We start from the raw sequence: 166,757 nt of genomic DNA, 5'->3' as shown, positions 1-166,757 counted from the left end.
CTGCATCATGGCGGCGGCGTCGGCATGGGCTTTTCGCAGCACGCGGGCGTGGTGATCGTGGCGGACGGCACGCAGGCGGCGCACGAGCGTCTTGGCCGCGTGCTGCTGAACGATCCGGCCACGGGTGTGATGCGTCATGCGGATGCCGGCTACGAACTCGCGCAGCAAACGGCGCGCGAGGCGGGTCTCAAGCTGCCGATGCTCGGGCGATGAGCGGCGCGACGCCGCCGTTCAAACCCGGCGCCGTCACGTTTGCGAGCGCTCGCTCAGAGCGTTTCGGGCAGCCGGTGTGAGTCGTTGTCTACGCAACAGACCAGCACCTCGGCCTCCTCGGCGCCCGTGCTGAGATACACGTGCCCTACGGCGCTGTCGAAGTAGAGACTGTCGCCGGGCGACAGCCTGAAGACAGCGCCGTTTTCAAATTGCAGTTCCAGCTCGCCGCGCAGGAGGAACAGAAACTCCTCGCCGCTGTGGCGGATGTAATCGGGGAACGCGTCCGTCGTGCGGGCGTGGATGCGTCCGCGCATCGGCACCATGCGCTTGCCCGTGAGGTCGTTGGCGATCATGCCGTACTCGTAGTTCGGCGTGTCGTAGATCGTCTGCCTGCCGGCGCGCGTGAGCGACGGCTTCATCGGGCCGGCCGCCTTGCGCTTCCTGCGCCCGAAAATCGTGTCGAAGTCCACCTTCAGCGCGTGCGCGAGCGCCGCGAACTTGTCATAGGTGAGCGCAATGTCGCCGCGCTCGGCCTTCGAAATCGTCGAGACGGCGATGCCCGACAGCTCCGATAGCTGCATCAATGTCAGCTCGCGCGCCTTGCGCGCCTCACGCAAACGCGCGCCAACGGCCGCGTGATCGATCTCCGTTGCCGCCTGCCCGGTTGCGTTATTTCGTGCTGTGCTCTTTGCCATGGAAGGGACGGTTGCGGGTTTTGTCGAATACGAGAAATTTTTTTCTCGTATATGATAACTCGCATCAACGCTGGGCACGGCGCTCGAGTACTACGATTTGCTGGCCGCGAATGCTCGCCTGAGTGCCCTCTAGCCAGGAACATTGCGTGATGAAATTCGATTCGATCGTGCTTGGCGGCGGTATCGTCGGCGTCTCGGTGGCCTTGCAATTGCAGCGGCGCGGTCTCTCGGTCGCGCTCGTGGACCGCAGGGCGCCAGGCAATGAAACATCGCACGGCAACGCGGGATTGATTCAGCGCGAGGGCGTCTACCCCTACGCTTTTCCGCGTGAGCTTGCCACGCTGCTGCGCTATGCGCGCAACCGCTCGACGGACGTGCGCTATCACCCGGGGGCGATGCCCAGGCTGCTGCCGTTTCTGCATCGCTACTGGTACCATTCGCGCGCCGACCGGCACGCCGAGATCGCGCGCGCGTATGCCACGCTCATCGAGCATTGTGTGACCGAGCATCGCGCGCTGATCGAGGAGGCGGGCGCGCAGGCGCTGTTGCGCACCAACGGCTGGATGAAGGTGTTTCGCAGCGCCGCCGCCATGGAAACCACGGTGGCCGAAGCGCAACGCTGGCAGCGCGAGTACGGTGTGGGCCACGAGGTGCTGGACGCCTTGGCGCTGCGCGCCGCCGAGCCCGCGCTCAGCCACACGCTGGTGGGCGGCGTGCGCTACACCGATTCCGATTCGGTTAGCGATCCGAAGGGATTGGTAACGGCCTACGCGAAGCACTTCGAACAGCTTGGCGGCTGCGTGCTGATTGGCGACGCCGCGACGCTCGAACCGTCTTGGCGCGTCATGACACAGGACGGCCCCGTGCTCGCGAAGTCGGCGGTCATCGCCATGGGGCCGTGGTCGGGCGATCTCACTGCGCGGCTCGGCTACGAGTTGCCGCTCGCCGTGAAGCGCGGCTATCACATGCACTACGCGCTCACGAACGGCGCGAAGCTGAATCAGCCGGTGCTCGACGCCGAAGCGGGCTTCCTGATTACGCCGATGGTACGCGGCACGCGTCTCACGACCGGCGTCGAACTCGGCTTTCGCGATTCGCCCAAAACGCCCATTCAGCTCGAAGCGGCGGAGCCGCTCGCGCGCGACATCTTCCCACTTGGCGCGCGGCTCGATGCCGAGCCGTGGCTGGGCCGCCGCCCCTGCACGCCTGACATGATGCCGATCATTGGGCCCGCGTCGAAGCACGACGACCTCTGGTTCGCTTTCGGCCATGCGCACCACGGCCTCACGCTCGGCCCGGTCACGGGGCGTCTGATTGCGGAAATGATGACGGGCGCGCCGACGGTGGTGGACCCCCGGCCATTCCGCGTCGAGCGGTTCTGACGCGGCGCCAACGCGCGCCAACGGCCGCGTGGCGGTTGCTGGCTGGCCTCGTCTTTATGCTTCTTTTACTTGATTTTTTATCTGCGTGCCCAATACAATCGGCCCCGTCATAGCAAAGGAGTCCTCCGTGGACGCATGTTCCAATAGTGGAAGTCCGATGCCGGCCAGCGCCGGCGACACCACCGCGAGATAGCCGCCGCAGGTTCACTCCTTCGCCGCTAACTCGCTTACGCCGGGTTAGCGCGCTTCGTTACTGACTGGTCTCAGTCTCATTTGCGACCAGTCTCCCAGCAGCACGCTCCCTCTGATCGATTGCCATTTGCAAGCTTGCTTGCAGGAATGATTGCGCTTTCGCATTTCGTCCGCTTTTGAAGCGGCCAACGTGGAGGGATGATGTTCGTCTTTCTCTTTCCTGTCTTTCAGTTGCGCGCGTTGCTGGCTGTCAGCCGTTGCGCACGGATGCTCGTGGCCGCGCCGGAGTTCGCCTGCCTGCACGGCTTCGCTTTCGCGGCTGCGTTTCGCACCATGCCTGCCGGCGTGCGCCGCCGAGCCGGTGCGTCCTTGATGGCCGCGGCCGCGCTTCGCGTAGAAAACCTGCGCGCCGGTCACAGTTTCATCAAGCTTCGCAGGCACGCTCTGCGTTGAATAGCGGACCTGCACGCAACTTACTACCGCCCCACAAATACTATGAAAAACATCTTCAAGAGCAGGCTGCCCGGTTCGGCCGCGCCCATTGCGCTGAGCGCGGTCCTTTCGCTGGGTGTCGTGCCCGCCGCCTTCGCGCAGGCCAGCGGCGAAAATTCGCCCGCACAACCGGCTTCGTCATCGGGCGCAGCGGATCAGCAACAAGCGCCCGCTGCCGATCAGAACGCTGCCGGGCCCACGGGCCTCTGGGAACGCTCGAACCTCTTTGGCGATATGGGCGGCTTGCGGCCCTGGCTCGCCCAGTACGGCTTGTCGTTCGGTCTGCAGGAAACCAGCGAGTACATGGGCAACCTGAGTGGCGGAACGAGTCGCGGTGGCGCTTATCAAGGTGTGACTGAATTCAGCCTCGGCATGGACACGCAGAAGGCGTTTGGTTTGCCGGGCGGCATTTTCAATGTGTCCGGCTTCCAGATTCACGGCACGAGCCTGACTGCGCGCAACCTGCAAACGCTGCAGAACGCGAGCGGCATCGAGGCCGATGCCTCGACCCGCCTGTGGGAATTGTGGTACCAGCAGACGCTGCCTGGCGGCAAGGTCGACGTGAAAATCGGTCAACAAAGCCTCGACCAGGAGTTCATGGTCAGCCAGTACGCGAATGCGTTCATGAACGCGACGTTCGGCTGGTCGGTGCTGCCGTCCGTCGATCTGCCTGCGGGCGGCCCTGCGTATCCGCTTTCGTCGCTCGGCGTGCGCGTGCGCGCCACACCTGCCGACGCGATCACCGTGCTCGGCGGCGTATTCGACGGCAATCCGGCGCCGGGCGAGGGCGACCCGCAAAAGCTCAACGCGAGCGGCACGAATTTCAACCTGGGCAATGGCGCGCTGGTGATCGGCGAAATTCAGTATGCAATTAATCAGCCGTCCGCTAATCAGTCGGATCCCAAACCAGGCGGAATGCCCGGCACCTACAAGCTTGGCTTCTGGTACAACAGCAACCGCTTCGCCGATCCGGCAACGGGCGTGACGGGCGTGGGCGGCCCGGTTAGCCATCGGGGCAACTACAGCATTTATGCCGTGGCGGACCAGATGGTGTGGCGTCCGAGCCCCGACAGTCCGCAATCGGTGGGCGTGTTCGCGCGCGTGATGGGCGCGCCCGGCGACCGCAACCTGGTGGACCTCGGGGTGAGCGCGGGCGTGACGCTCAAGGCGCCGTTCAAGGGACGCGATAACGACGTGGCCGGCCTGGCTGTCGGCTACGCGCACATCGGCTCGCACGCGCAGGACTACGCGAGCGCCCAGGCGGTCTCGACGCCTGGCTACCCGTCGCGCAGCGCCGAGACGGTTCTGGAAGCGACTTACCAGTATCAGATCGCGCCGTGGTGGCAATTGCAGGCGGACTTCCAGTATTTCTTCCGGCCCGCGGGCGGCATTCCGGACCCGCAGAACCCGTCTCGGCGGATTGGCGACGAGGCGGTGCTCGGCCTGCGCACGACTGTCGCATTCTGACTGGAGAATGCCGCTCCCGCCGCTGGATTGGCGGCGGCAGGAGCGTGCAGTATGTCGAAGCGCTGCGTCGTCCGCGTGAAGATGCGAGCGAAAGGCGAGGGAAGACCCCGATTGGTCGGACTTGTGATTGATCTAGACTCCAGAGTCGAGTGCTGCGCAGCTATTCGATGCGGCACCAGTTTCCAAACGCAGATTTCGTTCCATGAAGCATCCGATCCAGGGATGGCTTTTGGGTGTCTTTCTTCTGGCGCTTGCCAGCGTCTCGGCGGCCGAACCCGCCAGGGCGGCGCACACCCAGAAGCCGGTCCAGAAGCACGTCCAACAGCACGTCCAACAGCACCTCCAGAAGGACGCGAAGGGTCACGCCACGAAACACGCCGTTGCGGCCGCACCTGCGCCGGCGGCTCCTTCAGTCTCTTTGCCCGCAATCGCGCAACGCTACGAATACCCGTCGCCGTTTGAAAGGCAGTACGGCGCGCATCTGGCGAAAACCACCGCTGCGACGCCTGGCACTCCGGACGGAACCGACGGCGCAGTCGATGCGGCAGGCAACGGGGCGCGCACGCCGGGAGCCCAGGTCGACAGCAATGGGATTCCCAACCAGGCGCTCCACCCGCAAACGCCGCCGCTCGTCACGGTCGGCGACTGGGATTTCTCTGCCGATGCGCATCTTCCGTTGGCGCGCTCGCATGACACTGGTGCGGCGATCAGCGCCCGGCATGGGTTCTAGCGAACCTCTGCCCGCCACCCGCTACCTTGCCGCCGCGAGGTAATTCGTAAGGCATTGCCGCGGTGACACGTTGCTCCCGGGAATGCGAGTGAGGCGAGTCAGTAAGCTGACAACCTCGTCGACCGCATAAAGATCCTCCCCGGACCCACGCCCCATGTCACAACGACGCCCAACCTGTTCGCGCATCCTGGGTCGGCTCCTGCTCCCCGTGCAGCTCAGCTCGACGCTGACGCTGCAGGGCTGCGCGACGGCCGCGGAAAATATTGCTTGGGTTTCGGCATCGGCCCGGTCGGTGCCATCCCCGCCCTGGGTTGCCTGCTCGCCTGCCAGACGAACGACGCGCGCTGGTAAGCGGCGCTCAGTAATACATCCAGCGCCCGTACTGCGGCGACCAGTACACCCAGCGCGCCGGCGGTTGCTGGTACTGCGCGCCCCACGGTGCGGGCGGCGGGTAGTAAGCGGGCCGGGGCTGTGCGTACATGGGCTGCTGCTGCGGATATTGCTGCTGGGCGTATTGCTGCGCATACACCGGCTGCTGCTGCGCATAGGTGGGCTGCTGCGCATATGCCGGCTGCTGGGCATAGCCATACGGCTGGGGCGGCGGCGCGTATTGCTGGACCCGTGGCTGCGCCGGTTGGTAGTAGGGTTGGGCGTAACCTTGGCCCTGCGTCGAGTAGATCTGCGCGGAGCGCGGCGGCTCCGGTTCGTCGACGGCTTCGTTGCTCGCAAGCGACTCCGGCGGCGCGACGTCGTCCTGCGCGGGCGGCGTTGCCGCAACGGAGCGACGGTTCCCACCCGCCTGCGCGTAGGCTTGCGACTGCGACTGCGACTGCGGCTGCGGTTGCCGGGTGGCCGCAGCCGGCGCAGCGTTGGCGGCGTGCGCAACGGTGGCGCGTGCGTTCGTCTGATCGGGAGCCGCCGCTGCGGCCGGCGCCGCGGCGGTGGAGTCCTGGACGTCTTGCACCTCTTGCGTCTCTCCCGCGCTTTGTCCGCTTTGCGGACCTTGTCCATCCCCGAGCGGCTTGACCACGACTGGCACGGTCATGACCGTCGAGACCTCGCCCGCGTCGCTATACGTGTGCTTGATGTCGAGGACAGGTTTCTGCGCAGCCGCGCTGGCGGTCTTCTTCGCGGGCGCTGCAGCAGGAGCCGCCGCCTGCGCCATCTCCTCCCTGGCTGCCTTGTAGCCCCGGTCATAGGCCGCCTGGACTTCGCGGTCCTGCGCCGCAGCGTCTTCTTCCTTGCTATAGGCGTGGGACGCTGCCGATATTGCACAGCCCACTGCAAGCAATGCGATGCCCGTCGCGTGCCTTGCGGTCGTGTCCATGGAGGGACCTCTAATTCTGTTTTTCGATGATCTCATCGTACTACGCGTCTGATGACATTCAAGCGGCGGGAAACCCCCTGGGTATGCCGCCGAACGCAAGCGCTCAATCCGGCGACGCTTTCGCCCGCAACCGCTGCCGGAATGCCGCCAGGCGGCTCTGCTTGATGTCGGTCACGCGGCACGAAAGGAATGCGTTTCGCGTAAAAAGACGCGTGAAGCGGTCGGCGCCCACTTGCACCAGAGCGCCGCGCGCAAGCTCGCGCCCGCCAGCGTGCGCGGGCGAGCACATCGGCACGACGGGTTCGGCCAGCGCAGCCAGCATCGAGGTGCAGCCGAGCGCCGAGCCCACAGCCGCTTCCGTGCTCGGGTCAGCAGAACGGCGGTCATGGGTTCCAGCGAACCAGTCACGAAATGGAACCAGTGCGGATATCCCCACTTCAGGTATTCCTTAAAGATGGTCGACGAGCCGGCAGATCTGCGTTCCAGGTTGGGGCGCAGCGGGAACGATCTGTGCGGCGCTTCGGGACGGCGGCAAACGGGGGCGCTCCGATGGTCACGACAGACGCAGGCATGGCAGACGGCAGCCGCCAGCCCGATACCCGCGGGCGGCGCGCGAAGGCGCTCATCCAGTACGCGAACCACCCGGTGCGCCTGCTCTGGCGTTACGTTGCGGCACATCCGTATGGCCACGCGATGGTCCTCGCGAGCATAACGGCGGCCGTGGGCTGTGCGCTCGGGGCGCAGTTTGCGATCAGGAATCTTGTCGATGCATTACCCGCGGGCCACGCGCATCCCGCTCGCGTGGTGGACGCCTTTCTCGTCATCGTCGCGCTTCTGTTCGCCGATAATCTTTTCTGGCGTCTCGCAGGTCTTGCCGGGGTGCGAACCTTCGTTGCCGTAACGGGCGATGTGCGGCGCGAACTCTTTGGATATCTCACCGGGCACTCGCCCGCTTACTTTTCGAATGCGCAGCCGGGCACGCTGGCAAGCCGGATTGCGGCGACTGCCAATGCGCTTTTCACGATTGAAAATACGTCGGCGTGGAGCGCCATTCCAACGTTTCTAACGGTGGTGGGAGCCGTTGCGCTCATCGGCTGGGTGAACGTGGGGATGGCGTTCGCGCTCGTCGTCATTTCCACTTTCATGACGGTGTTTCTTTTCTGGCTTGCGAGGAAGGGCAGTGAGCGCCATTTGCGTTTTGCCACGCGGGCCGCGTTCGTGGATGGGGAACTGGTCGATCTGCTGGGAAACATGTCGACCATCAAAGCCTTCGATGCAACGGCGCGCGAATGCCTGCGGTTCGGCAACTGTCTCGACAACGAAGTCAGCTCGCGCCAGTCCTCATTGCGTCACCTCGAAAAGCTCAGGCTCGTGCATGCCGTCTTGACGGTCGTGCTGTCGAGCTTGCTGCTGGGCTGGGTTGTCTGGCTCTGGAACGAGGAGCGGGCTACTACTGGCGACGTCGTGCTGGTGAGTTCGCTCGGATTCGCCATTCTGCATGGCACGCGCGATCTTGCCGTGGCGCTGGTGGATATGACCCAGCATGTAGCGCGGCTCGCCGAAGCTGCGCAATTCCTGCTCGTGCCGCGTGAGATGGAGCAAAGGCTGGGTTTGCCGAACCTGGACGTCCGCGACGCGAATATCGATTTCGAGAACATTTCGTTCTCCTACCCCGGCAGACGCCGTGTGCTGGATCACTTCAGCCTTCATATCGACGCTGGACAACGCGTGGGTCTGGTTGGACCTTCCGGTGCGGGAAAGAGCACCGTGCTTGCACTACTGCTTCGCTGGTTTGATCCGCCAGCAGGGGCGGGTGCGGTGTGCATTTCTGGACAGCGCTTATCGGACGTGAGCCTGAAGAGCCTGCACGACGCCGTGAGTTTCGTGCCGCAGGATATCTCACTGTTTAACCGCTCGCTGCTGGATAACCTGCGCTACGGGCGGCCCGAGGCGACGGAAAAGGAAGTGCTGCGGGCCTGCGAGCATGCAGGCTGCCTCGAACTGATCCTCGCGTTGCCGGACGGTTTGCACGCGGCAGTGGGCGACCGCGGCGCGCGCCTCTCCGGCGGGCAACGGCAGCGTATTGCGATTGCCCGCGCCTTCCTGAAAGACGCGCCGATCCTGTTGCTCGACGAGGCGACCTCGGCGCTCGACAGCGCGACAGAAGCAGTGGTCCAGGCGGCGCTGGACAAGCTCATGAAGGGACGTACGGTCGTTGCAATCGCTCATCGTCTCTCGACGCTGCAAAGCTTCGATCGCATCGTTGTTATCCAGCATGGCAGGCTGGTGGACGATGGCACACCCGGGGAGCTAGCGCACCGCGCCGGCATCTATCGCGATGTGCTGCTTCGTCACGAGAGGCGTGCCGCGGGAGTGTGCGCCTGATTATCGCGGCATGGAGTTCACTCACGGGGAGTCTGGTCCGGCTCAGGCTCCGGCGTGCCGACGTCGGGCACATCGGATAGCGTGCCGGGCATTGGCAAATCGAAGACAACCGGCTGGTCGGGGATGGCCGCATTTCCGGCGGATCAGTGGCGCCGCCCCAGATATTTGCTCACGACAAATTCCGCAGATACCTCACGGTGAGTCTCGCTTATCGCGATGACACCATTGCGCGCCGTGCGGGGCTCCCAGTCGATACCGATAGCATCCTCCCCCCGGCCGTTACGCGGTACGAGAAATATGCGCAGGCCTGCGCTATAACAATCGTGCTCCGGGAGGCGCCGGTTGATCTCATCGACAAATTCCTCGGGACTTATGACTGGTTTTTGCACAATGTGCCTCCTTCGGAACTGGCTCATCGTAACACGCTGGTTGTGTCCTGTCGGTTGGGGGGAGCGGGATTGTGCCCGAACTCGCACGGTGAGTTGCCGAAACCGAACTAGCCCCGGGTGTCGATCCAGTCGCGTCCCCAATGATCCGAAAAGCCGAGGGCTTCCAGTTCGGTCGAGAAATAGCCGAGCGTATAAAACTCGTAACGCGAACGTTCTTCGCGATCGCCCGGGCGGGTAAGGGTAAGGTTCGAAGAAAAACAACCGTCGGGAAGACGGTGAGCCGAGGGCCTGACCGCATAACCGCGGTAGTGCCTGGCGACAGGATTTTGCACTATTGTCTTTTTGAAAATACTGGGGCCGGTCGTCTCGCCCGGAGAGACCGGCCGAGCGAGACGCAGGGCATCGCGGCGGGCGGCTGGCAGTTCGCCACGTGGCACGAGATGGCCAATGGATCCCGATTCGAGAGCGCGTGGGCGGTGCCGCCATCGGGCGGCACAAGCGCAGAGGGCTTACAGCGGGGTGATATTGGAGGCCTGCATGCCCTTGGGTCCGCGCTTCGTCTCGTAGCTGACCTTCTGGCCTTCTGCGAGCGTCTTGAAGCCGTCGCCGCGAATTTCCGAGAAATGCGCGAACAGATCGTCGCCACCCGCGTCGGGCGTGATAAATCCAAAACCCTTGCTGTCGTTAAACCACTTTACGGTACCGGTGTCCATGGAATTCTCCTGAGCATGAACGTACATAGGTGCGCTCCAGATGGGCGCGGGGAAAAAGATCAAGGAGGGGAGAGGACAACGAGTACCGCAGGATGCGGTCAATGATGAGCAGCAATCGCACTTCTTGAAGACTTCAGTACAGCACACTACCGGGGAAAGTGATCGAAGTCAAGACATTTCCCTTTGAGGCTGCCGCCAGGCACGCCTCGTGAGTGCCGTTCTGTACGCAATGCTCATGTGGGACCGAATGCCCGCACACGTGGCGTTTGCGCCCTTTGCGCCGCCTGGTTTGTCTGGCGGAAATTCGTAATGCACGTTGCGTTGCATAACTGCGTCCGGTATTATTTAGGATTCCCCCCGTTTTGCGCACACCGGGTCTCGCCGAAGGCATTCCGGCCTCGTTTGTCCGTGCGTCAATTCACGATACCGTTCGCACCCCGACAGTCAACTTGATCTGCCGTCCTGCCTGCGACGATCGTCAGCCAACCTGTCGAGGAGAACGTATTGGCAAGTCCTGTTCGCGACGATCTGTCGTCGCCCGTGATTGCGGTTGCGCCAAAGGCCCGCCGCCTCGCCGTAAAGGGAAAGCCCAGGACTGTCGAAGTACCGCGAGACATCGAGACAATCGCTCGGCAGGATGAAGCGCGACAACACCAGATGCGCGCATTGATCGTGCTTGGCCGTGAGCGCGGTTATCTCACGCACGTGGACATCCACGATCACCTGGCGGACGACTTTGCGCAGACCGCCGCGATGGAGGCGATTGTGCGCACGTTCGGCGACATGGGCGTGGCGGTGTACGAGCAGGCGCCAGACGCGGCGACGCTCCTGTTGAGCGGCGCCGCGTCCGCGGTGGCATCCGACGATCAGGCGGAGGAGGAAGCGGAAGCCACACTGTCGACCATCGATTCCGAATACGGTCGTACGACGGACCCGGTCCGGATGTACATGCGGGAGATGGGAGCGAGGGAATTGCTGACACGGGCCGGCGAAGTCGAGATCGCGAAACGCATCGAGTGCGGCATGCAGGACATGATGCAGACGATCGCCGCATCTCCCTGGGTCGTGGCCTCCATCCTTGCCGACGTGGATCGCGCCATTGCCGGAGAACTGCGTATCGATGAACTGGTCGCTGGCGTCAGCGATGGCGTGGACTCATGCGCAATGACGCCGGGCGCCGAAGAAAGCGAAGCCGAAGCCTCCGCTCGTGGTGGCGGGCCGGACGGTGACGACGCTGGGCCGGACACCGGTGATCAGCAGGCAGCGGACGCGGCGCGTCTCCAGCAGCTTATGAACGACAGTCTCGCGGTTTTCGACCGTGTGCGGGCACTTTTCGAGCAGATTTCGCATGCGTCTGCTACCGGGAACGGCCATTGCGCAGCCGTTGCACGCATGCGCGCCGAGGTGCATCGCGAACTGACGGCGATCCGGTTTACGCCGAGAACCGTTGATCGTCTGTGTACCGGCGTGCAGAAGCAGGTTGCGGAGGTTCGCGCGCTCGAGCGCAGTATTCTCGAGATCGCCGTCGCCCGTTGCGGCATGCCGCGCGAGCAGTTTCTCGAGTCGTTCCCCGGTCACGAGACCGACCTTCAATGGACGAGCCGCGTGGCTGCGGGTTCACGGCACTTTGGCGCGGCGCTCGAGCGACATCTGCCTGCCATTCAGGCCGGGCAGCAGAAACTCGCCGACATCGAGGCGAGGGTTTCGCTGCCGCTGCGGCGGCTCAAGGAGATCAACCGCGCAATGGGTGCCGCGGAGTCGAGAATGCGGCAAGCGAGACGGGAAATGATCGAAGCGAATCTTCGTCTTGTTATCGCGATTGCCAAGAAATACGTCAATCGCGGCTTGCCGTTCCTGGATCTCATCCAGGAGGGCAATATCGGTCTGATGAAGGCCGTGGACAAGTTCGAATACCGGCGCGGGTGGAAGTTCTCGACGTATGCCACATGGTGGGTCCGGCAGGCTGTGGGGCGCGCGCTCGCCGATCAGGCACGAACCATTCGCCTGCCGGTACACGTAATCGAGATGATCAACAAGCTGAACCGTATGGCTCGCGAAATCAGGCAACAGACGGGACAGGATGCGCACCCCGCCGTCCTTGCCAGGCGTATGGAGATGTCCGAGGAAAAAGTGCGGAGCCTCCTCAGGGCCGCAAGGCAACCTGTGTCGCTCGAAACTCCGGCGGGCGACGACGCGGACGCGACGCTCGGCGACATGATTGAGGACGTCACTGCGAGCTCGCCGGCTGACGCAGCGATTCATGCGAACATGCGCGCCGCGATCGATGAGGCGCTTGGCGGACTTTCGCCCCGGGAGGCCAGGATCCTGCGGATGCGTTTCGGGCTCGATACGACTGCCGGTCGCACGCTGGGCGAGGTTGGCGAGCAATTCAACGTGACCCGCGAGCGGATCCGCCAGATCGAGAACCAGGCGATGCGCACGCTGAGGGATCCGGGCAACGCTGACAAGTTGAGGCCATTTCTCGAGCGCTGAAACAGGCCACTTGCATCGATCAACTCAGGATCTGGCGCAAACGTCTTCGTACTTCAGGCTGAACCAACCGCACGCGCTCTCCGACTTCGGCGCGGCAAGGCGTGCCGCCTTGCGGCAGGGAAAGAACATCATCCACGGAAAGGTAAGCGGAGCTTCAGTCGCGGACATGTGAAAGGGCCGCTGGCGTGTGGTATCCGCTGCCTGTTTCAGGTGGCGAGTTGCGCTCGCTTTAACAGGCGGGTCGACCGTCGTCGCCTCAAAAAATGACCACGGGCGAGTGCATCCTTCGGGACATTATCGCCCGTTCGACCAGACGTAGCGGTCAGTTGCAACGGCGCGCGAAACTGTAAGTCCCCATCCTTCCGAACCGGTACCGCCTCCATGCAAAGTGATCGTGACGCGATTCCGTACTACCTCGTTTTACGCGCTGGCTGTGCGCCGTATGTTCTGAACGCCGACCGTCATGTATTGCGCCGCGATGCAAGCCTTCTCCTGCGAGCGTTTGCGAGGGCCCGCGGCGCGCCGACCTCAATCGTGGGCGACGCGTGGAACGACTTTTCGGGCTCGGAATCCGTTTCGGTCCTTGAGCGCATGGACATGCGGGCCTATGCACTGATTCACGGGGCCGAAACCGAACATCAGCTCCGGTTGCTGGCTGCTCTCTGAATGCATCAAACCGCGCTTCCATCGCGGACGGTGAACCCGTCCATTAGCGCGTCTGTCCATCCGTCATGTCTGGGCATTCCGGCAGCCTGGTCAGTACGGTTTTCTGGGCGGCAATGACCGTTTGATCTGTTTGCGCAGTCGAGCCACCGCCGCAGCCTTCTTTCTCTTGCGCTCCGCGGTCGGTGTTTCGTAGGCCATTCTGGCCCGCAGCTCCTTTAACAGGCCGGTGCTCTCAATCGATCGGCGGAAGCGGCGCAATGCGACTTCCAGAGGCTCATTCAGCTTGGGGATTACAGTAGTCAATTTTTTTCCTGGTTGTGGGTTCGTGCTTCTTCAGCCAAACCGCGCGTCCAGCCACTCCCGTGCCCAGTTCTTCGCGTAGGCAATCGCGTCGTCGCGCAAGTCGAAGCCCCTCAGATCGCCGCTCAGATGAACGTCGTATTCGCTGCCGTCAGCACGGCTGCAACTGATACGGGCATGGGCCATATACTCGTCGTCGGCCCGACGTGGAGTGGGGTCGATGAGGAACCGCGTTGAATTAAAGTGCATTGCTTTCTCTTGTGACTGCCGCGCGGCTGCGATTGCAGGTGAGGACCGGGTGGGGCGTCAGGCCTTGTTACGCGTTCAGAAGGGCCATGACACGGCCGGCTTCACAGTCCGACTCGCAGCTCGGCATCCCGCCGTTGCGCAGCAGGGCGCGGATCGACATGAACATCAGCCACGCATCCGCATCGACCTCACGATGGCCGTCACAGATGACGCTTTCCAGTTCGGCGCGCGCTCCCGAGGGAAGAAACCGGTCGATAATGCCTGTACCGTTACGTCGAATCAGGTCCAGCAGCTCATTTCTGTCCATTTTCATCTTCCTGTCTTGCAGCATGCCTCACCGCGAACGTTTGCCAGCTGGGCGTGATGGGGAGCGGACCGCGGTTCACGCCTGAAGATCGAGCACGCTCATGTTCTCAGGACAGGTGTCGATGAGGCGAACTGCATACGCGGCCGATGCGCGGCGTGCGTCGCCGGCGTTCTGGAAGGGTGTCCTCTGGGCAAGTCTGAATACGCGGCTGCGCGACGTCCCCTCTGAACTTTCCGGTTCCTGAATACGGACGGCCGCATCGAATCCTTCCCCGTAGTTATGTCCGCCCCCTGCTGCAGTGGGGCGATGCGGATAGACGAGCGGGTAAATTTCGAGCCCACGGTAGAAACGGAGCACTGTTGTCATGGCTTGCCTTTGCGGCCGCATCACTACGCGGCAGATTGTGGACGGAGTGCGAGCGACTGAATTCAGTCTCCACACGGGTGGCTGCGATTATTCGGCCTGCGAAGAAAGCGAATGGTCCGAATCCTGCCGGAAGGGCGGCTGGGGGATGTGCCGGGAACGGCCGTGGGGCGTCGGTGACTTCATACTACGCCCATTGATGCCTTTGTACAGCGAAACTTCCCGACTCCTATCCCGCTTGCGATGCGCGTGCGGCCAGACGATGACAGCAGTGCGCCAGGTACGGTGGTGACCGGGCCCAGCCTGCGTCCGCATCCGGCAGGTCAACGACGGCGAAACGCGCTCCTTTGCGTTGCGCCGCCGCTGCGTTCGTCCTTGTGCCGAAAATTGATGCGTCCTTTCGTGAGGTCGTACATCGAGAGTTCCAGCGTGACCCTGTCCCCGGCAAGGATGCGGATGTGATTCTTGCGAATACGTCCGGACGCGTACGCGCCGACCACGATGCCATTGTCGAGCGTGACGCGGTAGCGGCTGTCCGGAAGCACTTCTTCAACGATACCGTCGAGTTCCAGCAGTTCTTCTTTTGCCATTCAGGGGTCCTGGTTAATTCGCCTGCCATCGATGCGCGATGCTTTTCGAGGGCAAGCTACGGGCGTCGACAGTCACTCACCGCACGATGGTGAGAGGTGCGCGGGCGATGAACGGCCACGCGTCAGGGACGTCATGGTCTTCGCCCCATCCGGGCGGCGAGTCCTGCAGATAAATGGAAGAGTCAGACGCAGGAGGCAGCTATTCCGGTCCGGGCGGATAGGTGCACGTCCAACGAATAGGGTTGTCGCCGGGCTCACCGGGCGATCAGTTGGGGGAGGATTCGCAAGGAGCACAACGGAGATCTTGTTGTGCAACGTACGGGGCGAATCGATTTTCTATTGTAACCGAAGACGGCAATCCCGTGCACCTGTTACGCCCGCGTATTTGCCTTGTGCGCGCGCAGCATTCGGCGCACCATGGGTCAGGGAATCGGTTAGGGAATCGTACTTTCGATCTCGCGACGGTCTTCCCAATTCTGGCTGGGAGGGCCTATGGAAACGCGCCTCGACACGTTTAATGGTTGGAAAATGAGGGCAGCAGTCGAAAGCAGGCTTACTTCGAAGGGCGAGGCAAAGTATTACATCGTCGAGCCCATCACGTACGCAGAGCACTCTGGAGGCATTCCGCGGACCGAGGCGGAAGTTCGCGGCCAGGGTGGGCCGTTTGATAGTTCGGACGAAGCGTTCAGCGCCGCCTTCAAGCGTTGCCGGCACGCCATCGCGAGCGCGATTAGATTGCGCAATCTCGAAAGCTTCCGCTAGAGCGCCTTTATACCCTCGCTCGCGAGGCTGGCTTCGGATTGATATTCAAGGCTGCATTCTGCAGGCAACATACCAAAGGGACCAGGGAGTCTGGAATGCCGAAATCGAAATACGCTGCCTACGAGGCTGCCGATCCTTACTTCAATCTGGTTCGAGGGGCGCTCGGTGACCTTGTCGATGGGGAGCACTTCTTCGACATCGTTGCGGACGATGTCGTTTACGAGGTCCTCTACGACCTGGGCTGGCCCCGCGTTATCAAAGGACGAACCGGCCTGATGGCTGCATTCAAAGGCTACGTCGACAACATCGCGCTTCAATCTGCCGACAAGTTGATTACCCACGAGACAAAAACCGGCTGTGTCATCGAATACGAGGTTCATGGAACCATCCTCGCCACAGGCGTGAAATACAACAACCGGTTCTGCTCAATCATCAAGATCGAAAACAGAAAGATCACGCATTGGAGAGACTACATGGACTCCCATGCAGCCTGGAGCGCAATGACCGGGAAGCAATAGATGTGTGGAGGGTACACGACCGCCATGCAAACAACTAATCCATTCCCTGTTTCAACGCCCCGCTAATCCACCGTTCTTCGGAAGCCATGAGATGTGCGCGCATCGCTGTTTGTGCTGCGATAGGGTCGCCGGCCTGCAAAGCCTTGAGCACAGCCTCATGTTCCTGCACGGCCGCCGTCCAGGTTTGGGGACTTTCCGCATGACCTCGCATGGCGGCTGCGATCGGATCATGGCGGCTGTCGAATAGCTCTCCCATATAGCGGCTGAGCACCGAATTGCCCGCGGCTTCCGCGATCAACATGTGGAATTGCCGGTCCGCCTCAACTGGCGATTTGCCCGCTGCCGCGAGTCGGCGCATCCGCTCGACTGTGCGGCGTAACCGGTCCAGCATGGCTGCGGTCATATGTGCCGTGGCAAGCACGATCACACTGCCTTCGATGGCGGCTCGTGCCTGCATCAATTCCGATGGACTGTCGCCTAGCGCGCCCACTGTGCCTGCGGCGTCCTCACCCGCCTCGCAGACATAGACGCCCGATCCCATTCGTATCTCGACCTGGCCGCCGATCTCGAGCGCGATCAATGCCTCGCGTAGCGACGGCCGTGACACGCCCAGTTTCAGCGCGAGTTCACGTTCGGGCGGCAAACGCTCTCCTGGCGGAAATTCACCCTGACGGATCAACGCGAGGATTTGAGTGGCGACGGATTGGTAAAGCCGCTTGGGTTCTGTCGATTTCATCGTTTGGGTGAAAGGGGTGCCGCGGAGGACCATGCAGCCTGCGTCAAAGTCTAGCACGGCGGCTCGCAATCATTGATTTGCAAGCGATTGCCGTGCCTATTGGGAGTCTCCAGGGGTTTCTACCATTGGTAAGATCAGTATATGTAAATCACTATTGGCTTGACCGAAAGAGGGAATTTGGCTTTAATTCACCTAAATTGGACTGACCGCGTGCAGGCACGGTTGGTCGGACATGGAGACGCAATGACAGTGCCGCGCAGTCCATCAAGCCTTGCCGCTGTCGATCGGAGTGAACCGGGACGGGAGATCCTGCGCCTCGAAGGCGTCGTGAAGCGATTTCCCGGCGTAGTGGCCCTCGATGGCATTCGTCTGGACCTTCGGGAAGGGGAGGTTCACGCGGTCTGCGGCGAGAACGGAGCGGGCAAATCGACATTGATGAAAATCATCAGCGGCCAGTACCCGCCTGACGAAGGCACCATGCGTTTTCGCGGTGCATCGGTCCGCTTCGGTTCGACGTCCCAGGCGCAGGCCGCGGGCATTGCGATCATTCACCAGGAACTGAACCTCGTTCCACATTTGAGCGTGGCGGAGAATCTCTACCTCGCACGCGAGCCGAAGCGCGGACCGTTCGTCGATACCCGCAAGCTCAATGCGGACGCAGTGCGCTGCCTGCAACGCATCGGCCTGGACGTGCTTCCCACGACGCTGGTGGGCACGCTGTCGATCGCACAGCAGCAGATGGTGGAAATTGCGAAGGCGCTTTCGTTCGATTCGAACGTGTTGATCATGGACGAACCGACGTCCTCCTTGACCGAATCGGAAACGGCCCAGCTCTTTCGAATCATTCAGGAACTCCGCGCGGCTGGCGTGGCGATCCTTTACATCTCGCATCGCCTCGACGAGATGGCACAGATCGTAGATCGCGTGACGATCCTGCGCGATGGCCGGCATATATCGACTGACGATTTTGCAGCGTTGACGGTGAATGACATCGTCGCGCGCATGGTGGGGAGATCTCTTGACGACGCATACCCTGCGCGGCAATCCATGCCCACCGAAGATGTGCTGCTCAGCGCGCGGGATCTGCGCCGCAATGGCGTATTCGGCCCCGTGTCATTCGAGTTGCGCAAAGGCGAAATCCTCGGTTTCGCAGGTCTCATGGGGGCGGGGCGCACGGAGGTCGCCAGAGCGGTCTTTGGTGCAGACAGGCTGGATGAAGGGACGCTCGAGTTGCTCGGTAATCGCGTAACGATCCGCTCGCCGCGCGAAGCGATTCGGCATGGCATTGCTTACCTGTCGGAAGACCGCAAACAGGAGGGCCTCGCGCTCGGCATGTCGGTTGCCGCGAATATCACCCTTTCGAACGTGGGGGGCATCTCGTCTCGCACGGGCTTCCTGCGCTTCGATGAAGAAGCCGCAGTCGCGCGTCGCTATGTGCATGACCTGGCCATTCGCACGCCTTCGGTTGCGCAGATCGTTCGCAACCTGTCGGGCGGCAATCAGCAGAAGGTCGTGATCGGCAAATGGCTTTACCGAGGGTCGAAGATCCTGTTCTTCGACGAGCCCACGCGCGGCATCGACGTAGGCGCGAAGTTCGCCATTTACGGGCTGATGGACCGGCTCGCCGCGAACGGTGTGGGTGTCGTACTGATCAGTTCGGAGTTGCCTGAGTTGCTTGGAATGACCGATCGGATCGCCGTTTTTCATGAGGGCCGGATAGCGGCCGTTCTTGAAACGAAACAAACCAGTCAGGAGGAGATCATGCACTTCGCTTCGGGGCGTTCACATGCTTGAAATGACATCGGATCGTAGCCAGCCCCCGGATCGCTCGGCTCGGCAGCGGCGCCGCGACCTCATTCAGAAATTCGCGGCTCTTGGCAGCCTGGTTGCACTTGTGATTGCATTCTCGGTCACCAGTTCGGCATTCTTTTCTGTGGGCAACATGATGACCGTCAGCCTGCAGGTGACCTCGATCGCCTACCTCGGCGTCGCCGCGACGTGCGTCATCATCACAGGCGGAATCGACCTCTCGGTCGGCTCGGTGCTTGCGCTCGCGGGTGTTTCGGCCGCGTTGCTCGCGAAGGCCGGTATGGCGGTGCCCCTCGCCATGCTTTGCGGAGTGCTCGTAGGTGCGCTGTGCGGATACGTCAACGGGATCTGTGTGACGCGAATGGGATTGCCGCCGTTCATTGCGACGCTCGGCATGATGCTGGTCGCCCGAGGTCTCGCTCTGCAAATTACCGGAGCCCGGCCGGTCTCGGACCTTGGCAACGCGTTTGGGGTTCTCGGCAACGGCGCGTTGTTCCGGGTTTCCCATATCGGCGCGGATGGATTTCCGGACACGACGTTTCCAGGCATTCCCTATCCCGTCGTCATCATGATCGTGTTCTTCATCGCAGGCGCCATCCTCCTGTCGAAGACTTCGCTCGGCCGGCATATCTACGCGGTCGGCTCCAACCCTGAAGCGGCTCGTCTCTCCGGTGTCGACGTTCGGGGCGTGACGATGTTCACCTATGTGCTTTCCGGCGCGTTGGCCGGCGTGACGGGTTGCGTGCTGATGTCGCGTCTCGTGACCGGCCAGCCCAACGAAGGCGTCATGTACGAGCTCGACGCGATCGCCAGTGCCGTGATCGGCGGAACGTCGCTGATGGGCGGCGTAGGCACGATTTCCGGCACCGCCATCGGCGCGTTCGTCATTGGCGTGCTGCGCAACGGCCTGAACATGAACGGGGTGTCGAGTTTCATCCAGCAGATCATTATCGGCGTCGTGATTCTCGGTACCGTCTGGATCGATCAATTGCGCAGCAGGAAGCGTTAGTCAAACGTAGTTCAACCACGAAAAAAGAGGAGCGAGACATGCGGAAGCTTTCGATTTTTGCGGCATCGGCGTTGTTGTGCGCGGCGTTCAGCACGGGCGCGTATGCGGCAGGCGGCGAGATCGCCGTCATCGTCAAGACGGTCAATTCGAACTACTGGCAAAACGTGCAGAAAGGCGCGAATGCCGCACTCGGCGAAGCGAAGGGCTACACGATGACCTTCCAGGGGCCGGCCGCGGAATCCGATATTACGGATGAAGTGAACATGGTCGAAAACGCAGTCAACCGGCACGTCGCGGGCATTGTGCTCGCACCGTCGGATCCCGATGCGCTCGTGCCGGCCATCAAGAAAGCGTGGGAGGCGCACATTCCCGTCGTGTTGATCGACTCCGCACTGTCCGATGCCGGCAAGCAGTACTACCAGTCGTTCTTGTCGACCGACAACGAAAAGGCCGGTGAGCTTTGCGCGCAGGCGCTGATCGACCGCGTCGGCCAGACGGGAAAGATTGCGCTCATGTCCTACGTGCCCGGTGCCGGATCGGAAATCGGGCGTGTCGGCGGCTTCAAGAAATATCTCGCGGCGCATTCCAGACTGCAGATCGTCGGTCCGTACTACTCGCAGTCCCAGATGGCGACGGCGCTGAACCAGACCACCGATGTACTCTCCGCGAACCCCGATCTGAAGGGGATTTTCGGCGCAAACGAGCCGACCGCAGTCGGGGTGGGACGCGCGCTCAAACAGAGTGGAAAGGCGGGCAAAGTGGTGGCAATCGGATTTGACGGCAATCAGGATCTGCAAAACTTCGTGCGCGACGGGACGATCCAGGGGATCGCCGTTCAGGGTTCCTGGCAGATGGGATACAAGGGAATTCAGACGGTCGTCAACGTCATCGAACACAAGAGTGTCGCGAAGGATATCGATACGGGCGTCGTAATGGTCGACAAGCAAAACCTCGATTCGCCCACGGCAAAGAACGTCCTTTACTGACGATGCCGATGTTGCCGCCAATGCACCTGTTCCAGAGGGGCAAGCATGACGCTGCGTATCGATGCGCACCAGCGCTACTGGCAACCGAGGCGGTCCCCGAGGTTTCCGGCGGCAACGCAGGCAGGTTTTATCGCGTAGGCGAGCTTCTTCGCTGCGCATGATGAGTTGATCAAGAGGACATCCCTATGCTTAGCGTGATTTGCGAATCTCCGGGAGTACTGCGTGCGCAGCACTCCGACGCGCCCGTTCGAGGAGCCGGCGAGGTACTGCTGCGCGTGTCCCGCGTTGGAATCTGCGGTACCGACCTGCACATTTTCACGGGCAATCAGCCTTATCTGCAGTACCCGCGCGTGATGGGACATGAATTTTCCGGTGTGGTAGTCGAGGCGGAACCCGACTCGGGATTCGCCTCCGGCGACGGCGTCTACGTCATGCCGTATCTGTCGTGCGGGCATTGTGTTGCGTGTCGGCAAGGTAAGACCAACTGTTGCGTCGACATCCAGGTGTTGGGTGTGCATCGAGATGGCGCACTTGCCGAGTACCTCAGCGTACCTGCGCAGTTCGTTCATCAGGCCGAAGGCGTCACGCTCGATCAGGCCGCGATGCTCGAATTTCTGGCGATCGGGGCGCACGCGGTGCGACGGGCGGAGGTATCGGCCGGTCAACGCGTGCTGGTGGCCGGGGCCGGTCCGATCGGCATGGCCGCGATGATCTTTGCGAAACTGCGAGGCGCCAATGTGACTTGCCTCGATACGCGCGCTGATCGTCTGGAATTTTGCAAGGCTCAATTGAATGTAGACGCTGCCGTCGCTGTCGGCCCAACGGACACCGAACAACTTGCATCGCTGACGAACAACGAATTTTTCGATGTCGTCTTCGACGCGACAGGCAATATCGATGCAATGAACCGCGGATTCGGATTCGTGGCCCACGGCGGCAAATACACGCTGATCTCGATTGTGCCGGGGCAGGTGACGTTCTCCGATCCGGAGTTTCACAAGCGGGAGACGACCTTGCTCGCCAGCCGGAATGCCACCGCCGCCGACTTCGAGGCCGTGCTGGAAGCCATGCGTGCGGGGCGCATTCCGGATCAAGCCCTGAACACGCACCGAATGCGGCTTGCCGATGTTCCGGAGGCGTTTCCGCGTTTGCTCGAGACCGGGCAGACCGTGGTGAAAGCGTTGGTCGAGTGCTGAGCGAGTGCCATGCAATGTTCGGGACAGGCAGCATGAGTGAACCCATACTTCAGTTTGGCACGAGCCGATTTCTCCTGGCACATGTCGCGCTATTTGTGTCGCAAGCACTGGAGCGCGGCGATGCCATTGGCGGTATCAGCGTCGTGCAGACCACCGGCAATCCCGTCAGTCATGCGCGTGTCGCTGCGCTGTCGCGGCCTGGCGGCTATCCTGTGCGGATCCGGGGGAGGGAACATGGCGCGGTGGTGGACAAGGTCGTCGTCTGCGGCGGCATTCGCTCCGCGTGGATTGCCGATCGCGACTGGACGACGGTTCGCCGCGCGGCGATCGAAGACGTGCGCGTCATCGTGTCGAACACGGGCGACACGGGCTACCGCCTCGACGAGCGAGATTCGCCCGATCTGCTTTCGAATGGCGGGGCCGTGCCTCGCAGCTATCCCGCGAAACTGCTCGCCTTGCTTCACTCGCGTTGGCAAGAACGCCCCGGCGACGGCGTGTCGATTTTCCCGTGCGAATTAGTGGAGAACAACGGCGATACCCTGCGCGAGATCGTGCTCGGTCTGGCAACGCAATGGTCATTGCCCGAGCCCTTCATCGACTTCGTACGTGAAAGATGTGTCTGGGTGAACTCACTCGTTGACCGGATCGTATCCGAACCGATTGATCCTGTGGGCGCGGTGGCTGAGCCATATGCATTATGGGCTGTCGAACGACGTGCGGGAATGGAATTGCCGTGCATGCACGAGAACATTGTTCTGACGGGCGACTTGCGCAGCCACGAAAGGTTGAAACTGTTTTTTCTCAATCTTGGTCACAGTTGGCTGGCGGAGCAGTGGCTTATCGAACAGCGACCGCTGTCCGAAACAGTGCTCGATGCAATGAATGATCCGCCTATGCGTGATGAAATCGAAACCGTATGGCGAGAAGAGGTCATGCCTGTCTTCGGGGCGACGAACATGGGTGCCCAAGCCGAGGACTACCTGAGCAGCGTGCGCGACCGGTTCTGCAACCCGTATCTCGATCATCGAATTGCAGACATCGCGCAAAACCACGTAGCGAAGGTCAAAAGGCGGATACTGCCGCTGATCGAACTCGCGAACGCTTTGTCGATGCGCAACGCTCAGCCGCGCTTGCGTCGCTTGCTGACGAGGCATGGACTTCTCTGATGCGCCACTGTTTTGCACTGGATTTGAAAGTCGATCCCGAATTCATCGCCCGCTACGAGGATTACCCTCGCGAGGTTTGGCCCGAGGTGGTTCGTCACATACGTGATCGTGGCGTCCCGGTCATGGAGATCCAGGCAATGCCGTCGTTCAGCGATGGGAAAATCAGCGTACACGCGAAACGAAAAAAAGCACGGCTGCAGCTGCGCTCATGGTCCAGTAGTCGGTGGGCGCGAACCAGAACCAGTGGATATGCCACGGCACATGGGCCGGTGTAAAACGCGCGAGACCGTAAGCAGGATTGAGCACAAACCAGAGAAAGTCTTCAGTCAGCCAGAACAGGATGATGCAGGCGACGATGCGCGCCTCGGTGCGCCACGACCACTGCCAGTTGAAGAGCGGGGGCAGGTGGAAAAACAGCGCCATGAAGGGGAAGACCCAGGCGTGATACCCCGTCATTGGGCGGCCGCCCCAGAAGATATCCAGCAGCCGGTGATGTTCGATTCGCCACGTCGGCAGGTTGGCCGCCCAGCCCGCGCTACCTTCGATCTGGATTTCGACGTTGGCGAAGAAGAAGCCCAGCAGCAGGACCCACGCAATCAGCGCTGCCAGACGCAGGTCCGGGTTGAAACCGGCGCGGCTCACGTGGACGTCCGGGTGCCAGAACCGGCTGCGCTTGCGCCGCCCGGCGAACCGCAGGAAAGCGAGTCGAGCACACGGTCCAGCACGACCCGCCCTGCGAGTGGCCGCCCAAGCGGGGCAATGCGCTGGCGCATGCCGGCAAGACGTGTTGGCTCGTCCAGCAGCACGCGTATCCGGTAGAGCAGTGCGCCGATATCGACTGCCTTCAGCGCCACGCCCTGTTCGAGCAAATAATCGGCGTTGCGTTCTTCCTGCCCCGGTATCGGCGACGTGACGATCATGGGCAAATGCATCGCGAGGCACTCGGAAGTCGTGAGCCCGCCCGGCTTGGTAACGGCAAGATCCGCGCACGCCATCAGACGCTCGACCCGATGTGTAAAGCCTTGCGGGAACAGGCGCCCGGGATACTGCGCCGCCAGCGCCTGAAGCGACGCGAGCATTGCCTCGTTGCGACCCGCCAGTGCGATGAGCTGGAAATCGGCGTCCATTTCCAGCAGCCGGGCCGCCAACGTTTCGAGACCTGCGAGGCCGGCGCCGCCCGACATCATGAGGAACGTCAGACGCTTCGGGTCGAGGCCGAATTCTGCAGCACACGACACACGCTCGAGTGGCTGACCGAATGCGGGCATGATCGGGATGCCGCTCACGTTCACCGACCCGGCGGGCACGCCGCGCATGCGCAGGCGCCACGCGATTTCGTCGCTCGCGGCAAAGTAGCCGCTCATGCCGGGCACGACCCACATGCTGTGCAGATCGAAGTCGGTGACCTGCACCCACACCGGCGCCTGAACCCGACCGTGACGAATTTCGCGCGACAAAAGCTCCGCGGGCAGGAAATGCGTGCAGATAATGGCATCGGGCTCATACCGCGCAATTTCGGCCAACAGCGCCCTGCAGTTCAGCCGCTCCACGGCGCGCCGGACTTTCTGCGGCAGCGAGGCAGGATCGGCTGCGTCCGTCTTGCGGTAGAGATAGCCCCATAACGCGGGTTGGCTGGTTACGACTTCGATATAAAGATCCGTATAGAGCTTGCGAAAGGTGGCCGGCACGTAATCCATGACGTCGAGGTGCGCTGCCACGACGCCTGCGGGATGCGTCTGGGCGAAGGCAAGCAGGGCCTCGGCGGCCCGGGTGTGACCGGCGCCCGCACTGACGCTCAGCAGCAGAATTCGTTTTTCTCGCTTGACCATGTCATCGTGTCGATCCAGGCGGACTCGCCTTGATGCAGTGCACCATACTGTCGCAACGGGGTTCCGGTTGAGGAGCAAAGAATGTCAGGATAGCCGGATTATGCAAGCCGGAATCAGGATGATGCCGATGGCCGGCCGGCGCGCGGCCGGCAAAAGCCAGCCCTCACGCGCCTATTTTTCTGGAAGGCGAGGAGTCAGGCGGCCGAGGTTGAGAAACGGATATGGACCGACCATACTTCCCTGTAGCATCGCCCGAATTCACTGGATAGCGTATTACGGAGCGGATCGCGCAGGCGAGGACTCTTCAGGAGTTCGAACCTGCACGAGTGGGCCTCCAGGGCCGGCTTATGCGGCTGAAGCGCCGCTTCGCAGTAACCCTGAGCCGCAGGAGGGCAGCGATGACGACGTTGGTACGGCGATACTTCGTGTGCATCAACGGACACGAAGGCGAAGAGGTGGCGTGCGAAGACGATCAAGAGGACTTGTCCCAGTGGGAATCGATTCGCACGACCGGACTGATGGGCAACGGTACGGACTCGCACGGGTACGCATGCTATCGGTGCAAGACGTGCGGCGAGCCCATGTCGGAAACCGGGAAAAGGTGACTGATAGAAAACCTGAATTGTGGTTCGACGTTCTGCATGGACGCGCGTAATCAAATGCTGCAGCCGGAAGTTGAGAAACGGTGAGTCTGGATCATTCTTTTCATCAAACGGCTAATAGCCTTCGATGTCCAGCATCTTGCGAAACCCGATGCCCACGCGCGGGCGTCGGGTGACGGGTTGCCATATGACGGTACCCAGGCGAACCGGGCGATTGCAGCCGTGCTTACCGGAATGGAATGCGTTGTATTCGTATTCGTCATTCCATGGGCCGTGACGGCTGGCACACCCACCGACGCTGGCAGAAGTGATAGATTGTCGATTGACTCATCGTCGCGAATCAACGGCGGTAAGAAGATCCTCAAGAAAGGAGCTGCCATGTGCCGTCGATACCTCGTTGCCGCTGCCTTCCTCATCCCCGCCTTGTCGCAAGCATTCCAGCCTGTAGCGATTCCCGAATGTCGCGCAGCAGACCCTGACGCTTCCGTTCAGGAAACGATAGACGCCGCAAAATGCCGGGCGCGATGGCTGCTCGCTGGCGCCTACAACCGGACAGAAGGAGACGCGATGAGCGCGGTCTCGGAGTGCGCCGGGACATTCGACGAGGTGCTGAATCATCGGTTGACCGAGGGTGTTTCGCACGACGAGCTGGTCGTCATGTGTGCCGACACCGCGATGCACATGGGCATCATGAAACTCGACTAGTCGACGATTCTTCGTGACGCGACGCTGTCAATGTCGGTCGCGCTCCATTTCGACTTCTGCCCGCAGATTTTCTGCATCGCGATAGATGGAGGCTACGGCGACGACGCGGCCGTCTCGCTTGTAGCGCAGGAAACAGTCGCGTCCTGCAATATCGCCGTCAACGGATATCTCGTCCCAGTTCTGTGCGTGCCCGAGGTAGTTGATCGGGACATCGTAATGCTGGCTCCAGAAGAATGGCACGGCGTCGAACTTCTCACGTCCGCCAATCAGGTTCATTGCCGCCGTTTGTCCCTGGCGCTCCGCGACGACCCAGTGCTCCACGCGGATTGCCGTGCCGCTGTGCGGATCGGGCCAGCGAGCGATGTCGCCGGCAGCGAACACGCCTGGCGCGCTCGTCTGCAAGCCGGCATCGACCACCACGCCGCGGTCGATTGCGAGGCCGGCCTGCTCGGCCAGTGCCAGTCGCGGCCGCACGCCGACGCCGACCACCACCAGATCGGCTTCCAGGTTGCCGCCCGCCTTGAGCGATACCTGCTGCGTATCGATCGCGCTGGCGGTGTTTCCCAGGTGAAAGACGACGCCGTGTTCTTCGTGCAGCCGCTGTACGAATTCGCCCATCTGCGGCCCCAGCACACGTTCCATCGGGCGCTGCTCCGGCGCCACGACGTGGACTTCAAGTCCGCGCGCGCGCAACGACGCCGCCACTTCCAGTCCGATGAAGCTGGCTCCGATCACAACCGCGCGCCGGGCGTTGGCCGCGCGGGCGATGATGGCGCGGCTGTCGGCCAATGTGCGCAGGGTATGCACGTGCGGCAAATCCATGCCGGGGATCGGCAAGCGGACCGCTTCGGCTCCCGTGGCCAAAAGCAGACGGTCGTAGGGCACCTTGCTCCCATCCGCGAGTTCCACTTCCTGCGCGGCGACGTGAAGGCGAGTGACGCCGGCGTTCAGCCGCAGATCGATGCGTTGATCGGCGTAAAAAGCGTCATCGCGAAGCGGCAGCCACGCCTCGGGCGCGCTGCCGGCCAGATAGTCTTTGGAGAGGTTTGGCCGGTCCACCGGCGGCGCGTCGTCGTCGCTCAGCATCGTGAGACCGCCCGCGTAGCCGAGGCGCCGCAGACGCTCGGCAGCCGCGAAACCTGCAGCCCCTGCGCCCACGATCACGATCTTCTGTGGCGCGCCGGCCGGCGGGGTCACGGAACCCGCGGGCGGCGCTTTTTTGTGCAGCACGACAACCTGGTCGCCCCGGATCTGCGTAGCCCAGCACCCGACAGGGCCGAGCGCAGGCGCCCGCACCGCTTCCCCCGTGCGCAGACTGAAGCACGCGTGATGCCATGGACACCGTACCGTTTCTCCGACGATCAACCCCTCGGCGAGCGGGCCGTGGTAGTGGGTGCAGGCAGCATCAATCGCGAAGAATTCGTCACCGAGCCGTGCAATCAGCACCGCATCGTTACCGACATGTCCTGACAACAGGCCCGCTTCGCCGAGAGATTCGATGGGCACGCCTCGTGCCAGATCAGGACCGCTTTCATTCGATGCGTCACTACTCATGTCGGCCTCCGTGGGCACGCCGCCAGCAAGGGAATAAATTCAATGGTAGTCCACGTCGATCAGACCAGCGGCACCTGTGGCATGATTTCAAACTCTGCATTTGCCGTTTCGTTCGTATTCCACGCAGTGAAACAAGGTGGATCGATGATCGATGACGTCAACCACGGATTCAGCCGCAGCCGCCTGCACTGGCATTCGCGCAGTGCATCTCGCCGCGATGCAGCATGCGAGACGGTTACGCGCGCTGCGTGGATCACTGTCCTGATCGCCTTGTCCGGCTGCACGGTCGGCCCGGATTACCATACGCCCGCGCCGCCCGCTACCGGCACTTTCACTTCCACGCCGCTGCCCGATCAAACTGCCTCGGCGCCGGGCGCATCGGGTGTTCCGCAACAGTTCGTGGCCGGCCAGGACATTCCTGCCCAGTGGTGGACGCTCTTTCATTGCGAGCCACTCGACGCGCTGATCCGCGAAGCGCTCGCCAACAGCCCCAACGTGGCTGCGGCGCAAGCGGCGCTCAGGCAGGCCGGCGAAAATCTTCGCGCGCAAATCGGCACCACCCTGTATCCGTCCGTCGATGCGAAGGCCAATGCGACGCGCGAGAAGTTCAACGGTGTCACGTTCGGCGAGCCGCAACTCACGGAACTGCTGAACCTCTATAACGCATCCGTGAACGTGTCGTACAACCTCGACGTGTTCGGGGGCGGAAGGCGCGAGCTCGAATCGCTGCGCTCGCAGGTCGATTACCAGGGCTTCCAGTTGCAGGCGGCGTATCTCGCGTTGACCGCGAACATCGTGACGGCGGCCATCAAGGAAGCTTCGCTGCGGGAGCAGATCGATGCGACCGGGCGTATCGCCGACGACGAAGACGCGCAGCTTCGCATCATGCGCCAGCAACTCGAGCTGGGCGGCGTGAGCCGCACCGCGGTGCTGGCGCAGGAAACGCTGGTCGCGCAGACGCGCGCGGCATTGCCGCCGTTGCGTCAGTCGCTCGATCAGACGCGTCACCAGCTCGCCGTCCTTGCGGGCAAGCTGCCGAGCGATACGGACGTGCCCGTGTTCAGGATCTCGATGTTCACGCTGCCGCAAACGCTGCCCGTCAGCGTGCCGTCTTCGCTCGTGCGGCAACGCCCCGACATTCTCGCCGCCGACGCCACGTTGCATCAGGCGAGCGCCCAGGTCGGCGTCGCGACGGCGAACCTGTATCCGCAGCTCACGCTTTCCGCGAGTTACGGCCCGCAAGCGCTGACGCCCGCGGGCCTTCTTAAGTATGCCGACATGATCTGGAGCATCGGCGCAGGCATCACGCAGCCGATCTTTCACGGCGGCCAGTTGAGCGCGCAAAAGCGCGCCGCAGAAGCGGCATTCGACGAGGCCAACGCGCAATACCGCCAAACGGTGCTGCTCGCATTCCAGAACGTCGCTGACACGTTACGCGCGCTCGAACACGATGCAACCGGCCTGAGCGCACAGACGCAAGCATGGCGCGCGGCCAGCGATTCGCTCGACCTGACGCGCGGCCAGTTTCGCATCGGCGGCGTCGGCTATCTGGCGCTGCTCGATGCACAGCGTCAATACCAGCAGACCGTCGTGAATCTCGCGCAGGCGCAGGCCGCGCGCTATGCGGACACGGCGGCGCTGTTTCAGGCGCTCGGCGGCGGCTGGTGGAACGACACGGCGACGAGCCAGGCAGCCCAGCCCGCGCCGGCCACGCAGAAATGAATCCTTGTGCAATGGCGACTCCTGCCAGGACATGACGATGACGACGAAAAAACCGATGGCAAAGCGGATGATCATCATGTTGATCTGCGTAGCCATACTGCTCGGCGCGCTGGTCGGCTTCAATCTGTTCAGGGCGCACATGATCAGGAAGTTCATGGCGAGCAACGCCGCGCCGCCCGCCACCGTCACGGCCGCTATCGCAGGCTATCAGACATGGCAGCCGCAGCTTGCGGCAGTGGGCAGCCTGCGTGCGGTGCGCGGCGTCGACGTGACGACGGAAGTGGCCGGGCTCGTGCGCGAGATCGCGTTCAACTCGGGTCAGGAGGTGAAGACGGGCCAGGTGCTCGTGCGCCTGAACGACGACTCGGACAGGGCCCAGCTCGCGTCGCTGAAAGCAGCGGCGGACCTCGCGCAAACGGTCTACAACCGCGACAAGGCGCAGTTCGGCATTCAGGCGATTGCCAGGGCGCAGCTCGACGCCGACGCCGCCGACCTCAAGAGCAAAAGAGCCCAGGTCGATCAACAGGCCGCCCTTGTCGAGAAGAAGACGATTCGCGCGCCGTTCGCGGGGCGCGTCGGCATCACGACGGTCAACCCAGGCCAGTACCTCAATCCGGGTGACGCCATCGTCACGCTGCAAGCCATCGACCCGATCTACGCCGACTTCTTTCTGCCGCAGCAGCAGCTCGGCCAATTGCAGGTTGGCCAGGCCATCGCCGTCGATACGGATGCGTTCGGCAACCGCGCGTTCGACGGCAAGATCCGCTCGATCAATCCGCGCGTGGACAGTACGACGCGCAACGTCCAGATCGAGGCGACCGTCGACAATCGCGAGCGCAAGCTGCTGCCCGGCATGTATGCGAACGTGAAGATCGACGCGGGCGGCGCGCAGCGCTTTCTGACCTTGCCGCAAACCGCGATCACCTATAACCCGTATGGCGCGACCGTGTTTGTCGTGAAGCCCGGCGAACAAAAGAATGCGCAAGGCAAGATCATGCCCGTCGCGCAACAGGTGTTCGTCACGCCGGGGCCGACGCGCGGCGACCAGGTCGCCATTCTCAAGGGCATCAGCGCAGGCACGCAGGTTGTGACGAGCGGCCAGCTGAAACTGAAAAACGGCACGCCCCTCGTGATCGACAACCGCGTGCTGCCTGCGGACAGCCCGAATCCGACGCCCCAGGAACAATAGAAGAGCGTGCGATGAAATTCACCGACATCTTCATTGAACGCCCGGTGCTCGCATCGGTGGTGAGCCTGCTGATACTCGTGCTCGGCTTGCGCTCGCTTGCGGCGCTGAAGGTCAGCGAATATCCGCAAACCGAGAACGGCGTGGTGACGATCACCACCGCGTACTATGGCGCGAGCGCCGACACGATGGCGGGCTTCATCACGCAGCCGCTCGAAGCCGCGATTGCGCAGGCACAGGGTATCGACTACATGTCGTCGACGAGCACCACGGGCGTCTCGACGATCACCGCAACGCTGCGCCTCAACTACGACTCCAATCGCGCGCTCACAGAGATCAACACGCAGATCGCTTCGGTGCGCAACCAGTTGCCGCCGCAGGCGCAACAGCCGGTGCTGACCGTGCAGGTGGGTCAAACCACCGACGCGATGTACATGGGCTTTTACAGCGACGTGCTGCCGAGCAACAACGTCACGGATTATCTGCTGCGTGTCGTGAAACCGAAGCTCGATTCGGTTCAGGGGGTGCAAACGGCGGAAGTGCTCGGCGGCCGTCAGTTCGCGCTGCGCGCATGGCTCGACTCGAGCCGGCTCGCCGCACACAACGTGACGGCCGCCGACGTCTTCACGGCGCTCGGCAACAACAACTATCTGGCGACGCTTGGCACGACCAAAGGCCAGATGATCAGCGTCGATCTGAATGCAGGCACCGACCTGCATTCCGTCGAGGACTTCAGGAAACTCGTCGTCACGCAGAAGAACGGCGCGATCGTGCGCCTCGAAGACGTCGCGAATGTCGTGCTCGGCGCGGACAATTACGACTTCAACGTCGCGTTCAGCGGCAAGCGATCGGTGTTCATCGGCATCAAGGTGGCGCCCGATGCGAACGTGCTCGACGTCGCGAAGCGCGTCAAAGCGATATTCCCGGACCTGCAGAGGCAGTTCCCGACGGGCATGACGGGCGACATCGTCTACGACGCGACCGACTTCATCAATACGGCGATCGCAGAAGTGGTGAAGACGCTCGCCGAGGCGCTGCTGATCGTGACCGTCGTGATCTTCCTTTTCCTTGGCAGCTTGCGCGCGGTGATCGTGCCCGTGATCGCGATGCCGCTCTCGCTGGTCGGCACGTTCTTCGTGATGCAGGTGCTCGGCTATTCGATCAATCTGCTGACACTGCTAGCGCTCGTGCTCGCCATCGGCCTCGTCGTCGACGATGCGATCATCGTGGTCGAGAACGTCGACCGGCATATGAAGGAGGAGGGCAAGAAGCCTTTCGAAGCCGCACTGATCGCGGCGCGCGAACTCGGCGGCCCGATTCTCGCGATGACGGTCGTGCTGATCGCCGTGTACGCACCCATCGGCTTTCAGGGCGGACTGACGGGCGCGCTGTTCACCGAGTTCGCGTTCACGCTGGCGGGCGCCGTCACCGTGTCGGGCGTGATCGCGTTGACGCTCTCTCCGATGATGTGTTCGCGCTTTTTCCGCACGGACCAGCAATCGGGCCGCTTCGCGCGCTTCGTCGACCGGCAGTTCGATCGTGTACATGACGGCTACCGGCGCCTGTTGCATGCGATGCTCGACACGTGGCCCGTGTTCGTCGTGATGGGCGCGCTGCTTCTGTGCGGCGCCGTGTATCTCTTTGTGACTTCGCAATCGGAGCTTGCGCCTCAGGAGGACCAGGGCATCGTGCTGTCCCAGGTCCTGGGGCCGCCGAACGCGACGATCCAGCAGATGCAGACCTACGCGGATCAGGTCTTCGAGATCTCGAAGCAACTGCCCGAATACGCACAGATGTTCCAGCTCACGGGCGTGCCGACGCTGAACCAGGGCATCGGCGGCGTGCTCTTCAAAACGTGGGACAAGCGCAAGAAGGGCGCGACGCAATTGCAGCAGGAATTGCAGCAGAAGTGGAACGGCATCGCGGGCGCGCGCGTCGCCGCATTTCAGTTTCCGCCCCTGCCGGGCGCGCAAGGATTGCCCGTGCAATTCATCATCAGCACGACTGAGCCGTTCGAGAACCTCAACGAAGTGTCGCAAGCCGTGCTGCAGAAAGCACGGGAAAGCGGCATGTTCTTTTTCGTCGACAGCGATCTGAAGATCGACAAGCCGGAAAGCGTGTTGCTCGTGGACCGAGACAAAGTCGCTTCGCTCGGCCTGACGCAAAGCGATGTCGGGCAGACGCTGGGCGCGGCGCTCGGCGGTAACTTCGTCAACTACTTTTCGATTGCTGGCCGCTCGTACAAGGTGATTCCGCAGGTGCTGCAAACGGACCGGCTGAACCCGTCGCAAGTGCTCGACTATTACTTGCGCACCCCCAATGGCAGCGTGATTCCCGCATCGACGGTCACGCATCTGAAGCGCAATGTCGTGCCGGAGTCGATCAATCACTTCCAGCAACTCAATTCGGCGACGATTTCCGGCGTGCTCGCGCCGGGCATCTCGCAGGGCGAGGTGCTCGACTTCCTGCGCCAGGCCACCACCGACGCCGCGCCGACGGGCTACACGGCCGACTATTCAGGCTTGTCGCGACAATTCGTGCAGGAGTCCGGCGGCTTCGTGACCACGCTGCTGTTGGCGACGATCATCGTGTTTCTCGCGCTCGCCGCTCAGTTCGAGAGCTTTCGCGATCCGGTCGTGATTCTCGTGTCGGTGCCGATGGCGCTGTTCGGCGCGCTGATCTTCATTAACGTGGGACTCACGACGCTGAACATTTACACGCAAGTGGGCCTCGTCACGCTGATGGGTCTTGTCAGCAAGCACGGCATTCTGATCGTGCAGTTCGCGAATGAACTGCAACGCGCGGGGCGGCGCAAGCGCGAAGCACTCGAAGAAGCGGCGGGCGTGCGCTTGCGGCCGATCCTGATGACGACGGCCGCCATGGTGCTGGGCGTCGTGCCGCTCGTGATCGCATCGGGTGCGGGCGCGGCCGGCCGCAACGCGATGGGGCTCGTGATCTTCACGGGGATGTCGATCGGCACGCTGTTCACGCTGTTCGTCGTGCCCGCGATGTATATGTTCCTCGCCGCAGACCATCATCGGGACAGGGAGCAGCCGGCGCAGACCTGAGCGGCTGAAGAGGTTTCAGGACTTTCTGGGTGTTTTCGCCACAAAGGGTGTGGGTATGTGCTGAACTTTCTCGCTTCCGCACTTTGGGCAAGGCGGATGAGCCGTTTCATGTTCGGCAAGATGCTCGGCATGCTCGAACATCTCGCCGCACTTCTCGCACCTGTACTGGTAAGTGGGCATGGTATTCCTCTAACGATGTTTGCGATGCGTCCAGCCCATATGGTGTGTGTCGAGCCACTCGCTCAGGCTCCCTCCCGGGTGATCGCGCCTGTAGCGACGGGACAGGGCCATGGCAATGACAACGAGAACCACAAGGCCAACCCAAAAACTGATCATTGACTGAGTCATGGCAGCCTCCTTCGGGAACGCGACCATGCCTGAATTCTAGTGCCGAGGCGGTGAAATTCTCACTGAAAGTTGTCCAGACGTTCGCCGAACCGATTGGGCCGTGGCAAATCGAAGTGAGTTGGGTCCAGCGAGAAGGCGACCCGGCCCATGATGTCGCCAGGTACGCCGATTATGCGTTTAACGAGGAGTTCGTGTGCCGCCGATGAGTCGTTCGTAACGATGTCGTCGCTCTCGACAACGGACCTTCGCCAAGGGCAACGCGGGTCCCAGGCTTGGCGTCCCAGGCTCGCCCGCCTGGGTGGCGACAAGGTTTCAGCTGCGGGCCGCCGCAGTAATCACAATGAGCGCCGAGAAGATCAGCGCCGGGGCGAGATGCCGGAACGGCTCCCGATTGCGTAGCAAGGTGAAGAGCGCGCCGATCATGATCGCGCCGGCCAGCGTCAGGCCCAAGGCTCTGGTTTGTTGTCCAGGAAGAAGTGCGGCACTGAACAGCTCCAGAGTGCCGCAGAGCAACGGAAACCATGCCGGGTAACCCCAGCGCGCGAAGTCGCGCTTCACCGCGCCAAGTCTTGCGAGATTGACCACCCCCGCCACCGCGAAGAGAACCGTTAAGATCATCGCGAGGATCGATTCGAGAGACACACTGTTCCACGGCATCGTCATGCTCCGGTGCTTTGCTGAGAATGCTTTTGCGCAGCGAGGTCCGCAATCAGGCCGGGGCCGCGGGGTTCCCACGCAAGCACTCGGCGGGCATGCTGGCCACTTACGGTCTGGTCGAGCGCCAGTGCGTCGGCAAAAGGCCCAAGCGATTGGCGAGCGTCGTCGAGCGGCCAGAGTTCGACGCGGTCGGCGCCTGCCGATGCCCGGATCGCTTCGCCTATTTCGGCGACGGCAACGGCATCTTCCGCGACCACGTTGAAGATCTGTCCCACGACTCGACCGTCACCGCTTGCCGCCTGCTCCACTGCGCTCAGGTATGCCGTAGCGAGATCATCGACGTGAACGGCGGGCCAGTCATTGCGGCCATCGCCGACGACCCTCACACTGCCGGTCTGACGGACCATGCCGGCAAGCATGCCGAAGATGCCACCGCCGTAGCCATGCACCATTGCCGGCCTGAGAACCACCGCGGCAATCGAGCGGCTCGCCGCCAGCGCCAGCACACGTTGCTCCACTGCGGGCCGCCAGGCGACCAGTGGTGTCGGGTTCAGCGCCGACGTTTCAGTCGCGGGCGCTCCCTCTGTATTGCCGTAGACCCACGTGCCCGACGTATAGACAAACGCCGCGCCCGGATGCAAATGCGAAAGCATCGCCACAGCCGCGGCCTCGTCAGCAGCGGCGGCGGAAGCGTCGTTGGTCGACGCCATGTGCACCACGCCATCAGCGGCACCGGCAGTCGCAGCGAAAGACTGTGGCTCACGCAAGTCGCCGCCATGCAGCTTCACGCCGAGACGTGCCAGCGTGCCCGCGGCCTCCGACCTGGATTCGCGCACCAGCGCCGTCACCTGATGGCCGAGGCTGATCGCCTTGCGCGCTACCGCTTGCCCGATGTAGCCCGTACCACCTGTAATGAAAAGTTCCATAACGTTCTCCTCGACGGTTGCCTGAGAGGCTGATATGCCCCTCAAACGAGACTAGGTAGTCTCGTTTCGGCGAATCTAAACGAGACTTATCAGTCTTGTCAACTGCCGGACGATCTGCTATTTATCGGGCATGAACATGTCCTCTCTCCCCGAACTGAGCCCGCTGCAACGCCGCAAGCGCTCCGCCATCCTCGACGGCGCGAAAGCCGTTTTCTTGAGCCAGGGGTTCGGCCTGGCAACGATGGACGATGTCGCCGCGGCCGCTGGCGTCGGCAAACAGACGGTCTACCGCCACTTCAAGTCGAAGGAGGCGCTCTTCGTGGGTCTGGTGAGTTCGATGTGTGCTGAAGTGGGTGGATTTCTTGCCGGCGCTCAGGACGGGCAATCCGATGGATCACCCGAAGACGAGTTGCGCGCATTGGGATGGGTATTGGCGCAAAGCCTTATCACGCCGGACAATCTGCGGCTTTACCGGGCCATCGTTGCTGAGGCCGAGCGTCTTCCGGAACTCGGCCAGGTGTTTTATGAAAATGGTGCGAAGGTCGTGCGTGCCTTCGCCGCGAAAATATTGCGAAAGCGGTTCGACGAATCGACGGCTGCGTTGCGGGCCGCGACATTCGTTCAGCTGGTTCTAGGCGACGCGTATCTCGAACTGTCGATTGGCTACACGGTGCCCGATGCCGAAGCGCGCTTTGCGCTGCAGATTGATGAAGCGGTGGCGGCGGCACTTCGCTAGGGCGCACCGCACAGGAGGCGGCGCCACCGCAAGTCGGGCGTATTCGGTTCGGAACCGGTTGCCCACACAACGCATGCCTCTGAGCGTTTCGAGTTGAAATTTCAGGTTTTAGCCGGTCTTCGTGATCACGCTCACCACACCATTGTTCGAATGCAGGTCAATGCCGCAACGGAATCCGTGAATTGCGCATAAGGGAATCGGACCGGAAGCCGCCTCGAATTCGAATTTGCGTTCGTGTCAGGAACGGGCGCAGCCCTTCTGGAGGGCGCCGGGCCAACGGTGGCGCAGTCCACCTGGCGGCGATGGCACGCGCAAGAGCGCGGAGCGATCGTCGTCGGCCGCGCCGAAAGGCCGCCGCTACCGGACAAAATAAAACGCAAACACGATAGAATCGGCTGCCTGCAATCGCTGCCATGAAAATTCTTCGGACCCTTCTCGTCTTGTTGCTGTGCGCGATGCTGCCCCTGAGCGGGCTGGCAGCCACTGGCATGGCGGGCGAATGTCCGATGCAGCAGTCGATGCCGATGCACGACGACGGCTCGGTGTCCGTCGAAATGCCGGGATGCGAGACGATGAAGCCGTCGCCGGCGGGCAAGGCCAAGGACGGCTTCTGCAAGGGTACGGCACAGTGTCAGTTCGCCAGCATCTACTACCCTCCCGCGCGGGCGACCGTCAGCCATCCCATGACTGTCACCCGTCAGGTCTTTTTCCACTACGCCGAGTCGTTTGCCGGTCACGTGCCGGACGGCCTCTGGCGACCTCCCCAAGCCATCTAACCCTCGTTTGACTGGTTCGCCGCGTGAGCGGCGAGGTCGTCCTGTGTCCAGGACGTGGAGTCCCATTGGGACTCCCCCGTTGGGGTTAGAACATGCCTTTGACGATTGGCACGCCGCTATGCCGGCGTGCATCCGTGTGCGCGCGCCCGATTTGCGCCGCGCTGATACTGCTTGCTTCTGCCGCGCACGCTCAGCAAGCCCCCCTCACGCTCGAAGCGGCGTTGCAGGCGGCAACCGACCACTCCGCAGCCATGCAGGCCGCGCAGGCGTCCGTACACGCCAGTTCCGAAGCCGCGGTCCGGGCAGGGCAATTGCCGGACCCGGTGCTCGCGGCCGGCGTCGACAACCTGCCGATTAATGGCGCGCAGCGCTTCACCATCGGCCAGGACTTCATGACGATGCGGCGTATTGGCATCGAGCAGGAGTGGGTCTCGCGGGAAAAGCGACGCCTTCGCTCCGACCTCGCCAGCGAGGTGGTGAAGCGCGAGCAGGCCGGCTATCTCGCACAACTCGCGAATGTGCGACAGCAGACCGCCACTGCCTGGCTTGACGCCGTTTATGCAAAGCGGGCCCTGACGCTCCAGCGGGCGTTGCTGGAGCATATGACTCACGAACTCGCCGCTACCAAGGCGTCATACCGGGGAGCGAGGGCGACGGCCGCCGACGTCGTACAAGCCGAGGCAACGCTGGCCCAGACGCAGGACCAGGTGCTCAAGGCGCAGCAAACGTATCAGACCGCGCTCATTGGTCTCTCGCGCTGGACAGCGACACCTGCGGCCGATGTGACGGGCGAGCCGCCCGCGCCCGAGTCCTATGTCTCTTCCTTGCCACCCGATGAACTCCGGCTGGTGCAGCCGATACTCGTCGCAGCGGCCGATGACATCGCCGTCGCCGATGCCGGCACGGCTGTCGCCAGCAGCGAGCGCCGCCCCAACTGGACCTGGGAGGTCTCGTACCAGCAACGCGGCGGAGCGTATTCGAACATGGTGTCGGTCGGGGTGCGCATTCCCTTGCCCATCAACCGGAGGGACCGCGAGGACCGCGATGTATCGGAGAAGGCCGAACTCGCAACCAAGGCCCATCTGATGTACGAAGACGCGCTCCGGCAGGTGCAAGCCGATATTCGCACCGAGTCGGCAACGCTCGCCAGTGGGCGCGAACGCATCGCGAATCTCACCCAGTCCCTGTTGCCGGCCGCCGACCAGCGCGTCGAACTTGCGGCCGCCGCTTACAAGGCGGGGACCGGTTCGCTCGCCGATACGTTCGCGGCCCGCCGGGCGCAACTGGATGCCCGGATTCAGATTCTCGACCTCAAGCGTGAGGTTTCGCAGACATGGGCCCAACTTGAATACCAGGTTGTGCCAACGACGATGGCCGCCGCCGAATGAAGGAGAAAACAATGACTCAAAGACCTTTGGTGCGCGCGATATTGGCGTTTTTCGCCGCCGCTGCGCTTCTCGGCACCGGATATTTCGTTGGCTCGCGCCACGCGTCGCCTTCGGGTGCAAATACGGTCGCCACGTCAGCTTCCGCCAATCTGACTGACCCGAAAACCGGCAGGAAAGTGCTCTATTGGCACGACCCGATGGTGCCGAACCAGCATTTCGACAAGCCCGGCAAGTCGCCTTTCATGGACATGCAACTCGAGCCTGTCTATGCGGACGAAGGCGGTAGTTCGCCAGGTATCGCAATCGACCCGGGCCTTCAACAGAACCTGGGTATCCGCTACGCAACCGTGCGGCGTGAGGAAACGACAGAAGGATTCGACGCCGTCGGCACCACGCAATTCGACGAATCACAGGCCGATGTCGTGCAGTCGCGCGTGACGGGCTACATCGACCGCCTGTACGCAAGCGCGCCGATGCAACGGATTGCGAAAGGCGCACCGATTGCTTCGCTCTTCGTTCCCGACTGGCTCGCCCCGCAGGAGGAATACCTCGCGCTCAAGCGGGGCAGGATGGACGACAGTTTGCTGGAAGCGTCGCGCACGCGCATGCGCGCGCTGTCGATTCCGGATGCCGTCATTGCCGGCCTCGACCGCACGGGCAAGGTACAAACGCACATCGTCCTCGCCTCACCGGAGACAGGGGTCGTCAGCGAACTGAACGTGCGCGACGGTGCGCAGGTCGCGCCTGGCCAGACGCTTGCGAAGGTCGCAGGTCTATCGAAGCTTTGGCTTATCGTCGAGATTCCCGAGAACCTGGCGTTGAGCGTGCGACCCGGCATGCGCGTTGACGCGACGTTCAGCGGCGACCCGACGCAGCGCTTCAAGGGGCAGATTCGCGAAATCCTGCCCGGCATCAGCACCACGAGCCGCACACTGCAGGCGAGGCTCGAAATCGATAACGCCGCGTTGAGACTCACGCCCGGCATGCTGATGCGGGTGCGCGTCGATGCGCAAAAACCTGTCTCGCGACTGCTCGTGCCGTCCGAAGCCGTCATTACGACCGGCAAGCGGTCGGTCGTGATCGTCAAAAACGCGGATGGGCGCCTGCAACCGGCAGACGTCACGGTCGGCAACGACGTCGGTAGCGAGACCGAAGTCATCCGTGGCTTGAGCGAGGGTGAGACGGTCGTCGCGTCTGGCCAGTTCCTGATCGACTCGGAAGCCAGTCTGAAATCGGTCCTGCCGAGACTCGAAGGCGCTGCGGGCGCTAGCGCGGCCATTCCCGCATCCACGCCGGGCGCTGCCCCACAGACTTACGAGACCACCGGCAAGGTAGAAAAGGTGACGGCTGCCGACATCACCTTCTCGCATCAACCGGTGCCGGCACTGGGCTGGGGGGCGATGACGATGTCGTTCGACAAGCCGTCGTCCGGTGCATTTCCCGACGTCAAGCCCGGCCAGACCGTCCACTTCGTCTTCAGACAATCGGATGAGGGATACCAACTGACGAAGGTTGAACCAGTGGGGGATGCCAAATGATTGCGCGCCTTATACGCTGGTCCATCCATAACCGCTTCCTGGTATTGCTGGCGACAGTGCTTGTCACGGTTTGGGGCGTCTACTCGCTCAAGCAGACACCCCTCGACGCGTTGCCGGACCTGTCCGATACGCAGGTCATCATCAAGGCGTCGTATCCGGGTAAGGCTCCCCGGGTCGTAGAGGACCAGGTGACGTACCCGCTCACGACGACGTTGCTGGGAGTCCCAGGCGCCAAGACCATCCGGGCGTACTCGTCGTTTGGCGACGCGTTTGTCTACGTGCTGTTCGACGACAAGACCGACCCGTACTGGGCCCGTTCGCGCGTACTTGAATATCTGAACCAGGTCCAGAGTCGCCTTCCACAAGGTGCGGCGGTTTCACTCGGTCCCGACGCGACGGGAGTGGGCTGGGTCTATGAATACGCGCTGGTCGACCGCACGGGGCAGCACGACCTGGGAGAACTGCGCGCACTCAACGACTGGTTCCTGAAATTCGAACTCAAGTCCGTGCCGGACGTATCGGAAGTGGCGAGCATTGGCGGTATGGTGCGCCAGTACCAGGTCGTGCTCGATCCGGACAAGCTGCGTGCATACGGCATCACCCAGGCCATCGTAGCGGATGCCCTTGGCAAGGCGAACCAGGAGTCCGGCGGATCAGTGGTCGAACTGGCGGAATCGGAGTACATGGTCCGCTCGTCGGGCTACCTGCGTTCGCTCGATGATTTTCGCCATGTCGTTCTTCGCACGAACGATGCCGGTACGCCTGTTCTGCTAGGCGATGTCGCCCGCATCCAGATCGGACCGGAGATGCGCCGGGGGATTGCCGAGTTGAACGGGGAGGGCGAAGTCGCGGGCGGTGTCATCGTCATGCGTTCAGGCAAAAACGCGCTGACGACCATCGACGCGGTCAAGGCAAAGCTCGCTGACCTGAAGCGGTCGCTGCCTGCGGGGGTCGAGGTCGTCACGACATACGACCGTTCCCAGCTCATCGAGCGCGCGGTGGACAACCTGAAGGACAAGCTCATCGAGGAGTTCATCATCGTCGGGCTGGTCTGTGCCGTGTTCCTCTTTCACCTGCGCAGCGCGTTCGTGGCCATCCTGTCACTGCCGCTCGGCGTGCTGGCCGCCTTCATCGTCATGCGCTATCAGGGTGTGAATGCGAATCTGATGTCGCTCGGCGGTATCGCCATTGCCATCGGCGCGATGATCGATGCGGCCATCGTGATGATAGAGAACGCCCACAAGCATCTCGAAGCGTACGAGCACGAGCATCCCGGCAGGCCCATGACGACGGCGCAGCGTTGGGAACGCATCGCGACGTCGGCGGCGGAAGTCGGACCGGCACTGTTCTTCTCGCTGCTCATCATCACGCTGTCGTTCATCCCGGTATTTTCGCTGGAGGGGCAGGAAGGCAAGCTCTTCTCGCCACTCGCCTTCACGAAGACTTACACCATTGCAGCGGCTGCCGGCCTGTCGATCACGCTGGTGCCGGTACTGATGGGGTATCTGATTCGCGGACGCATCCCGCATGAGAATTCAAGCCCCATCAATCGCATGCTCATTCGCCTGTACCGGCCGGTGCTCGAAGCCGCACTGCGCCGCCCGTGGGTCGCCATTGGGCTTGCTGGGGTTGCGCTCCTGCTGACCGCCATTCCGCTCTCGCGCCTCGGCGGCGAGTTCATGCCGCCGCTCGACGAAGGAGACTTGCTATACATGCCAACGGCGCTTCCCGGCATTTCGGCAGACAAGGCGTCCGAGCTTTTGCAGCAGACCGACCGGCTCATCAAGTCCGTGCCCGAGGTTGCGACCGTGTTCGGCAAGTCGGGCCGCGCCGACACGGCGACTGACCCGGCACCGCTCGAGATGTTCGAAACCACCATCCAGTTCAAGCCGCGCAGCCAGTGGCGTCCCGGTATGACGCCCGAGAAGCTGGTCGATGAGCTCGACAAGACCGTGAAGGTGCCCGGGTTGTCGAACGTTTGGGTGCCGCCTATCCGCAACCGCCCGGATATGCTGTCCACGGGCATCAAAACGCCGGTCGGCGTGAAGATCTCCGGGCCTGACCTGAATGAAATCGACAAGGTGGCCGGGCAGATCGAGGCGGCAGTGAAGGAGGTTCCGGGCGTAACCTCAGCGCTTGCAGAAAGGCTGAATGGCGGGCGATACATCGACGTCGACATCAACCGGCAGGCAGCGGCGCGTTATGGCCTTTCCGTCGGGGATATCCAGTCGGTGGTTTCGACGGCCGTGGGCGGCGACAACATTGGCGAAGTCATTGCAGGGCGCGAGCGCTTCCCCATCAACATCCGCTATCCGCGCGAAGTCCGCGACTCGCTCGAAAAGCTGCGACAGCTTCCCGTGTTGACCGACCGGGGGGGACAGATCCAGCTCGGCGACGTGGCGGATATCCGGATCTCCGATGGACCGCCGATGATTCGAAGCGAAAACGCGCGGCTTTCGGGCTACGTCTACGTCGATATCCGCAACGTGGACCTGGAATCGGCGGTCAAGGCGATGCAACAGGCCGTCGCCGGGAAGGTGCAACTGCCGCCCGGATATTCGATTGCGTGGTCAGGGCAGTTCGAGTATCTCGAACGTGCAGCGGCGAAGTTGCGCACGGTCATTCCTGTGACGCTTGTCGTCATCTTCGTGCTGCTGTTCATGACCTTTAACTCGGTTGCCGATGCGCTTCTGCTCATGTCGACAGTGCCGTTCGCGCTTGTCGGCGGGTTCTGGCTCGTCTGGATACTGGGCCATGCGGTGTCCGTCGCAACGTCGGTCGGCTTCATCGCGCTCGCGGGTGTTGCCGCCGAGTTCGGTGTCGTCATGCTGCTGTACCTGAAGGGCGCACTCGACCGGCGGCTCGAGCCTGGTGAGCCAATGACTGAGGCCGCGCTGCTCGACGCAATTCGCGAAGGTGCGGTCTTGCGTGTGCGGCCGAAGGCCATGACGGTGGCGGTGGTCCTTGCCGGCCTGATTCCTGTCATGGTCGGACACGGTGCCGGCTCGGAGGTGATGCAGCGGATCGCCGCGCCAATGGTTGGCGGGATGGTCACTGCACCCATCCTCTCGATGATCGTCATTCCCGCAGCCTGGTTGCTCCTGCAGCGTCGCCGCGTGAGGCAACGCGACGAGGTTGGCTTTACCCACGCAAAACCCTCGGGCACGCAGGCGCCTTCTACCCAAACCAGGGAAACTCAATGAAAAACAGGTTCACGAAGGCGACAAGGTCAAGGTGCGAGTCGAAAACGTCAACGGCACGCTGACCATCGTGAAGCTCGAAAAGCAGCCGTAACGCAAGCTGCGCGTGAGAGTCGATTGCCCTTGCGCGCAGCGCCGACGCCCCGGTCCGGCGACCCGCGTATCGCGAGAGATCTCATCGATTCTCATGATGCTTTCTGGCGGCGTTGCTCACCTTGAGACAGGCGCCAACGGACCCGATCGTCCGCCCCCGGGCCTTCCTTGATGGCCAGATCCGCCGCGTTGATTTGCTCACCCGTTTCCTGATCGATAAAGCCCAGCCGTACCTCGGCTCCCGTCTTTCCATTCACGAACTTCATCGGCGGCGCCGCCGCTCCGGAAACTTCCAGGCTGTCCCCAATCTGGGCGAGCATCGGCATCAACGGGGCGATCTGCCAACCCTTGCGGGTCAACAGATATTCGAATCGCTCCGGATTTACCTGATAGCGCCTGCGCTCAACCAGGCCGTTGACCTCCAGATGCTTGAGCCGGTCGCTGAGCGTCGCATTGGTGATGCCGGACGACTGGCGAAACTCGTCATATCGGCTGAGCCCGCAGACGAGGTCGCGCAGGATCAGCAAACCCCATCGGTCGCCGATCGCTGCCATGACGCCGGCAATCGAACACACCATTCCATCGAAACCCTTCGAGCGCATGTCCTGTGTCCCTGATAGTCCGACGATCATCGCCGGAGTAAATCTCATTATAAGAGTTAGCGGGGCCCGGCGAAACGATTCCTCAGGGCAGCACGCTTCGTAGAAAACCCTGCTGACCGAAAAATACTTGCCAGGCAGACCACTAACTCTTATTATAAGAGTTAGTGGTCTGCCTGTTAACGGAAGTTATCGGCGGACGCCCGATGTGTCGAACTCAAGGAAACCATCATGCCTTCCCATGCCACCTCCAGGATATTCGTCGTCGGCGGTACAGGCGCGCAGGGCTTGCCTGTCATCAGCGCACTCGTCGCTGGCGGCAAATATTCCGTCCGGGCTCTGAGCCGTGATCCCGATTCCCGGCGGGCCAAAGCACTGCTCGCACTCGGCAACGTAACCATCCTGAAGGGCACGTTCGCCGACGAAGCCATCCTGCGAGAAGGTTTCCGCGGCTGCGACGGTGCCTATATCAATCTCGACGGGTTCAACACTGGCGAGAAAACCGAGATCTACTGGGCGATCCGCTGCTACGAAATCGCGCTGGAGGAAGGCATCAGGTTTTTCGTGTACGGCAACCTCGACTATGCACTCAAGAAGGCCGGCTACGATTCCCGCTTTCGCGCCGGCCACTATGACGGCAAGGGGCGGATCGGCGAATGGATTCTGTTCCAGAACCAGACGAACCGGGATCGCATGGGCGCGGCCGCGTTCACCACGGGACCCTACATGGAGATGGCGATCTCGGCGATGACCCCGATGATGCCGCTCGTGGAGGACGGCGTGGTGACCTGGCGCGTGCCGCTCGGCAACGGCACGGTACCCCACGTCGCGCTGGACGATTGCGGCTATTACGCGCGCTGGTTGTTCGATCATCCCGAGCGCGCGAATGGCATGAACCTCGAAGTCGCGATCGAGCAGGTCGAATACCACAGGCTGGCCGAGGCGTTCGAGCGGGTAACGGGACATCCGGCACGCTATATCGACACGGATCTGGACACATACTGGAATGGTCCGCTCAAGATGGCCGCCGGCCTGGCCGCCGGATACAACGCGGATCTGAACGACAAGAGCACGATGAGCTTCCGCGACAACTTCACCGGGTTCTGGAATATCTGGAAGCACAACGTGATCCAGCGCGACTATGCGCTGCTCGACGAAATTCATCCGAACCGTATCAGGACCGTCGAACAGTGGCTCCGTCATGAAGACGAACGCGGTCGTCAGCAGGGGAAAGGAAGTCTCTGGGAGCGCGTGCAGCCGGACAACCTGTTCAAGTCGGTGCCGCTCCTGAAGTTGTCCGAAGACGGCAGAAAGGGCGCGCTGTAACCGTCCGCGATGGGTCCAGCAAGCGCCGGGCAGTGTATCGACAAGTTAGCTTAACTAATTTATGTTCATGATGAATCAGATAGTTGAAATCCAGAAGAACAGTGGGACGCGCGTCCTGCTGAGTGTCCTGGCTGTATGGGGGGCGGCCGTTGGCGCCGCCGCCGGGACTGGCGTCTATCGTGTCATCTATCCACTGTGGCTCGCAGGTCTTATCGCTTTGGGCATCGTTGCGCCAGTCGTCGTCTACGGGCTGTCCAGGGGCTTTCGCGCATACATCGCGACCATCGGGCTACGGACGCTGACTGCGTTCCATATCTGGCGCATTGCAGCCGCTCTGGTCTTCTTCTGGTATGGCGCGCACGATCTCCTGCCGGAAGCCTTCGTCCGGAATGCAGGATGGGGCGATCTCATCGCGGGCTTGTTGGCCCTCGGCGTGGCATTGCTTCCGAAGACGCGCAACCGCTATCTGGTCTTCCATCTGTTCGGGTTCGCAGATTTCGTTGTGGCGGTCGGTACCGGCTTGACCTGCTTCCTGCTCAACGACCCGCGCATGTCCGGCATCCAGACGCTGCCGATGGCCCTGATCCTGTTCTACGGCGTTGGCATTTCCGGGGCGAGTCACCTCATGGCGTTCGACCTGCTGCGTCGCCGCTCAGGCCTGTCGACCGTCAGGTAAAGCGTGTCGACGTAAGGGCATGAGCCGCCCGGCGCACATGCCTTCTTCAATCGAGCAAGGAAACCATCGTGAAGTTTCGTCGTACTTATGTTGTAGCCAGTGGGTTGCCCGGCTTGCTGCTGGCCGGCTTCATGTGCGTGAGTGCCGCATCCGCCCAGTCCAGCGCGCCGTCCGCCGCTTCCGCAGATCAAACTGCGCCGTGGGATTCGCGCATGAACCCGTCGGCCGTTCAGGCCGATGCCTGGTTCGATCATTACAGGTTTCGGGACGGCGAGACGCTGGCCCGGCTGAAGCTTCACTACGCGACGCTTGGCACGCCGCATCGCAATGCCGCAGGCGCCATCGACAACGCGGTCCTGGTCCTGCACTGGACCGGCGCCGACAGCCGCACGCTGCTGAGTCCGACCTACACGAAGGCGCTGTTCGATCCCGGCCGTCCGCTCGACGCGAACCGCTATTACCTGATCTTTCCCGACAATGTAGGACACGGCCAGTCGAGCAAACCGAGTGACGGACTAAAGACGAAATTTCCGAACTATGATTACGGCGACATCGTCGATCTCCAGCACAAGCTGGTGACCGAAACCTTGGGTATTGGGCATCTGCATGCGATTCTCGGCATGTCGATGGGTGGCATGAACGCGTGGCAATGGGCGGAGACATATCCCGACATGATGGACGGCGTGATGCCGGTGGTCTCGCTGCCGATTACGGTCTCGGGCCGCAATCTGCTGTGGCGGCGCATGGTGATCGACGCGATTCGCACCGATCCGGACTGGAAGAGCGGGGACTACACGCAGACGCCTGGCGGCTGGGTCGATGGCTTCAGGGTCCTGCGGATGATGATCGACAGTGCGCCCGCGCTGCAGCAGGAAATTCCAGACGGCGCGGCTGCCGACAAGTTTCTCGCGACCACCCGCCTCCAGGCGGAGCACGTCGACCCGAACGACATCCTGTATTCACTCAAATCATCGTTCAATTACGATCCCGAACCCGGGCTTTCCAGGATCAAGGCCAAGCTGTTTGCCTTGAATTTCTCCGACGACGAATTCAATCCCGACACACTGCACGTCCTCGAGCGGCTTGTGCCGACGCTTCAGCACGGCAGGTACGCGGTGCAGCAGGGCACGCCGTCTTCGCCGGGCCATTTCACCATGACTCGTCCCGACCTCTGGGCGCAGCATGTGGGCGAATTCATGCAGTGGCTGGGCGATTCGGCCTCACAGGCGGGCACCAGCAAAGCAGAGTGAGCATCGCACCAGAACAGCCTGCGTCAGCATGTGTGACCTCACGCAGGCGGTGATGTCTGCATTGCCCGTTGATCCGCCCTGATCCGGGAGAAAAGGTGGACGTCGTGAAATGCATCCTTCCAGTAGCCCCATTGCCGCATTACACCTTCCTCCACAAATCCCAAGCTTCTTAGAAGTCCGATCGAGGCGTGATTGTCGAGGTTCGTTACCGCCTGGATACGGTTGATATGCCAGTGGTCATAGGCATGCGTAATCGCCGCGGTTAGCGCTTCGCGCATCAATCCCTGTCGCCATGAATGACGTTCCAATTCGAAGCTAATACTTGCTGAATAGAACCTGGAGTCGAATCTAAACCCGCATGATCCAATGAAACGCATGCTGCATTTCGACACGATTGCCCAGCGCACACTCATTCCTTCAGCCAGCTCTTTAATCATGGCGGAGACAAGCAGCCGGGCATCGTCGATGCTGTTTAGCGGCGCTATGTCGTAGAAGCGCATTACTTCGTGATCGGACCAGATTTCGAATATCCTTTGGGCGTCGGACATCTCGATTGGGCGAAGCTGAACCCGGGCTGCCTCAGAGACGTCGACCTTGGTAAAGAGTGGGGGCATTGGTTTGTCGCGCGTTGACTAGCTTCGACGAAAAGGGACCGCCAGAGTGCGACAAGCTTTCGGCACTCGGACAAAAGCGCCCGCCACCGTCATTGTTCCTGACTTGCAACACATGATCACGAGGCTATCGAAGTGCGCGCGCCAGCGGGTCTGTGAAGCGGGATTCAGACGTCCGTTTTCGGGTTACGCGGGCAAAACACGGCAGAACTGGACGACTGAATGAAGCATAGCAGCCACGTCGGCCGAGCTGTTCGGCGCCTCAGCGCGGATACTTACTAATTTTTACGAAGGCTACTCTACGTAACCTTTCGTAACCCGAGGGCGCGTAACGATGCCGCCAGGTCCCGCTAACGGGCAGTGTGGTGATGGAGTCGGAGTCGGAGTGCGAGGAATCTCTCGAGGCACAATCTCATCGTCGAGCCGTTCATCAATTCGCCTCGATCGTCTCTTGTTGGCCGCGAGCCGTCTCATGCCATCGGCATACGTGTCTTCAAATTCACCAGGCGTCCATCGGCGGCGCACGACCCGTTGCCGACATTCGGTCATCTTGTTTTGGGACGTCTCGTCTGTGGATCGCAGCGGACCCCCCGACATATTCAAATCCTGGCGGAGCCTCGACCGGGCGATGCGTCGATCGACGCGCATTGCGCAAAGAGATCCGTCGGCAAGTGTAGGGTGTCAGCAAACTCGAGGTTGAGAACGCCGCGCTGAAGGTCATTAACCAGATACTCCGTCGCGATGGCCCACTACGCACCGCTTCTCGCCCGCTTTCGCAGCACTGCTTCATAGCGCTTGTGCCACCGACTCGATTAGCGCTCTCAGCCATTGTTGTGCTGGATGGCCTTCGCTGCGCCGATGCCAGATCACGTGAAAGACGATCTCCGGCAGCGGCATGGGCGGCGGAAACAACGCGAGCTTGCGGCTCGCAGGCGAATTGAGCGCGATCCGCTTCATGACCGTCGCGGTCATCCCCGTGCGCGCGACGACCGCCGGCACGGCGAACATCTGCGGCAGCGTCAGCGCAAGCGTGCGCTGCTTGCCCTGTTGCGCCAGCGCCTGATCCACCAGCCCGTGCCGTTGCCCTTCCGGCGACACAAGCGCATGCGGCAGCGACAGATAAGTCTTCATGTTCATCCCGCGCCGCGCCGCCGGATGACGACTCGCGACGATCGTCACGAACTCGTCGCGCAGGATCGGACGCGTCAGGATGCGGCCTTCCGGGTGCGTGGGCGGCACGCCGATGGCCGCGTCGATCATGCCCGTGTCGAGCAGGTCCACCGCATGGTCGCGGTCGTTGAACGCATGAACGTTGATCGCGATTCCGGGCGCCTGTTCGCCGAGCGCTTCCAGCAGCGCGGGCAGCAGCACGAACGCGGGGTAGTCCGACAATCCCAGGTTGAATGTGAGCACCGCCTCGCCCGGCACGAACTCCGGCCTCTTCACGAAGGCGGCTTCGATTTGCCGTAGTGCCTGCGAAACGGGATCAGCCAGTTCACGTGCGCGCGGCGTGGGCAGCAAGCCATCCGCGCTGCGCAGAAACAGCGGATCGCCGAGCAGGGTACGCAGCCGGGACAATGCCGCGCTCATCGCCGGCTGACTCACGCCGACCTGCGTGGCCGCACGGGTAACGTTGCGCTCGCTCATCAGGGCGTCGAAGGCGGCCAGCAGGTTCAGATCGATCCCATGAAAATCCATAAATCAAATAATCATTTATATCAGTTATTTGTTGGTCAGATTTTACCGTCGATTGCACACTCTCGTCACACCCATCCACGACCTCGCGACGACACAACTACGAGAGCAAAACCATGAACGCCATCGAACCACAACTCGCCGAACGCCTGCGCATCGAGCGCCTGGCCGTGGAAACGCTTTACCGCGCCTTCAGCGACAACGATCCCGATCTCGTCGACACAGTGCTCGCTCCTGATTGGGACGACGTTCCGCTCGCCCCGGGCCAGGGTCCGGGACCGGACGGCATCAAACCGGTCATCCGCAGCTTCGCGCAGGCCTTCCCCGACGTGCGCATCGTGATTCACGACATGATCCAGGTGCCGGGACAGATCGCGGTGCGCGCCGAAATCACCGGCACACATCGGGGCGAACTTTTCGGCATTGCGCCGACCGGCAAGCAGGTCAGCTTCCGCCTGCACGAATTCCACGCGCTTGACGGCAAGCGCGTGACCACCACATGGCACATGGAGGACTGGTTCGGCCTCTTCCTTCAGCTCGGCCAGTTTCCGGCGCAAGCCTGAACGCTCTCATTCCCCGGATCTCGAACCCCTGGATCCCTGGAGAGAATCCTGAGCATCGCCATGAAGCAAACCATGAAGGCAGCACTCCTCACCACCTTCGGCGGTCCCGATGTCGTCAGCATCGGCGAGACCGCGCTGCGTGACATGCAGCCCGATGAGGCCACCGTCCGCATCGAAGCGGCAGGCGTCAATCCGCTGGACAAGTATGGGCCAGCGGGAGGTCCTTGACCCCTGCAAAGCCGCCGCTTGAACGTCCTTGCGATGGCTCGCCCGATTGACCGGAGTTGGCCGACGGCGGGCCGATCGGAGCAGAACCTCGAAACGCCGCACCCGGGCGATGCGCGATGCATGTTCGCGGACGGTACACAGACGCTATCCTGACGTGTCAGTCCTCCTCGAGCCCATGGAAACCACGGGCTCGAGCGTTGCAGCCTTTCGTCATATGCCTTCGACAAGAACGGCGCGATAACGCGCGCCCTTGAACCGGTGCTGGGCGACTTCCTGATACGCCGGGCTGTCGTACCACGCGTGCGCGGCCTCAGTCGACGGAAATTCCACGATCACCACGCCCTCTGGTGGTTCGCCCTCAAGAACCTGTTGGGCTCCGTACGCAGCGAGGATCTTGACAGGATGATCCTTGAAGGTCTCGCCCACCTTGCTTTGGTAGATGTCTAGCTCACCTTGATCCTGCGTGCTTTCCTTGGTGAAGACAATGTAAGTCGCCATGGAGTAGGCTCCTGCTGTGGTGTGAAGGTGAAGCGATGATGCCATGAAACTGCAGCGAGCCTCGTTCCGCAGCGCCAGTGCAGATGTCGGCCAGTCGCCTCGGCGATACCGCGACGCAACGAACCGGGGGACGGGGCCGGCCTCGGCGACCTTCGTGCCGCCTGCCGACGAACCACCCGCTGAACCGCGCGTGAAAAGCCGGGCTTTGCCCGCCGATTCGGCGGCCAGTGACCAGGTGCCCGCGACGGTTTGTGCCTCGCTGTAGCTTGTAAAGCGTTCTATTCGCCAAAAAGATTTTCCTGGCGGGACGCCGGCCGGAACCTACTCCGAATAGAAGCCCGAACCCACCAAACCTGGAGCTCCGTTTATCCTGACGGCCTTCACATAGGTCCATTTATGCGATGGGCGAGTCTGTCCCGGCTTCAGGAACATGTAGTCGACCCAGCCCGATCCCGTCGTTTCAACCGTCTGGATCATGGCGTCATGAAACAGCTTGCCGTTGGTGTCCTTCTGACCGTGGACGTTCGTTCCCTCCCGTGCAGGGAAGGCCGGATTCAGCAGGACATTTGCATTCAGATCGTAAACAAAAATATAGGTATCCCCATGGAACCACTCGCTACCTTTGATTCTGAAATCGGAGAAGGCGGCCTTGCCTTTGCTGTCTATTAACGCGGCGGCTTTGTCAACCAGCGCTTCGACTTGCTTTGCTGTTTCGGACGTCGGACGAGACGACTGAGAAAATGTAGGCGACGCGGTGCAGAACAATCCGGCCAGTAACAAGATGCCGGTAAAGAGGGCTTTGTCGCTCATGGCACGATCTCCGACCATTGAGTTCAGCGCCGCCGCATCGAGGAGCGGCTTGGGGAGAAGAAGCACTGCCCTCATGAAGACTAGTCCACGAAGGGCAGAACGCCCAGAATCGTTTGCCCGCATAACATAGGCGAATCGGCAACGGACGTTCGCGAATGTCCGCAACTGGACTACCTCCGCCCGATGATCGGGCGCCGCAATGGCCGCAGGCACGGCCTCTCATGCAAAAGGCAGAACCCCATCCACTACTGTCCTTCGGCTGGTTCATCAGAATGTCAGAACAACGCCCGAATGCGGCCACTGCCGGACGGTGGCCGTGGAGATCGGGCCGTCAAGCGTGCGCTGACAGCTGCGGCTGATCAGGGCGCCGACCTTCTGCACCTGAATTGATCTTGAATTTTCAACCTGCAGACTCGGGAGCATTGTCATGCAATCATGTGTTGGCTGTGCGTAAGTCTCACGCAGCAGTTCGTCCTCCGTTGACCCGAAGAACTTCGCCGGTCATAAAACTCGCTTTTTCCGACGCCACAAAAATGATTGCGTCTGCAATCTCTTCAGGCGTTCCCGCACGTTTAAGTGGCACGGTCGCGAGCATCGCGGCCTTGCCCGAGTCGGAACCCGTTATGCGGTCAAGCATTTCTGTCTGTATGGGCCCAGGCGCTACTGCGTTGACTCGAATATTGAACGCGGCTGTCTCGAGCGCAGCGGATTTCGTCAGACCCTCGACCGCATGCTTGCTGGCGACATAAAGTGCGTTCCGGGGAGCGCCGCGAATACCCATCGTCGACGATACATTGACAATGCTCCCGCCGCCCTGGGCTGCCATGGCGCGGATTTCGTGCTTGAGCGCCAGCCACGTGCCGAGAACATTCGTATCGAAAACGAATGCGTATTGATCGACGTTCTGTTCAACTATCGGTGCGGGGTCGCCCTCGTAACCGGCGCTGTTCACCGCAATATCCAGACGACCAAAACGGGAAATAACGCGGTCGACCAAGCCTTGGACCTGGTCCTCGAAACGCACATCTGCCTGCACGAATTCCACTTCGGCACCAGATGAACGCAGCTGCTCAGAGAGCTTCCTGCCTTCTTCGAGCCGACGGCCCGAGATGACCAGCCGAGCTTTCTCTTTAGCGAAGGCAATCGCTGTTGCGCGACCAATTCCAGAAAGCGCTCCCGTCACAAGTGCTACGGGCGATTCATTCATTTTCCGACTCCTTTGGCAACCAGTAAAAAGATTCTGGGTTATTCGAGCCGCGAAACGGCAAGAATTGCGTCATGTGGCTCGTATTGCGTTACGCGCTATAGCCACCGTCAACGGGAATGATTGCGCCGGTGATGAAGCTCGCCGCGGGGCTGGCGACGAAGGCGACCACGGAGGCGATCTCTTCAGGCCGACCGAAGCGTCCGAGCGCAGTGGCGGCTGCCTGCGCCTCGGCAAAGGGACTGTTATCTGGATTCATCTCGGTATTCGTCGAACCGGTGCCGATAACATTCACGGTAATGCCCTTCGGGCCCAGATCCCGCGCAGCACCTTTGCTGTAGCCCTCAATTGCGCGCTTCGTTGCGCTGTAGTCAGCAAGGCCAGGCCAGCTTGATCGCCAGGCGAGAGCCGACGAAATCGAGATGATCCTGCCGCCGCTCTCCATCACCCGCGAGGCTTCTCGAATAGCGGTTACCACGGCTTCGTAATTGATCTTCTGTTGTCGCTCGAAGCCCGATGTATCCGTGGTCTCGGCCACCGCGCCTGTCACGAAAACGGCGGCGTTATTGACCAGAATGTCGATCCGGCCCAACCGCTCGACAACTTCCGCAATCAATGCTTTAACCGCTGTTGCGTCCGCCTGGTCGGCCTTCAGGGCAATAGCCTTACCACCGGACGCTTCGATCGTTGCAATGACCTTTCTGGCTGCGGCCTCGCTGCTGGAATAACTCAGCGCTACGGTGGCCCCTTGCGCAGCGAGCTGGATGGCGGTTGCGGCGCCGATACCGCGTGAGCCGCCGGTCACAAGAGCGATCTTTCCTTGAAGAGTACTTGCCATGATTTTGTCCATTAAGTAGAGGGTGAGTCGCGGGCACATAGATCGCCCGAATGCTTTTCAAACGCTGGAAGTGCGAGTTAAAACTTCGTGCTCGGGCGGAAAGAAACGGTTGGAAGGCCGCGGAAGGCCGAGATGCTCCCTCAATGTGCGCCCTTCATATTCGCGTCTGAACAAACCGCGCCGCTGGAGCTCCGGAACGAGCTTGTCGATCACCTCGTCGAGGCCGCCTGGAATCCAGGGAAACATGACGTTGAAGCCATCGGAGGCCTCAGTCTCCAGCCACTCCTGCATCTCGTCGGCGATCGATGTCGCGGTGCCGACGAAGGCGAAGCCCGAATAGCTGCCGGCTGCCCGCGCGAGCTCCCGGATCGTCAGACCTTTCTCCCGGGCGAGATTGACCATGCGCTCGCGCTGCGAGCGACCAGCTTCAGTCTCCGGGATCTCCGGCAGTGGTCCATCGGGATCATGGTCGGAAACGTCGAATCCAAGCATCGAGTTCAGAGACCCGATGCCACTGTCATAGTGGACGAGACTGTCGAGCGTGGCACGGCGCTCGAGCGCCTCATTCATGCTGTCAGCTACGACAACGAAAGCGCCGGGCAGGTACCGCAGCGTGTCGGGTGCGCGGCCGATCGCAGCCATGCGCGAACGGACATCGGCATTGAAGCTGCGCGCGGCCTCTATCGTCGGCGGAGCGCCGAAAATGACCTCAGCGGTTTCCGCCGCGAGCTGACGGCCTGCCGGTGACGCCCCGGCCTGAACAATCACGGGCCAGCCCTGCGGCGGTCGTGCGATGTTGAGCGGACCTTGCACTTTCAGTGATGGACCTTTGTGACTGATCGCATGAATTCGTGCGGGATCGACGAAGACCCCGCTTTCGGTGTCCCTGACGAAGGCATCATCGGCGAAGCTGTCCCAGAGGCCGGTGACCACCTCGACGAACTCGCGCGCACGCTCGTAGCGATCGTCATGATCCATCTGGGATTCGTAGCCGAAGTTGAGGGCCGCGTCGGGATTCGCCGTTGTCACCACGTTCCAGCCGGCCCGGCCACCGCTGAGGTGGTCCAGCGACGCGAACCGCTTGGCAATGTGGTAGGGCGCATCGAAGGTTGTCGAGGCTGTCGCGATCAGCCCGATCCGTTCGGTAACCGCCGACAGCGCCGAGAGCAACGTGAAAGGTTCGAATGACGTCACCGTGTGGCTCCTCATGAGAGCCGCGATTGGCATGTTCAACAACGCCAGGTGGTCGGCCATGAAGAAGGCATCGAACTTCGCCTCTTCCAGTCGCCGGATCGAGCGACGCATCTGTTCGAGGCTGAAATTCGCATGCGGGTCGGCGCCCGGATAGCGCCACGCGCCCGTGTGGATGGCCGCTGGCCGCATGAAAGCACCGAGGTGGAGTTGGCGATGTTTAGCCATCTGTCGCTCCGTCGCGTCCGTTGCCGCTGGCCCGATTGACGAGTCAGCGGCGGGTTTCAGGCGTCGAGGAAGGTCGTCGCATTGGCGACGAACGTCTCCGGATACTGATAGATCGACCCGTGATTGGAGTCCGGATAGACGATCAACTGCGCGTTCGGCAGATGCTGCTGGAGCGTGAACGAATGCCTCGTCGGAATGATGACGTCATTGCTGCCCTGGACGACCAGCACGGGCTGCCGGATCGATTTCAGATACTCCAGCGCGCTATCGTTCGGCACATGCCACTTGCCGATCGCCTCGCCCTGGGCGGCAATGGTTTGCGCGCTCACCTGCGGATCGCGATCCCGACGACGCAGCTTGCGCTCGAGAAAGGCAGGGCCGGCCTTCTGGCTGGCTTCGGAAGGTCCAAAATGGACAGAAAGCCACAAATGTTCGGGCGGGTCATAGCTTCCGGCGAAGATTTCCGCAGAGCGGCTTTCCGACATGTCCTGCGAACGATGCCCGGTGCCGACGAGGATGATCTTGCGGACAAGGTCACCGCCCTGCAGCGCGATCTCCTGCGCCACGAAGCCACCAATCGAAATGCCAAGTACGTCGACCTGGGTCAGACCCAGCGCGCGAATGAAGGCGATCGCATTGGCGCCCATCTCCTGGAAACTCGTCGGCGTCTCGCCCGAAGAGCTGGAGACGCCGGCATTATTGAAAAGGATCACTTCCCGGTCCTTTGCAAAACCATCGGTTACTGCCGGGTCCCAGTGGTCCAAGGTTCCGGTGTAGTGCTGATTGAAGACAAGCGGCAAGCCGCCCTGCTTGCCGAACCGGCGGTAGGCGAAGCGGATGCCGTTAGCCTCGACGAATTGGGTCGGCGCTGTATCGTGATTGATGCTGTTCATGGTTCAATCCTCTTTGCTCCGACGAGCCGACCAGTAAGTTGACGGCCTGCCGGAATTGACGGTTTCGTGCTGCAACGGTGTCAATATAGAGGGCAGTCACGCCACGTACTAGCCATGAAACGAGGTTATGACCTATCCCGAATGTGCATAGATCAAAGGTAAGACGTTTAGAGGAATACGATGGACATCAACGCATTGCGGATTTTCTGCCGGGTCGCTCGACTGCAAAGCTTTTCCGCCGCCGCGCGGGAGCTTTCAATCTCGCAATCGCAGGCCTCGCGCGCTGTTGCCGATATCGAGGCCGAGTTGGGCACGCTTCTATTGGCGAGGACGACACGCGCCGTTATTCCGACCGAGGCTGGCACCGACTATCTCATTCGCGTTGAGACCGTGCTCGACCAGCTTGATGATGCCGGACAAAGCGTCAGGCAAGACGAGCTTCGTGGAACGCTTCGCGTTGGGATGCCGACGAGTGCCGGCGTACGGGAGATTATTCCCCGACTTCCCCGTTTTGCTGAGCGTCATCCGCTGCTGCGGATTGAGATTCTGCTCGACGACCGTCGCCAGGACCTTGTCCGGGACGCAGTCGATGTCGCCATCCGGATAGGAACCTTGCCGGACTCTAATGCGACGGCGCGCCTGCTCACCAGCTACGCACGGCTGATCGTCGCCTCCCCTGCATATCTCGCCCGGTGCGGCACGCCCATGTCACCGGACGCGCTTGCCGGTCACCGGATCGTGTATGGACCTGCGGCCACTGTCAGTACCGCCTGGACGTTCACGCACAAGGGGATAACCACCAATGTGCCGATAGAGCCCAACATATCGTTCAGCGACAACGAGGGCGCGGTTGCGGCTGCGAAGGCTGGCTTGGGTATTACTTCGATAGGATACTGGGCCTGCCGCAGGGAGCTCGAGGAAGGATCGCTCGTGCCGATCCTCACCGACTGGTCGATGGTCAGCACCACGGTGCATGCCTATTTCCCCCTCGGCCGCGCGACCCGGACGGCGGCTCGCGCCTTCATCAATTTCTTGTTGGACGAGTTTAGCGAAAGCGTCGACGCGACACGCGCTGGATGATGTCGCAGCATCTCAGTCACGCATGCTGACCGTTCTTGAGACGAAAACAGCCATCTATTTGCGACTGCTCACTGTCTGAAGCCGGTCCCGGATTTCTCCGGCTTCTCGGGAAATTCTATAAAGCGGCGCAGCGCATTTAAGCGGCGCAGCGCATTTCTTTCGTGCCCCCTTCGCTGGAATTGTCACATCGGGCAGCCTCCCTATGGTCATTGCCCCGGACAGCGGCCTCGCCTGAAATATCCGGGTATCCGGGGGCGGAGGGTTCGCACTTATCCCGATCTGGAATGAGCTCTATCCCTTTTCGCGTCTTCCCGGCGCACAGCGGAATGACTAAATTTCGCTTCGTCGAATCGCGGCGTGCGACGCCAGGTTTGAAGCGCAGGTCGGTATCGCCTTTCTCAACCCTATATTTCAAGAGGTTTCACATGTCACGCATCATCCAGTTTTCCAAAGCCGGTGGCCCCGAAGTCCTCGAGTTCGTCGACACGCCGGTACGCGCTCCCGCATCGACCGAAGTACGTCTCCGGGTCAAGGCGATCGGGATCAACCGTGCAGAATCCATGTGGCGCACCGACATCTATATCGAACCCGTCAGGTTCCCAGCCGGCTTGGGTTATGAGGCTGCAGGGATCGTCGACGCAGTGGGCGCCGACGTGACCGGCATCGCCGTGGGCGACCAGGTCAGCGTCATTCCCTCCTTCTCGATGAACCAGTACTTCACTTACGGCGAGGTGATCACCGTGCCGGGCTACGCTGTAGTGAAGCATCCCGGCTCGCTTACGTTCGAAGAAGCGGCATCGATCTGGATGATGTTCTTGACGCCATATGGCGCGTTGATAGAAGACGCCAAAGTGGGAAAGGGCGACTTTGTCATCGTTTCTGCCGCGTCCAGCAGCGTGGGTCTGGCGGCAATCCAGATCACCAACTACGCAGGCGGGACTCCGATCGCATTGACCCGGACCCCGGCGAAGCGGGAACCGTTGCACGAGGCCGGCGCAGCACACGTGATTGTCACTGACGAAGTGGACATGGTGGCTGAAGTCATGCGTATCACCAACGGCAAAGGCGCGCGTGTCGCGTTCGATCCGATCGGCGGGCCGAATTTTCCGAAGCTGATCTCCGCGCTGTCGTTCCAGGGCACGGTCTATCTCTACGGTGCGCTGGCCGAAGGCGATACGCCGATACCCGTGCTCGAGATGATCGCCAAAATGCCGACCATCAAGGCGCACAACGTCTGGCTCACGACCGGCGACGAAACGCGGCGTCAATCGGCGGTCGAATTTATCGTCAAGGGCCTGGCGGGCGGCGCGCTGAAGCCGGTCATCGATCGCACCTTCACCTTCGACGAAATGCCCGAGGTTCACCGCTATCTCGAGAACAACGGCCAGTTCGGCAAGATCGTCGTAACCGTGTAGCGGAGATGGGCCGGTCCGTCCGATGTCTCGCAAGGCGATTCATCCGGATCTGGAATGGGCCCTATCCCGATTCCCCGCTATCTGAACCTGCATCGAATCCCTACAGTTCATTTCAACGCATCGCGTGAACCTTCGGTCCCGGATGCTCAACCCACTCTTGAAGGAAAGATCATGAAGAAGCTGTTTACTTCCGCGAAGGTCGGTGCATATACCCTCAAGCATCGCGTCGTGCTCGCGCCGATGACGCGTGTACGCACACTGCAACCCGGCGACATTCCGAGCCCGATGATGGCTGATTTCTACGGCCAGCGCGCGTCGGATGGCGGTCTTGAGATCATCGAGGCGGCCAGCATCTCCGTTCAGGCGCGTTCGTACCTGGGCGCGGCGAGCATCTATCACGACGACCAGCATGAAGGATGGAAGGCGATCGCCGACGCGGTGCACGCAAAGGGCGGCCGCGCGTTCCTGCAGTTGATCCACGGCGGCCGTCAAAGTCACGTCGACGTGACGGGCGGCGCTCATCCGGTCGCTCCGTCCGTAGTACCGTTCGACGGCGTTGCGTTGACGAAGGATGGCTTTGTTCCCGCGTCGCCGCACCGCGCGCTCGAGATCGGGGAAATCGCCGAAATCGTCGAAGACTTCCGCCGTGCCGCGGAGCGTGCAAGGAAAGCCGGCTTCGATGGCGTCGAGCTCCATGCTGCGAACGGTTACCTCGTCGACCAGTTCATTCAGGACGGCACCAACAGACGCACGGATGCCTACGGCGGCCCGATCGGGAATCGCGTGCGTTTCCTGCGCGAATCGCTCGAAGCGCTGATTTCGGTGTTCGGCGCGGACCGTGTGGGCGTACGCATCTCGCCGTCGGGCGAATGGGGAGGCATTTCGGACAGCAACCCCCAAGCGACGTTCAGCCATGTCGCCAAGGTGCTCGATTCGTACGGAATCGCCTATCTGCATGTGATCGAACCGCGCGTCAAGGGCGACGATACGCTGCACGAAGGGCATCCGGCCGTCGCCGCCGCGTATCTGCGCCCGCACTTTTCCGGGCCGATCATCGCCGCAGGCGGTTTCGGCCGCGACAGCGCGATAGCCATCGTGGAATCGGGCGACGCGGACCTCGTCGCGTTCGGACGTCACTTCTCGTCGAACCCGGACCTGCCGTTCCGGCTGCAGCATGACCTGCCGCTTACGCCTTACGTGCGCTCGGCGTTCTGGGGCGGCACCGAAGAAAACTACTCGGATTTCCCGACGTATGAAGCGCCGCAGGCCTCGCACCGCATAGCGGAAGAAGCGGACGACGTGGCCGATACGAAAGCCGCCTGAAGACGCATGCCCGCCTTGCGCGAAGCCGGGTCAGCGCGCGAAGCGGGCATTGCCCGTCCGGATCTCGTCGACCATGAAACAGGATCGAAGCATATCGAAGTCCGATGCGGATGCGCTTGCTGCAATGGCTGCAGCCTCGGCTGCGATGCCTGGCATATTGCGCGCCGGCGCCCGCGTGCCGCCATTCACGTTGCCCGACAGGCAGGGCAGCAAGGTCTCGCTCGATCATCTGCTGATGGCCGGACCCGTTGTGCTTGATTTTGTGCGCGGCGCCTGGTGCGCATATGGAGAGGAAAGTCTCGCGCACTTCGCGTCGGCGTATGACCGGATCACGGCATTGGGCGCAAAGGCCGTCGCTGTCGCGCCGCATGGCCGGCCTGCGCACGCCGGTGACGCATTGCCGATGCCCGAACTGATCGACATGGATATGAAGGTGGCACGTGCGTTCGGACTTGCGTTCGACTTGCCTGCCGAGCTTCGGACCCGGTACCTCGCGCTTGGATATACCCCGCCGCGCACGCAAATCGCCGGCAGCTTTCTTGTGCCGATCCCGGCAACGTACCTCATCGATCAGGACGGGCTAGTCGTACTCGCGTACGTAAGCGTCGATTACCGAACGCGTTTCGACAGCGAATCTCTGATAACGGCGCTGCAGGCGCTGACTGTGCGTCGTAAAACAGGCGAACGCGCAGCGCGGCAACTCGTCATGGGCAGGCGGCGCACGCGCCATGCAGTCTGACCGTCGCACCGGTACGCCGTCGCGTACCGGCACGGTTCGACCCGCGCGTCATGCGATCTTCAATCCGCGAACTGAAAGAAGGTGCGGCGCAAACTCGGGAGCGAGGCATTCCTCAACGAATGCAACAAACTGGCGAGCCTTCGTGCTCGCCAGCCGCCCCGTCGGATAGACGGCCGATAAGGGGATAGTAGGCAGCATCCAGTCGTCCATGACGGATACGACTTCGCCCGACTTCAATTCCGGCGAAAACGCCCATTCCGAAGCGACTGCGAGTCCCATACCCGCGAAAACTGCAGCGCGCAGGCCTTCCGTTGCTGTGATCTTGACGCGGCCTTGCAGTCGGACCGACAACTCGGCAGTCTCGCTGCGAAAAGTCCAGTCTTCTCCGCCGCTGGGTTCACGCGTATAAATGACTGCGCGATGAGCGATCAGATCGACGGGGGCGGCGGGCGTGCCGTTCTGTTCGAAGTACGACGGCGTAGCCAGCACGCGCCGACGTGCTTCGCCGATGCGGCGCGCGGTCATATTCGAATTGGCCAGGTCGCCCATACGCAGCGCCACGTCGATACCTTCCCCGACGAGATCGATGTTACGGTCGTCGAGCACGAGTTCCAGTTCGAGCTCCGGGTGGCGCTCCAGAAACTCCGGCAGGCGCGGCACGATATGGAGCCGCGCAAAACATACCGCAGCGGACACACGTAGTTTGCCCTTCAGCGCGGATGTCGTTCCACGCGCCGCCAACACTGCTTCGTTCGTTTCCTCGACGGCACGTATTGCGCGCTGGTAAAACCCTTTGCCCGCTTCCGTCGGTGTGAGCGCGCGTGTCGAGCGCAGCAGCAACTTCGCGCCGAGCCATTCTTCGAGCTGAGCGACTGCTTTCGACACGGCCGGCTGGCCAATATCGAAGTGCCTGGCCGCTGCGGAAAACGAGCCCGTATCGACGACGCGGATAAAGATTTCAATTGCCTCCAGGCGGTCCATCCCGACTCTCCCATCGAGGGCTGCTGCCCGGCTTCGTGCGTTCCGTGACACGACTCCGGAATGCGAAATCTGGCCGCGAGTGCGGTTTGCCGCCCTCGTGCGAGGTGGCGCACAGCATACGATGCGCCGCCGTCCAGATCGTGAAGACTGCATGTTACTCCCTGACATTACTCGATGCGCGCGGGGCAAGGGTGTCCGCCAGCACCCTTTTAGCGGACAGACCGCGCGCCCTCTCTGTCGGCACCGCAGAAGCTGAGACGAAAGACGCTGCGCGTACTTTCAAATAAAGGCATACGGCGCGCCAGCGTGGAGAGCCGTCATGCTTTCTCACTATTCCCGGCGTCGAGCCATGCTTGCCAGGCATGCCGGTGAGCCTGGAAAGTCTTTTCCCGCCGCGCGCCGAAACGCTACTCTGCATGCACGAGATAGCGCATTTCACACGAGCCGGACGATATCGCCGTCGCTGCCGCGTGACTCGCGTCCAGTGACGGGAGCGGCATACCAGGCAATGGATGTTGCGCGCTCCTCTGGAATCGAAGCGCTCTCTGCGTTGCGTTTGACATGAACTTATCCAACTGGAGCCGCAAAATGAACCAACCCGTCGTCCTGATCACCGGCGCCCTCACGGGCATCGGCCGCGCAACCGCTTTTGCATTCGCCCGCACGGGCGCGCGCCTCGTCGTGTCGGGCCGCCGCGCCGCGGAAGGTTCGGCGCTCGAAGCCGAATTGCGCGAGGCGGGCGCACAAGCCTTCTTCGTGCAGGCTGACGTACGCCGCGACGAAGACGTCCGTCACCTCGTCGACGAAACCGTTGCCCGGTTCGGCCGGCTCGACGTTGCAGTCAACAATGCCGGCACGGAAGGCAGACCGGGACCGGTGGTCGACCAGACCGCCGAGAGCTACGCCGATACCTTCGACACCAACGTGCTCGGCACGCTGTTGAGCCTCAAGCATGAACTCCGCGTGATGACCGCGCAGCAGGCCGGCAGCATCATCAACATATCTTCGACTTACGGCCATGAGGGCGCAGCATTCGCTTCGGTGTATGCGGGCAGCAAGCATGCCGTGGAAGGGATCACGAAATCCGCTGCGCTCGAGGCCGCCTCGGCGCGCGTTCGCGTCAACGCCGTCGCTCCGGGCCCGACCGACACAGGCATGTTGGACCGTTTCACCGGCACGCCGGAGAACAAGGCCTCGCTCGCGGCAACGGTTCCGCTCGCGCGCATCGGCAGGCCCGACGACATCGCCGCGGCGGTGCTCTACCTGGCGAATGACGGTGCTGCGTTTGTCACAGGGCAGATCCTCACGGTCGACGGCGGCAAGACAGCGGGTTGAACATCAACGCGGATTCGCCTTCCTGCTGAACCGGCGAAGCCCAATACAAGCGACACGTCTGCATGGAACCAACAATGAACACCGATCTCACCTTTTTCGAATCGAAGGCCTCGCCCAACTCTCGTCGGGTTCGCATCTTTCTTGCCGAGAAGGGCATCGAATTTCCCACCAAAGCGGTGGACCTCGGCGCCAAGGAGCAATTCTCCGATGCCTATGTGGCGATCAACCCCCGCCGCCAGGTCCCCACGCTCGTGCTGCGAGACGGCACAGCGATTGGCGAAGTCCCGGCAATCTGGCGTTACGTTGAAGAGGCCTACCCCGAGAAGCCCGCATTGCTGGGCACGACGCCAACGACGAAGGCGCTCGTCACGATGTGGGAGCGGCGTGCCGAACTGGACGGATTCTCGGCGGTGATGGAGGGCGTCAGGAATGCCGTTGCCGGGCTGAAAGGTCGGGCGCTGTCGGGTCCGCATGCGTACGAGCAGATCCCCGAAATCGTCGAGCGCAGCAAGCTGCGCGTCGCGCACTTCTTTGCCGATTTCAACGACCGTCTCAAGACCGTGCCGTTCGTCGCGGGCGACGCGTTCTCGGCGGCCGACATCACGACCCTGGTGACGATCGACTTCGCGGCGGGCGCCATGCAAATGAGCATTCCTGCGGGCTTCGACGCACTGCAGGCGTGGTACGACAAAGTCAACGCGCGTCCATCGTCGAAGGCATGACGACCAGCGCAAGGTAGCCCGCCGCGATCGATGCCGTGCGCTCAGTATCGGCGCGGCCGGCTTCCTCGATTCGCCGCGCCGCCGTTAAGCGCCGGAACCGCCGCCGGAACCGCCGCGCCAATGTCACCCGCATCCGCTGACTGCTGCGTCAGTGGAAAGATGGCATTGAGCGCGGCTTTCGCGTCGCCTTTCATGTGTCTGAGCCGGGCAAGGCTCAACGAGCAACGCGACTGCCACGCAAGGAATCCGTGTTTCTGGGCCATCTGAAGGGCATCGGTCAACATCGATTCGGCCGCCGGCATCGCTTCGTCGCCCCGGGTCGCGACCAGCACCTCCGCCTGCGCTCGCCATAGCTCAGGCAGAGCGCACCTGTCGTCGGTTCGAATCGCGCGGGCCACCGACGCCTCGATGACTTCGGCTGCCTCGGTAATCATGCCTCGCCGGCACAACGCCTCGGCCAGCGCCGTGATGTAGGGCGACAGCGACACATAGAAGCGCTTCGATCCAATGTTCGTCATTGCCGGGGCGATCGTCCGGGCGAAGGCGGCCGTGTCGCCCGCGCGCAGATCGAGCAGCCCTTGCCACATTTGCGCACGGGCGCGCCACGTCGAAATACTATGACGCCGCGTTTCGGCCACGAGAGACGCGACGGCCTCACCGAGCGCGGCATCGTCGCCACGCAGCAAGGCCAGCGTGCAAACGGCTTCGCTTAGCGCATAACAGATCGAAACGGGATGATCGAACTCTCGCGCATCGTCAAGCGACTGTTGTGCAGCCTGCCGTGCCGGCTCCACCTTGCCCATGAACCACAGCGTGAGGGCGAGCGATGCGTGAGACAGCATCTTCTCGTCGTACAGGAAGCGCATGCGCTGTGCGCGCGTCAGCGGCTCAGGGTCATTCGCAGCACGTTGCAGGTCCGCAAGCGCCCAAGGGAGATCTCCGCCGAAAAGATGCGACATGCCGCTCAGCCGATTGGCGGCGAGACGATCGCATCTGCGCGACGACGTCGACGCGAGTTCACTAAAGCGATGAGCGAGCGGGATGGCTCGCGCATATTCGCCGTTCAGGTAGTGGCACATCCAGCGCCCCCACATGCCCAACAGTTGATAGTCCGGGTTGCCGACCCGAGCCGCAATGTCGACGACCGATTCGAAGGCATCGCTGGTGAGGGTTGCGACGGTATGGCAAAGCAGACACATCCCGCGCGCCGCATGAAGCTTCATATGCCGCTCGTCGAGCGGACCGCCTTCGACCGACAGCCATTCGAGCGCGCTGTCCACTTTCTCGAGGCACTCCTGAAGCAGGGCGAGATGCATCAGAAACGGAATGCTGGCGACCGTGAGTTCGACCGCGAGCGCCATGTTCCCTTCAGCGCTGAAGCACCACAGCATCGCAGCGCGCAGGTCGTCAAGATGCGGCACATAGCCGTTTGCCCAGTCGACGTCAGCATGCAGTGCCGTCCGCCGCTCGGCGGTCCGGAAAATCTCGAGGAAATAGCGCGCGTGCCGCCTCGACCATTCGCGCATTGCACGGCTCGCGCGTAGCGCCTCCCGCGCGTACGCGCGAGTCGATTCGAGCAGCCGATACCGGACATGGCCGCCACCCGAGGCCATCGAAACAAGCGACTTGTCGACGAGCTGCATCAAGGCCGTCACAACTGCGTCAGGCGAAACTGCCGCGCAACTCGCCATTTCCTGCGCGGATGCCAGCGTGAACGTCCCTGCGAAAAGACTCAGCCGATTCAGCACCGACCGCTGTTCGTCGGACAGCAGGCCGTAGCTCCAGTCGAGTGTGGCGCGTAGTGTCTGCTGCCTCGGGAGCGCTGTACGCGAGCCGTGCGTGAGGATCTGAAACCGGTTTCCGAGCCGGTCGGCCACGCCCTGCAGCCCGAGCGCCGGCACACAGGCCGCAGCAAGTTCCAGCGCCAGCGGAATGCCATCGAGCTGGCGGCAAATCTGCGATTTCAGCCTCAACGCTGCCCGTGAATCCAGGCTGAGTCCGGCATGCGGTCCGACCCGCTCCTGGAAGAGACGTACGGCACTGTAGTCGAGAGCGTCATGACAGTTGTCGTCCGGCGGCACCGCGAGCGACGGAACACGATAGACCAGCTCGCCAGCAACGCGCAGCGGTTCGCGGCTCGTGGCAAGTACGACCGCTCGCGGCGCGATACGAAGAAGCTTCTCGGCAATCCTGGCGGCCCCGTCGATCAGGTGCTCGCAGTTGTCCAGCACAAGCAGCAGATGCCGCGACATCAGGCTCGGCGCGAGCCGGTCAAGCGAAGACGTTCCGTCGCCCGGAGGGAATCCGAGCGCGACGGCAATCGTCGTGGGAATATGGTCCGTCGATGTGGTGGCCGCGAGTTCGGCCATGAACGCGCCATCAGCGAAATTCGGTGCCGACTGGCGCGCGGCTTCGCGCGCCAACCGTGTCTTTCCCACGCCGCCCGTACCCACGAGCGTCACCAGACGATGCGTTCGCAGGCCATGGCAAATCTCGCTTAAGGCAACTTCCTGGCCGATGAGAGGACAGACCTCTGCAGGCAGCGGCAGGCCTGAAAGAGTCGGGCCGTCCGTTGGCGCAGCAATGGGCTTATCCGGATTTCCGGCTTGCGGGAACAGTTCTGCGATGAACTGATATCCACGCCCCGTCACCGTGCGTATTGCCGCCCGATCGTCTCCGAGAGCGCGGCGAAGTGCGCAAACCTGAGCTTCGACAGTATTGCTTTCGACGAGCCGGTCGTGCCACACGCTCGCGATGATCTCCTGCTTGCTCAGAACGCAACCGCGCGTTTGCGCGAGAAGAAGAAGCAGATCGAACGCCCGATCTCCTATGTCGACCCTGATTCCACGATGCAGTACCTCGCGGCGGCGCGGCGCGACGACCGTTGCTCCGAAAGCGAAGTCACCGTGATGCGGCATGCACACGTCCATTCGGGCCTCCTCGTGACGAGGCGAAAACAGCGGGGGGCTTGTCTGCTATTCAGTACCAGAGAAGAGGGTGCCCGGTGAGGGTGCCCGGTCAGAGCGCGTATCGGATTTTACCGCCGGGCGGCGACGCAACGATGGGTCATACTGGACTCAACTTGCGTAGTCTGACATGAACCTTGGCTGACTTGTGGCCAACATGCTCGTAAGCGGGGGGGCAGGGGGCTGGCCTCACGCGTGTCGCCGGTATTGATCGGGCACCTCGAGAGCCGCGAGCACCGGCGAGAATCAGCTTCTTTCAGTACGTTTCAGCGCGCGTAGGGTTGTATCCAGCGCGCGTCACAATTTTTGGCGAACTGCCCGCCACCTCGGGCAACTTATTGCTTGATCTGGTCGATGCGCGACAGAAACGTCGACAGGATCGCGGAGCGGTTGTTCCGGTTATAGCCGACCACAAGGTCGATTCTCGGCGGTTCGCCCTTGAGTGGCCGGCTTGTCACCGACCAGGGGAGCAGCTTCTCGGCATAGGCGGGCAGCAGTGCAACGCCTCTCGTCGAGGCGATCAGCGACATCGCCATCGTCAGGTTGTGGACGCGATGCGCCGGCTCGATGGCGAGATCGTTTGTCGCCAGATAGTTATCGATCGCGCCGCGCATGGGACCGGCTACGTCCGAGCCACTGATGAACAGTTCACTCGCCAGTTCGTGCACGTCGATCTCATCGAAGGCCGCAAGGCGATGGTCGCTCGGCATCAGTACGACGAAAGGCTCGCGTGCGACCGTCACGTACTCGAGGTCGGGCCGGTTCGCTTCGGCACGCATGAAGGCGACGTCCAGCCGTCCCGTCGACAATCCCTCCGCGAGATCAGGGGAGTGCTCGCTCGACACCGTCATTTCGATGTTCTGCAGATCGCTCGCGAGCACACGAGTCGCCTCGCCGAGCCAGGTCACTTCCTGCCCGCTCAGGAAGCCCACGGCAAACGTCGGCTTCAATGGCCGCGCCGCCCGCCGCGCCGCCTCGCATGCTGCATCGACCTGCGCGAGGGCGAGGCGTGCATGGTCCAGAAATGCCTTGCCAGCATCGGTCAGCTCGATGCCGCGCGCGCTGCGCACGAACAGTTGCGCACCCACTTCGTACTCGAGGTCCCTGATCTGCCGGCTCAGAGACGGCTGGGAAGTGTATAGCCGACGTTCCGCCGCGACGGTCAGGCTGCCCTCCTCAGCCACAGCGACGAAATATCGAAGATGACGCAGTTCCATGCGCGTTCCTTTTAGTCATGCCTGACAGGTATGGGGATCAGCTTACAAAGTCTTTTTCGCGCGGACAAGTGCTGACTATCGTTCGATCACATTAGCCGGACGAAACCCTCCCTCGCCTCAACGTCAGTTATCTGCTGGAAGGACGATCATGCACACCCTGACAGGAAAGACCGCGCTCGTCACTGGCGCTTCCCGTGGCATCGGACGCGCCACCGCGCTTGCGCTCGCGCAGGCAGGCGCTCAGATCGTCGTTCACTATGGCCGCGGTGCATCTGAGGCCAAGGCCGTCGTCGCCGAAATCACTGCGGCGGGCAGCCGTGCCCGATGCATTCAGGCCGATCTGGCCGAACCGGACGGGCCGCGCCGGCTCGCGCGCCATGTCCGGGCCATTGTCGGCGAACGGCTCGACATCCTCGTTTCCAGCGCCGGCATCGCGAAGGTCGCCGCGCTCGAGGAAACAGGCGTGGAGGATTTCGACGAACTGTTCGCAGTCAACGTTCGCGCTCCGTATTTTCTCGTTCAGCAACTGCTGCCGATCATGTGCAAGGGCAGCAGCGTCACGCTGCTTTCCTCGCTCGCGGCGCACGCAGCCATCGGCGGGCTGTCGGCCTACTCCGCGACGAAAGGCGCCGTCGATACGCTCGTACGCCATTGGGCAGCCTACCTCGGACCGCGCGGCATCCGTGTGAACGCGGTCGCGCCCGGCGTGGTGCAAACCGACATGTCGAACTTCACCCGCACCGACGAAGGCCGCGACGCGACACTCAACCTGCAGGCCATCAAACGGCTCGCAGAACCCGAGGACATCGCCGCCGCCATCGCCTTTCTCGCCTCCGACCAGGCCAGATGGACGACTGGCGCGACGCTGCATGTCGACGGCGGCTCGAGCCGCTAGGCGCATCGACCGCGCCGCCGCCTTTTTTGGCAACCCAACACGATTCACGCAACGGAACACATCATGACGCAAACCACCTCTATCCAGCCCCCGCGCACGCGAAACTGGCTCGCTGTTCTTTCGGTCGCACTCAGCGCGACCGTGTTCTGCACGACTGAATTCCTCCCCGTCGGGCTACTGCGCTATATCAGCCAGGGACTGGGAGTCAGCGAAGGGACCGCCGGTATCATGGTCACGGCACCCGGTCTGCTGGCCGCCATCGCCGCGCCGCTTCTGACCGTAGCGGTCGGACGTTTCGACCGTCGGCGTGTGCTGCTGGGCCTGGGCCTGCTGCTCGTGATCTCGAATCTCTCGGCCATGCTGGCGCCGAATTTTGCCGTTCTCGTCGTGGCCCGCGCGCTGTTCGGCTTTGGCATCGGCGGATTCTGGGCGATCAGCGTGGGCCTCGGCGGCCGACTCGTGCAGCAGGAGCATGTCGGCCAGGCCACGTCGATGATCTTCGCGGGCGTCTCGCTCGGCATGCTGATCGGCGGCCCGGCCGGGGCACTGATCGGCGAACTGGCTGGCTGGCGTGCCGCATTTGGCGCAGCGCTCGCTCTGTCCGTTGCGGCGCTGCTCGCCCAGTGGGTTTCGTTGCCGTCCCTGCACGTCTCTCATCGGGTCGCTACGCGCGATCTGCTCGGTATCTTCGGGACTCGACCGGCCCGCATCGGGCTGATCGCGATGACGCTAGTCTTGTGCGGACAGTTTGCGACCTATACCTATGTCACCCCGTTCCTCGCGACGGTGTCCGGCTTTGGCGGCAGGGTCATCTCGTCGCTGCTGCTCGGTTACACGTTCATCGGTCTGGCCGGTAATTTCATCGGTGGCTCCGCCGCGCAGCGCAACGTCAAGACTACCTTGATTGCAAGCATCCTGTTTATCGCGGTGCCGCTCGCCATGCTGCCCGTACTCGGCACCAGCCGGTCGTGGGTGCTGGTCGCGCTGGCCGTATGGGGGAGCGCGTATGGCGCGCTGCCGGTCGCGCTGCAGATGTGGATGGCCCAGGCCACTCGCGAAGTGCGCGAAGGCGGCATGGCGCTGTTCGTCGCCAACTTCCAGATCTCGATTGCACTGGGTTCGTTCGTCGGCGGCCGGATCGTCGACGGGTTCGGTCTCTTCAACGCAATGTACTTCGGCGCGGGACTCGCCGTGGTCTCGATCCTGACGCTTTCGCTGACCGGCGGGCATCCTCGCAGGATCGACGAACCCGCGACCACCTGAACGTAATCCGGCGGGCGGCCTCCGCGCGGCCCGCTGCACTCTGCTATCCCACCAGGAGTTGATCATGTCCACCACGCATCCGCACGATAAACCCGTCAAGATTCCGGGCCCCGATCATCCCATCACGATCGAACGCCATCCGTCGAGGATCGTCGTCAAGGCCGGCGGCAAGAAGGTCGCCGATACCCGCGAGGCGCTGACGCTGCGCGAGGCCCGCTACCCGGCTGTGCTCTACATCCCGCGCAAAGACGTCGACATGACGCTGCTCGAGCGCACCGACCACGCCACCTACTGCCCATACAAGGGCGACTGCGCCTATTTCTCGATCCCGTCCGCCGGCGAACGAGGCATCAACGCTGTCTGGACCTATGAGCAGCCTTACGCAGCCGTGGCATCGATCCGCGAGCATCTGGCTTTCTACCCCGACCGTGTTGACGCGATCGAGGCTGTGCCCGCCGACGCGATTTCCTGTTGATCCGGGTCCCTGCGCAGAACTCCATGAGAGAGGAGAAGCAATATGAACAACGCCCCCGTCGTACTGATCACCGGCGCACTCTCCGGTATTGGCCGCGCCACCGCCTTCGCATTCGCCCGCGACAAGGCCCGTGTCGTGCTTGCGGGCCGCAGGCCTGAAGTCGGCGAGAAACTTGTCGAAGAACTGCGCGCAACCGGCATCGAAGCCGAATTCATCGAGGCAGACGTTCGCCGCGAAGAACAGGTCGAAGCGCTCGTCCAGCGAACCGTCGCACGCTTCGGTCAACTTGACATTGCCATCAATGCGGCCGGTGTCGAAGGTGAAACAGGCCCGGTCACGGAGCAAACGCCCGAACGGTACACCGCCGTCTTCGACGCCAACGTGCTCGGCACCCTGCTCGCGATGAAGCACGAACTGCGCGTGATGACAGCCCAGCAGCGCGGCAGCATCGTCAACGTGTCGTCGACGATGGGGCTGCGCGGCGCAGCTGGCATGTCCCTCTACACGGCCAGCAAGCACGCTGTCGAAGGCCTCACGAAGTCTGCGGCACTGGAAGCGGCCGCCTCGGGCGTGCGCGTGAATGCCGTCGCGCCCGGCCCCGTCGACACGGAGATGCTCACCCGACTGACCGGCTCCGGCGAGCGCAAGGCCGCCATGCTGTCGACCGTTCCGCTCAAACGCGCCGGAACGCCGGAGGAAATCGCCGAGGCCATTGTCTTCGTCGGATCGGGCAAGGCCAGCTACATGACCGGTGAAATCCTGCGCGTCAACGGCGGCAGAACAGCCTGAACCGCCGGAGCAGCGTATTCGAAGTGCTCTGATAGCCACTGGAGAACGACATGACCACGACCACCCCCGCACAAAACAAGGCGCTGCTTCTCGAGGCCTTCAATACGCTCTTCAACCAGCGCGATTACGCCGCAGCAGAGCGCTTCTGGTCAGACAACTATATCCAGCACAGCGCGCACATTGCGCCTGGACGTGAGGGCCTGTTCGACCTGATACGTACCTTGCCGGACACCTTGCGCTACGAGAACCAGCTCGTCGTGGCCGAGGGCAATTACGTGATCGCGCACGGCAGGTTTTCCGGGAACGGCAGGCCAACCGCATGGATCGCCGCCGATATCGTGCGTTTCGAGAATGGCAAGCTGACCGAACACTGGGACGTGCTCCAGGACGAGGCCAACGCGGCGCAGTCGGTCAGCGGCCTGCCCATGTTCGGCGCACGCTTTCCGTCGTGATTCGCGCCGGCAACCGGCAGCCATGCATGTGCCATATCTCGCAGGCATGGGCACTTGCCTACAAAGTCTTTTCCCTGTTGCCGGCCAGCGCATACATTTACCCATCAACGAGCACTGCTGCACGAAATCATCAGGCAGGTGAATGGATTGAAAAAAGCAGCGCCCATGCATTTCAAACATACAGAAAGATCAGCCGCTCAACTTGCAACTGAAAGGACACCGATCATGACCCAACCGACCCATCGCACCGCGCCGACGCAGTATGTCGACGCAAACGGCATTCGCTTCGCCTATCGCCGCTTCGGCAATCGTGCGGGCGTTCCGCTCGTCATGAATATCCACTTCACCGGCACGATGGATCACTGGGACCCCGCCGTAACCGACGGCCTCGCCGCCGGACGCGAGGTCATCCTGTTCAACAACGCCGGTATTTCAAGCAGCTCGGGCAGCGTCCCCGAATCGATCGAGGAAATGGCCGCCAACGCTGCCGCGTTCATCCGTGCGCTCGGGCTCGAACAAGTCGACGTGCTGGGCTTTTCGATGGGCGGCCTGATCGCACAGACGCTGGCGATTGCAGAACCTGAACGGGTTCGCCGCGTTATCCTCGTCGGCACCGGGCCGCGCAGCGGCGAGGGCATGACTACGCTCACGCCCGAAGCCCAGGAAATCTTCGGCGCGACTTACGCCGAACCGGACCATTTGTGGCTGCGCGTGCATTTTTCGCCCTCCGAAGCCAGCCAGGCGGCCGGGCGCGCGTTTCTCGAACGCTTCCGCCTTCGCACGGAGAACCGTGATCCGGCTGCCAACGAAGCCGTGGCACCGGCCCAGCTCGCGGCACTCGCAAAATGGGGTGCGCCGCAAGACAACCCGTATGCCTACCTGTCAGCGCTCAGCCAGCCGACGCTGGTCGTCAACGGCGACAACGACGTGATCATCTACACGATCAATTCGCTGATCCTGCGCCAGCACATTCCGAATGCCCACCTGATCATTTATCCGGATGCGAATCACGGTTCGCTCTACCAATACCCAGAGCGCTTCGTGGAAGACGTTTCCGCATTCCTTTCCTGAGCCGTTAGCCGATACACGCGAATTTTCGACGCGTAATTCAAGGAGAATTAATTGTGAGTACGAATCTTGATGGCAAGACCGCCCTCGTCACGGGCGCTTCGCGCGGCATCGGCCGTGCAACCGCTCTGGTCCTGGCCGCAGCAGGCGCGCGCGTGCTGGTGCATTTCGGCAGCGACGAACAGGCTGCGAATTCCGTGGTCGAGACGATCCGTGCAGCGGGTGGTTTGGCCGACAAGGTCGCCGCTGACCTGAGCGCCGCAAACGGCCCCCACGAACTGGCCCGCCAGGTGCGCACGCTGGCCGGCGACCGCCTCGACATTCTCGTTGCGAATGCCGGTATCTCGAAGAACGCGCCCATCGAGGAAACGACGGTCGAAGATTTCGACCGCTTGTTCGCCGTCAACGTACGCGCACCATACTTCCTCGTCCAGCAATTGCTGCCCGTCCTGGGCGTTGGCAGCAGCGTGGTTCTGCTGTCTTCGCTTGCTGCCCGCAGCGCGGTTGGCAACCTGTCCGCCTACGCCGCGACCAAGGGCGCGATCGACACGCTGGTCACGCACTTCGCCGCGCTGCTCGGCGAGCGCGGTATCCGCGTGAACGCCATCGCGCCGGGTGTCGTCGAGACCGATATGTCGAATTTCGCCAGAACCGACGCTGGACGCGAGTTCACACTCAGCTTGCAGGCGCTCAAGCGCGTGGCGCAACCCGACGACATCGCTGGCGCAGCCCTGTTCCTCGCATCCGACGCGGCGCGCTGGGTGACGGGCGACACGCTGCGCGTCGACGGCGGCTCGAAGCTCTGACACGCCGGCAGACGACCATGCCCCATGCAGCTTGCCAGACCGCTCCCGCGAATCAAGGTGGGTGCACTCGTCGATACCCGCGAGTCGCGCTCGAGCGCCGGGCCAGCTTCTGGGTTTCGGCCGGCGTGGTCGCGCATACCCTCTGGACCAGTGCAGCGCCAGCCATGACGTACCGGCTATACGCAAGCGAATGGCATCTCACTTCGACGACTACGGCCGCAATTTTCGCCATCTACCCGGTCGTGGTCGTCGGGGTGCTGATCCTGTTCGGCGGCCTGTCCGACCAGATCGGCCGGCGCGCGACGATGTTGCTGGGCCTCGGCGCTTCGTTCCTCGGGGCGCTGATCCTCGCACTCGCCCCGAATGTGCCATGGCTTTTCGTAGCCCGGGCATTCATGGGCGTCGGCGTCGGTCTGACCGCTGGACCGTCGACCGCGGCGATGGTCGAATTCAATGAAGGCAGTCCGCCCCGGCGAGCCTCCGTGGTGGCGACTGCCGCCCAGGCGGCTGGCTTCGCGGCAGCGCTCATCGTAGGCGGCGCACTGACGCAATACGCACCGTGGCCCCTGCACCTGGTCTTCTGGCTGCTCGCTTGCCTGATTGCAGCCTTGTTCACGGTCGCGTGGTTCCTGCCCAGGCCTGCAGAGAGCGGCGCGGCAGGCGGCTGGACACCACGCCTGCCGTCCGTGCCCAGGAGCGCGCGCAAGGCCTTCACGATCGCCGCGTTTGCGATGACGACCGCCTATACCCACGGCGTCATGATCCTGTCGCTCGGCGGACAGATCGCACACGACCTGGTCCGGTCCCCGGACACGCTAGTCAACGGCACGATCCTCGCAGTTTTTGCCATCATGTCCGCGGTCGTGAGCTTGCTGGCCAAATCTCTGTCGACCCGGACCGCAATGACCGCGGGTGCGGCGGCGTCCGGTGCGGGCATGGGGTTGCTTGCGGCCGCAACCGCCTTTCACTCGATGGCTCTGTTTCTGTCTGCGAGCGTCATGACGGGAGCCGGCTATAGCCTGCTGTTTCTGAGCGCCCTGGACGTCATCCACAGTGCAACACCCGTCGAGCGACGAGGCGCAACCCTGTCGGCGTTGTACCTCCTGGGTTATCTGGCCGTTGGCGTACTCGCGCCCATTCTGGGACGCATCGCCACGGTTCACGGACTGGGCGTCGCCGTGTATCTGGGCGCAGGCGTCATTGCCGCCTTGAGCTTCGCCACGCTTGGACTCGCGCCCGGCTTGCGTCGCGTCGCGGACGACGAGCGGCGCTGAGCCCCAACCGGGACGCCGAATCTGCTTGCTCCAAATGGCCTGACGATCAGCCGATCTCCGGAAGTGGCGAGTTCAATTCGCGCCAGCGGTTCGGGGTGACGCCCTCCCAATCGCGGAACGCGCGATAGAACGAGCTCGTGTCCTGGTAACCCAGCAGGCAGGAAACCTCATCGATGCCCGCGGCCGGGTCCGCGAGCAACCGGCGCCAGAGCTCCTGTCGAGCCTCGGCAAGCAGATCCCGGAATGTCGTGCCTTCGTCCGTGATGCGCCGTTGCAGCGTCCGCTCGCTCATCCCGAGGTCGCTCGCCACGTCCGACAGCTCCGGCCGCCCGCTTGCGAGGCATCGTTTGAGTACGACTTTCACCTGCTCGCGGATCGAGCTGCGCGCTTCGATCTCCCCCAGCGCTGCCGTAAGTGCGGGGGTCAGCATGTCGAGCAGTTCGGGGTTGTGGCCGGGAAACGGCCGGTCCAGATCGGCCGACTTCAGCACGAGCGCATTGCGCGACGCGCCGTAGCGAATCGGGCAGCCAAAATACTCGCGGTAGACCTCTTCCCTCGGGCCTGTGCGAACGAACTCCACGCGACGCGGTGTCAGGTGTTGCCCGGTGCCCCGCCTGCCGAGCTCGAGCAGCGTCGCAAACGTGACGTCGGTGGCAACGGCGGGTTCGGGTTCAATTGCGTAGGGCCACTCCGAGGTGAGCGTACATTCGGTCCCCTCTTCGGCGATATGTAGCTGCTCCGGCGTGCAGAGCCTCTTGAAGCGGGCGACCCGCTCGAGGCCATCGCGATAGTCCCGGGCATGGAATGCAGCGAGGATGAAAGGGGGATGCGTTGCGGCTTCGCTCCGGGTCACCAGTGCGATGCCCAGACCAGGCTCGGGCGCCAGCTGCCCGATCGCTTTCCATAGCGCGAAGTACTGCTCGGTGCTCACGAGCGCCTGCGGATTCAGGTGCAGCGTGGCAGGTAACCGGGCCTGACGCAGTACCGCGGCTGGCGGCAAACCGGCGTGCGCAATCGCGCGCCAGAACGCCTGCGGTATCTTGCATCTGTCTGCCATGACTGCGCCCATCGTTGCCTCTGCGTGGAATAGCCTTTTCCTCTCGCGCGCGCCCGGCTCGTGACGGGCGCGCGGACCATCCTAGCGCATCTGGCTCATGATCATGCGGTCGAACATGCGGTCGCCAAACCAGGCGCGGATCAGGATCATCGGTTTCGCGTACTTGCCGGCCACGTATCGCGTGCGCGGTTTTCTCGCGCGCACGGCCTGCGATACCACGTTGGCGATGACACCCGGGCCGGTACCGCGTCCGTTGCCATAGGCTTGCTGCGTCGACTTTGCGACAGCCTGGGTCAGCTTCGCGTAGGCACCGCTGCCGGAACGCGCCAGCAGGCCGCGCGAAAGCACGTCGCCGAACCCTGTCTCGATCAGGCCGGGCTCCACGATCACGACGCGGATGCCGAAAGGCGCGAGCTCGAGCCGCAGGCAATCCGACCAGCCTTCGAGGGCATGCTTCGTCGCGTGATACCACGCGCCGAGCAGCGTATAGATCTTGCCGCCCATCGACGTGATGTTGACGATCGTGCCGCTTCCCTTCTCGCGCATGGCAGGCAGGAGCAACTGCGTGAGGCGGGCCGTGCCGAACACGTTGACCTCGAACTGGTATCGCGCCTCCTCGATGCCGATGTCCTCCACCGGCCCGTACAGCCCGAACCCGGCGTTGTTGACGAGCACGTCTACTCCCCCGGTTTCCTTGAGAATCGTCTCGGCCGCCGACACGATCTCTGCCTCGCGGGAAAGGTCCATGCGCAGCGGCCTCGCGCCGAGGCGTTCCAGGTCGATCATCCTGTCGACGTGCCGCGCAGCCACGTAGACCTGGAAGCCGTCGTGGATCAGTTGCCGGGCGATTTCCTTACCCATGCCCGAGGAGGCGCCCGTCACGAGGGCCGTCTTCTTGCTTCTATCAAACATCGTGGTCTCTCAGCGAGTTCTGACTGGAGTGAACGTTACTCTCCGCACGGCGCCGGCGCACTAACGAAAGGCGCCATACGGGTCGCAATTCGCGCCATGGCGAGAGCGGCGACCAGGAAGCGGTCCGCCGCGCAGCCCTCCCGTTCCGGGAAGAATGGCGCTACTCGCAACGGGAGCGGCGTCATCCGCCACTGTGCGATCCGGGCTCAGTCCTTACGATCTGTGTGCGCAACATCCGGACTGTCGCGAAAACTAACGGCCGGTTCGCGACTGGATCCGACGTTTGAATGTCTACGCGACGCTGCGAGCGGATGACGCCTTATGGCCGACCTCTGCCGGCGCTCACATCACGGTCTGGACCGCCGCGCCGCGGCGCAAACCCATCAGCGACCGCGCGCTACACTGGCCTTGCTCTTCCCGCCTTTCGAGAAGGGATGACGATTGCCAAGGAGCTCGACCAGCCGTGCCTCACATTCGGAAAACGAGTACCCGCGCCGCTGCGAGATCATGAACGTGAGGGGGCGCATGTGCCATGCGCGCCGTTGGAGTTCGACAAGCGTTCCCTTCGCGAGGTCTTCCGCCACCATATGATGCGGCATGTGCCCCCAGCACAAGCTTCCCTTGAGCAGATCATGCTTCGCGCCGAGGTCATTCACCCGCCACTGGCGTTCACTGGCAACCCCTTGTTGTGTCTTTTCCGCATCGGGCTGATTGTCGGTCACGACGAGCTGGATGTGCCGGCCAAATTCCTCCCGGGGAATTGGCCCCGCGATTGCGGCCAGCGGATGCGATGGCGCACAGACGGTCACCATTTGCGCGTCACATAGATGCTGCCTTTCTATGGTGCCGGGGCTCAGTTCCGGCACGTCCGTGATCGTCACCGCCAACGCGCATGTGCCTTCGAGAACCAAACGCTCGCCGTCCTGCATGGTCGTCATGCGCAGATTGATCGCAACCGTTGGAAAGTCCGCCTGCAGGGTGCGCAGGCATTCGATCAGGTGCGTACGCGGAAAGTAGGTATCCACGGCAACCGAGATCTGTGGGACCCCGGCTTCAGCAATGGCAACCGCGCGCATCTTCATTTCCTCGGTGCGCGAGATCACCCCGCGAGCATCAGGCAGGAGGCTGCGGCCAGCAGCCGTCAGCGTCGCTTTGCGAGTGTTGCGCTCGAACAGCACCACATCGAAGGCACTCTCGAGCGCGTTGATCGCATGACTGATCGCCGACTGTGCACGCCTCAGCTCCCGTGCAGCCCCGGAAAAGCTTCCCTGGTCACACACGGCGACGAAGGCACGAAGTTGATTGATGGTGACGTTATCCAGCATATATATCTAAAAAGTAGATGGTACTTATAGATATTCAGTCAATTGGCTTCATGAATCAAGCGCTTCAGAATGGTGTTCGTCGCTTTTGTTTCGAAGGATGCATGACATGAACAGACTGAATGGAAAGACCGCCGTGATCACCGGAGGCGCTACCGGCATCGGCCGCGCCGCAGCGAAGCGCTTCGTCGAGGAGGGCGCGTTCGTCTTCATCTTCGGCCGCCGGCAGGCAGCGCTCGACGCCGCGGTGGCCGCCCTCGGGCCCAATGCCCGTGCGGTGAACGGCTCGGTCTCCGATCTGGCCGACCTCGACCGACTCTACGCGGCGGTGAAGGCCGAGCGCGGAACCCTCGACATCGTGTTCGCCAATGCCGGGACGGGAAGTCCGCTTCCGCTCGGCCAGATCACCGCCGAGCACATTGACGAGACCTTCGGCACCAACGTAAAGGGCACGATCTTCACGGTCCAGAAGGCGCTGCCTCTCATGGGCCAGGGCGGTTCGATCATCCTGACCGGATCGAGCGCGGGCACCACGGGTGCCCCGGCATTCAGCGCCTACAGCGCGAGCAAGGCGGCCGTGCGCAACCTCGCCCGGACTTGGGCGGAGGATCTGAAGGGCACCGGCATCCGGGTCAACGTGCTGTCTCCCGGGCCGACCGCGACCGAGCTTGCGAAGGCAGCGTTGGGCGAGGACGGCCAGAAGGTCTTCGCCTCGATGAATCCGCTTCAGCGCATGGCCGATCCGGCGGAGATCGGGGCTGTGGCAGCCTTTCTCGCGTCATCGGACAGCAGCTTCATGACCGCCAGCGAGGTCGCCGTTGATGGCGGTCTGGCGCAACTCTGAGGAGAAAAATCAAATGGCACAATCATTAAAGGGCAAGACCGCTCTCGTTACCGGGGCATCGCGGGGCATTGGCCGCGCCATCGCCGAACGTCTTGCGAAGGACGGTGCGACGGTCGCGCTGACCTACAACGCCAGCAAAGCCGGAGCAGAGGAGGCGGTTGCGGCCATCGAGAAAGCGGGAGGCACTGCGTTCGCGATCCACGCGGATCTCGTTGACCCGGCAAGCGTCCCGGCCTTGTTCGAGAAACTCGACGACGAATTCACCCGGCGCAACGGAAGCAAAACCCTCGACATTCTGGTCAACAACGCCGGCAATTCCGGCTGGGTCGGCTTCAAGGACGCGACACCGGACAGTTGGGACACCCTGATGGCGGTCTACGCCCGCGCACCTTTCTTCATCGTTCAGGCCGCTCTGGATCGTCTCGCCAATGGTGGACGCATCATCAACATCTCGTCAGCTGCCGCCACGAAGCCCGTGACGGCTGCGCCCGTCTACTCGATGGCCAAAGCGGCCATCAACACCCTGACCCACACGCTCGCCATCGAACTGGGGCCGCGTGGTATCACCGCGAACGCCGTCGCCCCTGGCTTCACGCGAACCGATGCGAACGCCGCCTTCCGTGAGAATCCCGAACTCGTGAAGGCCGTCGAGGCCGAAATCGCGCTGGGACGCTTCGGCGAACCTTCGGAAATCGCTGCCGTCGTGGCGTTCCTGGCCTCCGGCGATGGCCATTGGGTGACCGGCCAGACGATTGAAGCGAGCGGCGGCTACAAGCTCTGAGCGCGCCGGAAAACCAAAGGAGAATCTCATGAGCTACGCAATCATCGGCTTCGGCAAAATCGGCCAGGCGCTGGCCAGGGCGTTTGCCCGCAGCGGCATCGAAGTATCCGTTGCAACCACGCGTGACCCTGCAAGCTTTGCATCCCATACGGCCGCGATCGGGCCCACGATCATTCCCAAAACCCTTGCGGAAGCCGTCAAGGCGGACATCATCTTTTTGGCTGTCCGTTTCGAGTCGCACCCGGAGGTCGCAAAGACGCTGCCAAACTGGAAGGGAAAGATCATCATCGACGCAATGAACACGCAGGCCCCGCTTGAGCAACTGGACGGTCTTCCATCCTCTGCAGTCGTCGCGAAGGCGTTCACCGGGGCCGATCTGGTGAAAGGCTTCAACCATCTGGCCGCGGCTGTCCTTGACCAGGACCCGTCCGTACACGGTGGAAGGAGAGTCGTGTTTCTGGCGAGCGATGATGACCGCGCCGCAGCGGAGACTGGCGCGCTTGCAGAACAACTCGGTTTCGCGCCAATCAAGCTTGGTGGGCTTTCTGAAGGCGGGCTGCTCGTACATGCGCGCGGAAATAGCTGGGGGCAACTGATCTTCAAGGACTTGATCAAGTTCGACCGATGAACAACAGTTTCCAGACATTTCGCTGAGTCCATCTTTACCGTAATCGCGCGGCCTCGCTCCCGAGATGACGCGATAAACCGACAATCGGCCGGGGGGAACCCGGCCAACCGACGCTACGATCCTGCGCGTGCAGGCTGCACCAGCGGCGCGTTCTCCAGAATCGTCGACGCCGCGTCCTTTGCCAGCAGGAATGCCGAGGTTTCGCCCGAGGCGTGCGAAAGCGCCAACGCCCCCTGAAGAAGGAGGTTGAGTTGCCTCGCGAGACGCTGAGGTTTGGCGAAGCCCGCCTGCTTGCACAGTTCGAGGAACTTCACTTCACCACGTGAAGTTGCCGCAATGCCAAGTTCGACGATGCCCTCGTGCTTCCCGGCATATTCCTGTGCCGCTTTCATCCCCAGACAACCGCGTGTGAGCATCCGGCCTGTAATCTTGCGTACATCGAAGAACTCAATGATCTGCTCGCGCGGGTCGCTGATGTGCGCGACCGGATCGAAGAGTTCATGCACGATGCCCTCACTATAGAGTCGCAATACGGCCGCGATCAGATCCTCTTTCGACGGAAAATACTTGTAAAGCGTGCGCTTGGATATACCGCTGCCGGCCATGGCCGCTTCCATTCCCGTCGCATGAAAGCCGGCATCGTAGAAGCGATCGAACGCATATTTAACGATCTCGAGCTCCTTGCCTTCGATTTCCGTGCGCTGCTCCATCTCGTCACCTCGCGAAGTCCATTTTCGCATTTATAACAAATCTGGTTGACAAAGTAAACGACACCGTTTACATATATGCATAAGTAAACGACATCGTTTACTTGTGTGGTGCGAGCGTTCGGCCCGGCGTGCATTCGGCAAGGCTGTCTTGTCGTAAAACCGGTCGCGGATGCATGGATTCCAGCCAGGGCAACGGCCGAACGGCCTTTGGATATACCCGCAACGGGTATCAAACACTCAGGAGAAAACTATGACTCTTTCAAACAAAGTCGTGCTGGTGAGCGGCGCCAATCGCGGCATTGGTGCGGCCATCGTGAAGGAATTGCTGAAAGTCGATGTGGCAAAAATCTATGCCACAGCGCGCGATCCAAAGGCGCTGCCGTCGTTCGGGGACTCGCGGGTCGTTCCGCTGCAAATGGATATCACGAGCGATGTATCCGTCAACGGGGCCGCCGCCGCGGCGCAGGACGTGGACGTGCTCGTCAACAATGCCGGCACGTTGGCCTTCGGCAATTACCTCGGCAGCGACTGGGAAACCTTCGAAGACGACATGCGGACGAATTACTTCGGCACCCTCCGCGTTCTCCGGGCATTCACCCCGCAGTTCGTGACCCGCAAGTCCGGCACCATCGCGAATATATGCAGCGTAGTTGGCCTGTCGGCTGTGCCCTTGATGGCCGGTTACTCGGCTTCCAAGGCAGCGCTGCACTCTCTTACCCAATCTCTGCGCGGGACGCTGGAAAAAGACAACGTCACCGTTATCGGCATCTATCCTGGACCGATTGAGACGGTCCTCGCGAAGGAAGTGCCTTATCCGGACAAGGCAACGCCCGAATATGCCGCCGTCAATATCGTGAAGGGCATCGCCGAAGGACACTCCTACATCTTCCCCGATCCGCTGGCGCAGCAAGTCGAGCAGTTGTGGGCGACCGACAACCGGAAACTGGAACACGTCTCGCTGCACCTCGGCGCTTGAATGCCGCATGGCGATGGCCGTAACCCGCGCAGCGTCTGCCAAAACGCAACCCGCCAACCCGGGTGGAAAATCGTCGCGTGCCGGCAATCCGGTTTTTCCGACCCGCTATCACGCTTCGAAGCATGGCAAGCGCCGCCCACACCCCCCCAATCGCCAGACCTTCATCGGCCCCTGGTTCCATGCGTTTCAAGCTTCCGTGTTCGCAAAGAAGTACGCGGGCACGTCCGGACCCCACAGATACAAGGAGTCTTCGGGCGGATGATTGCCGCCGGGCCACTCGGTGCCTGCGCCGACGAAGTCGATATCGGCCGAGTATTCCCAGAACGAACCCCACGGGTCACGCACATATTGAAAGTAGTTCGATCCGAGCACGTGGCGCCCCACGCCCCATCCGTCGGGATAGCCCGCCCGCTGCATCTGCATCTTGCCCAGGCCGACCGCCTCGATATCCGGAACATCCCATGCGCTGTGGTGCCATCCCTTCGCTGCACCGTGCGCGAATGCAACCAGGTGATGATCGCTGCCGTAGCGCGCATGCAGGAACGCTACGATGCCCTCGGATCCGTCGGATAGCGTGAGGCCCAGTGCGCGTTCGTAGAACGCGACTGCGCCGCGCACGTCCGGCGTGAACATCAGGACATGAGAAAGCCGCGTCGGGCGTGTAACCGGCGCGTCGGCGCGGGCGCACGCACCGCGCAAACGCGAGGATGCCGATTCCCGGACCAAAGGCGGCTTGCAGCCGGGCGACGTCTTCACGCCCGCCTTGAGTTGCAACAGGTTGCCATCCGGATCGTGGAACCAGAAGCCTGCGTCCGGCGCGAGCCGCGCGGGTGCGGCGGCCTGCGCGCCGGCTGCCAGAATCTGCTCGCACAGCGGGGCGAAGTCGTCGGCGAAACAGTTCAGCGCGAGATACGCGAGTTGCTTGCGCGCACCCTCGCGGACCTTCGCCCACACGTGATCGCTTTGCGGCGTGCGCAGCAGCAGCTCGCCAGGCTGCGCTTCAAGTTCGAGGCCGAACGCGTCGAGGAAGCGCATGGCCTCCCCAAGACCCGGCACATCGAGCGCGAAATGGTCGATCGAATGAATGCCGTAACGCGCGCGCTTGTTCGTTGTCGATGTCATGAACCCACTCCCGTGTCACGCGGCCACGCCGCTTGCGTGCACCTGCGCGCCGCTCGGTGCGCGCGGTGCAGTGCCGAGCACTTGCGCCAGCACGCGCCGCAGTTCCATCGCGGGGTCCGCCGCGCGGGTGGTGGAGCGCCAGGCCACGAAGCGGTCCGGCCGCACCAGCACGCAGCCGTCGTCCTCGATCTCGCGCTGGGCGGCCCACTGCCCGTACGCATCGAATGTATCGGTCGCGTGCGCGATCGACACCGCTTCGATCCTGATGCCGAACTCGTCGCCGATCTGCCGCGCGGCGTCGAGCCAGTCCTCGCCGCCACGACCGGTCAGCACCGTGAACACACCGTTACCGACCAGGTCGAGCGTCGATACCTTCTTGCCCTCGCGCTCGATCCACGCATGTGGAAGATACGCGCCGGGCGTCGTGGTCGGGTGGTAATACAGTTCGGGGTCGCGCCGGGCGGCGGGGAAGGTCGCGCCATCGCGCACGATTGCGGCCGATTCGTAGCGCTGCCCCAGTTCGACGCCATGACAGTTGAACTGATAGTTCTGCTGATCGATGGCCCGCGCGAGTGTTTTGCGACGCGTCTTGCCGGTTTCGCTGTCCGAGAACAGTTCATCGAGCGAGGCCCGGCCGTCCGCGGTGCTTTGCCCTTGCGAGAAGCCGAGGGCGCTCGCAATCGACTGCATCTCGCCGACCGATTTTATCGCCCGGTTCACGACGCCCTCGGCAACCGGTTGACGCTCGTCCGAATAGGTTTGCAGGAGCGCGGGCGATGCCTCGCCCTTGACGATCATCGCGAGTTTCCAGGCCAGATTGAACGCGTCCTGCACGGAGGTATTCGAGCCGAGTCCGTTGGCCGGCGGATGCCGGTGCGCGGCATCGCCCGCGATCGCCACGCGGCCCCTGACCATGGTGCGCGCGACCATCCGGTTGATGGTCCACTTCGAAACCGCCTTCACACGAACGGGGATGTCCGCCTCGCCGATGGTGGCACGGGCGCGCGCGATCACGGCTTCCTCGCTGAGATCGGGCTCGCCCTCCCTCGGGTCGTACATGAAGAGCAGAACCCATTCGTTCCACGGGCGCACGCAGATCCAGGTGCCGCTGCCCACCCAGTAGTCGCTGCCCGGCTGGGTCATCCAGTACAGCACGCCAGGGCGGTGTGCCGTGTACTTCGTCAGATCGGCCTCCAGCCAGCAGTTGACCGCGCAGCCAAGTCCCATCTCTCCGTCCATCTGGAAGCCGAGATCCTTCACGACCACGCTTTGCGCGCCGTCCGCTCCCACTGCATAGTCGGAGATCACTTCGATTTCCTCACCGGTCACGCGATCGACGAGCCGCGAATAAACGGCCTCGTCAGTCTGCCGGATCGAAACCAGTTCCGTATTGAAGAGAATCTTCGCACCGTATTCGCGCGCGGCCGAGAGGATGACCGGTTCAAGCAGATGCTGCGGCGCATTGCACATCTGCGAGGGGCTTGCCGCCTCATAGTCGGACTTGCGCGCAACGCCGGTGCCCCATGTCTGCAGCCGCGCGAGTTCCGTGCCGGCAAAGCTGGTGGCCCACACGTTATTCGACATCAGCTCATGGGGTGTGGCGAGAGCGCGGACGCGATCCTCGATGCCGAGATCGCGAAACACCTCGATGGTACGCTGATTCGTGATGTGCGCGCGAGGCGAATGGGCCGTGCCGGGGTAGCGCGTGATCGCCAGCGCGTCGACACCGTATTTCGCCAGCAGTGCGGCAGTGGTGAGTCCGGCGGGGCCTGCACCCACCACGAAAACCGGGACGCGAATCTGTTTCATGTCTCCTCCTTCAGGGGAACTTGACGATCGATCAACGCTGGATCGACGTGTCTTCATCGACGACGACGTTGCGCAATACGCCGAGTCCTTCGATCTCGACTTCGCATACGTCGCCGGCACGCATGATGAGCTTTGGCTCGCGCGCCCAGCCAATGCCAGCGGGCGTGCCGCTCACGATGACATCGCCGGCTTCCAGCGTGATCGCTTCACTGATTACGGCGATGAGCGAAGCGACGTCGTGCAGCATGTCGTTCGTATTCGCCGATTGCACGACCCGGCCGTTCAGGCGTGTTTCGAGCTTGAGGCCCGCACCGCCTGCGGGCAGTTCATCTGCTGTGACGAACATCGGGCCGAACGCGCCGGTGCCGTCGAAATTCTTGCCGACCGTCCATTGCGGCGACTTGAACTGGTACTCCCGCACGGAGCCGTCATTGAAGATCGAGTAGCCCGCAACGCACGCGAGCGCATGCTGCTTCGAAATGTGGCGGCCGCCGCGGCCAAGGATGACCGCGAGTTCGCCTTCGAAATCGAGCGAATCGGAGATGCGCGGGCGGATCATGGGCGCTTCGTGGCCGATCAGGCTCGAGTTCAGGCGCGGGAAGATCGTCGGATAGTCGGGCTGTTCATACGGACTTTCCTTCGTGTGGTCAGCGTAGTTGAGTCCGATGCACAGCAGCTTGCCGGGGCGTGCGAGCGGCGGAAAAAACGTCACTGAAGCCGTTGGGAATTCCTCGGCGTGCGCCTGGTGCAACGCGCCCCGGGATGCGAGGTCGACGCCACGCGCGAGCAGATCGTCAAGGGTCGTCTCGCCGAGCGAGCGGATGGTATTGCCCTGCACGATGCCGAGCAGCCGGCGGCGATTGTCGGGGGAAAAGTGGATGTACCGCATGGCGTCTCCATGTGTTGTCAGTGTGGTGGCATATCGAAGCTCGATGGGGGAAGAATAGAAATGGGCTGGCGGCCGCGGTAGATCGCGCGGCCGTACAGAGTGTCCTGCATGAGGAACAATCGAAGAGGGGGCAGCCGGCGCGCGCGACCGAAACCGGATATCTCGCGCGAGGCGCTTACTCGTCTTTCTGAATGTGCGTGGCGAGATAGTCGATCAGCAGCCGGACGGCCGGCAGCAGGCCCCGGCGAGACGGAAAGACGGCATGGACCAGGCCGCCCTTGGGCTTCCAGCCTGGCACCACGTCAACCAGCGCGCCTTTCTCGAGCTCGTTCTCGACGACCATGTAGGGCAACTGGACGATGCCCACGCTTTTCAGGGCAGCCTGCCGAAGCACCGTCATGTCGTCGGTGATGTAGCGCGGCGCGTGAGGCACGCGCGCCTCGGCGGCGTCCGGGCCGACCAGCGTCCAGGCGTGATCGCGCGGCGGTCCCCAGTCGAGGCTCGGCATGCCGGCGAGATCGGCCGGATGCGTAACCGTTGGGTGCTGTGTCAGGAGCGCCGGCGCTGCAACGAGACGCTGCGGACTTCCGGAGAGCACACGCATGACGAGCCCGCTGTCTTCGAGCGGTGGGAAACGCACGCGCAGCGCGAGATCGAGTCCTTCGCCCAGCACGTCGACCCTGCGATTGGTGGCGTCAAGAAGAATTCGCACCTTCGGGTATTGCATCATGAAGTCAGCCACGAGGGCTCCGATGCGATATTCGAGCAGCGTAGTCGGGCAACTCATGCGCACGACGCCCTGGGGTTCGGAAACCCTGCGCTCCATCACCTCGCGGGCGGCATCGGCTTCCACGAGCACCGCGATGCAGCGCTCGTAGAACTCCTGTCCGGTTTCCGTCACCGAGAAATGCCGCGTGGAGCGGTTGAGCAGGCGAACGCCGTATCTGGCTTCGAGGTCGGCGACGCGCCGGCTCAGCTTGGACTTGGGCATGTTGAGCGCCCGGCCTGCCTGCGTGAAACCATGGTTTTCGACCACTTTCACGAAGTAATAGATGTCGTTCAGGTCGTCCATGACTGTTCCTTTGGCAGAACAATCGAGACATCTTAAAGCATTATGGGTCCAGACCGTCATTGTTCCGCGCATGGAACACAGTCGGCATCTTTCAGGACTTCAAGGCGGTGAGCCGCCCGCATAGCATTGGCCGTGCATGCAGATCCGATGTTTCTCGCATCGGTCCTCGGGATCCCACTTTCACTTCCTGCACTGTTTCTGGAGACAACCATGGCAAGCGAACCCATTCGCGACCCCGCGAACGACCCTCTGCTCACCCCGCAGAATGCGGCATTCATCGTCATCGATTACCAGCCGGTCCAGGTGAATTCCATCGCGTCGATGGATCGACAACTGCTGATCAACAACATCGTGGGCGCGGCCAAGGCCGCGGTCACTTACAAGCTGCCGATCGTCCATTCGACGGTCAACGTGAAGACGGGCCTGAACAAGCCGCCGATTCCGCAACTTCGCGCCGCATTAGGCGACTTCCCGACCTACGATCGGACGAGCATCAACTCGTGGGAAGACGTTGAATTCCGCAAGGCCGTCGAGGCGACCGGCCGCAAGAAGCTGATCATGACGGCGCTATGGACGGAAGCCTGCCTGACGTTCCCCGCGCTCGATGCACTGAAGGCCGGCTACGAAGTCTACGTGGTCGTCGACGCGGTCGGCGGCACGTCCGTCGCTGCGCACGAAGCCGCGTTGCGCCGTATCGAACAGGCAGGCGGCAAGATGATCAGTGTCGCCCAATTGTTCTGCGAATTGCAGCGCGACTGGGCGCGCAGCGAAACCGTCCCCGCGTTCATTGACCTGTTCATTGAAACCGGGGGCACGGCCGGCATCCAGTTCTCGTACGACAAGAACTGACGTATCGGGCGCGCGGCCGGTTGCGGTATCCGCCCGCGCGCCTGTGCGATGTCTGACGAATAGCCGGGCAATCGTTGACGGCAGGAAATCGATCAACATGAAGAGACAGACCGCTCGGGCAGTCTGCCTGAGCGCAGCCTGCTTCCACGCCAACCAGTACGCCCAAAGCAGTGTCACGTTGCAGGGCATGGTCGACGGCGGTGTGACGTGGGTGAATAACGAACATGGCGGCTCGGTAACGCAGTTCGACAGCGGGATCTTCGCGCCGAACGTTTTGACGTTCAGCGCAAGCGAGGATCTGGGCGGCGGAACAAAGGCCCTGTTCAATCTGACTTCACAGTTCGATCTCGGCAGCGGCTCAACCATCCCGGGCGCGGGCCAGATCTTCAATCGCACCGCCTACGTGGGGCTGTCCGACGAGCGTTTTGGCACCGTTACGTTTGGTAACCAGTACGATTTCATGTTCGAGACATTGACGCTCGGTCTCTTTGACGGCGCGTTCCTGTTTGGCGGGCTTTATGATTTTCGCCAGGGACCGTTCAGCGCGCTGGGCATACCGCAGAATCCGACCGGCTCGTTCGATTTTGACCGCCTGGCCGGCGCAACGCGTGTGGCGAACGCGGTCAAATATCGCAGTCCATCTCTTTCCGGATTCAGTTTTGGCGCGTTGTATGGCTTTGGCGGCATTGCGGGTTCGTTTTCCGCCAATTCGACGATCAGCGCAGGGATGAACTACGAGAACGGGCCGCTTGCGGTCGGGGTCGCATATATCGAAGCCAAATATCCGGAACTAGGTAATGGGCATGAAGGTATCCGAAACTTTGGGGCCGGCGCGCATTACAGGTTCGGCAGCCTGCTTGCCATGCTGCTGTACACAAACACGAGGAATACGGCAAGCGGCGCCAGGATTGACGTCTACAAGGCGGGCGCGTATTGGACGATTTCAGGTCCCTGGTCGGCAGGACTCGACTACCAGTACATGAAGGGAAACCAGGTGCTCGAGAACAACAAGGCTCACCAGATCACCACAGCGGTGCAATATCACTTCTCGAAGCGAACGATGGCTTACGTCGAAGCCGTCTATCAGCGTGCCAGCGGCGACTCGGAAACGACGCAAGCCTGGATCAACGGGTTGCTTGAGCCCGACGCGGCGGCGAGCAACCGTTCACAGACACTGGTACGCATCGGGCTACAGACGAGATTCTGATCGGCGCGCCCGGAACGATGCGAATGAGCCTGTTCCATTGTTCCATTAGTGAGACACAGAGGGCGACTTCCACCCTCTACCGCCGTCATCGTCGCGCGACTACCCTGTATCCATGCAACCACGGCCACTGGCCGTCAAACAGGAATATTCGATGATGAAAAAGATTCTCGGCGCTTATAGCAACCCCAACGGGCATTGGGTCGGCGACGGTTTTCCCGTGCGCACACTGTTCTCGCATCACACCATGGGCCGCCATGTGAGCCCTTTCCTGATGCTCGACTACGCGGGACCGAAAAGCTTTGCGCCAACGAACCGCCGGCTGGGTGTCGGGCAGCATCCGCACCGTGGCTTCGAAACCGTGACTATCGTGTACGAGGGCGAACTGGAGCACCTCGACTCAACGGGTAGTGGTGGCCAGATCGGTCCCGGCGATGTGCAGTGGATGACGGCGGGCGCTGGCATTCTGCATGAGGAGTTCCACTCGCGCGCGTTCGCGAAAACAGGCGGGACCCTCGAGATGGTGCAGCTCTGGGTCAATCTGCCAGCGAAGCACAAAATGACGGCCCCCGGCTACCAGAGCATCGTAGCCAGCCAGATCCCGTCGGTCGACCTGCCGGCAGGCGCGGGACAGGTGCGGGTGATCGCCGGCAACTTCGCGGGCAAGGCGGGACCAGCGCACACCTTCACGCCGATGGATGTCTGGGATGTGCGGCTCAATGCAGGACATGGCGCAGCGTTGACGCTACCGGAGGGCCGGACGCTCGCACTAGTCGTGCTGCGAGGTCAGGTTCGCGTCAACGGCGACGAGCGGGTCATCAGCGACGCGCAACTGGTTCTCCTTGCACGAGAGGGCACCGACGTCCAGCTCGACGCCACGAGCGACGCAATCGTTCTGGTATTGAGCGGCGAACCCATCGACGAACCCGTTGCTGCGCATGGCCCGTTTGTCATGAACACGACCGAAGAGATTCGCGAGGCGGTAGAGGACTTCAACAGTGGGCGTTTTGGACAGATGGCCGCGAAGGAGCAACGCGTCACGGCACAGTAAGCGCTGGCATAGCATCTGAAGCGCTCCCTGGCCTGACGTCGGACGTGGCGTCTGGCCAGGCGCGCTCGGTCTCGCTCACACTTCGTCGTGTGCGCGAATGGGCGGTGACGCGGGTTGAGCGGTTGGCCAGCGCCGACTTCGATGTCCGATGACTGCTTACGGGAGATGAGTTGACGCTTGAACGGCCTGTCGAAGCCGGGAACGAACGGCGCCTCCCGGACAAGCAGAGACATCCATCCGCAATCACGCGTGGTCGCGTATCACGTCGACGCAAAAGTCATGGATCGCGGTCACCATCTGATTCAGGCCGGGTTGCTCCAGTGGGTAATGGCCGGCGTTTTCCAGCAGCGTAACTGTGACAGGAACATGCCTGATTCGCTGCAGGAACAATTGACTCAGGTGCAAGGGCGTCCAGCGATCCTGCGCGGGCTGCGTCAGCAGTATCGGGCATACGTCGAAATCTTCCGGCTCGATAACGGGTTGATAGCCGGTGTAGCTGGCCAGAAAACTCATGGTCACCCACTTTCCCGCCGACGTTTTGTCCGCCATGCAGGCTTTCAGCGCAGCCGGGTCGTTGACGAGCGTGTACATCTTGCTCGCTACGGACATGGGAATGCGCAGGCGGGCGAGTGGCGTACGGGCGGTCAACGTCGCGAGTGGGCCGCCAACACGGCTCATGAACAGGTTGAACGCTGTCTCGTCGCGAACCTGCTGGATTCGCTGATCGAGAAAGGTCATTCCGACAATGCCACTGACTTTCCGGTTCCTTGCCGCGACGTGATACGTCTGCATACCGCCCGCGCTCAGTCCGTATGGCACGATGGGCCGGTTGTCTTTCGCCAGTTCCATGTCGATGAGATCGCTCCCGGCCTGAACCCAATCGTCGTAGCGCACCGCCTTGCCGCGGTTCACCTGTGTCAGGCCGTATTCCGGCATGTCGATCGCGATGGTTTCGAAGCCTCGATGCGCAAGCGGCGCGCCGAGTATCGTCGACATTTGGCGGCCATTTGTTCCCACTCCATGGAAAAGCATCACCTTCAGCGGCGCGCGTGCGTTGCGGTAGCAGTCCAGATGGATGCGATGCCCGTTCCACGGCCACCATTCCTCCCGCGGCTCCTGCGCAGGCGACAGTTGAAACTCGGCGGGGAGAAAGCGCTGAATGTCCCGCCAGTTTTGCTGCTGTGCATAAGTCGTCATTCTTCAGATTTCCATACGTGGTGTCATGCGTACGACACGTCAAAGCCCGGACGTTGCAGAAAAAAGGCGCTGCCCATGAGCATCGACGGCGTCCGGTACCCAGCCGGCACCGGGTGGCTCAGGCAGTGGTTGGCAATCGCCAGCGCCGTGTCCGCCGTCATCGCGTAGACGTTGGGCGCAGACAACTTCATCGTGACCGTTTTGCCATCGATGTTGGTCGCCTGCGCCCAAAACTCCGTTCGCTGGACTTCACGTGCGCCTGCGCCCGGACCGCCGGCAAAGATCCGCTGTGCAGCAGCGTTGAGCGCCCTGGATACGGACGGAACTGCAAAGCATGTGCGCATGAAGTTGGTGAGCCGCATCGTCAGACCGATTGTGAGCGGCAACGCACAGTAGACAACTCCGTCCGGTACGCCGGTTGATATGCCCGCGGTAAACACGTCGCCCCACGGGATCGACACGGCCCAGCGCGTGCCGCCCGGAAACGGAATGCGTCGGATGTGCCAGGCGTTCGGCACCGAAACGAGGCGATGATGCTGTCTGATCAGGCCGCCACTTGCTGCGGACTCCAGAATGGTCTTCACCGTTCCAATACTCGGCTTCGTTCCAAACGAAAAGGCAAGGTCGATTCGCACTGCATCGGGCATCTGCGCATTCAGTGCCGCAGCCAGGCAATCGGTCGGGACGATATCGAACCCCGCGCCGGGGCAAAGCACGATACCCGCGCTGACCGCACGCGCATCTTGTGCATGGCAGAACTGGAAGACCGGGATTTCGCCGGTGATGTCCACGTAATGCACGCAATTGTCGATGCAGGCGTTCACGAGCGCGTGGGCCGTTGTGGAAAACGGCCCCGCGCAGTTCAGCACCACGGCGACACCATCGAAGCACGCTTTCGCTTCGGCAACCGCGAACGCCCGAGACTCGAGACCGTGCGCATCTGCAAGCGGCCCGAGCTTCTTGCCGTCTCGCCCCGCGATGACGGGCCGCAGTCCCTGACGTAGCGCTTCGCGCACGATCAGTTCACCGGTGTAACCGTACGCGCCGTAGATCATCAGCTTTCCGCTCATTCCCTTACTCACTGTCGCGAATTACTTTGGCGCTGCCATGCAGGACTGCAGTATGGTGGGGGACGGGTCGACGCCTAGATGTTTTCGCAGGAACGCTAGCTGTAGTACGATATTCTGCAGGCACACCGCCTCGCCTTCGAGATGCAGTTCGAAGTGGTTGCCGTCGACGAGGTGAAATTCGCAGTCCGGAATGCGTGTGGCTGCACGCCAGGCCGCCGCAGCCGGCGTTACCGTATCGCGCCGGCCGGCGACGATGAGTGTCGGCGCCTTGATGCCAGCGACCTTTGCCTCGCGGATGCGCACAATTTCCTGCGGCTGTTTGCCGGGGACAAATACGACCTTCGAGCCGTTTCGATACCACACGAACCTGTCGTCAGCCGCGCGGTATATGAACGCTTTTTCGGGGCGAAACTGCTTGAGGAACCCGGGGGCGCAACGTTGCACATCGCGCGCGATACTTTTGCGGCCAATGTTCAGGGCGCGAACGCCTCGTTTCATCAGATCGCGGAAGACTATATTTTCCGGAACTTCGGTGCGGCTGAGGGGAGCACGGCGGATCGCGTTCGTCAGGTGCTGCGGCAGACGCTTGGCACGTCGAGCGACGACAAATCAGGCGTCGCCGCGCTTCTTGCGCTACATCCGAGAACGCTGCAGCGCCGCCTTTCGGAAGATGGCACAAGTTTCGAATTACTAAAGGATGAGCTCAGAAAGCAGCTCGCGGTCCATTACCTTCGAAATACCCGGCTGACGATTGGCCGGATTGCGTTAATGCTCGGCTTTCCTGCGCAATCCTCGTTGTCGCGCGCTTGCCGTCAGTGGTTCGACGCCACGCCTTCGGACATTCGTGGCGGCAATCAGAAAATGTGATTGCGGAGATCAAAAAAAGCGGGCAACTCATCGTCGTCAAGAGAACGACGGCCTAATGATGCAAGCGGCCGTCGGGGTGTCCAGACAACAGGATGTGCGAGCGGCCACGGAAGAGGCGCACCTGAAGTGCACCTCTTTTTCTATCTCTCGATTCAGCGCCCGGCTTGCTGTTTCGTGAGGTATTTGTCGAGCGCGTCCATGCTTGCGCCCCAACCTTGAGACATGCTGGCGTGCGACGCGTCAAAGATGGCCTTTTCGGCATCGGTAGCGTCCAGCGCACGCCACTCGAGGCGAAGTAATGTGCCACCTTCGACTTCGCTAAGGGTTGTTGTCGATAGCGTATGCAGTGGCCACTCGGGGGCCATTGGGTGTCGCGTCACGCCGCCATCTGCGTCGCTGAACTGCACGACGACCACAATGCGCTCGGGGGGCGTCAATTCGCGGAACGTCCACTTGCCCCACATGGCTGGGGCGTCGGGCGCGCCGCTCGGCTTCATTGCGTAGTGAAAGACGCCGCCGACACGCGCGTCCACAGTGCAGTGGGACAATTCCATTCCCGGCGGGCTCATCCACTGACTCAAATGCTGGGCTTCAGTCAACGCGGCGTACAGGAGTTCGCGCGGCGCAGAGAAGCGACGCTCGAGGATGAAGGGTACAGACACTTTGTCAGTCATGGTGGCGGGGCTTCCTGGTTCGGGTTGAAGAAACTTTGGAGGTCTTCGCGGCGGGCTTTTCTGGTGTGTCTTTGACCGGCGCCTGTTGCAGTTGCTGCAAGTAATTGTCGAGTTGCTCGAGGCGCTGTTCCCATAGGGCGCGGTATTGCATCGCCCAGTCGGCTGCCTCCTTCAGCGGCTCGGGCACGATGCGACAAGGACGAAACTGGCGGTCTCTTCCCTGCGTAATCAGCCCCGCATGTGCGAGAACACGCAGGTGCTTGCTGATTGCCGGCGGACTCAGGTCAAAAGGCTCGGCCAGATCACCTACCGTTGCTTCGCCTTGCGCAAGCCTCGCGAGGATGGCGCGTCGCGTCGGGTCGGCCAACGCGGCGAAGGTGGCGCTCAGATGATCCGATTCCAATTAGTTTTCCATTTGGTTAATTAGCTGATTGGCGAAGTATAGGCGGAACCCAATTCTCGTGTCAATCGACCTTCGTCCGCTGGAGTTGCTCTGGTTCTGGCACCCACTGATATCCAGGGTATCGGTACCGATGTGGCGATCGGGCGCTGGAACCAGGCCATGGATACGGACGGCAATACCTACACCTACCTGCAAGGCCTTCACTACGCCGTCGGTACACCGCTGTCGCTGACGGCGACGAGCGGAACGCTTGCCTGTACCCAGGTGCTCGCGGATAGGGTTACCGACGCTATAAGCGGCTATAACGGTACGCTCGGAACGACTTCGGCTACGCTGGATCTCGGTACGCGCACGCTCAACGACTTGAGCATGTCGATCAATCTGGCGAATACCAACTACACGCTGACCAATACCCAGGCACCGTTGAATAGCGTTTCGAAAACCGGGCAACTGTCGATCCAGTCGGTCGTCGTGGGGCACGATGCAATGCAACCGATGGTGGCGCTCGGCTATTCGGCAACGCTGCCGAATGCGCAGAATATCGGTGGCGTTGTGGTGTTGTCGTGCAAATAATTCGTATAGGTCGACGTTTAAGCGTGCCACTCTTTGCGCCGCCTTTCGTTTCCGCGTCGGGCTTAACCGCTGCCGACGCTCATCAAGGGCTCGGGCCGGTGAAAATCACTGAACCACCTTCTGTTCGTTATCACCCACCACAGCGGCCCCCGCCTTCTCATCCCATTGTCACCCGCCGCCCGGATTCTTGACCCGTGCCACGCTGCTCTGCATCAGCAACGACTGCGTATCTTTCAAGCTCTGCTGGGCCAGCAGCAACGTGAGTTGCTGCGTGGGCGTGCGCGAGGGCAGCTTTCGCGAGGATCTTTACTTCCGGCTGCATGTCGTGCCGATTCACCTGCCGCCGCTCTCGGCGCGCATCGAAAGCGTTGCCGATGCCGAGTAGCCGAGGTGCGTCGCCGCCTTTTCGGCGAGCGCGAGGAGCGCGTTGTCTGTCGTCGGCATAGGGGGCACGACGTAGAGATCGGCAATATCGGTCACCGGGTCGCTGAACGGCGTTGGCGCACTGCGTTGGGCGTGCAGAAAATCGCGTATCGGCGCAGGGTCCGCGAGACCCAGAAAGCGGCTGATGCTGGCTATTGTCGTGTCCGCATCCTCGATGAGATTGCGATAGCCGATCGTCAATGTCTGCTCCTTGGGGATTTCAGCGAAAAATTCGATGATCTCGGCCACATACTGACCCCATACGCGCACGCCGTCGTTGACGGACCCGATCCAGTGCTTGCGCACCAGCGAATTGGCGACCCAGCCTGGATCGCGATGAAGATGGATGAAGCGCGCGTTGGGCAGCAGCTCGTGGATGAGTTTCAGGCACGACCCGGAGCGCGGCAGTCGCTCGATTGCGCCGATGCGGCCGGAAAGAATCGTCGGATCGGCGTAGGGAGGATGCTTGTCGCCCCAGATCGGCGCCGACATATCGAGGTCTTCACGATAGAAGCGCTCGACCCACGCGCCGAGCGTGCGGCGGCTATAGGCGCTGAAGCGGTCCCGGCAGGACGCGCCCAGCAGATCGGGGCGCTGGCTGCCCATATCCAGCATGTTCTTGACCAGCGCGAAAATGCGGCATTCGTTGGTTAGCTGGATGTGCGGGTGCGCATTGAGAACCGAACAGAGAAACGTCGTTCCCGAGCGCGGTGCGCCGACAATGAATAGCGGAAAAGAATGCATGCTGCCCTCTCTCCTGTTGCGTTCTGTGCCGTTGCTTCATTTGCACCGATCTTACCTGCCGCCGCTGGCGCGAAACTGACGCCACGATGGCCAAGGTGACAATGCGGTTGCATCGGCTGGGCTACCGGGCAGCGTGAAAACTAGCGCAGAATCGCCTGGAAAAACGCGAGCACGCTTGCATCGGTTTTCATCACAGTTGCGCCTCGATTGCGGCCTTGTCGATGACCGACCAGACCTGCGCGATCTTCCCGTCGCGCCAGGCATAAAAGACATTCTCCGAAAACGCGATTCGCCGGCCGTCGACAGGCAAGCCGAGAAAGACCTTTCGGGGCGTGCAATCAAACCGTAAGCGGCAGGCAATGAGCGGCGGTTCGGCGACCAGCAGTTCGATTTCGAAGCGCAAGTCGGGAATGTCGCGAACGTCTTGTTCCAGGATGGCGCGATATCCCGCGAGACCAGTTACACGGCCGTTGTGGATCGCGTCCTGAGCGACGAATTCCCCGAGCGAAACCCAATCGCGCCGGTTCAGGCAGTCGATGTAGCGCCGGTAAAGCGTGCTTAGATCGTGTGCGTCTGCGCGCTGCTTGCGGTCGTGGCGTTGGTTGTGGGCGCGAACGAGGCGCGCAAGGCGAACTGATATGACTTCGCGGATCCCGGCACGCCTCCGGTTTCGAGGCGCACCGCCCGGTTGCGGGCCCACGAATCAGTGAGAGCCCGCGTCGCTCGTGTGCCAGCAAGCGTCAAAGCTTCGGGCCGCCCATTCCGGGCGGCTCGATACCGCTGCCCGGCGCGAGCGGATCGTCCTGCCAATGCGCGCGTGCACCGTAGTACTCGTGCACGGTGGTCGCCCAGCCAATGTCGGCCATGGAAGGCCAGTGGTCCTTGTCGAAGCCCGGTGCATCCTTCACACGCTCGCTGTTCACGTTCAGCACGAAACACTTGTGCGTGGTGTCGAGCGTGAGCGCGGCCCACGGCAGCGCGAGCAGCTTGTCGCCAATGCCGAGAAAGCCGCCGCTCGACATGACCGCGTAGGCAATGCGTCCGCGTTCGACATCGAGCATGATGTGCTTGATCTTGCCGAGTTCTTCGTTATCCGAACTGTACACGCGGTCGCCTTCGAGCGTGCTCGAGGCCATGATGTACGGGCCTGGGCCGGCAGCGGTCTCACTGCCTTTGCCGACGATACGCGCGCCGGTCTGCGGGGAATCGGGGTTCATCGCCATGATGGGCTCCTGAAATAGTCGAAGGTTGCGTGACGCGTTCGCATCTCCCGCGCGGCCATCGGGTTGTCCGACCGTCCGTGCGGCGTCGATGCATCGAATATTCAGCAATGCGCGCGCCCGGGTCGCCGCCATGGCCGCGCCGCGCTGGCATCCTCCTTGCGCATACGGGAAGCGACGAGTTCGGGAGGGCATGGGCAATGAGGGGGATGGCCCCGCGACCGGTTGCGGCGCGCTGTGCCGTTTCTCGTTCGAAGTGGCCGAATTCCGCTGTCTCTACCGATTGACGAGGAGGGAAGTCTTCCGATGCCCGAGGAAGCACTATGGTTTTTGCTGATCGGCGTGCTGCTGGTGTTCATGGCGCTCGCGCGGGGCCCGATCGCGCGCCTGCCGCTTACGGGCGCGATGATTTATCTGGCCGTGGGCGTGATCGTCGGGCCGGGTGTGCTCGGGCTCGTGCATGCAGACCTTGCGCAGAACGTGCGCACGCTCACCGTGGTGGCGGAGGCCGGGCTCGTGATCTCGCTGTTTTCCGTCGGCATGCACTTGCGCGTGCGGTTGCGCGACCGGCTCTGGTGCTTGCCATTGCGCCTTGGCGTGCTGGCCATGGCGCTCAGTGTCGCGCTGATGTACGCGTTTGGCACGGCGTTGGGCGCCGCCACCGGCGTGGCCCTGTTTCTTGCCGCGACGCTGGCGCCGACCGACCCGGTGCTCGCCAATGAACTGCGCGTCCATGAAGCCGGCGACGCCGAGCCAGTGCGATTCGCGCTCTCGGGCGAGGGCGGCCTCAACGACGGCGCGGCGATGCCGTTCGCGCTCCTCGGTCTCGCGCTGTGCGGCGTACACGGCGCCGGCACGCAGAACGCGGCGGCATTTGCCGCGTGGCTGGCTTGGGGCATTGTGGGCGCGCTCCTCGTGGGTGCCGTGCTCGCCACGCTATGCGTGCGGGTCGTGTTCCATCTGCGCACTCGATATGGGGAAGCGGTGGGCCTGGACGGCTTCATAGCGATCGGGCTGATGTCCGTGACCTACGGCGTGGCGCTGCTGTTGCACGCGTACGCGTTCGTGGCCGTATTTGCCGCGGGCGTAGCGCTGCGCCACCAGGAACTGCGCGCGACGGGCGAGCGCCGCCCGGCCGAAGCGCTCGAAAACGTGCAGCTTGGCGAGCGCACCGAAGTCGCGCAAGACCCGCAGCGCGCGCACGTCTGGCTTGCCGAAGGCATGACGGGTTTCACGCTGGAAATCGAGCGGCTCGCCGAGTTATCGGTACTGCTGATCATCGGCTGTGTGATCTCCGCACATTGGCGCGAGATGCTCGACCTGCGCGCCGTGCTATGTGCACTCGTGCTGGTGTTCGTTGCACGACCGGTGGCCGTTTTCGCGGCAATGGCGGGCTCGCCCGCGAACGCGCCGCAGCGCGTCCTGATGGCATGGATGGGCATACGCGGCGTGGGCGCGTTCTATTACGCGGTGTGGGGTATCGACGTGGCCGGCGACGCGCTGCGCCCTGTCTTGCCCGCGGCACTCGACGCGATCGTGCTGTCCGTCATGCTGCACGGCGCGACGGCGGGCTACGTGCTCGAACGCTATTACCGGCGCCAGGAAGCGCACGCGGCGACGGAGCGCCGCGTGCGCGCGAGGGAGGCGTTCGACTAGCCGGCGGGTGGAGCGGCCGGCGCGCATCGAGGCAGACCTGAGCCCGGCCGCGCCCGGCCTGATTGTCACGGCACGCGCCGCTGCGAAATGTCTTCGAGCGTATTGGCGATGCGCTCGCGCTGCGCGTCGTCGCAGCGCGTGGCGATATCGCCGAGCGACAGCGTGCCCACCAGTTCGCGTTCGTGGTTCACCACGGGCAGCCTGCGCACCTGCGCCTCCGCCATGCGGCGCTGGACGACGTTTACGTCTTCGTCCTCGTAGCACCACTGCACGCCCGAGGTTGCCACGTGCGACACGGTTTCTTCGCCCGTGCAGCCCTGGGCGAGCCCGCGCATGGCGAGGTCGCGGTCGGTCACCATGCCGACGATCTGCTCGCCGTCGCACACCGGCAGCGCCCCGATGTCATGGTCGCGCATGAGTTCGGCGGCGTGGCGGATCGTCGTGTCAGGCGCGATATGCACGACTTCGCGTGACATCACTTCGCGAACCTGGGTCATTGTCTTCTCCTTTCGTGATCGTATCGTCTCTTCTCATGCCTCATGGGAAACGCGCCGCGCGCCCGGCGCGCGCCGGCGGCCCGTGCGGCGGCGGATCGCCTTCAGGCAGCGTGGGCGGCGGGCGTTGCGGGGCGTCCAGCGGATCGGGCGGCGGTAAATGAAGCAATATCGTCAAAGCGTGCAGTATCGGCATGAATCGCTCCTGTGGAGGTGGCGGTTGGAGGTGAGACGTTAGCCGCGTTACCGCGGTCTGGACACTTTCAGGTCGTTCGTCACGTAGACCACGCCGTCGAGGTCGTGGACCACGCTTTCGGCCTTGTCGCGCTGCGCTTCGTCTGGCACGGTCCCCGTTAGCATGACGGCGCCGTGCTGGGTGGTGACGTGGACGTCGCGGGAGTTCACGCCGTCTGCGGCCATCAGCGCGGCCTTTGCGTGGGCGGTGATGAACGTGTCACTCGCCTCGCCGCCATAGCCCGGATTGCCCGCCGAGAGATTGTGCGGCGGCAACGGGTTGGGCCGCGAAAGGGGTTGTGATTCGGGTTGTGATTCGGATTGTGATTCGGCGCTGCCGGCCTGGGGGCTGCTCTGGGAAAGCGCTACCTGCGCGCCGAGCATGGCGCAGAGGCCGGCGAGGCCCGCGCGCAAGGCGCATTGCAATGGGTACATGACTGCCTCCTTTGCTTTGAGAGCCACAGCCTGCTTCTCCCGCAACGGGCATGCCGCGGGACTCGGCGTTTTCCGGCACTCCCGGTGTTCTGGCGAAAACCGGACCGGGCACAGCCGATGCGCAAACGCTGGGAGACTTTTTCAAAGGAGCCGGGAATGCTTTACTACGCGATCGTTTTCTTCGTGATAGCCATCATCGCGGCTGTCTTCGGGTTCGGCGGGATTGCGGCGGGTGCAGCGAGCATTGCCAAGATTCTGTTTTTCATCTTCGTGATTCTCTTTCTGGCGAGCTTGCTGTTTGGCATCACGAGACGGTAAGCATTCCCCAGCATCGGTCAAGGTGCCACGTCACCCGGGCATGTACGACGCACGCAGTAGACGTCGCGGCGACGGTGGCCGGCACAGGAAACGGCTGCCGCGAGCGGGTGAGGCGCGACGGGAGGCTGGTCGGCAAGCATTTCAGGAGTCCATCAATCATGAAAATCACCTTTCCAGAAGGTCCGGTCGAGTACGATACGGAGGAACTCGCACTAACCTTCGTTGCGGTGGCGGATTCCGTCCCGGTGGACTGTGCCATTACGGCTGAAGCGCTGGAAGATCGCTTCGGCGCGAGATCGCTGCGCGAACCCGACCTGCGCCAGGCATTCCACCGCAACCGCGACGCGATCGAAGCGGCGGCCGCCCGTCTCATCGAGGAGACGGACGGCAAGCCGGTGATGCTTCACAGCGGATATTTGCGCATGTACGGCGCCGGCAGGCGCTAACTACTCGCCCGCGCCCGCCCTGCAGCGCGCAATCTGCTTCTTCGCTTCTTCGACCACGTGCTCCGGCGTGAAGCCGAATTTGGTCTTCAGCGCCTTGAGCGGCGCGGAGGCGCCGAACGTGTGCATCACGATCTGCGAGCCGAAGCGGCCGACGTAGCGGTCCCAGCCGAGCGTCGCCGCCTGCTCCACGGCCACGCGTGCATGGATGTGCGGCGGCAGTACCGAGTCCCGGTACGCCTCGTCTTGCAGTTCGTACACGTCCCATGAGGGCATCGAGACGACGCGTGCCGCGATCCCTTCCTGTTTCAGCGTCTCATAGGCGGAAATGCATAGCGAAACTTCGCTGCCCGTGGCGAGCAGCAGGACTTCGGGCTGCTTGCCATCGGGCGCGTCGGCGAGCACGTATGCGCCGCGCCGCACGCCTTGCGCGCCTGCGTATTTTTTTCGGTCGATCGTGGGCAGCGGCTGGCGCGACAAGACCAGGCAGGCCGGTTCGCGCGGACGTGCGAGCGCAACGCGCCAGGACTCGGCGACTTCGTTGGCGTCGGCGGGGCGCAGCGTGAGCAGCCCCGGTACGGCGCGCAGCGCGGCGAGCTGCTCGATCGGCTGGTGCGTGGGCCCGTCTTCTCCGAGGCCGATCGAATCGTGCGTGAACACGAAAACCACGGGCAACTCCATGATCGCGGCGAGCCGGATGGGCGGCTTCATGTAGTCGCTGAAAATGAGGAACGTCGAAGCGAACGGGCGCAAGCCCGAAAGCGCGAGGCCATTGGAGACCGCGCCCATGCCGTGCTCGCGAATGCCGTAGTGCAGGTTGCGGCCGTCGTAGTGGTCGCGCTCGAAACTGCCCGCGCCATCGAACTTGAGACTGGTTTTGGTCGAGGGCGAGAGGTCGGCGGCGCCGCCGATCAGCCACGGCACGCGTTGCGCAATGGCGTTGAGCACCTTGCCCGACGACTCGCGCGTGGCGAGGCCTTTTTCGTCCGCTTCGAAGGTGGGAATCCCGGAGTCCCAGCCTTCGGGCAGCCTGCCTTCGAGCATCAAGCTCAGCTCCTTCGCCAGCTCGGGGTAGCGCGTCGCGTAGCCGTCGTAGCGTTGCTTCCATGCTTCGTACTCCGCCTTGCCGCGCGCGCCCATGCCCTGCGCGAAACGTTCGTACACGCCATCGGGTACGAGGAAATGCGCGTCCTCCGGCCAGCCGTACGCGCGCTTGGCGAGGCGCACCTCGTCCTCGCCCAGCGCCTCGCCGTGCGCCGCCGCCGTGTCCTGCCGGTTCGGCGCGCCCCAGCCGATGATGCTCTTCACCACGATGAGCGTCGGCTTGTCGGTCACGGCCTGCGCCTTCTGGATGGCGGCTTCGATGGCTTGCGTGTCGTTGGCGTCGTTCACGTGCAGCGTGTTCCAGTGGTAGCCGCGAAAGCGCGCTTCGACATCGTCGCTATAGGCGAGGTCGGTGTGACCCTCGATCGTGATGCGGTTGCTGTCGTAGAACCAGATCAGATTCGACAGACCCAGATGGCCCGCGAGCGAAGCCGCTTCGTGCGAGACGCCTTCCATCATGTCGCCGTCGCCGCACACTGCGTAGACGCGGTAGTCGAAGATTCTGGCGTCCGGGCGATTGAAGTGCTGCTCGAACCAGCGCCCGGCCATGGCCATGCCCACGCTGTTGCCGAGCCCCTGGCCGAGCGGCCCGGTGGTCGTCTCGACACCCGTCGTCATGCGGAATTCCGGGTGCCCCGGCGTCACGCTGTCGATCTGGCGAAAGTGTTTGATATCGTCGAGCGAAACCGCGGGTTTGCCTGTGAGCTTGCCTTCTTCGTCTATCGCTTGCACGCCCGCGAGGTGCAGCAGCGAGTAGAGCAGCATGGAAGCGTGGCCGTTCGAGAGCACGAAGCGGTCGCGATTAGGCCATCGCGGCGCAGCAGGGTCGTAATGCAGGTGATGCTGCCAGATCTGGTACGCGAGCGGCGCGAGCGCCATCGGCGTGCCGGGGTGGCCGGAATTCGCCTTCTGCACGGCGTCCATCGACAAGGTGCGGATCGTGTCGATGACCAGGCGGTCGAGATCGGATGGATCGGCTTGGGTGGGCCTGGCATTCGACGATGAATTCGATGACATGAGTTGGGACTCCTCGGCATGGGCGCGCTGCAATCGGGCGGCAGCGCGCGAAGGAATGCATGCGCAAATGCGGTGCCAGCCAGGGCATGGCGGTCTGCACCGCACGTTGGGTCGCCTTTGGACCCTATGGGCATAGCCTTTGCGGATTGAGACTACTCCTCTTTCCGCTTACCGGTCCCGATGCGCACAACGTTTCAATCCAGGATCGCCGTCATCACCGGTGCGGGCGCGGCATCGAACGCATCGACAATACAAGGAGCCTGCCATGAACAGCACGCTTGACCCCGACAACGACCTTCCCGAATCCATGCCGCCGGGGCACGACACCGGCTCGCTGGGACCGGGCGATTCATCCGATTCCGGCAGCGACACCCAGGGCACGAAGCGCCACGAATTCGACCGCGACACCGAACTCGACAATCACGCGCTCGAAGCGGGCGAGGACGAAGCGCAGAGCGACACCGATAGTGCAGGCACAGGCGAACGCGCTTCGGCAGACGGCGACGAGTCGCTCGAACCCGGCAGCGACGTGCTCCCCGATCGCATCGACGATTTGGGCGATGTTTAAACAAGTGGGCGCCCGCGATATGGCTGTTGCGCCTGACGCCCGCATTTCTGCTTGATGTGCTGCCACAGCGCGGCCACTGTTACCGATGCGCCGTGTCTTTTCTGCCAGGTTGGCGGCATAAATTTCCACACGGTAACGCATTGTCACGCCGCAGTTGATTCGGTGTGCGAAGTCATGCGATGCTCTCGTTGCCCGGGACCCGGCGATGCCATCGCGCATCCAGCCGGACCCGCGCGCCGCAAACAACGGCGTGAACGGGTCGGTGCGAGGAGACCAGCGAAGTGCCCCAACACCAAGGAGGCAACATGAGCACGCAGCTGCAATCTCGCAACCACGCCGCATCGCCAAACGATGCGCATCGCATTCAAGCAAGCTTACAGTCACTCCCGCCCCGAAAGTCGCCGCAGCGTTCGCGCATTGCCATCAGCGCAGCCAGTGTCGCCACGCTTTTTTTTGCCTGCGCAAACTGTTTCGCCGACACGCAGGTGGGTGCGCCGCTGCCGCCCGCGCCCGATATTCTGTATCGCGATCTTTTCGTGGCGGTACAGACCGCGCAGATCTTCTCCGACCAGAAGACTTTCGTCGATTCGACGCCGAACACGGACCCCGCAACCATCGTTCAGCTTTACGAAGCGCAGAAGAACCAACCCGGCTTCTCGTTGCTGAATTTCGTAAACCAGTACTTCACGCCGCCGCCCGACCAGAGCCTCACGCCGCCGGCGGGGCAGACCCTGCGCCAGCACATCGACTGGCTATGGGCCGGTCTCACGCGCACGACCACGTCGGCGCCCGACAACAGCTCGCTCGTGCCGCTGCCGAAGCCCTATGTGGTGCCGGGCGGGCGCTTCAGGGAGGGCTATTACTGGGACACCTACTTCACGATGCTCGGGCTCCAGGAGTCCGGCCATGAAGATCTCGTCGACGACGTGCTCGACAACTTCGCCTACCTGATCAACACCTTCGGCCATATTCCGAACGGCAATCGCACCTATTACTTGAGCCGCTCGCAACCGCCGTTCTATTCGTACATGGTGGAACTTGCGGCGCAAAAGGAAGGAAACAGCGTTTATCAGAAGTACCTGCCGGCATTGCGCAAGGAGTATGCGTACTGGATGCAGGGAGCGAGCAGCACGCCGCGCGGGCAAGCCACGCGCAATGTGGTCGTGCTGCGCGACGGCACCGTGCTCAACCGTTACTGGGACGAACTCGACACGCCGCGCGACGAGTCGTATATCGAAGACGTCCAGACCGCGCAGCAGGCCGCGGGCCGCCCCGCCAGCGAGGTCTACCGCGACCTGCGCGCCACTGCCGAAAGCGGCTGGGACTTCAGCTCGCGCTGGTTCGGCGACAACCAGAATCTCTGGACCGTGCGCACCACGTCGATCATTCCCGTCGATCTGAATAGCCTCCTGTTCCATCTGGAGACGACGATCGTGCGCGCCTGCACAGTCGCGCGCGATTTCGGCTGCGTGGGGCAGTTCGCCGGCTATGCCGCGCGCCGCGCCGAAGGCATCAACCGTTACCTCTGGAACAACAAGGGCTACTACGGCGACTACGACTGGCAGCTCGGCAAGTCGCGCGAAAACCAGACACCCGCGATGATGTATCCGCTGATGGCGGGTGTGGCGTGGCCCGAGCGCGCGAAGAAGACGGCGCAGACGATGGAAAAGGTGCTGCTCCAGCAGGGCGGCCTCGCCACATCGGTCTACAACACCGGCCAGCAATGGGATGCGCCGAACGGCTGGGCGCCGCTGCACTGGATCGCCATCCAGGGCCTCAGGCAATACGGGCGCAGCGATCTCGCGAAGCCGGTCGGCACGCGTTTTCTCGCCGACGTCGAGAACGTCTATAACACGCAGCAAAAGCTCGTGGAGAAATATATCGTCGAGGGCGCGGGCGAAGGCGGCGGTGGGGGCGGCGAATACCCGTTGCAGGACGGTTTCGGCTGGACCAACGGCGTGACGCTGATGCTGCTCGATATGTACGGGGGCGGGCAGTAGGGGTGAGGTGGGCCGCGAGATCGCCGAGATCGCCACGCCGCCGTATGCCTTAACAGCGCCTTTATGACTCGAACGGATAAACGTATCGGATTTGCTTCGTTGTCAGGCGGTGGGCGGATCACGTAGATTGAAACCTTTGCTTACCTGAAAGGCTTGCTGCGTGACTACCACCGCCCCATTCGTCGCTTCTGCCGCATCGAGCGCACACGCGTCCCAACGGTTCGACATTCTTCCCCTGGATGCGCCGCTTGGCGCGGAAGTGGTGGGTCTCGATCTCGCGCAGCCGTTGTCGAGCGAAGACTTCGCGCGCATTCATCGCGCGCACCTCGATCACCATGTGCTCGTGTTTCGCGACCAGCGCATCACGCCGGAGCAGCAGGTCGAGTTCAGCCGCCGCTTCGGTCCGTTGCAGATCCACGTGCTGCATCAGTTCGCGCTGGCGGGCCACCCGGAGGTGCTGATCGTCTCGAACATCGTGGAGAACGGCAAGCCCATTGGCCTTGGCGACGCCGGACACTTCTGGCATTCCGATCTCTCATACAAGGAGAAGCCGAGCCTCGGTTCGCTGCTGCACGCGAAGGAGTTGCCCGCAGAGGGCGGCGACACGCTGTTCGCCAACATGCATCTCGCGTGGGACACGCTGCCTGCGCATTTGCGCAGCGCCGTGCAAGGGCGGCTCGCCGAGCACACCTATCTCGCGCGCTATGCGGAACTCCAGGCGCGCAGCCCGTGGCGGCCGAACCTGACGGCGGAGCAGATCGCGCAGGTGAAGCCCGTTGTGCATCCCGTCGTGCGCACGCACCCGGAAACTGGCCGCAAGGCGCTGTTCGTGAGCGAGCATTTCACGACGCGCATCGTCGATCTACCCGAGGACGAAAGCCGTGCGCTGCTCGACGCGCTGTTCGCGCATAGCGTGCGCGCAGAGCATTGCTACCGCCACAAGTGGCGCGAGCACGATCTCGTGTTCTGGGACAACCGCTCGCTCATGCATCTCGCGGCGGGCACGCCTGATCATCTGCGCCGTAAGCTTTATCGCACCACCATCGAAGGCGACACGCCATTTTGATGCGCGCCGCGGGGTTTTTCTTGCGCGTTCGATATTGCAGAAAATAAAAAGGAATCTGAAGTATGTCGCTTTCTATCGGAAACGCGCTCGCGAAGCGCGCGAACGTATGGCGCCGCGCGGGCACAGCGTCACTCGCCATTGCGCTCGCGTCGTTTGGGCTGGGTGCGCCGGCATCCGCGCGTGCAGAAGGGCAGATCCGCATTGCGGAGCAGTTCGGCGTCGTGTATCTGATGCTCAACGTCGCGCGCGACCAGCATTTCATCGAGCAGGAGGGGCGCAAATCCGGCGTGGATATCAAGGTCGACTGGCTGCGTCTTTCTGGCGGCGCGGCCGTGAACGACGCGCTGCTTTCCGGCGCGGTGGACGTGGCTGGTGCGGGCGTGGGTCCGCTGCTCACGGTGTGGGACCGCACGCATGGCAGGCAGAACGTGAAAGGCGTGGCATCGCTCGGCAATCTGCCGTATTACCTCGTGAGCACGGACCCGAACGTCAGGACGATTGCCGATTTCACGAGCAAGGACCGCATTGCCGTGCCGGCCGTGGGCGTATCCGTGCAGTCGCGCGTGCTGCAGTATGCGGCGGCGAAGCAGTGGGGCGAGAAGCAGTTCGACCGGCTCGACCCGTACAGCCAGGCCATTCCGCATCCGGACGCCACTGCCGCGATCATCGCCAACAGCAGTGTGATCACGGCGCATTTCGGCAATCCGCCGTTCCAGCAGCAGGAACTGGCGGCCAACCCGAAGGCGCATATCGTGCTCAACTCGTACGACGTGCTGGGCGGGCCGAGTTCGGCCACGGTGCTTTACGCCACGCAGAAGTTCCGTGACGAGAACCCGAAGACCTATCGCGCATTCGTGGCGGCGCTCGCCGACGCGGCGAATTTCATCGCGGCGCACCCCGAGCAGGCTGCGGATATCTATATTCGCGTGAACGACTCGAAGATCGACCGCAATCTGCTCCTGAAGATCTTGCGCGATCCGCAGGTTCAGTTCAAGACCGCGCCTCAGAATACGCTCGCGCTCGCGCAATTCATGTATCGAGTCGGCGCGATCCGCAACGAGCCGAAGTCGTGGCGCGATTACTTCTTCGACGATCCGGCGGTTGCCAACGGCAGTTGAGCAAGCACGGCATCAGCGCCAGGGAGCGGGCCCTTTTTGGGCCCGTTCGCAATGGTGGCGAAGATTTCGCGCTTATGAGCAGGCCCGGTTTGAATATGTCGATTCATTGGTTGGGCGGCGCGCCGGATGCCAGTATGTTGAGGTTTTATCCGCTGGATTTGCGAAAAGTGAACGTCACCACCACTAGACTCTGGCAGCGCGCTCCTGCAGTGCGTCGCGAAACGGGCGCGGCGCAACGCGTTGTTGTGGGCGAGCGGCCTGCGCATACCGAACATACCGTCGAGGCCGGACGACACAGCGAGCGCCTGCTCGCCATCGAAAACGTCAGCCTCGAATATCGCAGCCGCGAGCGCATCGTGCGCGCCACGCAGGACGTGAGCTTCGACGTCTACGGTGCTGACCGCTTCGTGCTGCTCGGGCCTTCGGGCTGCGGCAAGTCCACTTTGCTCAAGGCGATAGCGGGCTTTATCGAGCCGGTGTCGGGATCGATCTCGCTGGCGGGCGAACCGGTATGCGGACCGGGCGCGGATCGCGTGGTGGTGTTCCAGGAGTTCGATCAGTTGCCGCCCTGGAAAACCGTGGCCGAGAACGTGGCGTTTCCGTTGCGCGTCGCGCGCAAACTGTCGCGCGTGCAAGCGCGCGAACGTGCGCTCCATTATCTCGACAAGGTGGGACTCGCCGCCTTCGCCGACGCGTACCCGCACACGCTTTCGGGTGGCATGAAGCAGCGCGTCGCGATAGCGCGTGCGCTCGCCATGCAACCGCGCGTGCTGCTGATGGACGAACCCTTTGCCGCGCTCGATGCCCTCACGCGCCGCAAGATGCAGGAAGAGTTGCTGCGCCTTTGGGACGACGCGCGCTTCACGTTGCTGTTCGTCACGCATTCGATCGAGGAGGCGCTCGTGGTCGGCAACCGTATCCTGCTGCTCTCGCCGCATCCGGGACGCGCGCGCGCGGAGGTCAACAGTCACGCGTATTCGCATGCGAGCGTGGGGGGCGTGGACTTTCGCGAGAGTGTGGCGCGCATCCATCGCCTGTTGTTCGAGACCGATAGCGAAACCGAAGCCGTGAAGGAGGCCAGCCGATGAGCACGCCACACCAGACGCTGCCGCCCTTGCCGCCCGTGCGCGCGGAATACGAGCGACCCTTGCTGCCGGTTCAGGCGGGCGCGGACTCGGCGCCCCTGCCGCTCGCGCGGCACGTGCTCGACGCGGGCTGGTTTCGCCGCACACTCATCGCGCTCATGCTTGTTGCGGGCTGGGAGATCGCGGCGCGGATTGTCGCGAACGATCTGCTCGTGCCGACCTTCGGCGCGACGTTCGCCGCATTCGTGCAGGGCATTGCGAGCGGCGAATTGCTCGTCAAAACCGGCATATCGATGTCGGTGCTGCTGCGCGGCTATGCTATCGGCGTGGTGCTTGCTTTCGTGCTCACGTCGCTCGCGGTTTCCACGCGCGTGGGGCGCGATGTGCTTGCCATGCTGACGGCGATGTTCAATCCGCTGCCTTCCATCGCACTCCTGCCTATTGCATTGCTCTGGTTCGGGCTTGGCACCGGCAGCCTGCTCTTCGTGCTCGTGCATGCGGTGCTCTGGCCGCTCGCGCTCAATATGTATACCGGCTTTCTCGGTGTTCCGGCCACGCTGCGCATGGCGGGGCGCAACTACGGTTTGAGCGGGCTGCGCCAGGTCGTGCTGATACTCGTGCCTGCGGCGCTGCCCTCGATCATCGCGGGACTGCGCGTGGGCTGGGCTTTCGCATGGCGCACGCTGATCGCGGCGGAACTTGTATTTGGCGCTAGCGCCGGACAGGGCGGGCTTGGGTGGTATATCTTTCAGAACCGGAACGAGCTTTATACCGATCGTGTCTTTGCCGGGCTTGCGGCTGTGATCGTGATTGGACTGCTCGTTGAGCATCTGGTGTTCGATACGCTGGAGAGGGTGACTGTGCGTCGCTGGGGGGTACAGCATTGAAGGGCGCCCGCAGCCTGAACACGAGCACCTGGCCCGCTTGCGGCTGCGGGCGGTCGAGCCTGGCCAGTTCGAGCGGTCCGTCGTATCGACTGAGGACGAGTGCTTTCATTGACAGTGTGTGCGCCGTTGCGAGTTGAAGAGGATAACCAGGCGAATTTCGACTAGCCATGGTGATTCAGCTGCGAGGCGGCGTCGCGCAGAGCCGTGCGCAAGCCTTCCTCTACCACCGGGTGATAGAAAGGCATCGCCAGCATGTCGTCCACGCTGAGTCCCATCTGCACGCTCCACGCGAGCAGGTGCCCGATATGCTCCGCCGCCGGCCCGAGCCATTCCGCACCCACGAAGCGCCGTGTCGCGCGATCCACGTATACGTGGCCGATGCCGTGGTTCCTGAGCATCACGCGGCTGCGGCCCTGGTCCGCGAAGCTCACGGCGCCCGTCACGAAGCTGCCTTCCACCAGTTCCCGATGTGACTTGCCAACCATGGCGATTTGCGGATCGGAAAACACGATCGCAAGCGGAGCACGGCGCGCAACGGGTTCGACTTCGGGAAAGCGAGCCGCATTGCGGCCTGCGGCGCGGCCCTCGTCGGCGGCTTCGTGCAGCAGCGGCAGCACGTCGTTGGCGTCGCCGGCCAAAAACACCGGCGCGGTGCCGACTTGCAGCGTAGCCGCGTCGAAGCGCGGCGCGCCGTGCGCGTCGAGTTCAAGCGAGGTGTTCGCCAGACCCAGGTTCGCCACGTTGGGGTGCCGGCCCGCTGCCGCCAGAACGTAATCAAACGTGTCTTCGGACTGCGTACCATCCGCACGGGCGTACCGCAGCGTCACGCCCGCATCGCTGCGCGTAGCCGCTACGACGCGTCCCTGCGTTTCGAAGCTCATTTGCGCGCCAAACACGCGATGCGCTTCGCCTATCAGACGCGGGTCCGTGAGCGGTCCCACGCTGCCGTGCGAGCCGCCGTACAAGGTGACCCGTACGCCGAGGCGCGCAAGCGCCTGGCCGAGTTCCAGACCGATCACGCCCGCACCGACCACCGCCACGCTGCGCGGCAAGTCCTCCCAGGCGAACACGTCGTCGTTGACGATGAGCCGGTCGCCAAGTCCGGCGAGCGATTCCGGTACCGCGGGCGTCGAGCCCGTAGCGATCACGACGCTTTTCGCGCGCACCTGCGTGTGCTCGCCAACCTGGAGCAGGCCGTCGTCGATGAAGCGGGCGTGCCCGACCAGGCGGTCCGCTTCGGGCAGGGCGAGCGTGCTGTTCACGACGAAACCGACGAACCGGTCCCGCTCGCTGCGCACGCGCTCCATCACGGCCCGGCCGTCGATTTCCATACCGAGCGGATTCACGCCGAAACGCGGCGCCATGGCCACCGCGTGCGCCGCCTCGGCAGCCGCGATCAGCAGCTTCGAGGGCATACAGCCCACACGCGCACACGTCGTCCCGTAAGCGCCGCCTTCGATGATGATTGCGCTCGCACCTTCTGCTTTCGCGGCGCGGTAAGCGGAAAGTCCCGCCGTGCCGGCGCCGATGATGGCGACATCCGTTCGCAGGGTTTGCATCATGTTTCCTTGAAAGGTTCAGGCATTCGTTGTCGTGACCAGTCTAGGAGGTCCACGCGCGAGGGTGAATGTCGACGCTGCTCAAGTTCATGCCCGATCGTCTCAAGGGCGGGGGGCGTATGCCGCCGGTCACCCGGGCATGTGCTGCGCGAGCCAGTCGATCAACACGCGCACCTTCGGCGGCAGAAAGCGATTCGGCGGATAGAGCATCCACACCGGGCCGCTGTACGCGCGCGGTTCCAGCGACCACTCGGGCAGCACCCGCACGAGCAGGCCCTCGCGCAGCGCATCCGCCGCGGCGAATTCGGGCAGGCTCGCAATACCCCAGTGCGCGAGCGCCGCATCGCGCCGTGCGCCCACATCGTTGGCGATGTAGCGGCCCTTCACCTCGACGGCATGCGTCTGCGCGCCGCGCCGGAAGGTCCAGCGGTTGTCGTCGGGTGTTTCGCCGAGATAGAGACAGTCGTGGCGGGTGAGATCCCTCGGATGCTTCGGGGTGCCGTGCGCGCGCAGGTAGGCGGGCGATGCGCACGGCATCCATTGCAGGGTGCCGAGCCGCCGCGCGGCGAGTCCCGGCGGCGGCGTGGGCGTCGGGCGTATCACGATATCGACGCTGTCGCGCACCGGATCGACGTCGCGGTCGGTGAAGACGAGCTGCACCGCGACCTCCTCATAGGCGCGCAGGAAGCCGGAAATCAGCGGATGAATGACGCTTTGCGCAAACGAAATGGGCGCGCTGATGCTGACGCGGCCATGCGGGCGGCCGGTGAGGCGGCTGGCGGCTTGCGCCGCGCTCGCGGCGGCTTCGACCATGTCCGTGCAGTGGCGGTAGACCTCGGCGCCCGATTCCGTGAGCCGCAGGCTGCGCGTGGAGCGCTCCAGCAGGCGCGTGCCGAGCGCGCGCTCAAGCCGCTGCATCTGACGGCTCACGGTGGAAGGCGTGCTGCCGAGCTGGCGCGCCGCGGCCGAGAAATTTCCGGCGTCGACCACGCGGGCGAAGGTGGTCAGATCGGGCAGAAGCGGCAGGAGGTCAGCGGGATTCATGGCAGGCAAGGCGAAGTCATCTGTGCATATGAAACATAAATGATGTTTGGTAAAAGTGGATTATCGCCGCGAAAGCATTATCGGACAATGTGTCCGTCCCCGGCTCATCAGTAGGCTTGTTCCCCATGAATGTTCTGACCCGTTCGTCCCGCACCGTCGATCTGCTGCTCGTGGCCGTCGCGCTTATCTGGGGCACGAGCTATGGCGTCGTGAAGGGCGCGCTGCTCGTCTACCCGGTGCTGGGTCTGCTCGCGCTGCGCTTTGGCATCACGTTCGTGTTGCTGTCGCCCGCGTTGCGCGGTCTGCGTCATGTGACGTGGCGCGAGCAGATCGGCGTGCTCCTCGCGGGAATCCTGCTACTCGGCATCTTTCTGGCGGAGACGTTTGGCGTGTCGCTCACGAATGCCTCGAACGCCGCGTTTCTCATCAGCCTTTGCGTGGTGCTCACGCCGCTCGTGGAGTGGGCGTGGCTCAAGCGCGCGCCGCGGCCAGTGGAATGGGTGGCCGCCGGCGTGTCGCTGCTTGGTGCGCTGCTCTTGACGGGCGGCCATGTGGCGGCGAGCCCCGGCGATCTGCTGGTCGTGCTGGCCGCGCTGCTGCGCGCATTGGCGACTTGCGCGGTCAAGCGCGTGATGAAGTCGGGCGCCGTACCGGCGCTGACGGTGACGGCGGTCCAGTCCGCCGTCGTTTCGATCGGCTGCGCCGCGCTCGCGGTCACTGTCGCGCCCGACCAGTGGCAACCGTTGCCGCACTGGCAGGGGCACGGCGTGTTCTGGGGCAGCGTGATCTATCTCGTGGCGGGCTGCACGCTGTTCGCGTTCTTCGTGCAGAACTACGCCGTGAGCCGCAGCAGCCCCACGCGCGTGGCGCTGCTTATGGGCAGCGAGCCGGTGTTCGGCGCGCTCTTTGCCTGCGTGTGGCTCGGCGAGCGGCTTAGCTTGCCGGCGTGGATCGGCGGTATGCTGATCGTTGCCGCTTCGCTTGTCGCGCTCAAGGGCGAACGCGAGGACGAAGCGCAAATCGAAGGGCGGGACGCCGTGAAAGCGTAGGGCGGGCACGTATCCGCGAAGCTGACAAAACTATTGGGCGGCCGCGAATAAAACAGCATCACGGCGCCCGCTGTAAACTCTCCCGTTACTGCTGCGGCGCATCCTTCCACGCAGGCAGCGTTGCCCCGTGATACACCGCAATAATCTCGGAAGCCACATTAGGCTGCTGATAGCTCTCCACGAGCGCATGTACCCAAGGCGCGTTGGCATCCTTCTCATTCACGGCGATGAAGTTGCGATAAGGATTGCCCGTCACCTTCTCCTGAGCAATCCGCTCCTGCGGAATCTTGATCCCCGACTTCACGGCCCAGTCCGTATTGACAACGGCCGCATCCAGATCGCCAATCGCGCGCCCGACGATACCGGAATCGAGTTCCTTGATATGGATATTCTTCGGATTCTTCGCGATGTCGCGTGCGGTCGGCAGCAGGCCGACATCGTCGCGCAGCGTGATGAGCCCCTGTGCCTGGAGCAGCAGCAGCGAGCGGCCTTCGTTGCTCGGATCGTTCGGCACGCCGATGGTCGCGCCCTGCGGCAGGTCCGCCACCGACTTCACCTTGCGCGAATACAGCCCGATAGGCTGCACGTAGGTAAAGCCCACCGGCACGATCTTGTAGCCGCGCGCCTTGATCTGCGCGTCGAGATACGGCTTGTGCTGGAACGAATTGGCGTCGAGGTCGTGGCTCGAAAGCGCTTCGTTGGGCTGCGTGTATTCGGAGAACGTGGTCACCTTGATCGCGAGGCCGCGCTTCGCGGCGTTGGCGGCGACCACGCGCCACACGTCCTCGTCTTCACCCGACATGATGCCCACGCGCAACGTCTGGTCTGCCGCGTGCGCGAGCGTCACGCCCCCGAAACTTAGGCCCAGCGCGAGCGAAGCCAGCATCGTACCCAGCAAGGTTCTTTTCTTCATAGGATCCGTTATTCGAAGAGTTGTGGATAAGGCGATGCTACTGAGCGCGCTGCAGGTGGACAACCAATTTTGGGAGGATTGCTTAGCTATATCCGTCGTTTTGCGGCGCGCAACGGCGTGATCAGGATGCAGCGTCCATCCATCATGCGAGTCCGGTTCCATGTCCGCTCATATGCGGATGAGTCCGACGCTGCGGTTCAACGCAGCTCGGTATAGCCGTACTGCGCGGCGGTGTTCGCGAACGTCTCGATCTCGGCATACGCCTCGCCAGCGAGTCTGGCGAACCCGCGCAGTCGCAGCTTGCGCGCCCGTTCGGGGTCGGCTGCGAGCGCGGCGTCCAGCGCATCGCGCAATACGTCGGCTTGCTCCTCGCCGAGTGCGCGTGAGGCGATCAGCGGAAGTCCAGGGGCTGAGGCCGTCATGCCGATGGTTTGCACGCCGTCGAACGGCGCGAGGTGCGAATCGTGCAGCAATGCGAACGTAACGCAGTCGATGGCGCCCACCTCGGCCGCGCCGCTCGTCAGTGCGCGTAACGTGGCCGCGTGCGAGCCTGTCCAGAGCACTGAGGCGAAGAAGCGGCCGTCGCGTGCGAGCGGCGCGACTGCGTGGCGCAACGCGTTCATGCCGCTATGAGAATCCGCGCCGTTGCATGCGGCGCGCAGCCCTCGGCACGCTTCCAGCGTTTTCGCGCCGCGCTTCCACGCCTGTGCCGAAACGACGATCACGCTTCGATAGCGCGGGCCTTCGCAACCGGGCGCGTCGAATATCGGGGTCGCAATCAGATGGACGTCGTTGGCGAGGCCGAGCATGCGGTACGGATACCCGCAGGTCTGCGAAAGCAGCAAATCCTTGCGGCGCCAGTGGGACATGAGTTCACCCGCCGGTGCGTTGCCGATCGTGATGTCGCCCAGGTCGGACGCGCGCGCAACGATGGCCAGACTGTCGCTCAGCAGCGAGCGCCACCACGCCGCATGTTCTGGCGTCACGTTGTACATCGGCAGGGAGGCGGTCCAGCGGGTCATCGGCGTATTCTACGCTGCGCGCTCGTGGCGCGTCGCGTGGCGCGATGAGATAAGCAAATGGCGATTCGTTGGTTGGTGCAGCGCCGCTCGTTCGGTATGGTGACGACCTGCATTGCTTTGCTCTCCGTATGGAGTGGCACCTTCCTTCATCGCGGGAGCCGGCGAACATGGCCGAATACTTCGACGCAGACCACGCGCGGGAAGTCGCCGCGCTCGCCACAGGGTTCACCGCACGCACCGAATGGCCCACGTGGCTGCTGATCGCCGTGATCTACGGCGGCTGGTTTGCGGTGCTGGCGTTTGTGCGCTCAGGTCTGTTCACGCTCGCGGCCGCCACGCCATGCCTCATCGTGCTGTGCGCATGGCATATGTCGCTCCAGCACGAATTGCTGCATGGTCATCCCACCCGGTTCGCGTGGCTGAACATGGCGCTGGGCTGGCCGCCGCTCGCCGTGTGGTTTCCCTATGCGGTCTATCGCGAGAGCCATATGGCGCATCATCGCGACGAAGCGTTGACGGTGCCCGGCATCGACCCCGAAACGAACTACGTGCAATACGAGCAGTGGGCCCGCCTGCCGCGCTGGCATCGCGTGCTATGGCACGCACGCAAGAGCTTCGTGGGCCGCGTGGTGATCGGGCCGCCCATGAGCGTGGCGGCCATGCTCGCCGGCGCGGCGAAAGTGCTGCGAAGCGGCGACTGGCGGCACGTGCCGATGTGGCTCGCGCACTGCGCGGCCGTCGTGCTGCTGCTCGCGTGGGTGCAGCGCTACGCGGGCGTGCCGTGGTGGTGGTATCTCGCCGCCGTCACCTGGCCCGCGCTCGGACTCGCGATGGTCCGCTCGCTGTACGAGCATCGCGCGGCGTCGCATCCCAAGGCGCGCATCGCCATCAACGAGGCCGGGCTCGTCATGCGCTTTCTGTATCTGAACAACAACTACCATCTCGTGCACCACGATCTGCCACGCTTGCCGTGGTTTCAACTGCCGCGCGCCTACCGCATGCGGCGCGACGATTATCGGCACAAATGCGGCGGTTTCGTGATCGAAGGCTACGCCGCGCTGCTCAGGCGTTATGCGTGGCGCGCGACGGATGCCCCCGCACATCCGTTCGGCGACAACGCCGCGCAGTGATGCGCAGTGACGCGCGGTGACGCGCAGTGACGCGCAGTGACGTTTACTCCCGCAACCGTTTGAAAAAGCGGCGAATGTCGTCCGCGAGCAGATCGGGTTCTTCCATGGCGGCGAAATGGCCGCCGCGCGGCATGTCGGTCCATTGCGCGACGTCGAACACGCGTTCGAGCCACGACCGCGGCGGGTGATTGATCTCCCTGGGAAAGCGCGCGAAGGCGACGGGCGGCACTACGCGTTGCCCCGCCGCGAAGCGAAACGGCTGGAGACGGTTTTCCCAGTACATCTGCATGGACGTGCCAATGCTGCCCGTGAACCAGTACAGTGAAAGGTCCGTAAGCAAGGTGTCCTTCGAGAACCGGCGCTCGATGTCGCCGTCGCAGTCGCTCCATGCGCGAAACTTTTCGCCGATCCACGCAGCCAGTCCCGCCGGCGAGTCGTTGAGCGCCGCTGCCGCCGTTTGCGGCCGGGTGCTGTGCATATGCGCGTAGCCGCCCTCCAGCGCTGCCCAGTCGGCTTTTTCGCGCAGATAATCCTGTTCCGCCGGGGTGAGCGGGGCCTGCGCGGCGTCGATTGCGGGTTCGTACGAGCTGGGCAGGAAGTTCAGGTGGATGCCCTGCACGGCCTGACTGTGCCGCGCGGCGAGCGCGATGGAAACCCCCGCACCGAGGTCGCCGCCCTGCGCGCCGAAGCGCTCGTAGCCGAGGCCGCGCATGAGCGCGCACCACAGGTCTGCGATCTGGAACGCGGAGGTGCCGGACGCGGGCGGCGCGGGCGAAAAGGCAAAGCCCGGCAGCGACGGAACGACGACATCGAACGCATCGGCCGGGTCCGCGCCGAATGCGGCGGGGTCGCAGAGCCGGTCGAGCAGCGCGTGGAATTCGATGAACGAGCCCGGCCAGCCGTGCGTGATCACGAGCGGGTAGGGCTTCGGGCCCGCGCCGCGCCGATGCACGAAGTGAACGCGCTGGCCGGCTGAGGCATCCGCTCCGCCCAGTTCGGCCATGAACTGCGGCAACTGGTTCAGCGCGCGTTCGGCGGCGCGCCAGTCGTATTCGTCGGCCCAATACGCGACGAGTTCGCGCAGCCACGTCCTGTCGGCCCCTTGTTGCCACGTCGGCGAGGGCGTAGCGTCGGCCCAGCGCGTGGCGCGCAAACGCCGGCGCAGGTCGTCGAGTGCATCTTCGGGTACGCGAATTTCAAACCGGTCGATATGCATGGTGGTTCATCCGTACGCTGGCAGGCCGGGAAGCTGACCATTATGAGCGAATTCGCCGCCGCGCATCGGCCGCCCCAAGGGCCCTTCGAATTCCATCCATTGCTTACCAGGTGTTTATCGAGGCATCCTTTTTAGTTATTGGCGTTTGGTCCGTGCGGCCGGGGCGCGCGACGCCCCAGCCGGGCAAGGCCAGCGTTACCGTATGGGGGATGCACGGCGATAGGCGCAGCGGGCCAGGGAGCGCATACAATTGAGCCGGACACACTCAGAATTGAACGGCGATGCGTATTCTTGTGATCGAAGACGAGCCGAAGACCGGCGCCTATCTGAAGAAGGGCTTCGAGGAATCCGGCTACGCCGTGGACGTTGCCGCGGACGGTGCGGAAGGCCTGATTCTCGCTAAAGAGGCCGCGTACGACGTGATCGTGCTCGACGTCATGCTGCCTGAAATGGACGGCTGGACGGTGCTCAAGACGCTGCGCGCCACGCACGCCACGCCGGTGCTCTTCCTCACCGCGCGCGACGACATCAGCGACCGCGTGAAGGGACTCGAGCTGGGCGCGGACGACTACCTCGTCAAGCCGTTCGCGTTCGTCGAACTGCTCGCGCGCGTGCGTACGCTGGCCCGCCGCGGCCCCCCGCGCGAGAGCGACGTGCTGACGCTCGGCGACCTCGAAGTGGACGTCACGCGCCGGCGCGTGAAACGCGGGGCCACGCGCATCGACCTCACGCCGAAGGAGTTCTCGCTGCTGCAACTGCTCGTGCGCCGCGAAGGCGAAGTGCTCACGCGCACGCAAATCGCCTCCTATGTGTGGGACATGAACTTCGACAGCGACACCAACGTCGTGGAAGTCGCCATTCGCCGCCTGCGCGCGAAGGTGGACGATGCGTTCGACGTCAAGTTGATCCACACGGTGCGCGGCGTGGGCTACGTCGCTGAAATCAAAGGGAACGACTGATGCCGCGCATGGCTGTGCGCTCGCTCGCGACAGGCCTTGCGCTGAGCTTCGCGGGCACGACGCTCGCAGTATTCGCGCTGGTGGGCAGCACGCTTTATTTCACGCTCGATCGCGAAGTGAAACAGCAGGACGACCTCGATATCGTGCTGATTTCACGGCACACGCGCCGCCTCGCGCAGGAGCTGCGCAACGAGCGCGATGTGCGCGAACATGCGGAGCGGCTCGCGAGCCAGGTGCTCGGCAATCCCGCGCTTTCCATGGAAATACTCGGCACCGGCGGTGCGCAACTGGTCGAGCACAACACGGCGGGCATTGCGGACGCGGCGTTCCCGGAAGCGGCGCTCGCACGGCGCCTGCCCCCGACGCAACGCATTACCGAAGGCGACGTGGTGGAGTGGCGCAACGCGCGCGGCGTACCCGTGCGCGGACTCGCCACGGACGCGGCGCTCGCGGACGGCACGCCCGTCACCATCGTCATCGCGCGCGACATGACCGACCGCTGGCGGCTGCTCGACCACTATCGCGAGCGGCTCTACGGCTTCGGGCTAGCCGGCATGCTGCTCGCGTTTCTCATGAGCTGGCTGCTCGTGCGCGAGTCGCTGCGCCCGCTGCGCGAGATGGCGGCGCGTGCGGCTACGGTCACGGTGGAGCGGCTCGATACGCCCATTGAAGTCGAGCGCGCGCCAAGCGAACTCGAGGCGCTCACGAACTCGCTCAACGCCATGCTCGATCGTTTGCACGGCGGCTTCGAGCGTATGTCGCAATACACGGCGGATCTCGCGCATGACATGCGCACGCCGCTCGGCAACCTGCGCGGCGCGAACGAAGTGGCGCTCGCGCGAGCGCGCACCACGGCCGAATACGAGGCATTGCTCGAATCGAATCTGGAGGAATGCGAACGGCTTTCGCGCATGATCGAAAGCGTGATCTTTCTTGCGCGCGCGGAACACCCGCAGTTCATGACGACGCTCGCGGAGTTCGACGTGCACGATGCGCTCGCGCAGATTGCCGACTACTTCGAAGGTCTTGCCGACGAGGCGGGCGTACAGATTCGCGTGCAGGGCGAGGGCCGCCTGCGCGCGGACAAGGAGCTGTTCCGGCGCGCCGTGGGCAACCTGCTCGCCAATGCGCTGCGCTATACGCCGCGCGGCGCGGAGATCACCCTGAGCGTCGAACAGACGCCGACGGCCGTCGAGGTCACGGTGGCCAATCCCGGCACGCCCATCGAAGCTGCGCTGCTGGAGCGCATTTTCGACCGCTTCTATCGCGCGGACGCGTCACGCCACCGCGAGCCGCGCGCGGGTGCGTCGGCGGGTCTGGGGCTCGCGATCGTACGCTCGATCATGGCACTGCACGGCGGCTCGGCACGCGCTGAAAGCGATGCGGCGAGCACGCGGTTCATCCTGACGTTTGCCCGCCCTTAGTGCTCAGGTCGCTCAGCGCCGCGCGGTCCCAGCCGCCGCCGAGCGCCTCCAGCAGATGCACGCTCGCATCGAGCCTTCTTGCCGCGATCTGCTCCTCGTTGCGTTCGTTCGAGAGCGCGATGGTCTGTGCCGTCACCACATCGAGATAGTTCACCGCGCCCGCCTGGTAGCGGTTGGTGGTGAGCTTGAGCGAGAGTTGCGCGGCGGCGGTCGCGCGCTGCTGGCTTTGGGCTTCGCTCGCCAGCGTAGCGAGCGCGCTCAGGTTGTCTTCGACTTGCTGGAACGCCGTCAGCACGGTTTGCCGGTAACCGGCCACGGCCGCGTCGTACTGCGCGTTCGCGCCTTTGAGCGTTGCGTCGCGCCGGCCGCCGTCGAAGAGCGTACCGGCTAGCTGGGAGCCGAGGGACCAGAAGAGGCTGGGCGCGCTGAGCCACGGCGCGAAGAACGTGCTCTCGAGGCCCGCTGTCGCGGAGAGCGTGAGGTCGGGATAAAAGGCGGCGCGCGCTTCGCCGATTCCCGCGTTGGCCGCCGCCACGCGCCGCTCGGCCGCAGCGATGTCGGGACGCCGTTCGAGCAGCGCGGAGGGCACGCCCGCGGGTATCGACGGCACGAAGGCGGGATCGACACGCGGCGGCAGGCTGAAGGTCGAAGCCGGCACGCCGGTCAGCGTGGCGATGGCGTGCTGGCGTTGCGCGCGCTGCACGTCGATGTCGCTATCCGCCGTGCGCGCGCTTTCGAGCTGGGTTTGCGCCTGGGCGACGGCAGAGGCGTCGATCGCGCCATCGGCGAGCTGCTGCTGCACGATGCGCAGCGCCGCCGTGTAGGCAGTCACGGTGTCGTCGAGCAGCTTCTTCTGGCGATCGAGCGAACGCAAATCGAAGTAGTCCGTAGCAAGTTGACTCGTCATGGAAAGGCGCACCGATTCGAGGTCGGCTTGCGTGGCCTGGGCGTTGGCGCGGGCCTGGGCGGTCGCGTCCTTCACGCGCCCGAACAGGTCGGGTTCCCAGCTTGCCGTGAGGCCCGTCGAGTAATCAGGAATCGTCTTGCCCGCGAGCGAATGGTCCACGAGATTCTGCGAGGTCCGATAACGCTGCGCGGCCACGCCCGCCGTGACGGTGGGCGCATAGCCCGCGCGCTGATAGTCGACCATCGCGCGCGCGGCTTCGAGATTGGCGACTGCCTGACGCACGTTCTGGTTCGACACGTCCACGCGGGCTTCGAGCTTGTCGAGGTCGGGGTCGCCGAAGAGGGTCCACCATGGGCCGCGCGGTCTGGCGTCGGCGGGCGCGGCGACGCTCCAGCCGGGCGCCGCCGCGGGTTGTGGTGCCTGGGTGGCGTAGTGCGCCGGCACGTCTGCCGTGGGCGCGCTGTAATGCGGCAATGTGGAGCATGCCGCGAGCGACGCTGCCGTGCAGGCGACGACGATCCGGCGCAGCGCGGGGAGAGGGCGTTCGAACATGATGAGCCTCGCTTACGCTTTCGCTTGCCCAGCCGTCGGGGCCGCCGCCACGCGCACACTCTGGCCGTTGGCAATGGCGTCGCCGGGATTGTTGATGACGCGATCGGTCGGCGCGAGTCCTGTTGCGATTTCCACGTAGGTGCCGAAGTCGCGGCCGATAGTCACCTTGCGCAATTGCACGGTGTTCTTTGCATCGACCACCGCGACGGTCACGCCGTCCGGGCGGAACAGCAGCGCGCTCACGGGCAGTTCGAGCGCCGGCGCGGCCGCCGTGAGCGCCAGATGCACCTGGGCGTAGGCGCCGGGCATCAGCGCGCCGTCGCGGTTGTCCACATCGACTTCCACGTGCAGCGTGCGGCTCACGGGATCGATCACGTTCGAGCTGCGCGCCACGCTCGCCTCGAAGCGTCGCCCCGGATATTGCTGCGTCGTCAACCAGACGGTTGTGCCCGGCGTGACGAGGCTCGCGTCGTCCTGGGGCACGTCTACGTATACGCGCAGCCGGTCGGTCTGGGAGATATGGAACAGCTCGCCTGGCATCGTGGCGAGGCCGGGCGTGCCGCCCGCCGTAACGAGCGCGCCCACCTGGACGTTGCGCGCCGTAATGACGCCATCGAAGGGCGCCGTCACCCTCTGGTAGGAAACCAGCTCCTGCAGCCGCGCCACGTTGGCCTGCGCCGCCTGGAGCGTGGCGAGTTTCGCGGCTGCGTCGCTCGTTTTTGCCTGAGCGTCCTGCTCGGAAACCGATTGCGTCTGCAACATCGTCTGCCAGCGCTGTGCCGTGCTGCTGGCAAAGCGATAGTTGGCCTGCGCGGTGGCTTCGTCGGCGCGCGCCTGCTGGAGCTGCGCATCGAGTTCGGGCGTGTCGATCTGGGCGAGCGTCTGGCCTGCCTTCACGTGCGCGCCGATATCCGTGTACCAGTGCTGCACGTATCCGCTCGTGCGCGCGTAGATCGAGGCGTCGGCCCAGGACATCACCGAGCCGGGCAGCAACAGGTCTTGCGTGGCGGGCGCACGCGTGGGCGTGAGGGTGGAGACGATCAGCTCGCGCTGCGCCGCGACCTGCCGGGCTTGCGCGGTGCGCGCTTCGAGGCGCGGCACGATGCCCGCCGTGAGGAGCGTCACGGCGATTGCGAGGCAGGTAAGGCCGGCGACGACAGCCGGGCGACCCCGCGTTGCGGTTTGCGCCGCGGCATCGCGTTCCTCATGCGGTGTCTGCGATTTCATTCTGGAATCCTTATTCAACGTGAGTGGTTGCGCCGGCTTGCGCATCGTCGCTGGCATCGCGCGAGGCGCGGCGTTGCGCGAGCCAGCCATGCACCATGCCGAACACGACCGGCACGAACACGAGTGTGGAAAGCGTGCCGATTGCGAGGCCGCCGATCACGGCGCGCCCGAGCGGCGCGTTCTGCTCGCCGCCGTCGCCGAGACCCAGCGCCATCGGCAACATGCCGATCAGCATGGCGAGCGCTGTCATCAGCACGGGGCGAAAACGGTTGAAGCCCGCATCGAGCGCGGCGGCGAGCGGCTCCATGCCCGCGGCGAGCGACTCGCGCGCCGTGTTGATGACGAGAATGCTGTTGGCCGTGGCGATGCCCATGCAGAGGATCGTGCCCGTGAGCGCCGGCACGCTGAGCGTGGTCTGGGTGACGAACAGCATCCACGCGATGCCGGCGAGCGATGCCGGCAGGCCGCTCACGATGATGAGCGGATCGAGCCACGACTGGAAGTTCACGACCATCAGCAGGTACACGAGCGCGATGGCGAACACGAGGCCCGCTGCGAGGCCGCTGAACGAGGCGTTCATCGACTGCACCTGGCCGCGCATCACGATCGAGGAGCCCGGCGGCAGTTGGGCGCGCGCGGCGTTCACCAGGCGGTTCACGTCGGCGGCGACGCCGCCCAGGTCGCGCCCTTGCGTCGACGCGAAGATATCGAGCACGGGCTGCACGTTGTAGTGCGAGACCACGGCTTCCTGCGAGCTGCGCGAGACCGTGCCGAGCGTGCCAAGCTGGTTCTGCGGCGTGAACGTGACGGATTGCGAGGTCGTCAGCGGAATATTGGCGAGCGTTTGCAGCGAATGAATATCGTATTGCGGCACCTCGGTCACGAGCGGATAGCTCACGCCGTTCTTCGGGTCGAGCCAGAAGTTGGGCGTGGTTTGCGAGCTGCCCGAGAGCGCGATGAGCAGGTTTTGCGCCACGTCGTGCTGCGTGAGGCCCGCTTGCAAGGCCTTCGTGCGATCCACGTCGACGTTGATGGTGGGCTCGTCGCCGGGTTGCTGGATGCGCGCGTCGACGAGGCCGCGCACGCCGCGCATGGCGTCGAGCAGGTGGTTCGCCACGACGCGATTCTGCGCGAGCTTGTTGCCGACGATCTGGACGTCGATGGGCGCGGGCAGGCCGAAGTTCAGAATCTGGCTCACGATGTCGGCAGGCAGGAACGCGAACGTCACGCCCGGAAACGCGGCGTTGAGCACGTTGCGCAGCGTCGCGACATATTGCGCGGTGGGTTTGTGCTTCGGCGCGAGCGTGATGAGGATGTCCGCATCTTCGGGTCCGACGGGGTCCGAGGAGTCGTACGTGAGGTTGATGCCGCTCACCGGCACGCCGATGTTGTCGAGCACCGCAGCCTGTTCGGCGGGCGGAATCACACTGCGGATCTTCGCTTCGACTTCGTCGGTGATGCGGGCCGTTTCCTCGATGCGCGTGCCGGTGGGCGCGCGCAGATGCAGGCGGATCTCGCCGGTGTCGACTGCGGGAAAGAAGTCGCGGCCGGTGAATGGCACCAGCACGAGCGAGCCGAGACAGAGCGCAACCCACAGCACGACGAAACGGCGGCGCTGCACAATCGCCGCCTGAAGCAGCGCGCGATAGCGGTTGCGCACCGCTTCGAAGCGTTTCTCGAAGCCCGCCTGAAAACGCGTCAACACACCGGCGATGCCGCGCGAAGGCGCGGCGCCGGGCGTGCGGGCGCGCAGCAGATACATGGCGAGCGTGGGAATCAGCGTGCGCGAGAAGAAGTACGACGCGCACATCGCGAACACCACGGCCTCGGCGAGCGGCACGAACAGGTAGCGCGCCACGCCCGAAAGCAGGAACATCGGCACGAACACGATGCAGATGGAGAGCGTCGAAACGAACGTCGGCACGGCGATCTCGCCGGAGCCGTTGAGAATGGCGTCGTGCAGCGGCGCGCCGCGCTCCAGATGATGCGTGATGTTTTCGATGGCGACGGTGGCGTCGTCGACGAGGATGCCGACCGCGAGCGCGAGCCCGCCGAGCGTCATGATGTTGATGGTCTCGCCGAGCGCCGCGAGCGCGATGAGCGACGTGAGCACGGCGAGCGGAATCGTCACGGCGATGATGAGCGTGGCGCGCCAGCTGCCGAGAAAGAGCAGGATCATCGCGGCGGTGAGGCAGGCCGCAATGAGCGCTTCGCGCACCACGCCCGAGATCGCCGACTTCACGAACACGGACTGATCGGAGAGCGGCGTGATCTTGAGCGCACTCGGCAGGCCCGCGGCGATCTTCGGCAGCATGGCCTTCACCTGCTGGATGATCGTGAGTGTCGAGGCACTGCCGGTCTTTTCGACGGTAAGGAGTGCAGCGCGTTTGCCGTCCGCGCGCACGATGTTCGTTTGCGGCGCGTAGCCGTCGATCACGTGCGCGACGTCGCGCACGTACACCACGCTGCCGTTCACGGTCTTGATGGGCAGGTCGTTGAGCGCCGCCACGGTTTGCGTGCTGCCGTTCATCTCCACGTTGTATTCGCGCGAGCCGATTTTCGCGGTGCCGCCGGGCAGGATGAGGTTCTGCGCGTTCACGGCGTTCACGACGTCCGCGGGCGCGAGACCTTTCGCCTGCAACGCTTTCGGGTCGAGCTGCACCATGATCTGGCGGATCTTGCCGCCATAGGGCAGCGGCACGGCCGCGCCCTGGACGGTCGCGAGCTGCGTGCGGATGAAGCTGTTGCCGAGGTCGTAAAGCGACTGCTCGGGCAAGGTCGCGCTGGACAGGCCCAGTTGCAGCACCGGCACCGTGGAGGCGTTGTACGTGATGATGTTCGGCGGCAGCGTGCCCGGCGGCAGGATGCGCAGGATCGACGCGGAGTTCGAAGCCGCCTCGGCAATCGCGCGGTTGATGTCGGCGCCCGGATGGAAGAACACCTTCACGACCGAAACGCCGTTGAGCGACTGCGATTCGATGTGCTCGATGTCGTCGACGTCCGAAGTCAGCGCGCGCTCGTAGTTCGAGGTGATGCGGTGCGCCATGTCCTCGGCGGAGAAGCCGTTGTAGGTCCAGACGATGCTGACCACCGGGATATTGATGTTCGGAAAAATGTCCGTGGGCGTGCGCATGATGGCGAGCGGCCCGAGGATAAAGAGCAGTACGGCCAGCACGATGAAGGTGTAAGGCCGTCTGAGAGCCAGTTTGACGATCCACATGACGGGGTCCGGGTTGAGGCGGGAGTGGCGCAAGTATCGGGAGGGCGCGCTTACCCGGTGCTGACCTCGACATTACGGATTTGTCATCTTTGGCGCGCAGGGGCGTCGGACGCCGTGGGCGCGTTCTCCAAACTAAACATGACATTCCAGGGGCTGGCTGCCAGAAGGGCCTGTGATTAGCGTGAACAGGCCCAGATAACGAACTCGTAATCAGCAGGTCAGCTTTGGGTCAGCGCCGCGCGGCCAGAATGCAGTCAACCTTCGCGACATCGCCGAGGGCGGCTCAGGCGGCATCGCTTCCCGATGCAGCGGCCATTCTTTGAGAGGTGAACATCATGAAAGCACTCGTTTCCACATTGCTCGTTGCCTGCGCCCTGGCCGCTCCGGCTGCCGCTTTCGCACAGACCGCCAGCCCCGCCACGCCCGCCAATGCGCCGGTCACGCGCGCCCAGGTGATCGCCGATCTCGTGCGGGTGGAGCAGGCGGGGTATCGCCCTGTGGCGAAGGATGTCAACTACCCGGATGACATTCAGCACGCGGAGGCGATCGTGGCTCAGGAGCAGGCGCAAAAGACCCAGCAGGCCGCGCCGGGCAACACGGCGGTCGGAGGCGTGGCGATGACGGGCAGTTCGGATGCCGGTGCGCCGGTCGTGGCGAGCGTCGGCGAGCGGTCTATTTATGCGGGGCACTGAGCGGTGCATTGGGCGGGCCGCTGAGCGGTCGAGCGCGGCGGCGCCGCTCCCGGCGATAACGCCGGGCGCCGCCGCGCATTTCGATTTACTTGATCAAACGTTTGCGCGAACGTAATTCGTCCCATTCGCGCGCAAAAAATCGTTATTCATTTTTTATTCAATCCGCGAACCTGCCCCATTAGCAACAGTGGCGTTAAATCAGCCGTATTGGCAATTTCACAACAATACCGCGCGTTTTCGCGGCGTCATCTTTCTGGATCACGCAAATTCACAATGCGCTGGTAAGATACGCGCGAATATGGGATGGCCGCTCTCCATTCCGGCCTGTTGGCGCGAATCCAGACCACTCGCGCCGCCGGAAAAGGAGTCCGCGCCATCAGGCCGACGGGGAGCGGCCGTCTTGCACTACGAATCGCGCTCCATGTTTAAAAAAAGCGCGTACGTTCGCATTACGTATGTCATCGCAAGTGTTCGAGCCTCGCGTTTCGCCTTTCCGGCGAATCGTCCGGCACCGCTTGCCGCTGTTGCGCCTTGCGCAGACGGTCATTCCCCCGCGGCCCAAACCCGCCGTCATGCCAAGCAGGCGTATCAAACAGTCGCACATACTGGCCGAACCCGTCATGTCCACCCAGTCGCCCCACCATCACCGCCTGTTTATGGCGCTGGTCGGTGTCGTCAGCGCGGCGCTCAACACGGGCGCGCTCGTCGCGCTGTTGTTGCTGCGCGGACAGACCGCCGACACGCCCTACACGCGGGCGTTGACCGGCGCGTTCGCCGCGGCCGCGTTCGTCGTGTTTGCGCGTTTTCATCTGATTGCCAGCGCGCGTCATCTCTGGTGGATGCTGGGCCGCGGCGCATGGCGCTGGTGTCGGCTGCCGATCGCGCTCATGGTGCTGCTGTTCGTGACGCATGGCGATAACGGGACGACGGCCCTGCGCACGCTGGTAGCGCAATGGGCCGCCATTGCGCTGCCGCTGCAGCTCGCAGGCCTGGCTGTCTTGCGCGGCGTGGCCCACAGCGTCAACAACGCGCCCGGCAACCTGCGCCGTGCGGTGTTCTTCGGCATGGGCAGCGAGGCGCGCAAGCTGAACCTGCGCCTGCAGCGCTCGCCGATTCTCGGCATTCACGTGGCGGGCTATTACAACGATGCGCCCGTCGCGCCGCGCGGCGGGGAAGCACTGCCGCCGTATCTCGGCCGCTATGAAGACGCTGCCGCGCACATTCACGCGAACGACTACGAGATCGCGTTCCTCGCGATGGGGCAGGCCGCGATGGCTCGAGCCGACGCAACGGACGTGAAGGACATTACGGCCGACGTCGTGACGCGCCTCTACGATTCAACGGCGGCGATTTATCTCGTGCCCGAGCTGCACTTCCTTCAAGACGTCGCGACGACCGGCGCGAACCTCGCGGGCGTGCCGCTGCTGGCGCTCCACGACGTGCCCATTCTGGGGCTTTCGCGCATGCTCAAGCGCGCGGTCGACATTGCCGGCGCGGTATTGCTGCTCGCGCTGCTGTGGCCGGTGATGCTGGCGATCGCTCTGGCGATCCGGCTCGATTCGCCGGGACCGGTGATGTTCAGGCAGCGCCGCAACGGCGAGCACGGCCGGGCGATCGTCGTGCACAAGTTCCGCTCGATGCGCGTCGCGGCGCAGGATGAGGGCGGCGCCGAAGAGCAGGGCGTGCGCCAGGCCCGCAGCGGCGACGACCGGATCACGGGCGTGGGGCGGTATCTGCGCCGGACTTCGCTCGACGAGCTGCCGCAGCTTTTCAACGTGCTGGGCGGCTCGATGAGCCTCGTGGGTCCGCGTCCGCACGCGGCGGAACACAACGAAGCGTACCGGCAGCTGATCCCCGGCTACATGCTGCGCCATAGCGTGAAGCCGGGTATGACGGGCTGGGCGCAGATCAACGGGCTGCGCGGCTTGACCGATACGCCCGACAAGATGCAGCGCCGCGTGGAGTACGACCGTTACTACATCACGCACTGGTCGCTGTGGCTCGATCTGCAGATCCTGCTGAAGACGATCCCGTCGATCGTCTCGGGCCGCAATGCGGTTTGAGGCGTGCGCCGCGCGAGACGTGGCCGGACCTGCGCCGGCCGCGTTTGCATCGGCAGCGTTACGCCGCGCGCCGCCGGGTGCGCGCCACGCGCCAGTGACGCCACAGGATGCTGAAGAAGCGGCGGTCGTCCACGAGGTAGCGGCGCCACAGGCGCGCGGGGTCCTGTTTGATGCGCCAGCACCATTCGAGACCGCAGCGCCGCATCCACGCGGGAGCGCGCTGCTGCAGGCCGACGGCGAACTCGACGGCCGCCCCTGCGCACAGCATGAGGCCGCCGGCCAGCTTGCCGGCGTGATGCAGGGCCCAGCGTTCCTGCTTGGGCATGCCGAGGCACACGAACACGATATCGGGCTCGGCCGCGCGCACGCGCTCGGCCACCGCATCGCCCTCGGGGCCGGTCGGATCGAACGTCATGGAAGGCGCGATCACCTCGACGTCGAGGCCCGGATAGTGCTGCGCGAAACCCTCTACGAGCGTGGCTTCGTGGCCCGGGCGGCCGCCCACCACCACCACTTTCCAGCCGCCCGCGCGGGCGCGCTCGCACAGCGCGGGCAACAGGTCCGCGCCCGTCACGCGTTCCGGCAGCGGCGCGCCGAACAGGCGGCTCGCCCAGACAACGGGCATGCCGTCCGCGAACAGGAAGTCGGCGGTGCGGTAAAGGCGTTGAAGATCGGGCTGCGTGTCGAGACGCACCACGTGATCGACGTTCGGCGTGACCGCCACACGCGCCCGGCCGTCGCGCTGCAAGGCGGCGGTGCAAAGCACGTCGAGCGCGGTGTCGAACGACACAGCTGCAATGTCGAGTCCGAACAAAGGAATGCTCGGCTTGAAGACACCCCGTGCGGACGCCTGCGGCTCCGCTGTTATGTAAGGCGTGCTCATGTTGTTTTTGTGACCCCGACGTGCGCACACGACGAGAGCCAGGCACGGCGCCCGTTGAACCGGCGTCGTGCCACCCCGTCATGCGACGAACGTTATGTTCTTTTCTGGTCTCCTGGCTTTTGCCAAGGCGTTTTGGACTTCAGACAGAATCTTACTGCTGTGTCGGTATGCCGGGTTACCCAACAGTGTTTTTTTGGAGACAAAAATCGGGATGCGTCTGAAATTTCTCTGGTTGCGCCGGCGGTTGCGCGTGTGCGATCGGCTACTCTCGCCGCGGCCCGTTTTTCCTTTACCGTTCATGACAGACGATGATCACCGACGCCCGTGAGATTCCCGCCGGCACGACGCTGCGCGCGGACCTGTGCATCGTGGGCGCCGGTCCCGCCGGCATCGCGCTCGCGCTCGCGCTGGAGGAGAGCGGGCTCGACGTGATCGTGCTGGAGAGCGGCGGCGATGCGCCCGAGCCCGCAACCCAGCAGCTGTACGCGGGTACGGTGGCGAATGCGGCGCTTCATCCGCCGCCGGAGCACTACCGCGTGCGCCGCTTCGGCGGCTCGACCACGCTGTGGGGCGGCCGCTGCATGCCGCTCGATGCGTTCGACTTCGAGGCGCGCGACTACGTCGCGCACAGCGGCTGGCCAATCGCGTTCGCCGATGTGCTGCGCCACTACCCGCAGGCCAACGCGCTGTGCGAAGCGGGCGAATTCGCCTATACCGCCGAAGGCGCGTTCGCCGCGCCGCTGCGCCCGATGATCGGCGGCTTCGCAAGCGACGTATTTTCGACGCACACGCTCGAGCGCTTCAGTTGCCCGACCGATTTCGGTCAGCGTTATCGGGCGCGCCTCGCGAAAGGCCGCGTGCGTGTCCTCCAGCATGCGAACCTGTGCCGCCTGCCGATGCTGGCGGGTTCGACGCGGCGTGCCGGCGCGGCCCAGGTGCGGGTACTGAACACGACGGACGCGCCGGACGCGACGGGAGGCGCGGCGTTCGAGGTGGCCGCGCGCGCCTACGTGCTTGCAACCGGCGGGCTCGAAGTGCCGCGCCTCTTGCTCAACAGCCCCGGGCCGAGCGGCCGGGGACTCGGCAATGCCCACGACGCGGTGGGCCGCTATTACATGAGCCATCTCGCGGGCACGATCGGCACGCTCGATCTCGCGGCGGCTCAGTCCGTGTGGCACGGCTACGAGGTGACGGAAGAGGGTATCTATTGCCGCCGCCGCCTCGCGCTGCGCCCGCAACAGCAAGCCGCGCTGCGCGCGGGCAACTTCATTGCGCGCCTGCATCATCCGCGCATTCCGGACGCCGGGCACGGCAACGGCATTCTTTCCGCGCTGTATCTCGCGCGCGGCATCGTGCCCTACGAATATGCGAAGCGTCTCTACGACGGCACGCCCGAGGGCTATGCGGGCTCCACGCTCGCGCACTTGAACAACGTTGTTGCGGACGCGCCGAACACGGCGCGTTTCCTGTGGCACTGGCTGCGGCGGCGCACGCTGGCCGTGCGCAAGTTCCCTTCGGTGATCGTGCGGCCCGCGAATCTGCGCTTCTCGCTCGACTTCCATGCGGAGCAGGAGCCCAATCCGGCGAGCCGCGTCACGCTGGGCGACGAAACCGATGCACTCGGCTTGCGCCGCATCCATGTGGACTGGCGCTATACGCAGCAGGACGTGGCGACCGTGAGCCGCGCGCTTGCCGCGCTCGCGCACGAGGTCGAGCGCGCGGGCGTTGGCCGATTCAGTTACGACCCCGCGCAGGTCGAAGCCGAAATGACGCGCTACGGCGCGTATGGCGGCCATCACATCGGCACGGCGCGCATGGGGCGCGACGCGCGCACGAGCGTGGTCGATGCCGACTGCCGGCTGCATGAAGCGGACAACGTCTATGTGACGGGCGCCGCCGTGTTCCCGACTTCGGGCCAGGCGAATCCGACCTTGACCATCGTCGCGCTCGCATTGCGGCTCGCCGAACACCTCAAGGGCGCCGCCGATCTCGGCGCGCTGCCCGTTCCCACTGCAAACCATTCCGAACCCGCGTGATGAAAGCCCGTATTCTTGTACTCGGCGCGACCGGCTTTGTCGGCCGCCATCTGGTGAAAGCGTTGAGCGGTACCGAATGGGCCGAGCCGGTTGCCGCCTCGCGCAGGGAAGGGAGCGGCCTGCGCCGTGTCGATGCCGCGGACCCCGCGTCGCTCGCCGCCGCGCTTGCCGGCGTGGACGGCGTGGTCAACTGCGTGGCGGGTGCGCCGGCGACGATCGTCGCGAATGCGCGCGCGCTGGCTGCCGCGCTGCAGGCACTCGGTGCGCCGCTGCCCGTGGTCCACTTCAGCTCGATGGCGGTGTACGGCGCCGCCGAGGGCCGTATCGACGAAGCAGCCGCGCTCGACGCCGTGAGCCCCTATGGCCATGCGAAGGTCGAGTCGGAGCGACTGCTCGCTTCGCTGCCCGCGCTCACGATATTGCGTCCGGGCTGCATCTACGGAGGCGGCAGCCCGCAATGGTCGGCGCGCATTGCGCAACTGCTGCGCGCACGGCGTCTGGGCGACCTCGGCGCCGCCGGCGACGGCTGCAGCAATCTCGTTCACATCGACGACGTCGTTCAGGCGGCGCTGGCCGCGCTGCGCACGCCGGCTTCGGGCGCTCAGACTTACAACCTGGCGATGGCCCAGGCGCCGCGCTGGAACGAGTACTTCGTCGCGTATGCGCGCGTTTTGGGGGCGACGCCGGTCGAGCGGATCGGCGCGCGGCGTCTTGCGCTCGAAACGAAGGTGTGGGCGCCTGCTCTGAAGATTGCCGGGATCGCGGGACGCAAACTGGGTGGCGTGAAAGTGCCGCCGCCGCTGCCGCCTTCGCTCGCGCGGCTGTGGCAACAGGACATCCGGCTCGACGCGCGCCGCGCGCAACAGGCTTTTGATATCAGGTGGATGCCGTGGCGCGTCGCGCTGCAGGCCGAAGCGTTTGTGCCGCCGGCGTCGCGGGCCGGCTGAACCCGTTGGGCTCACCCGCGTTGCGGTTCGCCGAAGTTTCGAGCTTCGGCTCGCCCGCTATCGTTCGGATTCCTGTTAATTAAATTCGCATGCCGTTTGGCACCGGGCTTCGACCGGTACAGGCGCGTTGCGAACGGAGATCGTGAGCTCGCGTCGCCAGGATATTAGTGGTGCCGGATCGCGGCGCGGCGGCTATTCAGTGGCGGCGTAGAAGGCGCGGATAGCGATCGGCAAATCAGCGAATTGAGGCCATAAAAAAGGCCTGTTCGCGACGCAGACGCGCGCGCGTGGCTCATAGAATTTGATCGTAGAACCACACACGCAGCGTCGGGCGACCGATACCTGTCGGATCGCTTCCCCACATCGGATTTCCGGTTAATTCAGCATGACACGGCTTGCACGGCACTACGTTCCAGAACAACCGCAGCACGTTATCTTGCAGGGGCTCACGGGGCCCGCTTTCCTCGACGAAGGAGACTACCTTTACTTCCTCGCCTGCCTCGCGGACGCCGCGCGCGTCGCCGATCTGGCAGTCCACGCGTGGGTGCTCATGCCCGACGCGGTGCAGTTCCTCGTCACGCCCTCATACGAGTCGAGCGTGGCCATGGCGATGCAGGCCGTTTGCCGTCGCTATGCCGAGACCTTCAACCGCCGCCACGGACGCCGCGGTGCGATGTGGCGTGGCGAGTACCGGGCAACCGTGATCGAACCCGACCGCTATTTTCTGCTCGCGAGCCAGGTCATCGATCATGCGCCGGTGCGCAACCGCCTCGTGTCCGAGCCGGGCAACTACCCGTGGTCGAGCTACCCGCACCACGTCGGCCTGCGTGTCGACAGGTTCATCAAGGATCATCCGCTCTACCGTGCGCTCGGCAATACGCCGTTCGAGCGCCACCAGTCCTACCGCGACCTGGGGGCACAGCCTCTCGACGAATCCGGGGTCGACAACCTCATGCAGGCGACGCTCGAAGGCTGGGTGCTCGGCAGCGCTGCCTATTGCGAGTGGGCGGCGCAGACCGCCAATCGACGGTTGATGCCGCTGCTGCTGCGCGACCGGCCGCCCAAGGTAAGCACGACCAGCGCCCTCGCCTGACGAGGGACGATGGGCTAGCCGCCGAGCGCGATGATCGCCATCGTCAGCACGATCCCGAGCAGCGTCATGGCGAAGCCCGCTTTCATCGCGCCCGCGCCGGTGTAGCGTCCGAGCGCGAAGCCGGCGGCGAAGAGCATCGCGAGCGTGAGTATGCGCGAGATGACGAGCGCCGCTACGTGATCCCTCACGAGGATGAAGGGCAGGGCAACCGGGAAAGTCGACACGACGACGAGCAGAAAAACGCCCAGTGCGCCAAGAAAGTCATCGCGCCTGAACTGCGCGCGAGGTGGCAGCGTAGGCGCCGCGGCGAGGCGCGCGCGAATCAGCTCGAGTTCGTCGTCGTCGACGAGCGGCTCCAGCGCCGTCGGCAACGCGCCGCGCAAGGCCCGCACTGCCGCGGTGCGGTCCGGTTCGCGCTTCACGGTCAGGGCGAGTGTCAGGCGCTGTCCGCGATCCGCGAGCGTGCGAACGAGATACATCACGGCGTCGGCGAGGCCCCAGGCGAGATTGCACCCGAGGGCGGCCAAAAACAGTTTGCGGCCGGCGTCCTCGCCCGCTGTGACCGCCTTGACCGCGCCGACGAAAGTCAACGCCATGAACAGGCCAAAGCACAGTTCGGTCACGCGCTCGACCGTATTGAGTACGGGCTCGCGCTTTTCGTCCGCGGTTTGCTGTGTCGGGGTAGTGGTGTTCATACGGCCTCGTGCAAGAGGAGATGAGTGGTCATTGCCGGCGCACGCCTACGTCGAACGTCTCACCGCTGCCTTACTGTGGGCTACTGCGCGAATTCGACGAATCCCATGTCGCGGAACGCTCGTCAATCGGACTTTGGTCCTACTGCTGCCAGGACAATCGTAGCGTCAGGATATGGGCCGATGGTCCTATAGAGAAAGCACGCGAGCCGTTGCACGATTCAGTTCTTGCAAACGGATTCGTCGCCGGCGCGGCGCCGTAACGAACCTGTCACATGCGTCTGCCAGTGTCTGAACAGATAGCGGCCACAGCCGGTTTTGCAGCCACACAAGTGATCGTCCGGCATATTCGTAAGCATTCCTTTCATTCAATCGAGTGAACGGACGTGGCCTTGGCCTCCCGTTCGCGGACCAGAAGGTGATGCCATGACTGACCTCGCCAATCAATATGCGCGTTGCCAGGAGATCGGCGGCAAGGTTGTCCGGCTCCTCGCCCGGCGATCGGAATTAGCGCAAACCCAGTTCAGTCAGCGCCTGGCGGATGCAGCCGGGCGGCTGGGCGAGGGCGGCAAACCCGCTTCGGCGAGGCCTGCATGGGCAACTGCGCTGGACCCCTGGGCCGGCTACCGCTACGCGGTGGATGTCGCCGAGCGTTCCGTGCTCTTCTGGGACACCTTGCGTCAGCGCGGAAACGGCTTCGTCGAGCAGGCGCGCGACGGCCTTCAACCCGTCCTCCATTTCGGCCACGAACTCGTTATCGACGGGCGAAAGCTGGCGCGGCCAGTCAACTACGCGCTCGTGCGCCTGCTGCCGCCCGACGGTGTGGTCATCGACGTTAGCAAGCGTCCTTATGTGATCATCGATCCGCGTGCGGGCCATGGTCCTGGCATCGGCGGTTTCAAGGACGATTCACAGGCCGGTGTCGCGCTGAAGGCTGGCCACAGCGTGTATTTCGTCATCTTCTTTCGCGATCCGGAGCCTGGCCAGACACTGCTCGATGTCTGCGCGGCAGAAGCGCAATTCGTCAAGAAAGTGTGCGAACTGCATCCCGACAGCCCGAAACCGGCGATCGTCGGCAACTGCCAGGGCGGCTGGGCCGCCATGATGCTCGCGAGTTCCGACCCGGACCATACGGGGCCGCTCGTCATCAACGGCGCCCCGATGTCCTACTGGAGCGGCGCGTGGAGCGAAGGCGAGGGCGACAACCCCATGCGCTACGCCGGCGGCATGCTGGGCGGTACCTGGCTCGCGTCGCTAACGGCGGATCTCGGCAACGGCAAGTTCGACGGCGCCCATCTCGTGCAGAACTTCGAGAACCTCAATCCTGCCAACAGCCTGTGGGACAAGTACTATCACCTGTTCGACAACGTCGATACCGAGCCGCCGCGCTTCCTCGACTTCGAGCGCTGGTGGGGCGGCTACTACCTGATGAACCGCGAGGAGATCGAGTGGATCACGCGCAACCTGTTCATCGGCAACAAGCTCTGGTCGGGCGAGGTTCGGGGTCCCGACGGGGCGGCGTTCGATCTGCGGGAAATCAAGTCGCCGATCATCCTGTTCGCGTCGCTCGGCGACAACATCACGCCGCCACAACAGGCGTTCAACTGGGTCGCCGACATTTACGGAAGCACGGAGGAGATCAAGACGCGCGGTCAGGTGATCGTAGGGCTCGTGCACCAGAGCATCGGCCATCTCGGCATTTTCGTTTCGGGCAAGGTGGCGAAGAAGGAGCACCAGCAGATCGCCTCCGTGCTCGAAGCGATCGAAGCCTTCCCGCCTGGTCTCTACGGCATGGAGATTGCCGAGCGGCGGGGCGAAGCAGGAAAACCGGAATACGACGTGTCGTTCCGCGAGTATCGGCTCGAAGATATTGCCGCGCGCCTGAACCGGTTCGGACGTAGCGATGAACAGCCATTCGAGGCCGTCAGGCGCGTATCGGAGTTGAACCAGCGCGCGTACGAGCTCTTCCTGCAGCCGTGGGTACGGGCCTGGTCGAACGAAACGACGGCGAACCTGCAGCGGCAGTTTCATCCGCTTCGCGCACAACGCTGGGCGCTGTCCGACATGAATCCGTGGCTTGCATGGCTTGGGCCGGCTGCCGAGGCGGTCAGGGCAAAGCGGCATGCCGAAGCCCATGAGGACACCCGGTTGCGGGCGTTTGAGCACTATGGCTCGGATATGATCAGTGCGTCGCTCGACTTCTATCGCGCGATGCGCGACGCCATGACGGAGAGCGCGTTCTTTTCTTTCTACGGAAACATGTATTCCGTCGAACACGGCGAAGAGCCGCAAGCCAGATCCGCAGCGGCGGCCGGAGACCATCGCGCCCTGCCCTACGTGAGGGACGCGTTGGCGTCGATGACCGAAGGCGGCTATACCGAGGCGCTGGCTCGCGCCGCCTGCCTGCTCGCGCGCCGGGACGAGCCGCTCCCGCTCGCGCGGCTTGCGCTGCGCAGCGAACTCGCGAAGGACTACGCCGCGTATTTGCCCCAGCTTCCGGGCGACCAGTGGAGGCGCGTGCGCGGCGAGCAGGAAATCATCGTGCGTTACGAGCCGGAACAGGCGCTCGCCACGCTCCCGCGTCTGCTGGAAGACCCGAAAGACCGGGAGAAGCTGCTCGATCTGGCAGAAAAGCTGCTGGCCGACCGGCGCGTGCAGGAAGCCGGGCCGACCGCCGCCCAGCTCGGCATGCTCGACAAGATTCGTTCGTCCCTGCCGCTCGAACGTGTGCGGGCGATAGGGTAAAGCCATGGCCGACGTCATCCTCGTTCTCAACGCCGGTTCGTCGAGCAAGGTCTCGGTCTGGGTGATACCGGCCAACGAAGAACTGATGATCGCCCGACGCACGCGTGAAGTGGCGGGCATTACGTGAGTCTGCCCGATTGCCAGGGAGAGGTCTGATGAGCCAGAGTGTTCAACATCCGGTGCTGAGCGGAAAGAAGGCGTTGGTGACGGGTATCGCCAACGGGCATTCGATCGCATACGGCTGCGCGAAGGCGTTCCATGAGGTGGGCGCCGATCTCGCGATCACCTATGCCGACGAGAAGGCAAGGCCATACGTGGAGCCGCTGGCGAAAGACCTCGAAGCGCCAATTTTCATGCCGTTCAACGTCTCGAAGCGCGAGGAACTGGAGGCGGTATTCGAGCGGATTGCGAGTGAATGGGGCGAGCTCGACATACTCGCGCATTCCGTCGCATGGGCGCCGAAGAGCGATCTGCAGGGCGGGCTGCTCAACTGCTCCGCCGAAGGTTTCGCAGCGGCCATGGACATCTCATGCCACTCATTCGTGCGGATGGCCCGGCTAGCCGCGCCGCTGATGAAGCATGGCGGCTCCATGTTCGCGATGAGCTACTATGGCGCGAACAAGGTAGTCCCAAACTACAACGTCATGGGTCCGGTCAAGGCGGCGCTGGAAGCGTGCGCACGCTATCTGGCGTACGAACTGGGTCCGCAGCAGATCCGCGTGCACGCGGTATCTCCCGGGCCGCTGAAGACACGCGCGGCATCCGGCTTGAGGGACTTCGACGTGCTGCTCACCCAGGCAGCGGAACGGGCACCGCTTGGCGAACTGGTCGACATCATGGACGTCGGCTTCACCTGCGCGTACCTCGCGACGCCCTACGCGCGGCGCCTCTCAGGCGAAACGCTTTACGTGGACGGCGGCGTTCACATCATGGCTTAGCCGCAGTCGCCGCAATTGATATATCGACAAAGATTCGGGCAACTTGAGGGAGAGACGGTCTCGGGATGGTTGCAATCGGCGCCGATCGACGACGAAGACGAGATCGTTCTGGTCGTCGCACTCGATGTTCGCTGGATCTCCGAGGATCAGGAAAGAGGATGGAGCCGCGTGGGTTGCGAGATGCACCTGCTGGATCAGCGCTCGATGGTGCGGCTGCAGGACCTTATCGCGAAGGCAGCGCCCTGGCCGGTCAAAACGTCACGCTCAGGCGCTAAAGTTTGTGTGCCGGCCGCCGAAAATCCCGGCATGGCGCACGAACAACCCAAACCACCGCAAAACGATGCGATCCGGGCAGAAGCCCGGGCGCTGGAAGACAGCGTCCGCGCGATCAGACGGGCGCAGGGAAAACGCAACCCTGAGGACTGTGTGCCGGGCAGCGCGGAATCCTCCGCGGTCATGGAAGCGTTCGTGCGCGATGTCGGACGCGTGCTTGCGCTCGATATGCTCGAGCGCGAAAAGGGCAAAGACATCGATTGATGCGACCGTTACGCTGAATCAAACGCACGCCGCTCACGCCTTCCGCGCTCCAGTGGAAGGCATCGGAATGTCCTCTCCACGGCATTTGACGTGAGCGCGCCGACGGTCCCTTTTGGGTTGCGGGCCGTCGGCGTTTCCGCTGTGCGTCTTGACTGCGATCAGAACGGGAGCATACCCGCCGCACCCTCGTTTCCATTGTCCGCTGCGGACTGTTTGGCTGGCTGGAACTGGAACGCACTGAACAGGTCGCCGATCGCCGGCGCGTTCGTCGGCACGTATGGGCTCGCGGGAAGCTGGACCGGATTGGGAAGGTTGTCGCGACTGCGCGACGTGATATGTCCCAGCGACCAGTTGCGTTCGATAAATTTCACAAGCGACACGTGATCCGAATAGTCGTGAACGACACGGCCGCCGCGCGAGTACGGCGACACGACGATGAGGGGAATGCGCGGCCCGTCGCCAAAGAAGTCCACGGGTTGAATGTAGCCGGAATCGTAGTAGCCGCCTCCCTCGTCGGTCGTGATGAAGATCGCAGTGGATGCCCACAACGCGGGGTTCGCCTGGACGGAATCGATGATCTTGTGCACGAAGCCTTCGTAAAGACCGAACTTCGAAGAGGACGGATGCCCGTCGAGTAATCCGCCGGGTTTCACGAACGACACCGCGGGTAGCGTGCCATTGGCGATATCGGAATACAGGTTAGGCGTGTCCTGAAGATGCGCGGCCACCAGCGTCGGATTGGTCATGATCGCCGTTTCATAGAGAAACGGATTGCAGATATTGCAGTAGACACTCGTTGAAGGGTGGGTCACGAATGTCTTCCAGCCTTCGCCGTAGTATTTCCATGAGATATTGTTCTCGAGGAGCGTATCGGCGATCGTGCGCACGGGCGAAGGTGGAATGGTGAAAGGACTCGTGTTGACGGTGCCGTCACCGTTGTAGCCGGGGTTGTAGTTGTTCAGCAGATAGTACGTGCTGGGCGCGCAGTTGGCATTGGGGTGATACGGCAGGCTGTCGAGATATTTTCGTATTGCGCCGACGCCAGGCTGCTTCGGATCCGAGCAGTTGCTATATGATCCGCCCGAGTAGCCGTCCTGCGCATACCAGTTGTTGGTGCCTGGCTGCGGCCGCGGGTTCTCGATCTCGTTCTGCGGGGGCGTCGCGGGATTGCCTTTGGCGTCCGTGTAATAGAGCGCATCGGCCGTTCCGATCATGATGCTGTTCGCGCCCGTGCCGCCCATCACCGGCTGGTGATAGTTGTCGCTGATCGTGTAATGACGCGCGAGATTCGTGAAATAGGGCATATCGCCGGTATTCACGTTATAGAAGCCGAGCGCGGTCGCGCCTTCGTTGGTCGACTGATCGGTGAAGTTGGCCGCTTGCGCTTTGCCATTCGATCCCGCGCCTGCCGACACTTCGACCCACGCAAACAGATCCATCTTGCAACCGCTCGGATTGTCGGGCGTCGCGTGCGCGATATTGCAGTCCGACTGCTGCCAGTTCTGGTAGAACCGATGCACCGGACTGTTCATGTACTGGTCGTAGTTCGGACCCACACGCGAGATCTGATAAGGGCCGCTCTGCAGGTTGTACAGGTTCGACCCAAAGCGCGTGTCAGGCACGTCGTTGGGGAGGCCCGTTGCGCCCGTCGTCAAATGAACGACATCGCCCGGTTCGAGGGCCTGGCCTTCGGCTGCCTGTGCAGCCGCCAGTGTGGCGAACGGCGGCGGATTTGCGTCGCTCGCAGCGGTCGGCGCCGAGCCTGTGTTCGGCGCCGGCAGCGTCGGGTACGGTTGCTTCGACGCCGGGCTCGCGTCGAACCGCGACGGATTCGTGGCCTTGGCCATGTATTGCTCGGCGAGCTTGAAGTTGGGTCCGGGTCCCCCGTCTGCCCTGATGATGCCTTTCGACAGGAGGTTCCATACGCTCTGGCCCGTGCGCGGCTGATAAGCGCCGAACACGTGATCGAACGTGCGGTTTTCGCCCACGATGATGATGACATGCTTGATCGGCGTTGCTGTGGCCGAAGAGGGATTCGCTGTGGACTGGCTATCGGCAGCGGAGCAGTAGAGTGCCGTAGCCGCTAGCGAAACGGCTGCAAGCATGGCGGGAACGGCAGGCCGTTGGTGTCTGGATTTCGATGTCTGGCGCATGTGTCTCTCCATTGAAGCATTGCGCTTCTTTGCATGACGGTGGGGCAACGATTGCGTCACTTCAAATCATTACGGCGTGTTACAGGCTGGAAAGCTAGACCTTCCTCATGACGTTCAGGGGGCGGCAGTAAGTCGGTTATATGCAAGTCACGTGACCGCGCCTACGAATCGCCTTCACAGAGCTTTCGATTGAGACAGGGCTTGGGCTGTGCCAGATGACAGGCGCCCCTGACGAGGCGGGGGCGTGACGTGGCGACGCGGGGAATGAGGGTCTTGCGCGGTTTCCGCGCTCGAGGGTCTTGCGTGTGTCCTGCTGCGCGACGCGTCGCCGAAAATGCGAGTATTTATTTATTCAGTCAAGCTAAACAAAAAACACGATGCCGACTATCGCAACGTTCACGACCGCAGGGCGCGGTTGAAATCCCGGCGAACTAGGCTTCCTCTTTCCCGTCTTGCACCGCGGTGCGTCCCGGCACGCGCCCGAGCACCCATCGCCCGAGTAACGCGAGTGGCAGCACGTCCAGCAGCCGGTGCGCCGCCCACGCCGCAAGCGCGCCGTTCACGGCAATGGCGAGCGATGCCGCCGCCGCGGCCCCGACGCTGCCGCCCTGCGGCGCGAGCATGGCGAGGCCAACGAGCAGCACGGCGACCGAGTAAAGATTGATTCGGTACAGCACGCGAGTGTGGGCGGTCATGCCCAGCAGTTCGGGCATGGCGGTAAAGCATGCCGCGGCGACCTGGCCGAGCGCGAGCACGCGCAGCGCGGCAGCGCCGCCGCCAAAGCCCGGCCCGAACAAGCGCAGCAAATGTTCGGGAAAGAGCAGCATGCACAGCGCGGCGGGCAACGCGAGGCACAGCACGAGGCCCGCCGCCTGGGCCGCGCTTTTGTCGAGTCCATGCCGGTCGTTGCGTGCGAAGAGGCTCGCGAACTTCGGCGCGGCCATGCCGGTCACGCCGCTGATCAGCAGATTGATGACGAGCGCGAGACGCCACGCCAGCGCGAAGAGCCCCGTCTCGCGCGAAGAGGCGACGATGCCGAGCACGATGGCGGGCGCCGAAGTGATCAACAGCTTCGTGAATTCCAGCGTGAAGAGCGGCAACCCCGCCTTGAGCAAGCGCGGCGGGCCGGCTGGCGCTTGTGTGCCGGCGCTTACGCCGGCAAGAAAACGCTTGAGCAGAAACGCGCCGGTCAGCGCGGCGAGCGTGAAGCTGGCGGCGATCAGCATGAGCGCGCTGGTGACGCTCATGCCGCGCGTCAAGCCGAGGGGGATGGCGACGGCGCAGAAGATCGCCGGCCAGAGCCAGGAATAGATCATCTGGCTGCAGCCCACGCGCTGGAGTCCGGCAAGCGCACCGGCGATTGCCACGCCAAGATTTTGCGGGATGAACGAGAGTGCGCCAAGCGCGAGCGGCCAGGCGAGTTCGGGCTTCTTCAGCACGTCGTGCGCGAAGGGGAACGCACACGCGCCGAGTGCGATCGACATGGCCGTGGAGGCGAGCAGCACCCGCCCCAACGCGCGGCGGATGGCCGGCCGCACGGCGCGCGCCTCGCCCGCCGCAAGGTCCATCGCAATCTGCCGCGTCAGCGCCTGGTCGATGCCGAGGCGGCCGAAGCCCGCGAGCGCCACCATCGTGCTGAACACGATATAAAAGTCGCCTGTCTGCACCACGCCCAGCATGGCTGCGATCAGCAGATGGAAACCGTAGCGGCTCGGGAGGTCGAGCAGACGAACGGCGAGGCTCACGAGCGAGCCCCGGATCATCGAGCCGCCGTTCTGGCGCGCTGGCATTCGCGCTTCGCCGGCTTCACTCATGCTGCGCCTGGGCACCGCGCAATACGAACAGCGTCACGCTCTGCGCAGGCAGGCTCGCGCGCAGCGTGCTGTCCTGGTAACGCGCATCGGGCAGGCGGAACAACTGGTTGTTCGCGAGCCGCCACGTTTCGGCCACGCCGCCCGCCGCGAAATGATCGAGCGTGACGGCGGCATCGGCGGGGCGGTCCAACTGCTTGTTGATGACCACGAGCGTCAGCGCGTGGTCGCGCTCGCGCAAGGCGGCGAATGCGGAAACGGTGTCCGGGTCGGGCGCGTTCGCGGCAATGCTGGTCGCGCCGAACGCCGCGCCGTTGCCGTCGTAGTTGCGATAGAGCTTGAATGCCTTGTACACCGGCATCGAAGGATCGAGCGTGCCCCAGCGCGTGGCGATATCCAGTCCCTCGCGGCCGAAAATGCCGAGCACGTCGGCCTGGGCTGTCGCGCCGTTCATCAGCGTGTCGCCACCCCAGTTGTACTCCGTGATGCCGATGGGCGTGCCCGGGTAGTAGTACGTATCGACCCAATGGCGCATCAGCGGGATCAGCGCCACGACGCTGTCGATCCAGGTGGGGTCCTTGTAGTTCGGGTCCCACAGGTCGCGCGTCGAGCGGTTGCGCATGAGCGCGACGGCCTGCGAGTTCGTCACGCCCGTTTCGGCGTATTCGCCGCCCTGCGGATAGAAGTGCAGGCTGAACACGTCGACCGGATGGCCCGCCGCTTTCCATTGCGCGAGCAGCCAGGGCACATACGGCATGCCCTGCGTTTCGCCTGTGCGGTCGGGCGTGTGATCGAGGCCGTGGTCCGCTGCGTATTGCTGGTCGAAGCCGCTGTAGAAATAGCCCTGCCAGCCCCATTCTTCCGGCGCGACGATCTGCGCGTGCGGGTCTGCCGCCTTCACGGCGCGCGAATAGGCGATCACCTTGTCGGCGATTTCGCTCGCATGCGCGCCGATGGGATGCACGTCGCGGTGAATGAGCTGCCAAAGGCTCGGCTCGTTGTCGAGCGCGTAGTAGCGCACGCCGCCCCCGCTTGCGCCGCCGAATTGCTTCACCAGGTCCGCTACGCGCGCCTGCTCGTTTTGCGGGTCGTCGGGCGTCGAGGCGTCGTTCGCGTCATTGCCGGTAATCGGCTTGCCGCCGGGCGCCACGCCGTTGCCGGCGTCGGCGTGGCCGTTTACGTCATGGTTCGGCTGCGGGCCGTATTTGGCGATCGAGAAGCTCGCGAGCGTCTCGCGCGCCGGCCCGAGTTTCGCCACGCGGCCGAGCATCGGAATGGTCACGATGGGCGTGGCGCCCGCCGCCTGGGTGAGCGCGACGAAGCGCTCGCCGAACTGGTCGTTGATGTCGGAGGGGTCGACGGCGAGGCTCTCGAAATACCAGTCCTTGCCCGCGTTACGTGCGTCGATGCGCCAGTTATAGGCCGAGGCGCTGTTGCCGCCCGAGCGGTTGACCGGCGCGCGCAAGTCTTGCAGGGCGGCTGTCGTGCCGAAGTTGATGCCGTAAATCAGCGGGCTGATGGGGTGCCGGCCGGCGGCGGCATCCACCGAAATGGCGACCGGCAAGGGCGTGCCCGAGGTCGCGTCGGTGCAGGCCGCGCCCGACATGAGCAGCGCGCCGAGCAGCAGGGTATGCAGGTTGGGGCGCTTGATACGCTTAAGGCGAGGCATGGTGAACCTGCAGATCGGCATGGCCGTCGTGTTGGCCGTCCAGTTCGCCCACGCGCCAGATATACGCGAAGATCGCGAGAATGACGGCGGTCTCGCCCGGCGTGAGGGTAGGCGGGTAAAAGAATGAAATGAGCAGGACGTAGACGAGATAGTCGAACAGCGCGCCGAGAAAATCATCGTCGACCTTCTTGCGCAGGCGCCGGTAGAACACGATGCCGCGCAGCTGGAAGAACAGGATGACGAGCGCGCCGATCAGGCCGTACTCGAATACGATGCCGAGCCACGTGATGTCGGCGAGGAAGAAAAAGTGATGGAAATAGTCGATCAGGTTGTCCTTGCTGGTCGAACTGATCGTGCCCACCCCGAAGAGCCAGCGCATCGGCTCGCTGCCGAGGAACTTCGTGGCGAGCAGGATGGTGATGCGGCGCGTGTCGAAGCCCGTGCTCGCGTCGGTACTGAACGTCGTGGCGAGGTAGCCCGCCGAGAACATGGCGACGAGCGCGACGGGCGCGGCGAGCAGCAGCAGAATGCGCGTGCGCATGCGCGACCAGGCGAAGGTGTTGATGACGAGCACGCTTATGATGCCGATGACCATGGCGCGCGTCTTGACGATCAGCAGCGTGACCGCGAACGCGACGAGCACGCCGAACAGATAGCCCGCATGCTTTTCGAAAAAGGCGCGCCGGTAGCAGAAAAACAGCAGGATGAGCGGGAAATACATCGACATGCGGATGCGATGGCCGCGGTTGTCGCTGCTGAAAAAGGGCGACTGGCCGATCACATACGACTCCTGGTACCAGTCGGAGGGCACCACGGCCCACAACACGATCAGCACCGCGAGGACGACGACGCCGAGCACCAGGAAGCCGCGCTCCAGCTCGCCGAGCGTGGGCTTGAGCGTGAGGAGCAGCGCGAGAAACGAGAAGAAGTACAGGATGGGCAGCAGCTTCACCTGCGCCGTGATGCCCGTGAAAAAGCCCTCGTGGAAATAGAATACGGCGGCGAAGCTCGGCACGAGCAGGAGCCACGCAAAGCTGATGAGGATCTGCCGCGTCATGGGAAAACGCGGTTCGCCGCCCAGACGCAGCACGGCGGGCAGCGAAATGACCGGCAGCGCTTTCGAGAGCGCCCAGAGCGGCACGAGCGTACTCAGGTAGTGGAAGGTCTGGCCAAAGAGCGGCAAGAGCGCCAGCAGCCACCACGTGACCTGCCACCTGGCGGGCTCGCTCGAAAAGACCGGGGCAAGCCCGGTGGTCGTGGTGGCGGTTTCCATCTCGTGTGATTCGCGTTCGATTCGCGGTTGATTCGTTGGCCTGGACGTGGAAAACCGTCGGGCGGCACGGGCTCGCTGAGCAGGCTCAGTAGGTCGTGGGGTTGTTCGAGATCGTGTAGTCGAAGCCGCGCTGGAACGGAATGACCTTGTCGATGTACTGATCGACCCACTGGTCGACTTCGGCGATCGAGGATTTCGGCACGAAGATCGTGTCGGTGGCCTGCAGAACGACGTCCTGCGTCGGGTCGCCGCGATGCGTAAGCGCGTCGAGGTCGATCGTGCGCAGCATCGGGCGGCCATCGGGGCTGCGGCGAATCAGTACGACTTCGTTGGTGCGCGCCGTGTCCAGCAAGCCCTGCGCGGCGGCGATGGCCTGCAGCACGCTCATGCCCGTGTGCAGCGCAATTTCGCCGGGGCGCGCGACCTGGCCGGCCACATAGACCTTGGCGGCCGACTGCACGATGGAGACCGAAGCGTGGGCGTTCTTCGCCATGCCGTTGGCGGCCAGCGCCTTGTTGATGGCGTCCCCGAGCTGGGCGACCGTGAGGCCCGCGGCCGGGATCGTGCCCGCGAACGGCATGGTGAGGCCGCCGTCAGGCGCGACCGAACCGCGGAAGTTCAGCTCGGCATTGAAGGGCATGACGACCGAAAGGTCGTCGCCGGGTTCGATGCGATAGACGCTGGGCGCAGTTTGCGACCAAGCCGCGAATTGCGCGCGTTGCTGGAATTGCGGCTCCACCCAGGTCTGGGTGCAGGCGGTAAGCGTCAGCAGCCCGAGGACGCAGGCTGGTCGGAGTATGTTCATCGGGCGCGTGGGTGAAGCGGTGGCTTGCGGTTCCTGATCTCTTGTCAAGTAACGGCAGGAATTGCCGTTAATGAAGGGTGGAACTCACACGATTTTTTCGCAGTTGTTAGCCCAGTTGTCAGTTTTACGCGACATTCTGGATGTTTTCTTACGTATTATATGCGCCGTCGAAACTTCTCTGTTGGCCGGGAACCGCACCTGTATGGTTATTACTACTAGAACACGACCTGAAAGGAAGGCGGCTGTTGTCGAACTGACGGTCCGGGATTATCTCAACACCTTTTTCTATTATCGCAAGATTGCCACAGCGGTATTTCTTTCCGTTGTGGCGATCGGCGTGGCAGTCGCGCTTCTTGTGCCCATGCCTTACCGGGCGCAGTCCACGCTGCTCGTCCTCCTTGCAGGATATTACGACCAGTCGAACAACCCGAATGGCGGCGCCGCGATGCAGCCCGCCATCGGCCAGCTCGATGGCGTCGAAGCGCAAATCCTCAGCAGCCCGGAACTGCATCGCGACGTGGTGATCGCGAAACTGGGGCCGAACGCGAGCGAACACGACATCGACAGCCATTTGCAGGAATTCGAGCATCGGCTGCATATCGAGCAGAACGATCTTGCGAGCACCATCAGCCTCACGTACTACGATGCCGATCCCAAGGAAGCGGCCGATGCGCTTTCGCGTCTGCTCGACACGTACTTCCGCCGGCGCGCGACGATTTTCACGTCGGGCCGCGTCGATTTCCTGACCGGTCAGCGCGATGAAGTCGCAAGGCAACTGAAAAAAGCCGATGCCGACTTGCTCGCGTTCCAGAAGTCGCACGGCATCGTCAATATCGACGACCAGACCTCGCGCGCCGTGCTGCTCGAAAGCCAGCTCGTCCAGCAAAAGCTCGAAAACGACACGTCGCTCGCGCAGCACCGCGGCGAACTGAAGTCGGAACAGACGTCGTCGAAGGGGGTGAAGGCCACGATTCCGATCTTCACCGACGACTCCGAAGCCGCTCACGCGCTCGACACGATGCAACTTTCGCTGATGCAGCTCGAAGCGCGCCGCGCCGATTTCGCCTCGCGCTACATGGATACCTCGCCGTTCGTGCAGCAACTCGATCAGCAGATTGCCGATATGCACGCGAGCATCGCGCGGCGCAAGGCGCAAATGGCCACGGCCACGCGCTACGGCCACAACGACTACTACGACGTGGTGCAAGGACGGCTGGCGGCGCTCAATGCGAGCATCGCGGGCGAAACCGCGCGCCAGCAGGCGCTCGAAGCGCAGATCAAGGACACCCGCGCGACGCTGCGGGGCCTGAGCGATATCTCCAGCCAGATGCGCCAGCTGCAGGCAACGCGCGACATCCTGGCCGACAGCTTCAAGGACCGTTCGCGCCAGGTCGAGCTCGCGAAGATCCAGCAGGGGCAGGTGAGCCAGGTGAACAGCACGAACGTGCGCGTGATCCAGGCACCGTTCCCGCCTTCGCAGCGCAGCGTGTCGGCCAGCCTCATCATTGCGGCGAGCGTGGCGGCGGGTCTCCTGATATCGATGCTCGTCGTGCTCGTCATGGCGAGCCTGCGCGAGACCTTCCTGAGTCCGGAGCAGGCGGAGCGCTCGCTGCTGCTGCCGGTGCTGAATGCGCCAGTGATGCTCGGCGGCGGGGCGCGCCGGCCCGGGGCGCCAGCCGATGCAGCCAAGGCGGCCAGCCGGCCCGCGCATTTGGCGTATGGCCGCATGATCGCGGCCATCAACGCGAGCACGGACTCACCGGCCAAGGTGGTCATGGCGCTCTCGTTCGGCAAGAACGACGGGCTGCTCTCGGTGATTCGCGGCCTCGCCGTCGAACTGGAGCACCGCACGACCAAGCCGGTGCTCATTCTCGACATGGCGTCCGGTGCCGACGCGCCGCTTTATGGCCCGCCGAACGCGCAGGGCCTGCTGACGTGGTCGGGGCACGGCGGACAAAGCCGCGCCGCGAGCGCCGCGCCTACGGAGAACGCGGCTTCGAGCGGCCTCGTGTTCGAGAGCGTCGAGCGGCACAACATCGTCGTCGCGCGGCCGGAAAGCGGCACGTTCCCGGCTTCGTGGCAGCAGACCACGACCCTGTTCGACACGCTGCGCGAAGCGCACGACTACATCGTCGTGCATGCGCCGCCCGCCAGCCAGTCGTTCGCCGGCATTGAAAACGCCGCGCTGGCCGACGCAACGATCATGGCGGTGCGCGCAGAGGTTTCGCGCAAGCCCGTGGTGCTGGGCCTGAAAACGCAGCTGCTCGACGCGGGCGGCAGGCTGATCGGCATTGCGCTCACACATCGGCGCGGCTACATCCCGAACTTTATTTATCGATTCTTCTAATATTCGGGACCCTGACTGCCATGCACCAGATCAGCGCCATCCTGCCGGTGAAAACGCGGGGACGGCATTACGCCGACAATATCGGCCGTTGCGACATCCTCTTCTCGTCGCTGCGTCACTTCACGACGCCCAGAACGTTTCACCGTTTCGTGATCGTCGTGCCGCACGACGAACTCGAAGAGGTCAAAGGCTACGCGAAGGCGTGGTCCGACTTCCCCATCGAAGTGATCGACGAATCGCTGTACATGGGCATTTTTGCGGAGTTCTCACAGCGTCACCAGATCCGCAACTGGCACCGGCAGCAGATCATCAAGCTGAATGCGCCCGAATGGATCGAAACCGAGTATTTTCTCGTGCTCGACCCCGACTGCTTCGCCACGCATCCCTTCAGCGCGGATGCGCTGATTCTCGACGGCCGGGCGCTCACGCATGTTCAGCCGCGTACGGTCGAGCCGTATTACTGGGAGGCTTCGGCGAAGCTGCTGAATCTCGATCCGCAACTCACGCGCGACGGCATCTGGTGGACGCCGGCCATCTTGTCGCGCACGCTGTGCCTGAGCCTGCAACAGCGCCTCGCGGCGCTGCATGGCACCGACTGGCGCCGCGTGCTGCTCGCCAACTACGCGCTCGACTGGACCGAATACACGCTTTACTGGCTCAACGCGGAGAACGTTGGGTTGCTGGAGCAGTATCATACGGGCCCGAAACCGGGCCAGCGCGCGCTGCACGCCGACGAAAGCGTATGGTTCGCGGACAAGATGGAAGGCTGGAGCGAGGGCCGTCATCTCGCACCGGAAAGCGATGGCATGTTCGCCGTGGTCCAGAGCAACACGCACATCTCCCCGCAGCGCGTGGTGGAAAAGCTTTCGCCGTATTTCCCGGTCGCGCTGCAGCGTTACGAGCGCCATATCGACCCCGCGCTCAAGGGCGCCGAGCTTTATTCGGCCGTGGCGCGCCGCGGGCTCAAGCTGTTGAACAAGCTGCGCGGCTAAACGGCCGTTGCACCTGCCGGGAATCTGAAGCGACGCCGGGCGCTTCGGTCATCGCCCCGGTTGCAGCTGGCCCCAGCTCACGAGGATGGCCTGAATGCTGCGCGCATAGGCATCGCGCTCGCGAGGCGACTCTGAGTGATACGCGCCAATGGCGCGCCACGTGTTGCCGTATCGCACCATCTTTTGCTTGAGCAGCCAGGCGGCCACGAAAATATTCACGCACGGGTCCGTGAGGGCGCCGTGCGGAATGCCCTCGCGCGAAAGCTCCGAAAAGTGGATCGAGTTGATCTGCGCTTGCCCGACGTCGATCGAGCCGTTCGCATTGTGATTGACGGCCGCCGCGTCGCCTTTCGATTCACGCCACGCCACGGCGCGCAACACGAGCGGATTCACGCCCTGGTAGGCGCCGGCCTTTTCGAAGCATTCGTCAGCGCCCGGCGCGGCATGCGCGGCCGTCGCGCCGAGCGCCGCGAGGCCCACGAGCGCGACCCACGCGGCGATGACTCGCGATCGTAACTGGCGCACGGCGTTGGTCTTGCGTTGCATGGGTCGAAGCTCCGGGTTGGGCGTCAATGCGCGACGTCACTGCGCGAGAGCGGAATCGAGTTGCTGCTCGATGTCCTTGAGATAGGCGCGCGAAGCGTCGGAGACGACGAGGCGCGGCGTGGGCATGGCACAGTGGCAGTCGCGCTGACATACCTTCTTCCTGTGCGAGGTCGAATGCGGCGCGGGAAGCTCATCGTCGTCGCCCGCGGCGGGCGGCAGCATGGCGAGCGAGGGTAGCGGCGGGTAGACCTTGTCGGCGGCGGGTGCGGCGGCAGCGGCAACGACGGTGCCAGTGGCAGGTGCGCTGGCGGCGGGTTGGCCCGCCCAGGCGGCGCAACAAAAGCCGAACGCGGCGGCGAAAACGATCGGACGCATCGTGTCAGCTCCCCGCATGCAACGGCTCGATCGAGACGCTGTACGTCTGGTTCGCGCCAGCCGTCAGGTTTTCGAGCGCGGGCTTGGGCCCTTGCGCGGGCACGCCCCGCCAGATGGCCTGATTGATGTACTTGAAGTCCTGGCCAAGCGCCGTCACGCGGATCACGGTGGGTTGCTTCTGCGCGGCGGCGAGCGCGCCCGCCTTGGCGAGCACCGCGCTCAGCTGCGGGTCGTGCGCGCCCAGCGCATCGGCGGGAATGTCGAACTTCATGATGACGTTCGACACGGCGGGTTTCCCGGTTTGTGCCGTGGCGGGCGGCTGCAGTTGCGCGCAGCCTGTCACAACCATTACGGCAAGTAAAAGCCAAACGCGCGTCACGGCCGGGTCTCCAAAAATTCGTGGCGATGTACGCGTTGTCGGCCTCGCGCGCACGGACTTGATACCCGGGCGGCAAACGTTTGCCAAAAAGAAAGACTTCGCTCGTGCAATGCCGCTTCCCGGAAGGGCGCTCGCACGCGATGGCGGGTTCGGGCAGAGAACTGCTTCCCCAATCCGGCGGGGAAATGCGCCGCGCATGCGGCGCGCAGCACCCGCATAAGTGTGAAGAATGATGAGCGGCGGCGCGGCACCGGCCCGGGTGCCGCGCGCCGGCGCGCTTTAATTGAGCTTGCCGAGAACCGCCGTGAACTCGTCCTTGCTCAAGGCGCGCAGCGTTTGCGTGCGGATATTGCCGAGCGACCCGAGCGCGAGGCCGAAGGCCATGAAGCTTTGCTCGTCGGGCGCGTCGATGACCGTGACGATGTCGTATTTCCCGAGCGTCCAGTAGATCTGCTTCATTTCGCAGCCGAACGTTTTGGCGAGTTCCGCGGCCTGCCCGGCCCGCTGCGCGCTGTTCCTGACAGCGCGGATACCCTGGTCGGTGAACTGCGCAAGCACCACATAAGTCGACATGACGATTCTCCTTACGATGACGTCGAAACGCGGATTACTGCCCTCCCTCGGCCGGCCCTTCTGGCCGGATGTTCTGGTTGTGGCGGAAAAGATTGTGCGGGTCGTAACGCGTCTTGACAGCGACGAGGCGGCTCATGTTCGGACCATAGGCGGCCTCGACGCGCGTGCGTTCGTCGTCGGTGAGGAAGTTCACGTAGACGCTGCCGAGCGCATACGGCGCGGAAGCTTCGAAGAAGCCGCGTGCCCAGGCGACGCAGCGGGCGTCGTCGGCGGGATCGGTCCAGCGGCCGTGCACGTTCATGACGTAGAGCGCGTCGCGACTCGGGTAGGCCATCGCATCGGACGCGACGCGCTGCGTCGCGCCGCCGATCTGCCCGAAGAATATTTCGCACTCGGGCGAGGGCAGCGTGGCGATGGCATCGATCAGCGTGTCGATGAGACCGTCGGGCAACGCGGCGAGATTGTGCGATTTCCAGTAGTTGCGCGCGCCCGGCGTGAGCAGCGGATCGAACGCCTGCTGCCACGCGGCGTAGGGCATCGGCCCGAGATGTTCGCCACAAGGCTTGCCGAAACGCCGCACCGCGTCCACCGCGTTCGGCCCGTTTTCCGGCGGCCCCGAATAGCAGATCGCGAACACGATGACCGGCTTGCCGTGAACCTCGGGCGGCAGGAAAGGCAGCGGCGGTGCGAGACGGGACACGCTCCACACGGTCAGGTCTTCGGGCATCGCGTCGACCGCCTCGCGGTAGTGCGTGAGCGCTTCTTTCGCGGCGTCGAACGGCAGCACGACCAGCCCGCCGTAGATCTCGGGGCCGACGGGGTGAAGCGAGAACTCGAACATCGTCACCACGCCGAAGTTGCCGCCGCCGCCGCGAAGCGCCCAGAAGAGGTCGGCGTTTTCTTCCGCGCTCGCGCGCAGCAGATTGCCGTCGGCGGTCACGACGTCGGCGGCGACGAGGTTGTCGACCGACATGCCGAAGCGCCGGCTCAGCCAGCCGAAGCCGCCGCCCAGCGTGAGACCGGCCACGCCCGTAGTCGAATTGATGCCGAGCGGCGTGGCGAGGCCGAACGCCTGCGCTTCATGGTCGAAGTCGTGCAGCGTGGCGCCTGGCTCCACATACGCGCGGCGCGTGGCAGGCTCGACTCTGACCGACTTCATCGGCGAGAGATCGATGACGATGCCGCCGTCGCACAGCGCGCTGCCCGCGATATTGTGTCCGCCGCCGCGCACGGCGAGCGGCAGCCCGGATTCACGCGCGAGCGCCACGGTCTGGCGCACGTCGGCGCAACCGCGGCAGCGCACGATGAGCGCGGGGCGGCGCTCGATCATCGCGTTCCAGATTTGCCGGGCTTCTTCGTAGGCGGCGTCGCCAGGTTGCAGGGCAACGCCTCGCAGCGCGCTTTTTAGTGTGGCGATGGATTCGCTCGACAGGCTGGACATGGCACACCTCTCAATTCAACGGATCGGACAAGCGCGCGCCAATGGCAGGGCGTGCGTTTTCATGGACTGAACGGAACTGCAGGCGACCGCTTCGATGGTCGAATCAATGCGGCTTACGCACGCGCGTGACGCGGCGTGCGTCCGGTCGGGAAAGCGGGAAGGAAGGGCTTTCGCAAAGGGCGGCGTGGGGCCGCCTGTGGCCGGACCGCGAGGGACCGGGCGGCGAGCGCGTCGTGACAGTCTGGATCGTTACCCAGGCAGCCACTGGGCCTCGCCGATTCATTAGATAACCTAAATTACGCAGCCTGATAAAAAAGCGTGCAATTAATTCAGATTATTGTCGCGTCTGGATTCGCTTTAATAGTTTAGCAAGCGCAATGCAGGGATTCTATAATTTTCACGCGCTATCCGGCCGGGTAAGTGCCGCTTCCTACTGGCATTGGCGGTAGGAATCGTACGCTTTACGTTGTAATATCGACGCATTCCAGCCCCGCACTGCCCCTCATGACCGACGTCGCCCCCGACGAAGTACGCCTCGCCGCCGAGATCGAACGCCTCAAGGCCGAGTTTCCCAAAACACGCGAGCTGTATCGCGAAGTGTGCGCGCTGATGTTCTTCCGTTACGGCATCACGCCCACGGCCAACCGGCTCTATCAGCTCGTGCGCCGCGGCAGCATGAGCACGCCTACGGCAGTGCTTTCGGAGTTTTGGGCCACGCTGCGCGAGAAGAGCCGCGTGCGTATCGAGCACGCCGATCTGCCCGAGGAACTGCGGGGGGCCGCCGGCGAACTCATCGGCGCGCTCTGGACGCGCGCCACGGCGGCCGCGCAGGCGTCGCTCGAAGCGCTGCGGCGGGAAGTGGAGGACGCACGCCGCGCCGCGGAAGGCGTAACGGCCGCCGTGCGCGCGGACCTGGCGCACACGGAGGTGGCGCTCGAACAGCGCACCGCCGCGCTGCTCACGGCGCAGGTGCGCATCCAGGAACTGGAACAGGCGCAAGCCGCCGCGGCCGCCACGCGCGGCGCACTCGAAGCGGAACTGGCGCGCGAGCGCGAAGCGGGCGGCGAACGCGACACGGCGCTCACCCAGGCGCGCGCCGACTTCGCGGCCGAACGCGACAGGCTGCGCGCAAGCGCCGAACTCGCGGAAACACGCTGGCAGGCGGCGGAGAAGCGCGCCCAGCTCGAAATCGAGCGCGAGCGCACGGCCAACGCGCGGTTGCAGCGCGACGCCGAAACCGCCACGCAGCGCGCGGCGCGCACCGAAGAAAGCGCGCGCGCCGAAATTCAGGCATTGCAGGCGCAACTGGGCGATTTACGCCACCAGGTGGGCATGCTCGAGGGCCGGCTCGACGCGCTGCGTTCAACCCGCGAAGCTCACGTGCGCGAGCGGGAGACGCGCGCCGCCACAGCCGCCGCGAAGCCGTTGCGAGCGGCGCGCAAGACGGGGCAAAAGGCATGAGGGCGTGAGGGTGTAAAGGCGTGGATCAAGCGGTGATTCCTTCGACCTCCTGACTGAACCGCGGTGATGCGCTGCGTGTCACTCGTCGCGCACGCGCACCGGCAGTTCGGTTTTATACTCCACGCGGCGCAGCGCCACGGAAGTATGAATGTCACGCACGCCCTCGATCTTGGTGAGGCGCGTCATGACGAAACGCTCGATGCCCGCGATATCGCTCGCCACCACGCGCAGCATGTAGTCGAACGCGCCCGTCATCAAATAACACTCCATCACTTCGTCGCAGTTCGAGATCGCGCGCTCGAACGCGGCTAGCCGTGTCTCGTTCTTCTTCTCGATCGCTACCGACACATACGCGTTGACAGGAAAGCCAGCCTTCTCCTGGTCGAGCAACGTAACGTACTGCGTGATGACGCCACGCTCTTCGAGCATGCGGATGCGCCGGTAGAACGGCGAGAGCGAAAGCCCGAGCGATTCCGCGAGGTCGGCGGACTTCACGTGAGCGTCGCGCTGCAGGGCGTGCAGGATGGCCACATCCACGCGGTCGAATTTCATTGGCCAGGTTTCCCTGAGAAAGGTGAATTTAGGGCGAGTGTTGCTAATTTACGAGTATTCCGTGGCTCAGTTTGGCACGAATCGCCGCTATTGGCTACCTAGAATCCGCTAATACCCACAAGCCGAACAGCGGAGACAACCATGAACATGCGAGCCGTCGAGACCGACCGCCAGATCGATACGGACTATCGCCTCGAAGACCGTTACCTGCGCGAGGACGGCGCGGTCTTTCTCACCGGCACCCAGGCGCTCGTGCGCATCCTGATCGAACAGGCGCGCGCGGACCGGCTTGCCGGGCTGAAAACGGCAGGTCTCGTTTCCGGCTATCGCGGCTCGCCGCTCGGCGGATTCGATCAGGAACTGTGGCGCCAGAAGGCGCTGCTCGCGGACTTCGACGTGCGCTTCGAGCCGGGTCTGAACGAAGACCTTGGCGCGACCATGCTGTGGGGCGCCCAGCAACTCGACGCGTTTCACGGCAAGCGTGTGGAAGGCGTGTACTCGATGTGGTACGGCAAGGGGCCGGGCGTGGACCGTACCGGCGACGTCTTTCGCAATGCCAACATGCTCGGCACCGCACGGCACGGCGGCGTGCTGGCGGTGGCAGGCGACGACCACGCGGCGCAGTCGTCGATGTTTCCGCACCAGACGGACCACGTCTTCGAAGGTGCGATGATGCCGATTCTCTTTCCGGCCACGGTTGCGGAGTACATCGAGTACGGGCTCACGGGCTATGCGCTTTCGCGTTTCAGCGGGCTGTGGGTCGGTTTCAAGGCGATTACGGAGACCGTGGAAAGCGGCCGCTCGATGTCCGTGGGCCGCGGCCCGCTGTTGCGTTTGCCCGAGGACATCGCGGTGCCGGCGCAGCGCGGCTTCAATTACGACCCGCAATTGCGCTGGCCCGCGGAGCGCGCCGAGCTGGAGCGCCGCGTGCTCGAAGAACGCCTGCCCGCCGCGCTCGCCTTCATGCGCGCCAATCCGCTCGACCGCGCGTTGCTGCGCCCCGCGCAGGCGCGCGTGGGCATCGTCACGGTGGGCAAGGCGCATGCGGACGTGCTGGCCGCGTTCGAGGCGCTGGGGCTCACGTCCGGGCGCCTCGAACAACTCGGCATCGGGCTCTATAAGGTTGGCATGATCTGGCCGCTCGAAACGGAAGGGCTCAAGGCGTTTGCGCGCGGCATGCAGGCGCTTTTCGTCGTGGAGGAGAAGCGCTCGTTCGTGGAGCGGCAGATCAAGGAGGCGCTTTTCAATGTGCGCGCCGACGAGCGGCCCTCCGTGCACGGCAAGACGCTTGGCGAGCGCGAGCCGCTGCTTCCCGCCGCCATGGAGTTCGCACCCGAGCAGCTTGCGCACGCGCTGCAACGGTTTTTCCGGCACGTCGAGATCGATGTGCCACCTGTCGCCGCGGGCGCAACCTATGCGCGTTTGGGCGCGCCGCGCGTGATCGCGCTCGCCCAGGTGCCGCAGGGCGAACCGCTCACCCGCAAGCCGTTCTTTTGCGCGGGCTGCCCGCACAATACGTCGACGCGTCTGCCCGAAGGCTCGCATGCCGCGGCCGGCATCGGCTGCCACATCATGGCGCTCGGCGAGGCGGGCAACACGGCGACGTTTTGCCAGATGGGCGGCGAAGGCGTGCAGTGGGTCGGCATGTCGACCTTTACGGAGATGCCGCATCTGTTCGTGAATCTCGGTGACGGCACCTACCAGCACTCGGGCAGCCTGGCGATCCGCCAGGCCGTGGCCGCGCGCGCGAACGTCACCTACAAGATCCTTTTCAACGACGCGGTGGCGATGACCGGTGGGCAGCCAGCCGAGGGCGGCCTCACCGTGCATCGCGTCGTGGCACAGGTGCAGGCCGAAGGCGTGAACGAAGTCGCCGTGGTGACCGATCGCCCCGAGCAGTACAAGGGCTCGCAGGTGTTGCCGGCGGGCGTGACGCTCCTGCACCGCGACGCGCTCGACGCGCTGCAACGCCGCTTGCGCGAGCAGAAGGGCGTTTCGGTGATCGTCTACGACCAGACCTGCGCCGCCGAAAAGCGCCGCCGCCGCAAGCGCGGCAAGCTGATCGATCCGCCCGCGCGTGTGGTCATCAATCCGGCCGTGTGCGAAGGTTGCGGCGACTGTTCCGTGCAGTCGAACTGCATCGCGATCGAGCCGCTCGAAACGGAGCTGGGCCGCAAGCGGGCCATCAATCAATCGAGCTGCAACAAGGACACCTCGTGCGTGAAGGGCTTTTGCCCGAGCTTCGTGACGGTGGAGGGCATGGAGCCGAAGCGCCCGGACGCCGCCCGCATTCAGCGCATCGAAGCCGAACTGCGCGCCACGCTCGCGCCGCCCGCGCGCGTGCCGCAGGCGCTGGAGCACCATTTGCGCATGGTCGTGACCGGTGTGGGTGGCACGGGCGTCGTGACGATCGGCGCGATCCTCGCCATGGCCGCGCACCTCGAAGGGCGCGGCGCCTCGACACTCGACTTCACCGGCCTCGCGCAAAAGAACGGCGCGGTGTTGAGCCACGTGCAGATCGCGCAGAGCCGCGGGCTCATCACCACTTCGCGCATCGGTGCACATGCGGCCAACGTGCTGCTGGGCTGTGACGCCGTGGTGGCGGCATCGTCGGGCGCGCTCTCGCGCCTGCCGGCCAGCGGCGCGCGCGCGATCGTGAACGAGCGTATCAACGCGACCGCCGACTTCGTGCGCGACGGCGATCTGCCCGTGAGCAAGGCGGTCCATCAGGCGGCGATAGAGCGCGCGATGGGTGCGGATGGCGCGGTGTTCTGGGACTGCACGGCGGCTGCGGAAGCGATTTTCGGCGACGCCATCGCCGCGAACATGATGATGGTGGGCTACGCGTATCAGTCGGGCCTCGTCCCGCTTTCCGAAGCATCGATCCTGCGCGCAATCGGGCTCAATGGCGCGGCCGTGACGATGAACGAACGCGCGTTCCTCTGGGGACGTTTGATCGCACAGGACGCTCGCGCGCTCGAACGCGTGACGGGAGTGGACGCTGCGGCCGCGAACGCGCCGTTCGATCTCGCGCGCTTCGTGGCCGAGCGCGAGCGCGATCTCGCGCAATACCAGAACGCCGCGTATGCGAAGCGCTATCGCGCGCTGGTCGATGCCGTCGCACAGGCAGAGCGCGGGATCGAAGGGGCGAGCGGTGAGCTTGCGCAAGCGGCAGCGCGTCATTACTTCAAGGTGCTTGCCTATAAGGACGAGTACGAGGTTGCGCGTCTGCACACCGATGGCGGCTTCGGCGCGTACCTGTCCGGTCTGTTCGACGGCACGACGGGCAAGAAGACGTTCCACATGGCGCCGCCGCTCCTCACCCGCCGCGATGCGCAAACGGGGCGCCGCAACAAGATCGCACTGCGCGGCGTGTGGGCCGAGCCGCTGCTGCGCGTGCTCAAGCACGGCAAGGCGCTGCGCGGCACGCGGTTCGATCCGTTCGCACGGCAGCGCGACCGCGTGATCGAGCGCGCGATGATCGGCGAATTCGAAGACGACGTGCGCGTCGTGCTCGGCAAGCTGACGCCGCAGACGCTGGCGGCGGCCGTCGGTCTGCTTGGCGTGCCGGGTGTGGTGCGAGGCTTCGGTATCGTCAAGGAGCGCAATTACGAGCGTTCGCGCAGCTTGCGCGAGCGGTATCGAGCGGAACTCGCGGGCAAGATCGTTTGAAAGATCGTTTGAAAGATCGGATAACTAATAGATACTACCTGAGGAGACTCCAATGATTGTGCAGGACAAGACGTTTTTCATCACGGGCGGCGGTTCTGGACTCGGGGCGGCAGTGGGCCGTCATCTGCTCGGACGCGGCGCGAATGTCGTGTTCGGCGATATCGACGTAGCCCGTGCGCGTGACGAGGCGGCGCCCGGCGGCGAGCATGCACTCGCCGTCGAGGTGGATGTGACGCTGGCAGCGAGCGTCGAGGCGGCGATTGCGCTTGTCACGCAGCGCTTCGGCGCGCTGCATGGCGTGGTCAACTGCGCGGGGATCGCGCCGGCGCAGCGCATCGTCGGAAAAGAAGGGGCGCATTCGCTCGATCTGTTCGCGAAGGTCGTGAGTGTCAACCTCATCGGCACCTTCAACGTGATGCGCCTCGCCGCCGTGGCGATCGCGAACAATACGCCCGAGGCCGGCGGCGAGCGCGGCGTGATCGTCAATACGGCATCGGTCGCCGCGTACGATGGCCAGATCGGGCAGTCGGCCTATGCGGCTTCCAAGGGAGGCGTCGTTTCGCTTACCCTGCCGGCCGCGCGCGAACTGGCGCGCAACGGTATTCGCGTAGTGACTGTCGCGCCCGGCATCTTCGAAACGCCGATGCTGCTCGCCATGCCCACCGAAGTGCAGCAGGCGCTGGGCGCGGGCGTGCCGTTTCCCCAGCGTCTTGGCCAGCCCGCGGAGTTCGCGGCGCTCGTCGAGCATATCGTCGGCAACCGCTATCTGAACGGCGAGGTGATCCGGCTCGACGGCGCGCTGCGCATGGCGCCGCGCTGATACCCGTTTCGTGTGAGATCGACCGCCGCGGGGACGTCGAGGACCGCGTATCGTAGAATCGGAACTGTCGACTCTCGATATTCGAAAAGCACATGGCCAAAGACGTGACCTTGCGGCAGTTCCGCTACTTCGTGGCGGCGGCGCAGAACGGGCAGTTTTCGATGGCGGCGGCAGCCGAGCATGTCTCGCAGTCGGCGATCACCAATGCGGTGCTCGCGCTCGAGGAGGCGCTCGGCACACGGCTTTTCGTGCGCTTGCCCCAGGGCGTGGAACTGACGCCCGACGGGCAGGACTTCCTCAATCACGCGCACCACGTGCTGGAGTCGGTGCGCGACGCGCTGCACAAGGCGCCGTTTCGCGCGCACAGCCTGCTCGGTACGGTGCGCATAGCCGCCTCCTATACGCTGCTCGGCTATTTCCTGCCGGAACTGCTGGCACGCTTTCGTGCGACCTATCCCGAGATCGAGATCGATCTGCGCGATATGGACCGGCCGGCCATCGAGGCGGCGGTGCTCGCGGGCGAGGTGGATCTTGGCGTGGCGCTGCTTTCCAACGTGCAGCGGCGCGCGCGCTTCGGCTACCACTTGCTGATGCGTTCGCGCCGCCAGTTGTGGGCCGCGCCGACGCATCCCCTCGCGCAGATGGGAACCGTCACGCTGCGCGACATCGCGCGTTATCCCTATATCCAGCTCACGGTGGACGAGGGCGAGGCCTCGACGCTGCGCTACTGGAAAAAGCGGCGCGTTGCGCCGAATATCGCGTTTCGCACGAGTTCGATGGAGGCGCTGCGCGGGCTCGTGGCGCATGGCTTCGGCGTGACGATTCTCTCGGATATGGTATTCAGGCCATGGTCGCTGGAGGGTAAGCGCATCGACGCCTGCGCCATCGAGGACGCCATTGCGCAGATGGAAGCGGGCATGTTGTGGCACCCTGGGGCGGTGCTCAGCGATCCGGCGAGAGCGATGCAGCAATTTTTGATTCATGCTTGCGGGAATTGACGGAGCGGCTGCGAGGCGATCGAATGCGCGCGCGCCGCAGTCACGACTTCGATTTGCGACAAGCTCGAATTCAGGAAGTGGCGGCGGCCGATTTATCCGAGGGATGCAATTCGACCGCCGCAATACGAATACTCAGTATTCTTTCCACGCGCTTCTTCTTAGTACCCCTGCACCCAATGACCCGGAATCCATACCCACTGGTTGCCTTCCCAGCGGTAGTGTCCATTGACCCAGGCATAGCCCTGGGCGGGTGCGGGCGGCGGTGTCTCGACACGCGGTGCCGGTTCCGGTGGCCGGGCCGGCTCCACGATACAAGCGGAAAGCAGGGCGGCACAGGCGACCAGGGTCACGGGTTGCAGTCGTTTTATCTTCATGACGGGTGTCCTCCACTGATTGAAATTGTTTGGTTATACGAACGGATTGCCGGTCTTGCTGCGTGCCGGCATCCGGGGCCGCGCAAGGCAGCCCGCTTCGGTGCCTGTCTGTTCTAACCGCTCATGCCCTTATCAAACCCGTCATCGCATTTTTTGTGCCCGCATCGCCGAATAGCGTCGATGCCGTGCGCTGCGGATCGAGCCCGAGGCTCTCCGCGGCCGCGCCCGCGATCAATGCATCGAGTGAGGCCGTGGGCTTGAGGTCGCGCGACTCGTAGAGATCCGCGCTGCGCAGCCCCGGCCAGTCGGCCTGGACGTGTCCCCCGGCAACGGCGCCGCCCACGAGCATCGCGACCGAAGCCTGCCCGTGGTCGGTGCCGCCCGTGCCGTTCGACGCGGCCGTGCGGCCGAACTCGGTCGCGACGAGCACTGTGGTCTTGTCCCACGCAGGGCCGAGGCCGTCGCGCAGCGAGGCGAGCATCGTGTCGAGTGCCTTCAACTGGTTCGCGAGCCGCGCGTTCTGCGCGCTGTGCGTGTCCCATCCGCCGGTTTCGATCATCGCGATGCGCGGGCCATCGGGACGCGAGAGGAAAACCGCCGCAAGCTTGCCGACGCTCGCCGGGTCCTGGCGCGCGTTTGCGTCGCCCGCGAGGGCGCGTGCGTTCATTGCCGAGGTCCAGAGCGCGCGCAGCTGCGGATCGGCTTCGTAGAGGGCGGAAACGCGCGTGAGCAGATCGTCGGAGGCGCTGGGCAGCGCCGAGGGCGCATACGAACTCGCCTGTACCGTGCCGCGCAGCGCGAGCGGCACGGTAGGCGCGAGCGCAATCGCGTTCGCGCGCGTGGCAGGCAGCATGGCGACGAGCCGGTTGAGCCAGCCGTCCTTGACCTGGTAGGGTGCGCGGCCGCCCGTTTCCAGCACGTTCTGACCGTCGAAGTGGGAGCGGTCGCGATACGGCGAAGCGATCGCATGCACGAAGAGGGCCTGCTTGTCGCCATACATCTGCGCCATCTGTGCGAGCGACGGATGCAGCGCGAACGTGCCGTCGAGTTTCGTGGCACGTTCGATGTCGATGGCGAGCGGGCCGCGCAGCGTGGCGTAGGCCGGCTCCGCATAGGGCACGACGATGTTGAGTCCGTCGGCCGCGCCGCGCTGGATCACGAACACGAAGCGGCGCTCGGTTTCGACGCTGGCGAACACGATCCGGGGGGCGACGAGCATCGCGCCCGCGCCGGCGGCGGCGATGCGCAGGAAATGGCGGCGGGAAACCATGGCGGTTATCTCCTCAGGAAATCGGGCGAGACGAGCAGCAGGGCGATCGCGGTGGACGCACTTTCGGCATGCGCGACCGCGGTGGCCGTGGGCGCACTGAGCGTGGCGCCCATGAGCGTATTGCCGAGCGTGCGCGGGTCGAGCCGGTCGCCCACGCGCGCCGAGAAGCGCTGTGCGACTTCCACGCGGCGCACGAGCGCGTCGGGCGCGGCCCAGCTTGCGGCGATGTCGTCGTAGCCGGCGGGCGAGCCCGGCCGCCATACCGGCTGGCCGAGCTGCGTGAGCAGCGGCGCGGCATTGAGGTCGCCCGCGTCGCCGGGTTCGCGCCAGCCGAGACCCCGCATCGACGAAACGGTCCACTCCCACGGCGTCTTGAACTTCGCATCGACACTCGCCCACGCTTGCGGCGCTTCAACGAGCGCGCGGTACACGGTGGGCAGGTCGCCGCCGCTTTGCTCGAAGGCGAGCGCGAGGCGCCCGGTGAGCGCGGGCGGCGGATTGTCGGCCACGAAGTGGCGTGCGAGCTGGAATGCGATATGGCGGCTCGTGGCGCTCGCGTGCGCGAGGTCGTTCAGGATCGCAAGCGCCTGTTGCTCGTCCGGTTGATCGTAGCGCTTGCCCATGACGGTGCGCGCGCCCGGCTCGTGCAGCGCGGGGCGAAACACGAAGCTGCCGGGCGCGGCATTGCCGGGCTGCGGTCCGCGCACGCCCGCCACGCTCCAGCCCGTGAGCGCACGTGCGAATTCGGTCACGTCGTCCTGCGTATAGCCGGTGCGCACGCCGAGCGTGTGCAGCTCCATGATCTCGCGTGCAAGGTTCTCGTTGAGGCCGCGCTTGTGCGCGGGGTCGCGCTGATCGGCGCGCAGCGCGGCGCGGCTATCGGGGCCCACGGAGCGCGTCTGATCGAGAAAGAGCTGCATGGCAGGGTGCTGCTCGACGGCGACCAGCATGTCCGCGAAATTGCCGAGCACGTGCGGCCGTATCGCTTCCATTTCGAATGCGCCCGCAATGCCTGCGATCAGCGCCTTGTCCACCGACACGGCGAAGTGATTCGACCAGAAATGCACGAGGCGCTCGACGAAAGGCGCGTCGGTCTGCAAGGCACTCGCGAGGCGCGCGTTGACCGCGCTGCGGTAGATGCTCACGCTCTCGCGCCGGATCGACTGGTTGACCGCGCGGCGTGCGGCCTGTTGTGCATTGTCTTGTGCGGTCGTCTCCGAAGCCGCGCTCGCTGCCGCGTTGCCCGCCATGCCTTGCTGGCGCTGCGCCCCGAAGCGCGCGGCGAGCGCCAGTGCGCCGGGCTCGTTGCGCCATGCGGCAGGCAGCGGTTCGTATGCCTGGAACTGGCCGAGCAGCCAGCTTCGAGGGTCGGCCGGCGGCGTTTCGTCGGCGCGCGCGCCGAGGCCGAAGCGGTTCATGGCGATCGCGCCGGCGCGGGCATTCGAAAGGCTTTCCATGCGCGGTCCTTGTGCTCACTCGAGCGTTGCATATTCCCGTTAAACGCTCGTCGCTCGCGTTATCCGTCGCTGGTCTGCCAAATTTTTTATTGCCCGCCGTTCTTCTCGCTCGCGGCTTTCTGCGGCTGCTTTTGCAACTGCGCGGGCAGTCGCCACTGGCCGCGCTTTTCGAGCCCTTCGACGAACTTCACGCGCTCCTCGGGCGTGAGCGTGGCCGCGAAATCGACCACGCCGCTTTCGATTTGCGCGCGTAACGCGCTGTCGGCGGCGCGCGTGCGCGCGAGCGCGGCGTCGATGGCATTGCGGTCGAGTTGCGGGGCGGCGAGCAGGTCGAGCACCTCGCGCCGTCCGTCGCGTCCGTCGCGCGCGTATTGGCTGCCTTCGCGGCGCGAGGACTTGAGCGTCCGGGCGAACTGCTGCTGGCGTTCCGGCGACAGTTCCTCGGTGGCGAAGCGCAACGCCACGCGCTGCGCCGCTTGCGCCTGCGGCTCGCCGCGTACGGCAAACCAGCGCCACGCCCCGCCCGCAATTGCGCCGAGCAGAAAAACGTTCAGGAGTACCGAGCCGACGAGCAGCGTTTTCCGTGAGCGGCCATTCATTCGTCGCTCCCTGCGGCGCCGGGGTTGAGGTTCGATTCGCTCCAGTCCGAACTGGTCCCCCCAAAGCTCGTGCTGAGATACGTCTCGTGCGGGGCTGCGGGCGTCGTGCCGCCGAGGACGACAAACGATATCGTCAGCGCGCCCGCGAGCGCGCCCGCGAGGCCCACGCCCGCGAATGCCGCGCCGGACCACCAGAAGCTGCGGCGCTTCGCGGCGGCAACGGGCGTAACCGGCGCGCCCGCAACGATCTGCTCGAAGAGTGTGCGTGAGGGCGGCGCGACCATGTCGCGGGAGAGCCAGCTGTCTAGCGCCATGGCTTCGTCGAGCGCCGCGCTCGCTTCGGCGCGATGCGCGCGCGCCCATTCGAGCGCGTCTTCGCGCTCGTGTTGCGGCCAGCGTTGCGGGTCGGCGCCATACGCGGCGACGAGCGTGTGGAATCGTTGAGGTGTCATACGGAATCCTTACCGGCAGCTTCGCCGGCCAGTTGTGCGCGCAGGGTGCGCCGGGCGCGCGCCAGCAGGCTTTCGAGCGCGTCCACCGAAATATCCATCAGGCTGGCTGCTTCGAGGTTCGAGAGCTCCTGATAGTAAGTGAGCACGAGCGCTTCGCGCTGGCGCACGGGCAGCGCCGCGAGCGCGGCGCGCACGCGTTCGTCGCGCGTGCGCGCTTCGATCTGCTGGTCGGGCGAACCTGCGGGATCGGGTGCCGGCTCGCTCACGGCGTGTACGTCTTCCACGGTCTCTTCGCGGCGTCCGCGCAGGCGGTCGTAGCACAGATTGAGCGCCACGCGATGCAGCCACGTATCGAATTTCGCTTCGCCGGTGCGCCAGGTGGGCGCCTGTTTCCAGATTCGCACGAACGCTTCCTGAGCGACGTCTTCGGCTTCGCTATGGTCGCCCAGCAGGCGCGTAGCGAGCGCGATGAGGCGCGGCAGCTTGCTTGCGACGAGCGCGCGCACGGCAAGCGGATCACGCGCGCCGACGCGCGCGACGAGCTCCGCATCCGGATCGCGTTCGTTCAAGACCTTCCCGGCCTTGTCGATCTGCAACGATGGAACCGCTGGCGAACCCGCTGACGCGCCGTCATAGTCGTTTCCCAGTTTGAATCCGGGCATTCAGTCCTTATGCCGCTCGATGCCGCGTTATGCCCAGTGGCCCGGAATCCATCGCCAGTTCGGGCCGTCCTCTACCCAGTGCCCAGGCACCCAGTTATAGCCCGAGCGGGCCTCGCGCCAGCGGCCGGGCGCCCAGACATACACGCCTCTGTCCCAGGCCCAGTGGCCGCCCTCCCACACATAGCCTTCGCGCGGCGGCGGGGCGGTTTCTTCCCGCGGCGGAGGCGGCGGCGAAGTGGGCGCGACGACCACGGGCTGCTGTGGCGGCTCGTTCGGCTCGACGATCACGGCCTGTGCGAGCGCGGCCGTTGCGGTGCCGGCGAGCAGTGCGGCGGCAAATGACGAACGCAGTGATGTGCGGATCATGATGTCTCTCCCTTGATGCAGAGGGGTAACAGCCCCCTATACAGACTTGAACGGCGCCGCGCCGGAAATCCGTCGCGGGCCATTTATTCACCATGCAATTTCCGCGCTCGGTGTCGAGCTTACCGGTCCAGAATGCATGTTGCTAGACAACTGCAATTTCTGAACCTGAAGGACTTACGTTAAGGGTTTTTACCTAATATGAACCGCCACACAATTGTTAAATTTCTGTCTTAGAATGGACACGCTAAATCGACTGCGGCGATGCAACATTAGTTTTCAAACATGGCAACACAGCCGCAAGTCAGGCCATCGGGGGTTGGCGCTTTAATTAGTAAGACTAACCAAGGAGTATGATCTGATGTCCGTTTCCGCACCCGAACAATTCCGCGCGAACTATCAAGCCGGCGTCGCAGCGTTCTTTGCGCTTACCAAGCCCGTTTTCGAGGGCGTGCAGGCCGTGATCGATCTCAACGTCCAGGCCAGCAAGGCTGCCGTCGCTGAAAGCGAAGCGACGCTCAAGGGTGCCCTCGAAAGCGGCAATCCCGCCGAGTTCCTGACACAGCAGATTGGTGCGTCGCAGCAGGCGGCCGCCAAGGCCATATCGTACGGCCGCCATCTCGTCGACATCGCGACGACGACCCAAAACGAATGGATTCAAGCCGCCCAGGTGCAATCGGGCGAGCAGGAGCAGCGTTTCAAGGCCTTTTCCGAAGGCCTGACGCAAAACGCGCCCATGGGCGCGGAGTCCTTCGTCGCGGCCATGAACTCAACGTTCGCCGCCGTGAACAATGCCGCCGAAACGCTGCGCGGGGTGACCCGCCAGGCCATCGAAACGGCCCAGAGCGGTTTCCAGAACGTCGTTGCTTCCGCCCAGGAAGCCGCGCCGGTCGCGGTCCAGCCAGCTGCCGCCAAGGCAAGCTCGGCCAAGGCCTGACACGTTCCTGCCCGCCGGCATGCGCCAATATGCGCCAAAGCGCGTCTTCGTCGTGAATGAACGATGGGGGCGCGGCGTTTGCCGGCTCAGCTTTCCAGACATCGATTTTTCAGCGCATTTGCAGAGCAGGAGCTCAACATGACTGACATTGTGATCGTTTCGGCCGCACGTACGGCGGTAGGCAAATTCGGCGGCTCGCTCGCGAAGGTGGCGGCGCCAGATCTCGGCGCGAT

General features: G+C 63.6%; 158 protein-coding genes and 4 pseudogenes. 84 read left to right on the top strand and 78 right to left on the bottom strand.

What is annotated here, in order from left to right:
- Positions 1-213: pseudogene (locus tag C7411_RS26450) on the top strand (urocanate hydratase); the annotation flags it as partial.
- Between the two features lie 53 nt (positions 214-266).
- Here the strand turns inward: C7411_RS26450 and C7411_RS26445 are convergent.
- The gene (locus tag C7411_RS26445; RefSeq protein WP_110386960.1) at positions 267-908 is read right to left on the bottom strand and encodes a helix-turn-helix domain-containing protein; all 642 of its coding nucleotides are present in this window, start codon (positions 906-908) and stop codon (positions 267-269) included.
- A 149-nt stretch (positions 909-1,057) separates the two neighbouring features.
- Between C7411_RS26445 and C7411_RS26440 the strand changes: the two genes are divergently transcribed.
- Positions 1,058-2,290 (top strand): NAD(P)/FAD-dependent oxidoreductase, encoded by a 1,233-nt coding sequence (locus tag C7411_RS26440; protein WP_110386959.1) that lies wholly within the window; start codon positions 1,058-1,060, stop codon positions 2,288-2,290.
- Positions 2,291-2,527: 237 nt separating this feature from the next.
- On the opposite strand, the gene C7411_RS37125 is transcribed toward C7411_RS26440, so the two are convergent.
- Positions 2,528-2,923: a hypothetical protein gene (locus C7411_RS37125; protein ID WP_133253706.1), complete on the bottom strand. Its 396-nt coding sequence runs from the start codon at positions 2,921-2,923 to the stop codon at positions 2,528-2,530.
- A gap of 54 nt (positions 2,924-2,977) precedes the next feature.
- Between C7411_RS37125 and C7411_RS26430 the strand changes: the two genes are divergently transcribed.
- Positions 2,978-4,441, top strand: coding sequence for a carbohydrate porin (locus tag C7411_RS26430; RefSeq protein ID WP_110386957.1), 1,464 nt, complete (start codon positions 2,978-2,980; stop codon positions 4,439-4,441).
- 202 nt (positions 4,442-4,643) lie between these two features.
- The gene (locus C7411_RS26425) at positions 4,644-5,171 is read left to right on the top strand and encodes a hypothetical protein (RefSeq protein WP_110386956.1); all 528 of its coding nucleotides are present in this window, start codon (positions 4,644-4,646) and stop codon (positions 5,169-5,171) included.
- Between the two features lie 358 nt (positions 5,172-5,529).
- Here the strand turns inward: C7411_RS26425 and C7411_RS26420 are convergent, their stop codons facing one another.
- Entirely contained in the window at positions 5,530-6,498 is a 969-nt protein-coding gene (locus tag C7411_RS26420; RefSeq protein ID WP_110386955.1) for a hypothetical protein, read from the bottom strand.
- 103 nt (positions 6,499-6,601) lie between these two features.
- A complete protein-coding gene (locus C7411_RS38450) occupies positions 6,602-6,934 on the bottom strand; it encodes a hypothetical protein (RefSeq protein ID WP_243413353.1) in 333 nt (110 codons plus the stop codon).
- A 113-nt stretch (positions 6,935-7,047) separates the two neighbouring features.
- On the opposite strand from C7411_RS38450, the gene C7411_RS26410 reads away from it, so the two are divergent.
- Positions 7,048-8,883 (top strand): ABC transporter ATP-binding protein, encoded by a 1,836-nt coding sequence (locus C7411_RS26410; RefSeq protein WP_110386954.1) that lies wholly within the window; start codon positions 7,048-7,050, stop codon positions 8,881-8,883.
- A 496-nt stretch (positions 8,884-9,379) separates the two neighbouring features.
- Here the strand turns inward: C7411_RS26410 and C7411_RS38445 are convergent, their stop codons facing one another.
- Together C7411_RS38445 and C7411_RS26395 are read right to left on the bottom strand one after the other, a co-directional pair.
- Positions 9,380-9,604, bottom strand: a complete 225-nt coding sequence (locus tag C7411_RS38445) for a hypothetical protein (protein WP_110386952.1) — start codon at positions 9,602-9,604, stop codon at positions 9,380-9,382.
- Between the two features lie 177 nt (positions 9,605-9,781).
- Positions 9,782-9,985 carry a cold-shock protein gene (locus tag C7411_RS26395; protein WP_028207638.1) on the bottom strand — a complete coding sequence of 68 codons (204 nt, stop codon included), beginning with the start codon at positions 9,983-9,985 and terminating at the stop codon, positions 9,782-9,784.
- A gap of 504 nt (positions 9,986-10,489) precedes the next feature.
- Between C7411_RS26395 and rpoD the strand changes: the two genes are divergently transcribed.
- A complete protein-coding gene (gene rpoD, locus C7411_RS26390; protein ID WP_110386951.1) occupies positions 10,490-12,478 on the top strand; it encodes an RNA polymerase sigma factor RpoD in 1,989 nt (662 codons plus the stop codon).
- 381 nt (positions 12,479-12,859) lie between these two features.
- The gene (locus tag C7411_RS38795) at positions 12,860-13,144 is read left to right on the top strand and encodes a hypothetical protein (protein ID WP_110386950.1); all 285 of its coding nucleotides are present in this window, start codon (positions 12,860-12,862) and stop codon (positions 13,142-13,144) included.
- A gap of 90 nt (positions 13,145-13,234) precedes the next feature.
- Here C7411_RS38795 and rpsU read toward each other — a convergent pair whose 3' ends face one another.
- The 5 genes from rpsU to infA all read right to left on the bottom strand — a co-directional run bounded on the left by rpsU (position 13,235) and on the right by infA (position 14,953).
- On the bottom strand, positions 13,235-13,447 hold the full coding sequence (gene rpsU, locus C7411_RS26380) for a 30S ribosomal protein S21 (RefSeq protein WP_110386949.1): 213 nt from the start codon (positions 13,445-13,447) through the stop codon (positions 13,235-13,237).
- A 30-nt stretch (positions 13,448-13,477) separates the two neighbouring features.
- The gene (locus C7411_RS26375) at positions 13,478-13,693 is read right to left on the bottom strand and encodes a hypothetical protein (protein ID WP_110386948.1); all 216 of its coding nucleotides are present in this window, start codon (positions 13,691-13,693) and stop codon (positions 13,478-13,480) included.
- Between the two features lie 67 nt (positions 13,694-13,760).
- The gene (locus tag C7411_RS26370; RefSeq protein ID WP_110386980.1) at positions 13,761-14,000 is read right to left on the bottom strand and encodes a hypothetical protein; all 240 of its coding nucleotides are present in this window, start codon (positions 13,998-14,000) and stop codon (positions 13,761-13,763) included.
- Between the two features lie 75 nt (positions 14,001-14,075).
- Positions 14,076-14,366, bottom strand: coding sequence for a hypothetical protein (locus C7411_RS26365; RefSeq protein ID WP_110386947.1), 291 nt, complete (start codon positions 14,364-14,366; stop codon positions 14,076-14,078).
- Between the two features lie 320 nt (positions 14,367-14,686).
- Positions 14,687-14,953: a translation initiation factor IF-1 gene (gene infA / locus C7411_RS26360; RefSeq protein ID WP_110386946.1), complete on the bottom strand. Its 267-nt coding sequence runs from the start codon at positions 14,951-14,953 to the stop codon at positions 14,687-14,689.
- A gap of 492 nt (positions 14,954-15,445) precedes the next feature.
- On the opposite strand from infA, the gene C7411_RS26355 reads away from it, so the two are divergent.
- Both C7411_RS26355 and C7411_RS26350 read left to right on the top strand, forming a co-directional pair.
- Positions 15,446-15,715, top strand: a complete 270-nt coding sequence (locus C7411_RS26355; RefSeq protein WP_133253705.1) for a hypothetical protein — start codon at positions 15,446-15,448, stop codon at positions 15,713-15,715.
- Positions 15,716-15,810: 95 nt separating this feature from the next.
- Positions 15,811-16,233 carry a nuclear transport factor 2 family protein gene (locus C7411_RS26350; protein ID WP_110386944.1) on the top strand — a complete coding sequence of 141 codons (423 nt, stop codon included), beginning with the start codon at positions 15,811-15,813 and terminating at the stop codon, positions 16,231-16,233.
- A gap of 34 nt (positions 16,234-16,267) precedes the next feature.
- Here the strand turns inward: C7411_RS26350 and C7411_RS26345 are convergent, their stop codons facing one another.
- Positions 16,268-16,969, bottom strand: a complete 702-nt coding sequence (locus tag C7411_RS26345; RefSeq protein ID WP_110386979.1) for a FadR/GntR family transcriptional regulator — start codon at positions 16,967-16,969, stop codon at positions 16,268-16,270.
- A gap of 243 nt (positions 16,970-17,212) precedes the next feature.
- Here C7411_RS26345 and C7411_RS26340 point away from each other — a divergent pair, with 243 nt between their 5' ends.
- From C7411_RS26340 to C7411_RS26315, 6 genes are all read left to right on the top strand, one after another.
- Positions 17,213-18,763, top strand: coding sequence for a sugar ABC transporter ATP-binding protein (locus tag C7411_RS26340; RefSeq protein ID WP_110386943.1), 1,551 nt, complete (start codon positions 17,213-17,215; stop codon positions 18,761-18,763).
- Entirely contained in the window at positions 18,756-19,787 is a 1,032-nt protein-coding gene (locus C7411_RS26335) for an ABC transporter permease (protein ID WP_110386942.1), read from the top strand. The genes C7411_RS26340 and C7411_RS26335 overlap by 8 nt, the downstream gene beginning before the upstream one ends.
- Positions 19,788-19,825: 38 nt before the next feature.
- On the top strand, positions 19,826-20,773 hold the full coding sequence (locus tag C7411_RS26330; protein WP_110386941.1) for an ABC transporter substrate-binding protein: 948 nt from the start codon (positions 19,826-19,828) through the stop codon (positions 20,771-20,773).
- A 185-nt stretch (positions 20,774-20,958) separates the two neighbouring features.
- Positions 20,959-21,969 carry a zinc-binding alcohol dehydrogenase family protein gene (locus C7411_RS26325; protein WP_110386940.1) on the top strand — a complete coding sequence of 337 codons (1,011 nt, stop codon included), beginning with the start codon at positions 20,959-20,961 and terminating at the stop codon, positions 21,967-21,969.
- Positions 21,970-22,001: 32 nt separating this feature from the next.
- Entirely contained in the window at positions 22,002-23,135 is a 1,134-nt protein-coding gene (locus C7411_RS26320) for a mannitol dehydrogenase family protein (protein WP_110386978.1), read from the top strand.
- Positions 23,135-23,410: an L-rhamnose mutarotase gene (locus C7411_RS26315; RefSeq protein WP_110386939.1), complete on the top strand. Its 276-nt coding sequence runs from the start codon at positions 23,135-23,137 to the stop codon at positions 23,408-23,410. Before C7411_RS26320 ends, C7411_RS26315 begins: the two co-directional genes overlap by 1 nt.
- On the opposite strand, the gene C7411_RS26310 is transcribed toward C7411_RS26315, so the two are convergent.
- Together C7411_RS26310 and C7411_RS26305 are read right to left on the bottom strand one after the other, a co-directional pair.
- The gene (locus C7411_RS26310) at positions 23,298-23,777 is read right to left on the bottom strand and encodes a hypothetical protein (RefSeq protein WP_110386938.1); all 480 of its coding nucleotides are present in this window, start codon (positions 23,775-23,777) and stop codon (positions 23,298-23,300) included. The genes C7411_RS26315 and C7411_RS26310 overlap by 113 nt on opposite strands.
- Positions 23,774-24,964: an MGDG synthase family glycosyltransferase gene (locus C7411_RS26305; protein ID WP_110386937.1), complete on the bottom strand. Its 1,191-nt coding sequence runs from the start codon at positions 24,962-24,964 to the stop codon at positions 23,774-23,776. Before C7411_RS26305 ends, C7411_RS26310 begins: the two co-directional genes overlap by 4 nt.
- A gap of 917 nt (positions 24,965-25,881) precedes the next feature.
- On the opposite strand from C7411_RS26305, the gene C7411_RS26295 reads away from it, so the two are divergent.
- Positions 25,882-26,271 (top strand): hypothetical protein, encoded by a 390-nt coding sequence (locus C7411_RS26295; RefSeq protein ID WP_243413352.1) that lies wholly within the window; start codon positions 25,882-25,884, stop codon positions 26,269-26,271.
- Positions 26,272-26,298: 27 nt separating this feature from the next.
- On the opposite strand, the gene C7411_RS26290 is transcribed toward C7411_RS26295, so the two are convergent.
- Positions 26,299-27,825 carry an FAD-dependent oxidoreductase gene (locus C7411_RS26290; RefSeq protein WP_110386934.1) on the bottom strand — a complete coding sequence of 509 codons (1,527 nt, stop codon included), beginning with the start codon at positions 27,823-27,825 and terminating at the stop codon, positions 26,299-26,301.
- A 144-nt stretch (positions 27,826-27,969) separates the two neighbouring features.
- On the opposite strand from C7411_RS26290, the gene C7411_RS26285 reads away from it, so the two are divergent.
- The 3 genes from C7411_RS26285 to C7411_RS26275 are packed head-to-tail and all read left to right on the top strand — an operon-like array spanning position 27,970 to position 33,801.
- Positions 27,970-29,547 (top strand): efflux transporter outer membrane subunit, encoded by a 1,578-nt coding sequence (locus C7411_RS26285; RefSeq protein WP_110386977.1) that lies wholly within the window; start codon positions 27,970-27,972, stop codon positions 29,545-29,547.
- Between the two features lie 37 nt (positions 29,548-29,584).
- Positions 29,585-30,736 carry an efflux RND transporter periplasmic adaptor subunit gene (locus C7411_RS26280; protein WP_110386976.1) on the top strand — a complete coding sequence of 384 codons (1,152 nt, stop codon included), beginning with the start codon at positions 29,585-29,587 and terminating at the stop codon, positions 30,734-30,736.
- 11 nt (positions 30,737-30,747) lie between these two features.
- Complete coding sequence (locus tag C7411_RS26275) at positions 30,748-33,801, top strand: efflux RND transporter permease subunit (protein ID WP_110386933.1); 3,054 nt, start codon at positions 30,748-30,750, stop codon at positions 33,799-33,801.
- 15 nt (positions 33,802-33,816) lie between these two features.
- On the opposite strand, the gene C7411_RS26270 is transcribed toward C7411_RS26275, so the two are convergent.
- The gene (locus C7411_RS26270; RefSeq protein ID WP_110386932.1) at positions 33,817-33,981 is read right to left on the bottom strand and encodes an FmdB family zinc ribbon protein; all 165 of its coding nucleotides are present in this window, start codon (positions 33,979-33,981) and stop codon (positions 33,817-33,819) included.
- On the opposite strand from C7411_RS26270, the gene C7411_RS37635 reads away from it, so the two are divergent.
- Positions 33,910-34,140, top strand: coding sequence for a hypothetical protein (locus C7411_RS37635; protein ID WP_165822892.1), 231 nt, complete (start codon positions 33,910-33,912; stop codon positions 34,138-34,140). The two genes, C7411_RS26270 and C7411_RS37635, sit on opposite strands and share 72 nt — an antisense overlap.
- Before the next feature lie 161 nt (positions 34,141-34,301).
- On the opposite strand, the pseudogene C7411_RS38790 reads toward C7411_RS37635, so the two are convergent.
- From C7411_RS38790 to C7411_RS26250, 3 genes and pseudogenes are all read right to left on the bottom strand, one after another.
- A pseudogene (locus C7411_RS38790) lies at positions 34,302-34,376 on the bottom strand (signal peptidase I); the annotation flags it as partial.
- An 85-nt stretch (positions 34,377-34,461) separates the two neighbouring features.
- The gene (locus tag C7411_RS26255; protein WP_243413351.1) at positions 34,462-34,812 is read right to left on the bottom strand and encodes a DoxX family protein; all 351 of its coding nucleotides are present in this window, start codon (positions 34,810-34,812) and stop codon (positions 34,462-34,464) included.
- Positions 34,809-35,732, bottom strand: a complete 924-nt coding sequence (locus tag C7411_RS26250) for an NAD-dependent epimerase/dehydratase family protein (protein WP_110386928.1) — start codon at positions 35,730-35,732, stop codon at positions 34,809-34,811. The genes C7411_RS26255 and C7411_RS26250 overlap by 4 nt, the downstream gene beginning before the upstream one ends.
- Positions 35,733-35,868: 136 nt before the next feature.
- On the opposite strand from C7411_RS26250, the gene C7411_RS26245 reads away from it, so the two are divergent.
- The 6 genes and pseudogenes from C7411_RS26245 to C7411_RS38440 all read left to right on the top strand — a co-directional run.
- Positions 35,869-36,468: a TetR/AcrR family transcriptional regulator gene (locus tag C7411_RS26245; protein WP_243413350.1), complete on the top strand. Its 600-nt coding sequence runs from the start codon at positions 35,869-35,871 to the stop codon at positions 36,466-36,468.
- Between the two features lie 413 nt (positions 36,469-36,881).
- Positions 36,882-37,244, top strand: coding sequence for a hypothetical protein (locus tag C7411_RS26240; RefSeq protein ID WP_110386926.1), 363 nt, complete (start codon positions 36,882-36,884; stop codon positions 37,242-37,244).
- A gap of 92 nt (positions 37,245-37,336) precedes the next feature.
- Complete coding sequence (locus C7411_RS26235) at positions 37,337-38,632, top strand: TolC family protein (RefSeq protein ID WP_110386925.1); 1,296 nt, start codon at positions 37,337-37,339, stop codon at positions 38,630-38,632.
- 11 nt (positions 38,633-38,643) lie between these two features.
- Positions 38,644-40,170 carry an efflux RND transporter periplasmic adaptor subunit gene (locus C7411_RS26230; protein ID WP_110386924.1) on the top strand — a complete coding sequence of 509 codons (1,527 nt, stop codon included), beginning with the start codon at positions 38,644-38,646 and terminating at the stop codon, positions 40,168-40,170.
- Complete coding sequence (locus tag C7411_RS26225; protein WP_110386923.1) at positions 40,167-43,373, top strand: efflux RND transporter permease subunit; 3,207 nt, start codon at positions 40,167-40,169, stop codon at positions 43,371-43,373. The genes C7411_RS26230 and C7411_RS26225 overlap by 4 nt, the downstream gene beginning before the upstream one ends.
- A gap of 1 nt (position 43,374) precedes the next feature.
- A pseudogene (locus C7411_RS38440) lies at positions 43,375-43,464 on the top strand (copper-binding protein); the annotation flags it as partial.
- A gap of 91 nt (positions 43,465-43,555) precedes the next feature.
- Here C7411_RS38440 and C7411_RS26215 read toward each other — a convergent pair.
- Positions 43,556-44,065 (bottom strand): winged helix-turn-helix transcriptional regulator, encoded by a 510-nt coding sequence (locus C7411_RS26215; RefSeq protein WP_110386975.1) that lies wholly within the window; start codon positions 44,063-44,065, stop codon positions 43,556-43,558.
- A gap of 228 nt (positions 44,066-44,293) precedes the next feature.
- On the opposite strand from C7411_RS26215, the gene C7411_RS26210 reads away from it, so the two are divergent.
- The 3 genes from C7411_RS26210 (at position 44,294) to C7411_RS26200 (ending at position 47,314) form a co-directional block, all read left to right on the top strand.
- On the top strand, positions 44,294-45,388 hold the full coding sequence (locus tag C7411_RS26210) for an NmrA family NAD(P)-binding protein (protein ID WP_110386922.1): 1,095 nt from the start codon (positions 44,294-44,296) through the stop codon (positions 45,386-45,388).
- Positions 45,389-45,455: 67 nt separating this feature from the next.
- On the top strand, positions 45,456-46,064 hold the full coding sequence (locus C7411_RS26205; RefSeq protein ID WP_207786566.1) for a hypothetical protein: 609 nt from the start codon (positions 45,456-45,458) through the stop codon (positions 46,062-46,064).
- Between the two features lie 68 nt (positions 46,065-46,132).
- Positions 46,133-47,314: an alpha/beta fold hydrolase gene (locus tag C7411_RS26200; protein ID WP_243413349.1), complete on the top strand. Its 1,182-nt coding sequence runs from the start codon at positions 46,133-46,135 to the stop codon at positions 47,312-47,314.
- Positions 47,315-47,352: 38 nt separating this feature from the next.
- Here the strand turns inward: C7411_RS26200 and C7411_RS26195 are convergent, their stop codons facing one another.
- Both C7411_RS26195 and C7411_RS26190 read right to left on the bottom strand, forming a co-directional pair.
- Positions 47,353-47,928, bottom strand: a complete 576-nt coding sequence (locus C7411_RS26195; protein WP_110386921.1) for a GNAT family N-acetyltransferase — start codon at positions 47,926-47,928, stop codon at positions 47,353-47,355.
- Between the two features lie 783 nt (positions 47,929-48,711).
- Complete coding sequence (locus C7411_RS26190; RefSeq protein WP_110386920.1) at positions 48,712-49,623, bottom strand: LysR family transcriptional regulator; 912 nt, start codon at positions 49,621-49,623, stop codon at positions 48,712-48,714.
- Between the two features lie 113 nt (positions 49,624-49,736).
- Between C7411_RS26190 and C7411_RS26185 the strand changes: the two genes are divergently transcribed.
- Together C7411_RS26185 and C7411_RS26180 are read left to right on the top strand one after the other, a co-directional pair.
- Positions 49,737-50,183 (top strand): ester cyclase, encoded by a 447-nt coding sequence (locus tag C7411_RS26185; RefSeq protein WP_110386919.1) that lies wholly within the window; start codon positions 49,737-49,739, stop codon positions 50,181-50,183.
- A 60-nt stretch (positions 50,184-50,243) separates the two neighbouring features.
- On the top strand, positions 50,244-50,411 hold the full coding sequence (locus C7411_RS26180; RefSeq protein WP_181431375.1) for a hypothetical protein: 168 nt from the start codon (positions 50,244-50,246) through the stop codon (positions 50,409-50,411).
- A gap of 210 nt (positions 50,412-50,621) precedes the next feature.
- Here C7411_RS26180 and C7411_RS26175 read toward each other — a convergent pair whose 3' ends face one another.
- From C7411_RS26175 to C7411_RS26150, 6 genes are all read right to left on the bottom strand, one after another.
- A complete protein-coding gene (locus tag C7411_RS26175; protein WP_110386918.1) occupies positions 50,622-50,909 on the bottom strand; it encodes a DUF1330 domain-containing protein in 288 nt (95 codons plus the stop codon).
- Between the two features lie 321 nt (positions 50,910-51,230).
- Entirely contained in the window at positions 51,231-51,719 is a 489-nt protein-coding gene (locus tag C7411_RS26170) for a cache domain-containing protein (protein ID WP_110386972.1), read from the bottom strand.
- 457 nt (positions 51,720-52,176) lie between these two features.
- Entirely contained in the window at positions 52,177-52,926 is a 750-nt protein-coding gene (locus C7411_RS26165) for an SDR family NAD(P)-dependent oxidoreductase (RefSeq protein ID WP_110386917.1), read from the bottom strand.
- 88 nt (positions 52,927-53,014) lie between these two features.
- On the bottom strand, positions 53,015-53,761 hold the full coding sequence (locus tag C7411_RS26160; RefSeq protein WP_110386971.1) for an SDR family NAD(P)-dependent oxidoreductase: 747 nt from the start codon (positions 53,759-53,761) through the stop codon (positions 53,015-53,017).
- 57 nt (positions 53,762-53,818) lie between these two features.
- Positions 53,819-55,180, bottom strand: coding sequence for an LLM class flavin-dependent oxidoreductase (locus tag C7411_RS26155; RefSeq protein ID WP_110386916.1), 1,362 nt, complete (start codon positions 55,178-55,180; stop codon positions 53,819-53,821).
- Between the two features lie 56 nt (positions 55,181-55,236).
- Positions 55,237-56,073, bottom strand: coding sequence for an alpha/beta fold hydrolase (locus C7411_RS26150; RefSeq protein ID WP_110386915.1), 837 nt, complete (start codon positions 56,071-56,073; stop codon positions 55,237-55,239).
- Between the two features lie 180 nt (positions 56,074-56,253).
- On the opposite strand from C7411_RS26150, the gene C7411_RS26145 reads away from it, so the two are divergent.
- From C7411_RS26145 to C7411_RS26135, 3 genes are all read left to right on the top strand, one after another.
- Positions 56,254-57,153 carry a LysR family transcriptional regulator gene (locus C7411_RS26145; protein ID WP_110386914.1) on the top strand — a complete coding sequence of 300 codons (900 nt, stop codon included), beginning with the start codon at positions 56,254-56,256 and terminating at the stop codon, positions 57,151-57,153.
- Between the two features lie 425 nt (positions 57,154-57,578).
- On the top strand, positions 57,579-58,568 hold the full coding sequence (locus C7411_RS26140; RefSeq protein ID WP_110386913.1) for a zinc-dependent alcohol dehydrogenase family protein: 990 nt from the start codon (positions 57,579-57,581) through the stop codon (positions 58,566-58,568).
- Positions 58,569-58,739: 171 nt separating this feature from the next.
- Entirely contained in the window at positions 58,740-59,891 is a 1,152-nt protein-coding gene (locus C7411_RS26135; RefSeq protein ID WP_110386912.1) for an alkene reductase, read from the top strand.
- A 30-nt stretch (positions 59,892-59,921) separates the two neighbouring features.
- On the opposite strand, the gene C7411_RS38435 is transcribed toward C7411_RS26135, so the two are convergent.
- Entirely contained in the window at positions 59,922-60,104 is a 183-nt protein-coding gene (locus tag C7411_RS38435; RefSeq protein WP_243413358.1) for a hypothetical protein, read from the bottom strand.
- On the opposite strand from C7411_RS38435, the gene C7411_RS26130 reads away from it, so the two are divergent.
- Positions 60,016-60,630 (top strand): peroxiredoxin-like family protein, encoded by a 615-nt coding sequence (locus C7411_RS26130; protein ID WP_309147590.1) that lies wholly within the window; start codon positions 60,016-60,018, stop codon positions 60,628-60,630. The two genes, C7411_RS38435 and C7411_RS26130, sit on opposite strands and share 89 nt — an antisense overlap.
- 48 nt (positions 60,631-60,678) lie before the next feature.
- Here C7411_RS26130 and C7411_RS26125 read toward each other — a convergent pair whose 3' ends face one another.
- Positions 60,679-61,611: a LysR family transcriptional regulator gene (locus C7411_RS26125; protein ID WP_110386910.1), complete on the bottom strand. Its 933-nt coding sequence runs from the start codon at positions 61,609-61,611 to the stop codon at positions 60,679-60,681.
- Between the two features lie 588 nt (positions 61,612-62,199).
- On the opposite strand from C7411_RS26125, the gene C7411_RS26120 reads away from it, so the two are divergent.
- Both C7411_RS26120 and C7411_RS26115 read left to right on the top strand, forming a co-directional pair.
- On the top strand, positions 62,200-62,946 hold the full coding sequence (locus C7411_RS26120; RefSeq protein ID WP_110386909.1) for an SDR family NAD(P)-dependent oxidoreductase: 747 nt from the start codon (positions 62,200-62,202) through the stop codon (positions 62,944-62,946).
- Between the two features lie 74 nt (positions 62,947-63,020).
- Positions 63,021-63,668 carry a glutathione S-transferase family protein gene (locus C7411_RS26115; protein ID WP_110386908.1) on the top strand — a complete coding sequence of 216 codons (648 nt, stop codon included), beginning with the start codon at positions 63,021-63,023 and terminating at the stop codon, positions 63,666-63,668.
- 41 nt (positions 63,669-63,709) lie between these two features.
- On the opposite strand, the gene C7411_RS26110 is transcribed toward C7411_RS26115, so the two are convergent.
- Both C7411_RS26110 and C7411_RS26105 read right to left on the bottom strand, forming a co-directional pair.
- Entirely contained in the window at positions 63,710-66,598 is a 2,889-nt protein-coding gene (locus C7411_RS26110; protein WP_110386907.1) for an ATP-binding protein, read from the bottom strand.
- A gap of 371 nt (positions 66,599-66,969) precedes the next feature.
- A complete protein-coding gene (locus C7411_RS26105; protein ID WP_110386906.1) occupies positions 66,970-67,851 on the bottom strand; it encodes a LysR family transcriptional regulator in 882 nt (293 codons plus the stop codon).
- A 148-nt stretch (positions 67,852-67,999) separates the two neighbouring features.
- On the opposite strand from C7411_RS26105, the gene C7411_RS26100 reads away from it, so the two are divergent.
- The 8 genes from C7411_RS26100 (at position 68,000) to C7411_RS26065 (ending at position 74,873) form a co-directional block, all read left to right on the top strand.
- Positions 68,000-68,746 (top strand): SDR family NAD(P)-dependent oxidoreductase, encoded by a 747-nt coding sequence (locus tag C7411_RS26100; protein ID WP_110386905.1) that lies wholly within the window; start codon positions 68,000-68,002, stop codon positions 68,744-68,746.
- A gap of 63 nt (positions 68,747-68,809) precedes the next feature.
- A complete protein-coding gene (locus C7411_RS26095) occupies positions 68,810-70,009 on the top strand; it encodes an MFS transporter (protein ID WP_110386904.1) in 1,200 nt (399 codons plus the stop codon).
- A 64-nt stretch (positions 70,010-70,073) separates the two neighbouring features.
- On the top strand, positions 70,074-70,484 hold the full coding sequence (locus tag C7411_RS26090) for a DUF427 domain-containing protein (protein ID WP_110386903.1): 411 nt from the start codon (positions 70,074-70,076) through the stop codon (positions 70,482-70,484).
- Positions 70,485-70,526: 42 nt separating this feature from the next.
- Positions 70,527-71,273, top strand: a complete 747-nt coding sequence (locus C7411_RS26085; protein ID WP_110386902.1) for an SDR family NAD(P)-dependent oxidoreductase — start codon at positions 70,527-70,529, stop codon at positions 71,271-71,273.
- 50 nt (positions 71,274-71,323) lie between these two features.
- Positions 71,324-71,725 (top strand): nuclear transport factor 2 family protein, encoded by a 402-nt coding sequence (locus C7411_RS26080; RefSeq protein WP_110386901.1) that lies wholly within the window; start codon positions 71,324-71,326, stop codon positions 71,723-71,725.
- Positions 71,726-71,950: 225 nt separating this feature from the next.
- Positions 71,951-72,796, top strand: a complete 846-nt coding sequence (locus C7411_RS26075; protein ID WP_110386900.1) for an alpha/beta fold hydrolase — start codon at positions 71,951-71,953, stop codon at positions 72,794-72,796.
- 53 nt (positions 72,797-72,849) lie between these two features.
- Positions 72,850-73,599 carry an SDR family NAD(P)-dependent oxidoreductase gene (locus C7411_RS26070; RefSeq protein WP_110386899.1) on the top strand — a complete coding sequence of 250 codons (750 nt, stop codon included), beginning with the start codon at positions 72,850-72,852 and terminating at the stop codon, positions 73,597-73,599.
- Between the two features lie 125 nt (positions 73,600-73,724).
- Entirely contained in the window at positions 73,725-74,873 is a 1,149-nt protein-coding gene (locus C7411_RS26065) for an MFS transporter (protein ID WP_165822894.1), read from the top strand.
- A 46-nt stretch (positions 74,874-74,919) separates the two neighbouring features.
- On the opposite strand, the gene C7411_RS26060 is transcribed toward C7411_RS26065, so the two are convergent.
- From C7411_RS26060 to C7411_RS26050, 3 genes are all read right to left on the bottom strand, one after another.
- Positions 74,920-75,942 carry an AraC family transcriptional regulator gene (locus tag C7411_RS26060; protein WP_110386897.1) on the bottom strand — a complete coding sequence of 341 codons (1,023 nt, stop codon included), beginning with the start codon at positions 75,940-75,942 and terminating at the stop codon, positions 74,920-74,922.
- 69 nt (positions 75,943-76,011) lie between these two features.
- Entirely contained in the window at positions 76,012-76,842 is an 831-nt protein-coding gene (locus C7411_RS26055; protein WP_110386896.1) for an oxidoreductase, read from the bottom strand.
- 383 nt (positions 76,843-77,225) lie between these two features.
- On the bottom strand, positions 77,226-78,167 hold the full coding sequence (locus tag C7411_RS26050; protein WP_110386895.1) for a LysR family transcriptional regulator: 942 nt from the start codon (positions 78,165-78,167) through the stop codon (positions 77,226-77,228).
- 106 nt (positions 78,168-78,273) lie between these two features.
- Between C7411_RS26050 and C7411_RS26045 the strand changes: the two genes are divergently transcribed.
- Genes C7411_RS26045 through C7411_RS26035 form a run of 3 tightly spaced genes read left to right on the top strand, consistent with a single transcriptional unit; the run spans position 78,274 to position 80,417 of the window.
- Entirely contained in the window at positions 78,274-79,008 is a 735-nt protein-coding gene (locus tag C7411_RS26045) for an SDR family NAD(P)-dependent oxidoreductase (RefSeq protein ID WP_110386894.1), read from the top strand.
- Between the two features lie 13 nt (positions 79,009-79,021).
- Complete coding sequence (locus C7411_RS26040; protein ID WP_110386893.1) at positions 79,022-79,789, top strand: SDR family NAD(P)-dependent oxidoreductase; 768 nt, start codon at positions 79,022-79,024, stop codon at positions 79,787-79,789.
- Positions 79,790-79,817: 28 nt separating this feature from the next.
- Positions 79,818-80,417: an NADPH-dependent F420 reductase gene (locus C7411_RS26035; RefSeq protein WP_110386892.1), complete on the top strand. Its 600-nt coding sequence runs from the start codon at positions 79,818-79,820 to the stop codon at positions 80,415-80,417.
- Positions 80,418-80,530: 113 nt separating this feature from the next.
- On the opposite strand, the gene C7411_RS26030 is transcribed toward C7411_RS26035, so the two are convergent.
- Positions 80,531-81,127, bottom strand: a complete 597-nt coding sequence (locus tag C7411_RS26030; protein ID WP_110386891.1) for a TetR/AcrR family transcriptional regulator — start codon at positions 81,125-81,127, stop codon at positions 80,531-80,533.
- Between the two features lie 250 nt (positions 81,128-81,377).
- On the opposite strand from C7411_RS26030, the gene C7411_RS26025 reads away from it, so the two are divergent.
- A complete protein-coding gene (locus C7411_RS26025; protein WP_110386890.1) occupies positions 81,378-82,103 on the top strand; it encodes an SDR family NAD(P)-dependent oxidoreductase in 726 nt (241 codons plus the stop codon).
- Positions 82,104-82,289: 186 nt separating this feature from the next.
- On the opposite strand, the gene C7411_RS26020 is transcribed toward C7411_RS26025, so the two are convergent.
- The 4 genes from C7411_RS26020 to C7411_RS26005 all read right to left on the bottom strand — a co-directional run bounded on the left by C7411_RS26020 (position 82,290) and on the right by C7411_RS26005 (position 86,995).
- Positions 82,290-83,225: a VOC family protein gene (locus C7411_RS26020; protein WP_110386889.1), complete on the bottom strand. Its 936-nt coding sequence runs from the start codon at positions 83,223-83,225 to the stop codon at positions 82,290-82,292.
- Positions 83,226-83,240: 15 nt separating this feature from the next.
- Entirely contained in the window at positions 83,241-85,034 is a 1,794-nt protein-coding gene (locus C7411_RS26015) for an FAD-dependent monooxygenase (RefSeq protein ID WP_110386888.1), read from the bottom strand.
- A 31-nt stretch (positions 85,035-85,065) separates the two neighbouring features.
- Complete coding sequence (locus tag C7411_RS26010) at positions 85,066-85,923, bottom strand: fumarylacetoacetate hydrolase family protein (RefSeq protein WP_110386887.1); 858 nt, start codon at positions 85,921-85,923, stop codon at positions 85,066-85,068.
- A gap of 175 nt (positions 85,924-86,098) precedes the next feature.
- Positions 86,099-86,995, bottom strand: a complete 897-nt coding sequence (locus tag C7411_RS26005; protein WP_110386886.1) for a LysR substrate-binding domain-containing protein — start codon at positions 86,993-86,995, stop codon at positions 86,099-86,101.
- A gap of 210 nt (positions 86,996-87,205) precedes the next feature.
- Between C7411_RS26005 and C7411_RS26000 the strand changes: the two genes are divergently transcribed.
- The 3 genes from C7411_RS26000 (at position 87,206) to C7411_RS25990 (ending at position 90,099) form a co-directional block, all read left to right on the top strand.
- Positions 87,206-87,844, top strand: coding sequence for a hydrolase (locus C7411_RS26000; RefSeq protein ID WP_110386885.1), 639 nt, complete (start codon positions 87,206-87,208; stop codon positions 87,842-87,844).
- Between the two features lie 97 nt (positions 87,845-87,941).
- Positions 87,942-89,051: a porin gene (locus C7411_RS25995; RefSeq protein WP_110386884.1), complete on the top strand. Its 1,110-nt coding sequence runs from the start codon at positions 87,942-87,944 to the stop codon at positions 89,049-89,051.
- Positions 89,052-89,205: 154 nt separating this feature from the next.
- Positions 89,206-90,099: a pirin family protein gene (locus C7411_RS25990; RefSeq protein WP_110386970.1), complete on the top strand. Its 894-nt coding sequence runs from the start codon at positions 89,206-89,208 to the stop codon at positions 90,097-90,099.
- A 243-nt stretch (positions 90,100-90,342) separates the two neighbouring features.
- Here C7411_RS25990 and C7411_RS25985 read toward each other — a convergent pair whose 3' ends face one another.
- Together C7411_RS25985 and C7411_RS25980 are read right to left on the bottom strand one after the other, a co-directional pair.
- Positions 90,343-91,296, bottom strand: a complete 954-nt coding sequence (locus C7411_RS25985; protein WP_110386883.1) for an alpha/beta hydrolase — start codon at positions 91,294-91,296, stop codon at positions 90,343-90,345.
- Between the two features lie 23 nt (positions 91,297-91,319).
- Positions 91,320-92,351 carry a saccharopine dehydrogenase family protein gene (locus C7411_RS25980; RefSeq protein ID WP_243413356.1) on the bottom strand — a complete coding sequence of 344 codons (1,032 nt, stop codon included), beginning with the start codon at positions 92,349-92,351 and terminating at the stop codon, positions 91,320-91,322.
- A gap of 156 nt (positions 92,352-92,507) precedes the next feature.
- Here C7411_RS25980 and C7411_RS25970 point away from each other — a divergent pair, with 156 nt between their 5' ends.
- Entirely contained in the window at positions 92,508-93,233 is a 726-nt protein-coding gene (locus C7411_RS25970; protein WP_243413348.1) for a helix-turn-helix transcriptional regulator, read from the top strand.
- 152 nt (positions 93,234-93,385) lie between these two features.
- On the opposite strand, the gene C7411_RS25965 is transcribed toward C7411_RS25970, so the two are convergent.
- Both C7411_RS25965 and C7411_RS25960 read right to left on the bottom strand, forming a co-directional pair.
- Entirely contained in the window at positions 93,386-93,907 is a 522-nt protein-coding gene (locus C7411_RS25965; RefSeq protein ID WP_110386881.1) for an SRPBCC family protein, read from the bottom strand.
- Complete coding sequence (locus C7411_RS25960; protein ID WP_110386880.1) at positions 93,900-94,310, bottom strand: ArsR/SmtB family transcription factor; 411 nt, start codon at positions 94,308-94,310, stop codon at positions 93,900-93,902. The genes C7411_RS25965 and C7411_RS25960 overlap by 8 nt, the downstream gene beginning before the upstream one ends.
- Positions 94,311-94,469: 159 nt before the next feature.
- On the opposite strand from C7411_RS25960, the gene C7411_RS25955 reads away from it, so the two are divergent.
- On the top strand, positions 94,470-94,883 hold the full coding sequence (locus tag C7411_RS25955) for a hypothetical protein (protein WP_110386879.1): 414 nt from the start codon (positions 94,470-94,472) through the stop codon (positions 94,881-94,883).
- A gap of 187 nt (positions 94,884-95,070) precedes the next feature.
- Positions 95,071-95,268: a hypothetical protein gene (locus C7411_RS38680; protein ID WP_207786565.1), complete on the top strand. Its 198-nt coding sequence runs from the start codon at positions 95,071-95,073 to the stop codon at positions 95,266-95,268.
- Here the strand turns inward: C7411_RS38680 and C7411_RS25945 are convergent.
- From C7411_RS25945 to C7411_RS25935, 3 genes and pseudogenes are all read right to left on the bottom strand, one after another.
- The gene (locus tag C7411_RS25945) at positions 95,217-96,050 is read right to left on the bottom strand and encodes a sulfotransferase family protein (RefSeq protein ID WP_110386878.1); all 834 of its coding nucleotides are present in this window, start codon (positions 96,048-96,050) and stop codon (positions 95,217-95,219) included. The two genes, C7411_RS38680 and C7411_RS25945, sit on opposite strands and share 52 nt — an antisense overlap.
- Before the next feature lie 190 nt (positions 96,051-96,240).
- A pseudogene (locus C7411_RS25940) lies at positions 96,241-96,615 on the bottom strand (ester cyclase); the annotation flags it as partial.
- A 175-nt stretch (positions 96,616-96,790) separates the two neighbouring features.
- On the bottom strand, positions 96,791-97,273 hold the full coding sequence (locus tag C7411_RS25935) for a PRC-barrel domain-containing protein (protein WP_243413347.1): 483 nt from the start codon (positions 97,271-97,273) through the stop codon (positions 96,791-96,793).
- 303 nt (positions 97,274-97,576) lie between these two features.
- Between C7411_RS25935 and C7411_RS25930 the strand changes: the two genes are divergently transcribed.
- Positions 97,577-98,926 (top strand): cation:proton antiporter domain-containing protein, encoded by a 1,350-nt coding sequence (locus C7411_RS25930; protein WP_110386877.1) that lies wholly within the window; start codon positions 97,577-97,579, stop codon positions 98,924-98,926.
- Positions 98,927-98,991: 65 nt separating this feature from the next.
- On the opposite strand, the gene C7411_RS25925 is transcribed toward C7411_RS25930, so the two are convergent.
- Both C7411_RS25925 and C7411_RS25920 read right to left on the bottom strand, forming a co-directional pair.
- The gene (locus C7411_RS25925; protein ID WP_042267178.1) at positions 98,992-99,423 is read right to left on the bottom strand and encodes a CBS domain-containing protein; all 432 of its coding nucleotides are present in this window, start codon (positions 99,421-99,423) and stop codon (positions 98,992-98,994) included.
- Between the two features lie 240 nt (positions 99,424-99,663).
- A complete protein-coding gene (locus C7411_RS25920; protein WP_110386876.1) occupies positions 99,664-100,089 on the bottom strand; it encodes a BON domain-containing protein in 426 nt (141 codons plus the stop codon).
- A gap of 156 nt (positions 100,090-100,245) precedes the next feature.
- Between C7411_RS25920 and C7411_RS25915 the strand changes: the two genes are divergently transcribed.
- On the top strand, positions 100,246-100,407 hold the full coding sequence (locus tag C7411_RS25915) for a DUF1328 domain-containing protein (protein ID WP_110386875.1): 162 nt from the start codon (positions 100,246-100,248) through the stop codon (positions 100,405-100,407).
- A gap of 158 nt (positions 100,408-100,565) precedes the next feature.
- Positions 100,566-100,853 (top strand): DUF1488 family protein, encoded by a 288-nt coding sequence (locus tag C7411_RS25910; RefSeq protein ID WP_110386874.1) that lies wholly within the window; start codon positions 100,566-100,568, stop codon positions 100,851-100,853.
- Here C7411_RS25910 and tkt read toward each other — a convergent pair whose 3' ends face one another.
- Entirely contained in the window at positions 100,854-102,971 is a 2,118-nt protein-coding gene (tkt, locus tag C7411_RS25905) for a transketolase (protein WP_110386873.1), read from the bottom strand. It lies immediately after the preceding gene.
- Positions 102,972-103,236: 265 nt separating this feature from the next.
- Here tkt and C7411_RS25900 point away from each other — a divergent pair, with 265 nt between their 5' ends.
- The 6 genes from C7411_RS25900 (at position 103,237) to C7411_RS25875 (ending at position 109,695) form a co-directional block, all read left to right on the top strand.
- Positions 103,237-103,539 carry a chemotaxis protein gene (locus C7411_RS25900; protein ID WP_110386872.1) on the top strand — a complete coding sequence of 101 codons (303 nt, stop codon included), beginning with the start codon at positions 103,237-103,239 and terminating at the stop codon, positions 103,537-103,539.
- 305 nt (positions 103,540-103,844) lie between these two features.
- Positions 103,845-105,539: an alpha,alpha-trehalase TreA gene (gene treA, locus C7411_RS25895; protein WP_110386871.1), complete on the top strand. Its 1,695-nt coding sequence runs from the start codon at positions 103,845-103,847 to the stop codon at positions 105,537-105,539.
- A 160-nt stretch (positions 105,540-105,699) separates the two neighbouring features.
- Positions 105,700-106,605: a TauD/TfdA dioxygenase family protein gene (locus tag C7411_RS25890; RefSeq protein ID WP_110386870.1), complete on the top strand. Its 906-nt coding sequence runs from the start codon at positions 105,700-105,702 to the stop codon at positions 106,603-106,605.
- 62 nt (positions 106,606-106,667) lie between these two features.
- Positions 106,668-107,723, top strand: coding sequence for an ABC transporter substrate-binding protein (locus C7411_RS25885; RefSeq protein WP_110386869.1), 1,056 nt, complete (start codon positions 106,668-106,670; stop codon positions 107,721-107,723).
- An 89-nt stretch (positions 107,724-107,812) separates the two neighbouring features.
- A complete protein-coding gene (locus C7411_RS25880; RefSeq protein WP_243413346.1) occupies positions 107,813-108,811 on the top strand; it encodes an ABC transporter ATP-binding protein in 999 nt (332 codons plus the stop codon).
- Positions 108,808-109,695 (top strand): ABC transporter permease, encoded by an 888-nt coding sequence (locus C7411_RS25875; RefSeq protein ID WP_110386868.1) that lies wholly within the window; start codon positions 108,808-108,810, stop codon positions 109,693-109,695. Before C7411_RS25880 ends, C7411_RS25875 begins: the two co-directional genes overlap by 4 nt.
- Positions 109,696-109,856: 161 nt before the next feature.
- Here the strand turns inward: C7411_RS25875 and C7411_RS25870 are convergent, their stop codons facing one another.
- The gene (locus tag C7411_RS25870; protein ID WP_110386967.1) at positions 109,857-111,254 is read right to left on the bottom strand and encodes a dihydrolipoyl dehydrogenase; all 1,398 of its coding nucleotides are present in this window, start codon (positions 111,252-111,254) and stop codon (positions 109,857-109,859) included.
- 129 nt (positions 111,255-111,383) lie between these two features.
- On the bottom strand, positions 111,384-112,298 hold the full coding sequence (locus tag C7411_RS25865) for a LysR family transcriptional regulator (RefSeq protein ID WP_110386867.1): 915 nt from the start codon (positions 112,296-112,298) through the stop codon (positions 111,384-111,386).
- Between the two features lie 125 nt (positions 112,299-112,423).
- Here C7411_RS25865 and C7411_RS25860 point away from each other — a divergent pair, with 125 nt between their 5' ends.
- A complete protein-coding gene (locus tag C7411_RS25860) occupies positions 112,424-113,347 on the top strand; it encodes a DMT family transporter (RefSeq protein WP_110386866.1) in 924 nt (307 codons plus the stop codon).
- A gap of 85 nt (positions 113,348-113,432) precedes the next feature.
- Here the strand turns inward: C7411_RS25860 and C7411_RS25855 are convergent, their stop codons facing one another.
- Both C7411_RS25855 and C7411_RS25850 read right to left on the bottom strand, forming a co-directional pair.
- Positions 113,433-114,233, bottom strand: a complete 801-nt coding sequence (locus tag C7411_RS25855) for a MetQ/NlpA family lipoprotein (protein WP_243413354.1) — start codon at positions 114,231-114,233, stop codon at positions 113,433-113,435.
- Positions 114,234-114,457: 224 nt separating this feature from the next.
- Positions 114,458-115,282, bottom strand: coding sequence for a phosphate/phosphite/phosphonate ABC transporter substrate-binding protein (locus C7411_RS25850; RefSeq protein WP_165822893.1), 825 nt, complete (start codon positions 115,280-115,282; stop codon positions 114,458-114,460).
- Positions 115,283-115,449: 167 nt separating this feature from the next.
- Here C7411_RS25850 and C7411_RS25845 point away from each other — a divergent pair, with 167 nt between their 5' ends.
- Positions 115,450-116,412: a fatty acid desaturase gene (locus C7411_RS25845; protein ID WP_110386864.1), complete on the top strand. Its 963-nt coding sequence runs from the start codon at positions 115,450-115,452 to the stop codon at positions 116,410-116,412.
- A gap of 43 nt (positions 116,413-116,455) precedes the next feature.
- Here C7411_RS25845 and C7411_RS25840 read toward each other — a convergent pair whose 3' ends face one another.
- A complete protein-coding gene (locus C7411_RS25840; protein WP_110386863.1) occupies positions 116,456-117,628 on the bottom strand; it encodes an epoxide hydrolase family protein in 1,173 nt (390 codons plus the stop codon).
- Between the two features lie 281 nt (positions 117,629-117,909).
- Between C7411_RS25840 and C7411_RS25835 the strand changes: the two genes are divergently transcribed.
- Positions 117,910-118,587, top strand: a complete 678-nt coding sequence (locus C7411_RS25835; RefSeq protein ID WP_110386862.1) for a heavy metal response regulator transcription factor — start codon at positions 117,910-117,912, stop codon at positions 118,585-118,587.
- Positions 118,588-118,595: 8 nt separating this feature from the next.
- Positions 118,596-120,011: a heavy metal sensor histidine kinase gene (locus C7411_RS25830; protein ID WP_110386965.1), complete on the top strand. Its 1,416-nt coding sequence runs from the start codon at positions 118,596-118,598 to the stop codon at positions 120,009-120,011.
- Here C7411_RS25830 and C7411_RS25825 read toward each other — a convergent pair.
- Genes C7411_RS25825 through C7411_RS25815 form a run of 3 tightly spaced genes read right to left on the bottom strand, consistent with a single transcriptional unit; the run spans position 119,986 to position 125,917 of the window.
- Positions 119,986-121,470 (bottom strand): efflux transporter outer membrane subunit, encoded by a 1,485-nt coding sequence (locus tag C7411_RS25825; protein ID WP_110386861.1) that lies wholly within the window; start codon positions 121,468-121,470, stop codon positions 119,986-119,988. The genes C7411_RS25830 and C7411_RS25825 overlap by 26 nt on opposite strands.
- 12 nt (positions 121,471-121,482) lie before the next feature.
- Positions 121,483-122,697 (bottom strand): efflux RND transporter periplasmic adaptor subunit, encoded by a 1,215-nt coding sequence (locus C7411_RS25820; protein ID WP_110386860.1) that lies wholly within the window; start codon positions 122,695-122,697, stop codon positions 121,483-121,485.
- Between the two features lie 10 nt (positions 122,698-122,707).
- Positions 122,708-125,917 (bottom strand): efflux RND transporter permease subunit, encoded by a 3,210-nt coding sequence (locus tag C7411_RS25815; protein WP_110386859.1) that lies wholly within the window; start codon positions 125,915-125,917, stop codon positions 122,708-122,710.
- A gap of 335 nt (positions 125,918-126,252) precedes the next feature.
- Between C7411_RS25815 and C7411_RS25810 the strand changes: the two genes are divergently transcribed.
- Together C7411_RS25810 and C7411_RS25805 are read left to right on the top strand one after the other, a co-directional pair.
- Positions 126,253-126,609 carry a DUF4148 domain-containing protein gene (locus C7411_RS25810; protein ID WP_110386858.1) on the top strand — a complete coding sequence of 119 codons (357 nt, stop codon included), beginning with the start codon at positions 126,253-126,255 and terminating at the stop codon, positions 126,607-126,609.
- Between the two features lie 620 nt (positions 126,610-127,229).
- Positions 127,230-128,672, top strand: coding sequence for an undecaprenyl-phosphate glucose phosphotransferase (locus tag C7411_RS25805; protein WP_243413345.1), 1,443 nt, complete (start codon positions 127,230-127,232; stop codon positions 128,670-128,672).
- A 58-nt stretch (positions 128,673-128,730) separates the two neighbouring features.
- Here the strand turns inward: C7411_RS25805 and C7411_RS25800 are convergent, their stop codons facing one another.
- Positions 128,731-129,555 (bottom strand): WecB/TagA/CpsF family glycosyltransferase, encoded by an 825-nt coding sequence (locus tag C7411_RS25800; RefSeq protein ID WP_110386856.1) that lies wholly within the window; start codon positions 129,553-129,555, stop codon positions 128,731-128,733.
- Between the two features lie 308 nt (positions 129,556-129,863).
- Between C7411_RS25800 and C7411_RS25795 the strand changes: the two genes are divergently transcribed.
- The 3 genes from C7411_RS25795 (at position 129,864) to C7411_RS25785 (ending at position 133,631) form a co-directional block, all read left to right on the top strand.
- The gene (locus C7411_RS25795) at positions 129,864-131,591 is read left to right on the top strand and encodes an FAD-dependent oxidoreductase (RefSeq protein ID WP_110386855.1); all 1,728 of its coding nucleotides are present in this window, start codon (positions 129,864-129,866) and stop codon (positions 131,589-131,591) included.
- Positions 131,591-132,538 (top strand): NAD-dependent epimerase/dehydratase family protein, encoded by a 948-nt coding sequence (locus C7411_RS25790; protein WP_110386854.1) that lies wholly within the window; start codon positions 131,591-131,593, stop codon positions 132,536-132,538. Before C7411_RS25795 ends, C7411_RS25790 begins: the two co-directional genes overlap by 1 nt.
- Before the next feature lie 385 nt (positions 132,539-132,923).
- Positions 132,924-133,631, top strand: coding sequence for a transposase (locus C7411_RS25785; RefSeq protein ID WP_110386853.1), 708 nt, complete (start codon positions 132,924-132,926; stop codon positions 133,629-133,631).
- 14 nt (positions 133,632-133,645) lie between these two features.
- Here the strand turns inward: C7411_RS25785 and C7411_RS25780 are convergent, their stop codons facing one another.
- On the bottom strand, positions 133,646-134,326 hold the full coding sequence (locus tag C7411_RS25780) for a VIT1/CCC1 transporter family protein (RefSeq protein WP_110386852.1): 681 nt from the start codon (positions 134,324-134,326) through the stop codon (positions 133,646-133,648).
- 423 nt (positions 134,327-134,749) lie between these two features.
- Between C7411_RS25780 and C7411_RS25775 the strand changes: the two genes are divergently transcribed.
- The 4 genes from C7411_RS25775 (at position 134,750) to C7411_RS38425 (ending at position 138,543) form a co-directional block, all read left to right on the top strand.
- The gene (locus C7411_RS25775; RefSeq protein ID WP_110386851.1) at positions 134,750-137,068 is read left to right on the top strand and encodes a DUF3141 domain-containing protein; all 2,319 of its coding nucleotides are present in this window, start codon (positions 134,750-134,752) and stop codon (positions 137,066-137,068) included.
- Positions 137,069-137,072: 4 nt separating this feature from the next.
- Entirely contained in the window at positions 137,073-137,195 is a 123-nt protein-coding gene (locus C7411_RS38675; RefSeq protein WP_258365446.1) for a hypothetical protein, read from the top strand.
- A 28-nt stretch (positions 137,196-137,223) separates the two neighbouring features.
- Positions 137,224-138,006: an enoyl-ACP reductase FabI gene (gene fabI, locus C7411_RS25770; protein WP_110386850.1), complete on the top strand. Its 783-nt coding sequence runs from the start codon at positions 137,224-137,226 to the stop codon at positions 138,004-138,006.
- Between the two features lie 69 nt (positions 138,007-138,075).
- Entirely contained in the window at positions 138,076-138,543 is a 468-nt protein-coding gene (locus C7411_RS38425; RefSeq protein ID WP_243413344.1) for a hypothetical protein, read from the top strand.
- Between the two features lie 158 nt (positions 138,544-138,701).
- Here C7411_RS38425 and C7411_RS25760 read toward each other — a convergent pair whose 3' ends face one another.
- The 5 genes from C7411_RS25760 to C7411_RS25740 all read right to left on the bottom strand — a co-directional run bounded on the left by C7411_RS25760 (position 138,702) and on the right by C7411_RS25740 (position 146,254).
- Positions 138,702-140,696 carry an alkaline phosphatase family protein gene (locus tag C7411_RS25760; RefSeq protein ID WP_110386849.1) on the bottom strand — a complete coding sequence of 665 codons (1,995 nt, stop codon included), beginning with the start codon at positions 140,694-140,696 and terminating at the stop codon, positions 138,702-138,704.
- Positions 140,697-141,127: 431 nt separating this feature from the next.
- Positions 141,128-142,510, bottom strand: a complete 1,383-nt coding sequence (locus C7411_RS25755) for an oligosaccharide flippase family protein (protein WP_243413343.1) — start codon at positions 142,508-142,510, stop codon at positions 141,128-141,130.
- Entirely contained in the window at positions 142,503-144,176 is a 1,674-nt protein-coding gene (locus C7411_RS25750; RefSeq protein ID WP_110386962.1) for a glycoside hydrolase family 44 protein, read from the bottom strand. The genes C7411_RS25755 and C7411_RS25750 overlap by 8 nt, the downstream gene beginning before the upstream one ends.
- Positions 144,163-145,449: a hypothetical protein gene (locus C7411_RS25745; RefSeq protein WP_110386848.1), complete on the bottom strand. Its 1,287-nt coding sequence runs from the start codon at positions 145,447-145,449 to the stop codon at positions 144,163-144,165. The genes C7411_RS25750 and C7411_RS25745 overlap by 14 nt, the downstream gene beginning before the upstream one ends.
- Before the next feature lie 85 nt (positions 145,450-145,534).
- Positions 145,535-146,254: a polysaccharide biosynthesis/export family protein gene (locus tag C7411_RS25740; protein WP_110386847.1), complete on the bottom strand. Its 720-nt coding sequence runs from the start codon at positions 146,252-146,254 to the stop codon at positions 145,535-145,537.
- Between the two features lie 70 nt (positions 146,255-146,324).
- On the opposite strand from C7411_RS25740, the gene C7411_RS25735 reads away from it, so the two are divergent.
- Positions 146,325-148,601 carry a GumC family protein gene (locus C7411_RS25735; RefSeq protein ID WP_110386846.1) on the top strand — a complete coding sequence of 759 codons (2,277 nt, stop codon included), beginning with the start codon at positions 146,325-146,327 and terminating at the stop codon, positions 148,599-148,601.
- Positions 148,602-148,621: 20 nt separating this feature from the next.
- Complete coding sequence (locus tag C7411_RS25730) at positions 148,622-149,593, top strand: DUF6492 family protein (protein WP_110386845.1); 972 nt, start codon at positions 148,622-148,624, stop codon at positions 149,591-149,593.
- Positions 149,594-149,641: 48 nt separating this feature from the next.
- Here the strand turns inward: C7411_RS25730 and C7411_RS25725 are convergent, their stop codons facing one another.
- The 5 genes from C7411_RS25725 to C7411_RS25705 form a co-directional block, all read right to left on the bottom strand.
- Complete coding sequence (locus C7411_RS25725) at positions 149,642-150,139, bottom strand: lytic transglycosylase domain-containing protein (RefSeq protein ID WP_110386844.1); 498 nt, start codon at positions 150,137-150,139, stop codon at positions 149,642-149,644.
- A gap of 36 nt (positions 150,140-150,175) precedes the next feature.
- Positions 150,176-150,514: a hypothetical protein gene (locus C7411_RS25720; RefSeq protein ID WP_110386843.1), complete on the bottom strand. Its 339-nt coding sequence runs from the start codon at positions 150,512-150,514 to the stop codon at positions 150,176-150,178.
- A 4-nt stretch (positions 150,515-150,518) separates the two neighbouring features.
- A complete protein-coding gene (locus C7411_RS25715; protein WP_181431377.1) occupies positions 150,519-150,863 on the bottom strand; it encodes a hypothetical protein in 345 nt (114 codons plus the stop codon).
- A gap of 309 nt (positions 150,864-151,172) precedes the next feature.
- On the bottom strand, positions 151,173-151,466 hold the full coding sequence (locus tag C7411_RS25710; RefSeq protein ID WP_110386841.1) for a GYD domain-containing protein: 294 nt from the start codon (positions 151,464-151,466) through the stop codon (positions 151,173-151,175).
- Between the two features lie 34 nt (positions 151,467-151,500).
- Positions 151,501-152,907: an FAD-binding oxidoreductase gene (locus C7411_RS25705; protein ID WP_110386840.1), complete on the bottom strand. Its 1,407-nt coding sequence runs from the start codon at positions 152,905-152,907 to the stop codon at positions 151,501-151,503.
- Between the two features lie 504 nt (positions 152,908-153,411).
- Here C7411_RS25705 and C7411_RS25700 point away from each other — a divergent pair.
- Positions 153,412-154,368 (top strand): DNA-binding protein, encoded by a 957-nt coding sequence (locus tag C7411_RS25700; protein ID WP_110386839.1) that lies wholly within the window; start codon positions 153,412-153,414, stop codon positions 154,366-154,368.
- Between the two features lie 78 nt (positions 154,369-154,446).
- Here the strand turns inward: C7411_RS25700 and C7411_RS25695 are convergent, their stop codons facing one another.
- The gene (locus C7411_RS25695) at positions 154,447-154,920 is read right to left on the bottom strand and encodes an Lrp/AsnC family transcriptional regulator (protein ID WP_042267102.1); all 474 of its coding nucleotides are present in this window, start codon (positions 154,918-154,920) and stop codon (positions 154,447-154,449) included.
- A 141-nt stretch (positions 154,921-155,061) separates the two neighbouring features.
- On the opposite strand from C7411_RS25695, the gene C7411_RS25690 reads away from it, so the two are divergent.
- The 3 genes from C7411_RS25690 (at position 155,062) to C7411_RS25680 (ending at position 160,410) form a co-directional block, all read left to right on the top strand.
- Positions 155,062-158,592: an indolepyruvate ferredoxin oxidoreductase family protein gene (locus C7411_RS25690; protein ID WP_243413342.1), complete on the top strand. Its 3,531-nt coding sequence runs from the start codon at positions 155,062-155,064 to the stop codon at positions 158,590-158,592.
- Positions 158,593-158,644: 52 nt separating this feature from the next.
- Positions 158,645-159,412 carry an SDR family NAD(P)-dependent oxidoreductase gene (locus C7411_RS25685; RefSeq protein WP_110386838.1) on the top strand — a complete coding sequence of 256 codons (768 nt, stop codon included), beginning with the start codon at positions 158,645-158,647 and terminating at the stop codon, positions 159,410-159,412.
- 92 nt (positions 159,413-159,504) lie between these two features.
- Positions 159,505-160,410: a LysR family transcriptional regulator gene (locus tag C7411_RS25680; protein ID WP_110386837.1), complete on the top strand. Its 906-nt coding sequence runs from the start codon at positions 159,505-159,507 to the stop codon at positions 160,408-160,410.
- 158 nt (positions 160,411-160,568) lie between these two features.
- Here C7411_RS25680 and C7411_RS25675 read toward each other — a convergent pair whose 3' ends face one another.
- The 7 genes from C7411_RS25675 to C7411_RS25645 all read right to left on the bottom strand — a co-directional run bounded on the left by C7411_RS25675 (position 160,569) and on the right by C7411_RS25645 (position 165,587).
- Entirely contained in the window at positions 160,569-160,784 is a 216-nt protein-coding gene (locus C7411_RS25675; RefSeq protein ID WP_110386836.1) for a YXWGXW repeat-containing protein, read from the bottom strand.
- A gap of 121 nt (positions 160,785-160,905) precedes the next feature.
- A complete protein-coding gene (locus C7411_RS25670) occupies positions 160,906-162,054 on the bottom strand; it encodes a DUF1501 domain-containing protein (RefSeq protein WP_110386835.1) in 1,149 nt (382 codons plus the stop codon).
- Positions 162,055-162,059: 5 nt separating this feature from the next.
- The gene (locus C7411_RS25665; protein WP_110386834.1) at positions 162,060-163,511 is read right to left on the bottom strand and encodes a DUF1800 domain-containing protein; all 1,452 of its coding nucleotides are present in this window, start codon (positions 163,509-163,511) and stop codon (positions 162,060-162,062) included.
- An 86-nt stretch (positions 163,512-163,597) separates the two neighbouring features.
- Positions 163,598-164,110, bottom strand: coding sequence for a periplasmic heavy metal sensor (locus C7411_RS25660; protein ID WP_110386833.1), 513 nt, complete (start codon positions 164,108-164,110; stop codon positions 163,598-163,600).
- Positions 164,107-164,562: a hypothetical protein gene (locus C7411_RS25655; RefSeq protein WP_110386832.1), complete on the bottom strand. Its 456-nt coding sequence runs from the start codon at positions 164,560-164,562 to the stop codon at positions 164,107-164,109. The genes C7411_RS25660 and C7411_RS25655 overlap by 4 nt, the downstream gene beginning before the upstream one ends.
- Positions 164,559-165,224 carry an RNA polymerase sigma factor gene (locus C7411_RS25650; protein ID WP_110386831.1) on the bottom strand — a complete coding sequence of 222 codons (666 nt, stop codon included), beginning with the start codon at positions 165,222-165,224 and terminating at the stop codon, positions 164,559-164,561. Before C7411_RS25650 ends, C7411_RS25655 begins: the two co-directional genes overlap by 4 nt.
- A 27-nt stretch (positions 165,225-165,251) precedes the next feature.
- Positions 165,252-165,587 carry a hypothetical protein gene (locus C7411_RS25645; RefSeq protein WP_373682658.1) on the bottom strand — a complete coding sequence of 112 codons (336 nt, stop codon included), beginning with the start codon at positions 165,585-165,587 and terminating at the stop codon, positions 165,252-165,254.
- A 361-nt stretch (positions 165,588-165,948) separates the two neighbouring features.
- On the opposite strand from C7411_RS25645, the gene phaP reads away from it, so the two are divergent.
- Positions 165,949-166,524, top strand: a complete 576-nt coding sequence (phaP, locus tag C7411_RS25640) for a TIGR01841 family phasin (protein ID WP_110386829.1) — start codon at positions 165,949-165,951, stop codon at positions 166,522-166,524.
- The last annotated feature ends 233 nt before the right edge of the window (positions 166,525-166,757 follow it).

This window comes from Paraburkholderia silvatlantica, from assembly GCF_003096715.1.
In the GTDB taxonomy this organism is placed as follows: domain Bacteria; phylum Pseudomonadota; class Gammaproteobacteria; order Burkholderiales; family Burkholderiaceae; genus Paraburkholderia; species Paraburkholderia silvatlantica.
This window is presented reverse-complemented; position numbering and strand designations above follow the sequence as displayed.

What these genes read in the sequence shown, in the direction of transcription:
- C7411_RS26445 (WP_110386960.1), bottom strand. Translation starts at nt 908, where the DNA reads ATGGCAAAGAGCACAGCACGAAATAACGCAACCGGGCAGGCGGCAACG.
- C7411_RS26440 (WP_110386959.1), top strand. Translation starts at nt 1,058, where the DNA reads ATGAAATTCGATTCGATCGTGCTTGGCGGCGGTATCGTCGGCGTCTCG.
- C7411_RS26430 (WP_110386957.1), top strand. Translation starts at nt 2,978, where the DNA reads ATGAAAAACATCTTCAAGAGCAGGCTGCCCGGTTCGGCCGCGCCCATT.
- C7411_RS26425 (WP_110386956.1), top strand. Translation starts at nt 4,644, where the DNA reads ATGAAGCATCCGATCCAGGGATGGCTTTTGGGTGTCTTTCTTCTGGCG.
- C7411_RS26420 (WP_110386955.1), bottom strand. Translation starts at nt 6,498, where the DNA reads ATGGACACGACCGCAAGGCACGCGACGGGCATCGCATTGCTTGCAGTG.
- C7411_RS26410 (WP_110386954.1), top strand. Translation starts at nt 7,048, where the DNA reads ATGGTCACGACAGACGCAGGCATGGCAGACGGCAGCCGCCAGCCCGAT.
- C7411_RS26395 (WP_028207638.1), bottom strand. Translation starts at nt 9,985, where the DNA reads ATGGACACCGGTACCGTAAAGTGGTTTAACGACAGCAAGGGTTTTGGA.
- C7411_RS38795 (WP_110386950.1), top strand. Translation starts at nt 12,860, where the DNA reads ATGCAAAGTGATCGTGACGCGATTCCGTACTACCTCGTTTTACGCGCT.
- C7411_RS26375 (WP_110386948.1), bottom strand. Translation starts at nt 13,693, where the DNA reads ATGCACTTTAATTCAACGCGGTTCCTCATCGACCCCACTCCACGTCGG.
- C7411_RS26370 (WP_110386980.1), bottom strand. Translation starts at nt 14,000, where the DNA reads ATGGACAGAAATGAGCTGCTGGACCTGATTCGACGTAACGGTACAGGC.
- C7411_RS26365 (WP_110386947.1), bottom strand. Translation starts at nt 14,366, where the DNA reads ATGACAACAGTGCTCCGTTTCTACCGTGGGCTCGAAATTTACCCGCTC.
- infA (WP_110386946.1), bottom strand. Translation starts at nt 14,953, where the DNA reads ATGGCAAAAGAAGAACTGCTGGAACTCGACGGTATCGTTGAAGAAGTG.
- C7411_RS26355 (WP_133253705.1), top strand. Translation starts at nt 15,446, where the DNA reads ATGGAAACGCGCCTCGACACGTTTAATGGTTGGAAAATGAGGGCAGCA.
- C7411_RS26350 (WP_110386944.1), top strand. Translation starts at nt 15,811, where the DNA reads ATGCCGAAATCGAAATACGCTGCCTACGAGGCTGCCGATCCTTACTTC.
- C7411_RS26345 (WP_110386979.1), bottom strand. Translation starts at nt 16,969, where the DNA reads ATGAAATCGACAGAACCCAAGCGGCTTTACCAATCCGTCGCCACTCAA.
- C7411_RS26340 (WP_110386943.1), top strand. Translation starts at nt 17,213, where the DNA reads ATGACAGTGCCGCGCAGTCCATCAAGCCTTGCCGCTGTCGATCGGAGT.
- C7411_RS26335 (WP_110386942.1), top strand. Translation starts at nt 18,756, where the DNA reads ATGCTTGAAATGACATCGGATCGTAGCCAGCCCCCGGATCGCTCGGCT.
- C7411_RS26330 (WP_110386941.1), top strand. Translation starts at nt 19,826, where the DNA reads ATGCGGAAGCTTTCGATTTTTGCGGCATCGGCGTTGTTGTGCGCGGCG.
- C7411_RS26325 (WP_110386940.1), top strand. Translation starts at nt 20,959, where the DNA reads ATGCTTAGCGTGATTTGCGAATCTCCGGGAGTACTGCGTGCGCAGCAC.
- C7411_RS26320 (WP_110386978.1), top strand. Translation starts at nt 22,002, where the DNA reads ATGAGTGAACCCATACTTCAGTTTGGCACGAGCCGATTTCTCCTGGCA.
- C7411_RS26315 (WP_110386939.1), top strand. Translation starts at nt 23,135, where the DNA reads ATGCGCCACTGTTTTGCACTGGATTTGAAAGTCGATCCCGAATTCATC.
- C7411_RS26305 (WP_110386937.1), bottom strand. Translation starts at nt 24,964, where the DNA reads ATGGTCAAGCGAGAAAAACGAATTCTGCTGCTGAGCGTCAGTGCGGGC.
- C7411_RS26290 (WP_110386934.1), bottom strand. Translation starts at nt 27,825, where the DNA reads ATGAGTAGTGACGCATCGAATGAAAGCGGTCCTGATCTGGCACGAGGC.
- C7411_RS26285 (WP_110386977.1), top strand. Translation starts at nt 27,970, where the DNA reads ATGATCGATGACGTCAACCACGGATTCAGCCGCAGCCGCCTGCACTGG.
- C7411_RS26280 (WP_110386976.1), top strand. Translation starts at nt 29,585, where the DNA reads ATGACGACGAAAAAACCGATGGCAAAGCGGATGATCATCATGTTGATC.
- C7411_RS26275 (WP_110386933.1), top strand. Translation starts at nt 30,748, where the DNA reads ATGAAATTCACCGACATCTTCATTGAACGCCCGGTGCTCGCATCGGTG.
- C7411_RS37635 (WP_165822892.1), top strand. Translation starts at nt 33,910, where the DNA reads ATGTTCGGCAAGATGCTCGGCATGCTCGAACATCTCGCCGCACTTCTC.
- C7411_RS26270 (WP_110386932.1), bottom strand. Translation starts at nt 33,981, where the DNA reads ATGCCCACTTACCAGTACAGGTGCGAGAAGTGCGGCGAGATGTTCGAG.
- C7411_RS26255 (WP_243413351.1), bottom strand. Translation starts at nt 34,812, where the DNA reads ATGACGATGCCGTGGAACAGTGTGTCTCTCGAATCGATCCTCGCGATG.
- C7411_RS26250 (WP_110386928.1), bottom strand. Translation starts at nt 35,732, where the DNA reads ATGGAACTTTTCATTACAGGTGGTACGGGCTACATCGGGCAAGCGGTA.
- C7411_RS26245 (WP_243413350.1), top strand. Translation starts at nt 35,869, where the DNA reads ATGTCCTCTCTCCCCGAACTGAGCCCGCTGCAACGCCGCAAGCGCTCC.
- C7411_RS26240 (WP_110386926.1), top strand. Translation starts at nt 36,882, where the DNA reads ATGAAAATTCTTCGGACCCTTCTCGTCTTGTTGCTGTGCGCGATGCTG.
- C7411_RS26235 (WP_110386925.1), top strand. Translation starts at nt 37,337, where the DNA reads ATGCCTTTGACGATTGGCACGCCGCTATGCCGGCGTGCATCCGTGTGC.
- C7411_RS26230 (WP_110386924.1), top strand. Translation starts at nt 38,644, where the DNA reads ATGACTCAAAGACCTTTGGTGCGCGCGATATTGGCGTTTTTCGCCGCC.
- C7411_RS26225 (WP_110386923.1), top strand. Translation starts at nt 40,167, where the DNA reads ATGATTGCGCGCCTTATACGCTGGTCCATCCATAACCGCTTCCTGGTA.
- C7411_RS26215 (WP_110386975.1), bottom strand. Translation starts at nt 44,065, where the DNA reads ATGCGCTCGAAGGGTTTCGATGGAATGGTGTGTTCGATTGCCGGCGTC.
- C7411_RS26210 (WP_110386922.1), top strand. Translation starts at nt 44,294, where the DNA reads ATGCCTTCCCATGCCACCTCCAGGATATTCGTCGTCGGCGGTACAGGC.
- C7411_RS26205 (WP_207786566.1), top strand. Translation starts at nt 45,456, where the DNA reads ATGATGAATCAGATAGTTGAAATCCAGAAGAACAGTGGGACGCGCGTC.
- C7411_RS26195 (WP_110386921.1), bottom strand. Translation starts at nt 47,928, where the DNA reads ATGCCCCCACTCTTTACCAAGGTCGACGTCTCTGAGGCAGCCCGGGTT.
- C7411_RS26190 (WP_110386920.1), bottom strand. Translation starts at nt 49,623, where the DNA reads ATGGATTTTCATGGGATCGATCTGAACCTGCTGGCCGCCTTCGACGCC.
- C7411_RS26185 (WP_110386919.1), top strand. Translation starts at nt 49,737, where the DNA reads ATGAACGCCATCGAACCACAACTCGCCGAACGCCTGCGCATCGAGCGC.
- C7411_RS26180 (WP_181431375.1), top strand. Translation starts at nt 50,244, where the DNA reads ATGAAGCAAACCATGAAGGCAGCACTCCTCACCACCTTCGGCGGTCCC.
- C7411_RS26175 (WP_110386918.1), bottom strand. Translation starts at nt 50,909, where the DNA reads ATGGCGACTTACATTGTCTTCACCAAGGAAAGCACGCAGGATCAAGGT.
- C7411_RS26170 (WP_110386972.1), bottom strand. Translation starts at nt 51,719, where the DNA reads ATGAGCGACAAAGCCCTCTTTACCGGCATCTTGTTACTGGCCGGATTG.
- C7411_RS26165 (WP_110386917.1), bottom strand. Translation starts at nt 52,926, where the DNA reads ATGAATGAATCGCCCGTAGCACTTGTGACGGGAGCGCTTTCTGGAATT.
- C7411_RS26160 (WP_110386971.1), bottom strand. Translation starts at nt 53,761, where the DNA reads ATGGCAAGTACTCTTCAAGGAAAGATCGCTCTTGTGACCGGCGGCTCA.
- C7411_RS26155 (WP_110386916.1), bottom strand. Translation starts at nt 55,180, where the DNA reads ATGGCTAAACATCGCCAACTCCACCTCGGTGCTTTCATGCGGCCAGCG.
- C7411_RS26150 (WP_110386915.1), bottom strand. Translation starts at nt 56,073, where the DNA reads ATGAACAGCATCAATCACGATACAGCGCCGACCCAATTCGTCGAGGCT.
- C7411_RS26145 (WP_110386914.1), top strand. Translation starts at nt 56,254, where the DNA reads ATGGACATCAACGCATTGCGGATTTTCTGCCGGGTCGCTCGACTGCAA.
- C7411_RS26140 (WP_110386913.1), top strand. Translation starts at nt 57,579, where the DNA reads ATGTCACGCATCATCCAGTTTTCCAAAGCCGGTGGCCCCGAAGTCCTC.
- C7411_RS26135 (WP_110386912.1), top strand. Translation starts at nt 58,740, where the DNA reads ATGAAGAAGCTGTTTACTTCCGCGAAGGTCGGTGCATATACCCTCAAG.
- C7411_RS26130 (WP_309147590.1), top strand. Translation starts at nt 60,016, where the DNA reads ATGGCTGCAGCCTCGGCTGCGATGCCTGGCATATTGCGCGCCGGCGCC.
- C7411_RS26125 (WP_110386910.1), bottom strand. Translation starts at nt 61,611, where the DNA reads ATGGACCGCCTGGAGGCAATTGAAATCTTTATCCGCGTCGTCGATACG.
- C7411_RS26120 (WP_110386909.1), top strand. Translation starts at nt 62,200, where the DNA reads ATGAACCAACCCGTCGTCCTGATCACCGGCGCCCTCACGGGCATCGGC.
- C7411_RS26115 (WP_110386908.1), top strand. Translation starts at nt 63,021, where the DNA reads ATGAACACCGATCTCACCTTTTTCGAATCGAAGGCCTCGCCCAACTCT.
- C7411_RS26110 (WP_110386907.1), bottom strand. Translation starts at nt 66,598, where the DNA reads ATGGACGTGTGCATGCCGCATCACGGTGACTTCGCTTTCGGAGCAACG.
- C7411_RS26105 (WP_110386906.1), bottom strand. Translation starts at nt 67,851, where the DNA reads ATGGAACTGCGTCATCTTCGATATTTCGTCGCTGTGGCTGAGGAGGGC.
- C7411_RS26100 (WP_110386905.1), top strand. Translation starts at nt 68,000, where the DNA reads ATGCACACCCTGACAGGAAAGACCGCGCTCGTCACTGGCGCTTCCCGT.
- C7411_RS26095 (WP_110386904.1), top strand. Translation starts at nt 68,810, where the DNA reads ATGACGCAAACCACCTCTATCCAGCCCCCGCGCACGCGAAACTGGCTC.
- C7411_RS26090 (WP_110386903.1), top strand. Translation starts at nt 70,074, where the DNA reads ATGTCCACCACGCATCCGCACGATAAACCCGTCAAGATTCCGGGCCCC.
- C7411_RS26085 (WP_110386902.1), top strand. Translation starts at nt 70,527, where the DNA reads ATGAACAACGCCCCCGTCGTACTGATCACCGGCGCACTCTCCGGTATT.
- C7411_RS26080 (WP_110386901.1), top strand. Translation starts at nt 71,324, where the DNA reads ATGACCACGACCACCCCCGCACAAAACAAGGCGCTGCTTCTCGAGGCC.
- C7411_RS26075 (WP_110386900.1), top strand. Translation starts at nt 71,951, where the DNA reads ATGACCCAACCGACCCATCGCACCGCGCCGACGCAGTATGTCGACGCA.
- C7411_RS26060 (WP_110386897.1), bottom strand. Translation starts at nt 75,942, where the DNA reads ATGGGCGCAGTCATGGCAGACAGATGCAAGATACCGCAGGCGTTCTGG.
- C7411_RS26055 (WP_110386896.1), bottom strand. Translation starts at nt 76,842, where the DNA reads ATGTTTGATAGAAGCAAGAAGACGGCCCTCGTGACGGGCGCCTCCTCG.
- C7411_RS26050 (WP_110386895.1), bottom strand. Translation starts at nt 78,167, where the DNA reads ATGCTGGATAACGTCACCATCAATCAACTTCGTGCCTTCGTCGCCGTG.
- C7411_RS26045 (WP_110386894.1), top strand. Translation starts at nt 78,274, where the DNA reads ATGAACAGACTGAATGGAAAGACCGCCGTGATCACCGGAGGCGCTACC.
- C7411_RS26040 (WP_110386893.1), top strand. Translation starts at nt 79,022, where the DNA reads ATGGCACAATCATTAAAGGGCAAGACCGCTCTCGTTACCGGGGCATCG.
- C7411_RS26035 (WP_110386892.1), top strand. Translation starts at nt 79,818, where the DNA reads ATGAGCTACGCAATCATCGGCTTCGGCAAAATCGGCCAGGCGCTGGCC.
- C7411_RS26030 (WP_110386891.1), bottom strand. Translation starts at nt 81,127, where the DNA reads ATGGAGCAGCGCACGGAAATCGAAGGCAAGGAGCTCGAGATCGTTAAA.
- C7411_RS26025 (WP_110386890.1), top strand. Translation starts at nt 81,378, where the DNA reads ATGACTCTTTCAAACAAAGTCGTGCTGGTGAGCGGCGCCAATCGCGGC.
- C7411_RS26020 (WP_110386889.1), bottom strand. Translation starts at nt 83,225, where the DNA reads ATGACATCGACAACGAACAAGCGCGCGCGTTACGGCATTCATTCGATC.
- C7411_RS26015 (WP_110386888.1), bottom strand. Translation starts at nt 85,034, where the DNA reads ATGAAACAGATTCGCGTCCCGGTTTTCGTGGTGGGTGCAGGCCCCGCC.
- C7411_RS26010 (WP_110386887.1), bottom strand. Translation starts at nt 85,923, where the DNA reads ATGCGGTACATCCACTTTTCCCCCGACAATCGCCGCCGGCTGCTCGGC.
- C7411_RS26005 (WP_110386886.1), bottom strand. Translation starts at nt 86,995, where the DNA reads ATGGACGACCTGAACGACATCTATTACTTCGTGAAAGTGGTCGAAAAC.
- C7411_RS26000 (WP_110386885.1), top strand. Translation starts at nt 87,206, where the DNA reads ATGGCAAGCGAACCCATTCGCGACCCCGCGAACGACCCTCTGCTCACC.
- C7411_RS25995 (WP_110386884.1), top strand. Translation starts at nt 87,942, where the DNA reads ATGAAGAGACAGACCGCTCGGGCAGTCTGCCTGAGCGCAGCCTGCTTC.
- C7411_RS25990 (WP_110386970.1), top strand. Translation starts at nt 89,206, where the DNA reads ATGAAAAAGATTCTCGGCGCTTATAGCAACCCCAACGGGCATTGGGTC.
- C7411_RS25985 (WP_110386883.1), bottom strand. Translation starts at nt 91,296, where the DNA reads ATGACGACTTATGCACAGCAGCAAAACTGGCGGGACATTCAGCGCTTT.
- C7411_RS25980 (WP_243413356.1), bottom strand. Translation starts at nt 92,351, where the DNA reads ATGATCTACGGCGCGTACGGTTACACCGGTGAACTGATCGTGCGCGAA.
- C7411_RS25970 (WP_243413348.1), top strand. Translation starts at nt 92,508, where the DNA reads ATGCAGTTCGAAGTGGTTGCCGTCGACGAGGTGAAATTCGCAGTCCGG.
- C7411_RS25965 (WP_110386881.1), bottom strand. Translation starts at nt 93,907, where the DNA reads ATGACTGACAAAGTGTCTGTACCCTTCATCCTCGAGCGTCGCTTCTCT.
- C7411_RS25955 (WP_110386879.1), top strand. Translation starts at nt 94,470, where the DNA reads ATGGATACGGACGGCAATACCTACACCTACCTGCAAGGCCTTCACTAC.
- C7411_RS25945 (WP_110386878.1), bottom strand. Translation starts at nt 96,050, where the DNA reads ATGCATTCTTTTCCGCTATTCATTGTCGGCGCACCGCGCTCGGGAACG.
- C7411_RS25935 (WP_243413347.1), bottom strand. Translation starts at nt 97,273, where the DNA reads ATGGCGATGAACCCCGATTCCCCGCAGACCGGCGCGCGTATCGTCGGC.
- C7411_RS25930 (WP_110386877.1), top strand. Translation starts at nt 97,577, where the DNA reads ATGCCCGAGGAAGCACTATGGTTTTTGCTGATCGGCGTGCTGCTGGTG.
- C7411_RS25925 (WP_042267178.1), bottom strand. Translation starts at nt 99,423, where the DNA reads ATGACCCAGGTTCGCGAAGTGATGTCACGCGAAGTCGTGCATATCGCG.
- C7411_RS25920 (WP_110386876.1), bottom strand. Translation starts at nt 100,089, where the DNA reads ATGTACCCATTGCAATGCGCCTTGCGCGCGGGCCTCGCCGGCCTCTGC.
- C7411_RS25915 (WP_110386875.1), top strand. Translation starts at nt 100,246, where the DNA reads ATGCTTTACTACGCGATCGTTTTCTTCGTGATAGCCATCATCGCGGCT.
- C7411_RS25910 (WP_110386874.1), top strand. Translation starts at nt 100,566, where the DNA reads ATGAAAATCACCTTTCCAGAAGGTCCGGTCGAGTACGATACGGAGGAA.
- tkt (WP_110386873.1), bottom strand. Translation starts at nt 102,971, where the DNA reads ATGTCATCGAATTCATCGTCGAATGCCAGGCCCACCCAAGCCGATCCA.
- C7411_RS25900 (WP_110386872.1), top strand. Translation starts at nt 103,237, where the DNA reads ATGAACAGCACGCTTGACCCCGACAACGACCTTCCCGAATCCATGCCG.
- treA (WP_110386871.1), top strand. Translation starts at nt 103,845, where the DNA reads ATGAGCACGCAGCTGCAATCTCGCAACCACGCCGCATCGCCAAACGAT.
- C7411_RS25885 (WP_110386869.1), top strand. Translation starts at nt 106,668, where the DNA reads ATGTCGCTTTCTATCGGAAACGCGCTCGCGAAGCGCGCGAACGTATGG.
- C7411_RS25875 (WP_110386868.1), top strand. Translation starts at nt 108,808, where the DNA reads ATGAGCACGCCACACCAGACGCTGCCGCCCTTGCCGCCCGTGCGCGCG.
- C7411_RS25870 (WP_110386967.1), bottom strand. Translation starts at nt 111,254, where the DNA reads ATGCAAACCCTGCGAACGGATGTCGCCATCATCGGCGCCGGCACGGCG.
- C7411_RS25865 (WP_110386867.1), bottom strand. Translation starts at nt 112,298, where the DNA reads ATGAATCCCGCTGACCTCCTGCCGCTTCTGCCCGATCTGACCACCTTC.
- C7411_RS25860 (WP_110386866.1), top strand. Translation starts at nt 112,424, where the DNA reads ATGAATGTTCTGACCCGTTCGTCCCGCACCGTCGATCTGCTGCTCGTG.
- C7411_RS25855 (WP_243413354.1), bottom strand. Translation starts at nt 114,233, where the DNA reads ATGCTGGCTTCGCTCGCGCTGGGCCTAAGTTTCGGGGGCGTGACGCTC.
- C7411_RS25850 (WP_165822893.1), bottom strand. Translation starts at nt 115,282, where the DNA reads ATGACCCGCTGGACCGCCTCCCTGCCGATGTACAACGTGACGCCAGAA.
- C7411_RS25845 (WP_110386864.1), top strand. Translation starts at nt 115,450, where the DNA reads ATGGCCGAATACTTCGACGCAGACCACGCGCGGGAAGTCGCCGCGCTC.
- C7411_RS25840 (WP_110386863.1), bottom strand. Translation starts at nt 117,628, where the DNA reads ATGCATATCGACCGGTTTGAAATTCGCGTACCCGAAGATGCACTCGAC.
- C7411_RS25835 (WP_110386862.1), top strand. Translation starts at nt 117,910, where the DNA reads ATGCGTATTCTTGTGATCGAAGACGAGCCGAAGACCGGCGCCTATCTG.
- C7411_RS25830 (WP_110386965.1), top strand. Translation starts at nt 118,596, where the DNA reads ATGGCTGTGCGCTCGCTCGCGACAGGCCTTGCGCTGAGCTTCGCGGGC.
- C7411_RS25825 (WP_110386861.1), bottom strand. Translation starts at nt 121,470, where the DNA reads ATGTTCGAACGCCCTCTCCCCGCGCTGCGCCGGATCGTCGTCGCCTGC.
- C7411_RS25820 (WP_110386860.1), bottom strand. Translation starts at nt 122,697, where the DNA reads ATGAAATCGCAGACACCGCATGAGGAACGCGATGCCGCGGCGCAAACC.
- C7411_RS25815 (WP_110386859.1), bottom strand. Translation starts at nt 125,917, where the DNA reads ATGTGGATCGTCAAACTGGCTCTCAGACGGCCTTACACCTTCATCGTG.
- C7411_RS25810 (WP_110386858.1), top strand. Translation starts at nt 126,253, where the DNA reads ATGAAAGCACTCGTTTCCACATTGCTCGTTGCCTGCGCCCTGGCCGCT.
- C7411_RS25805 (WP_243413345.1), top strand. Translation starts at nt 127,230, where the DNA reads ATGTCCACCCAGTCGCCCCACCATCACCGCCTGTTTATGGCGCTGGTC.
- C7411_RS25800 (WP_110386856.1), bottom strand. Translation starts at nt 129,555, where the DNA reads ATGAGCACGCCTTACATAACAGCGGAGCCGCAGGCGTCCGCACGGGGT.
- C7411_RS25795 (WP_110386855.1), top strand. Translation starts at nt 129,864, where the DNA reads ATGATCACCGACGCCCGTGAGATTCCCGCCGGCACGACGCTGCGCGCG.
- C7411_RS25790 (WP_110386854.1), top strand. Translation starts at nt 131,591, where the DNA reads ATGAAAGCCCGTATTCTTGTACTCGGCGCGACCGGCTTTGTCGGCCGC.
- C7411_RS25785 (WP_110386853.1), top strand. Translation starts at nt 132,924, where the DNA reads ATGACACGGCTTGCACGGCACTACGTTCCAGAACAACCGCAGCACGTT.
- C7411_RS25780 (WP_110386852.1), bottom strand. Translation starts at nt 134,326, where the DNA reads ATGAACACCACTACCCCGACACAGCAAACCGCGGACGAAAAGCGCGAG.
- C7411_RS25775 (WP_110386851.1), top strand. Translation starts at nt 134,750, where the DNA reads ATGACTGACCTCGCCAATCAATATGCGCGTTGCCAGGAGATCGGCGGC.
- C7411_RS38675 (WP_258365446.1), top strand. Translation starts at nt 137,073, where the DNA reads ATGGCCGACGTCATCCTCGTTCTCAACGCCGGTTCGTCGAGCAAGGTC.
- fabI (WP_110386850.1), top strand. Translation starts at nt 137,224, where the DNA reads ATGAGCCAGAGTGTTCAACATCCGGTGCTGAGCGGAAAGAAGGCGTTG.
- C7411_RS25760 (WP_110386849.1), bottom strand. Translation starts at nt 140,696, where the DNA reads ATGCGCCAGACATCGAAATCCAGACACCAACGGCCTGCCGTTCCCGCC.
- C7411_RS25755 (WP_243413343.1), bottom strand. Translation starts at nt 142,510, where the DNA reads ATGAGTGAAGCCGGCGAAGCGCGAATGCCAGCGCGCCAGAACGGCGGC.
- C7411_RS25750 (WP_110386962.1), bottom strand. Translation starts at nt 144,176, where the DNA reads ATGCCTCGCCTTAAGCGTATCAAGCGCCCCAACCTGCATACCCTGCTG.
- C7411_RS25745 (WP_110386848.1), bottom strand. Translation starts at nt 145,449, where the DNA reads ATGGAAACCGCCACCACGACCACCGGGCTTGCCCCGGTCTTTTCGAGC.
- C7411_RS25740 (WP_110386847.1), bottom strand. Translation starts at nt 146,254, where the DNA reads ATGAACATACTCCGACCAGCCTGCGTCCTCGGGCTGCTGACGCTTACC.
- C7411_RS25735 (WP_110386846.1), top strand. Translation starts at nt 146,325, where the DNA reads ATGAAGGGTGGAACTCACACGATTTTTTCGCAGTTGTTAGCCCAGTTG.
- C7411_RS25730 (WP_110386845.1), top strand. Translation starts at nt 148,622, where the DNA reads ATGCACCAGATCAGCGCCATCCTGCCGGTGAAAACGCGGGGACGGCAT.
- C7411_RS25725 (WP_110386844.1), bottom strand. Translation starts at nt 150,139, where the DNA reads ATGCAACGCAAGACCAACGCCGTGCGCCAGTTACGATCGCGAGTCATC.
- C7411_RS25720 (WP_110386843.1), bottom strand. Translation starts at nt 150,514, where the DNA reads ATGCGTCCGATCGTTTTCGCCGCCGCGTTCGGCTTTTGTTGCGCCGCC.
- C7411_RS25715 (WP_181431377.1), bottom strand. Translation starts at nt 150,863, where the DNA reads ATGGTTGTGACAGGCTGCGCGCAACTGCAGCCGCCCGCCACGGCACAA.
- C7411_RS25710 (WP_110386841.1), bottom strand. Translation starts at nt 151,466, where the DNA reads ATGTCGACTTATGTGGTGCTTGCGCAGTTCACCGACCAGGGTATCCGC.
- C7411_RS25705 (WP_110386840.1), bottom strand. Translation starts at nt 152,907, where the DNA reads ATGTCCAGCCTGTCGAGCGAATCCATCGCCACACTAAAAAGCGCGCTG.
- C7411_RS25700 (WP_110386839.1), top strand. Translation starts at nt 153,412, where the DNA reads ATGACCGACGTCGCCCCCGACGAAGTACGCCTCGCCGCCGAGATCGAA.
- C7411_RS25695 (WP_042267102.1), bottom strand. Translation starts at nt 154,920, where the DNA reads ATGAAATTCGACCGCGTGGATGTGGCCATCCTGCACGCCCTGCAGCGC.
- C7411_RS25690 (WP_243413342.1), top strand. Translation starts at nt 155,062, where the DNA reads ATGAACATGCGAGCCGTCGAGACCGACCGCCAGATCGATACGGACTAT.
- C7411_RS25685 (WP_110386838.1), top strand. Translation starts at nt 158,645, where the DNA reads ATGATTGTGCAGGACAAGACGTTTTTCATCACGGGCGGCGGTTCTGGA.
- C7411_RS25680 (WP_110386837.1), top strand. Translation starts at nt 159,505, where the DNA reads ATGGCCAAAGACGTGACCTTGCGGCAGTTCCGCTACTTCGTGGCGGCG.
- C7411_RS25675 (WP_110386836.1), bottom strand. Translation starts at nt 160,784, where the DNA reads ATGAAGATAAAACGACTGCAACCCGTGACCCTGGTCGCCTGTGCCGCC.
- C7411_RS25670 (WP_110386835.1), bottom strand. Translation starts at nt 162,054, where the DNA reads ATGGTTTCCCGCCGCCATTTCCTGCGCATCGCCGCCGCCGGCGCGGGC.
- C7411_RS25665 (WP_110386834.1), bottom strand. Translation starts at nt 163,511, where the DNA reads ATGGAAAGCCTTTCGAATGCCCGCGCCGGCGCGATCGCCATGAACCGC.
- C7411_RS25660 (WP_110386833.1), bottom strand. Translation starts at nt 164,110, where the DNA reads ATGAATGGCCGCTCACGGAAAACGCTGCTCGTCGGCTCGGTACTCCTG.
- C7411_RS25655 (WP_110386832.1), bottom strand. Translation starts at nt 164,562, where the DNA reads ATGACACCTCAACGATTCCACACGCTCGTCGCCGCGTATGGCGCCGAC.
- C7411_RS25650 (WP_110386831.1), bottom strand. Translation starts at nt 165,224, where the DNA reads ATGCCCGGATTCAAACTGGGAAACGACTATGACGGCGCGTCAGCGGGT.
- phaP (WP_110386829.1), top strand. Translation starts at nt 165,949, where the DNA reads ATGTCCGTTTCCGCACCCGAACAATTCCGCGCGAACTATCAAGCCGGC.